Annotated in this window: 202 protein-coding genes and 1 tRNA gene (1 of these 203 only partly in view); 122 read left to right on the forward strand and 81 right to left on the reverse strand. The window is 39.2% G+C overall.

The window, feature by feature from the left end:
- From FHK88_RS00785 to dnaA, 10 genes are all read right to left on the reverse strand, one after another.
- Positions 1–529 carry the 5' portion of a hypothetical protein gene (locus FHK88_RS00785; protein ID WP_227428877.1) on the reverse strand. 206 nt of this gene lie to the left of the window's left edge, so only the first 529 of its 735 coding nucleotides appear in the window; its start codon is at positions 527–529; the stop codon falls past the left edge of the window.
- A 243-nt stretch (positions 530–772) separates the two neighbouring features.
- Entirely contained in the window at positions 773–1,516 is a 744-nt protein-coding gene (locus tag FHK88_RS00790; RefSeq protein WP_227428878.1) for an ABC transporter ATP-binding protein, read from the reverse strand.
- 36 nt (positions 1,517–1,552) lie between these two features.
- Complete coding sequence (locus FHK88_RS00795) at positions 1,553–2,401, reverse strand: arylesterase (RefSeq protein WP_227428879.1); 849 nt, start codon at positions 2,399–2,401, stop codon at positions 1,553–1,555.
- 345 nt (positions 2,402–2,746) lie between these two features.
- Positions 2,747–3,421, reverse strand: a complete 675-nt coding sequence (locus FHK88_RS00800; RefSeq protein ID WP_227428880.1) for an L-threonylcarbamoyladenylate synthase — start codon at positions 3,419–3,421, stop codon at positions 2,747–2,749.
- Positions 3,422–3,735: 314 nt separating this feature from the next.
- The gene (gene dprA, locus FHK88_RS00805; protein WP_227428881.1) at positions 3,736–5,019 is read right to left on the reverse strand and encodes a DNA-processing protein DprA; all 1,284 of its coding nucleotides are present in this window, start codon (positions 5,017–5,019) and stop codon (positions 3,736–3,738) included.
- An 18-nt stretch (positions 5,020–5,037) separates the two neighbouring features.
- Entirely contained in the window at positions 5,038–6,150 is a 1,113-nt protein-coding gene (locus FHK88_RS00810; RefSeq protein WP_227428882.1) for a LysM peptidoglycan-binding domain-containing protein, read from the reverse strand.
- Between the two features lie 336 nt (positions 6,151–6,486).
- Positions 6,487–9,090 carry a DNA topoisomerase (ATP-hydrolyzing) subunit B gene (gyrB, locus tag FHK88_RS00815; RefSeq protein ID WP_227428883.1) on the reverse strand — a complete coding sequence of 868 codons (2,604 nt, stop codon included), beginning with the start codon at positions 9,088–9,090 and terminating at the stop codon, positions 6,487–6,489.
- Between the two features lie 365 nt (positions 9,091–9,455).
- Positions 9,456–10,694, reverse strand: a complete 1,239-nt coding sequence (recF, locus tag FHK88_RS00820) for a DNA replication/repair protein RecF (RefSeq protein WP_227428884.1) — start codon at positions 10,692–10,694, stop codon at positions 9,456–9,458.
- A 58-nt stretch (positions 10,695–10,752) separates the two neighbouring features.
- Entirely contained in the window at positions 10,753–11,928 is a 1,176-nt protein-coding gene (gene dnaN / locus FHK88_RS00825) for a DNA polymerase III subunit beta (RefSeq protein ID WP_227428885.1), read from the reverse strand.
- Between the two features lie 300 nt (positions 11,929–12,228).
- Entirely contained in the window at positions 12,229–13,641 is a 1,413-nt protein-coding gene (gene dnaA, locus FHK88_RS00830) for a chromosomal replication initiator protein DnaA (protein WP_227428886.1), read from the reverse strand.
- A gap of 1,018 nt (positions 13,642–14,659) precedes the next feature.
- On the opposite strand from dnaA, the gene rpmH reads away from it, so the two are divergent.
- The 9 genes from rpmH (at position 14,660) to FHK88_RS00875 (ending at position 24,587) form a co-directional block, all read left to right on the forward strand.
- Entirely contained in the window at positions 14,660–14,794 is a 135-nt protein-coding gene (rpmH, locus tag FHK88_RS00835; RefSeq protein WP_003662232.1) for a 50S ribosomal protein L34, read from the forward strand.
- Positions 14,795–14,886: 92 nt separating this feature from the next.
- Complete coding sequence (gene rnpA, locus FHK88_RS00840) at positions 14,887–15,258, forward strand: ribonuclease P protein component (protein ID WP_227428887.1); 372 nt, start codon at positions 14,887–14,889, stop codon at positions 15,256–15,258.
- Between the two features lie 156 nt (positions 15,259–15,414).
- A complete protein-coding gene (yidD, locus tag FHK88_RS00845) occupies positions 15,415–15,789 on the forward strand; it encodes a membrane protein insertion efficiency factor YidD (protein WP_227428888.1) in 375 nt (124 codons plus the stop codon).
- Between the two features lie 470 nt (positions 15,790–16,259).
- Positions 16,260–17,954 carry a membrane protein insertase YidC gene (gene yidC / locus FHK88_RS00850; RefSeq protein ID WP_227428889.1) on the forward strand — a complete coding sequence of 565 codons (1,695 nt, stop codon included), beginning with the start codon at positions 16,260–16,262 and terminating at the stop codon, positions 17,952–17,954.
- A gap of 214 nt (positions 17,955–18,168) precedes the next feature.
- Positions 18,169–19,548 (forward strand): tRNA uridine-5-carboxymethylaminomethyl(34) synthesis GTPase MnmE, encoded by a 1,380-nt coding sequence (gene mnmE, locus FHK88_RS00855; protein ID WP_227429185.1) that lies wholly within the window; start codon positions 18,169–18,171, stop codon positions 19,546–19,548.
- Between the two features lie 325 nt (positions 19,549–19,873).
- The gene (nrdR, locus tag FHK88_RS00860) at positions 19,874–20,347 is read left to right on the forward strand and encodes a transcriptional regulator NrdR (RefSeq protein ID WP_227428890.1); all 474 of its coding nucleotides are present in this window, start codon (positions 19,874–19,876) and stop codon (positions 20,345–20,347) included.
- Positions 20,348–20,533: 186 nt separating this feature from the next.
- Complete coding sequence (gene ribD / locus FHK88_RS00865) at positions 20,534–21,595, forward strand: bifunctional diaminohydroxyphosphoribosylaminopyrimidine deaminase/5-amino-6-(5-phosphoribosylamino)uracil reductase RibD (protein WP_227428891.1); 1,062 nt, start codon at positions 20,534–20,536, stop codon at positions 21,593–21,595.
- A gap of 356 nt (positions 21,596–21,951) precedes the next feature.
- On the forward strand, positions 21,952–22,614 hold the full coding sequence (locus FHK88_RS00870; RefSeq protein ID WP_227428892.1) for a riboflavin synthase: 663 nt from the start codon (positions 21,952–21,954) through the stop codon (positions 22,612–22,614).
- A 602-nt stretch (positions 22,615–23,216) separates the two neighbouring features.
- Positions 23,217–24,587 carry a CAP domain-containing protein gene (locus FHK88_RS00875; RefSeq protein WP_227428893.1) on the forward strand — a complete coding sequence of 457 codons (1,371 nt, stop codon included), beginning with the start codon at positions 23,217–23,219 and terminating at the stop codon, positions 24,585–24,587.
- Between the two features lie 174 nt (positions 24,588–24,761).
- On the opposite strand, the gene FHK88_RS00880 is transcribed toward FHK88_RS00875, so the two are convergent.
- Positions 24,762–27,569: a response regulator gene (locus FHK88_RS00880; RefSeq protein ID WP_227428894.1), complete on the reverse strand. Its 2,808-nt coding sequence runs from the start codon at positions 27,567–27,569 to the stop codon at positions 24,762–24,764.
- A 486-nt stretch (positions 27,570–28,055) separates the two neighbouring features.
- Between FHK88_RS00880 and fmt the strand changes: the two genes are divergently transcribed.
- From fmt to thrC, 5 genes are all read left to right on the forward strand, one after another.
- On the forward strand, positions 28,056–29,105 hold the full coding sequence (gene fmt, locus FHK88_RS00885; RefSeq protein WP_227428895.1) for a methionyl-tRNA formyltransferase: 1,050 nt from the start codon (positions 28,056–28,058) through the stop codon (positions 29,103–29,105).
- A 1-nt stretch (position 29,106) separates the two neighbouring features.
- Positions 29,107–30,630, forward strand: coding sequence for a transcription antitermination factor NusB (locus tag FHK88_RS00890; protein ID WP_227428896.1), 1,524 nt, complete (start codon positions 29,107–29,109; stop codon positions 30,628–30,630).
- A 6-nt stretch (positions 30,631–30,636) separates the two neighbouring features.
- The gene (locus tag FHK88_RS00895) at positions 30,637–31,107 is read left to right on the forward strand and encodes a hypothetical protein (RefSeq protein WP_227428897.1); all 471 of its coding nucleotides are present in this window, start codon (positions 30,637–30,639) and stop codon (positions 31,105–31,107) included.
- 183 nt (positions 31,108–31,290) lie between these two features.
- Positions 31,291–31,545 (forward strand): hypothetical protein, encoded by a 255-nt coding sequence (locus FHK88_RS00900; RefSeq protein WP_227428898.1) that lies wholly within the window; start codon positions 31,291–31,293, stop codon positions 31,543–31,545.
- A 41-nt stretch (positions 31,546–31,586) separates the two neighbouring features.
- Positions 31,587–33,002, forward strand: coding sequence for a threonine synthase (gene thrC, locus FHK88_RS00905; RefSeq protein WP_227428899.1), 1,416 nt, complete (start codon positions 31,587–31,589; stop codon positions 33,000–33,002).
- 209 nt (positions 33,003–33,211) lie between these two features.
- Here thrC and rlmF read toward each other — a convergent pair whose 3' ends face one another.
- The gene (rlmF, locus tag FHK88_RS00910; RefSeq protein ID WP_227428900.1) at positions 33,212–34,159 is read right to left on the reverse strand and encodes a 23S rRNA (adenine(1618)-N(6))-methyltransferase RlmF; all 948 of its coding nucleotides are present in this window, start codon (positions 34,157–34,159) and stop codon (positions 33,212–33,214) included.
- A 227-nt stretch (positions 34,160–34,386) separates the two neighbouring features.
- On the opposite strand from rlmF, the gene FHK88_RS00915 reads away from it, so the two are divergent.
- The 4 genes from FHK88_RS00915 to FHK88_RS00930 all read left to right on the forward strand — a co-directional run bounded on the left by FHK88_RS00915 (position 34,387) and on the right by FHK88_RS00930 (position 39,465).
- Positions 34,387–35,202: a crotonase/enoyl-CoA hydratase family protein gene (locus FHK88_RS00915; RefSeq protein WP_227428901.1), complete on the forward strand. Its 816-nt coding sequence runs from the start codon at positions 34,387–34,389 to the stop codon at positions 35,200–35,202.
- Between the two features lie 162 nt (positions 35,203–35,364).
- A complete protein-coding gene (locus tag FHK88_RS00920) occupies positions 35,365–36,408 on the forward strand; it encodes a DNA cytosine methyltransferase (protein ID WP_227428902.1) in 1,044 nt (347 codons plus the stop codon).
- Positions 36,405–37,799 (forward strand): McrB family protein, encoded by a 1,395-nt coding sequence (locus FHK88_RS00925; RefSeq protein ID WP_227428903.1) that lies wholly within the window; start codon positions 36,405–36,407, stop codon positions 37,797–37,799. The genes FHK88_RS00920 and FHK88_RS00925 overlap by 4 nt, the downstream gene beginning before the upstream one ends.
- Positions 37,783–39,465, forward strand: a complete 1,683-nt coding sequence (locus FHK88_RS00930; RefSeq protein WP_227428904.1) for a hypothetical protein — start codon at positions 37,783–37,785, stop codon at positions 39,463–39,465. The genes FHK88_RS00925 and FHK88_RS00930 overlap by 17 nt, the downstream gene beginning before the upstream one ends.
- Before the next feature lie 172 nt (positions 39,466–39,637).
- On the opposite strand, the gene FHK88_RS00935 is transcribed toward FHK88_RS00930, so the two are convergent.
- Positions 39,638–40,075: a hypothetical protein gene (locus FHK88_RS00935; protein ID WP_227428905.1), complete on the reverse strand. Its 438-nt coding sequence runs from the start codon at positions 40,073–40,075 to the stop codon at positions 39,638–39,640.
- 140 nt (positions 40,076–40,215) lie between these two features.
- Between FHK88_RS00935 and guaA the strand changes: the two genes are divergently transcribed.
- The 3 genes from guaA (at position 40,216) to FHK88_RS00950 (ending at position 43,222) form a co-directional block, all read left to right on the forward strand.
- The gene (guaA, locus tag FHK88_RS00940; RefSeq protein ID WP_227428906.1) at positions 40,216–41,814 is read left to right on the forward strand and encodes a glutamine-hydrolyzing GMP synthase; all 1,599 of its coding nucleotides are present in this window, start codon (positions 40,216–40,218) and stop codon (positions 41,812–41,814) included.
- Positions 41,815–41,870: 56 nt separating this feature from the next.
- Positions 41,871–42,800, forward strand: a complete 930-nt coding sequence (locus FHK88_RS00945) for a WG repeat-containing protein (protein ID WP_227428907.1) — start codon at positions 41,871–41,873, stop codon at positions 42,798–42,800.
- A 131-nt stretch (positions 42,801–42,931) separates the two neighbouring features.
- Complete coding sequence (locus FHK88_RS00950; protein ID WP_227428908.1) at positions 42,932–43,222, forward strand: type II toxin-antitoxin system RelB/DinJ family antitoxin; 291 nt, start codon at positions 42,932–42,934, stop codon at positions 43,220–43,222.
- Positions 43,223–43,573: 351 nt separating this feature from the next.
- On the opposite strand, the gene FHK88_RS00955 is transcribed toward FHK88_RS00950, so the two are convergent.
- The 3 genes from FHK88_RS00955 to FHK88_RS00965 are packed head-to-tail and all read right to left on the reverse strand — an operon-like array spanning position 43,574 to position 46,391.
- Entirely contained in the window at positions 43,574–44,173 is a 600-nt protein-coding gene (locus FHK88_RS00955; RefSeq protein WP_227428909.1) for a GDYXXLXY domain-containing protein, read from the reverse strand.
- On the reverse strand, positions 44,170–45,306 hold the full coding sequence (locus tag FHK88_RS00960; protein WP_227428910.1) for a DUF4401 domain-containing protein: 1,137 nt from the start codon (positions 45,304–45,306) through the stop codon (positions 44,170–44,172). Before FHK88_RS00960 ends, FHK88_RS00955 begins: the two co-directional genes overlap by 4 nt.
- Positions 45,303–46,391, reverse strand: coding sequence for a DUF2157 domain-containing protein (locus FHK88_RS00965; protein ID WP_227428911.1), 1,089 nt, complete (start codon positions 46,389–46,391; stop codon positions 45,303–45,305). The genes FHK88_RS00960 and FHK88_RS00965 overlap by 4 nt, the downstream gene beginning before the upstream one ends.
- Before the next feature lie 310 nt (positions 46,392–46,701).
- Between FHK88_RS00965 and FHK88_RS00970 the strand changes: the two genes are divergently transcribed.
- The 3 genes from FHK88_RS00970 to FHK88_RS00980 all read left to right on the forward strand — a co-directional run bounded on the left by FHK88_RS00970 (position 46,702) and on the right by FHK88_RS00980 (position 51,250).
- Positions 46,702–47,433, forward strand: a complete 732-nt coding sequence (locus tag FHK88_RS00970) for a hypothetical protein (RefSeq protein WP_227429186.1) — start codon at positions 46,702–46,704, stop codon at positions 47,431–47,433.
- Positions 47,434–47,630: 197 nt separating this feature from the next.
- The gene (locus FHK88_RS00975) at positions 47,631–49,523 is read left to right on the forward strand and encodes a chromosome condensation regulator RCC1 (protein ID WP_227428912.1); all 1,893 of its coding nucleotides are present in this window, start codon (positions 47,631–47,633) and stop codon (positions 49,521–49,523) included.
- A 260-nt stretch (positions 49,524–49,783) separates the two neighbouring features.
- On the forward strand, positions 49,784–51,250 hold the full coding sequence (locus FHK88_RS00980) for a di-heme oxidoredictase family protein (protein WP_227428913.1): 1,467 nt from the start codon (positions 49,784–49,786) through the stop codon (positions 51,248–51,250).
- Positions 51,251–51,365: 115 nt separating this feature from the next.
- Here the strand turns inward: FHK88_RS00980 and FHK88_RS00985 are convergent, their stop codons facing one another.
- The gene (locus FHK88_RS00985) at positions 51,366–52,622 is read right to left on the reverse strand and encodes an MFS transporter (protein WP_227428914.1); all 1,257 of its coding nucleotides are present in this window, start codon (positions 52,620–52,622) and stop codon (positions 51,366–51,368) included.
- A 153-nt stretch (positions 52,623–52,775) separates the two neighbouring features.
- Between FHK88_RS00985 and FHK88_RS00990 the strand changes: the two genes are divergently transcribed.
- A complete protein-coding gene (locus FHK88_RS00990; RefSeq protein WP_227428915.1) occupies positions 52,776–53,273 on the forward strand; it encodes a MarR family winged helix-turn-helix transcriptional regulator in 498 nt (165 codons plus the stop codon).
- Positions 53,274–53,318: 45 nt separating this feature from the next.
- Entirely contained in the window at positions 53,319–54,086 is a 768-nt protein-coding gene (locus FHK88_RS00995) for a TrmH family RNA methyltransferase (protein ID WP_264480570.1), read from the forward strand.
- 15 nt (positions 54,087–54,101) lie between these two features.
- Here the strand turns inward: FHK88_RS00995 and FHK88_RS01000 are convergent, their stop codons facing one another.
- The 3 genes from FHK88_RS01000 to FHK88_RS01010 all read right to left on the reverse strand — a co-directional run bounded on the left by FHK88_RS01000 (position 54,102) and on the right by FHK88_RS01010 (position 56,584).
- Positions 54,102–54,869 (reverse strand): lysozyme inhibitor LprI family protein, encoded by a 768-nt coding sequence (locus FHK88_RS01000; protein ID WP_227428916.1) that lies wholly within the window; start codon positions 54,867–54,869, stop codon positions 54,102–54,104.
- 180 nt (positions 54,870–55,049) lie between these two features.
- Positions 55,050–55,643, reverse strand: coding sequence for a YbhB/YbcL family Raf kinase inhibitor-like protein (locus tag FHK88_RS01005; protein WP_227428917.1), 594 nt, complete (start codon positions 55,641–55,643; stop codon positions 55,050–55,052).
- 122 nt (positions 55,644–55,765) lie between these two features.
- On the reverse strand, positions 55,766–56,584 hold the full coding sequence (locus FHK88_RS01010) for a helix-turn-helix transcriptional regulator (protein ID WP_227428918.1): 819 nt from the start codon (positions 56,582–56,584) through the stop codon (positions 55,766–55,768).
- A 164-nt stretch (positions 56,585–56,748) separates the two neighbouring features.
- On the opposite strand from FHK88_RS01010, the gene FHK88_RS01015 reads away from it, so the two are divergent.
- On the forward strand, positions 56,749–57,390 hold the full coding sequence (locus FHK88_RS01015) for a DUF3239 domain-containing protein (RefSeq protein ID WP_227428919.1): 642 nt from the start codon (positions 56,749–56,751) through the stop codon (positions 57,388–57,390).
- A 112-nt stretch (positions 57,391–57,502) separates the two neighbouring features.
- Here the strand turns inward: FHK88_RS01015 and FHK88_RS01020 are convergent, their stop codons facing one another.
- Positions 57,503–58,189 (reverse strand): class I SAM-dependent methyltransferase, encoded by a 687-nt coding sequence (locus FHK88_RS01020; RefSeq protein ID WP_227428920.1) that lies wholly within the window; start codon positions 58,187–58,189, stop codon positions 57,503–57,505.
- A gap of 1,293 nt (positions 58,190–59,482) precedes the next feature.
- On the opposite strand from FHK88_RS01020, the gene FHK88_RS01025 reads away from it, so the two are divergent.
- From FHK88_RS01025 to FHK88_RS01050, 6 genes are all read left to right on the forward strand, one after another.
- Positions 59,483–60,013 carry a GRAM domain-containing protein gene (locus FHK88_RS01025; protein ID WP_227428921.1) on the forward strand — a complete coding sequence of 177 codons (531 nt, stop codon included), beginning with the start codon at positions 59,483–59,485 and terminating at the stop codon, positions 60,011–60,013.
- A gap of 17 nt (positions 60,014–60,030) precedes the next feature.
- Positions 60,031–60,696 (forward strand): hypothetical protein, encoded by a 666-nt coding sequence (locus FHK88_RS01030; RefSeq protein WP_227428922.1) that lies wholly within the window; start codon positions 60,031–60,033, stop codon positions 60,694–60,696.
- Positions 60,689–60,841, forward strand: a complete 153-nt coding sequence (locus tag FHK88_RS01035; protein ID WP_227428923.1) for a hypothetical protein — start codon at positions 60,689–60,691, stop codon at positions 60,839–60,841. The genes FHK88_RS01030 and FHK88_RS01035 overlap by 8 nt, the downstream gene beginning before the upstream one ends.
- 190 nt (positions 60,842–61,031) lie before the next feature.
- On the forward strand, positions 61,032–61,664 hold the full coding sequence (locus FHK88_RS01040) for a TetR/AcrR family transcriptional regulator (RefSeq protein ID WP_227428924.1): 633 nt from the start codon (positions 61,032–61,034) through the stop codon (positions 61,662–61,664).
- A gap of 304 nt (positions 61,665–61,968) precedes the next feature.
- The gene (locus FHK88_RS01045) at positions 61,969–62,349 is read left to right on the forward strand and encodes an ArsR/SmtB family transcription factor (protein WP_227428925.1); all 381 of its coding nucleotides are present in this window, start codon (positions 61,969–61,971) and stop codon (positions 62,347–62,349) included.
- Positions 62,350–62,422: 73 nt separating this feature from the next.
- On the forward strand, positions 62,423–62,770 hold the full coding sequence (locus tag FHK88_RS01050) for a hypothetical protein (protein WP_227428926.1): 348 nt from the start codon (positions 62,423–62,425) through the stop codon (positions 62,768–62,770).
- A 98-nt stretch (positions 62,771–62,868) separates the two neighbouring features.
- On the opposite strand, the gene FHK88_RS01055 is transcribed toward FHK88_RS01050, so the two are convergent.
- Both FHK88_RS01055 and FHK88_RS01060 read right to left on the reverse strand, forming a co-directional pair.
- Positions 62,869–65,184, reverse strand: coding sequence for a TonB-dependent siderophore receptor (locus tag FHK88_RS01055; protein ID WP_227428927.1), 2,316 nt, complete (start codon positions 65,182–65,184; stop codon positions 62,869–62,871).
- A 222-nt stretch (positions 65,185–65,406) separates the two neighbouring features.
- On the reverse strand, positions 65,407–65,562 hold the full coding sequence (locus FHK88_RS01060) for a hypothetical protein (RefSeq protein WP_227428928.1): 156 nt from the start codon (positions 65,560–65,562) through the stop codon (positions 65,407–65,409).
- 107 nt (positions 65,563–65,669) lie between these two features.
- Here FHK88_RS01060 and FHK88_RS01065 point away from each other — a divergent pair, with 107 nt between their 5' ends.
- The gene (locus tag FHK88_RS01065) at positions 65,670–66,710 is read left to right on the forward strand and encodes a helix-turn-helix transcriptional regulator (RefSeq protein WP_227428929.1); all 1,041 of its coding nucleotides are present in this window, start codon (positions 65,670–65,672) and stop codon (positions 66,708–66,710) included.
- A gap of 45 nt (positions 66,711–66,755) precedes the next feature.
- Here FHK88_RS01065 and FHK88_RS01070 read toward each other — a convergent pair whose 3' ends face one another.
- The 4 genes from FHK88_RS01070 to FHK88_RS01085 all read right to left on the reverse strand — a co-directional run bounded on the left by FHK88_RS01070 (position 66,756) and on the right by FHK88_RS01085 (position 70,226).
- Positions 66,756–67,859 (reverse strand): alpha/beta hydrolase, encoded by a 1,104-nt coding sequence (locus tag FHK88_RS01070; protein ID WP_227428930.1) that lies wholly within the window; start codon positions 67,857–67,859, stop codon positions 66,756–66,758.
- A 219-nt stretch (positions 67,860–68,078) separates the two neighbouring features.
- Positions 68,079–68,315, reverse strand: a complete 237-nt coding sequence (locus FHK88_RS01075; RefSeq protein ID WP_227428931.1) for a hypothetical protein — start codon at positions 68,313–68,315, stop codon at positions 68,079–68,081.
- 2 nt (positions 68,316–68,317) lie between these two features.
- On the reverse strand, positions 68,318–68,959 hold the full coding sequence (locus FHK88_RS01080; protein WP_227428932.1) for a glutathione S-transferase family protein: 642 nt from the start codon (positions 68,957–68,959) through the stop codon (positions 68,318–68,320).
- 163 nt (positions 68,960–69,122) lie between these two features.
- Positions 69,123–70,226: an NAD(P)H-dependent flavin oxidoreductase gene (locus FHK88_RS01085; RefSeq protein ID WP_227428933.1), complete on the reverse strand. Its 1,104-nt coding sequence runs from the start codon at positions 70,224–70,226 to the stop codon at positions 69,123–69,125.
- Between the two features lie 245 nt (positions 70,227–70,471).
- Here FHK88_RS01085 and FHK88_RS01090 point away from each other — a divergent pair, with 245 nt between their 5' ends.
- Together FHK88_RS01090 and FHK88_RS01095 are read left to right on the forward strand one after the other, a co-directional pair.
- Positions 70,472–71,659 carry an AAA family ATPase gene (locus tag FHK88_RS01090; RefSeq protein ID WP_227428934.1) on the forward strand — a complete coding sequence of 396 codons (1,188 nt, stop codon included), beginning with the start codon at positions 70,472–70,474 and terminating at the stop codon, positions 71,657–71,659.
- On the forward strand, positions 71,649–73,712 hold the full coding sequence (locus FHK88_RS01095; protein ID WP_227428935.1) for an ATP-binding protein: 2,064 nt from the start codon (positions 71,649–71,651) through the stop codon (positions 73,710–73,712). Before FHK88_RS01090 ends, FHK88_RS01095 begins: the two co-directional genes overlap by 11 nt.
- Positions 73,713–73,779: 67 nt before the next feature.
- Here the strand turns inward: FHK88_RS01095 and FHK88_RS01100 are convergent, their stop codons facing one another.
- The 5 genes from FHK88_RS01100 to FHK88_RS01120 all read right to left on the reverse strand — a co-directional run bounded on the left by FHK88_RS01100 (position 73,780) and on the right by FHK88_RS01120 (position 77,096).
- The gene (locus tag FHK88_RS01100) at positions 73,780–74,322 is read right to left on the reverse strand and encodes an acyl-CoA thioesterase (protein ID WP_227428936.1); all 543 of its coding nucleotides are present in this window, start codon (positions 74,320–74,322) and stop codon (positions 73,780–73,782) included.
- 46 nt (positions 74,323–74,368) lie between these two features.
- Positions 74,369–75,343, reverse strand: a complete 975-nt coding sequence (locus tag FHK88_RS01105; protein ID WP_227428937.1) for a YheT family hydrolase — start codon at positions 75,341–75,343, stop codon at positions 74,369–74,371.
- Between the two features lie 178 nt (positions 75,344–75,521).
- Complete coding sequence (locus tag FHK88_RS01110; protein ID WP_227428938.1) at positions 75,522–76,127, reverse strand: WG repeat-containing protein; 606 nt, start codon at positions 76,125–76,127, stop codon at positions 75,522–75,524.
- Between the two features lie 20 nt (positions 76,128–76,147).
- Positions 76,148–76,462 (reverse strand): hypothetical protein, encoded by a 315-nt coding sequence (locus tag FHK88_RS01115; RefSeq protein WP_227428939.1) that lies wholly within the window; start codon positions 76,460–76,462, stop codon positions 76,148–76,150.
- A gap of 31 nt (positions 76,463–76,493) precedes the next feature.
- Positions 76,494–77,096 carry a YigZ family protein gene (locus FHK88_RS01120; RefSeq protein ID WP_227428940.1) on the reverse strand — a complete coding sequence of 201 codons (603 nt, stop codon included), beginning with the start codon at positions 77,094–77,096 and terminating at the stop codon, positions 76,494–76,496.
- 119 nt (positions 77,097–77,215) lie between these two features.
- Between FHK88_RS01120 and FHK88_RS01125 the strand changes: the two genes are divergently transcribed.
- The gene (locus FHK88_RS01125) at positions 77,216–77,920 is read left to right on the forward strand and encodes a pseudouridine synthase (RefSeq protein ID WP_227428941.1); all 705 of its coding nucleotides are present in this window, start codon (positions 77,216–77,218) and stop codon (positions 77,918–77,920) included.
- Positions 77,921–77,956: 36 nt separating this feature from the next.
- Here the strand turns inward: FHK88_RS01125 and FHK88_RS01130 are convergent, their stop codons facing one another.
- Positions 77,957–78,952, reverse strand: coding sequence for a homocysteine S-methyltransferase family protein (locus FHK88_RS01130; RefSeq protein ID WP_227428942.1), 996 nt, complete (start codon positions 78,950–78,952; stop codon positions 77,957–77,959).
- 231 nt (positions 78,953–79,183) lie between these two features.
- On the opposite strand from FHK88_RS01130, the gene FHK88_RS01135 reads away from it, so the two are divergent.
- Positions 79,184–80,296: a disulfide isomerase DsbC N-terminal domain-containing protein gene (locus FHK88_RS01135; RefSeq protein WP_227428943.1), complete on the forward strand. Its 1,113-nt coding sequence runs from the start codon at positions 79,184–79,186 to the stop codon at positions 80,294–80,296.
- 73 nt (positions 80,297–80,369) lie between these two features.
- Here FHK88_RS01135 and FHK88_RS01140 read toward each other — a convergent pair whose 3' ends face one another.
- The gene (locus FHK88_RS01140; protein ID WP_227428944.1) at positions 80,370–81,029 is read right to left on the reverse strand and encodes a DUF2939 domain-containing protein; all 660 of its coding nucleotides are present in this window, start codon (positions 81,027–81,029) and stop codon (positions 80,370–80,372) included.
- A gap of 226 nt (positions 81,030–81,255) precedes the next feature.
- On the opposite strand from FHK88_RS01140, the gene dnaJ reads away from it, so the two are divergent.
- From dnaJ to FHK88_RS01170, 6 genes are all read left to right on the forward strand, one after another.
- Positions 81,256–82,380, forward strand: a complete 1,125-nt coding sequence (dnaJ, locus tag FHK88_RS01145) for a molecular chaperone DnaJ (protein WP_227428945.1) — start codon at positions 81,256–81,258, stop codon at positions 82,378–82,380.
- Between the two features lie 166 nt (positions 82,381–82,546).
- Positions 82,547–83,326: a hypothetical protein gene (locus FHK88_RS01150; RefSeq protein WP_227428946.1), complete on the forward strand. Its 780-nt coding sequence runs from the start codon at positions 82,547–82,549 to the stop codon at positions 83,324–83,326.
- A 102-nt stretch (positions 83,327–83,428) separates the two neighbouring features.
- Positions 83,429–84,484: an SEL1-like repeat protein gene (locus FHK88_RS01155; RefSeq protein WP_227428947.1), complete on the forward strand. Its 1,056-nt coding sequence runs from the start codon at positions 83,429–83,431 to the stop codon at positions 84,482–84,484.
- 155 nt (positions 84,485–84,639) lie between these two features.
- The gene (locus FHK88_RS01160; protein ID WP_227428948.1) at positions 84,640–85,710 is read left to right on the forward strand and encodes a tetratricopeptide repeat protein; all 1,071 of its coding nucleotides are present in this window, start codon (positions 84,640–84,642) and stop codon (positions 85,708–85,710) included.
- 226 nt (positions 85,711–85,936) lie between these two features.
- The gene (gene dapB, locus FHK88_RS01165) at positions 85,937–86,773 is read left to right on the forward strand and encodes a 4-hydroxy-tetrahydrodipicolinate reductase (RefSeq protein ID WP_227428949.1); all 837 of its coding nucleotides are present in this window, start codon (positions 85,937–85,939) and stop codon (positions 86,771–86,773) included.
- A 3-nt stretch (positions 86,774–86,776) separates the two neighbouring features.
- The gene (locus FHK88_RS01170) at positions 86,777–87,592 is read left to right on the forward strand and encodes a hypothetical protein (protein WP_227428950.1); all 816 of its coding nucleotides are present in this window, start codon (positions 86,777–86,779) and stop codon (positions 87,590–87,592) included.
- Positions 87,593–87,661: 69 nt separating this feature from the next.
- Here the strand turns inward: FHK88_RS01170 and def are convergent, their stop codons facing one another.
- From def to erpA, 7 genes are all read right to left on the reverse strand, one after another.
- Positions 87,662–88,189 (reverse strand): peptide deformylase, encoded by a 528-nt coding sequence (gene def / locus FHK88_RS01175; protein WP_227428951.1) that lies wholly within the window; start codon positions 88,187–88,189, stop codon positions 87,662–87,664.
- Positions 88,190–88,404: 215 nt separating this feature from the next.
- Positions 88,405–88,659: a GlsB/YeaQ/YmgE family stress response membrane protein gene (locus FHK88_RS01180; protein WP_227428952.1), complete on the reverse strand. Its 255-nt coding sequence runs from the start codon at positions 88,657–88,659 to the stop codon at positions 88,405–88,407.
- A gap of 187 nt (positions 88,660–88,846) precedes the next feature.
- On the reverse strand, positions 88,847–90,322 hold the full coding sequence (mpl, locus tag FHK88_RS01185; RefSeq protein ID WP_227428953.1) for a UDP-N-acetylmuramate:L-alanyl-gamma-D-glutamyl-meso-diaminopimelate ligase: 1,476 nt from the start codon (positions 90,320–90,322) through the stop codon (positions 88,847–88,849).
- Positions 90,323–90,378: 56 nt separating this feature from the next.
- Positions 90,379–90,909 carry a disulfide bond formation protein B gene (locus tag FHK88_RS01190; protein ID WP_227428954.1) on the reverse strand — a complete coding sequence of 177 codons (531 nt, stop codon included), beginning with the start codon at positions 90,907–90,909 and terminating at the stop codon, positions 90,379–90,381.
- Between the two features lie 48 nt (positions 90,910–90,957).
- Positions 90,958–92,535, reverse strand: coding sequence for a glutamate--cysteine ligase (gshA, locus tag FHK88_RS01195; protein ID WP_227428955.1), 1,578 nt, complete (start codon positions 92,533–92,535; stop codon positions 90,958–90,960).
- A gap of 232 nt (positions 92,536–92,767) precedes the next feature.
- Positions 92,768–93,124 (reverse strand): roadblock/LC7 domain-containing protein, encoded by a 357-nt coding sequence (locus FHK88_RS01200; RefSeq protein ID WP_227428956.1) that lies wholly within the window; start codon positions 93,122–93,124, stop codon positions 92,768–92,770.
- Between the two features lie 523 nt (positions 93,125–93,647).
- Positions 93,648–93,980, reverse strand: coding sequence for an iron-sulfur cluster insertion protein ErpA (erpA, locus tag FHK88_RS01205; RefSeq protein ID WP_227428957.1), 333 nt, complete (start codon positions 93,978–93,980; stop codon positions 93,648–93,650).
- Positions 93,981–94,347: 367 nt separating this feature from the next.
- Here erpA and FHK88_RS01210 point away from each other — a divergent pair, with 367 nt between their 5' ends.
- The 5 genes from FHK88_RS01210 to FHK88_RS01230 all read left to right on the forward strand — a co-directional run bounded on the left by FHK88_RS01210 (position 94,348) and on the right by FHK88_RS01230 (position 101,107).
- Positions 94,348–96,312 carry an ATP-binding cassette domain-containing protein gene (locus tag FHK88_RS01210; RefSeq protein WP_227428958.1) on the forward strand — a complete coding sequence of 655 codons (1,965 nt, stop codon included), beginning with the start codon at positions 94,348–94,350 and terminating at the stop codon, positions 96,310–96,312.
- A 404-nt stretch (positions 96,313–96,716) separates the two neighbouring features.
- Positions 96,717–97,196 carry a DUF3015 family protein gene (locus FHK88_RS01215; protein WP_227428959.1) on the forward strand — a complete coding sequence of 160 codons (480 nt, stop codon included), beginning with the start codon at positions 96,717–96,719 and terminating at the stop codon, positions 97,194–97,196.
- Positions 97,197–97,271: 75 nt separating this feature from the next.
- Positions 97,272–99,377, forward strand: a complete 2,106-nt coding sequence (locus FHK88_RS01220; protein ID WP_227428960.1) for a DUF4105 domain-containing protein — start codon at positions 97,272–97,274, stop codon at positions 99,375–99,377.
- Positions 99,378–99,716: 339 nt separating this feature from the next.
- On the forward strand, positions 99,717–100,679 hold the full coding sequence (locus FHK88_RS01225) for a DnaJ C-terminal domain-containing protein (protein WP_227428961.1): 963 nt from the start codon (positions 99,717–99,719) through the stop codon (positions 100,677–100,679).
- A gap of 44 nt (positions 100,680–100,723) precedes the next feature.
- The gene (locus tag FHK88_RS01230; RefSeq protein WP_227428962.1) at positions 100,724–101,107 is read left to right on the forward strand and encodes a chaperone modulator CbpM; all 384 of its coding nucleotides are present in this window, start codon (positions 100,724–100,726) and stop codon (positions 101,105–101,107) included.
- Between the two features lie 162 nt (positions 101,108–101,269).
- Here FHK88_RS01230 and sstT read toward each other — a convergent pair whose 3' ends face one another.
- A complete protein-coding gene (gene sstT / locus FHK88_RS01235) occupies positions 101,270–102,472 on the reverse strand; it encodes a serine/threonine transporter SstT (protein ID WP_227428963.1) in 1,203 nt (400 codons plus the stop codon).
- Positions 102,473–102,802: 330 nt separating this feature from the next.
- Between sstT and FHK88_RS01240 the strand changes: the two genes are divergently transcribed.
- On the forward strand, positions 102,803–103,978 hold the full coding sequence (locus FHK88_RS01240; RefSeq protein ID WP_227428964.1) for a hypothetical protein: 1,176 nt from the start codon (positions 102,803–102,805) through the stop codon (positions 103,976–103,978).
- A 60-nt stretch (positions 103,979–104,038) separates the two neighbouring features.
- Here the strand turns inward: FHK88_RS01240 and FHK88_RS01245 are convergent, their stop codons facing one another.
- Positions 104,039–104,587 carry a DNA polymerase III subunit chi gene (locus tag FHK88_RS01245; protein ID WP_227428965.1) on the reverse strand — a complete coding sequence of 183 codons (549 nt, stop codon included), beginning with the start codon at positions 104,585–104,587 and terminating at the stop codon, positions 104,039–104,041.
- A gap of 14 nt (positions 104,588–104,601) precedes the next feature.
- Entirely contained in the window at positions 104,602–106,260 is a 1,659-nt protein-coding gene (locus tag FHK88_RS01250) for a leucyl aminopeptidase (RefSeq protein WP_227428966.1), read from the reverse strand.
- Positions 106,261–106,598: 338 nt separating this feature from the next.
- On the opposite strand from FHK88_RS01250, the gene FHK88_RS01255 reads away from it, so the two are divergent.
- Both FHK88_RS01255 and lptG read left to right on the forward strand, forming a co-directional pair.
- The gene (locus tag FHK88_RS01255) at positions 106,599–107,984 is read left to right on the forward strand and encodes an LPS export ABC transporter permease LptF (protein WP_264480571.1); all 1,386 of its coding nucleotides are present in this window, start codon (positions 106,599–106,601) and stop codon (positions 107,982–107,984) included.
- On the forward strand, positions 107,981–109,144 hold the full coding sequence (gene lptG, locus FHK88_RS01260; protein WP_227428968.1) for an LPS export ABC transporter permease LptG: 1,164 nt from the start codon (positions 107,981–107,983) through the stop codon (positions 109,142–109,144). Before FHK88_RS01255 ends, lptG begins: the two co-directional genes overlap by 4 nt.
- Positions 109,145–109,216: 72 nt before the next feature.
- Here the strand turns inward: lptG and FHK88_RS01265 are convergent, their stop codons facing one another.
- Positions 109,217–109,822 carry a class I SAM-dependent methyltransferase gene (locus FHK88_RS01265; protein ID WP_227428969.1) on the reverse strand — a complete coding sequence of 202 codons (606 nt, stop codon included), beginning with the start codon at positions 109,820–109,822 and terminating at the stop codon, positions 109,217–109,219.
- 207 nt (positions 109,823–110,029) lie between these two features.
- A tRNA-Ser gene (locus tag FHK88_RS01270) sits at positions 110,030–110,120 on the reverse strand.
- Positions 110,121–110,586: 466 nt separating this feature from the next.
- Between FHK88_RS01270 and FHK88_RS01275 the strand changes: the two genes are divergently transcribed.
- From FHK88_RS01275 to FHK88_RS01285, 3 genes are all read left to right on the forward strand, one after another.
- Positions 110,587–111,417 (forward strand): DNA/RNA non-specific endonuclease, encoded by an 831-nt coding sequence (locus FHK88_RS01275; RefSeq protein ID WP_227428970.1) that lies wholly within the window; start codon positions 110,587–110,589, stop codon positions 111,415–111,417.
- A 64-nt stretch (positions 111,418–111,481) separates the two neighbouring features.
- Positions 111,482–111,751, forward strand: coding sequence for a hypothetical protein (locus FHK88_RS01280; RefSeq protein ID WP_227428971.1), 270 nt, complete (start codon positions 111,482–111,484; stop codon positions 111,749–111,751).
- Between the two features lie 212 nt (positions 111,752–111,963).
- Complete coding sequence (locus tag FHK88_RS01285) at positions 111,964–112,356, forward strand: DUF2147 domain-containing protein (protein ID WP_227428972.1); 393 nt, start codon at positions 111,964–111,966, stop codon at positions 112,354–112,356.
- Between the two features lie 162 nt (positions 112,357–112,518).
- Here the strand turns inward: FHK88_RS01285 and FHK88_RS01290 are convergent, their stop codons facing one another.
- The 4 genes from FHK88_RS01290 to FHK88_RS01305 form a co-directional block, all read right to left on the reverse strand.
- Positions 112,519–113,820 (reverse strand): ammonium transporter, encoded by a 1,302-nt coding sequence (locus FHK88_RS01290; protein WP_227428973.1) that lies wholly within the window; start codon positions 113,818–113,820, stop codon positions 112,519–112,521.
- Positions 113,821–113,916: 96 nt separating this feature from the next.
- A complete protein-coding gene (locus tag FHK88_RS01295) occupies positions 113,917–114,255 on the reverse strand; it encodes a P-II family nitrogen regulator (RefSeq protein WP_227428974.1) in 339 nt (112 codons plus the stop codon).
- Positions 114,256–114,919: 664 nt separating this feature from the next.
- Positions 114,920–115,774: a universal stress protein gene (locus FHK88_RS01300; RefSeq protein ID WP_227428975.1), complete on the reverse strand. Its 855-nt coding sequence runs from the start codon at positions 115,772–115,774 to the stop codon at positions 114,920–114,922.
- 63 nt (positions 115,775–115,837) lie between these two features.
- On the reverse strand, positions 115,838–117,337 hold the full coding sequence (locus tag FHK88_RS01305) for a SulP family inorganic anion transporter (RefSeq protein WP_227429188.1): 1,500 nt from the start codon (positions 117,335–117,337) through the stop codon (positions 115,838–115,840).
- 400 nt (positions 117,338–117,737) lie between these two features.
- On the opposite strand from FHK88_RS01305, the gene murD reads away from it, so the two are divergent.
- Positions 117,738–119,198, forward strand: a complete 1,461-nt coding sequence (gene murD / locus FHK88_RS01310; RefSeq protein WP_227429189.1) for a UDP-N-acetylmuramoyl-L-alanine--D-glutamate ligase — start codon at positions 117,738–117,740, stop codon at positions 119,196–119,198.
- Between the two features lie 80 nt (positions 119,199–119,278).
- Positions 119,279–120,487, forward strand: coding sequence for a putative lipid II flippase FtsW (gene ftsW / locus FHK88_RS01315; RefSeq protein WP_413680421.1), 1,209 nt, complete (start codon positions 119,279–119,281; stop codon positions 120,485–120,487).
- Between the two features lie 19 nt (positions 120,488–120,506).
- Here the strand turns inward: ftsW and gluQRS are convergent, their stop codons facing one another.
- From gluQRS to FHK88_RS01345, 6 genes are all read right to left on the reverse strand, one after another.
- Positions 120,507–121,457 (reverse strand): tRNA glutamyl-Q(34) synthetase GluQRS, encoded by a 951-nt coding sequence (gene gluQRS, locus FHK88_RS01320; protein WP_227428976.1) that lies wholly within the window; start codon positions 121,455–121,457, stop codon positions 120,507–120,509.
- Positions 121,450–121,887 carry an RNA polymerase-binding protein DksA gene (dksA, locus tag FHK88_RS01325; protein WP_227428977.1) on the reverse strand — a complete coding sequence of 146 codons (438 nt, stop codon included), beginning with the start codon at positions 121,885–121,887 and terminating at the stop codon, positions 121,450–121,452. The genes gluQRS and dksA overlap by 8 nt, the downstream gene beginning before the upstream one ends.
- Positions 121,888–122,078: 191 nt before the next feature.
- Positions 122,079–122,909: a metallophosphoesterase gene (locus FHK88_RS01330; protein ID WP_227428978.1), complete on the reverse strand. Its 831-nt coding sequence runs from the start codon at positions 122,907–122,909 to the stop codon at positions 122,079–122,081.
- A gap of 75 nt (positions 122,910–122,984) precedes the next feature.
- Positions 122,985–123,785 carry a metal ABC transporter permease gene (locus FHK88_RS01335; protein WP_227428979.1) on the reverse strand — a complete coding sequence of 267 codons (801 nt, stop codon included), beginning with the start codon at positions 123,783–123,785 and terminating at the stop codon, positions 122,985–122,987.
- Positions 123,786–123,788: 3 nt separating this feature from the next.
- Entirely contained in the window at positions 123,789–124,586 is a 798-nt protein-coding gene (locus FHK88_RS01340) for a metal ABC transporter ATP-binding protein (protein WP_227428980.1), read from the reverse strand.
- The gene (locus FHK88_RS01345; protein ID WP_413680426.1) at positions 124,587–125,129 is read right to left on the reverse strand and encodes a transcriptional repressor; all 543 of its coding nucleotides are present in this window, start codon (positions 125,127–125,129) and stop codon (positions 124,587–124,589) included. It abuts the gene before it with no gap.
- A gap of 381 nt (positions 125,130–125,510) precedes the next feature.
- Here FHK88_RS01345 and FHK88_RS01350 point away from each other — a divergent pair, with 381 nt between their 5' ends.
- From FHK88_RS01350 to FHK88_RS01410, 13 genes are all read left to right on the forward strand, one after another.
- Positions 125,511–126,458, forward strand: a complete 948-nt coding sequence (locus FHK88_RS01350; RefSeq protein WP_227428982.1) for a metal ABC transporter solute-binding protein, Zn/Mn family — start codon at positions 125,511–125,513, stop codon at positions 126,456–126,458.
- Positions 126,459–126,686: 228 nt separating this feature from the next.
- Positions 126,687–127,127, forward strand: a complete 441-nt coding sequence (locus FHK88_RS01355; protein ID WP_227428983.1) for an ATP synthase subunit I — start codon at positions 126,687–126,689, stop codon at positions 127,125–127,127.
- A 423-nt stretch (positions 127,128–127,550) separates the two neighbouring features.
- Positions 127,551–128,417, forward strand: a complete 867-nt coding sequence (gene atpB / locus FHK88_RS01360) for a F0F1 ATP synthase subunit A (protein WP_227428984.1) — start codon at positions 127,551–127,553, stop codon at positions 128,415–128,417.
- A gap of 42 nt (positions 128,418–128,459) precedes the next feature.
- Positions 128,460–128,711 carry a F0F1 ATP synthase subunit C gene (atpE, locus tag FHK88_RS01365; RefSeq protein ID WP_227429191.1) on the forward strand — a complete coding sequence of 84 codons (252 nt, stop codon included), beginning with the start codon at positions 128,460–128,462 and terminating at the stop codon, positions 128,709–128,711.
- 77 nt (positions 128,712–128,788) lie between these two features.
- The gene (locus tag FHK88_RS01370; RefSeq protein WP_227428985.1) at positions 128,789–129,259 is read left to right on the forward strand and encodes a F0F1 ATP synthase subunit B; all 471 of its coding nucleotides are present in this window, start codon (positions 128,789–128,791) and stop codon (positions 129,257–129,259) included.
- A 28-nt stretch (positions 129,260–129,287) separates the two neighbouring features.
- On the forward strand, positions 129,288–129,905 hold the full coding sequence (locus tag FHK88_RS01375; protein ID WP_227428986.1) for a F0F1 ATP synthase subunit delta: 618 nt from the start codon (positions 129,288–129,290) through the stop codon (positions 129,903–129,905).
- 119 nt (positions 129,906–130,024) lie between these two features.
- On the forward strand, positions 130,025–131,569 hold the full coding sequence (atpA, locus tag FHK88_RS01380; RefSeq protein WP_227428987.1) for a F0F1 ATP synthase subunit alpha: 1,545 nt from the start codon (positions 130,025–130,027) through the stop codon (positions 131,567–131,569).
- A 212-nt stretch (positions 131,570–131,781) separates the two neighbouring features.
- On the forward strand, positions 131,782–132,660 hold the full coding sequence (atpG, locus tag FHK88_RS01385; RefSeq protein ID WP_227428988.1) for a F0F1 ATP synthase subunit gamma: 879 nt from the start codon (positions 131,782–131,784) through the stop codon (positions 132,658–132,660).
- Positions 132,661–132,740: 80 nt separating this feature from the next.
- Positions 132,741–134,168: a F0F1 ATP synthase subunit beta gene (gene atpD / locus FHK88_RS01390; RefSeq protein ID WP_227428989.1), complete on the forward strand. Its 1,428-nt coding sequence runs from the start codon at positions 132,741–132,743 to the stop codon at positions 134,166–134,168.
- Between the two features lie 122 nt (positions 134,169–134,290).
- Entirely contained in the window at positions 134,291–134,707 is a 417-nt protein-coding gene (locus FHK88_RS01395; RefSeq protein WP_227428990.1) for a F0F1 ATP synthase subunit epsilon, read from the forward strand.
- Positions 134,708–135,201: 494 nt separating this feature from the next.
- Positions 135,202–135,918, forward strand: coding sequence for a response regulator (locus FHK88_RS01400; RefSeq protein WP_227428991.1), 717 nt, complete (start codon positions 135,202–135,204; stop codon positions 135,916–135,918).
- 147 nt (positions 135,919–136,065) lie between these two features.
- Positions 136,066–137,757: an ATP-binding protein gene (locus tag FHK88_RS01405; RefSeq protein ID WP_227428992.1), complete on the forward strand. Its 1,692-nt coding sequence runs from the start codon at positions 136,066–136,068 to the stop codon at positions 137,755–137,757.
- Positions 137,758–138,202: 445 nt separating this feature from the next.
- Complete coding sequence (locus tag FHK88_RS01410) at positions 138,203–138,382, forward strand: hypothetical protein (RefSeq protein ID WP_227428993.1); 180 nt, start codon at positions 138,203–138,205, stop codon at positions 138,380–138,382.
- A gap of 183 nt (positions 138,383–138,565) precedes the next feature.
- Here the strand turns inward: FHK88_RS01410 and FHK88_RS01415 are convergent, their stop codons facing one another.
- Positions 138,566–140,032 (reverse strand): ATP-binding protein, encoded by a 1,467-nt coding sequence (locus FHK88_RS01415; RefSeq protein WP_227428994.1) that lies wholly within the window; start codon positions 140,030–140,032, stop codon positions 138,566–138,568.
- 128 nt (positions 140,033–140,160) lie between these two features.
- On the opposite strand from FHK88_RS01415, the gene rpsP reads away from it, so the two are divergent.
- From rpsP to rplS, 5 genes are all read left to right on the forward strand, one after another.
- Complete coding sequence (gene rpsP / locus FHK88_RS01420; RefSeq protein ID WP_227428995.1) at positions 140,161–140,427, forward strand: 30S ribosomal protein S16; 267 nt, start codon at positions 140,161–140,163, stop codon at positions 140,425–140,427.
- A 137-nt stretch (positions 140,428–140,564) separates the two neighbouring features.
- Positions 140,565–141,095 (forward strand): ribosome maturation factor RimM, encoded by a 531-nt coding sequence (gene rimM, locus FHK88_RS01425; protein WP_227428996.1) that lies wholly within the window; start codon positions 140,565–140,567, stop codon positions 141,093–141,095.
- A gap of 63 nt (positions 141,096–141,158) precedes the next feature.
- On the forward strand, positions 141,159–141,923 hold the full coding sequence (gene trmD / locus FHK88_RS01430) for a tRNA (guanosine(37)-N1)-methyltransferase TrmD (protein ID WP_227429192.1): 765 nt from the start codon (positions 141,159–141,161) through the stop codon (positions 141,921–141,923).
- A 166-nt stretch (positions 141,924–142,089) separates the two neighbouring features.
- Entirely contained in the window at positions 142,090–142,227 is a 138-nt protein-coding gene (locus FHK88_RS01435) for a hypothetical protein (protein ID WP_227428997.1), read from the forward strand.
- A gap of 16 nt (positions 142,228–142,243) precedes the next feature.
- Positions 142,244–142,624, forward strand: coding sequence for a 50S ribosomal protein L19 (gene rplS / locus FHK88_RS01440; protein ID WP_227428998.1), 381 nt, complete (start codon positions 142,244–142,246; stop codon positions 142,622–142,624).
- Between the two features lie 186 nt (positions 142,625–142,810).
- Here the strand turns inward: rplS and FHK88_RS01445 are convergent, their stop codons facing one another.
- The gene (locus FHK88_RS01445) at positions 142,811–143,071 is read right to left on the reverse strand and encodes a DUF1289 domain-containing protein (protein ID WP_227428999.1); all 261 of its coding nucleotides are present in this window, start codon (positions 143,069–143,071) and stop codon (positions 142,811–142,813) included.
- 230 nt (positions 143,072–143,301) lie between these two features.
- Between FHK88_RS01445 and parE the strand changes: the two genes are divergently transcribed.
- The 3 genes from parE (at position 143,302) to FHK88_RS01460 (ending at position 147,895) form a co-directional block, all read left to right on the forward strand.
- Positions 143,302–145,191, forward strand: a complete 1,890-nt coding sequence (gene parE / locus FHK88_RS01450; protein WP_227429000.1) for a DNA topoisomerase IV subunit B — start codon at positions 143,302–143,304, stop codon at positions 145,189–145,191.
- A gap of 187 nt (positions 145,192–145,378) precedes the next feature.
- Positions 145,379–146,032: a lysophospholipid acyltransferase family protein gene (locus tag FHK88_RS01455; protein WP_227429001.1), complete on the forward strand. Its 654-nt coding sequence runs from the start codon at positions 145,379–145,381 to the stop codon at positions 146,030–146,032.
- 276 nt (positions 146,033–146,308) lie between these two features.
- Positions 146,309–147,895 carry a flavin-containing monooxygenase gene (locus tag FHK88_RS01460; RefSeq protein ID WP_227429002.1) on the forward strand — a complete coding sequence of 529 codons (1,587 nt, stop codon included), beginning with the start codon at positions 146,309–146,311 and terminating at the stop codon, positions 147,893–147,895.
- Between the two features lie 56 nt (positions 147,896–147,951).
- On the opposite strand, the gene FHK88_RS01465 is transcribed toward FHK88_RS01460, so the two are convergent.
- Positions 147,952–148,896: a D-2-hydroxyacid dehydrogenase gene (locus tag FHK88_RS01465; RefSeq protein WP_227429003.1), complete on the reverse strand. Its 945-nt coding sequence runs from the start codon at positions 148,894–148,896 to the stop codon at positions 147,952–147,954.
- A 418-nt stretch (positions 148,897–149,314) separates the two neighbouring features.
- On the opposite strand from FHK88_RS01465, the gene rapA reads away from it, so the two are divergent.
- Both rapA and FHK88_RS01475 read left to right on the forward strand, forming a co-directional pair.
- Complete coding sequence (gene rapA, locus FHK88_RS01470) at positions 149,315–152,221, forward strand: RNA polymerase-associated protein RapA (RefSeq protein WP_227429004.1); 2,907 nt, start codon at positions 149,315–149,317, stop codon at positions 152,219–152,221.
- 219 nt (positions 152,222–152,440) lie between these two features.
- On the forward strand, positions 152,441–152,653 hold the full coding sequence (locus FHK88_RS01475) for a hypothetical protein (RefSeq protein ID WP_227429005.1): 213 nt from the start codon (positions 152,441–152,443) through the stop codon (positions 152,651–152,653).
- Positions 152,654–153,023: 370 nt separating this feature from the next.
- Here the strand turns inward: FHK88_RS01475 and FHK88_RS01480 are convergent, their stop codons facing one another.
- Positions 153,024–153,899 (reverse strand): PhzF family phenazine biosynthesis protein, encoded by an 876-nt coding sequence (locus FHK88_RS01480; protein WP_227429006.1) that lies wholly within the window; start codon positions 153,897–153,899, stop codon positions 153,024–153,026.
- Between the two features lie 140 nt (positions 153,900–154,039).
- On the opposite strand from FHK88_RS01480, the gene tyrS reads away from it, so the two are divergent.
- Genes tyrS through FHK88_RS01500 form a run of 4 tightly spaced genes read left to right on the forward strand, consistent with a single transcriptional unit; the run spans position 154,040 to position 156,234 of the window.
- Positions 154,040–155,248 (forward strand): tyrosine--tRNA ligase, encoded by a 1,209-nt coding sequence (gene tyrS / locus FHK88_RS01485; RefSeq protein WP_227429007.1) that lies wholly within the window; start codon positions 154,040–154,042, stop codon positions 155,246–155,248.
- A gap of 44 nt (positions 155,249–155,292) precedes the next feature.
- Positions 155,293–155,574: a hypothetical protein gene (locus FHK88_RS01490; protein ID WP_227429008.1), complete on the forward strand. Its 282-nt coding sequence runs from the start codon at positions 155,293–155,295 to the stop codon at positions 155,572–155,574.
- Positions 155,574–155,981, forward strand: a complete 408-nt coding sequence (locus tag FHK88_RS01495; protein WP_227429009.1) for a type II toxin-antitoxin system VapC family toxin — start codon at positions 155,574–155,576, stop codon at positions 155,979–155,981. Before FHK88_RS01490 ends, FHK88_RS01495 begins: the two co-directional genes overlap by 1 nt.
- Positions 155,974–156,234, forward strand: a complete 261-nt coding sequence (locus tag FHK88_RS01500) for a DUF1653 domain-containing protein (RefSeq protein ID WP_227429010.1) — start codon at positions 155,974–155,976, stop codon at positions 156,232–156,234. Before FHK88_RS01495 ends, FHK88_RS01500 begins: the two co-directional genes overlap by 8 nt.
- A 127-nt stretch (positions 156,235–156,361) precedes the next feature.
- Here the strand turns inward: FHK88_RS01500 and ribBA are convergent, their stop codons facing one another.
- Both ribBA and FHK88_RS01510 read right to left on the reverse strand, forming a co-directional pair.
- Positions 156,362–157,474, reverse strand: a complete 1,113-nt coding sequence (gene ribBA / locus FHK88_RS01505; protein ID WP_227429011.1) for a bifunctional 3,4-dihydroxy-2-butanone-4-phosphate synthase/GTP cyclohydrolase II — start codon at positions 157,472–157,474, stop codon at positions 156,362–156,364.
- 145 nt (positions 157,475–157,619) lie between these two features.
- A complete protein-coding gene (locus tag FHK88_RS01510; protein WP_227429012.1) occupies positions 157,620–158,918 on the reverse strand; it encodes a replication-associated recombination protein A in 1,299 nt (432 codons plus the stop codon).
- A 106-nt stretch (positions 158,919–159,024) separates the two neighbouring features.
- Here FHK88_RS01510 and FHK88_RS01515 point away from each other — a divergent pair, with 106 nt between their 5' ends.
- The 3 genes from FHK88_RS01515 (at position 159,025) to FHK88_RS01525 (ending at position 161,276) form a co-directional block, all read left to right on the forward strand.
- Positions 159,025–159,717: a hypothetical protein gene (locus tag FHK88_RS01515; RefSeq protein ID WP_227429013.1), complete on the forward strand. Its 693-nt coding sequence runs from the start codon at positions 159,025–159,027 to the stop codon at positions 159,715–159,717.
- A gap of 131 nt (positions 159,718–159,848) precedes the next feature.
- Complete coding sequence (locus FHK88_RS01520; RefSeq protein WP_227429014.1) at positions 159,849–160,337, forward strand: type IV secretion protein Rhs; 489 nt, start codon at positions 159,849–159,851, stop codon at positions 160,335–160,337.
- Positions 160,338–161,276 carry a hypothetical protein gene (locus FHK88_RS01525; RefSeq protein WP_227429015.1) on the forward strand — a complete coding sequence of 313 codons (939 nt, stop codon included), beginning with the start codon at positions 160,338–160,340 and terminating at the stop codon, positions 161,274–161,276.
- A 133-nt stretch (positions 161,277–161,409) separates the two neighbouring features.
- Here FHK88_RS01525 and gltA read toward each other — a convergent pair whose 3' ends face one another.
- Positions 161,410–162,690: a citrate synthase gene (gene gltA, locus FHK88_RS01530; protein WP_227429016.1), complete on the reverse strand. Its 1,281-nt coding sequence runs from the start codon at positions 162,688–162,690 to the stop codon at positions 161,410–161,412.
- Positions 162,691–164,197: 1,507 nt separating this feature from the next.
- On the opposite strand from gltA, the gene sdhC reads away from it, so the two are divergent.
- The 16 genes from sdhC (at position 164,198) to FHK88_RS01610 (ending at position 183,651) form a co-directional block, all read left to right on the forward strand.
- The gene (sdhC, locus tag FHK88_RS01535; protein WP_227429017.1) at positions 164,198–164,587 is read left to right on the forward strand and encodes a succinate dehydrogenase, cytochrome b556 subunit; all 390 of its coding nucleotides are present in this window, start codon (positions 164,198–164,200) and stop codon (positions 164,585–164,587) included.
- Complete coding sequence (gene sdhD / locus FHK88_RS01540) at positions 164,587–164,979, forward strand: succinate dehydrogenase, hydrophobic membrane anchor protein (RefSeq protein WP_227429018.1); 393 nt, start codon at positions 164,587–164,589, stop codon at positions 164,977–164,979. The genes sdhC and sdhD overlap by 1 nt, the downstream gene beginning before the upstream one ends.
- A 182-nt stretch (positions 164,980–165,161) precedes the next feature.
- Positions 165,162–167,012 (forward strand): succinate dehydrogenase flavoprotein subunit, encoded by a 1,851-nt coding sequence (sdhA, locus tag FHK88_RS01545; protein ID WP_227429019.1) that lies wholly within the window; start codon positions 165,162–165,164, stop codon positions 167,010–167,012.
- Between the two features lie 191 nt (positions 167,013–167,203).
- On the forward strand, positions 167,204–167,914 hold the full coding sequence (locus FHK88_RS01550; RefSeq protein ID WP_227429020.1) for a succinate dehydrogenase iron-sulfur subunit: 711 nt from the start codon (positions 167,204–167,206) through the stop codon (positions 167,912–167,914).
- A 622-nt stretch (positions 167,915–168,536) separates the two neighbouring features.
- Entirely contained in the window at positions 168,537–171,386 is a 2,850-nt protein-coding gene (locus FHK88_RS01555; RefSeq protein WP_227429021.1) for a 2-oxoglutarate dehydrogenase E1 component, read from the forward strand.
- A gap of 174 nt (positions 171,387–171,560) precedes the next feature.
- Positions 171,561–172,793 carry a 2-oxoglutarate dehydrogenase complex dihydrolipoyllysine-residue succinyltransferase gene (gene odhB / locus FHK88_RS01560; protein ID WP_227429022.1) on the forward strand — a complete coding sequence of 411 codons (1,233 nt, stop codon included), beginning with the start codon at positions 171,561–171,563 and terminating at the stop codon, positions 172,791–172,793.
- A gap of 151 nt (positions 172,794–172,944) precedes the next feature.
- Complete coding sequence (lpdA, locus tag FHK88_RS01565; protein WP_227429023.1) at positions 172,945–174,399, forward strand: dihydrolipoyl dehydrogenase; 1,455 nt, start codon at positions 172,945–172,947, stop codon at positions 174,397–174,399.
- 233 nt (positions 174,400–174,632) lie between these two features.
- The gene (sucC, locus tag FHK88_RS01570) at positions 174,633–175,799 is read left to right on the forward strand and encodes an ADP-forming succinate--CoA ligase subunit beta (protein WP_227429024.1); all 1,167 of its coding nucleotides are present in this window, start codon (positions 174,633–174,635) and stop codon (positions 175,797–175,799) included.
- Positions 175,800–175,846: 47 nt separating this feature from the next.
- The gene (gene sucD / locus FHK88_RS01575) at positions 175,847–176,722 is read left to right on the forward strand and encodes a succinate--CoA ligase subunit alpha (protein WP_227429025.1); all 876 of its coding nucleotides are present in this window, start codon (positions 175,847–175,849) and stop codon (positions 176,720–176,722) included.
- Between the two features lie 107 nt (positions 176,723–176,829).
- On the forward strand, positions 176,830–177,951 hold the full coding sequence (neuC, locus tag FHK88_RS01580; RefSeq protein ID WP_227429026.1) for a UDP-N-acetylglucosamine 2-epimerase: 1,122 nt from the start codon (positions 176,830–176,832) through the stop codon (positions 177,949–177,951).
- A 15-nt stretch (positions 177,952–177,966) separates the two neighbouring features.
- The gene (locus FHK88_RS01585) at positions 177,967–178,650 is read left to right on the forward strand and encodes a cytidylyltransferase domain-containing protein (RefSeq protein WP_227429027.1); all 684 of its coding nucleotides are present in this window, start codon (positions 177,967–177,969) and stop codon (positions 178,648–178,650) included.
- Positions 178,647–179,687, forward strand: a complete 1,041-nt coding sequence (gene neuB / locus FHK88_RS01590; protein WP_227429028.1) for an N-acetylneuraminate synthase — start codon at positions 178,647–178,649, stop codon at positions 179,685–179,687. Before FHK88_RS01585 ends, neuB begins: the two co-directional genes overlap by 4 nt.
- Before the next feature lie 3 nt (positions 179,688–179,690).
- Positions 179,691–180,791, forward strand: coding sequence for a DUF6716 putative glycosyltransferase (locus tag FHK88_RS01595; protein WP_227429029.1), 1,101 nt, complete (start codon positions 179,691–179,693; stop codon positions 180,789–180,791).
- An 8-nt stretch (positions 180,792–180,799) separates the two neighbouring features.
- On the forward strand, positions 180,800–182,098 hold the full coding sequence (locus FHK88_RS01600; RefSeq protein WP_227429030.1) for an alpha-2,8-polysialyltransferase family protein: 1,299 nt from the start codon (positions 180,800–180,802) through the stop codon (positions 182,096–182,098).
- Between the two features lie 45 nt (positions 182,099–182,143).
- On the forward strand, positions 182,144–182,800 hold the full coding sequence (locus FHK88_RS01605; protein ID WP_227429031.1) for an acyltransferase: 657 nt from the start codon (positions 182,144–182,146) through the stop codon (positions 182,798–182,800).
- A complete protein-coding gene (locus tag FHK88_RS01610) occupies positions 182,800–183,651 on the forward strand; it encodes a hypothetical protein (protein WP_227429032.1) in 852 nt (283 codons plus the stop codon). The genes FHK88_RS01605 and FHK88_RS01610 overlap by 1 nt, the downstream gene beginning before the upstream one ends.
- On the opposite strand, the gene FHK88_RS01615 is transcribed toward FHK88_RS01610, so the two are convergent.
- The gene (locus FHK88_RS01615) at positions 183,643–184,620 is read right to left on the reverse strand and encodes a capsular polysaccharide biosynthesis protein (RefSeq protein ID WP_227429033.1); all 978 of its coding nucleotides are present in this window, start codon (positions 184,618–184,620) and stop codon (positions 183,643–183,645) included. The genes FHK88_RS01610 and FHK88_RS01615 overlap by 9 nt on opposite strands.
- Positions 184,621–184,723: 103 nt before the next feature.
- On the opposite strand from FHK88_RS01615, the gene FHK88_RS01620 reads away from it, so the two are divergent.
- The 4 genes from FHK88_RS01620 to galE are packed head-to-tail and all read left to right on the forward strand — an operon-like array spanning position 184,724 to position 189,854.
- Positions 184,724–185,593 carry a UTP--glucose-1-phosphate uridylyltransferase gene (locus FHK88_RS01620; protein WP_227429193.1) on the forward strand — a complete coding sequence of 290 codons (870 nt, stop codon included), beginning with the start codon at positions 184,724–184,726 and terminating at the stop codon, positions 185,591–185,593.
- Positions 185,594–185,627: 34 nt separating this feature from the next.
- Positions 185,628–187,358, forward strand: a complete 1,731-nt coding sequence (gene pgi, locus FHK88_RS01625) for a glucose-6-phosphate isomerase (RefSeq protein WP_227429034.1) — start codon at positions 185,628–185,630, stop codon at positions 187,356–187,358.
- A 51-nt stretch (positions 187,359–187,409) separates the two neighbouring features.
- Positions 187,410–188,777 carry a UDP-glucose/GDP-mannose dehydrogenase family protein gene (locus FHK88_RS01630; RefSeq protein WP_227429035.1) on the forward strand — a complete coding sequence of 456 codons (1,368 nt, stop codon included), beginning with the start codon at positions 187,410–187,412 and terminating at the stop codon, positions 188,775–188,777.
- A 21-nt stretch (positions 188,778–188,798) separates the two neighbouring features.
- On the forward strand, positions 188,799–189,854 hold the full coding sequence (gene galE / locus FHK88_RS01635; RefSeq protein WP_227429036.1) for a UDP-glucose 4-epimerase GalE: 1,056 nt from the start codon (positions 188,799–188,801) through the stop codon (positions 189,852–189,854).
- A 76-nt stretch (positions 189,855–189,930) separates the two neighbouring features.
- Here galE and FHK88_RS01640 read toward each other — a convergent pair whose 3' ends face one another.
- On the reverse strand, positions 189,931–191,406 hold the full coding sequence (locus tag FHK88_RS01640) for a phosphomannomutase CpsG (protein ID WP_227429037.1): 1,476 nt from the start codon (positions 191,404–191,406) through the stop codon (positions 189,931–189,933).
- A 45-nt stretch (positions 191,407–191,451) separates the two neighbouring features.
- Positions 191,452–192,690: a nucleotide sugar dehydrogenase gene (locus tag FHK88_RS01645; RefSeq protein WP_227429038.1), complete on the reverse strand. Its 1,239-nt coding sequence runs from the start codon at positions 192,688–192,690 to the stop codon at positions 191,452–191,454.
- 345 nt (positions 192,691–193,035) lie between these two features.
- Here FHK88_RS01645 and mazG point away from each other — a divergent pair, with 345 nt between their 5' ends.
- The 5 genes from mazG (at position 193,036) to panB (ending at position 198,136) form a co-directional block, all read left to right on the forward strand.
- Entirely contained in the window at positions 193,036–193,839 is an 804-nt protein-coding gene (gene mazG / locus FHK88_RS01650; protein WP_227429194.1) for a nucleoside triphosphate pyrophosphohydrolase, read from the forward strand.
- A 9-nt stretch (positions 193,840–193,848) separates the two neighbouring features.
- Positions 193,849–194,253, forward strand: a complete 405-nt coding sequence (locus tag FHK88_RS01655; RefSeq protein ID WP_227429039.1) for a ComEA family DNA-binding protein — start codon at positions 193,849–193,851, stop codon at positions 194,251–194,253.
- A 301-nt stretch (positions 194,254–194,554) separates the two neighbouring features.
- Entirely contained in the window at positions 194,555–196,678 is a 2,124-nt protein-coding gene (gene pcnB, locus FHK88_RS01660) for a polynucleotide adenylyltransferase PcnB (protein WP_227429040.1), read from the forward strand.
- A 6-nt stretch (positions 196,679–196,684) separates the two neighbouring features.
- Entirely contained in the window at positions 196,685–197,209 is a 525-nt protein-coding gene (folK, locus tag FHK88_RS01665) for a 2-amino-4-hydroxy-6-hydroxymethyldihydropteridine diphosphokinase (RefSeq protein WP_227429041.1), read from the forward strand.
- Between the two features lie 126 nt (positions 197,210–197,335).
- Positions 197,336–198,136, forward strand: a complete 801-nt coding sequence (panB, locus tag FHK88_RS01670; RefSeq protein WP_227429042.1) for a 3-methyl-2-oxobutanoate hydroxymethyltransferase — start codon at positions 197,336–197,338, stop codon at positions 198,134–198,136.
- On the opposite strand, the gene FHK88_RS01675 is transcribed toward panB, so the two are convergent.
- The gene (locus FHK88_RS01675) at positions 198,124–198,297 is read right to left on the reverse strand and encodes a hypothetical protein (protein WP_227429043.1); all 174 of its coding nucleotides are present in this window, start codon (positions 198,295–198,297) and stop codon (positions 198,124–198,126) included. The genes panB and FHK88_RS01675 overlap by 13 nt on opposite strands.
- Before the next feature lie 89 nt (positions 198,298–198,386).
- Between FHK88_RS01675 and panC the strand changes: the two genes are divergently transcribed.
- The 4 genes from panC (at position 198,387) to FHK88_RS01695 (ending at position 203,049) form a co-directional block, all read left to right on the forward strand.
- The gene (gene panC / locus FHK88_RS01680; RefSeq protein ID WP_227429044.1) at positions 198,387–199,271 is read left to right on the forward strand and encodes a pantoate--beta-alanine ligase; all 885 of its coding nucleotides are present in this window, start codon (positions 198,387–198,389) and stop codon (positions 199,269–199,271) included.
- 241 nt (positions 199,272–199,512) lie between these two features.
- Complete coding sequence (rapZ, locus tag FHK88_RS01685; RefSeq protein ID WP_227429045.1) at positions 199,513–200,427, forward strand: RNase adapter RapZ; 915 nt, start codon at positions 199,513–199,515, stop codon at positions 200,425–200,427.
- A 78-nt stretch (positions 200,428–200,505) separates the two neighbouring features.
- The gene (gene yjgA, locus FHK88_RS01690; RefSeq protein WP_227429046.1) at positions 200,506–201,012 is read left to right on the forward strand and encodes a ribosome biogenesis factor YjgA; all 507 of its coding nucleotides are present in this window, start codon (positions 200,506–200,508) and stop codon (positions 201,010–201,012) included.
- Positions 201,013–201,171: 159 nt separating this feature from the next.
- Complete coding sequence (locus FHK88_RS01695; protein WP_227429047.1) at positions 201,172–203,049, forward strand: alkaline phosphatase D family protein; 1,878 nt, start codon at positions 201,172–201,174, stop codon at positions 203,047–203,049.
- 38 nt (positions 203,050–203,087) lie between these two features.
- Here the strand turns inward: FHK88_RS01695 and FHK88_RS01700 are convergent, their stop codons facing one another.
- The 6 genes from FHK88_RS01700 to FHK88_RS01725 all read right to left on the reverse strand — a co-directional run bounded on the left by FHK88_RS01700 (position 203,088) and on the right by FHK88_RS01725 (position 209,783).
- Complete coding sequence (locus FHK88_RS01700; RefSeq protein WP_227429048.1) at positions 203,088–203,399, reverse strand: YqfO family protein; 312 nt, start codon at positions 203,397–203,399, stop codon at positions 203,088–203,090.
- A 138-nt stretch (positions 203,400–203,537) separates the two neighbouring features.
- Positions 203,538–204,254, reverse strand: coding sequence for a phosphoribosylaminoimidazolesuccinocarboxamide synthase (gene purC, locus FHK88_RS01705; RefSeq protein ID WP_227429195.1), 717 nt, complete (start codon positions 204,252–204,254; stop codon positions 203,538–203,540).
- A 148-nt stretch (positions 204,255–204,402) separates the two neighbouring features.
- Positions 204,403–204,690, reverse strand: coding sequence for a hypothetical protein (locus FHK88_RS01710; protein ID WP_227429049.1), 288 nt, complete (start codon positions 204,688–204,690; stop codon positions 204,403–204,405).
- Positions 204,691–204,879: 189 nt separating this feature from the next.
- Complete coding sequence (dapA, locus tag FHK88_RS01715; RefSeq protein ID WP_227429050.1) at positions 204,880–205,788, reverse strand: 4-hydroxy-tetrahydrodipicolinate synthase; 909 nt, start codon at positions 205,786–205,788, stop codon at positions 204,880–204,882.
- A 180-nt stretch (positions 205,789–205,968) separates the two neighbouring features.
- Positions 205,969–207,009 (reverse strand): metallophosphoesterase, encoded by a 1,041-nt coding sequence (locus tag FHK88_RS01720; protein WP_227429051.1) that lies wholly within the window; start codon positions 207,007–207,009, stop codon positions 205,969–205,971.
- Between the two features lie 269 nt (positions 207,010–207,278).
- On the reverse strand, positions 207,279–209,783 hold the full coding sequence (locus FHK88_RS01725; protein WP_227429052.1) for a Tex family protein: 2,505 nt from the start codon (positions 209,781–209,783) through the stop codon (positions 207,279–207,281).
- A gap of 474 nt (positions 209,784–210,257) precedes the next feature.
- On the opposite strand from FHK88_RS01725, the gene ompR reads away from it, so the two are divergent.
- The 4 genes from ompR (at position 210,258) to rph (ending at position 216,132) form a co-directional block, all read left to right on the forward strand.
- Positions 210,258–210,995, forward strand: coding sequence for a two-component system response regulator OmpR (gene ompR, locus FHK88_RS01730; RefSeq protein WP_227429053.1), 738 nt, complete (start codon positions 210,258–210,260; stop codon positions 210,993–210,995).
- Between the two features lie 380 nt (positions 210,996–211,375).
- A complete protein-coding gene (locus FHK88_RS01735) occupies positions 211,376–213,103 on the forward strand; it encodes an AMP-binding protein (RefSeq protein ID WP_227429054.1) in 1,728 nt (575 codons plus the stop codon).
- Between the two features lie 284 nt (positions 213,104–213,387).
- Positions 213,388–215,148, forward strand: a complete 1,761-nt coding sequence (locus tag FHK88_RS01740) for an AMP-binding protein (protein WP_227429055.1) — start codon at positions 213,388–213,390, stop codon at positions 215,146–215,148.
- A 267-nt stretch (positions 215,149–215,415) separates the two neighbouring features.
- Entirely contained in the window at positions 215,416–216,132 is a 717-nt protein-coding gene (gene rph, locus FHK88_RS01745) for a ribonuclease PH (RefSeq protein WP_227429056.1), read from the forward strand.
- A gap of 119 nt (positions 216,133–216,251) precedes the next feature.
- Here the strand turns inward: rph and FHK88_RS01750 are convergent, their stop codons facing one another.
- The 3 genes from FHK88_RS01750 to FHK88_RS01760 form a co-directional block, all read right to left on the reverse strand.
- Positions 216,252–217,751 (reverse strand): surface lipoprotein assembly modifier, encoded by a 1,500-nt coding sequence (locus tag FHK88_RS01750; RefSeq protein ID WP_227429057.1) that lies wholly within the window; start codon positions 217,749–217,751, stop codon positions 216,252–216,254.
- Positions 217,752–218,106: 355 nt separating this feature from the next.
- Positions 218,107–220,881, reverse strand: coding sequence for a lactoferrin/transferrin family TonB-dependent receptor (locus tag FHK88_RS01755; RefSeq protein ID WP_227429058.1), 2,775 nt, complete (start codon positions 220,879–220,881; stop codon positions 218,107–218,109).
- Between the two features lie 184 nt (positions 220,882–221,065).
- Positions 221,066–222,835 (reverse strand): transferrin-binding protein-like solute binding protein, encoded by a 1,770-nt coding sequence (locus tag FHK88_RS01760; protein ID WP_227429059.1) that lies wholly within the window; start codon positions 222,833–222,835, stop codon positions 221,066–221,068.
- A 473-nt stretch (positions 222,836–223,308) separates the two neighbouring features.
- Here FHK88_RS01760 and FHK88_RS01765 point away from each other — a divergent pair, with 473 nt between their 5' ends.
- Positions 223,309–223,800 (forward strand): hypothetical protein, encoded by a 492-nt coding sequence (locus tag FHK88_RS01765; protein WP_227429060.1) that lies wholly within the window; start codon positions 223,309–223,311, stop codon positions 223,798–223,800.
- Between the two features lie 42 nt (positions 223,801–223,842).
- Here FHK88_RS01765 and hemJ read toward each other — a convergent pair whose 3' ends face one another.
- From hemJ to serB, 5 genes are all read right to left on the reverse strand, one after another.
- Complete coding sequence (gene hemJ / locus FHK88_RS01770) at positions 223,843–224,277, reverse strand: protoporphyrinogen oxidase HemJ (protein ID WP_227429061.1); 435 nt, start codon at positions 224,275–224,277, stop codon at positions 223,843–223,845.
- Between the two features lie 154 nt (positions 224,278–224,431).
- The gene (gene bioB, locus FHK88_RS01775) at positions 224,432–225,502 is read right to left on the reverse strand and encodes a biotin synthase BioB (RefSeq protein WP_227429196.1); all 1,071 of its coding nucleotides are present in this window, start codon (positions 225,500–225,502) and stop codon (positions 224,432–224,434) included.
- 171 nt (positions 225,503–225,673) lie between these two features.
- Positions 225,674–226,180 (reverse strand): hypothetical protein, encoded by a 507-nt coding sequence (locus FHK88_RS01780; protein WP_227429062.1) that lies wholly within the window; start codon positions 226,178–226,180, stop codon positions 225,674–225,676.
- 282 nt (positions 226,181–226,462) lie between these two features.
- Positions 226,463–226,885 carry an AciT family ciprofloxacin tolerance protein gene (gene aciT, locus FHK88_RS01785; protein ID WP_227429063.1) on the reverse strand — a complete coding sequence of 141 codons (423 nt, stop codon included), beginning with the start codon at positions 226,883–226,885 and terminating at the stop codon, positions 226,463–226,465.
- Between the two features lie 295 nt (positions 226,886–227,180).
- On the reverse strand, positions 227,181–228,452 hold the full coding sequence (gene serB, locus FHK88_RS01790) for a phosphoserine phosphatase SerB (protein WP_227429064.1): 1,272 nt from the start codon (positions 228,450–228,452) through the stop codon (positions 227,181–227,183).
- Between the two features lie 438 nt (positions 228,453–228,890).
- Between serB and FHK88_RS01795 the strand changes: the two genes are divergently transcribed.
- Positions 228,891–230,354: a hypothetical protein gene (locus tag FHK88_RS01795; RefSeq protein WP_227429065.1), complete on the forward strand. Its 1,464-nt coding sequence runs from the start codon at positions 228,891–228,893 to the stop codon at positions 230,352–230,354.
- Positions 230,355–230,686: the final 332 nt, after the last annotated feature.

The following is a 230,686-nucleotide window of genomic DNA, read 5'->3' on the forward strand; positions in this document are numbered from 1 at the left end:
AGTTTCTACCGATTTCAATTCTTGAAAACCCTTCTGCTTGAGGAAGTAAAGTCTCTAAAGAGATGTAACCTAGAGAATCACCAGTTTGTTGTGTTGGTAGATTAAAGTACTCTTCTAAATCTTCAATAGACATATCTTGGATAGTAGGTAATAAGTAATCACATTCTTTGGCATAATCTTGAAAACGTTTCCCATCATGTTTTGCAACACTAATGACATCATCTTCAAAATTTACTTCAACTCTCATACTAGTAGTAGCTGATGGAAACCTTAACAAACCCTTTTCATTTTTCTCAAAGTCACCCGCTAAGAAATATATATACTCACCCATAGGTTCAATTTCCCAGAATATATGAGAATAAATTTCAGGGTTAACATCTCTAATATCTTTATTAATCCAAATAGGTAGATTATCAAAGTTACTCATCTTTCCGATAGGTTCTATAAACACCAATGGTCGTGCTGCAAGATTTTCAATATGATTTCCTACATATTTTTCAAAAGTTGCCTTAGGTGATTTGTTTGTCATATTACATTGCCTTTTTTATTTAATTTCTGGTGAAAATTGTATTCTCAAGTCCTTATTATATACATGTTATATTCAATTTTGATTTAAAACTAGTACATAATAAACTACTAGTATAAATTTACTGGCTAGAAAAAAACTTTACATTGTAAATGTATATAGATAATGAAATATTAATAAAACTAAAGAATAATTTTTTTATTATAACAAAATTATTATGTGGGTTTTCTATATCATCATACCATCTTAATTTTCAACCCGACCATCAACAATGGTAATCACCTGATTGGCATGGGTGCTTAGACTTGGGTCATGAGTTACCACCACCAATGCCGTCCCTGATTGTTGTTGTAGCTCTAACAATAAGTGCATCACCTGTTGAGCATTTTGCTCATCAAGATTGCCTGTTGGCTCATCGGCAAAAATAATTTTTGGACGGGCGACCAATGCCCTTGCCAAAGCAGTGCGTTGTTGCTCACCCCCTGATAGCTGATGCGGTAAACTGTCACGGCGATGCATGAGCCCAACCGCAGTGAGCAATTCCTCGACTCGGCTAGGGTCAGGACGACGAGCAATATCTAACGGAAAGGCAATATTTTCAGCGACCGTCAGCGTTGGCAACAAATGAAACGACTGAAACACAAAGCCCATGTCTTGTTGGCGTTTTTGTGCCAATGCTTCTTCATTAAGCTTGGTCAGATTTTGTCCATCTAACCACACCTCACCCGAGTCAGGATAATCTAGCCCTGCTAGCAAGCCTAACAGTGTCGATTTACCTGAGCCAGATTTACCCATAATCACCGCAAATTCACCCGCCTGCACCGCCACATCAATACCCTTAATAATGTCGATACGTTGCTCACCCACTTTTACACTTTTACTAAGATTGTTGGCATACAGCAGGGGTTGTGACGTAGATGACGTAGTGGGTGAGGGGGTGTGTGAGTTATTAAGGGTAGGATTTGCGTTGGAGTTTGTGGCAGATTTCATGGTAGTTTTTCTATATGATTTATGGTGTATTGTCTATTATTGCGTATTGCTGGATTTTTCTTGTACCACCTCAGTTAGCACAGGCATCAACACAGGTAAGATATTATTTCTCACCACATGCGTATAACCCTCTTTGGTTGGGTGGATGGCATCTTTTTGATTGAGATTGGCATCACCTGCGACCCCATTTAAGAAAAATGGAATATACGCCACCCCTGTATCTTTGGCGATGCGTGGATAAATGCGTGAAAATTGATTCACATAATCATCGCCCATATTGTCATAAATCTCCATACCCCCCAATATCACCGTACTACCACTGGCTTGTAAGCGTTCGATAGCGGTGCGAATATTGTCATCGACAGTGGTTACAGGTACGCCACGCATGGCATCGTTTGCCCCTGTGGTCAAAATGGTAATATCAGGCTGAGTTTTTAACGCCCAGTCGAGCCGATTAACCAGACCAGTACTGGTTTCGCCACTAAGCCCTGAGTTAACCACGCTGACATTGCTATAACCTGCCTCACGCAGTTGTGCTTGTAGCTGAGCAGGGTAGTTGTCTTGCTCCGCCACGCCCAAACCCTCAGTGAGCGAATCACCAATCGCCAAAATCGTAATGGGCGTAGTGATGGGCTGGGCGAGTGGTTGCAAAGGTGGATTAAGCACAGGGGCTGGTGAATTAACCCTTTGTGAGTTGCTAGTTTGAGTGGGTTGGCTTGCGGTGGGCTGTGAATTATCGTTTTCAGTATCACTTTTGTTATCAGACACAGGTTGACACGCCATACATACTAAGGCGGTGAATAGAGTGACTATGCCCATGCGTCCTTTATGTTTTATGCGAGAGTGGGTGTACTTGGTTTTAATGGCTGTCGATAATAAGGACATAAGTATTTATTCCCCTAACTGATAATAAATTGCTAATACAAGGCATCTAAGTGAAGATATTATAAATCTCTAATAGGGTCTGTTGAACATTCATCTTCATAGGAAAAATTGAGAAAAATTTGACTTAGTCAAGGCAATGGACACAGGTAATATCGGGATATTAACAAGTTCATTAACGCAGAATAAGGCAAATTTAGCCAATTTTTACATGAAAGTAAAAAGTAGCTATATCCCTTATAGGTATTAGCCTGACGGGGTGAAAGTTCAACAGACCCTAAGGTTAACACTGTAAGAGGTTTATTTGAGATTAACAAAGTAACTGTTTTTTATTGTTTCGACTATCCCCTACCTTAGCACTTGTCCTGTTCTAATATCTCTTATTTGACTTGGCAATTGATAACCCAAGGTATCCCCTTGTAAATAACCTATATGCTTAGCCAGTTTATGGTTAGCAAAAGAGGCTTGGGCTTGCTCTAGACTATTGGCAGGGGGTTGACCGGCTTGATTACAACTGGTTGAGACGATAAAACCATAGGGGTTTTCTTCTGATACCATCTGCTGACATATTTGTTTAATCATAGGATGGGCAATGACGCGTACTGCCACGCTATCATGATTGCCTGTTATCCATTGTGGAATGTCTGGCTGATAGTTTTGATTATCCATCAGTGGCAATAACCATGTCTGTGCTTGTTGCTGAGCCGTTGGTAAATTGAGATTAATTAATGATAACTGACTGATGGATTGTGTCAGCCGTTGCCGTTGCTCATCAGACAGTGGCGCAATTAAAGAAGCGATACGTGACAGCTTATCTGTCACCACAATCATACCTTTTTCTTGTGGGCGTGATTTTAGCTGGAGTACGGTTTGTACAGCTTTTTGATTAAAAGGGTCGCAACCAATCCCCCAGACACTTTCGGTTGGATAAACCAAAATCTGACCTTGCTTTATCCATGCCACTGCCTGCTGAATATCAGTAAATACAGTTGTATTTTTGGATGTTTTTGCAGAAGTTGTCATCTTAGCTCTTTAGGAAAAATTGCTATAAGTTTATCTTAGTCAAGGCAATAAATGTAGGTAGCTTATTTATCAAGGCGAGATATAGCCAACGGACTTTATAACTGTTACGGTGTTAGGCTCGTTTGCTATACAGCCGTACTATCTGCACTCGCCTGCCTTGTGCCAGTTTATAAATTCACTGACTATATTATCCAGTTTATTAACGAAGAAATAAGGCAAATATAGCCATTTTTTACATAAGAGTAAAAAGTAGCTGTATCCTTTGTCGATATTAGCTAAACAGGATGGATTATCAACAAGCCTAAATATATGGCTTATATCAATCGTTTATATCGTCCAGCATTTTGAGCAATAATACCAAGCAACTCTAGTGTCATCAGTTGGCTTAATAGTGTTGGTGTATCAAGTTGTGTCTTTTCTATTAACTTATCTAAATCTTGACCAACCCAATCCAAATGTACCATCAAAGGTTGTAGCTCATTGGGAATTGTCACGTTATTGCTAGAAGCTTGTGGTGATTTTTCTATATGACGATGTCTATTAGCCTGATTATCAACCTGATAAGGCATCGGTTTGATTGGAGATTGTGGCTGACGCTGACTGGCAAATGATTTCTGAGTTTCTATGATTTCGCTATCATCTTTTGTGTATGGATACAGATGCGCTGATGCAGACGTTTCTTGTATGGAGGCATGCGAAGAGGTTTGGTTTGCAATGTCAGCGATGACTTGCTCAGGATGATAAATCAGGGTTGCACCCTCACGTATTAGATGATGACATCCCTCTGCATTAAGATTATCAATACGACTAGGCACAGCAAAGACTTGTTTACCTTGCTCAGCGGTCAAACGAGCAGTAATTAATGAGCCACTTTGAATGGTCGCTTCAGTGACGATTGTCCCCAGACTTAACCCTGCGACCAAACGATTACGGCGAGGAAAAGTATGTTTATTAGGCTGAGTATTGGGTAACAACTCAGAGATGATACAGCCCCCTTCATTGACGATACGCTCAATTAAGGCATGGTGCTGTTTGGGATAACACACATCAATGCCTGTACCCATTACACCAATGGTGCGCCCTGCCAGCTCTTTTGGCTGAGCCAATGCACCCAGATGTGCCTGAGCATCAATGCCTTGTGCCAACCCACTGGTGATGACATAACCAGACTGAGCAAGATACTGTGCCATATCAAATGTGGTCTTTTGTGCTTGAGGCGTTGGCCTGCGACTACCAACAATGGCAATCTGTGCCAATGAGAGTTTATCAGCTTGTCCACGATAAAATAACACAGGAGGTGGGTCATACAGTTGCGTGATACCATCAGGGTAGTCAGCATCACCAAAAAATATTAATTGATAAGATTGTTGGGCAATATCTTTTTGTATCTTTTCTAAGAAGTGCAGGCTGTCTTTTTCAGTGGCCTCGCTATGTCGTGATAGATGGCTGTGATGTATACCTAACGCTCGCCAATCTTCCACACTGGCTTGTAAGGCAGATGTTGCTGATGTAAATGCCGTTGTTAATTTACGAAAGGCAGAGAGTGACATATTCACCCTCTGCCATAATACCAAAATATCTTGTTGCGATGGCGTCATAACTGACCTAAGTTTGCCCTATAAGCCATCAGGTGGTAATAACTGGTCACCAACATTTAAAGGCAATTCTGAGTCTAGTACATAAGCATAGCTGATGTTATCAAAGGTTTTAAAGACCATCACATGTCCTGCTTCCTCACTTGGCAAACGAGATGGCGCATCATTATCTCGAATGTCTCGTACTAATGGGCCTTTGCGATAAACAGTTAATACATCACCTGGTTTTGCACCATTGACTGCTCCTAAGTTTATTGCCACTACACTGCCTCGTGCCGCTGTCCCAATAGAGCCCATGACTCGAACAATCAATCCACCACGATTTACCTGAGCAGGAGCTGGATAAAAAACTGGTGGCACAATATTACCCATTTCTACAAAAACTCTATCACCTTCTCGTACTTCTTTGCCGTAAGTATCTAATATTTGTAGGCTAGAAATATTATTATTGGTAACATCTGTCACCACTGCTGTTGCGATTTGCTCAACTTCAATTCCCATGACCTGTTTGGTTGCATTATCTACATACGGTTCACCAACGTGATAAATACCGTAACGCTGACCAACGATCAATGGCACACCTTTAGCATACACTTTATCACCAATACTGGTTAATAAGTTGCGATTTTTTGACGCTAAAACATAAGGTGTCGTTTCCAAATCCACTGGATTTACAATGATATTTCTATCCAACCAAAACTGAATGGCTGATAAAGGAATGGGAGGAATACTATTGTTTAATGGTGTTACGGTCACTGTTTGTTGTATATTTTCAATAACATCCACTTGCGCCATATCACGCTCAATACCAGCACAACCCTCACCCGTATCAATACCGATTAGATTTTGCCCCTTGATAACACATAACAGAATGACATCACCAGGATAAATAAGATTGGGATTCTTAATTTGTCTATTAGCAGCCCATATTTCCTTCCAAAGCCAAGGTTTATCCAAATAACGTCCCGCAATACCCCATAACGTATCACCTTTTTTGACAATATAGCGATTGGGTGCATCTGCTTTTACAGTCGGAGGAGGATTGCTTGCATGAGCTGAGCCTCCTAATAACATTAGCCCAGCAATAGTTGTTGTTAGCAATCGTTGTAGTCGTTTCATTTGAGTAGATTTCATTATTGTGTCCATTTGTCCAGCAGCAGTAACAAAGCAGAAAAAGTCTGTAATTGTGAATTTTATTGACATTATGTGGATTTTACAATCACATAACATCACAACAAAGTTTAATTTGGCAGTTTAAGTTTACAATTTTATTAATCATAGCACAATCACAGATACATAGCATTTTCATTCAGGTATGAATAGCACTATAATCAGATAAATACATCAATAAAAAATCTACTTACCTATATATTTTGTTTCACGTGAAACAAAACAGCCACCTTATGACAAGATGGCTGTTTTTTATTACTAATAACCTAAACTATATTTATTTCAATGAAGTGAACGACATTAAATATCCAAGTTGGTCACTGTTAACGCATTTTCTTCGATAAAGGCACGGCGTGGCTCAACATTATCACCCATCAAGCAAGTGAATAAATGGTCAGCAGCGATGGCATCTTCAATAGTTACCCGTAGCATACGGCGGTTTTCAGGGTCCATGGTGGTATCCCAAAGCTGGTCAGCATTCATCTCTCCAAGCCCTTTATAACGCTGAATTGCCAATCCACGGCGAGCATCTTGCATCATCTGTTGCCATAGGTGATCAAAGTCACGCAGCAAAGTGTCTTTATCACCACGGCGGATAAATGCCGTCTCTTCAAGCAAGGTATTCCATTGCGAAGACAGACGTAATAAACGAGCATATTCCCCTGAGGTAATAAAGCCACTATCTAGCATATAATGTTGGGCTAACTGATGCACATAAATGGTTATACGAGGTAGCCACTGGGCTTTTTTTGGTTCAGCATCAATATCACGCTCACCTTCTGCCAACGTCTCATCGACATTTGGCAATGTGGTCTGTGATGACTGCTGTGACAGTGTGTCTTGTACCACTTGGTCATAACTGCTGTCATGAATATTGACCAGTTCTACTTCTGGATTCAGGTCACTACCAAAATGCTGTAATTGAGTTTGTACTTTGTCTAGCCACTGTTGCATCGCTTGCTTATCATAGGTCATATCAGTGGTCAGTTTTGGTACAAAGGTCAATGCGTCAAGCAAAACGGCAGGGTATTTAATCTGCAAACGGGCTTTGACCAGTTGACTTTGGTTATAGTCATTAAGCAAGCTCTCTAACGCTTGCCCTGTAATCGCAGGGGCATGTTCATTGATATGCAGTTTGGTATCATCAATGGTTGCTGACAACAAATAGGCTTTAAGTGCCTCATCATCTTTAAGATACAGCTCTTGGCGACCTTTTTTGATTTTATAAAGTGGAGGCTGAGCGATATAAATATAACCACGCTCGATAAGCTCTGGAGTTTGACGGAAAAAGAACGTCAATAGCAAGGTGCGAATGTGTGAACCATCAACGTCGGCATCGGTCATGATGATGATTTTATGATAACGCACTTTGTCAGGGTTATATTCATCAGGACCAATACCACAGCCTAAGGCAGTGATTAGCGTACCCACTTCAGCAGAAGACAGCATTTTGTCAAATCTTGCCCGCTCCACATTTAGAATTTTACCTTTTAGCGGTAATATTGCTTGGGTTTTACGGCTACGACCTTGTTTGGCTGAGCCACCTGCTGAGTCACCCTCGACAATATATAATTCAGATAAAGCGGGGTCTTTTTCTTGGCAATCTGCCAGTTTTCCGGGTAGTCCTGCGATATCTAAGGTAGTTTTACGGCGGGTCATTTCTCGAGCTTTACGAGCCGCATCACGGGCTCTGGCAGCATCAATGATTTTTCCAGCGATGGCTTTTGCTGAACTGGGATTTTCTAGCAGATAATCGCTAAATTTATCATGCATGGCTGATTCAACAGCAGATTTCACTTCGCTAGAGACCAGTTTGTCTTTAGTTTGGCTAGAAAATTTTGGGTCAGGCACTTTCACTGAGACAATGGCGGTTAACCCTTCTCGGGCATCATCACCAGTGGTATTAACCTTTTCTTTTTTAAACAGTTTTTCAGCGTCCATATAACTGTTTAAACAGCGGGTCAATGCTGAGCGAAAACCTGATAAATGCGTGCCACCATCTTTTTGTGGGATATTATTGGTAAAGCACAATACCTTTTCATTATAAGTGTCTGACCACTGTAACGCTGCCTCAACACAAATACCATCATCTTGTTCACTGGTAAAGTGAAACACTTCATTTAAGGTTTCTTTACCTGCATTGATATAGCTGACAAACTCAGACAAGCCGCCTTTATGCTCAAATTCGTGACGTTTATCAATGCGTTCATCAGTTAAGACAATACGCACACCTGAATTTAAAAAGGATAATTCACGCAAGCGTTTTGCCAATATGTCATAATCAAAAATCGTCCCTGTAAAAATCTCAACACTGGGATAAAAGCGAACTTGCGTCCCTGTCTTATCAGTTGCCTCTAACTGCTGAATATCACTGTCTGGCACACCATCGGTATAGGTTTGCTGATAATGATAGCCTTGTCGCCAAATGTTCAATTCAAGTTTTTTAGATAAGGCATTCACCACTGACACACCGACACCATGCAGACCACCCGATACCTTATAACTATTGGCATCAAACTTACCGCCTGCATGCAGTACGGTCATAATCACTTCGGCAGCCGATACGCCTTCTTCGGGGTGAATATCAACGGGAATACCGCGTCCGTTATCCATCACACTCACCGATTCATCTTCATGAATAACGATGTCAATCTGGTCACAATGCCCGGCTAATGCTTCATCAATGGAGTTATCAACCACTTCAAATACCATGTGATGCAAGCCTGTGCCATCATCAGTATCGCCAATATACATACCGGGACGGACACGCACTGCCTCAAGCCCATGCAAAACACGAATGTCCTTTGAGCCATAATCTTCATTATCTGGTGTTTTTATGGATGCTTGACCAACTGCCAAATTCTGCTCGTCAGTCTGGTTCACAGGGGGTTGTTGTTCGCTCATGGTATATCCTTGCTGAAGGCGGGAACAGAGGTCTGTTTGAATATTCACCACACTAGATTTACTTACTAGGGGTTAAAATAATATTTTACTTTCATATAAAAACTGGCTAAATTCACCTTAATTTTCCTATGAAGATAAATACTCAAACATACCCTAACTTTCTGGGCTGATTTGTTTTGGGATAGTTTTTATATACCCCCATCACAACCAATCATTTCTTATAAAAATTTTGCCAAAATCTTAGTGTTATTTGAATGACAAATATAACAGTGTCATGGCGATGAATTATAACATTTTTTCACCTTTGCGTCATCAATAGTAGTCTGGCTAACACACCATTAGCAATATTCTATCTGTTTTTCAATTTAACAGGACTGTCTTTTTTGCACTTGTCCTTGTTTCACATGAAACACTGCAAAATCTTGCCAAAACTGCTTGACTAAATCTAACACTGTTTCATCTAAACTGGTGATAAATAACTGACAAGGTGTTGTTGCAAGTGTACTAAATAAAACAGCCAATGCCTTATCATCAAGTTCGGCAGTGACATCATCTAATAGCACAATGGGGATTTTTGCCTCAGCTTGCTGTAATACGTTGTGATTTAATAAAGGCAGTTGTGACAAACGCAAGGTGGTGATTAGCAGCTTTTTCTCACCACGAGATAGTACATTTACCGCTTGCTCTTTGATATGGCTGTGAGAATTTACCGCTTTATTGGATGTTTCATGTGAAACATTTATATCAATATCATTACTATGGCTATTCGCGCTATTTTCTGGTAAATCTTGTGTTTTTAACTGCTCTCGCTCACTTAACCATGTCACCTGAATATCGGCTCGATGACAGCCCAAGCGGGTATAACCCATCTGCACATCTTGAGATAGGCGTTGTGCCAATAGCTCATCTAAGGGTGTATCGACATCATAGCCTGCATAGAAAGACAACTTAATATCTTCCGCATATTGAGGTAATAATGATTGCAATATGTCATTGAAGTAAGGTTGCCACTGCTCAAATACCTGCTGACGATAATGGGTAATTAGCCCTGCATGATTTGCTAGACCTTTGTCCCATGCCATCAGCTCTTGTCGTTGCATGGCAGTTAGATGATGAGAGGATTTTAATAACGTATTACGTTGCTTGAGTAAGCGTTGATAAGCAAGCCACTGTGAATGAAAGCCTTGTTTCACGTGAAACGCCAACCAGTCAAGCAACTGTCGTCTGCTGGCACTGCCATCTTCTAGCATGTCCATTGATGAGGGGTCAATAAGTAAGGTCGGCAAGCGTTGGGTAAGGCTACTTTGTGTATAAACGGTCTGCTGGTTTAACCGTAGTGTGGTACTGGCATCAAGCTGTTTTTGGATTGCCATGCTGTCATCATCAGCAAATTGAGCATGAACAGTAGTGGCTAATTGATGATGACTGATATAGCGTTTGGGCTGATGATGGCGAAAGCTTTTACCCCGAGATAATAAAAATATCCCTTCTAATAGGGATGTTTTACCACTGCCATTATCACCAATGATTAAATTACATTGCTGGGCAGACAGACTCACCTGCTGTAGGTTACGCAAGTGGCTAATGGTCAATCGAGTTATCATGTCTGCCTTATTTAGACTCACAACAAGTTATAAAAATTTAACTACCCTATTAATAATATTAAATTCTCATTGGCATAATCACGTATTGATGCTGGCTATCATTTAACTGATTGACCAATACAGAAGCATTAGACTGGCTCATGTGTAGCTGAACATCTCCTTGTAACACATCAAGCACATCTTGAAGATAGGCAGCATTAAAGGATAATTCAATTGGCTCACCTTGGTACTTAACTTGCAACACCTCAACAGCCTCATCCTGCTCAGCATTATTAGCTTTAACTTCTACGTTACCATCTTGAGCAAAATTAAAAATCACACCTCGTGACTTCTCATTACTTAAAATTGCCACACGACGTAATACTTCAATCATCTTCTCACGATTTAATAATGCAAGCTTATCATTGGCTGTTGGCATAACTCGACGATAGTCTGGAAATTTTCCATCAATAAGACGTGCTGTAAATGTAACCACCACTGAATCATCTATCTGCCCTGTACTATCAACATTACCAAAAGGCAAACTGACTTGTAAAAACTCACGTCCAAAACTTAGCGTTAAGCGATTATCAGCATCATTTAACAACTTACCCAACTCCCCCATCAAACGCTCAAGCTCAATCACTGCTTTACGTGGCAAAATAGCTTGTAACTCAAGGTTATCATCTACTTCAATAGCACTACGTGACAGAGCCAAACGGTGACCATCCGTTGCCACTGTTGTCAATTGACGCTCCGTTACCTCAAAAAGCATACCTGTTAAATAATAACGCACATCTTGAATTGCCATCGCAAATTGTGAGGACGCTATTAAGTCCGACAAGGTCGCTCGATTTAGCGTCAATGGCGTGATGTTCTCTGGGTTGCCCAAAATAGGAAAATCTTCTGCAGGTAATGTTCCTAGTACAAAGCGACTTTTACCACTGGTAATCACACAACGTTCATCTGCCTGCGATGCAATCTGAATCATGGTGTTTTGTGGTAACAGCTTGCAAATATCTTTAAGCTTCATCGCTGGTAATGTCGTCATACCAACCTCACCACAAGCACCTTCTGGTAGCTGGATGGTCGCCATCAACTCCACCTCAAGGTCAGAGGCTGTCAGTGTCAAGGTTGTTTGTGTTAGCTCTAACTTAATATTACCAAGCACCACCATGTTATGACGCTTATCTGCCGCTTTGGCAATCAAATTAATAGCTTTTAATAATAGTTCTCGATTAATAGACAGTTGCATAAGTAAGGTCACTCAGATAAGGATTAATAAACAGAATCGTCAAATTATGGGGCTTATTATCATTCATTCTATACTGCTAGCTTGTTCCTATAATTCAATTAATACGACGCTCAATATTAAAATAAAAACAAACCATGACTAGTACACTAAACATCAACAATTGTACATCATACAAAATGATAAGCACACAAACTTATATGGATGTCTGTGCCATTTGCTAGTATAACAAATGATATCGCATAAACATAAACCGTTATGACTACTTAAGCCCAGCTAGGTTCAATTAAGATAAACCATCGATTAACCAGCCTGTAAGGTCATAGATAACGCTTTATATTCTTTATCCAATATTGGGTCTTCTTGACGTAACTGTGCCACTTTATCACATGCATGCATCACCGTCGTATGATCACGTCCCCCAAAAGACTGCCCAATATCAGGATAGCTATCTCCTGTTAACTCACGTGCCAAAGCCATCGCAATCTGACGCGGACGAGCAATACTACGTGTCCGTTTTTTACCCATCAAGTCTTTGACTGACACATCATAATACTCTGCCACTACTTTACGAATATTATCCATACTAACTGACTGTACCCGCATTGCTACGATATCTTTAAGTGCATATTGCACCATATCCAAATCTATCGGTTGCCCAGTTAAATTAGCATTTGCCAGCACCTGATTCAATGCCCCCTCAAGACGGCGTACATTGGACACCACATTTTGAGCAATAAATAACGCACACTCTTTAGGAAGCTCAATACCAGATAATTTTGCCTTTTTTTGCAAAATTTGCATCCGAGTTTCCATTTCTGGTGGCTCAACAGCAACCGCAAGTCCCCAAGAAAAACGTGAACGAAAACGCTCATCAAATTCTGTCATTTGTGAAGGATGTCTATCTGATGCCAAAATGATTTGTTTATCATCCATCATAAAATCAGCAAATAAAGATAAAAACTCACTACTACTTTTTGTTTTTCCTGCCAGTACATGAACATCATCAATTATTAATAAATCAACCCGTTTAATTTTCTTTTTAAACTCTTCTATTTTTTGATTACGTAAAGCATATACCAGCTGATTAATAAATTTTTCTGAGGAAAAATAATAAAAAGACTTTCCTATTTTTAAATAACGATGTGCTACTGAATGCATTAAATGTGTTTTTCCCAACCCAGAAGCACCATAAATAAATAATGGATTATGTCGATTTTGTGATTGTTTTTTACCCAGCTCAAAGCAAGCTTTGTATGCCAAAATATTAGACTTACCACTGACAAAAGTCTCAAAGGTAAATAAAGGATTAATATAGCTTAATGATTTATCAATATTGGAGTCTACTTGCTTTGAATGTGTTGCAGACTGCTTACTCATACCATCATCTATCACAGAGCGAATTTCTAAAGAAGTTTGCTGGCTTTGATATATAGCAGTTGGTTCAGATAATCCAGTTGCTAACGAAGAGTTGTTTTCACGAAGTACCACTGAGCTAATGACATCATCACTGTGCTTGCGAACCAGCGCTTCAATATCATTTAGATAATGTTTTGACACATGGGTAACAAAATATTGATTCGGGGCAAGTACAACTAACTGCTCTCCATACTGTTGTACTGATAGTGGTCGTAACCACATTGTAAACACACTATCCTTGACTTGATATTTCAGCTCTTCTAAACATCTATCCCAAAGTATATCCACATCTATCATTATATTAATACCTCACTTAAACCCATAACAACTTCATAACAAATACAGCTCAACAGCACATTTATATGTATAAACAACCTATATAATTAGTCTTTTTTTACATCACTATAATAAGACTACCTACATATAAAAACATCATGACATAAAAAGCATCCAAAGATATAAATCCATAACAACTAGGACAAAGACTATACTTCATCTACTATCATATATCTTATAGAACATAAGTGAATATATCACCAAAACCACATTACTAAACAGACATCACTGTAACACAATTAGCCTGTGGATAAAACTCATATTTTCTGTGGATAATTTTGTGGAAAACTATGTTAATAACTCATAACCACAAGTTATACAGAGTTTACCAACAATATTTACACAGGTTTATCAACATTATAACTATATGATATTAATTTATTTTTTATACTTATACACAATAAAGACACCTACCAATAATAACAATATATCTTTAATAATTATTACTATAGGGAAATCGCATGTCTGTGGATAACTCTGAAATTTTCTATAATCAAATGTACACACAGTGAGACTTCCTTGGTTAAAAAATTTTGTCATAGACTTATATTAAGCAATTTTATATTAATTAAAAATTACATATATATTTAATATACTTAAATAAATAAAGACTATAAATCTAGAGGGGTTTCTTATTTCACCTCAATAGTACATCTCAGATATTAATCACTAAACAGCGAGACAAAGTTAGAATATCCAAAAAATCAACTAACTTCTGATAACCATAGTAAGAGTCTTATAAACATGGAAGTTAGATTATTAGATGCATGTCTAGCCAGTTTATTATTAAGTAATACTTAACAATAAATAACAGCAGTATTGCATGCAAAATGTGATGCAAGTCACATAAGCTAGGATGCTTATTAAAGTTTATGCTTAGTAATATTGACAGTATCCGCAAAAACAGGCATAATATGCCGTTATTGCGAATTTTATTTTAATGAAGTTTAAATTTATTTAGTTAAGTTATAGGTGACTTATGAAACGCACTTTCCAACCCAGCGTTCTAAAACGCAAGCGTACACATGGTTTTCGTGCACGCATGGCAACCAAAAAAGGTCGTCAAGTACTAGCACGTCGTCGTGCTAAAGGTCGTCATCGTTTAACGGTATAAACTAGATTTTAGTTTTATCGCAAAAGCACCTATTTAAGGTGCTTTTTTTATGGCAATCATTTTTATAGCCAACTCATATAAGTGATAAGTTTATGAATCATTACCCTTATCCAAAATCATATCGTCTATTGACACCAACACAATATAAAAGAGTCTTTGATTATAGTAGTTATAAAGTACATCAAACACATATCATGGCATTTGTTGTTCAATCTGATAATGCAGAGCCAAGATTGGGAATGGCTATTACTAAAAAGAAACTTGCAACTGCAGTATCAAGAAACTTAGTTAAAAGATTAATTAAAGAGCAGTTTCGTTTTTATGCACCAAAATTGAAACATGTTGATATGGTTTTTATTTTAAAGAAATCCACAAAGCATTTAAGTAATGCAGATATTTCTAAAGAAATTAATGCTATTTTAAAAAAAATATCTGAGAGACAAAATATATCTGATAAAAATTAGGATAATAAAAATAAGATATCATTTGCTAAAAATAATACTGTTATATTGTTAGTTTGATTTGCAGTATTACGTAATGCACTGTTACTCATCTTTACAATAGTTTGAGCTGTTAAAGTATTTGATAATTGTGAAAGGTATTTAGTTGGATTGATAAACATGAAATATCATGACTATCAGTTGATATATCAATGGATAAGCAAAATAGCACTGCGATTATTTCTAAAAGTGATTAGATTGTATCAACGTTGGTTAAGTCCATTATTGCCTGCACGCTGTCGTTATTATCCAACCTGTTCTCATTATGGTCAGTTGGCACTACAATGGCATGGTGCTTGGCGGGGTGGTTTGCTCATATGTACTCGTATCGCACGTTGCCATCCTTGGGGTGGTCATGGTGTGGATTTTGTACCTTTGCCTCTTTATCAGTATCAATATGTTTATATAGCAAGAGAGACACAAATAAAAGGTGTGTTTATTGATAGCAATAGCTATGTGACAAGATTAAATCATATGCTAAAAAGTGGTATTTAGTCACCATCACCGTGTAGATAGCGCTTTATCTATGCTTCTGGCTTGCTAATATGATGGTCTCCATGAGTGCTTCGGATGTCTTGGTATCATTTACTGCTGATATTTAGTAAAATAGCCTTCATTTTATTTCTAAACTCAATCCAATGCTTGCTTGATAGTAAGCCTGTTTGCCTATGTCTAGCAGGTTTTGATGGTGATAATGGTATCGTCAAAGAGCGATTAAACGACTATGGCGTTGCTCTTATTTACATATAACCATACTATCTATACTTGGCTGTTTTGTATCTGTTTTAGTCTTTTTCGACTATAGTTAAAAACTGCAATGATGGTAAGCGCTTCAAGTTTGATCAGTAAGATGAGTTGTTTTTGTAAGTGTAGGTAAGTTGAAATGACTTACTCTAGGATTGAACCTCTTTATATTGCCTAATTATCTTACTTTAGGTATTTGTTTTTTAACTTAGGACTGTCTTATGCAAAAGATACTTCGGTTGCTGATTATCATTGCGATGCTGATTACAGCATACTTATTGATATTGGCATGGCAGAAGGACTACCCACCGGGAGCAGATAGTACGTCTGTTGTTGATGCGCCTTCAGCGCAAGTTTCTACTAGTACAGATATTCCCAGTGCTAGTGTTGCTGATGGTGATGTTCCAACAACATCGACAGCATCTACTGTACCTGCTGGTAATCAAGCACCAGCATCTGCAACAGGACTGATATCAGTCACTACAGATTATTATGATATTAAAATTAATCCAGTAGGTGGTGATATTGTCTATGCGGCGTTGCGCCCTTATAGTGCGACACTTGGCAGTAAAGAACGCTTTGTATTGTTTGAGAATACAGCACAACGTGTGTATGTAGCGCAATCAGGGCTGATTGGTCAAGATGGTGTTGATACAAACTCTGAGCGGGCTAAGTATCAATATCAAAGCAATCAGTATGTGATGCAGCCAAACCAAGAGACACTAACAGTTCCTCTAACACTGACTAAAGATGGTGTGACCATTACTAAATCGTTTACCTTTACAAAGGGTAAATATCCGATTGATGTCAGTTATACCATTGATAATGAGACAGGTAAAACGTGGCAAGGTCAGTTATATACTCAAATAAAACGTGATGGTAGTAAAGATCCTGGCATGGCAGATAAGGGAGCGCTGAGTATGGCGACTTATCTGGGCGGTGCTTGGGGAACACCAGATGATGACTATAATAAGCTCAAGTTTAAGGATTTTAATGATGGTGAGCTAAAGTCAGTTAGTAGTGATGCTGGTTGGGTAGGTGTGGTTCAGCACTACTTTGTATCTGCATGGACACCTAAAAACTTTACTGGTCATTTCTTCTCTAATGAAGTATCTGGTAACTATTTTATTGGTATGAAAAGTCAGCCAATATCGATTGCACCAAAGTCACAAGAAACCATTAGTGCAGTACTTTATGCGGGTCCTAAGATTCAGGCTGATTTGAAAGGTGTGGCTGAGGGGCTTAATAAGACAGTGGATTATGGTTACTTATGGCCTATCTCTAAAGTGCTGTTTGCTTTATTAGAGGGTATTCATAAGGTCATTGGTAACTGGGGTTGGTCTATTATTGTACTGACTATTTTGGTTAAAATTGCGCTGATGTGGTTCTCTAATAAGAGTTACTACTCTATGGCAAAAATGCGTGCCTTAGCCCCTCGTTTGCAGGCATTGAAAGATGAATACGGTGATGACCGTATGAGAATGTCACAAGAGATGATGGCTCTTTATAAAGAGGAAAAGGTTAACCCAATGGCGGGTTGCTTGCCTATTTTACTTCAGATGCCAATTTTCTTAGCATTATATTGGGTCTTGGTTGAGAGTGTAGAGCTGCGTCATGCGCCTTGGATTTTATGGATTCATGATTTATCGGCAATGGACCCTTACTTTATCTTGCCTATTTTTATGGGTGTGACTATGTTTGCTCAACAGATGCTGAATCCACAGCCAACTGACCCAATGCAAGCAAAAGTAATGAAGTTTTTACCCATTATTTTTACGATATTTATGTTGTTCTTCCCTGCCGGTCTTGTTTTATACTGGATAGTAAATAACCTGTTTACCATCATGCAACAGTATATTGTTAATAAAAAAGTGGAGAAAGAGCAGAAGCAGAAAGAAGTCAAAATACTTAGTTAATCACAGACTTTTTAACGCTACAAAAAACACCGCCATTATCATGGCGGTGTTTTTTATGGTTTTTAGTTTGATGTTCCTTGCTATACTAGCTTGTTATACTATGAGTATTATGGTCAAATTTGTGTGAAGTGGTTAAGCTATTCTTCTTTATTGCTATATTTGACTGATATTTCATAGCTTTTTTTACTGGTAAAAGTTGCCTTTATTTATGACAATGATGACTCAATCACAACCTTCTATTTCTACAACGATAGCTGCTATTGCCACACCCATTGGGAGAGGTGGTGTGGGTATTATTAGATTATCAGGCAGTCATGCCTATCAGATAGCTTGTGCCTTAACAGGACGCTCTAGCTTTCAGCCTCGGCAGGCAATGTTCTGTCGTTTTTTGGATGCTCAACAGACAGTCTTAGATGAAGGTATTGTTCTGTATTTTAAAGCGCCCCATTCCTTTACTGGAGAGGATGTGATTGAGCTACAAGGGCATGGGGGTGTCATCTTACAAAACCAGCTATTGGCACGAGTTTTTGAGTTGGGTGCTAAGCAGGCGCAAGCGGGTGAGTTTTCGTACCGTGCGTTTGAGAATGATAAGCTGGATTTGGTGCAGGCAGAAGCGATTGCTGATGCCATTGATGCCACCAGTGTGGCTGCTGCACATAGTGCTATGCGCTCATTAACTGGAGAGTTTTCGGTACGTATTAATGAGCTATTAGAGGCTTTAATCAATTTACGCCTGTATGTTGAAGCAGCAATAGACTTCCCTGAAGAAGAGGATGTAGATTTCCTTGGTGATGGTGTGATACAGGGAAGACTGGAGCATATAGAAACACAGGTTGCCCATATTTTGGAGACAGCACAACAAGGACAGTTATTGCGTGATGGGGTGCATGTGGTATTGGCAGGGCGACCAAATGCAGGCAAGTCTAGCTTGCTCAATCGTCTGGCAGGGCAAGAGCGGGCAATTGTGACAGATGTGGCAGGTACAACACGAGATACACTACAAGAAAGTATTGTCCTAAATGGGTTGACAATTCATCTGACAGATACTGCTGGTCTAAGAGAGACAGATGATGCGGTGGAGCGTATTGGTATTGACCGTGCGCATTCTGCGATTGCACAAGCAGACTTATTGCTATTGGTCTATGACTTAAGTCAAGAGGTAGACCCTATCACACTAGCAAAGACTTTGTTTAAGACGGCTGTGGATAGTAAACGCTTATTGTTAATCGGTAATAAGCGGGATTTATTATCCACTGTGGAGACAGATACTCAGCTTGTGGATGGCTTTGAGCAAGTCAATGTTTCATGTGAAACAGGTTTGGGAATACAAAGTCTTATAGATGTTTTGTGTGATAAAGTGGGCTTTCATCCACCAGAAAATAGCTTAATAGCACGAACACGTCATCTTGATGCCCTAAAAAGAACACAGAGTCATTTGCAGGATGCCAGTATACAACTTAATGAGTATCAGGCAGGTGAGTTAGTCGCAGAAAGTTTGCGTTTGGCACAGCAAAGTCTAGGTGAGATTACAGGTGAGTTTTTTGCCGATGATTTGTTAGGACGAATTTTTAGTAGTTTTTGTATTGGCAAGTAAATATTATTGGTAAATATTAAAAGAGCCTGTTGATGTTACTTAGCCATTATCCAGTACGATTTGAATTTGCTTTGGTTGCATATGCTTATCCTGCTTATAATACTGTTACGAGGAAAATAAGCGAAGGTATTCCTGTTTTTATAAAAGTAGGTACTGTGAGCGAGTTTGATGATTTAACAGTTTTGTATTGAGATGACGGACGATAGTAGAGAGGAGTTGCTATTATTTGATATCAGATAAGCATTCACCTATAGTACAACTTAGAGTGATTGACTATAATTAAGACAAGGCTTGTTTTCTTTATTTATAACTTTATAGGCACTTTATGCACTGTCCTTACTGTAATGCAAGTGATACCAAAGTCATTGATTCACGCTTAGCAGCTGATGGCGCTCAGGTGCGACGACGACGACAGTGTATCCCTTGTCAAGAGCGCTTTACAACATTTGAAGTGGTAGAAGTCGTGATGCCTAGAATTATCAAATCTAGTGGCAAAATTGAGCCATATGATAATGAGAAATTGAGACGCTCTATTCAATTGCCACTACAAAAGCGTCCTATTACCCTTGATGAACAAGAAGCCATGTTAAGCCGTATCGAAAAGCGATTGCGCCAGCTTGGTGAGCGTGAAATTAGCAGTAAAGCGCTGGGTGAAGTAGTGATGAGTGAGCTAAAAGCGTTAGATGATGTGGCTTATGTTCGCTTCGCTAGTGTCTATCGTGATTTTCAAGATATTGAAGCGTTTCATCAAGAGTTAGTGAATATTCGCACCAGTGATACCAATCCATCCACAAAATAAGCACACCATGAGCTAATTTGAACTAAGTTAAAGTGCCATAAGTAAGTTTGGCAAGATACTTACTGATGGCAAATGATATTATTAAATAGTGATGGTGTGATACATAAGTAAATTTAAATTCCTGTTTACTGTGATGGAACATGGTTGTTCCCCATCTTTATTTGACCTTCCAAAAAAGTGATATTTATGACTGCTATTTTTTCCCCTCATCAGTTTGAAGATAGCTATTTTATGCAATTAGCAATAGAGCAGGCGCGTCAGGGGATATATACGACCCGTCCCAATCCAGCTGTAGGCTGTGTGATAGTAAAGGATAAACAAATACAAGGTATGGGGTTTCATCCTAAAGCAGGAATGCCTCATGCTGAAGTCTATGCGCTGGCGGAAGCAAGTGATGATGCACAGGGTGCAACAGCTTATGTTACCTTGGAGCCATGTAGTCATACAGGGCGTACGCCCCCATGTGCTCAAGCCTTGATACAGGCAGGAATATCTCGAGTTGTGATTGCTGGGCTTGACCCTAATCCTAAAGTCGCTGGACGTGGTGCAAAAATGCTTCAGCAGGCTGGCATTGAAGTGACAGTAGGTGTACAAACCCAACAAGCTGAGGCACTTAATCAAGGGTTTTTAAAAGCCATGCGTCACCAGCTTCCTTATGTGCGTCTAAAAATAGCAACCAGTATGGATGGGCGTACAGCACTGGCATCTGGAGAGTCAAAATGGATTACGGGTACACAAGCACGTGAAGACGTACAAAAATTACGCGCACGCAGTGGGGCAATCATTACTGGTAGCCAAACGATTATTGATGACAACCCCAGTTTAAATGTACGCTCACAGTCACTGGGTGTTAACTTACAAGATGTGCCACAACCGAAAATAGTAATATTAGATAGACGGCAACGGTTGCAGAAATTGGCACAACAATCTTCATTTACTGTGCTAAATAATCCCAATACGGTGATATGGTCAGATTCTGATTTAGAAGCGTTATTGCGTCACTTAGTGGCTGAATATCAGGTCTATGATGTCTTGATTGAGGCGGGTTCACAAGTAGCAGGTAGCTTTGTTGACAGTCAATTGGTTGATGAAATGGTCATTTATCAAGCCCCATGTGTTTTGGGAAATGAAGCAAAGCCGATGTTAACAATGACCCTAGATAAGCTATATCAACAGCCACTATTTAGCTATCAGTCGGTGCAGATGGTGGGTAATGATATTAAGCTGGTACTGACAAAAGCAGACTAGGGGCTGTGTAGAATAGGCTTTAGCTGTATGTTTGCCCAAAGCTATATTTTAAATTATCCACAGGATGATTTATTTGGTTGTGAGTAAATATCTTTTATAAACAGGTTTCACATGAAACTGTGGATAAGTTGGTTTCACATGGAACATATTTAATGATATTTTTAGTGGGAAATACTTGTTTTTAAAGCGTTTCACGTGAAACAAATAATGTTTTATAAAGATATTGCAAAATGGGTTTTACTTGTGGATAAGTATAAAAAATCATAGAAAAAACCCTTGCGAATGGGCGTGATATATGGAGTTATCCACAGGGTGTCAGAGTTAAATATGAGCTAATGAATAACAAGGATAATATTATGTTTACAGGTATCATAGAAAGTTTGGGTACAATCAAGCGAATGGATGCAGTCTCAGGTGATGTGAGGCTGACCATTGAGTCGGACAGTTTGGACTTTTGCGATATAAAGCTTGGTGACTCGATTGCTACCAATGGTATATGTTTGACAGTGGTAGACTTTGGACAGAATTGGTATGCCGTTGATGTTTCACGTGAAACTCTGGCTCGAACTGCTATGCAGAACTGGTCTATTGGGGATACCGTCAATTTAGAAAAAGCCATGTTGCCGACCACTCGCTTTGGTGGACATATTGTCTCAGGTCATGTCGATGATGTGGGAACGATTACATTAATGAAAAAAGATGCCCGTTCAATCTATATTGAGCTTCAAGTCCCAGACTCTTTAAAATACTATACAGCGACTAAAGGCTCTATCACAACAGATGGTATTAGCTTAACCACAAACTTGGTTAAGGATAATATTGTTTGCCTTAATATTATTCCCCATACTGCACAAAGGACAAACATTGACCGCCATTGGTATGTGGGTGCATTGGTGAATATTGAAGTGGATGTGGTTGCCAGATATTTAGAGCGTCTATTATTGGGCAATAAAGATTCCCTTAGCCCTCAAGCAAGTATTACAGAGGCATTTTTGGCAGAAAATGGTTTTATGCGTTAAATTGGGCATCGTTTTTGTTAGGAATAAAAAATATTAGGCTGAATACTCGGTGTCATATTTAGCTATATTATAAAATTGCCTATTCAAAATTCTCCTCCATATCAACTTAGCTTGCATTTACTGTGTGAGTATTTGAATTGTTCTAACTGTATTTTTTATAAAAAAATTTACAATAATGTTGTTTTGTTTAAAAAATGTAACTAAATTTATGGTAAAGTATGATGGTTGATGCACAACCTCAAAAAGATTGTGACAAAAAGATGCTATTGGCGAACATTATGTATTGGAATCATAACTTGGCTGATATCTCATCGAAAATATATTGATTAGGACAGGTAAATATTCGAACATATAACGTATTATTTTCTAAAAAGTATGGCATTTATAGTAATGCTTATTGGTGTGTAGATAAATAACTTTTAATTCTGTTAATGTCTCATATTAGAATGTTAAACAGACCCTATACAAGATAGGTATTATTTTTCTTCTAAGGGGTTTAGTTTAAGATGATTGTAAATAATATATGGTTCTCAATGAGAATGAAGAATGATGTTTGAATAGTTAACATGTCTTATAAAACTGACAATAAAAAGGATAATGTTATGAAAACTAGCAAATCATCATTAAGTATTTTATCGCTCGCTGTGTCAGCTTTGCTATTAGCAGGTTGTGGTGGTGGGTCTGGCGGTGGTGCAAGCTCTACACCTGTAAAAAATCCAGTTAACCCGAAGCAAGAACAACCAAGCACACCCAAACAAGAACAACCAAGCACACCCAAACAAGAACAACCAAGCACACCCAAACAAGAACAACCAAGCACACCCAAACAAGAACAACCAAGCACACCCAAACAAGAACAACCAAGCACACCCAAACAAGAACAACCAAGCACACCCAAACAAGAACAACCAAGCACACCCAAACAAGAACAACCAAGCACACCCAAACAAGAACAACCAAGCACACCTAAACAAGAACAACCAAGCACACCTAAACAAGAACAACCTTCTGATATTAGTAAGCAAGCAAATCTAAGTGTTTATAATCAATTAAACCTACGTCGGCAGGCTTGTGGATTTGGAGGGTTACTGCCTAACCAAGAGTTAGAAAAAGCAGCTAGTAACCATGCTAACTATTTATTGTATATGGGACAACATAGTGATGTGTATCAAGGACATAGTGAATATAAAGTAGATAGCTATAGTGGTATTGATAATCCATACTATACTGGGAATCAACTGAGTGAACGTGTACAGACGGGTAGTAATATTGGTAAGAAAGCGTTAGCCGTTAACTATAACTACCGTCAGGTTGGTGAGGATATATCTGCTTTTTATATTCCGCATACCTATTTTGAATCGCAAAATGATATCAATATTGCTTTGGATAGCCTGAATGGGTTATTGGCTGCGCCTTATCATTTGGCAAGTATGGTGAGTCCTAATTTTACTGAAGTTGGGATTAGCTATGGTCGGATTAAGAGACCAGGTGTTAAAGACTATGGCCATAATTTTACCTTTCAAATTTACCAATCCGTGTTGGAAGTTATGTTAGGAAGAGCAATGGGAACACCTTCTCATAAGTCAAACTCTAGCGTTTTGAACTATCCTTGTAGTGAGATGTCTTATACAACAGAATATGAGTTGACGAATGAGTCTCCTAACCCCTTTGGAGATAAAAGAGATTTGGAAAAAGAACCCATTGGACAGCCCATTTATATTTTGGGAAATGGCAGTATCCGTGTGAGCAACTATAAGATGGTAGATGCGGCTAATCAGCCATTGTCATTGTTAAAGTTAACTTCAACAAATGATCCTCAAAAGATTTTGAAAGATAATCAAGTGTTTTTGATACCGTTAAAGCCGTTACAGCCCGATCAAATGTATACCGTAACATATGATGTATCAGTCAATGGTGCAAAAGCAACGCACAAAGTAGTGACATTTAAAACAATGCCTAAAAAACTAATGTAGCATCATATTATCGTCAAAGAAGGTATCGTTAATAAAGTCTATTGAATACTCGCCCCTTATCACCTTATGCTAAGGTTTATAAGGGGTGCTGTCATATTCTATCGGAAAAATTAGCTGAAGTTTTCCGACAAAGATGAACACTTGGCAGACCCTAGATTTCCTTAAAGTCATTGCTTATAAATATTTTTGTAGTGTCTCTTCTAACACTTCTTTTTTTAGTGGCTTTGATAAAAAGTCATTCATTCCTGCTTGCATACAGGCTTCACGGTCTTCGGGTGTATCGTTGGCTGTCAGTGCAACAATGATGATATCATCTTGTTGTTCACGGATATTACGCGTGGCTTCCAGACCATCCATATAGGGCATGCGACAGTCCATAAGTATTAAGTCTATTTGCTTACGTTTCTTTGCCAAAATATCAAGAGCTTGTTGACCATTATCGGCGACCACACTTTGATAGCCAAGCTTTTCAAGTAGCTTGCAAGCTACTTTTTGATTGATGAAATTATCTTCCACGACCAGTATGTTGATATGATTTTGGGTATCTGCTGCATCTATTGAGTTGTCCATTGAGCCATCTATTGTAGAGCTATTGGTTATTGGTAAAATGGCTGTTGTGGATTGATTTAATAGCATACCTTCATGTTGATGTTTTAGGTTTTCACAAGTGTCAGGAGTGTTTGTTTCGTTAGTTTGTGAAAGAATGGTATTGCTATTAGCCATTGCATCATAGAGTCTGGTTAGTTCAGCAATGAGCTGTGAAGCATATAAAGGTTTAATTAAAAAGCTATCATAGCGTTCACGTATGGAGGGGCTAATGCCTCGCTCAGGGGTGCTACTGAGTAGGATTTTTGATGCTTTGTGATAAAACGGTAAGGTTGCTAGTAAATCAATGTCTTTTTGTGGGTGTAAGTCATATTCAATTAAAAATACAGGGGTTAGTTGGCTGGGTAAGTAAGCATTGATTTTATAAATAGTTTCTTGGTCTATCTGCGTGTGAATCATTGCGGATATTTTTAAATAGTCCATGAGTGTGCGTAAGGTTGACGCATAAAATGGATGGTTGATAAATGCAATGAGACATAGTGAAGTTAGGTTGGTATGGTTTTGATATTGGTATATAGGCTGATACTCTGACTGCTGGCATGGTAAGCACAGTCGGAATTTACTGCCAATATTAAGCTGGCTTTCTATATGAATAAAGCCACCAAGAAGCTGTGCATAGTTGCTAGCAAAGGCAAGTCCTAAGCCAGTACCACCAAATTTGCGACTGATAGAGTCATTGGCTTGGTTAAAAAATGAGAAGAGACATTGTTGCTCATCTTTACTAATACCAATACCAGTATCTTCAATCGTAAAACATAACCAGTATGAGGTGTTGTTTGTTTGGGGGTGAGTGTTGCTTTCAGTTAACATTTTTTGTAACTGAGGACTTTCAGGATGAAAACAGTTGAGGCTGAGTGCAACATGTCCTGATTGGGTGAATTTGATGGCATTGCTAACAAGATTTAGCAGAGCTTGACGCAGTCGCCCTGTATCTGTTGGAAAGTATCGTGGGCATTGTGGATCAGCATGAAAAAACAATTCAATATTTTGTTGTCTGGCATTACCAAGCATAAGATCCGTGACTTGTTGACAGAGTAACAAAATATCAGTTTGCTCAATGCTAAGAGGCATTTTTCCGGCTTCAATTTTTGCGACATCCAGCATGTTATTGAGCATATTCATCATATTGTGGCAAGCTTGCTCTAGGGTAGCAAATGTCGCTTGTTGTTCTTTACTTAATTCTTCAGTTTCAATGATATTGAGTGTTCCAATGACACCGCTTAATGGTGTACGTAGTTCGTGTCCTAGCTCTGACCATAGTTTGTCTAAGTCTGATAAGCGGTCTTGTTGTTGTTGTTGTTTTAGCGTCACAGTATTAAGATCGTTGGTAAAGTCGCTAACGTCACTAAGTAAGGCTGAGTAGCCCTGTACATTACCTTCTGAGTCAAACCAAGGTTTAAGGTATAGCTGATAATCAGTATTATCTTCAAGGCTGGTAACCATTAAAATACGAATAATAAGTAATTCATTCAACTTGGTAAGAATTTGATGCGTTGTTTTGTCTGAACCAGTGACAAAGTCGGTTAAGTAATAAGTAACATCCTCTTGATAGGATGTCATAAATACTTGTTCAAAGCGGTTATTGAAGAAGCTGATTTGTCCATCTTGGCGGATTAATAGCATGGGTAATGGTGATTGATCTACCAGATGATGCAAACGGTTACTTAAATGGTGAATTTGTTCTAAGTATTGATGGCGCTGAAAGCTAATACGATTAATCGCATTACCAAGTCGTAAAAACTCTTGCCCTACGTTGAGTTCATTAAGTCGTAATGGAACAAATGTTTCAGAATATTGGTTTGGTAGCTGAGAAATGTAGTTGGTTACTTTATCCCAACTTTTTTTGCGTTGTAATGTGTAATAGGTTGCCATAGCGAAAAATATTAGAGCCATGAGCAGTGGTACCCAATATAAGGGACGATTCCAATATAGGGTGTAGGGTGGATAGTATATTTGGAGGTAGAGCTGGTATCCTCCTTCTAGCATACTATAGCCCAGTAGATAGTTTGACTTTAAGCTGATGTGATCATCACTGGTATCTTCACTTTGCCAATAAGGCAGTGATACAAAAGTGACTTTGGGTTGGTCTTCACGACGGTAATTATGAATAAAGGTATGTGCTGATGGTGTGACAATGACCACTTGGTAACTGATGTTATTATCAACATGGTCTGTTAATAGATGCTCAAAGGAAATCTGATTATCAGAAAGCTGTGTTTCCAGCTCATTTTGTAATGTATGGTAAAGGTGGATGCTTCTTTGTTGGCTCAATTGTTTTGAGGCATCCCAGACCAAATAGTAACTAAGCTCAATAAAGCATAACAGAGAGAGGGCATACAGTAGTAGTGTATGGTTGATGGAAAGATATTTTTTCATAACTGTCAATAATTTAATTAAGCGAAACGTCACAATGCTGGTACAAGGCGAAGTAAAGAGCTAATGATTCGACCATCATATAGTGGCTAGTTGTAGGCAATACACGTCATAAAGTTAGAGTAATATTGTATCCTTAGAATTTATAAGCATATTTTATTTTACTTTATTACAAATATTTAGAAATTATTAATATAAAATCCTTGTATTGAGCCTATGCAAATGCGTTGGTACTGAGCCAGTATAGCATTGACAACTAATTGAAGGTCAGTAATTTATAGATGGCTTGTCTGTTTTTTACCATTAACGCAAAAATGACACTGACATACTCCTTATCTATCAGCATTATTATAAACAATGTCAGCTAAATCTAATAGAAAAAACTGAATAAAAACAGCATAGATAGGCGTAAATTTTCCCTGTATAAGTATGCTTCGGTTATAATGTCTATAACTTATTATAGATACCATGAAATGATGACTACCTCTTATGAATAAAAATACTGCATCAAAACAACGCCTTATCTTTGCTGGTACACCAGAATTTGCTGCCACAAGCCTACAAGCCTTGATTGACAAACAAGATGAATTAAACATTGAGATTGTCGCCGTCTATACCCAGCCCGACCGCAAAGCAGGACGAGGGCAAAAGCTCACTGCATCGCCTGTTAAACAAGTTGCCTTAGCTCATAACATTGCAGTTGAACAACCAGAAACCTTTAAAAAATCCAGTGAGCAAGGCATTGTTTCACGTGAAACTTTAGCCAACTATCGACCTGATATTATGGTGGTGGCAGCCTATGGCTTGATATTGCCTGTGGGGGTTTTAAATACGCCAACGCATGGTTGCTTAAACATTCATGCTTCCTTGTTACCACGCTGGCGGGGGGCTGCCCCGATTCATCGAGCTTTATTGGCAGGCGATGATAAGACGGGCATTACCATCATGCAAATGGATAAAGGCTTGGACACGGGCAACATGCTATATAAAGTAGATTGCCCCATTGATGATACTGATACCACTGCAAGTCTGCATGACAGCTTAGCAAAATTGGGGGCAGATGCCATCATCACCGTATTGCAAGACTTGCCTCATTATCAATCTCAAGCACAAAAGCAAGATGACAGCCTTGCCAATTATGCCGAAAAGTTAAGCAAAGCCGAAGGGGAGATTGACTGGACGCAACCTGCCGAAATCATCGAACGACAAATCCGCGGTATGCACCCATATCCCAGCACTTACACCTTTTTAAATGGTAATCGAGTGAAAGTCTTAGCCAGTCTACCTGTTAATGACTCACAAATGACCGACCAGCCCGCAGGAACGGTGATTAGTGTCGGCAAAAATGCCATTTTGGTTGCTTGTGGAAAAAATAATAGCAATGATGATAAAGCAACCACGCTGCGTTTGACCAAATTACAATTTGCAGGGGGTAAAGCAGTGACGGCTGAACAAATCTGTCATGGCAATCAGCTCAATGATGGTGACCGTTTTGGTGAGTATTTAGCAGATGGAGCTGATAAAGGTGGGTCAAATTAAGATGAGCCATAGTAATAGTAAAAACCACTCACAAAACAAAGCCCAAAGCAATGTGCGTGTTAAAGTCATCGAAACTCTGCTTGCTATCCAAGCAGGGCAGTCGTTAACTGGTTTGCTTGACCCGTTATTAAATGGCTTACAAGGTGAGGATAAAGGCTTTGCCCATGCCTTGCTACTTACCACGCTACGGCATTGGTTTGCTACGGCACGTCTGCTTGATAGCCTTGCTGATAATCCCATTGAAGAGCTGGCGGTACGCACCAGTATTCAAGTAGGTATTACCCAGCTTTTATATCTGCAAGTGGCTGACCATGCCGCCATTCATGAAACTGTCGAGGCGGTGAAAAAAATCGACTTATCTCGTGCTACTGGCTTGGTGAATGCCATCTTGCGTAAAGTGAGCAAGAATCCCAATAAGTTTCGCAAAAAATGTGATAAAAATCACAGCCTACCCAACTGGCTAGCCAAACAGCTCAAACAGGATTGGGCAGAGTATTATGATGAGTTAACCCAAGCCTTACGCCAACCAGCCCCAATATTTTTGCGAGTCAATTACACTCAAGCCAACAATGAGCAGTATTTGCAACTATTGGCAGAGGCAGAGCTTACTGCCCAACTGCTAAACTTAACAACCAGTATGGCATTGGCGAATAGCAATATTAACATGACAGTTAGCCCTATATTGCTACAAAGCCAAACACCTATTTGGCAACTGCCCAATTTTGCTGAGGGTATGGTTAGCGTACAAGATGCCCATGCCCAGTTAGCAGCCCCAATATTACATAACGTATTGCAGGCAAGTTTAGGCTCAAACTCAAATAAGCTGTCATTAAACCTACTTGATGCTTGTGCTGCCCCTGGTGGTAAGCTGGCACATTGGCTAGAGCTTATCGAATCTAAATTTGCACCAAAGTTTCACGTGAAACAAACTGATGAAAAACCAGCAATTACCATTACGGCAATAGACAATGAGCCAAAGCGTAATAGCCGAATTTTTGAGAATTTAGAAAGACTACAACTGCCTACTACCATCTCTACGCGTGAGTTGGGGTTAGAGATATTGTGTGTCGATGCGACCACATGGCAGGCAAATGATGATAGTAAAAAGAATACTGAAACCAACACTAAAAACAACGCAGGATTTGACGCTATTTTACTCGATGCTCCTTGTACCGCCACAGGGGTGATACGCCGTCACCCCGACATTGCCCTATTGCGTACTGAAGCAGATGTCACCCAAACAGTGGCTTTGCAAGCACAGATTTTGGATAATCTATGGGGACAGTTAAATGAAGGTGGTTATTTGCTGTATGTTACCTGCTCAATCTTAAAGGCAGAAAATGTGGCACAAATGCAAGCCTTTATCAGTCGCCATACGGACGCACAGGTGATAGAATTTGATGATGCAGAATGTAATTGGGGCATTAAACAAGACATTGGTAGGCAGTGTTTACCCTTAGTAGAAAATAGTGGTGATGGGTTTTATTTTGCCTTGTTGCAGAAAAATAGAAATGAATTAAGTTAAACTTGTATGAAACATATCAAGTTTAAAGATTGGACACTTATTGTTGATGTAGAAGCGACCCAACAGCTTTATGCAAAATGGACAGAGGGTAGTGCTGAGAGGTGTGGTTGTGATAACTGTAAAAACTTTATTGCAAATAGAAGCAATGCCTATCCTAATGATATTCAAGCACTATTTGCCAGCATTGGTATAGATTATAGAAAGGAGCTAGACGTTAACTATATTTCTAAGAATAGTTGTCATCAGCATTTCTATGATGGTTCATTTTATTTTGTGGGTAGTTTTATTGGTAAAGATTGTAGGATCCAATTGGATAAAGAGTCTTATACTAGAGAGCTACAAGCAATTAATGATAATTTTAAAATGGGTTTTTGTAGTACCAAGTTAGACTTATTTGATAGTGTGCAAAATACCGTAGAAATATTTTTTATAACGGTTTTACCATGGAAGATTGATAAGTGCTTAGATATCAATTAAGGCTATTAGTCATAAAATAGCCTATATGCTGATTGGTGCGATGGTTTGAGCATATACAGTATTCAAGTTGCTAAATAAGGGGAAATTATCATGCAAGTGACTTTAGAATTTGATGAAGACTTTTATCAAGATTTGGTTAAAGAGGTAGGTGAGAATAATATCAGTGAGTATATTTAGTCGGTATTGCGTACGCAAATACAACCAAAGAAACAATCACCAAATAAACATACATTAACTTCTCAACAATTATCTATTGAGAAAAAACGGCAAGCATTGGCTCGGTTAGCTGGTAGTTGGAAAGGTGATGAGCTAAGGGTCGAACAGCCATTAAGTGATGTTAATGAATTAAATAATATTTTTGGTAAATATGCTTTGCGGAATAAAAAAGCGGTCAGTATTGAGCAGATGAATGCAATATTTACCAATAGCACCCCATAAATTAAGATGGTTTTTAAATCAAACAAAACTAGGAAATCTAAATGAAATATATCAGTACCCGTGGTCAAACTGAGCCGATGGATTTTAGCGATGTGCTACTAATGGGGCTTGCCCCTGATGGTGGGTTAATGCTCCCCGAAAGCTATCCGCAGATAGATAATGCGACGTTAAATGAGTGGCGACAGCTTAGCTACCCACAGCTTGCCCTAGCCATCATGCGACTGTTTGCTACTGACATTGATGAGGCTGATTTAGCCGACATTATCAATCGTACTTATACGACCGAAGTTTTTGGTAGTGAGGACATTACTCCAGTACGTAAACTTGAGGATAACTTGTATATTTTGGGGTTATCTAATGGTCCGACATTGGCATTTAAAGATGTGGCGATGCAGTTTTTGGGCAATGCCTTTGAATATGTGCTAAAACAAAAAGGCGAGCGTTTAACCATCATCGGAGCGACCAGTGGCGATACAGGCAGTGCTGCCGAATATGCACTGCGTGGTAAAGATAATATCGAAGTATTTATGCTCTCACCACATGGCAAAATGAGTGACTTTCAACGAGCGCAGATGTATAGCCTTGACGATGCCAATATTCATAATATCGCTATTAAAGGTATGTTTGATGATTGCCAAGACATTGTTAAAGCCTTGCAACAAGATGCAGATTTTAAAGCCAAATACAGCTTAGGCACAGTTAATTCGATTAACTGGGGTCGTATCTTGGCACAGATTGTTTACTACTTTAAAGCTTATTTTGCAGTGACTGATAGCAACGATGAAAAAGTGAGCTTTTGTGTGCCATCGGGTAACTTTGGTAATATTTGTGCAGGTCATATTGCTCGTGAGATGGGCTTGCCAATTGAGCGATTAATCGTTGCCACTAATGAAAATGACGTACTAAATGACTTCTTTAATCAAGGGGCATACAACCCACGCCCTGCTGATAAAACTTACGTTACCTCTAGCCCCTCTATGGATATTTCTAAGGCCTCTAACTTTGAGCGTTTTATCTATTTATTGCTTGATAAAGATACCGCTCGGGTGCATGAGTTATTTGATGGGGTAAAATCAGGAACTGGTTTTGATTTATCTGATGTGTTACAAGTGGTGAATCAGCGTTATGGATTTGCAGCAGGTAAATCAACCCATGCCGACCGTTTGGCAACCATCAAAGCCGTCTATAAGCAAACTGACGAGCTTATTGACCCACATACAGCCGATGGGGTAAAAGTCGCCAAAGAGTTGCAACAAGACGGTGAGGTGATTGTCTGTGCTGAAACCGCATTGCCAGTGAAGTTTGCTGATACCATCGTTGAGGCAGTGGGTGAAATCGACATTGAGCGTCCTGCCCACACTGAAGGGTTAGAAGATTTAGAGCAGCACGTATTGGTATTAGATAATGATGCTGAACTGGTTGCTGATGAAATTCGTAAGGTGGTTCAGCCCAGTTAATAAAGAAGTCAGTTTTTTTAATTTCTAAAAATAAAAGCCAATATCTCACCGATATTGGCTTTTTTATATATTTTTTGAAGATAGCAAATGAGTGCAGATAATATGGTTGTACAGCAAATAGGACAACACCATAGCTGTTAAAACGTTCTTTGACTATAGATTGTTTCATGTGAAACAAGTGCCTTTAATCTCTTATTTATGTATCAACACTAAATAAACCGCCATGCCAAAATGCGGGTTTTCTTTTGCCCGTGTTGCATCGCAATTACTTCGACATGTTTGGCTTGGCTTTGAGCGAGACGTTTTTTAAGTGGAGCAATATTCTCTGATTTCGATACCAATGTGGTAAACCAAGCCACCTGTTCGGCAAAATCCATACTTTCAGTAATCATCTGACTGATAAAGCTCAATTCACCACCTTCACACCACAGCTCGGCTTTTTGCCCACCAAAGTTTAAACCAGTGCTGTTTTCTTTATTATGCAGAGGTTTTGAGCGTTGTTGACGGTGCTTTTTAAGGTTACTGCGTTTGCGTTGGTTGGCAGATTGTGCTTGCTCTAAAGATGCATGAAACGGTGGATTACAAATGGTGATATCAAAATAGTCATGCTTGCTAATGATGCCATAAAAGATATGCTTAGGGTTGGTTTGCTGTTTGATGCTGATTTTGTTTTTTAGTGGTGCATTACTTTGGCAAATCAGCTTGGCGGTATTGACCGAGATGGGGTCAATGTCACTGGCGGTAAATCGCCAACCGTATGCTTGCACCCCAATAATTGGGTAAATACAACTTGCCCCTGTACCAATATCAAGAGCGTGAACGCCTTTATCGGCTATGGTGGAATCAGTGTTGTCATTACTGCTATTTAACAAATCAGCAATATGATGAATATAATCGGCACGACTGGGAATGGGAGGACATAAAAAGCCTGCGGGCAAATCCCAAAACTTGATGCCGTAATGATGTGCTAATAAGGCTTGGTTTAGGGTAATTACTGCTTGTGCATCATTAAAGTCAATGGTCGGCTCACCATTTGGGTTTTTGATGCTGTATTGTGCCAACTTGGGTAAGGCACGTGTCAATGCCTCAAAGTCATAGCGACCTTGATGCGGATTGCGAGAGTGTAGAGAAGCTGATTTGTTTTTGGATATATTCATGCAGGTATTGTAGCAAACCATTTATAAAAATTGATATCTATAAGAGTATTTATAAAAATTACTAGTTAGTCTAACTAGGGCTAACACATGGTAAGGGGAATATTGTGGCTGATGCGTCACCTTATTGTAGTTCTAGGCTGTGCTATAAGCTTGCGTTAGCAAGTTATGGCATTTATATTGGCTATAGTGACAATTAAATAAAAACTATTCTTATTAAGGATGATGTTATGACAAAGCTTAATTCTAATTTACACCCTGAAACTGACTACACACGCTTGACCGTTGATGTGCAAGGTCATGTTTGCCTCATCGGGCTAAACCGCCCCAAGAAACGTAATGCCTTTGATAGCCACATGATTAGCCAGCTATCAACTGCTCTGACTGAATATGAAAATAATGATGAGCTACGCTGTGCGTTGATATTTGCACATGGTGAGCATTTCACCGCAGGGCTGGATTTGATGGAGTTGCAGGATAAATTAGATAAGGGTATTTTTGCGTTTGATGAGACGCAGATTGACCCGTGGGGTGTTAGTGGTAAACGTCGCACTAAGCCTGTGGTGGTGGCAGTGCAAGGTACGTGCTTTACCGCAGGGATTGAGCTGATGCTAAATAGTGATGTGGTTATCGCCAGTGAGGATTGCAACTTTGCCCAGATGGAGGTACAACGTGGTATCATGCCGTTTGGTGGGGCAACAGTACGCTTTGTACAGGCATCGGGCTGGCAAAAGGCAATGCCGTATTTACTGACGGGCAAGCCATTTGATGCGACAACAGCAGATAGGCTCAATCTGGTTAGTGAGGTGGTGGCAAAAGGCACGCAATATGAGCGTGGACTTGCGATGGCACAAGAGATTGCCCAGTCTGCACCACTGGCAGTGAAGTCGTTATTGGCATCGGCACAAACGGCAAGAGTAGAGGGCAATAAGCAGGCATTTGCAGAACTGCATGGCTATCTACCTGCATTGTTTCATTCAGAAGATGCCAAAGAAGGGGTGATGGCAATGATTGAGAAGCGTGAAGCGAAGTTTGTGGGGCGGTAGATTGTGTATAAATTAGCAAGTGAGTAAAATATATCTCTCATAATTAATAACAACTTTACTTATAAATGACACTAAATGTCGCATAGAAATGAGTTAAGGTTGTTAGTTAAGTCTCTATAATGCAAAATATTCTTGTATTGAATATGAAATTTAGGACTATTAATGAATACTAGTTTAAAACACTTAATGAAAGAAATTCCTTTTCCACCACCTCAAAATCCTGAATTCACTTTTATTGATTTATTTGCAGGTATAGGTGGGTTCAGGCTGGCTCTTCAAAAGCTTGGTGGAAAATGTGTATTCACCTCAGAGTGGAATAAGTTCTCAAAAATAACTTATCAAGCTAATTATGGGGATGAGCCATTAGGTGATATTACACTAGATGAAACAAAAAATAGTGTACCTTCTTCATTTGATGTCCTATGTGCAGGGTTTCCTTGTCAACCATTTTCTCAAGCAGGGCTTAAAAAAGGTTTTGATGATACTAGAGGAACATTATTTTTTGATGTGGTAGAAATCTTAAAAGAAAGAAAAGATTCTGGAAATCCTACAAAAATAGTCTTTCTTGAAAATGTAAAAGGGCTAAGAAACCATGATAAAGGTAGAACTCTAAGTATTATAAATAGAACTTTAGATGAGTTAGGGTATGAGGTAGCAAATGAGGTTCTCAATTCAAAATATTTTGGTGTTCCACAAAATAGAGAGCGTATTTTTATAGTTGCTTGGTTAAAAGAAACTAATAAGAATTTTATGTTTCCATTAGGACTTACAGAAAATAAAAATCCTATTTTTAATAAGGAAGACCTAGAGAATAAATCTAAAAAAGTGTGTTTGGGTGATATTTTAGAAGATAGTGTTCCAGAAAAATATACAATATCTGATAAATTATATGCAGGACACTTAAGGAGAAAAAAAGAACATAAAAAAAAGGGTAATGGGTTTGGGTTTAGTTTATTCGATAAAAGTTCACCATATACAAGTACTATTTCAGCACGTTATTACAAGGATGGTAGTGAAATAATGGTAAGTCAAGAAGGTAAAAATCCTAGAAAATTAACACCTCGTGAAGCATGTAGATTACAGGGTTATGATGATAGTTTTATTATACCTGTTTCAGATACACAAGCTTATCAACAGTTTGGAAATAGTGTGTCAGTACCAGTAATAAAAACAATATTTTCAGAAATAAAAAGGCAATTGTTATGATTTTAAATCTTTCAAAGTACTTAGATGATATTTCAGAAAATCAAAAGTTTAAAGCAGAAATAAATACTAGGTGGGGGTATATAAAATTTAGTAATTCTGGACAACGAGGAGGTGTTAAGTACTTTAGTATAGGAATAGATGCTATTTTACAAACCTTAATTGATATTAAAGATAATATTGAAGAATTTAAAGGTTCAGAAGAGTATATTGAGAAAGAATGGAGAGATTTAGGAAGTCAGTTTTATACTGATAGTACAGCAAATGCACTTGCTACGGTACAAACTAAACCATTATTTTGCACCTTGAGTAAAATAATTAGTTGGGCTAATAATATTAATGTAGAAAATTACTCTGAAAATGAAATACTGTTAAACACAACTAAACTAGAAAGAGCTATCAATAAGTTAGAAGAGTTAATAGAGGAGTATCCTGAACCCAACTCTTACTTAAAGGATAGATATATAAATCATGAGTTAAATACTATCTATTATGGTGCTCCTGGTACAGGAAAATCGCATACTATTAAAGAAAAGCTTAAATCAATACCTAAAGAAAATATTGAGACGGTAACATTTTATCCAGACTATGACTATACCTCATTTGTTGGTGGCTACCGACCTGTTAGTGAAGATGGTGAAATAAAATATGAATTTGTTCCTCAAGTCTTTACAAATATCTATGTTAAAGCATGGAGTAAGCCAGATCAGCAGTTTTATCTGGTGATAGAAGAGATTAATCGAGGGAACTGTGCTGAAATCTTTGGAGATATATTCCAGCTTTTAGACCAAAATCAAGAATATACAGTGACTCCATCAAATGAATTAAAGGCTTATTTAATAAAAGAGCTATCAGAAGGTCATCAAGGTATTATTAATGGACTAAAAATGCCTCATAACCTAACAATTTTAGCTACAATGAATACTTCTGATCAATCACTATTCCCAATGGATAGTGCATTCAAACGTCGTTGGGATTGGGAGTATATACCAATAAATTATGAAAGAAATGATGAAAATATATCTTCTAGCTTCAAAGTTAATATTAATGATAAAGAGTCATTTTATTGGATTGATTTTATTAAGGCAGTGAATGATAAAATAAAAATTAATCCAAATCTGGGTATGGATAAATGTATAGGGAACTATTTTATTATTCCTGAAGAAGGTGTAATAAGTCTTAAATCTTTTATAAATAAAGCTATCTTTTATCTATGGAATGATGTTTTTAAAGATGAGTTCTCTAGTGAGTCTATTTTTCTAGAAAGTATAACTTACGAAGATTTTTTCCCTATTGATACTAATGGTGAAGCTAGAGTGAGAGAGATATTAGATAGTTTAGATATTGAGATAAAAATGGTAATGGATAGTACTACCGATGAAGATATTGATTGAGGGTGAAACATATCCTATAGATATACTGGAAGAAATATTTGATGATGCAAGATTTTATAGCCAAAATAGTTATGAGGCTACTATTACTACAGTAGGCTATTACCATTCATTAAGTAATAATCAGTTAGTTTATATGTTACCTAAAGTCTTTATGAGTAGTACTGATAAGGAACTTACAATATTTGGTATAAATAAAAATGAATTATTACACATTGATGTAACAGATACCTTTAAACATGATAGTAAGTATCAATGGATTCGACAGTTAATAATATATTTTTATAATAGCCTTAGAGAGTTTCAGAAAAGAAATAATGAAAGTATTTTGCTTCATAAATCTAATCATTACTTATTGCAGTCAAATATTTCTAGCCAAGAATATACTTATTTAGATTTATTATTAACTTTTATTAATTTTTATAAGAAAAATAAAAATCTGATATTATATCGTCATATTCAGTCAAGCTCAAAGTCAGCAAAGAAAACAAGCTGGTCTAAAACTATTAGTAAAAAGCTACCCTTGATAAATAATATGGGACAGCCTATATACAATCAATTTATAAATAAAAATAAATTAATTGATAAACAAGAAGAGCTTTTAGTATATTTCTTTTCTATCTTACAATATTTAAATAAAGAGCATTCTTTAAATATATCAATTGATAAAAGCTATAAAGTCATACAGGGCAGTGCATTTGAGTCTCTTAAGTTAAATGGGTTAAATAAACTTAAGAAAATAAAATATCGTTATTTTTCTGATGTGTATAGATCTATGTATCGCTTATGTGAACTTTATTTTTCTAAAAGCGACTGGGGTTCTAAATATAAAAATAGTAAAGAGTTCATAACAATTGATAACTATAATATAGTTTTTGAGGATATGATAGATAAATTGTTTTCTAAAAATAGTATAGAATCCGATTTTGAAAATACAGAAGGGCTATCTCTTAAGGATTTGAAAAATCATCCAGATGGAAAGATTATAGATCATATATATTCTGATAAGTCGCTGATAGATAACTCTAATATATTTTATATTGGTGATTCTAAGTACTATAAACCTTACGGAAAGGCAGGTAAGTCCTCACAATTCAAACAGTTTACCTATGCTAAGAATGTTATTCAGTTCAATATTGATATTCTAAATCAAAAAAATAAATTGCCAAATAATCTAAGATATAGAGATGATATTACAGAGGGTTATAATATAACTCCAAACTTCTTTATTTATGGTTACATAGATGATTATCATAATTTTGATGATGCTTTATTAGAGCCTAAAAGCGATGTTCCTATTTCTTCTTCACATTTTTCTGATCGTTTATTTGATAGAGATACTCTATTCATTCATGAGTATAAGATAAATTTTTTATTTGTACTTAAGTCATATACTTCTAAAAATGAACATGATATACAAGCATTTAGAGATGCAACAAAAAGACTATTTAGAGAGAAGTTTATTAATTTCTTTAACTCACCTGACCAATCTGGTTTTTTTATTATCAAAAAAGACTTTGAGACAGTAGATGAACTCATAAAACATGTGAATTGTAATTTTAGGAAGTTAAATGGAAAGTGTATTAGCATAGATAATTCATTACTAATTGCTAAACCTTTAGAGTTAGCTACTAAAGAAGATGAAATTGATCAGTATTTCTTTTCATAATAATTTCCTATTTGGTATAGAAAACTGTTACTCAAATAAGTTTTTAGCCATGAAAGAAACAGTATTCTGTGTGGTTAGGTATATTGTGAGAGCTAGGTTTTGAGGCAAACATGCGTTTACATGAAATGCCTCATACCGTTTTATTATTAGATATAAGCTTATAAATAATCAATCAACACGCCACCCCAATCAAATACTGGCTACCATTGCTATTTTGCTTATCAAGCTCACTACGACGCTGTAAAGGGGTGGTGCAACCGCGAGGCTTAATATAATCAATGGCAATTTTAGTGGCAGTATTTTTATCAAACGGCTGTTTGTCTTGACGTTGTATCAAGATGTAATAGGGCTGGGCAAAAGGAATGATAAAACTGTCTAGCACATAAGGGACGTTGTCATAACGAAGGACAGCATGGTTTTCATCGACTTTCATCAAGCCTTTTGCTAGAGCGGTTGATTGTGTGCTATCAGCCGAAGCTGTTGTATGAGTTGCTACACTAGAAGTCTTCGATGACGTTTGGTTTGGTGTAGATTGACACCCTGTGAATAGCAATGCACTGCCACATAAACCAATGCTTAATGTGATGGCAAAAGGTTTTAAAATATTCATAGATTCATCCTTATAAAAAATTTATATGCATTATCATCCGTAAACTTGATAATCCTTTCCATTATACCCTGCAAACTTGTTAAAATAAGCACAACTTTTGGTTGTTAACTACCTCTTTTCTTTTGATGGATTTATATTTTATGTCGACTACTTCTGCTACCCCCTCTATCAAACAAGACCGCATTTTAATCCTCGACTTTGGCTCACAATACAGCCAGCTTATCGCCCGCCGTGTGCGTGAAGCAGGCGTTTTTTGTGAAATGTATCCCTTTGATATTGATAGCGACCGTATCACAAACTTTGGCGCAAAAGGCATTATCTTATCTGGTGGCCCTGAAAGTGTGCATGGCGAAGGTAGCCCAAAGATTAACCAAGCAGTGTTTGATTTGGACGTGCCTGTATTGGGCATTTGCTACGGTATGCAAGCGATGGCTCAGCAGTTTGGTGGGCAGGTGCATGCCAGTGATGTACATGAGTTTGGTTCGGCAAGCATAGATGTCACCGCTGATTGTGAATTGCTAATTAACATCGAAGATGAACCAAAAAAACTGCATGTATGGATGAGTCATGGCGATAAAGTGACCGAACTGCCAACAGGCTTTGAGGTTATCGCCAGTACACCAAGCTGTCCGATTGCAGTGATGGCAAATGAACAAAAACGCTACTATGGTTTGCAGTTTCACCCTGAGGTGACCCATAGCTTGCAAGGTCAGGTAATTTTAAGCCGTTTTGTGCATCAAATCTGTGGCTGTGCAGGCGATTGGACACCTGATAATATCATTGATATGCGAGTGGCTCAGCTAAAAGAGCAAATCGGTGATGCTCAAGTATTGCTTGGACTGTCAGGTGGTGTAGATAGCTCGGTGGTGGCTGGGCTGTTGCATAAAGCGATTGGTGATAAATTAACTTGTGTGTTTGTCGATAATGGCTTACTACGTCTGCATGAAGGCGACCAAGTGATGCAGGTATTTGCCGAAAATATGGGTGTGAAAGTGATTCGTGTCGATGCTGAACAGCAATTTTTGGACGCATTGGCAGGTGAAGCTGACCCTGAGGCAAAACGCAAAATCATCGGCAAAACCTTTATTGATGTGTTTGCTGATACCGCCCGTCAATTATCAAAAAATAGCGAAACAGGCGAGGAAATCAAATTCTTAGCTCAAGGAACGATTTATCCTGATGTCATCGAATCAGCAAAAAGCCATCAAGGCAAAGCCCATGTGATTAAAAGCCATCATAACGTTGGTGGATTGCCTGATGATTTACAGTTTGAATTGGTTGAGCCGTTGCGTGATTTATTCAAAGATGAAGTGCGTAAACTGGGTATCACTTTGGGCTTGCCACATAAGATGATTTATCGCCACCCATTCCCAGGCCCTGGTTTGGGTGTACGCATTTTAGGCGAGGTGAAAAAAGAATATGCTGATATTTTACGCCTTGCCGATGCCATCTTTATGCAAGAGTTAGAAAAATCTGGTTGGTATGAAAAAACGGCGCAAGCCTTTGCGGTGTTTACCCCTGTTAAATCAGTGGGTGTGGTCGGTGATGGTCGCCGTTATGCGTGGGTGATTGCGTTGCGTGCGGTAGAAACGGTGGACTTTATGACTGCTCGTTTTGCCCATCTGCCTTATGAGCTAATTGAAACGGTATCAAACCGTATTATGAATGAGATTAAAGATGTATCTCGGGTAACTTATGACGTGTCAAGCAAGCCACCTGCAACGATTGAGTGGGAGTAAATAAGGGTATAATCTATAAACAAACCCTAGGTAATCTATAAAAAAAGGGCATACTTATGCAAAAACTACTTTTGAATTCAGCCATATTAGGTTTATCTTTATTGATAACCAATATGAGCTTAGCAAGTGCTGATATGGCTGTTTCAAAAGTATCTTTGCAACAACATATCTCTTCCCAACAAAATATCAATGATAAATATGATTGGGTAATACCCTTATCAGAAGAGGTATCTCTTGTTTTTGTAAGGAGTGAGTTAGGTGTTAAACAAGGAATAATTAATAATACAACAGGAAAAGAAATTATCCCTATTATTTATGACCGAATTCATGATTATTATAATGGTGTTGCCATTGTTGAGATAGATAAAAAATATGGGCTGGTTGATAATAACGCAAATCAGATAATACCTCTTATTTATGACTATATGAAATTTCAAAAAGATGGCACAATCAAAGTAGGTTTGGATAATAAATACGGCTTATTTAATCAACAAGGTGAACAAATCATATCAATTAAATATGACCATATTGGTATGTTTAGTGAAGGTTTACTAGCAGTTACGCTAAACGGTCACGCCAAATATATTGATAACCATGAAAATATCATATTGGATACAGATTATGACTATGCTCACAACTTTCAAGATGGTTTAGCATGGGTTATTAAAGATTTAGCAACAAATCAGAAGTTTGCTTTGATAAATAAAAAAGGCAATTTGGTTGTGCCATTTATTTATGATAGTGCCAGAGATTTTTCGGAAGGCTTAGCAGAAGTTTGTGCAGAGAAAAAATGTGGTTATATTAATAGACAAGGTAAAGTCATCATTGCTTTACAATACGACAGTGTCTCAACATTTGAAAATGGCATTGCAAAAGTATATATCAACGAACCTAATACAAATTATGGTCATCATTTTTGCATTGATACTACTGGTAAGCGTACAGATTGCCCTATTGAAGAGATAGCAGAAGCAGTTGCCAATTAGCAATTATCAGCCATGATATATATTTAAACTCCTTTCAATTTTCCATCTTATAACACAAGTTTTCACTTGATTATCATATACAAAACCTCTTGAATGTAATGTAGTTACCATTACATTCAAGAGGTTTTGTTATGGGTCATACAAATTTTAATATGCGTCTTGATGATGACTTAAGAGCCAGTGCTTATCCAGTATTAGAGCAGTATGGATTAACCCCAATGCAAGCGGTGCGAATGTTTTTTAATCAAATTGCTCATACAGGCAAAGTACCTTTGTCATTAGATTGGGCAAGTCATGTGCCTAACCAAACGACCATTGAGGCGATTAAATCAGTGGATCGGGGAGAGCTAGAAACCTATGCAACCACAGAAGAAGCCATGCAAGCGATGTTAGCAATGGCTGGTGAGGATAGGCAATCATAAATGAGCCAAACTAAAAAAATATCGCTCACCGCCCAGTTTAAACGGGACGGTAGTGTTTCAAAAAGTATGCTGTGGTTATTTTTAATGAATTTCCATTATTTCAGCCCTCCCCCTAGCCCCCTATTTTTAGGAATTTCTATTTAAAGAAATTCCCTTGCGAGGCTAAAATTGCAATGCAATTTTTTAACGCCTCTCAGGGAGGGGGTAGCATACTTTTTAGAACACCCCCATTTATAAGATAAGTGCTGGTGAGTTAATCTTAGTTCGCTTAGGTAGCCATAGTGACTTGTTTTAGATAACTGGTTTTAATTAATTTGAATTCAAAAATCAGAAATAACTAATTAAAAACAATCACTCCCCAATCACCACAAAATCCTTATCTGCTAACCCCGCCAACAATGGTTCGCCTTTATCATTGACCTTTAGCACCCCATATTCTGAATTCTCATATTGACTGCCTTGCCCCTCTTGAAAGAAAAAAGCATTGGTGGCAAATTTTACCTGACCACCACGTATCCGATAATATATCGCCATCTCATTAGGGGCTAAGTTCGTATTGGGATTGTCAACCAAACGGACAAACTGCCCAACACTATGCTTATCTTTACGCACCACTACCCAGCCTTCGCTTGGTTGATACAAATCTTTATCCTGCTTTTCAAATACCCTTTCAATATCATCTGCGATGGCAAAACGTAGCCTCATATAATCACCTTGCATTAAGCTACGTGGGTCAACAGGGGCAAGGGATAATAGCACCGTATCACCATCTGCCAAATGTTGCTCATATTTATTGATATTTATATTGACTATTGCCAGCACTATCACTAAAGCTACAACGGCTAAGGATATTTTAAGGGTTGGTCTTTGTCGCCACGAAGATAAGGTTGGTAGTCCTGTTGGTAGGTTTTTACGGATTTTTTCCTTGGAGGTAATTTTAGGATGAATCATTGTTGTTTGCCCTTATTTTTTTTTGTTGTTAGGTGCGTGTTGGCAGTGTGATGAAGAGGCAAGTACTGATGTAATACATAACGACGCAACAAGTACCAACGTAGCAATAATAACGCCAGACCGATGATAAGCATTGAGCCAGATTTAACTAATAAACTGCTATCTAACTGATAGTAATACCAGAATATATAGCTCACAAGGGCAAAAATAGCCAGTCCTAACAACACTCGTTGCTTATTGGCAAATGCCATGACAATCACCAGACAGGTTGCCAATAGTCCAGAGACATATAGCGATAGTAGCCCAATGATAATGACCGCTGTGCTGATAAGTAGCCCTGTGTGTGATAGCAAGCTGATGCCATAACGACGCAAGATAAGCCATGAGGCATACAGACTGGCAACGATTAATAAGCCTTGTTTAACAAGTGTTTGGGCAAATGGATTGACGTCATCAAATCCATAAAGGGCATAAAGGGTTTGCTCAGAGACAATAAAATAGGCAGAGATGGTCAGTAAAGCAAACGTTATGGCGTAAGTAAGTACGTGGTTAAGACGCTTGGCATAAGGTTGATATTTGTTAGGGAGGTAGCTAATAAGCTCATCACTTTGTAAGCTACAAATACTGGCAAACAATGCCAGTAACCCAAGGCTGACCTCTAAGGCATGATACTGATATAACAAAAACAACAAACAGCCGATACCCAGCAAGCTACTGATCAGCCGATAGATAAAGTTTGGCATGATTAGGGTTAGTAGAATTTGGATAAGTAACAGAATACCTGCGGTTTGCGATGCAGTTAATAGTAGCTCATTGATGGACAAAAACCAGTAAACTAGCCCTGCCATACCGATGCTAAACCCCAAGCTACTGATAAAAATCTGGATGTGATGGAGAGTTATACGATCGCTATAACGAAATAGCCAAAAGCTAATGGCAGTCATGGCGATAGCAAAGCTGATTAATATGCCAAAACTGTGTAACATCCCAGCAAGTAAAATAGAAAAAATACTGATTAAGAAAAAGCCTGATATTAGGCCTGATAGTAGCATCAAACTGCTGACATACCACGGCATCTCAGTATGCGTGATTTGAGGTGTATTTTGAGATATTTGAGACCTGTTTATCATCATACTGCTCCTCTATCAGAAGTTTCTGCTAAGCTTTGAGCCACTTGCCGTAGCCATGCCATAGATGCTGAGCTAAGGATGACTAACAACAAAAACAGTACGCTATCTCTGGCAAGCCCTGCATGTTGAAAAATATTGTCTGCTGTCCATATCATTAATACAGTGACGATAGAGCCACATAGACAGGTAAGCATAAACAGATCGACATGGCGACGGCGAAAATACAGATAAATACCCATAGCCCAAGCCAGCCAGATAAGAAAACCCATCGCAGAAATAGCGAAGTTTGTTTCATTTATCACCCCAATAACTGCCAGCTTACTGACATACCAAGTGCTGAGTATCGCAACCAGATAGCTACTCCAGTGTAGCGATTGCTGAGTGGGTGCTGTCGTAGAGTTAGGGCTTTTAGGTTCATCCGCACTAAGCTTTGGTGTATCAAGTGTGGGCTGTTTAAAATATAGAATCCACCCTATAAAGGCGATGATATTAATACCTGCTAAAGTGCTAATCTCAATAACAGAGCCAAAGCCAAAATCAGGACTCTGCCATGGTAATAGGGGCTGATATTGTAAAACGGCGATATTGATAAGACCCAAAAATAACAACCATAAAGCGGGCATCTGAGCCAAAATTGCCCAAGGTATTATCAGCAGGGCCCAAGTAAAAAATAACTGCCAAGGATCTGCACCCGTTTGATATACCTGCCCAAATAGTGCCAATAAACCACCAGTGATTAAACTAGCAAATAGCAATAAAAGCCGTTGTACCAGTGGATATTGGCGTTTTAAAACAAGAAATGTGTATATTAAAATACTTACTATCAATATACTTTCAACCAGAGCAAACTTAGCCATATATCCCATTGTCAGCCAGTTATAAGCGATAAAAAATAGCACTGATAATGCTAACGCCACGACGCCAATGACTAATAAAGCACTGTCAAAAAAGGTAAGCCATTGTTTTGGGCTTGGAATAGAGAAAGTTTGGTTGAGTGGATAATGATTAGACTGATTAGATGTGATGTCAGGATAAAGTGTGTGTTTAGGTGTTCGTGTTCGAAGCGGTTTATGATTATGTTGGGACATGGAATTCCCCTAATAAATACTGAGTTATAAAAATAATTGAGTTATAAAAGTAATAAAGTTATAAATACCAAAATATATCGTTGTTTCTATTAGTCTGACGGAGTTTGAAGTGGATTGGTAGTAACGGTTATGAATATTCTTGTATCAAAATATATATTTTAATGTGTTATAAAAGTGTCTAAATTGACTATACAATAAAAATGACTCTAGGTATGATATGGTTATGTCAGGCTTAAAAAGATGACATAAAACGCTAAAAAAGATAAGCGACTAACAATATTTTAGGAAGGATATGATGACTATCAAAGGTATGAAAAAAGCCCAAAAATCAGTAATGAATATCGGTGCTTATGCAGGTGTCTCTTTATGTTTGCTGGCTTTATCAGGCTGTGCCACAAACTCTTTATTAGAGGGTGATAGCCCCAGATATACCACATCAACTAAAACAGTAAAACAGACCTTGGTCGAAGACCAGTTGGTGGCATTTGGTCGTCCTGCTCAGCCATTACCTAATATGCCTGCTACCAGTATGGTCATCGTTGGTGAAAAAAATAGTTATGTTCTTAGTCAAGGTGGGGCAGAGATGGTGAGTTTATTGACCAATTTAACCCCAGAAAATATTCAAGTCGATAATGACATGAGTTTTTATTCCCCAAAAAATGATGGCTATTTTCAAGGAACAATGAAACTGTCTTATGCCAAACTTAAAGATGAGTTTAAACGCTCAGATTATCAGTTCTTTTTACAGCATGGCGGGCAAGAATGTACTACAGACAGTGATTTACGTATTAATGCCCAGCGTTTTTGCTTTACTGTGCCAATTAAAGGGGGCGTATACCCACAGGTCAGCAATTTTGATTTGATTCAGTCACAATACCAAGCGTTGACTAAACCTTATGCAGTGACGATTTATACTCAATCTTCCCAAGAGCAACGCACAGCCCATCATGGAGGACGAAGTGGTGCAGAAAAGCTGGTATTACTACCGTTTGCTTTAGCATTTGATGTGGTCACTTTCCCCTTCCAGTTGTTGGCGAATTAATCGTAGCAATTATCTAATAGTTAGGGTGTATTTATTGTGTTTGTTGCATGGTAAATATACCTTTAATATCTGAAATATTTCCCTTTTTTAAGATACATATTTTTATATCTTGGATATCTATTTTAATTATTATAGGATATGATAATGATAATCATTATCGTTATATTAGTATTGTTAATAAAATAAGGGAAGTTGTTATGCGTCATACTCATTCATTGTTATTAGCTAGCATGATATCTGCCTTGATGTTATCAGGCTGTAGTGGAGGGAGTAATCATCACCACATATCAGAGCCAGATACAACAAAGCCGACCTTAACCATTGATAGTGACTTAACAAATGTTACTACCAATCAGGATAGTATAACCATTACAGGTACTGTGGCAGATAATGCGCCATTATCAGGATTAATATTATCCATACAGTCTGCACAAAGCAATGACACACAAACAGTTAAAGTCAGTGATAAAGGTGAGTTTTCTGCAAAGATACCACTACAAGTAGGTGATAATGAGCTGACCATCACCGCAACTGATGTCGCAGGTAATAAAGTTGTCTATCAAGCCACTGTATTTGTGGATAAGGTCGCACCAAGCATTGTATTGGCAGATGAAGGTGCAAATCAAGTGAGCCGTACGACCCAAACTGCATTCAAAGGTAAGGTGAGTGATGATGGGGAATTGGCAGGATTATCTGTGCAATTATTGCTAAATAAAACTGCTAATAACAATAGTATGCTAGAAGCTATTACCATTGATGCAAAAGGTGAGTTTGAGGTTGTTACACCATTGCAAGCAGGTGATAATGAGATTGCCATTACAGTAATGGATAAAGCGGGCAATCAGACGACCAAAACACAGCATGTCTATTTTGGACATACTTTAACCGCAGCAAATTCACATACGGGCGCATTGGTTGATGGCAAGCTGTATGCGTGGGGACGTAATAACTTCGGACAAGTAGGCAGAGGCGATGTCACCAGTATTCGTGATGATGGTGATGCACATTCTATTTCGCCTCAATTGATAACTAACGCACCCAAAAATATTGTGTCTATTTCATTTAATCAAAATCATTCTTCATTACTGACCAAAGATGGTAGCGTATATACATGGGGTAGTGATGGTGATGGTGAGCTGGGTCGAGGTGACACAGGACGCAGTGATTGTGGACGTAAAACAGAAAACTGTCGCCTAGACATTGGTAAGGTGAATTCATTGTCAGATGTGGTAGCAATTAGCAGTGGTTATGGACACAGATTGGTACTCAATAAAGCAGGGGAAGTTTGGGCATTTGGTGATAATGGTGAAGGTCAGCTTGGTGTAGATGGTGTCAAAAATAGTAGTACACCTGTACAGGTGGATTTTTCATCTCAAGCCAATGTGGGTAAAATTATCCAAGTGGTTGCTTCGTCAACAAGCTCTTATGCACTAGATGATAAAGGTCAAGTGTGGGCATGGGGCTCTAATAAATATGGTAATTTTGGAATGGGTAAAGTCTGTGAGCGAGGCGATAATCCAAAAGAGACAGGATGTATCCCTTCTTCATTCAAGCCACTACAAGTACCCTTAGCAGAGGCAGTAAAAATCAAAGAGCTTGCGGTTGGGCGTGACCATGTACTGGCATTAACTGATATGGGAGAAGTTTATTCATGGGGGTTAAATGCAAGCAGTCAAGTGGGCTATAACAGTAAAGATATGCCTGATACACAGCAAAAATGGGATAGATTTATAACCACTCCGACATTATTACCTTGGTCAACGGATAAACAAAGCAAGCACGTTTATGCCAATGGTAATACCAGCTATGTGATGAAAAAAGATGGTAAGGTCTATCCATGGGGAATGTATGGTGAATCAGGGGCAGATGGTCGTCCAAACTATATGGACTTAGCTGAGCCAACGGATAAATTACCCAGCTTAACCAATGTGGTGGATATGGGCGTGGGTGCATTGCATCAGCTTGCCAAACGTGAAGATGGTGGTATTTTTAGCTGGGGATGGAGCTTTGAGGGTTCACTTGGTGGTGGTGATACGGTGACGAATATTTGGATGTATAACACTCCCATTGCATTGAAGTTTCCCATTTAGCCAACTCAGTAATGAAATGAGAGTTTGTAAGTCTTGTATTAAGTATAAGATTTATCATAAATTCTAATTGGAAAACGATAGCAAGAAAAATATAGCCAAAAATTAGTGAGTATAAGCATTAGACAATTTTGTAATAGAAACAAATTGTTTGGGTTTATACTCACTTTTTAGCAAATAATTTTATACTTTTTTAACTATTTATACTTTTTTAACTATAAAACCCTTGTGAAAACCATTGTGTGCCAGCCAAATAGACAGTGATGAATATGATGCCAGCCTTTAACCAAAAACCTTTGCAACATTGCCTTTTTTTATTATTGAGCTTATGTGTGACTGCCTGTGGTGGTTCATCGGGTGGTGGTCAGTCAAATAATCAACCAGATAATCATACAGAAGTCACACCACCAGTAGACCCTAATCCCAATCCTACTCCATCACAACCGAGGCAATGGACACCTGCAGGCGGGCAGGCAACAATTGCGTATAATGAGCATCGTCCATTTTTAACCCTGATTCCACATTTGGATATCAATCAGTTATCAGGGGTATCACAAGGGCGTGAGCTGTTTATTACTAACTGGACACCAGCAGGAGAAGGTCGGGCATTGTTTGATGGGTTAGGTCCATTATTTAATGCAGTATCTTGTACCAGTTGTCATTCTGACTCAGGACGAGTATCACCTTATCTAGCCGATGGTACGACCACCGATGGTGTTTTGTTTCGTATTGGCAATAAGCAAGGCGATGTACATCCAATATGGGGTGCACAGCTTCAGCCTAAGGTGATTGATAATACAGTTGGGTTATTGGCAGAAGGTAAGGTACACGCCCACACTAAATCTGCCAGTGCTACAGCTTTGAAAAATGAGGGATTATCTTATTATCAGTTTGAGTTAACTCCCTATGATAGTAATCAGCATCTAGGCAACTATCATTTAGGTGCACGTATTGCACCACAGCTACTCGGTATGGGCTTGCTTGATTTAGTACCAGAAGATGTAATTTTAGCCAATGCTGACCCTGATGATACTGATAATAATGGCATATCTGGTCGGGTACATTGGGTATTTGAAGGGGGACAAAAACGCATAGGACGCTTTGGTTGGAAGGCAATTAACTCAAGCCTAAGAACTCAAAATGCTACCGCCATGAGTCAAGATATGGGACTGACAACGCCTGTGCATATTGACAGTAGCTGTACGCCTGATCAGCCGTTATGTACTCTACTACCGTTAGGCGGTTCGCCTGAGGTATCTGATGCCAGCTTATCCGCAGTGGTCAGCTTTATGACCGCACTATCTGTACCCGAGCGACGTATCCATGACCAAGTGAGATTTGATAAAGGTGCAGATTTGTTTGAACAAGTGGGCTGTGCTCAGTGTCATATACCGACGCTGACCACGGGAGAGAGTCAGCAATTTTATGAGCTTTCTAATCAAACCATCTATGCTTATACTGACTTGCTATTGCATGACATGGGGGAAGGGTTGGACGATGGAGTGAAAGAAATCAATGCTGAAAGCTATGAATGGCGTACACCACCGTTATGGGGTATTGGTATTGTAGCAAAAGATAAAAACGCCCGCTTTTTGCATGATGGACGTGCTAAAACGTTAAAAGAAGCGATTTTATGGCATGGTGGTGAAGCTGAGAAAACTCGTGAACAGTTCCAACAACTAACAGAGCAAGAGCAACAAACGTTATTGCAGTTTTTGCAAGGAATTTAACGATAGTCAGAGAAGTTAGAAACTGATACAAGGCAGGCGAGTGCAGATAGTACAGTTGAATAGCAATTGAGCCTAACACCGTAACAGTTATTAGGCTCTGTTGACTATAAAAAGCTTAACCAAACACTTTAAAGGTAGTTGGATGAAATTTTCTGCTTAAAGCCAGTAGGAATAGCACTCCAACTATCATCATTATCCACGCATTGGTTAATGAGCCAAACACATCGACCAATGCGCCTGCTACTAATGGAAATATTGAAGCTAAAAAATAGCCCCCACCTTGAACAAATGCCAATAAACAAACGGCTTGTTTGCCATTATTCGCATAGTCTAGGCTGGTAATTAAGGATAACGGAAACAATCCACCCACACCCAGACCTAAAATACTCACTGATAATAATACCAACCCTGTCACACTTGCTGGCATCATAATCAGCATCGCCAAACCTAATAATACTAACGATAAGGCTAACAAAATAATGCGTCTGCGGTCAGGAAAGCGTTTGATAAAAATAGATATCAGCGTACCTGATACCACCTGAGCGATGGTAAATAAACTAAGTAGTCCACCCGATGCACTGCTTGACCAGCCGAGTTGCATATAATATAGCGGTAACCATGCCAATACTAACGCATAAGCCCCCGAGCCGATACCAAAAAATAGCAGTAATAACCACGCATTTTTTGACTGAATCGGTAATGCTAAAAAGCCCTCACCATGACTGGGCAGACGGTGCATACTAAAAAAACAAAATAGCATGGCAATAAAAGCAGGGATTGCCATGATTGCCAAATCGGTTTGCCAACCAAAAGTTTGTGCCAATGGGGCTGAGCTTGCCGAAGCAATCATCGCCCCACCCATCGTCCCTGTAGTAAACAGACCCATATAGACACTAGTATTATCGCTTGCCATTCTTTTAAGGTAGGCAGGCATTAAGGTCTGAATCAGGGCAATCCCAATACCACCAATAATGGCAGTGGCTAAAATTGGTAAAGTAGAATCAATAAAAAAGCGTAAAAGGCAGGCAAAGGCAATAGCAAATAAACTTAACATGACGCCTTGATATTCGCTGACCTTGGCTTGTAATCTTGGTGAAAATAGGGCAAAAATCCCCATCATCGCCACAGGCAAGGTGGTTAATAATCCTGCGGTTTGGTTGTCCATCCCCACCATGTCGTGCAATATCGGAATAATAGGTGACACCGATGCCATGATGGGTCTGAGGTTGACCCCCACCATCACTGCAAGAAAAGCTAATGTCCAGTTGATGCTGGCTTGGCTGTGTGTATGGCTATTTAACTGGTTATAGTTTTGCTCATTCATCTGCACATTAATCACCTGAGCCATAGAGTTATTATTTAAATGAGCCATACCACTTCCTTCAGGATTGATTCTCTATTAAGTTATTTTGATATCAAGATAATATAAATATCATCTTACGATTATTTATCTTAATGTCAAGTTAGTTGTTCATTAAGGTTGCGTGCTAAGATAAAGGTAACAAAACAAATAGAGACAATACCGATGACTCATACGGTTGAACAAATTATTAAGCAGTGGCAAACACAAGGGTTTGCTGATGATCAGATTACAGTTATGGAAAGTATCCGCCGACTAAAACGTTTGGATGTATTGTTGATGCGGCAATTAAATCGTGTGTACCAAGAACATCATCTGAATCAGTCAGAGTTTGATGTTTTGGCAGCTTTGCGGCGGGCAGGAAAGCCTTATACCCTAAGTCCTACAGAGTTATTTGCTAGTATGATGGTGACTTCAGGAACAATGACCAATCGCTTGCAACAGTTAGAGAAAAAGCAACTGATAAAACGGTTAGAAAACCCTGATGATAAGCGTAGCTTACTGGTGCAATTAACTACTAAAGGTATTGCAGTAATAGATAAGGTTGTGCCTGCACACATTGAGTTAGAAAATCAGCTATTGTCTGCAATGAGCAAAGAGGAGTTGATTATTATTAATACATTATTAAAGAAAATAGAGGCTAATTTACCGCAAAATAAGTAGTTTTTTTGTATTGATATCAAGATAAATTTTATAAGGAGTCTAAAGATGAGTGAGCATAAGATAACAGGGACAAAAGATACTCAAAAATCAGATAAGAACGCTCAAAAAATATCCTGTAAAAGCACTGTGCAAAATGCTCATTCAATAAATCCATCCACAACAACACAACCACCAACACAACCACCAACACAACCACCAAAGCAACTTAGTCCATTAAGACAGCGAGCCAATGCCATCAAAGACTTGCAATGTAAAAACTTGATTGCTGTTTTGAAAAATCCCAGTGATGTCAAAAATCTTGCAACAGTGGTTCGTAACATCAATGCGTTAGGGGTGGAAAAACTGTATGTGGTGGACAGTCGGGGCTTGTTTCCTGACGACTGGCAAAGTTTGCGTGAGCGAAAATCCCTGCTCAAGCCTTCGGTATCAGCGATTAAATGGAGCTTTGTAAAAGTATTTCGCAGTACCGAGGCATGTTTGGCTCATTTAGAGGACAGGCGTTTTGTCTCTATTGCTACCTCACCACATATTAAGGGTAAAAATAATGTGATTTTGCATAAAGGGAATTATACCCAAAAACGCCTTGCTGTCTGGTTTGGCAATGAATCACGGGGCATTAGTGATGAGGTGATACAGCGTAGTGAGGCATGCGTTCAAATTGAGATGGTAGGTATGGTTGAAAGCCTCAACTTAGCGACCTGCACAGGTATTGTACTGTATGAAGTTACCAAACAACGCCGAGCCTACCAGCAAAAACACAAGCGAGGACGGCGGATTGACCCTGCTGTGGTTGAGGGTATAGATATTGAATAACCTATTGAGCGACTTTTATTCAAGCCATAACGAAAATCTGTTTTCTCTGTCTTTGTTGAGTTGCATAAAGCATAGCTTTTCGATTTGGCTACGCGGTTGATGGTGTTTGTCTGCACCACAAATCCTTGACCGATTTTGTATCCAGATAATCTGATCTTGTTTTAATGCTTGCGCGGATTTTTGACCTGAATTTTTTGTCAATTCCTCTTTTATATTGCGATAGCTTTCATTTAGACTTTTATCAGACTGTTGATATCTAAAATCTACTAGCTCTGCATCACCTGTGAGTGGTAAGTACTCATTGGCTTCTTGGTAGCCATACTTATAAGTGGTTTGGTCAAAACTGCCTACTTTTGAGATAGAAATGGTCTGAGAAGTTGGGTCAATAAAACTGCTGATTGTATTATTTTTATCTCTAAATGTATAACCATGAAACATGGATGGTACGCCATCAACTCCTGTACTATGCAGGGTTTTAGCAGGGTAGTATTGGGCAGTAAAAGGGGGCTTATTTTGAAAATCTGGTTTATCGTGTGTTAATGCCCAACGCTCTAAATCTGGAGCGACAAGCAACATATCATCACAGCTTACATTACCTTCTGCACAACCATAATAAAGATTAAAAGGTATGCCTTGAGCATACATGCCTGAGAAATAATGCTCTTTATCGGGTGTGACCGCCAGCGTATTTATTGATATGCCTAACAAACTTAGCATGGCAAAATGTCGTATGGATTGTGGGATAAGACAAGAAAGGTGAGTAGATATTGCAGAGCGCTTCATTGTTTTTATCTCTATGTTGGTAATAAGTGGCTTCATTATTATTCTACTGAGTCGTTTTTTGACTATGACTATAGATTACTCCCATCATAATTTGAGTATCAATATTCTACGATATGAATATTGATACTCAATCGTCATTACTTAATTACTTATATCAAATAAGGCTAAACTATTTATTTTTTATCGCATATAGTGCGCAGTGGTTGTGGTCGATGCTAGGCGGTGTTGGTTGATTAAAAATCCGACCAAAGCAGGACTGGCATTCTCAGGATAATCAATTTTTGCTGTATCTAGGGCATGGATAGTGAGCTGGTAACGATGTGGATTATCACCTGCAGGTGGACAGGCACCGCCAAAACCCAGCATACCGTAATCATTACGAATATGGCTAGCTCCTGCTGGTAAGTTATGACCATCTACTTTCCCTGCATCTATAGGTAAATGATTAATATTACTAGGAATATTTACTACCATCCAGTGCCAAAATCCTGAGCCAGTCGGTGCATCAGGGTCATATAAAGTCACTGCAAAACTTTTTGTACCTGCTGGCGCACCTTGCCAATAAATAGCAGGAGATAGGTTTGTACCCTGACAGCCAAAGCCATTAAAGACTTGTGCAGAAGATAATTTTTTACCTTGACGGAAGCTATCACTGTTTATAGAAAAGCCATTAGTATTGCCGTTACCTGCAAATGCCAAGCCACTACTGGCAATAGATAGCATGATGGTAGTATTGATTGCCATTTTTAGCATACCATTACTGATAAATTTCATAGAAGCTCCTTAATATTATTTGAAATATGTGCTGATGTAACAGACCTCTTTATTCTATGAATAATGGTTCTTTTATATTTGCCTAAATCCATCAACTTTTATCCCAAACACATCATTCTTTCTTAACGGACAGCAGAAGGAAGCATAGAAAAATATTGCTGGAAGGCTTGGCTAAAACGACTGGCAGAGAGATAACCACAAGCGACTGCTACCTCACCCACACTCAAGTTACCTTGTAATAATAAGCTCATTGCTTGCTCCATACGAAAGCACAATAATAGCTGACGAAAGCTCGTATTTTCTGCCTTTAGTCGACGCTCTAACGTACTGGTGCTGATATGTAGAGCGTTGGCAATGGTAGTTTTTGACCACTGTTTATGTAGTTGATGCCCGACCACTCGAAAGATTTTATCACTGATGCTTAGTGCATGTTTTGGCTGAAATTGATAGCCCAAGCTGGCTAACATCAATAGTAATTCATCTAAACGATGGTGATAAATAACAGGATTTAACGAGTGGGGGTCTTGCTGATATGCCTCAATACTATTAACGGCTCGAAAAAAGGTTTCTTTTAATTGCTGATTAAGAGGGATTTGGGCGGTTGGCTGTTGTTGATAGGTTGCTAATATTGGCATATCCGCCAATACGGACTGCTGACGTTGCTCAAACTGTTTAATATAGTCAGTGGTTAAGCAAAGAACGATTGCTTGATAAGGTGTTGACGGCAACGGCTCATTGATAATATCAACAATACGCCCTTGTTGAAACATCAGTAAACTGCCTGTACCATACTGAGAGCTTTGCGTTTCATTGGTAAAAACATGTTTTGTACCAGCAGTGATGAGGCACAGCATATCATAGCGAATGGTTAATTTTTTGATACGTATCTTATGATGGCTTTTTAGCGTCAATGTCGCTGGGGTAGCGGGAGTTATAGTCATAGGCAAGCCTAACTTTGAACTATCTAAAAGTATATTTTATCAGGATAAATGATAATAAAGGTGATTAATGGTATCTGTTGATGATATTTTAAGTATTATTTTTCCTGTTTTTTCAAATGGTTAAGAAAAATAGATAAGATACTAAGGATAGTAGGAATAACGCTATGAAAGAGCCAAAGTTTGTCAATAGTAATACCTTTGCGAGCAATCCTGGGCAGATATCAGTCAGCCCTTTTGTGTGGTATCGACATCATGCGGTGATGGGTGGCATTATCGTATTGTTACTGCTAGCCATACTTTGTTTATGTCTCTTTGTTGATATGAAGTTTGTGGTGCTGTTTATTATTTTTGCTATTGTGCATCAGATAAATTTTATTCGTATTAAAGAGCATTTCTATTATGGTGACTCTAACGGTGGTATTGTGCTAGCAACCAACCCTGTTTTGGTTGCTGTTTATACCAATCTGAGCAAAGGTTTTGGTTACTATCCTGTGATTAAGATTATTGAATGTCCCACCTTAAAAGCTCTAAATATTGGTGATAGAATTGCGACAGTTGCACTTTACCAAGCTTCTATTAATGAACAACTGCCACACTGGATAAATTTTGAGCCACTGCCAGTAAACTATGTTAGCAATAATCAGGCAGATATTGATAAGGCGTTGCTAAGTTATGGTGAGGATTATTGGGAACGGTTAGAGCAAGGTATCCCCCAAGTACCACAGCCTTACCAAGTTGGACTATATAAAATAAATATAGAGAATAGTGATTGGGAAGATGACTCTGCTGAATTGGTTCAATCCTGAGTTTGAGTTTGAATCTAAGCCTAAGCTTTTAGGTGATGCTAAATCTACAGTCATAGCTCAGGCTAGTTAAGGAATGGCTCGCTTTATTTATTGTCACTATTCAAATCTTGTATTAAGCAGACTTAACCATCTTCACCACGGTAAAATATCTATCGACCATATCGCCAGTTTTGCTAATCGCTTTGTCTTGCTGATGGCTAAACTCGCTAATTTTAAGAAGCGTATTTTCGGTTAATTCGCTTACTTCATTGTCCTCATAAAGGGTAAAACCCATATCGATAAAAGGCAGAGTTTGCATAAATTCTTTTTGTCCATAGGCCAGCACCAATACACCGCTAACCTTTAGACAACGGGCAAGCTCGCCCATAAACTGCTTAGGATTTTGCCAAAAATACAGTGTATTGACGCTAAATATTTTATCAAACTCGTTATCAGCAAACGGTAACGTCAGCCCATCATACAGCCCAAACTCAATATCATAATCATCTGTTAATGGCTGATTGAGTAGGCTCGCTTGCTCGTACATTAATGGGGATATTTCTAACCCACGATAGCGGATATTATCAGCTTGCTGTAGCAACTCTTTAAGATGACCTGCATTACCATGCCCCAGCTCTAGCACACTATCGCCATCACTAATGTCGAGTAAGGCAATAGCAGATTGAGTCATGGTGAGATTGGATTGGTGCATACTACTGCCAAGCTGTTGCCCAAATTCACCACTGGGGCAACGCAACTGTTGTGCCAACTCATTAAGAGTAACTTGCTCGGCGACTTGTTTGGTGTTTTTTTTGTCCATTTTCATATCCTATATCTTGTTTTCCAAGTTATAAATTGAGTGAGAAATAAAAAAGTATTGTTAATAAATAAGTAAATAATCTTATAAAAAATTAAGCGAAAATTAAAAATAGTAATAAAATAGGTAGTCCTAATATAGTAGTAATTGCTTGTATAGTGGAAAATAAAATATTGTGCTTTGTCTGAAAATTATTAACCTTGGTTTGTATTTTGGGAAATAAATACCAAAATAGAATGATAGCCAACAAAAATCCTAATCCTATAAATATATGATTTAAAAAATATATCAAGGAAGGAGTTTGTTTTTGATAGTCGTTTGTTGCAGAGAAATCTACATTAATTAGAAAGTATCCAACAGATATATTGCATATGGTTTCAAAGATAATTAATAGAGTGGATAGTTTTATAATATGAATAAGTGATTGTTTAGAGTAATTTTTACTTTGCATATAGCAAATATTATAAGGAAGGATAAAAAATAACGAGGAGAAGATAAGCGTTATTCCAATAATAAATCCTTGTGGCATACCAATGGGTAGTGATAATAAAAATTTTCTAATAAAAAATATCAGTAGAATACCATTAATATATCTTGAATTAAATTTTATTTTATGGGTTGAGGTGAAAAGTTGAGAACAAAGTAAGCTAAAGAAATAGCATAAAAAGGCGAAAATATAATGTATATAGTAGTAGCTATGAAATATATCCTCTGAGGGGGCATATAGAGGTATGAATACATAGGCATAAACCATAAAAGCGACACTACAGACTAGATAGGTAATGGTAGTGGCTGATAAGTAAAAAAAGAAAAATTGGCTTTTTATATATTGTTCAATACTTTGAAGTTTGCTTTGCATACATAAATTACTCTTATAAAACTCAGCTATGATAAATTGCTCTAAATGAACGTAAGCCAGTCTGGTTGAACCCATCTTGGTATTCAACCATAAATAAGAATAATTATCAAAAAATAAAAGAGTTATTAGCTATGAACGTATAAATGTAGTGAATCAATATCTGATAATTTTGAGAATGAAAATATACCCAGTTTACACCGACCACCATTATATTCGGTGATACACCCTGATACTCTGATATTAGGTACGAGTATGGTCAGTGGTAGATTGGTTAGTGGATGTGTTGGCAGATTAGCCCTCTTCTAATTTTCTATAGGAGTAGCTATAGAAAGAGCCATAAAAATAAAAGTTACTTAGCTTAACAAAAGTATACTTATTATAATTATCATTTATATTAAATTAAAAAGTGTATTTAAATAAAAATTAAGGAAAAAATTATGGAAAATAACACAAAAAAAATTGATTGGAAACAACATATTATCCTTTTTTTAAGAACAGCCATTGGATTTATGTTTTTGTTGTATATTATAAACTGGATAACGTACACATTATTTGACTGGAACAAACAATCTATAGCCAGTATTGTCATACAAGGGATTATGTTTGGTTTACTTTTTGGGTTTATGATGCCAATTATTCGTAGCAAACTGACCAAAAATATCCAACCAACCTTAGCAACAGGCGAGCAGATTGAATACCAAACCCCTGCCAATCTATTTAAAGGTATTGAGAGTGTGGGAGGTGTGCTATTTATCACCAATCAAGGCTTAGTATTTAAATCGCACAAAGCTAATATTCAAACAGGACAAACCAATATCGCCTTTACTGATATTGAAAAGATTGAGGCGGTAAAAACTGCCAAACTGGTTGATAATGGCTTAAAGGTGATAAAAAAAGACGGCTTGGCATTTCAATTTGTGGTAAATGATAGAGATGAATTGATGGCAAAAATTAATGAGAAGTTGTAATCAAAATAGGCATATCAATGAGTACCTGTATCGAAGTATTGCCCGTTCGTACACTGGATATCAGTTTTGATAAGGTACTGAGTTTATCTGAGAAAAATATCAATGCGTTTTTGGCATCGATTGGGGTGCACTATCAGATTGAGTTAGTTGCTTATATTCATGCCCAAGATGAAAGTTATCAATATGAAGTCCGCCCGAATCAGCCATTTTTTTGGAAAGATACAGAATATCTGTGGTTGACTATTAAGGGCGTTCAAGGTGGCACTGATGGTTACTGTTATCCTATCATAGATAACGATGATAAAATCGAGCCTTATTGGAAGTTGGATTATTTAAAAGAAGAAATATTAGCAAAACATTCTAAATCAGGTGTCATGGACAAAACTGATGATATGGCAGATACCATCAAAGGTATTGAAAAGCATAATCAAAGCTGGACTTTTCGCCGTTCTGCGGGGCAATCTGCCATCATTTGTATAAGCTATGGCTTAATTGCTTGTGCTGTTGCCGAGCTTACTGATGGCATTTTATTTTCTGACGATGGCGCATGGGATTATCATTATTTTCCTTGTGATTATTCAGAGTTTTTAGCGGTGTACTTTCGTCCTGACAAAACTAATAATCAAGACTGCCAGAAATGGGCAATACGTTGTATTGAGCAGGTGCAAAAAGAGTTTGGCTGATGTGCTGTTAATTGAAATGAGCGATAAAACAGTAAGCGTTAATGCAGGGGAGTGTGTGGTTATTCCTAAAGGTATTGCTCATAAACCCATCGCCCCAGAGGAAACTTGTGTGATGTTTTTTGTACCATTGCAAGCAAACAGGTAATTAGGTGGTGTATTTGGGGTATAAAATGATAATGTGAGTGATACTTTGTTATATGATTTGTATATAAAGTATCTTGTATTGTATCAATTACTTACGCTGTCTTTTTATCTGCTCATTTCAGTGATAAAGTGTGAGTTTATATCAAATATTCAGGATACTTTTTTTAATGAATGCACTTAATCACAAAATAATGTTAGATAAATTGAAACGTGCTAAGAAAATACCAACCCAAGCACGCTCACAAGCGACGGTATTAACCATTTTAAATACTGCAAAACAGATTATTGTTAATGAAGGTGTGCATTGTTTGACCACCAATAAGATTGCTGAGCAGTCAGGAGTAACCGTCGGCTCAATTTATCAGTATTTTGAAGATAAAGAAGCCATTATTTATGAGATTTTTAGTGCTTGGTTAGATTCTTATTTTGCTGTATATAAAAGTTATAGTAATGAAGCAAATAATCAGAAAAAAGCGGTTGAAGACTTTTTTTTAGGGGTATTGTCTTTATTTGTGGCAGACCATAATGATAGCAAAAGTATGCTTAGACAGTTAGAGATTGCGATTCAGACTGACCCTGAGATAGAAGCACTGGATAAGCAACATACAGAGCGTTTTTGCCAAGCGATTTTTGCGGACTGTTTACGGTTGGATATGGTTGAGGATACTGAGGCTGACCGTCAAAAGGTACGATTTGGGTTTGTGGTTTTGTTACAAGTGATAGATGTGATAAATCAGGCAGATAGTACCGACCGAGAGGCGTATATTGGTTATACACAGTCTATGTTACAAATGTGGTTGCGCTCTTTTGATACAAATAAATAGATATCTAAGAGTTTATGATATTTATATGATGTGAAAGGCTTATCTGACATTGGTTAGATAGGTCTTTTTTCTATGGTCAACGAATTTTATCACTGTTACAGTGCTAGGCTCGTTTGCTATATAACTGTACTATCTGTACTCGCCTGCCTTGTAGCAGTTTATAACTAACTTCGCTGACTATATTTATAAATTTATGCAGAAAATGATTGATTATTCCATTATTCTATGGAATAATAGATTTTATCAAGTTCATTCACTATCAAGCGTTTATTTGTGATGGCGTTTATTTAGGTAAATATACAATATGACAATTAATCATCAGCCAGATTCTTCTTTAGACTTACCCGAGTGTGAGACTCATCAAGCAAGTCAAACCTTAGCAGAAAATGTTGAGCTAAATCAGGTTCAGCTTGATGCGATTACAACGATGCTCAAAGCATTAGCCGATAGTAATCGTTTGCAGTTATTACTGCTATTACAGCAGTGTGATTCGCCGTTATGTGTCAGTGAGATAGCAACACAAACAGGCGATAAAATCACAACGGTGTCTAATCGTTTAAAGCAGTTACACGATGCAGGGTTGGTGAATAAACGCCGAGATGGTCAGCATATTTTATATACATTGCAAGATGCTCACGTTGAGGCATTATTGAGCAATTTGATTGCTCATGCCAGTCATGTGTAGCTAGGTGTGTTGTGTCAGTAGTACAGTTCTAAATATCGTTTGTTTTTAATTTAATCCCCAAAGGAGTATTCCTATGAGCCAATGTAATCAGCATAGCAATCATGAACATCAACATAGTGCAGACTGTGGTCATACCGCTATTCAGCATGGTGACCATGTTTGCTATTTGCATGATGGGCATCTACATCATGTCCACGGCGACCATGTTGATGAGCATGTCATAGAAGTCAGTGATAAAAACCCAAATGCTTGCACAGCAGAGCATGATTGTGGCAAGCATGATGACAGCCATGTACATGGCGAAAACTGTGGTCATGAAGCCGTACCTCATGGCGACCACATTTGCTATATCGTTGATGGTCATTTGCATCATCCACATGGCGACCATTGTGACAATCATGGTAAGGTTGAAGTGCTATAGTGTTAGCCTAAAGCTAAATACGTATCACATAAAAAAACCAGATAGCCAAGCTGTCTGGTTTTTTTGTGTGATGTTACTTTCAAGATGAATAATAGAAATTAGAATTCATAAGAAAGTGAGGCTTTGACTTCACGTCCATTGTCAGGAATATTAAAGGTATTGGGTGAGCCGACCCGTACATAATGGTCACTATCAAGCAGGTTATAGACATTAAGCTGTCCTGTTAGGTTTTTAGTAAATGGATAGTTGACCATGGCATCCCACGTTTGATATCCATCAGCCTTAATCCCGCGTGACGAAGAAAACTCACCGACCACATTGACACCTAAGCCCAAGGTTAATGGATTTGGTAGCCAGTTGTTGGCTTGGTAGGTTGTCCAAATATTGGCGGTATGTTTTGGCATGAGTAAGAAGATACCATCATCACGAGCGAGAGCAGGTTTTTTGATGTCACTATCAAGGTAGCTATAGCCACCTGATATTTGCCAGTTTGGTAGTATTTCGCCATTCACTTCTAGCTCAACCCCTTGCATTTGTCTTTCGCCTATGGCGACTTTATCTCCTGTTGATGTTTGAGCATAAGCATTTTTATCATTGAGGCGGTAGCCACTGAGGCGGGCTGATAACTGGTCTGACCAATGTCCTTTTACCCCGATTTCGATTTGGTCACCTTCACGAGGCTTGAGCAGTTCCCCTGCATCGTTGGTTTCATATTGAGGCATAAAGACTTGAGTATAGCTACCATAGGCATTCAGGTTTGGCGTTAGTTGATATACCACGGCACCATAGCCAGTTACTTTATGGTCTTTGCTACTGCCTTTGACACCTTTTGCTTTATCATTATTATCAATGGTGTAATGGCTAAAACGTCCACCAGCAATTAGGCTTAGTGAGTCGATGGGCTTATAATTGATTTTTCCATATACACCAATTTCGTTTAGAGTATTGTCGTCATACTCAAAGCGGTAGCCTTTTTGTTTGTTGCGCGCCTGCTCTAATAGGTCGATATATGGCAAGTCATTTAGTTGTTGTAGGGTAATTCCTTTGATAAAGCCTCTTGCACTGGTGCGAGTAATATTGGAGTTAAAGCGCTTGTAATCGGCACCAACCACATACTCACTTTGTCCACCTTGAGTGGCAAAAGGTTGGCTAAAGTTTAGGTCAGCACTCAGTGAGGTTTCTTTAATATCTCCCGCCGTTCCAGCAACGTCCATTTTACCTTGCTTTAATGCACTGCCTGCAAACACATAGTTATAGTCGGCATCACGGTCAGAGTAGCGTAGTCCTGCACTGATGATGCCTTTGCTATCTAGCTGATGCTGAAAGTCTGCAAAAATATCATGGGTGCTACTGCTAAAGTCATTCCATTTTGCCCCATAAAAGTCATCATTGGGTAGGGGCAGTAGTTGGTTATTTGCTTGCGTTGGTAAGCCATTGTTAGGAATGATTTGACGACTTTGGAATAAATATCCCACACCTGCTTTGCTGGTGTCATTTAGCTGTTTATCTGCACTTAAATAGACAGTGGCATTACGATTGGCAGAACCGCCTACTTCTTTAACAATGGGATTTTTTTTCTGTTGATATTGAAAAATATTACGGGTGACAAGGCTGTCATCATTCTCATCCAAACTTAGTCGACCCTGCATATCAGCAGTAACATCAAAGCTAAACGGTGAGGTAACACTGCCTTTTAATGTATTTTTGCCATCAGCACTGCCACGCTTACGCACAAGATTAACCACACCACCCATTTCTGAAGCAGAGTTAAACAGCCCAGAAGGCCCACGCATGACTTCGACACGGTCAAAGGGGGCCAGATTAGGTAATGTGCCGTTAATACTTGCCATTGGTGAGGCAAGTCCATCAATACTGAATTGGTCATATTCATAGCCTCGAGCATAGATAGATGAACGCCCATCGTCATTTTGTAATACCCGCATACCAGTAGTACGTTTAGCCATTTGGTCTAGGGTATCGACGTTTAGGTCTTCCATTTTTGCTTGGGTGATGACACTGATAGATTGTGGGATATTTTCTAAGTAATCAGGAATTTTTGTACCCACAGTAGCGACATTGGCATTATATTTGTCGTTGTCTTCACTGGGGTCTATGTAATATAGAGGGTTGGCTGTGATAACGACAGGTTCAAATGTCGCAGATGGTGAGCCATCTTCAGTGACATCAAAGGCAATGCTATCTTGGCTTGACTCTACAACGGTATAAGTATTGGCATTGGAGGTGGTTTGGGCGTAGGCACTAGAAACAGAGCATAACAATAAAGGCAACAGGGCATGGCGTAGCGGTGTATGACGAAACGTTGCTAATGAGAACAGGTGTTGCGATTTTTTATTGTGACTTGTTGTCATTCGTATTTTTTTGGAGGTAAATGACATATGTGATATGTGTGACATAAGATAAGTCCTTTGTTATCAAAAGAATCATTAAAACATTGTTAAAATGTTATTAAAGCCTAGTTGTTAAAATCTGTGAATAATATAAGTCGTAAAAACTGTTATTAAAATATTAAAAATCGGCGATTAAAATCAGAGTGTGATACAGTAATTCTTCAGATTGGCTAAAGATGTTGACTGGCTGATGGGTGGCTATATCGCAGTGGCTATGTTGGCGTTATGTTATCGATACCACATTATCACTGGTATTTGAATCAAAACAATACTGCTACAACTGCCACAGTCTTCAGCATGTACTTGTGATAACTGCTTGATTTGTTGCAGTATTGCTTTGAGATGGTTATCAAGTGATGTGGATAGAATGTCTTTAGTCATCATTTTTATTGTAATCAAAAGTGCGATAGGGTTTTGACAAAAAGATATTGCGAATGCGACAGTTTTTATTGAGAATGGTTATTATTAACTAAATGGTTACTGATGTTATCATGAAAAAATCAAATCACTTTACTCCCATTCCCAGTGATGTGTTTCAAGATAAAGTGGAAGACAGCTATGGGTTTTATGAATCCATACCCAACCTGCAATATCATGCAGGCACGTTATCGAGTAAAAAAAACATCGTCAGCCATCGTTTGGTGATGCCTTATACCGCATTTGTCGTAGTCAGCTATGGTGAGGCAAAATTTAGCATCAATAATCAACATCATCATATCCAAGCTCGTGGCAAGCCTCAATGTTGCTTGATTAATGTTGCCAATGAGTCGCTGTTTTGTCGGCATTTGCTACAAGGACAAGTGGTCACCAAACTGACCATTCGTGATATTCGCCCGTGGTTAAACAAGCATTTATCCAAACCACAGCAACAATGGTTGCAATATACGGCTGATTATCAATGGCAAGCAGATGATAGCACCGCTAAACTGCTACAAAAAGCATTGCACTGCTTGACCAATGATTCGGCAAACCCATATAGCACACAAGCGGGTATTGAGCAGTTGTTTACTAATGAAGTGCTGTTAGTTGAGCTATTAGATAAGTTGTGGCAAGGATTTTGTCAGCATTTTTTTGCTGTGATTGATGGCTCAGTGGCTTTAGATAAACTGCATAAGACAGATAAACTTAGTCAGTTAGATAAGCACAGCCCGCCCAACCCAACAATGCTAACCAACCTAACAGGGGCATCTTGCCATGTTGATGGCTTTGAGCAGGCACAGCTACTTACGCAACTATCGCAAGCATGGCAAAATGGCTGTCGTGATGTCGATGGGTTAAGTGAGGCATTAACCATGTCAAAGCGGGGACTACAACGGCAGTTAAAAAAACATCTGGGCATTACCCCTCAAGCATGGCTAATACAAAAAAATATGCAGTTTGCCCGCCAGCAATTATTGGTCGATGGTGCCTCCATCAAAGAGGTCGCTTATCGTTGTGGTTATACGCAAGTGGCAAACTTTACCCAAGCCTTTAAACGTTATTACCACACCACACCTGCCCGTTATGTCGCACGCTATCGGGCAGATGAATAATAGTGAGTGGTGAGTGGTGAGTGGTGAGTAGTTAGTAGTTAGTAGTTAAAGACTGCCTGTATCATCAGATAACCCTTTACTCAATACGGCACTGTCAATGGCATATTTAACCGCTTGCTCAGCCGAATCATGATGACGCTTTCCTGCAAACTGCACAAACTGATTGGCAATGCCGTATTGCTCAAGGCGCTGGCTTAACAATTTGGCATTATCAACCATTTTGCGTTCATCTAATAGGCTTTGCCTATCACCTTGAATGGCAGTTTTTTGTCCTGTTGGGCTGGCTGGTTGGGCTGTTTGCTCTAATGCGCCAATGGTAACGGTCACTTTGGGTAACTGCTGGGCTTGCTCAGGGGTTAATGAGCCAAATAAATCCTCTAACTGCTTTAAAAACAGCTCATCTTGCCACCATAAAGAGGGGCTAGCGATAACTATATGTTGATAAGGGCAAGTTTGCGAGTGACTTTGCACTGCTTGCACACAACTGGCCAACTCAGATAATGCAAATAAGCCACCCAATGAATGTCCGACTAAGGTGATGTTTTTGGTAGGGGGGCTGGTATGACTTTGAGTGGTTGATGTGGGTAAATGCTCAATCACCTCACGATGGAGCATATCAGCAAAGGTGGATGAGGTGGGAGGGGTAAAGTCCGTTTTTCGTCTTTGACTAAATAGGCGAGTCTGAGCATAACCAATCCCCAACAACACTGGCGGTGCTGGTTGTGGCTCATTGGGTTTTAAAGTACGACTTTGGCGAGCTTGCACCAAGTCCAAATGACGTAAGCCAATCGGAAATAACGTATCCCCATCAAGGGTAATAATCACAGGACTATCAGGATGGATACCATCAATCGGCTGAGATGACAGTAGGCGATAAATATGAGCCTGTTCTGTGTCACCATTACTGTCACTGCTAGGTTGTATCCAGCGTTGCTCAGTATTGTATAAGCTGATGGGGGTCACCGTTTGTGATGCTTGAGACACAGTTTCTGATATTGGTTGTGGCTGTAAGTTTGAGGCTTTTGCAGTAGCGGATATATTGGTCATGGCAAATGCTGACGATAATGACAATATGGATAATGAAGAAATCGCCGTCGTACACAAATAACGCAAAGCTTGACGGGAAGTAGTATGATATAAAGGTATCATGAGTGACCTTCCTTATGATATATCATGGATTTTAGTTAGGGTCTGTTGAACATTTATCTTTGTAGAAAAAATTTAGCCAATTTTTACACAAAAGTAAAAAAACAACTGTATCCCTTGAAAATACTAGATTAACGGGGTGAATGTTCAACAGACCCTAAGATATGTTAATCCTATATAAAATCACAATGATGTTTTACACACTGTATGACAGATACACTGTTAAATAAAGAAAGTTATCATAGATTTATTCATGAATAAATAATGGCTACTGTAACAGGTTTGTCCATCTTGTTTGCGTTGTTCACTGTTTGTACCGTTTTTATCATTATTAATATCACCACTTTGTCCATGTCGCACCTGCAAAAAAGGTAGGGCAGGTGATTGGTAAAAATAATGGCGAAACGTGGTGTTAGAAAAAGGGTGGTTTGTTGGGGTATTTGTTGAAGTTGAGGACATTTTTATCCTTTAAATGCGATAAAATTTGGTAAGTTTTCGATGCGTTTAAACCATGTGATTAAATGTGGATAATTGGTAATCTCAATGCCCCCCTCATCGGCTTTATGGCTATAAGCATATAAAGCAATATCGGCAAGGCTGGCTTGTTTGCCTAAGATAAAATCACGCTCGGAAAATTGTGCCTCTAGGTGGCTTAAGACTTGCTGAGATTGAGCAAATTTTTGCTGATATTCATCCATACGACTGGCAATCATATTTTGGAATTTTTTGATAAACCGAATAGAGGCAAGGTTAAAGCGTACCTCGGTTTGCTCGTAGATAAGCCATTGCCACATTTGAGCATAGGCGATGGGGTCGGTTGGAATCAGCCAAGAGTCATGGGCTAAATAGCGAATAATGGCGTTAGACTCTAATAAAATGGTGGACGTTTCTGATGGGTTATTATGAGTGTCATTAGTTAATTCATTGTCTATTTTTAAGACAGGCACTTGTCCTAATGGGTTGATTTTTAAAAAGTCACTTTGCCGAGTTTCACCTGCCAATATATCTACTTCTATCCACTCATGCTCTATGCATAGTAAGGCACAAACAAGCTGTGTTTTATAGCTATTGCCCGATAGTTTGTTGCCGTATAAAGTAAGCATGGTTAATCCTTATGTTTTTTACTAAGTTTTAAGACGTATATTTAAGGGTTAAGAGTGTAAAAAAATGAACATAAGGGCAAATCTATGACCCGTAGTGAGCGATTATTGGCATTATTACAACTTTTGCGTGCCCATCGTTACCCTATATCTGCTTATTAATACCCTAACCCCGATATTCTCCCATCAATCGCTCCATTAACTCTGCAACACTCTCAGCCTTAACTTGAGCTACGCCTTGCCCTGCCCATAATGACAGATACTCAGGGTTTTGCTGTTGTCCTGCCCATGCTCGCATCGGTTTGGTCATTGCATTAAGCTGTGGGTAAGGGGGTAGAGTGTTTTTGCTATCGCTTTTGTCGTTATTAATAAATTGCTCATATTTAGCAAATTTAGTGAGATATTCATTGACCAATCCCCGAGCCTGTTTGCCTGAAAATAAACGAGTCAGCCGAGTTTGTGCAGAGCGTTTGCCAGTTGCCACATTGAGTAGTTGTTGTTTATAAGTGGCGTTAATCCCTGACTCATGGGTGGTCAAAAATGCCGTTCCCATCTGTGCCAACTCTGCCCCTGCCGTTTGCACCGTTTTAATATCCTGCCCTGTCATAATGCCACCACTGGCTATTAATGGTATATCAACAATGGTACGAGTTTGGCTTAATAAGGTAAGTAGCCCAAGTGGGTCAGCTTGACTCTGTAGCAACCAACCGCCCCGATGTCCGCCTGCTTCCACACCTTGCATACACACCGCATCTGCGCCAATATCTGCCCATGCTTTTGCCTCTAATGGATGATTGGCTGTGCCGACCACTTTTGTGCCACACTGATGTAAGGCTTGTACCTGCTCATCGCTAATAATACCAAAAGTAAAACTGGCAACAGGGACAGGATTATCTAGCAAGACGGCAAACTGTTTGGCAAATGATTGTGCTGGCTCACTTGGCAAATTAACCTCAATGTTATGCTGTTGATAAAAGTCACTTAGCCATGAGGGCATGTCACTATCAAAGGTACTAGACTCGGATTCTGAGAGCACCATCAGATTAACGGCAAAGGGTTTGTTGGTTAATGATTTGATGCTGTTAATCTGTTGCCAAAGCGTATCAGGGGCGGTCATGCCTGCCCCAAGTGAGCCAAGTCCACCAAAGTTGCTCACTGCACTGATAAGCTCAGGTGTGGTTGCTCCGCCTGCCATTGGGGCTTGCACGATAGGGCAGGTTAAGTTTAATGTTTGCATGAGTGAGTTAGGCAAATGAGCGGTGGCGGTCATGGCAAGCTTCCTATTTTTTATAACAGCTATTTTTGTAACGATAAGAAGACTTTAGCGAGGTTTGCGATGACACGCAATAGAGGGGCAATGGATAATGTTTATTTAGTTATGAAATGGGGGATATTAGAAAAGAGGTTTTGTTGGATAGTTAGCTACAATTTTATAGTTAAAATACTTGACTACAAATCTGTAGTTAAATAAGATAACTACAGATTTGTAGTTATCTTATTACTTTAGGAAAAAATATGAGTACAGGAAATGTAGTGACAGGGGATAAATACTTTCCAAGAGTCAAAGATGAAAAGCGGATATGGCGACAGATTATGCAAGGCTCGCACATATTATTGCTTGCCCCACGGCGAGTGGGTAAGACCTCTCTTATCACTCATATTAAAGATAACCCCAAACAAGGCTATGCAGTGATTTATGTATTCGTGCAGACCTGCGATAGTGAGCAAAGCTTTTATGAGAAGTTATTACGTGAGATTTTTCGTTCTGATTATATCTCAGGGTTACAGCAGATTAAGACAACGTTATTTAATAAAGCAAAAAGTATGAATTTTAGTTTATCTCTTAGTCCTACCAATCTTGAGTTAGGCGTAAATGAGCAAGAAGCTAAAAAACCACCCATTACTCATGAGATGATTCGCGATATTTTATATCACAGTCTTAAAGATAGTGATGATACTGTCATTATTGCCATTGATGAGTTTCCTGATGTCTTAGAAAAAATCGCTCACACTCACGGTAAACAAGGAGCAGAGCATTTTTTATCGGGTATTCGAGCTTTGTGCCAAGATCCTGAGTTTAATAAAAAAGTACAATTTATCTTAACTGGCTCAATAGGACTAGATACTCTAGCAGAAAAACTTGGAGTGACTGATCTAATTAATATGCTCACTATAGCTGGAATACGTCCACTTAGCCATGATGAGGCACTTGCCTTTATTGATTTTTATAGTAATCGTTATTTACCAGAAGTTAGCTTTGATAAAGATACCAAAGAAGCGATTATAGAAGCTGTAGGGTGGAATATGCCTTATTATTTAAGGTTGGTATGTGAGCAGTTATACGATATTGCAGATGAAGAAGAGCGGAATATCAATAGCTCTGATGTTGCAATAGCCATTCATACCTTATTCCAGCAAGCTTCCACTACACAGTTTGCACATTGGCGGGAGCGACTAAACCGCTTAGATAACACAGAACGAAAATTTGCGTACCAAGTTTTGGATTTAATTTGTGATAATCAAGTCGTAACTAAAGGTGACTTATTTAATTTATCTCAACACCCTGATTTTAAAGATACCGTAAATAGCCGATATGTGATTAATTGTCTATTAAATGATGGCTATCTGTTCCAAGATGAGACTGATATTTACCAATTTACCTCACCTTTATTTAAACGTTGGTGGGGTCGCTATGGGAACTAATATTAATTCAACCAAAAGTACATCCGTAACAAACAACTCTGTTTTGCTATATAACACACAAAATATTGATGCGGATATACTCAAAGCAGGGTTTAGTATTCGTAAAAAAGAATATCAACGTATCTGGAAAGACATACAAACAGGGACAATGGAAAATCCTGAAACACATTATCTTATTCAAGGTGTGCGAGGGGCGGGTAAAACCACTTTACTTTCTCGATTGGCATATGAAGTTGCCGAAGATGAAAAATTAAAACAATGGCTTATTCCTATTTTATTAAATGAAGAAGAATATGGCATATTATCCTTATTCACCTTTTGGTTGCGTATTGCAGAAAAGTTAGCAGAACAAGATACAAAAAATTATGCTCAGTTGTTTAAGCAAGTTGCAAGCTTAGATGATAATGCTGAAATGGCGTGGGAGATAATAAGAAGCTATTTAGAGCAACAAAAGCAAAAAATTATTGTCTTTGTGGATAATTTAGGAGAGTTATTTAAGGATTTTGATGATAATGAACATGCTCAGCTTCGTGAAGTATTAAGTTTACACCCTCAAATTCGTTTGATTGGTGGTTCTAGCCAATTATTGGAGGCTCATTTTGACGTTTCTGCCCCTTTTTATCAGTTTTTTAAATTGGTTACACTAAAACCTATCAATGAAGCTGAAATGCACGAGCTGTTACGCTCATTAGCCAAGCAAACCAGTCCAGAAGCGGTACAAACCATAGAAGAGATTATTAGCTTACATCCTGAGCGTATAGAGGCGGTTAGACGGCTGACCGATGGTGTGCCTCGCACCATTGTATTGTTATTTCAAATCATCATGGAGGGAGCAAAAGAGAGTAGTTATGCGTATCTAGAAGAAACCATTGATAAAACTACCCCCCTATATAAGCACCGAATGGATGATTTATCACGGCAACAGCGGGCGATTGTGCATAGCATTGCCATGAATTGGGATGCAATGAGTGCAAAAGAAATCGCAGAGCAAACCCGTCTACCAAGCAAGACAGTATCTGCACAACTGATTAAATTACAACAACAATGGATAATAGATAAAATTGAAACCAATACCAAAAATCACCTTTATATTGTCAAAGAGCGATTTTTTAATATTTGGTATTTGATGCGTTATGGTAACCAGACCGATAGGCGACGAGTATTATGGCTAACACGGTTTTTAGAGAGTTGGTGTGATGAAAATGAGTTGATTAATAGATTATTTGAAATAGATGAAGCTGTTAAAAATGAAGATAGTAATATTCATCAAGATTATATTAATGCCTTACTATCAAGCGAAAAGATGCCCTATACTTTAAAAAAATATTATTCTATAGAGCTAAAAAAGCAATATCCTGATACTATTGAAGTTAAAAAATATGAATATGATGATTTTACAAAAAAACTAGCAAGTTTAATAAAAAACAATCAAAAATATCAGGCAATAGATTGTGCTCTTTTACAAATCCAGAGCAAAAATATACCTGATATATTATTTGCAGGTAATTTTTTAGAAATTTTTTTAGGAAAAGATGACAAAATAGTTAATAGACTATTCGACCATGCTGAGACAGTAGTTAAAGAAAATGGTTATACATCACAAGATATTTTTCAACTGGTGCACTGGTATTATATTTCAAATAATATAGAAAGAAGGAAAAATTGCTTAGATATTATTTCTTATCTTAACAAAAGCAATTTAGATGAAGGGATGTTGTTTTTTTTAGCAACTATTAAGTTATGGAATAATGATTATGAAGGTTCGCTAGATATTATAAAAGATATAAGCCATGATTTTTCTAAAAATATTTTAATAAGTAGTGATATTGAGGACTATTTAATATTATTACTTTCTAAAGGTCAAAGTGAAACAGTTTATGGCTTAATTAAGAGATATAATCTAAAAGATAGGTTTAAAGCTATATACTATGCCACAGTATCACTACTTAAAGATGACCGCCAGCAGGAATATCTACGTATGGGGTCAGAGCTTCAAAGTACAGTTGATGAAATATTAGCAAAGATAGAAGAGTACCGAATTAAATATGCTTAATTAATTTATAGGTCATTATCTAACAAAGTAGATAATGACCTATAAACTATGACAGGAAATTAAATTCCTATCCCTCAGGTGGCCACGGTCTATCATTATCACTCTCTATCCACTCTTTAACATAGCCTTGAGGCGGTTTTGACCAGTCAGATTTACCCAATGCTTCTAATATACGCTTAGTGGCAATCACTCGCCCTTTTTCGGTGATACCAGTGCGTAGCAGAGCCGATGAGCAAGGTTTACCTTTTACCCACATTGACTGCTCGATATACACCCAACGCTCATCCATTGCCACGATACGAGTTTTAATCGTCACCATATCAAATGCACGCACCCGTTTACGGTACTGTATCGTACTGCCTGCAACCACAAAGCCCCAACGATTTTTTATCAGTGCTTTACCAAGTCCTGCACGAATAGCAAAGTCAGTGCGTCCAAAGTCATATAAGGTAAATACGCGCCCGTTATTCATCTCCAAAAAATTATCAATATCGCTTAAATTACAGCGAAAGCTAATCTCGCCTGTGTCATCAAGCGATAGCTTTTGTCCTTTGCTTCGGGCAATCACCGCATCAGCGATGGATTTTGTATAGCGTAAAAACGGATACATAACATGACCTTTTGACGTTAACGAAAGGTCATATTATGCCTGAGATTTAAGTAGAATAAAAAAACTGCATCACGGTTTGTGGATACCAGTCCGTATCAAATTGTTTATTGCGCCAAGAGATAAAACCAATATGTCCACCATGTTTTGGCTCACATAGCATGACATCATCTGAGACATCGCCACTATGCGGTACAATGCCCAAAAATGGGTCATCTTGCGCGGTGATAATCAACGTAGGCTTTTTAATACCATGTAGTACAGGCATGGCAGAGGCTTTGCGGTAATAGTCATTTTTGGAGCGATAGCCATGACGAGGGGCAGTAAACACTTGGTCAAAATCACTAAGACGGCGGCTAGCTTTAATACCAATCAGCTCTTCATGACTAAGCTGGTTTTCTAAAGCTTTGGCAACGATGGGATTCAGCAAATAGGGGGTATAAACTTTACGCCCAAATAACCTATCCATCGCAATGGAAGAAGATGCTAAGTCCAATGGTGCAGAGACGATTGCTGACGAATGGCAGAGGGCATCATTACCATATTCCCCCATATATTTTGCCAGTACATTACCCCCAAGTGATGTGCCGACTGCGTAGATATTGGCATAACGTTTTTGTAGAAAGGCAAGCGAGTGATGCACTTCAGCACTGTCGCCAGCATCATAAAATATCTTGCCTTTTATTGGGACACCGCCACAGCTACGAAAATGCACTACCACAAAATGCCAACCTTGTGCATGGACATAATGAGCCAATGTACGGGCATAGTGGCTTTTGCTACTGCCTTCTAAGCCGTGAAACAGTACGATAAGTGGGGTTTGGTAGCGTTCCCCTTCTTTGGGTGCAGGCTCATTGGTATCATAAAAATCATAAGCGATTTCACTTTCATCTAAAGAGTCAAGCACCAGTTCACGCCGATAGGGTGGAGCTTCGGGCATGATAAATTTGGGTAAAATGGTTTGCAGGTGTGGGTTAGTCATCCAAAAAGGAGGCTTAAATTGTGAATTGCTAAAGTCTTTCATAAGCACAGGCACTATTATGGTTATCAGAAAGTTCTATTAGGATACTCAGTTCTGATGACACTGCCAAGATATTTTAGTGAACACTTGGTTACTGAAATGTAATCTGAGATAGTTATTGGATAATGTAGAGGAGAAAGGTATGGTATAGTTGAGGAATATATGGTGAAAGAGGTTTGATTTAGAGGAAATTTTTATTATTAATATGCTCGTTTAATGTATTGATATTATTTAATTTTATGCTGATAATAACCCTTCCTGTCAAATCAATTATGCCCCATTTATCATTTTTGCACACATAAAAATAAGTGCTGTCCTGACACTTACCATGTTGCCAAAATTTTAATATCTTTTTATATTCAAAGGGTATGATAATGTCATTATTGGTATTAATAATGCCGTATTTTTTATCATCAGTCTGTTGAGCCAATAATAAATTTGCTAGTTTTTTATTTTTAAACTCGCCAATAGACAGCCAGTTTAAGCGTTGATATTGGCACACAATTACCCATTGGTTTTGTAAATTAATCACCCCTGCCAGTCCGTATTGACGGACGATAGCCAAGCCATTAACAAATGCATCTGCACGTTCATATTGACAATCAAGCAGCATTTGTCCTTGTGTGTTGATATAGCCCCAATGGTTATTATTAGGATTTTGTACAGGAGCAATATCTTGATAAACGCCCAAAGTTTGCTGATATTGGTAGTCAATAACCAACTGTTTATGATGGTTGATAAATCCCCATAAGCCATTTTTTTCAACTTGCTTGAGTATATTTGTCATTAAAATACTCTTTTACCCATTTAATAAAACCCCCACATAATTTGTATTTCCAAATAACATAAAATAGCAAAAATAATAACTGAGAGAAGTTTTCTAGCCTCAAACTTTGCAGTATAAGTAACATATAATAGACAAAACAATATAGGATAAATAATTGCCAGTAACTGCCCTTCATAAAGTGCAATGACTAATGCAAATTTAGTCATCACAATGATAAATAATCCAATAAAAATAGTGCTGATTACATCACTATCATTATCGCTGATAAAATAAATAGAGATAGTTAACCAATATACCAAATTTAACTTTAAATAAAACAAAATAAAATTTTTCATTCAGTACTCTTTTATTTATTGTTATTTTTTATTAGTTGTCATTTTCATTAACAATCACCGCCATACCTCCCAAACTTTGTGCTAGCTCTGTCACCTCTTTTTCTGCTAACTGCACTTGCAGTATCACGGCTTTACCATAGTTTACATCTATTACCTCACCACCCACATTCTCTACCAAATAGCGAATTTGTGATTCATTGGCAAAGTCAGTTTCTATCTTAACTTCAGTCATTGGCACATAAGGGGTAAGACGCATCACATCAACCACTGCCTGTGCCGAGCCTGCATAGGCACGAGTTAGCCCACCAGCCCCCAATTTAATACCACCAAAATAACGCACCACAATGATAATGATATTGCCGATGGCTTTGTGTTGTAGCACGTTTAAAATGGGTCGACCTGCTGTGCCGTTAGGTTCGCCGTCATCATCAAAGCCTGCACTGGTGGTGTTATTGGGGTCACCAATGATATATGCCCAGCAGTGGTGACGAGCATCGGGATATTTTTCTCGCAATTGTTCCACGTGAAACATTGCTTGTTCCCGATTATTGACAGGATAAGCATAGGCGATAAATTCCGACTTTTTGATTTCTAGTCGGGCGGTGACGGCTTTGGCAAGGGTTTGATATGTCATGGGTTTGGTGCTATTTGTTAATGGGATTAGGCTAAGGTTGAGGGTAAGTTATGGTAAACTGGTCGTACAAAATTTTTAGAGGTCATAAAACGTTTATGACAAATTATAGGATAGCATAAATGCGATTGGATAAATTTATTAGTAAAGCCACCGAGCTGTCACGCAAAGAGGCAAAAAAGGTACTACATGCCGAAGAGATTACCGTCAATGATGAGGTGGTTAAAGATGGCAGTATGCACGTTGATGAGCTAAATGATGAGGTGATGTGGGCAGGTGAGCCATTATCGGTCGCCACAGGCAATCGTTATATTTTATTGTATAAACCAGAAGGCTTTGAATGTACCCTAAAAGCCAAAGAGTATCCCATTGTCACCGAGTTGATTGCTGTACCAGAGCTTGATAGCTTGCGTATTGCAGGGCGACTGGATGTCGATACCACAGGGGCATTATTGCTGAGCGATGATGGTAAATGGTTGCACCGAGTCACCAGCCCCAAGCACCAGCATGACAAAGTGTATGAGCTAACCCTTGCCGAGCCAATGGATGAGGACGCTCAAGCCAATGCAGTAGCCAAAGTGGCACAAGGCATCTTGCTAGAAGGCGATTATGAAAAGACCAAACCTGCGACCTTAGAGTTTATTGATGATACTCACGCCCGCCTAGTTTTAACCGAAGGCAAATACCATCAAGTCAAACGTATGATGGGATATTTTGGTAATAAAGTCACTGAATTGCATCGTGCCAGTATTGGCAATATCACTTTAGAAGGCTTAGAAAAAGGCGAAAGTCGCTTTTTAACGGCTGATGAAGTCGCTGAGTTTTAGTATTTTAAGAGTAAAGGTATCCTTATTTTAAGGATTCTAAGTTTTTAAGGACTTTAAGGCATTGGCTAAATAGGCAATATGTTCTACACCAATGCCACAGCATCCACCGATGATATCAGCCCCTGCTTGTTGCCACTGTAACGCCCACTGTAGATAGACTTCAGGGGTGGTGTCTTCGCGGATATGACGCAGTTCAGCATTGGCATCTTTATGTACTTGCTTTGGGGCAAATGCATTGGCATAGACACCTAGTCGTTGATGTCCGCCAGCTTTTTGAATACAGTGCTGGGCGATACACAAAGCATCAGTCATCACTTCAGGCTGACTGCAATTAAATAAAATTGTGTCTATGCTTATATCTTTGTCTATATCTTTATTTAGTATGGCACAGATGGCTTTTTCGACTGGCTCACCCGAGCGCAGTCGTACTGACTCCCGTATATCAGTCTCATTGTCATCTATTGTAAACGCTATCCAAAAAGGCTTTTTGGGGCAGTCATGTGTGGCAGTGTATTCCTGCACAAGCTGATACCAAGTCGTGGCTTCGGCAATGCTACTGACTGTTTCAGCCAACCAGATATCAGCATATGGTGCTTGTGCTTCGATAAGAGGCATGGCGATATTATAGGCTTGCGATTTATCAAATAAATCAGGACGATAAGAGCCAAATAATGGAGGTAGACAGGCACAAATTTGTGCAGATGTATGACTCGTTTGTACAGCTTGATATGCCAGCTTGCTTGCAAGTACCGCTAAACGTTGACCCTCATGATAAAATCTATCCCCTAAATGAAACGGCGTTAAAGCATAGCTGTTAATGGTGATGAGCGTTGCCCCTGCTTGTAGATAGTCGAGATGAGTTTGTAACACATGTTCTGGGGCTTGCATCAATGCCAAAGCCGACCATTCTGGCTGACGAAAAGGCGCACCCCGACGCTCTAATTCTCGCCCCATACCACCATCTAAAAGAGTGACAGAACGTTTGTTATGTGTAGGGTTATAAGAAGTGGCTGATATTACAGGTGTACTCATAAGATTTATAAATAAAAAGTGAGGCTGAAAGTGATGGTGTGAGCATTGTATATATTTAAAAAAAATATATTCAAAAAATTCACGTATTGAAGACAGAAAACAACAAAATTTGTCATATTGATATGTCAGAAAAACATGATGCCTTTATAATCACCCGCTTTACAATCAGGCTTTTATCAATTTATCACATGCTTTTATTTTAAACCATTCAATCAAATAAGGTCTATAAAGATGTCAATAAAGTCAACAGTTATCCCATTGTTTGCCAAGCGCCAGCATACACCATCTAAAACATTGGCGCTATCAATAAAATCTGTACTTGTTTCTGCTTTATTGATGGGTGGTGTCTCTATGACAAGTCATGCTGTTTCGCCTGCATCCGTCAATCATGGAAATGAGATAGACGGTAACGTAAGTGTTTCGGAGAGCATAGACCAAACCATCAGACAAACCTTGTCTGATGCAGGGATTAAAGTTGCTATTTTGGATATCACCCCCTCAAATCTACCCAATATGTATCAAGTCAATTTGGAAGGGCAACCTCCCTTACATATCACTGCTGATGGGCAATATGTCATTCAAGGTGAGTTGCGTCCAAACCCCAGCCCCATACGTGCCACACCACCAGAGGAAGCAAGCTCATCATTAGGTTCACCAGTGAGTAATGAATTGCGTCAGGCATTATTGGCAAATATGTCACAATTACAAAATATGAATGACACAATCCCTTTATATTATACGGCTGTTGATGGAGTGATATGGGGTGCAACAGGTGAGGGCATTCCATTTTTGGTATCAAAAGATGGTAAATACTTTAGTGAAGGTGAGATTTCCGTCATCAAGGATGGACAGTTTACTGGACTAGATACAGAGTTTGAGCAACGTAAAAATAAGGATATTTTTGCCAAACTTGATGAAGCGCAATTGATTACTTATCCTGCACAAGGCACACCAAAAGCGACAATTTATGTTGCCACAGACATTCATTGTCCGTACTGTCGTCGTTTGCATCGTCTTATCCCCCAGTTGAACGCTAAAGGTGTGACGGTAAAAACCATTGGTTATCCTGCTTATGAAGAGTCATTTGAGCCAATGCGCCAGATTTGGTGTGAGCAAGATAGCACACGTCGTCGCCAGTTGTTTGACCAAGCGATGACTCATAATCCTGAGCAGATGGCATTAAATCATTGTACAGATAGCCAAACCAATCTGTTAATGGGAAATCGTGACTTATCGGCAGGATTGGCAGTATTTGCTACGCCTGCGATTTATCGAGAAGATGGTACTTTGTATGATGCCAACTTTGAACACCCAGAGTTTTTGCAGTTTCTGGGTGTTGAGTAATGGATTGGCTGAGGACAGGAAAATAATAAGTAGCTGGGCTATCAGTGAGTTAGATAAAATGTGCTAAGCCCAATTATGGCAACACCACATTAATAATTTTCCAATCTATCAAGCCTTCACGTTGCATTTCTACCGTGAGGGGATAGCCTTTAACACTCCCAGAGATTTTAAAGCAGTTGATGCCACAGTAACTAAGCTGTGGCTTATCACTATCTTCCCCTTGTGCCATATGTGCTTCTAGGGCTTGCTCTTGTTGCTCCATCATAATTTGCATTTGGTTTTTGACCACCGCATCAATATCACCACGCTGAATAATTAAGTCTTGTATCAAGTTTTGTAGATTGACTTGATTACTGGCGATAGCCCAAGCTGCTGCCAGCTCTTTGGTAGCTTGATTGGCTTGCCCTTGGGTGGTGATGATACGCTCAATATTTTGTGGAGTGATAGCACCATCGACCGAGCGCTCAATAAACTCGTCGGCAGCTTGATTCAATGCGCTACCACCAAGCTGTGCCACCATTGGGTATTTATTTAATGTGGTAGCAAACTTATAAGAAAGTTGTTCTTTAAGATTAGGACGCAGTTGTTCATAGTCAATCTGAGCAGATAAAGCTGCGCCGTCTTTGGCTTCATAAGCATTTTTTAGCTGATATGCTGTGTAATAGGGTGAGCCAAAAAAGATACCTAAACACAATATGATGATAAAAAATAAAAATGCAGTGAATTTCTTCATGAGCGTATGTCCGTTAGTCTGTCGGTCAAATTTAACATATTATTGATATTGGGTTGATAAATCTATCATGCACCTCCATAAATAGCGCACACTTTTACCTTTTTTTTATTATTTTAGCCATATCTATCTAGTAGTTGCTTACTATTTGATAATACTTATGAGTTTTTTTGTGAGTATTGGTTTCACGTGAAACAGATTAGGCACTGCAATGACGACAGGAGATTTTATGAGTAAGCGTGATTTTTACGAAGTACTGGGGGTAAGTAAGACCGCCGATGAAAAAGAAATTAAGCGAGCATATCGCAAGCTTGCAATGAAATACCACCCAGACCGTAACTCAGATGACCCTGAAGCTGAAGAAAAGTTTAAAGAAGCCTCAATGGCGTATGAAGTATTAAGTGATAGTGATAAACGTGCCGCTTATGACCGTATGGGTCATGCTGCTTTTGAAAATGGTATGGGTGGCGGTGGTTTTGGTGGTGCAGGTAACTTCCAAGACATCTTTGGCGATATCTTTGGCAACTTTGGTGATATTTTTGGTCAAGCTCGGGGCGGTGGACGTTCACGCCGAGGCTCAGACTTACGTTATGTTATTGATTTAACCTTAGAAGAAGCAGTGCGTGGCTGTAAAAAAGAAATCAGCTTTACAGCACCAGCACCTTGTGACACTTGTGATGGTAAAGGTGCAAAAAATGCCTCAGATGTGGTCACTTGTCAGACCTGTCATGGTCAAGGGCAAGTGCGTATGCAGCAAGGATTTTTTGCAGTACAGCAGACCTGTCCCAACTGTGGTGGCTCAGGAAAACAAATCAAAAATCCATGTAAAGACTGTCATGGTAGCGGCGTCAAAGACAAATCGCGTACGCTTGAAGTCTCTATTCCAGCAGGGGTCGATGATGGTGATAGAGTACGCCTAGCGGGTGAAGGCGAAGCAGGTGGTGCAGGCGTACAAAATGGCGACTTATATGTCGAAGTACGAGTAAAAGAGCATCCCGTATTTAAGCGTCAAGGAGCAGACCTATATATGGATGTACCTGTGAGCATTACCGATGCCGCATTGGGTAAAGAAGTGGAAATCCCCACCCTTGATGGCAAAGTAAAAATCAAAGTGGCAGAAGGTACACAAAGTGGCAAACTATTACGTGTACGTGGTAAAGGGGTGACGCCAGTACGCACTACTATGAAAGGTGATATGATTTGCCGTATTATGGTCGAAACTCCTGTGAACCTGACTCGTGAGCAAAAAGACTTATTACGCAAATTCCAAGATACTCTAGATGGTGATAGTAAACATCAGCAATCTCCTCATAAAAAGTCTTTCTTTGAGAAGTTAGGTGATTTTTTTGATTAAGTAGTTTTGATTAAAGTATCGCATTAAAAAACTTGTTAAGGTAGTCGCCTTAGCAAGTTTTTTTTGGAGCTTCTCCCTATATACTATTTATAATAAGAAGTATCTCTTTAGTTTAGTGATACCTGAATTCAAAATATGTCTTACCATCACCAACAAAGGAATTCGTATGGAAAAACTCATTAACATAATGAAAAGTGATATTGAAGAATTACACCTAAATCGTAAGATAAGTCGAGCGAAGGAGTTATCAGAACAGACAGGGATGCATATTAATCATAACGAGTATCCATCGTACTTTTTTGGTGATCCTCAAGCAAAATTTGTACTCGTTCACCTTAATCCTAAACAACAGGATAATTTGTCAGATGGTTACGAAGGTGATTTTAAGTTTGCCGATTTTGATGAGTATTTTAAATTTCATAGATATTACGGTAAAATTCATTATGGTGAACACTCGAACAAGACACTTAAGTCTCCTTTCGATCTTAAACAAATTAGATTTATAAAACCATTTAACGTTATTGAATTCAACGATACTGATGGTAAATATTCAAACCTAGAAAAGGTTATAGATAATAAGTTACAACTTGAGCTTCTGCCCTTTGGTTCAAGTAAATTTGAGACTGCATTAATTAAGGGCGATGCCTTAGAGCCTTATATTGAAACTTTGCTGGATACTATAACTAGTCAGAAAAGAGAGTACGTTATATTTTGCGGAAAAGTATTCGAAAGTTTATTAAAAAAATATATTATTTCTAAGAAAGATTATGAGTTCAAATTACCCAAAGTAGATGGTTCAGCTGCTAAAAACAATTCTAGGTTTTCCAAGATTATCATAAACTTCAATGATAAAGAGATTTCTGCTGGTATCGCAAAATCCTTTGCACAGCAAGGTTTGAACATGTCTGCATATGGTGAAAAATGTTGTCATTTGTATAATCAATAGATTCTATAACTTGCCATAAAATACCAAAAAACTAATAAACTTGTTAAGGTAAATGCCTTAGCAAGTTTTTTTGCCTGATGTATTCAAAAAGGAAAGTTGTATATGACCCATCTAATCTCCATCCGCCCAAAACCTATACTATTATCCCTCGCAATTTCATTAGTGTGTATGACAGCATTTGCTGATATCACAGCCGATAATATAAATAACCAGTTATGTATAGATAATCCTAGTTATGAAAATTGTTATGCAGCAGCTCAGCAAGGAGATGCTCAAGTACAAGCTATTTTAGGGCTTATGTATTATGAAGGACAAGGTGTACCACAGTCTTATAGTGAGGCAGTAAAATGGTTTCAAAAATCAGCCATGCAAGGTTATGCTCAAGCACAAAATAATTTAGGGGTGATGTATAAGCAAGGACAAGGCATAGTACAATCTTATAGTGAAGCAGTGCAATGGTTTCAAAAATCTGCTATGCAAGGTTATGCTAATGCACAATTTAATTTAGGGTTGATGTATGATCAGGCGCAAGGCGTACCACAGTCTTATAGCGAAGCAGTAAAGTGGTATCAACAAGCAGCCGAGCAAGGATTTGCTGAAGCACAAACTAACTTAGGAGCTATCTATGCACAAGGACGAGGTGTACCGCAGTCCTATAGCGAGGCGGTGAGATGGTATCAAGAAGCAGCAGATCAGGGACACGCTATTGCACAACATAATTTGGGATTTATGTATGATAATGGTCAAGGTGTAATACAGTCAGACAGTGAAGCGTTTAACTGGTACCAAAAGGCAGCCGAGCAAGGATATGATAAAGCACAGTATAATTTAGGTATTATGTATATACAGGGGCAAGGAATAGCACAATCTTATAGTGAGGCAAAGAAATGGTTTCAACAAGCAGCCGAGCAAGGGCATACTCAAGCACAGTTTAATTTAGGGGTTATGTATTCTAAAGGACTAGGTGTTCCACGGTCTTATACTGAGGCTTTTAACTGGTATCAAAAAGCCGCCGAGCAAGGGCATGCTGAAGCACAATATAACTTAGGGGTTATGTATGAAAATGGTTTAGGTGTGCCACAATCCTATACTGAAGCCATTAAGTGGTATCAAAAATCGGCTTCTCAAGGGTATGAGCAAGCACAACAAGCCTTGTAGAATCTGAGGCAGTAGTTGCACTAGGTATATAAAATCACTAAATTATTTTCTAATAGTTCAAAAAACTAATAAACTTGTTAAGGTAAATGCCTTAGCAAGTTTTTTTTGGTTTAAAATAAAGTTATCAATATATAAATTAAAAAGGCAACTCTAACATGATCCATCTAATCTCCATCCGCCCAAAACCTCTATTACTATCCATCTCACTTTTGCTAGCGAGTATGTCAGCATTTGCTGATATCACAGCCGATAATATAAATAACCAGTTATGTATAGATAATCCTAGTTATGAGACTTGTTATACAGTCGCCGAGCAAGGAGATGCTATTGCACAAAATAATTTAGGTGTGATGTATCAACAGGGAATAGGAGTATCACAGTCTTATACTGAAGCGGTAAAATGGTATCAAAAGGCAGCAGAACGGGGGAATGTTGTAGCCCAATATAATTTAGGGTTGATGTATAAACAAGGACGAGGTGTGCCACAGTCATATAGTGAGGCTGTAAAATGGTATCAGCAATCAGCAACACAAGGATTTGTTGATGCTCAGATAAATTTAGGTGTTATGTATAAGCAGGGATTAGGTGTAGTACAATCGAACAGTGAGGCTTTTAAGTGGTTTCAAATAGCAGCAGAGCAAGGAGATGTTGATGCACAAACTAATTTAGGAATTATGTATGAAAATGGTTTAGGTGTGCCGCAGTCATATAGTAAGGCAGTAAGGTGGTATCAAAAGGCTGCCGAGCAAGGAGATGCTAAAGCACAATATAATTTAGGGGTAATGTATTATGAAGGACAAGGTGTAGCACAGTCTTATAGTGAAGCATCTAAATGGTATCAAAAAGCAGCTGAGCAAGGACTTGCTATGGCCCAAACGAATTTAGGTAATATGTATACCGAAGGACAAGGCGTCGCACCGTCGGATAGTGAAGCAGTAAAATGGTTTCAAAAAGCCGCACATCAAGGATATGCCCAAGCACAATATAATCTAGGTGTTAGGTACTATCAGGGTCAAGGTGTTCCACAATCTGATAGTGAAGCAATCAAATGGTTTCAAAAGGCAGCCGAGCAAGGGTATCCTGATGCACAGTTTAATTTAGGGATGATGTATGAAAAAGGATTAAGTGTGCCACAATCCTACACTAAAGCAGCAACATGGTATCAAAAAGCTGCGGCTCAGGGTGATGAGCAAGCTCAACAAGCCTTGCAGCGTTTGAGGCAGTAGGTGGAGTTTGTCAAACTATCAAAATGAGCATTATCAATCTTATCTTATCAACGAAACCCGAAAATCAACCCCAAAAGTTTCACGTGAAACCTTTGGGGTTTTATTTGATTTTCTATATTGTGGCTGTGCTTAAAGTGCCATTTCAAACCCTATTACAAACACCATCAAAAAATAAGAATATGCTATGATAAAGACAATTTTTCGCAGATAAACAGAGCAAGACCTTATGACAAATGAAGCAAAAAGTACAACCAAACTAACAAAAATCGGTGTTATCGGTGCAGGCGGACGCATGGGGCGGATGCTGATTGAAGCCGTCAATGATAATCCAAACAGCAAACTAACCGCCGCCATTGAGCGAGCAGGCTCAAGCCTTATTGGGGTTGATGCAGGTGAGTTAGTCGGCATATCTAAATTAGGCGTGGCGTTAAGTGATGACCTAGAAAAAGTGATTGCAGATATTGACGTATTGATTGACTTTAGTTTGCCTGATGCCACTGCACACAATGTGCAACTATGTGCCAAACACAACACAGCGATGGTCATCGGTACAACAGGGCTAAATGAAACCCAAGAGCAACAGCTTAATGATGCCAGTGAGCAAATTACCATTGTCTATGCAGGTAACTACTCAACTGGGGTTAATGTGTCACTCAAACTCATTGAAATGGCAGCCAAAGCTTTTGGCGAAACTGCTGATATTGAAGTCATCGAAGCTCATCATAAGCACAAAATTGATGCCCCCTCAGGTACTGCTTATATGATGGCAGATGCCGCTGCTACTGCCCGTGGACAAAACCTTAAAGAGGTTGCCATCTATGGACGCGAAGGGCAAACAGGTGAGCGTCAGCAAGGTAGCATTGGTATCCATGCCATTCGTGGTGGTGAAATCGTTGGTGAGCATACAGTGATGTTTATCGCTGATGGTGAGATTGTGGAGATTACCCACAAAGCCCAAAACCGCATGACCTTTGCCAGTGGGGCAGTACGAGCCGCCGTATGGGCAGTAGAGCAATCAGACGCAGGGCGTTATGATATGCAAGATGTGTTGGGGCTTAAGTAAGCGATGAACCAAAAAGCAGTTCAAACCCTACTAGGAATACTGGTATTGGCATTACCCATCAGTGCGGTTGCTCAATACCAAACCTACGTCATTGACACCTATGGCGGTGCGTCACTTGTGCCATCAGTTCGACAGCAGTTAAATGACGTATCGGCAGGGGGTAGTGTTTCGGTGTATCAAGACAAATTGGTATTACGCACTACGCCAGCGGGCTATCAAGCAGTACAGCAGTTATTAAGGCAGATTGATACTGCGCCACAGCCTGTTTTGGTTGCGGTGCGAGTAGGCACAACTACCAATAGCACAAACAATCTTAGCCAAGGGCAAGTGTATATTAACCAGTCTGGTATCGCTGTTAATGGACAATTTGCCAACCAGCAAAGCAGTGCACAACAAAATAGCCTGTATCAGGTGCAAACGCTATCAGGCAAACCTGCCAGTATCAGTACCAGTACACTGTTAGCCCTAGCTCAGCCCAGTCAAAGTTTGCTATATACTCAAAATAGGGTGGGTTATCATCAACCACAGATACAGATTCGTATCCAAAATCAGCCATTAGTAACTATCGACCAAGGTATCTCGGTTGTTCCCAAAATATTGGCGAATGGACAAGCCGAAGTGTCTATTTTACAGTCGCAGGCATCACTGACGGGTAAGACGAATGTGCCAGTACAAACACAGCAGTTAAATACACAGATTATAGTACCACGTGGGCAGTGGGTAACGATTGGTGAGGTCGTGCAGAATACACAGGGGGGGAGTAATAGTAGCCAATATGGCTTAAGCAATCAGCAACCAATACAAATTAAGATTGATTAATATAAAGGTTGCTGAAAGTATAGAAGTTTGAATAATTACCTTACTAATGAAACATTATTACTGATGTTTTTAGGCTTTCACAGTAACTGGCTGTTTTTCTCGTTGCTTAACGACCTTACGTACTTTTTCACGCGCACGGGTTTGTTTTAGCCGAGAAAGATAATCAACAAACAGTACCCCATTTAAATGATCCATCTCGTGTTGGATACAGACAGCAAGCAGACCATCGACTTCCTCAGTAAACTCATTACCCTCACCATCAATTGCCTCAATACGAACTTTGGCAGGGCGTTCTACTTTGTCGTAGACATCTGGTACAGAAAGACAGCCTTCTTCATAGGGCTTTTTATCTTCTACCAAAGGCGTCACTTTGGGATTAATAAATACTCGAGGTGCTGAGCGATCATCAGACAGATCCATTACAATAAGCTGAATATGGCGATCGACCTGTGTGGCAGCCAAGCCAATGCCTTTGGCATCATACATGGTCTCAAACATATCTTTTATGAGAGTCTTAATTTCATCGTCAACGACTTTGACAGGCTCTGCAATGGTGCGAAGACGAGGGTCAGGATAGCTTAAAATTGGTAATAACATAGTCTTTTTAAATCGAGTTGATATTATGGTGTGTTTGTTATTATAAATGATATAAGGACAAAAGTGGCATAAGTCAAGTAAATGCCGATGATAGCTTTAGCTAAACATAAAAAAGCGAACGATTGATAAAAACGTTCGCTTTGGTGTTAGGTACAAATAAAAGCTTATAAAAGCACAGTGAGATAAAGAAACCTCACATAAGATAGTAAATACTATTAGACTTTGCGTTTGCCAGTGACTATCTCATAGATAAACAGTAGAACGATTGCGCCAATCACAGAAAATGCTAATCTTGTAAAGCCACCGTTTGCATCAATACCAATAACACCTGCTAAGAAACCACCAACGACAGCACCAGCAATACCAAGGATAATGGTCATTATCCAACCCATCGCATCATTACCCGGCTTAATAGCACGAGCCAGTAATCCTGCGACAAAACCTACAATAATTGTCCAAATAAAGCCCATTTTCCACTCCATAATTCAGTTAATATTTGCAATTATTGTAAGCAAAAATGACTGATTAGAATAAGGGCAAATTGTTAAACTTGTACAACCTGTGTTTTTTTTTATAGGGAGAAGTATAAAAATATTAGTTATTCCGTGATAAAGCAATATAACCATGACGGATGAATATCAAAGACGATAAGTCAGTCTATGCTTGCTCGGTTAGCATCTTAATAATACGCTGATGGATACCTGAAAAGCTACCATTAGACATAATAATAACAGCATCATTGTCACCAATATTATCTTGTAGATAATGAATGATAGCATCTGTATTATCAAATACTTGCTGATGATTTGTGGTGTCTGCTTGAGCAATAATGTCGTTTAACCCCCAAGACAAATCTTTTGGTTCATACCAAAGGACATGGTCAGCCAGCACTGCAGACTGTGCTAAATTATCCTTATGAATACCAAGCTTCATGGTGTTGCTACGTGGCTCAATAATTGCCCAGATTTTTTTACCTTTCAGCTTCTTTTTTGTACCATCAAGAGTGGTGGTAATAGCAGTTGGGTGATGGGCAAAATCATCATAAACTTGAATACTGCCAGTGGTCGTTGTGATGTCTGCAATTTTTTCCATACGCCGTTTGATGCCAGTAAAGGCAGATAATGCCTGACAAGATTGTGCAACCTCAATGCCAATATCAAAAGCAGCTGCCACAGCTACTAGCGCATTATTCACATTGTGCAGACCGCTCATATCCCAGTGGACATCACCAGACTGTGATGCTTGGTCAGTGTCTGTAGGGTGATACCAGATACGAAACTGACTACCATCCTCTTGTAGTAGCTCAGCATGCCAGTCGTTTTTGCTATCCGTATCATTCTTATGTAGGCAATCTAAGTGAGTTCGCCATATGGGTGTCCAACAGCCTTTTTTGATGGTTTCTTCAAGGCTAGGTGTATTGGCAGGCATGATAATTTTGCCATGACTTGGAATCATACGAATCATATGATGGAACTGAGTTTGAATGGCATTTAAATCGGCAAAAATATCCGCATGATCAAACTCTAAATTATTTAAAATGGCAGTGCTTGGGCGATAGTGGACAAACTTGGAGCGCTTATCAAAAAAGGCGGAATCGTACTCATCTGCCTCAATCACAAAATAGCCTCGTCCATGCTCACTGTCTGTGCCACCTAAATGGCTACTATGAGTGAAGACTTGCTTGAGACGCTCATCATCAATGGCACTAACTTGTGGCACACCACCGATTAAAAACCCTGTATCAATACCAGAATATTGCAGTATCCACGCCAGCATGGTGGTGGTAGTGGTTTTACCATGAGTGCCTGCGACGGCTAATACATGACGATGTTGTAGCACTTGCTCTGCCAAAAACTGAGGGCCAGAAGTATACGGCAAGCCTGCATCGAGCATATATTCAACAGCTTCAATGCCACGTTTCATAGCATTGCCAACAATGACCAAGTCAGGTGCTGGGTCTAAATGTGAGGCACTGTAGCCTTCTTGGATGTGCACACCTGCCTGCTCAAGTTGAGTAGACATTGGAGGATACACGTTAGCATCTGAACCCGTGACTTGATGCCCAAGCTCACGAGCCAGTAGTGCCAGTGAACCCATAAAAGTGCCACAAATTCCTAAAATATGAACGTGCATAGATACAACCTTAAAAAAACGATTTAACTAAAAACTATCTAACAGAGAGGTTTTGATTATTTTGCATTTTGTGGACGAAAAATACGCCATGCAATTAATAAATTAATTAATAATAAAAAACTAAAGAAGATGAGTGATTGCTCAGGGATACTCAATCCCAAAAAACGCCATGAGATTGCAGCACACTCACCTGAGCCAGATAAGACTTGTTGCACAACCTGTTGCATGGGTAAGGCATCAAGCCAATAATCTAATCCTGGGCCACAAGATGGCACTTGGTCAGGTGGTAGATGTTGTAACCATACATGTCGTGCTGCTACACCAAGGGACCACAATATACCTAATATAGAGCCTAACCATAAAAATAGACGTATACCACGTTTTTTAGGTGCAAAAATCGCAGCAATTAGGGCAAATATCCCCATCACCATCAAACCAATACGCTGAAAAATACATAATGGACAAGGTGCAAGCCCTAGATGTTTTTGTAAAAATAATAGAGCAAACCCCATCCCTATCATAGTAAACAATACTAAAAGGGCATTTAGCCCCCGATACGTCAGTAGGTTTTGTTTTAATTTTTGCATTCTTATCACCTTATCGATTTTTATATATGTGTACCTGCCACCTGCCTATTATCGGTATGCTTGTAAAAAGGTCTGAAAATCAGGTGCATCAGCTTGCTCTAGCTCTTCTTGTTGCATCCATGACTTTTCAGCCAATACTTCATATTTTGCTTGTGTATTGGGGCTAAGTGTCTGTGCCATGAGGCTCTGATGATGTTGTTCTGCCAGTTGATGGCCCAGCTTCCACGTACTGCCCAATCGCTCTGTATCAGCCAAAATCTGTGCTGATAACGTTGACTCTGTATGGGTGGCACGTCCTAACATTAAGGTCAGAGCCGTGCGGTAGTGGTTGTTTTTATTACGAGCATCTAGCAGTGTTGCTAAAGGTAGCATATTTTCCAAATGGCTTAGCATCCACTGCTCAAAATTTACCTCGCCCTGTTTAGTTAATATCGATAAATTTGGTTCTCGACCAGAATTAACGACACGCTCTAGATTCTCTGCCAGTAACGCATCTTCATCTGGTAGAAGTTCTGGTGAGTCTGTTAATAAGCAATACAGAGCCAATACTTCTAAAAAGCATGCCGTTGATAGACGTATTCCAATATCACTGTATGGATCTAAATCAATGGCGCGGAATTCAACATAAGCGATGCCTCTACGCTCTAGTGCATCGCTAGGTGCTTCATTTGTCTGTGCAATTTGTTTAGGGCGAATGGGGCTATAATACTCATTCTCAATTTGTAAAATATGATCATTAATTTGAATCGGTTCACCCGCATCATTTTCCAGACCTAATTGGCTAAACTGTGCAAATGGCGTATCGATCGCCGCACGTAACCCTTTAATGTATTCTGGCAAGGTGTTATAGCGGATATCGAGTTGATCTTGTACGCTATTGGTATAGCCAAGTTTGCCCATACGAAGACTGGTTGCATATGGCTTATAATACGTGGTTTTATTTAATAGAGCCAGATCGTGCTGGCGACCAGTCAAAAAGCAAGGACAAACAGCAGGACTAGCACCAGTTAGGTATAGAACCAAACTGCTTAAACGTTTAAAGTTGCGAATTAGGGCAAGATATTTATGATTTTTAAAATCAGCCAGACTTTCTGTTGTTGCCAGCTCTGCCTGTGAAGACTCATGTTGTTGCCATGCAATAAATAGCTCATCGGCAAATGACAAGTTGTAATGTAGCCCAGCAATGGTTTGCATCCGGCGTCCATAACGCACACCCAGCCCATTTCGATACAGAGTTTTGAGCTTACCAATATTTGATGTGCCATAATCTGCAAGTGGAATATTCTCATCTTGAGATGCCAACATACAAGGCATAGAAAGTGGCCACATCAGCTCATTATTCTTATCTAAAGCCTGTGCGACTAAGATATGTAGCTCACGCAACATGGTTAAAGTATCAACAGTGCTTGTTTTGGGTGCAGTGATCAGCTCTAGTAAACTTTCAGAATAGTCTGTGGTGATATAAGGATGTGTTAATTTAGAGCCTAAGGATGATGGGTGCGGTGTTTGTGCCAAAAAGCCATCAGGTTGCATGCGCAAACCTTCTTTTTCAATACCTCGTTGCATACCATCGAGATGGTGGCTTTGTAACCATTGGGGAAGGGTATAAGTTGCAAAATTCGTCATTGAAAACTCACGCTAGTCAACTAGAGGGTATGTTTATAGTTAGTAACACAAGATTACTACTAAAAGATATTGGCACTCAGTTTACCGTACCCTTTCCTAAAAAACATCCATGAGAGTAAAAAAACTTAAATTCAAAAAATAAAAAAGTCCTTACCATCACTAGTAAGGACTTTAAGTTAAGATGATATTAATACTAATTAAGCACAAATCATCTTATGAGCTATAGCTAATCTTACGAGAAGTCTAGTTCAGTTTCGAATGACTTCAATGTGTGACGTGCCATAGCAAGGTTTGATTTTTGACGATCTAGTACTAGGTACAAGAATAGGTTTTCGTTACGTACTAGTGGACGGATCAAGTGGTACTGTTTACCTAGAGTAATTAGGATGTCTTCGATATTGTCATTTAGACCTAATACGTCTGCAACCTTACGCTTAGCACGTACTACTTCGGTGTTACCAGCAGCAGCAAGTTCAAGGTCAATACCTGTACCTAGAGCAGCAAGAGAAAGACCAGATTCACTGTCAACTAGTGCAGCAGCGATAAAACCATCAATTTCATTTAACGAATCTAAAGATAACTTAGCCATAAGGCGCTCCTTATATGTATGAAGTTGTTTTATTGTTATGAAAACAACAGAAGAAAATAAAAATTAGAACATTTATAATAACTTAAATAACAAATTATAAGTGTTATGTAAAACATATCACATGTTGTAGAAAGTTTAATAAACCTTCTACAAATATATTTTATCAGACTTATGAGAGCAATTGAAACATATCTGTTTGCAAAAGCAAATACAAATTTTACTAAATATGACTAAATGTAGATTTTTAGTGTTTATTGGTATTTATTTAAAATAGTTGAGCCAGCGTGGCTTGAGGGCTATTGTTAAAGCAGGCATCTGTTTATTAATTTATTAATAGAAAAACAGCTATTTCATTAAATAATACTTTAAATAAAAAACGTATGTAATCCTGAGTCTTTTAGTCGGATATTCCCTAAAAAAATATCATTCTTATTCAAACATATTTATTTAATATAGACAACCTTAAAGTTATAATTAAGGAAAAAGAAAAACATTTTGATTTATTTTTAAGTTAATCTTTATATTAAATGGAGAATGAAGAGCCACAACCACAAGTTGTGGTGGCATTAGGATTGCTAACAATAAATCTTGCCCCTTCTAGCCCTTCTGTATAGTCCACAGTCGAGCCTTGCAGATATTGGTAACTTAAAGAGTCAACCAATAGGGTCACGTCTGCATTGGTAAAGCTGGCATCATCTTCGCCGACTTCTTCTGCAAAGTTAAAGCCATAAGAAAATCCAGAGCAGCCACCACCAGTGACATAAACACGTAGCATTAAGTTATCATCACCTTCTTCAATGCGTAGGCGACGGACTTTATTGGCTGCGCTATCAGTCAGTGTAATGGTTGGGTTCATAGTGTCCTCACGATCAACATAAGTAAATGCTAGGGTGTGTCGTCATGACATGAATAATTTGCAATTGGCGAAATTGTTGTCAGACAAGGTAAGTTTGCAGTGAAATTAAGTATATTGATAAAAGCTCATATGCTTGCAGATATTCTAGTATGGGATATTTGCAAGTATAACAAAGGCGATCAATTTGTTGTCTTGGCTGACCATTTTCTATTATATCGCAGGCTGATTATAGCATAATTATATTTTTGCACCTTAGAGCAGTTGTATGACAATTTTATCTAAGTGTAGATTGATAAATCCTTTGCCTATCGTTATGAGCTTTGAAATAATAGCAGGTTGATTGAATGATAAGGTAGTGATAGGTGTCATGATAGAGTTTAGTGCAGTAAGTGTACGCCGTGATGGGCGATTATTGTTTTCAGAGGCGACATTTCAGATTCACCCCGGACAGAAGGTGGGGCTAACAGGTAATAATGGTACAGGTAAGTCGACTTTATTTGCTGTGTTACTGGCTCAAAAAGGCATCAGTGAGATGAGTGTAGATGCTGGTCAGGTAAGTATACCTGCTGGATGGCAGATTGCGCATATGGCGCAAGAAGTAGCAGGAAGCACCCAGTCAGCCATAGATTATGTACTCAGTGGTGATAAGGAGTGGTATGAAATTAATCGGCAATTAGCAGATACACAGGGACTATCGACAGATACCATTACGCTTTTGCATCAAAAATTTGATGACATTGATGGCTATCGTACGCCTGCACGGGCAGCACAAGTTATGGCTGGTTTAGGATTTACGACACAACAACATGAGCAACCAGTGAATGACTTTTCGGGTGGTTGGCGCATGCGCTTAAATCTGGCAAAGACATTGATGAGTCGTGCTGATTTATTATTGTTAGATGAGCCAACCAACCATTTGGATTTGGATGCTATTTTGTGGTTAGAGGAGTGGATTGCGAAGTTTACAGGGACAGTTTTGTTAATCTCACATGACCAAGCCTTTTTAGATGCCACAGTTGGGCATATTTTGCATATTGAGCAGGGTAAGCTAACTTTATATACAGGCAATTATTCACAATTTGTGCGTACTCGTAGTGAGCGCTTGGCACAGCAACAACAGGCATTTGAAAAACAGCAAGCAACACGGGCGCATCTGGAAGATTATATTCGCCGTTTTCGAGCCAAGGCGAGTAAAGCAAAGCAAGCACAAAGTCGTATTAAGCAGTTAGAGCGTATGGCAGATTTGTCACCTGTGATGGCAGACAATCCGTTCTCATTTCAGTTTTATCCGCCCAGCCATATGAGCTCACCATTGATTGATATGCGTCAAGCAGATATTGGCTATGATGAGCAAGCACTGTTGTCAGGTGTTACGTTGCAAATTACACCAGAGACTCGTATTGGGTTGCTGGGTATGAATGGTGCAGGAAAATCAACGTTAATTAAAGCACTGGTGGGTGAGCTACCTTTGTTATCGGGGACATATAAGGTATCAGATACTTTAAAAATTGGTTACTTTAATCAGCATCAGATGGATAGTCTGGATGCTGAAGCGACACCAATGCTGATGTTGAGGCGAATTGCTGGTAAGACATCAGATGCTGATTTGCGTTCATTTTTGGGTAGTTTCGATTTTCGCGGTGAGCGTATTGATACAGCAAGTAAGTTATTTTCTGGTGGAGAGCGTGCCAGATTGACGTTAGCCCTTATTGTTTGGCAACGTCCTAATGTCTTGGTACTAGATGAACCAACTAACCACCTAGATTTACAGATGCGACAGGCTTTGACTTTGGCACTGCAAGGGTTTGCTGGTGCAGTGGTGCTGGTATCGCATGATCGTGAATTGATAGCAAATGTTTGTGACGATTTATACTTGGTACATTCAGGTAAGCTTCAAGAGTTTTCAGGAGATGTGGCAGACTATGGTAAATGGCTATCTGAGCAACGTAAGTCAGCAGCAAAAAGTGAGGGCGAAAAAAATGCTCAATCTACCCAAGATGTGTCTGCAAAAAGTCTAAATACAGAGGCTAAGCCTCCAGTAGAGACTCTTAGTAAAGAAGAGCGTCGGCGTCAGGCTGCAGAGATACGTAAGCGTACAGCACCTATTCGCAAGCGCATTGATAAAGCTGAAGCTGAGCTAGATACAGTGAATGATGCGTTAGCGACACTAGAGCAGAAGTTAGCAGATACCAGTCTATATGAGGATGAGCGCAAATCTGAGTTACTTTCATTACTTGATGAGCAGGCAAGTTTGCAACAGCGTCAGAGTCAGGTAGAAGAAGATTTGCTACTAGCAATGACAGAGCTAGAAGAAGCAGAGATGACGGAATAAAGTATGCTCAGCTCTAGTAGACTGTGGGCTAGAAGCGTAAAAACAATGCCAATATGACAGCAAAAAGTTGCATAATTGTAAAATAATTTATAAAAAGCTTGCTATATTATTGGTATTTTGTAGAATCACTATAAGGTTACATGTAGTTTTAATAATTTGTTTGCTTAGAGACTGTAATAGTAAGATTTGAAAAAAATTATTCGTGGTATTTTAAAAGAGTAGAAATTCATATGAATGTACTTTGATACCTCTTATATATTATTGAGAAAATCTTTTTATATGGTTTAGTTTACATAAAATAAGATTATGGATAGCCTAAAATTTAGATGGTTTTATAATCAAAATAATTGATTATAAGATGTTATAAAACACAATTACTTGATTTACAAGTTAAAGGATTACTTATGTTAAAGAAACTTGCAGTAGCTTCATTAATGGTTGCACTACTTCCTTTCTCAGCAGCAAATGCTGAACTTAAAAAGCACGACACAGGTCGTACTATTGAACAAGTTTATAAGCAGTGTGGTATTGGTGGCGCATTATTTGGCAAATCAAGTCCAATTTTAGCCATCATCTCAAACGTAACTTGGGATTTGGGTACAACAGCAGCTATTTCTGACTCAATGTCTCCAGACACTTGCCAAGGTGGTGATGTGAAAGCTGCTGTACTAATCAAAGAAGCTTTCCCAAGTGTTGAGCAAGATTTAGCTGCTGGTCAAGGCGCTCATTTATCAGCCCTTGCGAATGTTGCAAGCTGTGATTCTATGAATGCAGTACGTGCAGAATATGGTGTATATACACAAAGCTCTGCATATCAAAATGCAACTCAAGACCAAAATGCTGAAGCACTATATAACATCGTTAGCCAAAAATGTGCAATGTAATTTGAGTTTTTGCTAAGCCTGTTGATATGATGATATTTATATCAACACCAGTCTAGAAATAAGGAGCATAATGCTTTGCCAGATGTTTTGCTAATGAAATATATGCGCTTTATTTCTGCTAAAAGACTGAATAAAAAGCATACCAGTATTCTCTCTGGTGTGCTTTTTTCATCTTTGTGTCTATTGACTGCGACTCAAAAGATTTATGCAATCCAGACATCATCTGATGTATCTATCAATCAAGCTACTATTCATAAAACCACTATTAATCAAGCCTCTACAAAGCAGGCAACAAATGGTCATAACACACTTCATGATATTAATCATCGTGCATCTCAACAACAGATTGATATTTCAGCCATTGTAGATTCTGATGCTACCTTACAAGCCTTGGCGAATCATCACCAGTGGCAACATCTACTATTTTATAAAAATAATAAGCCCGAAGTCATTTCAGCAGACTTTTATCTGTCTGCACCAACGGCACAAAGCCGTCAAAATTTTAGTCCTTATCAAGAGTTAATAGCAACGCTAAAAAACAGTAATAATCCAGAGGTGGTGTGTCGCTTTCCTGCACGCTATTTTTGGCTCAACCATCAGTTACCCAAGTTATCTGTGGATTTAAAAGCTTGTCCACAACTGCCAGAGACTTCTGAAAAAATCAGTTTGATATTGGTTAGTAGCTACCTAAAAAATCCTGCTTCAACGTTTGGTCATGTTTTGATTAAAACTCATGACTTCATAGATGAGTCAGGCTCTTTTGCCATACCTGAACATCAACTGTCCTCTGAGGATTTATTAAATAATTCGTATAATTTCGGAGCGCGCATCCCTGAAAATGAGAATGGGGTTATGTATGCCATTAAAGGGTTGTTTGGTTGGTATGATGCAGGATTTTCAGAGTCAGAGTTTTTTAAGCAAGATGCCGTATATTCCAAAACTGAACAGCGTGATATGTGGGAATATGTGCTTAATCTTGATGAGTTTAATACTCAATTATTAAATTATCATTTATACGAAGCTAAGTCGGCACGCTTTGACTACTATTTTATTAAGCAAAACTGTGGTTATCGCTCAGGAGAGCTGTTAGAGCTGGTTAGTGATATTAAAACTACCCAACGCACATCACCTTGGTATGCACCAGACTTTGTTTTTGATCAGCTTGTTGAGTATAGTGATGATAAAGGTAAACCATTGATTGAGTCTGTGCGCTATTTGCCATCAGAGCAGACCCAGTTACGTCAGCAGTTTGTGCAATTAGAAAAACCCTTGCAAACAGTGATTAATGACTTTATCCGTCAAGAAGATATCAGCGTATTAGAGACATTAAGCCCAGATAAGCAAGCCTTGGCATTGGAATTTTTGATTAGCCATCGTAATTATAAGTTGTCGCAAGATGATACAGAGCATGACCACGCTATCAAAAAGCAACTGCTTAGTAAGCGTTTTATGTTACCTGCAGGAAAGACACTAGCTGATTTACCATTACAAAATAAGCCTTCTCCAGCACTCAGTAATAAGACCAGTCAGGCGCATGTCTCTTTGAGTACAAAGGATAGCCAATTTGGCGTTGCTTTATTTGTTAAAGACCCACTCAATACCTATACAGACATTGATAAACGCTTTAAGGCAGTGCAACTGTCTGTGCGCTATGATTATGATAAAAGTAAACCTGAGTTTGATGAGTTTGTATTTTTGGATATGCAACAGATTGAAAATATGGCTCAGCCGTTGGCAGGTGAACCTAGAATGTCTTGGCAATTGCAAACAGGTGTGAAGCCAGACTTATTTGAACAAGATAAGCACATTGCCTATGCGCAGGCAGGTGTGGGTATGGGGGCAAAATCAGGTGAGCATCTGCTTGGTTATGGGATGGTCAATGCCAGTGTACATGACCAAGACAGTCATTTAGATGCCAGTTTAGAGCTGGGTTTGCGTATCAAAAATCCAAAGCAACAACAGCAATCAGCGCAGTTATCTTATATTGCTACCAAGCGAGCCAGTCATGAGGTTGTGCAACAAGCACAACTAACCCTTCGTCAACAAATTAATAAAAATAATGATATTCGTCTAGTGGCAGACTATATACATCAAGAACAACCAGATAATAGCCAAAAAAACCATAATCAGAAAAACAATAATGATAGCTCACTAAGTGTGGTATGGCACCATTATTGGTAAACTGTGTTTAGCAAACTGAAGACCTATATTTATTTAGACTCTATATAAAATCACTACTGTATTAGATTTGCTTGCAGTCGTATATGTTTGTCAGCATGTCTCTGTTTTATAGCGATTTTATTTTGAGCTAACAATCATCTATATTAGGATAGTCATCATAACAGAAAAAGATAGTCAATTATTATAGTTGAAGGACAGTATGATGGTACATTGACAGATGTGTATATTGTAGGGTGATTTGCTCCACTTATTAAATATAACTCTTTAAACTAGAGCAAATGCCCATAAATAGTAAACAAGTATTTTTATAATTTATTGTGATAAATAAGGACAAACAACATGGCAGAAAAAAACTACTATGACATCTTGGGGGTAACAAAAGAAGCATCAGAACAAGATATCAAAAAAGCATATCGCAAATTGGTGCGCAAATATCATCCTGATGTCAGTGACCTACCGAATGCTGATGAAAAGATTGCCGAAATTAATAATGCTTATGAGACACTGAAAGATAAAGAAAAGCGGGCTGAGTATGATGCCATGCTTGCCAATCCATTCGCAGGTCAAGGTGGGTTTGGTGGTGGACGTAGTACAGGTGGACAAGGGGGCTTTAATTGGGAAGATTTGAAAGGTCAGTTTGGTGAAGGTCAAGCTTTTGGTGATGGTGGCTTCCGTTTTGATGATATCTTTTCAGCGTTTGGCGGTGGACGAGGTGCAGGGCATCAGGGTGGCGCAAGTTTTGAGCAAAAAGGACAAGACCAACATGCAGAAATTTCTGTGTCGTTATCTTCCGTTTATACAGGTGACGAATACAGCATTAAGCTAAATGTTCCTGTGCGTCAGGCAAATGGTCAAGTGAGCCATGAGCAGAAAACACTTAAAATCAAAATCCCTAAAGGTATCACCGAAGGTAAACAAATTCGCCTAAGTGGACAAGGCGCTGCAGGTATTGGTGGGGGTGCAAATGGAGATTTATTTTTAAAAGTTAGTATCTCTCACCCAAGTAATATTCGTTTAGAAGGTGCAGATGTTTATCAGACAGTGAATATTACGCCTTGGGAAGCAGCATTGGGTGAGAAAATTAATGTGAGTACGCCAGCAGGAACATTGGGTGTCACCATTCCTAAAAACAGTAAGTCTGGTAGCCATTTGCGTATTAAGGGTAAGGGCATTCCTGCAAAAACAGCCGGTGATTTATACTTAACCCTACATATTGTTAATCCAACAGTAAATACGGAGGCACAGGCAGAGGCGTTTCGCACTTTACAGTCAACATTCCATGATGTGCAGATTGAGCGCTAGAGAGACAAATTAAGAAGTCGAATAAATAAAAAGGATAAAAAACTATGCAACATTCAGCAGAATTAAATGACATTATCATGAGCCTTGATGAACTGGTGACAGCCTGTGGACAAGAGCGGTCGTGGGTGTTGGCATTGATAGATGAAAATATCATTACACCTGATGTGGATATTGATAAGGTACAGGAGCTAGAAACAAGCAAAGCATCCACGCCTACATCTGCACAAAATGAAGTATATTATCAGCATTTCTCAGGCTATCAATTGGCGACAGTCAGGCGAGCCTCGCGTCTTAGCCGTGACTTTGACGCTAGTGTACCTGCGATTGGCTTAATCTTAGAGCTACTGGCAGAGGTTGAGCAGTTACGTCAGTTTAAACGTCAGTTTGAGCCACAAAGTACACAAGTTATTGAGGTTAAGTGGGATTAGAGGAAGAGCTATCATGACACGATAAGTTGATAGTGGTAGCTGGACATTTTAGTCTTTCATTTCTTGGTCAAAATAAAAAGCATCGTCATATTAAATGACGATGCTTTTTGTTTTACAGATAGTGTTCAATAGACTTATAGACTGACTCTAGCAGTCGTCAGACTAGCGAGCATATTTAGGGTCAGCGGCTGCGGTAAATAGTACATCGGTAGAAGAGTTAAGCGCTGTTTCTGCTGAATCTTGGATAACACCAATGATAAAGCCAATAGCAACCACTTGCATTGCTATATCATTAGGAATGCTAAACAAACTACATGCTAGCGGAATTAGCAATAATGAACCACCTGCTACCCCTGACGCACCACAAGCACTAATTGTAGCCACCACACTCAGTAGTAATGCTGAGCCAAAGCTGACCTCGATACCCAAGGTATGAGCAGCAGCAAGAGTTAGAACGTTGATGGTAATTGCTGCACCAGCCATATTGATGGTCGCTCCCAGTGGCAGAGTAACAGAGTAGGTATCTTCATGCAGACCAAGCTTGCGCGCTAAGTTCATATTAACAGGGATATTGGCAGCAGAACTGCGGGTAAAGAAGGCTGTAATACCAGATTCTTGTAGGCAAGTTAGCACCAATGGATAAGGATTTTTACCAGTTTTGACAGCGACAATAACAGGGTTAACCACTAAGGCAATAAACAACATACAGCCAACCAAGACTGCCAAGATTCTTGCATATCCTTCCAGTGCCTCAAATCCAGTTTCGGCAACTGTATTGGCAACCAAACCCATAATGCCAAGTGGTGCTGTGGCGATGACCCATTTGACCACTTGCGAGATGGCATCAGAAAAATCTGCTACAACACTACGAGTACTATCACTTGCATGACGTAGTGCAAAACCAATCACTAATGCCCATGCTAAAATGCCCATATAGTTTGCATTGGCAATGGCATTGACAGGGTTTGCTACTAAGTTCATTAATAGTGTGGTTAATACTTCTTTTAATGTAGCTGGTGGGATTTGCTCAATGGTACTGTTAACTAGAACCAGATTGGTTGGAAATAAAAAGCTGGCTGTGACTGCAGTCAGTGCCGCTAAAAATGTGCCAAAAATATATAAAATTAAAACAGGTTTTACATAAACCTTATTACCTGAGCGATGTTGGCAAATGGCAGCTAGCACCAGCACAAAAACCAAAATAGGAGCAACGGCTTTTAATGCGCCAACAAACAATGTGCCAAGCAGACCTAGGGCGATACCAACAGAGGGAGCAAGCCAACCAATTAGAATCCCAAGGATAAGACCGATAATAATCAGTGGCACAAGCCCTATGCGCTGATATAGTGTTACTAGTGAATTCATGAGCAATCCTTATGAGAAAAAAGATACTAAAGTAATACAGTGGGGCAGGATAGTAGCATTTTTTGCGTATTAGCAAAATCATTAATATGCTTATGACACTATTATGAAAAAGCTCTGATAGTAAAAATACCTGTCTATAGCCATGAAATTCTGTATTTTAGCTTAAATTTAGCAATGATAATCATTTGCATATTAACTATAGAGTCATATTTAAGAAACATAAGAGCGGTTTTTAGTTGAGTATTTAGGCGTTAGATTGAGACGGTCATATTATGGTAATGATAATCATATATAAACAAATATGGAATAAAGTAGATATATAAGAACACCATGATAATAAAAGTATTGTTTGCAATTTTTATCTTTATAACTTGCGTTGCTGTACCATTAATTAAATGGGCATTACCTGCCATCATTCCCCATTATCTAACCCTATATTATCAATATGATCGGGTTGATGGTGTACTTGAGCGTAAGTTATTTGGACTGCTCACTCTCAAAAAAATAGCCATTAAAAATGTTCGTTGTATCAAAGTTTTAACTGAGCGTTCTAGGGAAAATTTAGGTAATAATGTAGATGAGCATTTAGATAGCAGTCATTCAGATAATCATAGGGAAGGGAAAAAGAGCGCTTATATACAAACAAATAGTGGACAGATTGAGTTAAAGGGTTTTGCAAAACTGACCAATAGGGAAAAGGTTCGCCAAGTTAATCAACAAATTTCCCAGCTACAGCAAACAGGTGAGTCATTTGTTATCAGTGATTTTCATGCTGGTGGATTGGTGTTTTCTCTTGGCATTGTAGGGATGGTATTTTTGTTTGCTGTATTGATGGACAAGAGTATGCTACCAGAATATAAGCAGATACTAAAAGGAGATTTTTCAGCACTCTTTGGAAATGATAAGCAACCACAAACTCTAGAAGAGCTACGAGACAATTTGCCGGAGTTTGGATTTGGCTTTAGTAAAATGGGTGCTGAGGCGCAGGATGAGGATAACACGCCAGTCATTCATAATATCATTAATCCTGTATCGGCAGAGCCAGAGTCTACAGTAGGTAATGCCTCTGATATTGCAAATGAGGGAAGTAGTGCTGAGGTGGCTGATGGTGAATCAAATCATGGCGAGCCGCATAGTAATCAAGTAAATGATGAGCCAACCGTTGTGAGTGGTCGCAACTTGCAAGTACCACCAGAGTTTGGCAATGACATATCACATATGGATTTTTGTCGTTATAACACCATCACCTATCAGCCAGATACGCGACAAATTCAGATGTTTGGCAAAACCAGTACAGACCCACAGACAGCACACGATATCATTGTACCGACAGTGAAGGGCAGTCGTTGGCAACCAGTCGACCGTATTCGTCAAGATGATGCGGTGGCGTTATTTTTGGATAGGGAAGATGGGGCGACATTGGATTATGTGATTACAGCAAAAGGAGCCTGTATCATGACCATTAAAAATATTGATTTTGTATCCAGACCACAAAAGTCGTGGTAAGCCTGATAAGACTGCGTGTATGCAATCGGTATTATAACTAAAATAGGTGTTAAATAGGCGTTATAACTTAAAGTGATTAAGTGCAAAGCCTAACTGCTGATAAAATCTATATTTTTCCCGTCCTTGTTGTACGCTGGCATCATCAGGTGCGATGATTTCTAGCAGACGGTTGGGTTGGTTGTCGCTATGTTGTAGGTTTTTGATGGGTTGCTGTGCTAGGTTAATCAATAAGTGAAACTTCTGCTCTGGATGCGATGTGGATTGATGTTGTTGGGTATGGATAGCATATGTCGTATCGCTACTGAGTAAAATCGGGGCAGTATTTGCCGTAGTGATAATATTAGTATCATTGTTAATATCACTAATGTCTGTATCATTTACTGTGTCAGATGCAGTGATAAGTGTATGTGGTAGAAAGCTGGTTGCTGAAAAACTCCATAGTTTATCATCCAGTTGTTGTAACCGAGCTTCATCATCATCAATGATAAGCATACGTGTGCCTTGCTCACTTTTTTGCTGAGCCGTTTGGATAAGGTGACACACAAAGTCCACCAATGCCTCAGCATTGGGGACTTTATGATGGCTTAATAAATAAAAGCTAACTTGCATCGCTAAGGTACGATTTATGCTTGCTCTTGCGTTTGTGAGTCTTGAGTATGGGTTGCAAGATTTTTTAGGTATTGCATAAATAGTGGCACTGGGCGACCCGTTGCCCCTTTTTCTTTGCCTGAGTTCCATGCTGTACCAGCAATGTCAATATGCGCCCATGCTTGACCTTCTTCGATAAAGCGAGATAGGAAGCAAGCAGCAGTGACTGAGCCAGCAGGACGACCACCGATGTTTTGCATATCGGCGATGGGTGAGTCAAGCTGAGACTGATAAGCATCATCTAAAGGCATATGCCAGACTAAATCACCTGATTGCTCACTGGCATTTTCTAGCTCAAAAAGGACATCTTCGTTATTACTATAAACGGCAGAGCGGACATGACCCAAGGCAATGACACATGCACCTGTCAGTGTGGCAACATCAATGATGGCTTTGGGCTGATAGCGTTGTACATAGCATAAGGTATCTGATAATACCAAACGCCCTTCGGCATCTGTATTCATAATTTCAACTGATTTGCCATTCATGGCTTTAACGATGTCACCAGGGCGAGTAGCACGACCTGAAGGCATATTTTCAGCACAGGCTAATGCACCGACGACATTAATCGCTAAGCGAGCTTCACATAGGGCTTTTATCGTACCAAGTACAGATGCTGCACCGCCCATGTCAAACTTCATCTCATCCATACCGGCGGCTGGTTTTAATGAGATGCCGCCAGTATCAAAGGTAACACCTTTACCGACCAAGACGATAGGGGCATCATCTGTGTTCGCTTCTGTGTTTGCTTCTTCCACTTGCGCTTTTTTTGATTTTTTGCTGCGTGGCAGTTTGTCTGCAACAGCATCTTTAATACTGGCAGCAAAACTGGCAGTCATATTGGTCGAAAACTTTGATTTACCTTGATATTCTAGGATAATCAACTGTCCATCACGCTCTGAGCCTTGGGCAACTGATAAAAAGCAGTTCATACCAAGTTTGCTCATTTTCTTTTCATCAAGTACGGTTACTTTTAGTAAATCCGGATAAGATTTTGCCAAGGCTTGAGCTTGCTCTGCCATATAGGCAGGGAAGCAGATGTTACCCGGCTCATTTGCCACATCACGAGTTAGGCTTTGTCCTGAAAAGACAGCCGTGGCATAGTCAACGGCATCTTGATAGTCTTGCTGACTGACTAAGACAATGTTTTGCAGTACAGCAGGGGGTTGCTCGGATTTATACTTATCAAAACGGTAGCTTGCGTTTAATAGTCCAAGGACAAACTGGGTAAATTCATTGTTATCAAAAATATCACCAGTAACAAGGGTCAGTGTCTCGACACGTTTTGCCATGGCTTTATAGATGGCAGTAGCGACTTTTTGTAGGTTGGTGGTGGTCAGTTTGTTGCTATCACCAACGCCAACTAATAGCAGTTGTAGTGGGCTTTTTTTGCTATCACTGGCGAGGGCATAGTCTGCAACTGTCTCGCCAAGCTTACCTTTAAAGTTTGCTACTTCTATAAGGTTATCAATACGTGACTGATAGGCATCTATTCCAGCAACATCACTGGTGCCAAGCAGTTGATTATCTTTATCTAATAGTACAACTAAGCAGTTGGCATTGGTGGGTGTGGCTTTTTTTAGCAGTTTTTTGCCTTTGCTTTGGGGAAGCTGTTTGCTAAGCTCAATTTTCATTGTTACTTGTCCTTAATTTAAAAGTTTGATTGAATGAAATCTAGTTAGTTAAAAACTTAGTCGCATAAATTGCAAATAAAAGTCATAGGTGATGGTTATGATACCAAACTGATGATGGCTTATACATGGCTGTATATGGCGATAATGATAATTAATGTTAGGTCAAAGTTACAAAAACCAAGGCTGAGCAACAAATTTATTATTCGTTATATTTGTAAACACTTTTCACAGTCATTTTTATCAAAACATGCTAGCATTAGCGGTTAGCAAATATTAAGAATCTATATTCATCACCCATAATGGCGGCTTTGTTTTTAAAAATCCCCTAATTTTGAGTGATGAGTATAAGCTCTCAGCCAACCGCTAGAAATAAGAGATTTCCTGTGATATTACGTCAATATATAACCCGTCAAGTTGCTTCTACCACTGCGATTGTTTTGGGATTTTTGGTGGTTTTACTACTGGGTGGGCGTTTGATTCGTTACTTTGGTATTGCGGCTGAAGGGCGGTTAGATGTTGGGCTGTTATTTTCTATTATTGGCTACAACTTACCTTATTTTTTAGAGTTGATTTTGCCACTGTCTTTTTTTATTGCGTTAATGTTGGTATTTGGGCGTCTTTACGTTGACCATGAGATGGCAGTGATTAATAGTAGTGGTATTTCACGTGGTCAGTTAGCACGATTGATGATACCTCTAATCTTGGTTTTATTTGTGATTGAGGCAGGAACTTCACTGTTTGCAAAGCCTTGGGGCGTGCGTCATTCAGAGAATATTTGGCAACAGCAAGCACTGTCTAGTGCGTTTGATTTGATACGTCCACAGCAGTTTATCAGTAGTGGGAACTATCATCTGTATGTGGGCAGTCTCAGTGATGATAATAAGCAGTTGCAAGATGTGATTTTGGTGCAAAATGGAAAAAAAAGTGAAGCAGTCGCTGATGCGGAGGCTGATTCAGTAGAGACAACAGAGAATAGTGATACCACAGTAAATATAAGTGAAGAAGATAATAACAAGCATAGTGCAGTGGATACCAGTGCTTCTTCTGATGTTTTAGCAAGTTTACCATCACTTCCCAATCAGCTAGAGCAGAATGACACGCTGATTTTGGCAAAACGTGCCGTTCAGGTAAGTGCAGAAGATGATAGCCCAACAGCACAGTTGGATTTATATCAGGGTCGGCGCTATGAAATAGGTGCAGATAGCTTAGTCTATAATCAGGTCAGCTTTGAGCGTTATCGAATTAGTATAGATAAACCCTCTAGTGAAGTCGTAACCAGTGATAATGTTAGCGCTCAACCGTTATCTTTAGTGTGGCATCATGCAACTCAACCTAACTCATCCTCACCTTCAGTATCTTCTTCAATATCTGAAGCTCGACTGCCTGCTCAAGCAGAGTTGGGTTATCGCTTGAGCCTGCCTTGGTTGATGATTATTGCACCAATGCTAGCAGTGCCATTGGCTCAAGTACGTCCAAGACAGGGGCGTTGGTTGCGATTATTACCAGCATTGTTGATTTTTGTGAGTTGTGCATTGGTTCTTATCTCTTTGAAAAATATGGTCATCAAAGGCTCCGTTAGTGTTTGGATGTATGCAGGTGTGGTACTGGCATTTATGCTATTGGCACTATATTTGAACTCAGCAGGTCGTATCCATCATCGGTTGCGTTTAGGATTAAGCCGTCAGCACACAGGAGATGATAATACAACGGAGGCGCAGGGATGATCTTATCGCGCTATGTGAAGAAAAATGCGTTCTTTGCCATCTTAGGTGCGATTATTGCACTTTGGGGACTACAGATTATTTTTTCCTATTTAGCTGAGCTAGAAGATGTTTCTGATAGCTATACTTACTGGCAGGCATTGCAGTATATCGGCTATCGCTCTCCACAGTTTTTGGTACAGTTTATTCCTACTGGTGCATTATTAGGTGCAGTGGTTGGGTTGGGGTTGCTGGCAAATAAGAGTGAGCTTGTGGTGATGCGGGCTGCTGGTGTGAGTATTTATCGCATTGTATTATGGGTGCTACAACCAGCTTTATTGTTTGTATTACTGTCTTTGGCGATTAATCAGTTTGTATTACCGCAAAGCAACCATTTAGCAAACCAGATTCAAGAGCCAGATACGGCACTATTAGCAAAAGTCAGTGGTTATTGGACAGTGCAAAATCATATAGATGATGCAACAGGTGAGCCAGTAAGTAGTGATATTGTATTTATTGATTATGCTGATGTGAGCGGTAATATTGGGGAGGTAAAGCGTTGGCATTTAGATAAGGATAATAATTTAACGGCGGTTTCTAAGGCATCGGGTGGTCAGTATTTGACAGAGCAAACGCAGACAGCTCAAGGTGCGGATACAAGGGTCTTATATCAGTGGCAACTGCAAGATGTTCAGCAGATATCACTATTAGCCCCACAAGCAGATATCACAATGGAAAATATTAATGATGTACCCATTGCCAATCTACAGTCTACCCCACAAGATACCATCGCATTACCGATTGCACCAAGCTCAGTATATTTGCTGACACGTCGCCCAACCTCACTGTCATTGACTCAGTTATATGACTATTATCGCTATAGTCAGAGTCAAGGGGTAAGGTCGCTTGAACATGAATTATTATTTTGGCAAAAGCTTTTATCACCATTTTCTATACTGTCATTGGTGATAGTGGCGTGTTCTTTTGTATTTGGCTCGCTACGTACGCATAGTCTTGGTCTGCGTATTGTGGTTGCGTTACTATTTGGGCTATTTTTTAGTTATTTACAAGACTTGTCAGGGTTTGTGGCACTGGCGACAGGCGTATCACCACTACTGATGGTGATATTACCTATTATTGCCAGTGCTTTGCTCGGATTGTATTTGATTAAGCGCCAGCGCTAGGTTGTGTTAAAAGACAACTTATAACTGTCGGCTGGCAAGTTTGAATATGTACGCTATGTTAACTTGTTACAGTTACTCTTTGATGGCACGAGTAATGGTATAAGTCTTGCCTTGTTTTACCTTATCAGCATTGCCAAAAACTTCGGTAAATGCTCGTTTCATAAATTGGCGTAGCCCATTAATGGTGACCACATAAAAACGTCCACCTTCACGCATTTTGCTATAGGCATCTAGCAGGTATAGGTAATGTTGCTCTTTGCTGACTTTGGCAGGTAGGTTTGACATCACAAGGCTAAAGTCTTTACTGGCATCGACATGATTAAAGCCGTTAGACAGATGCACATCGACATTATTTAGTCCGTTTTTTTGGCAGTTTTTGCGGGCGTATTCTACTGCCATAAAGTCTTTATCAATCAGGGTATGTTGACCTTGCGGGCACTCTCTAGCAGCAGTCATGCCTAGCACTCCATAGCCACAGCCTAAATCTATTGAGTCATCATCTGCTTGAAAGTCCACATAATCAAGCAACATTAGGCTACCGTCATCAAGCTTTTCTGGTGAAAAGATGCCCCATGTAGTAGTAAAGTGAAAGGGCTTACCGAGTACATCTTGGGTAAAAGCGATATCTTCACGCCAGCGTTGGGCTTTGGATAGGAGTTCAGAGTTTGGGGTGTGCATGGTGTGTGCCTTAAATTAAAAACAATAATAGGTATTATTATATAGGCAATGCGATATCTGAGCTAATGCTATGCTGTAGTTGTGGTGATTTTAATGTAGGTCATGCCAGATTACAAAGAAATCAAACGCAAACTTGATGATATGGTGGAGATGTATCTAAATGAGTAGGAGATAAAACAAGAGGAGAGAGAAATAGCAATCAATATTTGGCGGTGAAGGAGGGATTCGAACCCTCGATACGCTATTAACGTATACACACTTTCCAGGCGTGCGCTTTCGACCACTCAGCCACTTCACCAATTGATAGTTATTCTAGTTGATTATTATTTGTGAATAACAGGTGGAACATTATATCGAAATTCAGTCCAAATGTCACCTGTCAATCCTATGAATGCTACGGATTTACTGCTTTTTGTATATAACACATTATATACGACAAATAGTGTCGTTATTTGCTTTACATACAGTAACTATGCCTGTTAGCATACCGTTTCTTCATTAAGTGATGGCATACCATACATAGCATCAAGAATAGTAATTACTTTTACAGGGTTGGTGTGTTGATTTATTACTTTGGTATTGTGAGCATGGTTTGCTGGTGATAGGCAATGTGCCTATTTTGCTTCTTCTATATTTTAAAATTTAAAGGTATGTTTCTTCTGATTCCATTATCTCAGTATAACCAACGATTCTATAGGAGATGTGGCAGGATACATAGACCACATCATCTACATAAGCACCTATGCTACTTATTGCTTATCTGTTTGTTCTTCATATCTACTGGGGCATCTGCCAGTGGTTTTCAATCATGTCTCAATCAGTTTTATGCAGGGTCAACGCCAGACTATCTGAATGAAAAAGTTACTCGTAATAGTGTTCCTTTATGTTTTCAGGGGTTTGCCACATTATACTCTGGTGTATCGCGTACGCCAATTTGGTCAGCTGAGCATCTGACCCGTCAGCGCCTGATAGATGCAGAAGCGGTGGGTAGAGAAGATAATTTTCATGAAGAAAGCCGTTTACCAGAATCAATGCGAGCAAAGCTTAGTGATTATCGTAGCTCTGGATATGACCGTGGGCATTTAGCTCCCAGTGCAGATATGGCAAGTCGTGCTCAGCAGTATGATAGCTTTAGCTTAGCGAATATTGCCCCACAGTCCCCTCAGAATAACCGCTATGTGTGGCGTAATATAGAGACAGTGACTCGTTATTTAACCAAACAATATGGTGAAACTTATGTGATTACAGGGGTTACTTTTTCAGGAAAAAAAATCTCCCAGCTACATCAACGAGTTTTAATACCGACACATTTTTTTAAGGCGGTTTATATCCCTGCAACTGGTGAGGCAGGGGTGTATTATGCGCCTAATGATGAGACAGGGCGTATTGAGGTCATCAGTATTGATGAGTTGGCATTGCGTACAGGTATTGATGTTATGCCTGCCTTATCACCAATTGCAAAAGCGCAAGTAAAAGAGTTGCCTTTACAAGTCAGTGATATTAGAGATGATACACAAGATATACCAGAGCAAAATGAATGGTGGTTACAGCTTATTATTGAGTTGGTAAAATGGATTGTGAATGAATTTTTTTAAAAATATTGGTTTATGATTTAGACTACATACAAAGTACAAAGTAAAATGACATAAGAGGCAAGTGATGTTTCAGCCATATCAAAATGATAGTCAAAGCCAACAAATCGGTCAGTTAGTTATTGAAAATCAACAAGATAAGGTAACTATTTATGGTGATATTGATATTTATAGAAGTGTTTCAGGTTTGGCTCAGGCACGACAGTTACAGCAGTTATTAACCCAAATAGTACAAGGTCTTGAACAGTATCAAACACAAGGAAACTTGCTGTTGGATGAAGAAATTAAGCCACAACAACAGTCACAAAGCAGTCAAATAGACAATCCCTTTGCATAATCACCACCATTAAAATAGATATCTGTAAGAATTGATAAAAAAATCTCTTTATTTTTTTACTTTGCCCATTATAATAAAATGGCATAGGTGGCAGATATTGCCCCACGCTTTGGTTATCATTATCAAAAAATTTGCATTCATGATATCAGATGAATGTGTTTGGTGATGAAACAAAAGTTTTACTAAGCTTACCTTTCGAAAGGAATCGCACTATGAAACTCTTAAATCAATCCATCCTAGCCATCACAACTTTTGGTCTAGCAACAGTTGCTATGGCAGCAGACCCATTAGCTAATACAACATGGCAGACATATGAAGATGGCAAGCCAAAAGCTTTGGTACGAATCACTGAGTCGGGTGGTGTATTAACAGGAAAAATTATTTCTGGTAATACAGAGAAAGCCAAACAATATGTAGGCAGAACAGTCATTACCGGATTGAAGGCAGAAGGTGGCGGTAAGTATGCTCATGGTAGAATCACTAATCCAGTTGATGGCAAATCTTATGGCTTAGCTGGCTCATTAAGTAATGGTAACCGAACACTGAAACTGACTGCCTATTGGGGTGTCGTTCCTGTAAAATCTCAAACTTGGCGTAAACATTAATCTGACAAGTCTAACATTGGTTTAATATTAAAGTTGGTTATCATCGATGGTGATATAAGCTGATATTAAATCACTCATGATAGATAATAAGACCCCACAATAATTTGTTATTGTGGGGTCTTTATATGTCTGATATCTAAATCAATGCGTAAGGGAGCAGCATTATTTGACAAACTCAGGGTAGGCTTCTTGTCCACATTCTGAGATATCTGCACCCTCATATTCTTCTTCAGCAGAGATACGCAGACCAACAGTCGCTTTTAATAGTGACCAGACGATAAAGCTACAGCCAAATACCCAGATAAAGATAACTAAAATGCCTGCTATTTGTCCTACAAAACTGGCTTCGGGATTGGTAATGGGGACAATCAGTAGACCAAATAGTCCAACGACACCATGTACAGAGATTGCACCAACAGGGTCATCTAATTTTAGCTTATCAATTGTTAGAATAGAGCTGACGACCAGCACACCAGCGACCAACCCACAGAGTGTTGCAAAAAGAGGTGTTGGTGTGAGAGGCTCTGCTGTGATGGCAACCAAGCCGGCCAATGCACCATTTAAGAGCATGGTTAAATCAGCTTTACCAAAAATGAGGCGAGCAAAGACTAAAGCTCCAATTGCACCACCAGCAGCGGAAGCATTTGTATTGACAAATACCATAGCAACCGCATTGGCATTACTGATATCGCCAAGTTTGAGTACTGAGCCACCATTAAATCCAAACCATCCCATCCATAAGATAAATGTACCCAATGTTGCCAGTGGTAAATTTGCACCTGGTATGGCTCGTACCTCACCATTTTTGCCATACTTTCCTTTACGTGCACCCAGCAAGATAACGGCTGCTAAGGCTGCTGATGCACCTGCCAAATGGACGATTCCAGAGCCAGCAAAGTCAGTAAAACCTAATCCATGATATAAGATCTGCCCAGCATCATTGACAATGTCATTTGATAAAGAAAATAGACCAAATACAGGTTGATTACCCCACGTCCAGCTTCCTTCTATAGGATAGATAAAGCCAGTCATGATAATCGCAAATGCAAAGAAGACCCAAAGCTTCATACGTTCAGCGACTGCACCAGAGACGATAGACATACATGTCGCTACAAAGACAACCTGAAAAAAGAAGTCAGAAGCCTTTGAGTAGACGGCTTCACCCTCAAAGCCATTGGCTGTAGAGGCACGTAAAGCTTCTGCAACGAGACTTTCGTCTCCTGCAATACCACTTAGAAACCAACCACCTCCATACATAAAATGATAGCCACATATGAGATACATGGTACAAGCAATGGCAAAAAGACCAACGTTTTTAGTTAGAATCTCTGTGGTATTTTTGGCACGTACCAAGCCGGCTTCGAGCATGGCAAACCCTGCTGCCATCCACATCACCAACGCGCCACATATTAAAAAGTAAAAGGTATCAAGTGCGTATTGCAACGCAAAAATTTGGTTTTCCATTTGCATTTCCCCCTTGGAATAAAATGGATATTAGCTATTAAGTGATGTGTAATATCGACGTAAGCGATAGATGGCAGGTCACATCATAAATACATCTTAGATGGCATCAGCACCAGTCTCACCTGTACGGATACGAATCACTTGTTCTAGTGGTGTGACAAAGATTTTGCCATCGCCAATTTTTCCAGTACTGGCAACACGAGTGATGGCTTCAATGGCTGGTTCAAGCATCTGTGAAGTAACAGCCACTTCGATTTTAACTTTGGGTAAGAAGTCAACGACATACTCAGCGCCACGATAAAGCTCAGTGTGTCCTTTTTGACGTCCAAACCCTTTAACTTCAGTGACGGTGACACCTTTGACACCAATTTCTGAGAGTGCTTCACGCACATCATCTAGCTTAAAGGGTTTTAAAATGGCAGTAATTAGTTTCATACAGCTTGTCCTTTCAAAGAGTATTTATTAATGGATAAAAACACATGACACATTAGTAATGTGCCTTCATTATGATTGTCATAGTCATAATGCTCTATCTATGACAATTTATCCCTATTAATCATTACCTTATGAAAACCTAATGGCTTAGATTTTCTTCTTATTTAGCACCATTCAAGAACTGTGCCAGTAAAACGAAGGGGGAAAAACGAATTACATGACAAAAAATGTTCTTTTTTGGTGCAAATAAAGGTAATAATGCGAGAAATTTAAAATAATGAATTTATTATAGCGAAGTTTGCAAAGAGGCGGTATGGCGTACTGTGATTGTTTTATCGTCTTGATGTAATAGTGCTTTGCAAAATACTGTATCAGCAGTGAGTAGGGACTGATGGTATGTTAGATTACAGCACAGTATACAGTATGGCTAAGTCGCAAAATCTGTATTTCTTGATTTTAATGCAGTATAAGCATCATACCCAAAAATTTAGCAGATACAGAGTTTAAGATCATTAGGTTTTAGGATAATTAATATAGGGTCTGTTGAACATTCATCTTCATAGGAAGAATTTAGCCAATTTTTATATGAAAGTACAAAATAGCTGTATTTCTTGTAGAGACTAGCCTAACGGAGTAAATATTCAACAGACCCTAGAAAGCGGTATTATTCACTTGGAAATAGTAGGTAAGGAGACTTGCTAGAGCCTAATAATTTTTGAGTGTCACTACCATAGAAAATCTCACGTAGGCGAGATTCACCAAATGCCCCTGTCATTAAGAGCTCAAGCTGGTGTTGCTTTTGGTAATATAACAAAGCTGCAGTGACATCTCGCTCATCAATTAATGCTTTTTTGCAGTTAATACCAGACTGTTTAAGGCGTGCGTAGGCTTCTCGTAGGGCATCTTTATTACTTTCTGTTTCTTTACCAACCATAACAATATGCACTGCCATGGGGCGAATGAGTGCATTATGACATAGCCAATCTAGGAGTGCATGACAGGTAGGACGATTGTCAAAGGCAAACAATGCTGAGCGAGGGGGCGAAAATGGTGCATGTGTCACCAAAATAGGGCATTTACTGGGGCGAATCAGTTGAGCCAGTGTGTGTTTGCAGGTTACATTATGACCAATTACTATCAGCTGTGCCTCATCATCAACATAATCAATACTCTCTGCCAAGGTTGTATGGCGATGTAGGGCATAAATTGGTTTTTGATATTGTCGAGAGAGGCAGTAGCTTTCAGCTTGTTTTAATAATAATTTACCTTGGTCTTTTATTTGAGAGTTATTGTCGTGTTCTTCGGTCGTAAACTTTTGCAAAAGGTGAGTTTCATCATCTACAGTCAGACAACCAGAATAGCTGACAGCAGTGGCACGATGAGTGTTCGGCATTGCATGCAAAAGTCCAATGGGTGCATTTAATATTTTTGCGACCCACATACTGGCATCTAGAACAGCTTGTACATGGTCAGGGCAGTCGAGACAAGCGATAATACTATCTGGTTTGAGATTGCTCATGGTTAGACACCATTATTTATCAAAATTTATCAAAGTATGTTTATTAAAAAAGCTCAACAGACCCTAATCTAATAGTCCAATATCTTGGCGGTCATGCACTGAGAAGCGGTCAATCAAGGTGCGACTTGCATTGTTTAGTCCTACTACTTTGACACTAATCCCTTCTCGTTGCAAGCGCATGACTAACTTATCTAGGGTATCTACTGCGGTAACATCCCAAAAGTGGGCATGAGTTAGGTTAATTTCAATATTATCCAATGCTTCTTTAGAGTCAAAACTGTTCATAAAGTAGGTTGTAGAGGCAAAAAATACTTGCCCATGCACATGGTATATACGAGTATTGCTAGTATCATCATACTCACTATGGATACTAAGGAACTGCCCAATCTTATTGGCAAAAAATAGGGCGGATAATAGGACTCCGACAAGTACGCCATACGCTAGATTGTGCGTAAAAATGGTGGTGATGACAGTCGCTAACATAACCACATTAAAGGACATAGGATGAGTCTTAAACTCACGCAATGATGCCCAGTTAAATGTACCAATGGATACCATAATCATTACAGCAACCAAGGCTGCCATTGGAATTTGACTGACCCAATCACTTAAAAATACCACCAAAATAAGCAGAACAATACCTGCAACCAGTGCGGATAAACGGGTACGTCCACCAGATTTGACATTAATAATAGACTGCCCAATCATGGCGCACCCTGCCATACCACCAAAAAAACCAGCGACAACATTGGCAATGCCTTGTCCTCGACATTCTTGATTTCTATTACTACTGGTATCTGTTAGCTCATCTACAATGGTTGCTGTCATCATAGATTCTAATAATCCGACCACTGCCAGTGCCAATGAGTATGGTGCAATAATCAGTAATGTTTCAACATTTAGAGGAATATCAGGAATTAAAAAAATGGGTAGGGTGTCTGGTAGCTCACCCATATCACCGACATTGCGAATATCAAAGCCAAAGTATAAAGTTACAATGGTAAGACCAACGATACAGACCAAGGGTGAGGGAATCACTTTACCGATTTTGGGAATGAGTGGAAATAAGTAAATGATACCAAGCCCTGCTGCAGTCATTAGATAAACCACTAGACCGACTTTATCGGTATACGGGTTTAGCTCAGGCAGTTGAGCAGCAAAAATCAGAATCGCTAATGCGTTCACAAAGCCAATTACCACTGAGCGGGAAACAAAACGCATCAAATTGCCAAGCTTTAGTACACCCATAATAAACTGTATGACTCCGCAAAGTAGCGTGGCTGCCAGTAAATATTGCAAGCCATGATCAGCGACCAAATCCACCATCACCAGTGCCATCGCAGCAGTAGCAGCAGATATCATGGCAGGTCGACCACCAACAAAGCTAATAACAACTGCAATACAAAAGGAGGCATACAGTCCAACTTTTGGGTCAACGCCAGCGATAATCGAAAAAGCAATGGCCTCAGGAATTAAGGCAAGAGCGACAACTATGCCAGAAAGAATATCGCCACGGACATTCGAAAACCATTCATCGTGGAGGTTATCAAAAAAAGGTATCATCATAAGGAGTATAAAGCTTTAGTATTAAAGAGTGGGTGGTGGTAAGATACAGACTTGCCAATGATAGATAACAGATATCATCGGTTGGATTGAAATTGCACCGTGTTAAAATTAGAGTTGGTTAGGTTATTATTTTCATATCTATTAGCATTATTGAGCAGATGGATATAAGTCTGAACGTCATCAGTATGATTATGCACGATTATGATAATTCTGTGTATCATGATGATGAACCAGCTCTGATAGTGGTATAAATCCTGCGCATCATAGCACACCCAAGGCAAAAGGAATAATGATGAGCCAAGACCAGCAAGTCCATAATTTAGATAAGCTAAATAAATCAGGTGAACTTATGTCTTCATCAGAGAGACAAACCCATAACAAAAAGGCGATAGCAAATATGACCGAACAACAAATGATTCAAAAGGGTAGTGGACTACAAGTGGTGGTTGGACTGGGTCAATCGGGATTGTCTGTGGCGAATTATCTAACAGAGCAGGGTTATCCAGTGGCAGTGACCGATGGCAATGCTGAGCCACGGCTAGCTTCTGAACTGCCTGAAAGTGTACAGATACGAGCATTTGGTCATATTGATGCAGACTTATTGTGTCGTGCTAGCCGTATTATTGTCAGTCCGGGTATCTCTTTAGAAACTCCTGCTTTACAGCAAGCTAAGCAGGCAGGTATTGCCATTGTGAGTGATATTCAGCTGTTTTGTGATGCGTGTGATGTTCCTATTATTGCCATTACTGGTTCAAATGCAAAAAGTACGGTGACTACTTTGGTAGGGCAGATGGTAGCTGATGCAGGTATTCAAGTTGGGGTTGGGGGCAATATTGGTGTGCCAGCATTGACCTTGTTGGCAGGGTTTGAAAAAGCAGATGAGACAGATGGTTTACAGGTAGCGGCTAGTCATCGTGGTGATACTGATTTACCAAGTCAGCTAGCTGTACTGGAGTTGTCTAGCTTTCAGTTAGAGACTGTGAGTAACCTAAAAGCTAAAGTTGCAACTGTGTTGAATATGTCACCAGACCATCTAGATAGACATGGTGATATGTTGGGTTATCATCGAGCAAAGCACCGTATTTTCCAAGGTGTGGAGTCAATCGTTATTAACCGTGATGATGCGTTATCTCGTCCATTAATTGCCGATGAAGTTAAGTGTCTGAGTGTGGGATCAAATGCACCGGATTTAAATCAATATGGACTGATTCGTGATGCAGATGGTCAAGTTTATTTGGCACGAGGTGCCAATAGGCTGTTGAGTGCAGATGAGCTAAAAATTAAGGGACAGCATAATTTAATCAATGCCTTATCTGCATTGGCATTGGGTGAGTTGGCTGGCTTGCCATTAGAGAGTATGCTACAGACGCTACGCCAATTTGCTGGCTTGCCACATCGTTGTCAGTTTGTTGCCTGTGTAGATGGTGTTGACTATTTTAATGACTCTAAAGGCACCAACATTGGCTCAACTCAGGCAGCCATTATGGGTTTGGGAGAAGTTTATTCTAACCAGCAAGGAAAATTATTACTGATTTTGGGTGGACAAGGGAAGGGACAACAGTTTGGTGAATTAGCACCATTAATCAATACCTATGTCTCCCATGTGTTATTTATTGGTGAAGATGCCACAGTAATTGAACAGCATCTGTGCGAGGCATCATTAGCAGATTCGGTACAGCGTCAGCATTGTGAGACATTAGCAGAAGCAGTACGTCAAGCCAAGGCAATCTCTGAGCAACCTTCATCACCTGTTAAAGCGGTGTTATTGTCGCCCGCATGTGCAAGTTTTGATCAGTTCTCTGGCTTTGTACAGCGAGGCGAGCAGTTCGTTGAACTTGTACATACTTTAACTACGTAAAGAGAGCAGATAAGTATGCTCTAATAATATGATTATTTTTCGTTAATTTTTTACTTGGCTTAATACGCACTGATTATTTTATGAATTCTAAGTTTGCTTCTTTTATCCCTGCTTTTCGCCAGCGTCAGCTTGGTCGTTATGATGATATGTTATCGTTGCCTTCAGCAACAGCTGTTCTTTTAACTGGTGTGGCATGTTTGATGGTGCTAAGCCTTATTATGGTTGCCTCAGCTTCTATTCCTTTTGCGACGCATCATGAAGGGTTAAATGAGCTGTATTTTTTCTATCATCAGTTGGCATATATGATGGTTGGGGTGATAGCCGCTTTCATTGCTTATCTGATTCCATTACGGCTGTATTATGATTTATTTAACCAGACACTTGTACTGATTTTGACTGCCATATTACTAGCCGCAACGTTGATATTAGGGACATCGATTAATGGGGCAAAACGTTGGTTAGAGATTGGATCTTTTAACTTTCAAACTGCCGAGCTGGCAAAACTGGTTATCATTATTTTTGTTTCTGACTTTGTGGTGCGTCGTTCACATGAGGTGCGTGGCAATAGTGGAGGGAAAGGCTTCTTTCGTATTTTCCTAGTTTTATCAATTTTTTCCTTACTATTGTTAGCACAGCCAGATTTTGGTTCATTAGTCATGATTATAGGCTGTGTATTAGCTATTTTCTGGATTGCTGGAGCATCTGCTAAACAGTTCTTAATCTTAGGGGCATTGGCATTGGGGTTGGTGATTATGGCGATATGGGATGCACCTTATCGCTTGACACGTGTTACCTCCTTTTTAGACCCTTTTGATGATATGCAAAACACAGACTATCAGTTAGCACGTAGTCTGATTGCTTTTGGGCGAGGAGAGTTTTCTGGTGTTGGCTATGGTGAAAGTGTACAGAAATTGGCACATTTGCCAGAGGCTCATACAGACTTTTTATTAGCCATTACTGGTGAGGAGCTAGGCTTTGTTGGGGTGGTGTCTGTGCTATTGCTGGAAGCTTTGGTTATTGGCAGTATTATGCGCATTAGCTATTTGGCGCTAAAAAACCATCAGTTAAGTCTAAGCTATACTGCATTTGGCTTTGCAACGATATTTATTGGACAGACTTTGATTAATGCAGGCATGAACTTAGGGGTAATGCCGACTAAGGGTTTGACCATGCCATTCTTTAGTTATGGTGGGTCATCCATGGTGATAAGTTTGGTGATGATTGGTTTATTATTAAAAATTTATAAGGCTGTTCTTGATAAGCCAGAGGCAAATCATTTGGGAAAATAGTAGGTAAGCTATATTAAGTTTAATCAACTTGCGCAAGGCAGTGTTGATATTGTAGAGGCTGTATGTCCCATTGAGCAACAGCTTGAGCAAGCATTTGTTCAGGTGTGGTTAGCTCTACAGGGCATTGGTGTAATAGCTGTAGGGCTTTTGCCAGTTGTTGGCAGGCTTTTTCTGGTGTACTGGTATCAATGGGTGTGGCAAGGTTTTGCTTGGATAGTTTTTGTCCTGTACGATTCTCTACCAGTGGTAGGTGTTGCCATGCTTGGATTGCTGGCAGATTCATATAATCCATTAATACAATTTGAGCGCAGGTTAGAGGTAGGATGTCTAAGCCTCGCATGATATGAGTGACTCCTTGTAGTCCATCATCGACACTAACAGCTAAAAAGTAGTTGATGATACCATTTGCCCGCCTTAATACCACATCTCCTAAGCTCAGCTGAGGGTTGCTCCATTGCATTCCTTGTATTTGGTCTAAGAAACCAATGTGATAACTTGGTAGTTGAACTCGAACTTTATTATTATCTAGTGCCTTATGCTTATCTAAACAAAGGCGAGGATATAATGAATGTGCTGAAGTAGTGTTTGAAGTTTGGTTTGAATGTGTGGCGTGGGTTGATGTTTTTTGATGGTAAGCACTGATTTGTTTGCGTGAGCAACTACAACCATAAAGACGTGGTAATAGCTTATCCTGTAGCCATTCATTATAAATGTTGGTGCGGGTAGACTGATAGAGTACCTCACCGTCCCAATGTAGCCCCAAATGCTCCAAATCCAGCAATATTTGCTGTGAAAACTTGCGCTCACAGCGTACAGTATCTGTATCTTCGATACGCACCAGCCATTGTCCTTGTATCGACTTAATATGGCAATAGCTGGCGACTGCCGTTGTGAGTGAGCCTAAATGAAGCGCGCCTGTTGGTGAAGGAGCAAAGCGACCAATAGGTGAGTGGGGTAGTGGCTTACGCATGACCCCACGTTTGTCTCTCTTTCATCTCAGAGAGCGTTTTACAGTCAATACATTGGGTGGCTGTTGGTCTGGCTTCTAAACGACGCAAACCAATCTCTACACCACAAGTTTCACAAAAACCATAATCACCACTTTCAATCTCTGCCAGTGACTTATCAATCTTCCGAATCAGTTTGCGCTCACGGTCGCGTGTGCGTAATGCTAAAGCAAACTCTTCTTCTTGAGTGGCTCTATCATTAATATCTGGCATGGCAGTGGATTCATCTTGAATATAAGACTTTGTGCGATCAGCATCACCTTGTAGCTGTTGCTTCCATTCTTTTAACAAAGTAGCAAAATGCTCAAGTTGAGCATCAGACATATACTCCTCACCTGCTTCTGGTGCATAAGGAGTGAAAGATAAATCTTTAGGTGAATTCATATTACTCATGACAGTTTCCTAGTATGTCGTATCAGTAACCTGATACAAGGTCATCTTAAATCCAGCTTGTAACAATCAACAGCTTGTAACAATCAAAATTAAGCTGGTAGAAGGTGAACAGAATATTGACTTGTAATTCTTCAGTTCCATGTCAGTTAAAGTCATTTTAAACTTAAAAAACAGACATCATACAAAAATGGTCACCAAGTATCTAGTCTTTTAACCCAGCTTTCAAGAGCGCCATTGTTACCTAATTGCAACCAGCGATATCCGGGGCGACTATTTTCATCAAAGGCAAAGTCATCAGAGTATGCTTTGAATTGATAGCAAGTGGAGGGTGTTGTATAGACATGAATACCCTCATGATAGCAGTAAGACTCCTGATGAACATGACCACAAAGCACAGCTTTTACTTGCCGGAAGCGACGTAATACTTGCCATATTTGCTCGGCATTATCTGCCATATGTGCATCAATCCACTGTGACTGCACAGGTACAATATGATGATGTAAAACCAAAATAGTCGGCAGATGACAGTCTGTTAATTGTTGAGTTAACCATAACTGGGTCGATAAAGGCAAATCTCCATGCACTTTCCCCGGCACACTGGAGTCAACCAATAATATTTGCCAGCCATTTGCCATAATACGGTGGTGTGATAAAAGCCGTGTATCAGGTGCATGTGCAACAAACTGACGCTCAGAAAATGGTCGCTCAGTATAAAGCTCATCTGTGACATCATGATTACCAGAAATACAGGCAAAAGCAATATTAGTCGCAGATAACTGTGCAAAAATACGCTGATAAATGCTCATATCAACTTCATTAACCAGATCACCTGTGAGTAAAATTAAATCACAACGGATATTTTCACTCAGTGCCTGTGATAAACAGCGCTCAAAACTATCCTGACATTGACAACCAGCCACGGATTTTTGACGGTCTGCAGACAGATGCAAGTCAGTAAGTTGTAAAATATTTACCAGACCATCAGGAGTTTCAATGTGTGTTGGTGGTATATATGTCATCATTGATATAAGAGAATATTTTGCTTTGTTATTAAACGGTATTAGTAAACTGAAATCAACTTATAAAGTTGACAGTCATTACCGTTTGTATACTTTTTGTCCGATAAATAGGAAAAAGAAAGTCGCAGACAGCCCTAATACAATGGCAAGCCCTGTTTGAATATCTAACCATACACTGCCCCAAATACCTGAAGTAACAGCAACTTGTGCCAGACACATGGCAATAATCACCATTTGCTTAGGAGACTGTGCCAGTAAACGTGCGCTTAGAGCAGGCAGAATTAATAAAGCACTGATTAACAAACTGCCCACTGCTTGTAATGCTAATGCACAAAATCCTGCTAACACTCCCATAAAAAAGAGGCGCTGTCGCAATGGATGAACACCACCAACTTTTGCCAGAGCACCATGAGTTGCGAGCATGACCTGTGGTCGCCAGATTACCCAGAGAAAACCTAGTCCGATAATCACACTGCTTGTTAAAATGGGCAAATCACTCCAGTCCACTTCTAACAAGTTTCCAAATAAATATCCCATCACACTGGCTTGCATTTGTGTGAGCTGAGTCATGGTCAGTAGACCTAGACATAGTAGTGTGGCTGATACCACTGCCAATATGGCATCTGTGGGTAGCCTTTCATCATCTAGCCAGACTAAAGAGACAACGACTAAAACACTGACAATGGCAATGCCAATACCAAGTGGTAGCTGAAATAATGCTGCCAGTGCCACACCAAATAATGTGCCATGTGCAAGGGCATCAGCAAAAAAAGACATACGTCGCCATAAAACCAAACAGCCTAGCGGTGCTGATAGTAGTGCCAGTAAACTGCCCGCAATCCATGCAGGCGCAATAATGCTTAACCATGAACTGAACATAAACTAATCCTGAGTATGGTGACTGGCATGTTGACAGTCATGAGTCCGATGGATATATGGTTGCTCATACTGGTGCCCAAAGAGTTGGTGAAACTCATCTAACAGTAACAAATCGCTGGGTTGTCCTTCACAGCAGATGTGTTTATTTAAGCAAATCACATGACGGCTTCCTTTCATTACCCAATGTAAATCATGAGAAATGACGACCATGGCACACTGTAAAAAATCAGGCAGCTCATCAATAAACTGATATAACCATAGCTCACTGTCAGGGTCTAAACCCTGCATTGGCTCATCTAAAAACAATAAATTTGGCTGGTTTAACAAAGCTCTTGCTAGCAGTACACGTTGTGTTTCACCACCAGAGAGCCGTGATACTTGTCGAGACAGTAAATCTGTTAAATTTAGCTTATCTGTTAAAAACTGACGTTGGGACGTATCTAAACTAACATGAGAAACTTGAGATAAAAGATCTTTAACGCGAAGAGGTAAGATGGAAGGAACAGAAAATTTTTGTGGTACATATCCCACCTTCAACTTGGGATGGCGTTGAATATGACCTGATGTTGGCGTTAATAAGCCTAACATCAACTTCACTAAAGTTGATTTGCCAGCACCATTTGGACCGATGATACTGACTTTATCTAATGGCTGGATTTGTATATTAATCTGAGATAACAACCGTTGTTGCGCGCCATATGACAACCGCACATCAAAATTCACATTCGTTAGGGTCAGTAATGGCTCATTTTGTATATGAACAGATGCATGGCTATTTTGGCTGTGCAAAGGGGCTGGCATTTATATACTCGCTATATCAGCTGTACTATCAGTCTGTGTTTGACAGGGTGCACACACGCCTGTCATCTCCATGACACTCTGTGTTACTGCAAACCCCACCTCATCCTTGGTGAAACTAATTACCTCATTGATTGGTAATGTACTACATTCTTGTACTCGATGACAGTGATTACAAATTAAAAACGCGGCAAAATGTTTATCACGGGGATGACAACATGGCACAAAAGCATTAATAGAAGTTAGCTGATGAATAAACCCCTGATCTAACAAAAACTCTAAAGTACGATAAATTGTTGGAGGGGCAACATTTTTTGCTGAACTACCAGCTTGTTTTTTGCGCTTATCTTGTAAATGCTGAATCAAATCGTATGCCCCTAAAGGCTTATCAGAAGCCAAAATTAAAGAGTAGACCTGACGACGTAAGCTAGTGAATCGACTGCCATTGAGTAAGCACTGTTGTTCAGCGGTTCGCAATCGGTTTTGTATCGCATCATCAGTCATATGATGGACATCATGTAAATGTCCACTATCGTGGCTGTGCATACCATCGGAGCAAGTACACGGATGAGGCGTCTGAGTGTCATGATGGGCACATGAAGACATAGAAGATACAGAAGTATGCGAAGATGATAAATCATCAAGAAAAGAGGAAGACATAGAAACCTTTGCTTGTATTTTTCTGTAGAAGTTATATTATAACATATCAAATAGATAAATAAGTGTCTGGATACTCATTACCATACCCCATCATTATAAATGCTATAGACAAAGAGGAAAGCACATGATGGATAAAAATATGTATGTTTTAACTTCATGTTTTTAAATAAAAATATTTTTAGTAATGATGTATTACAGACTTTATTCAGACTACCTACTTAATTACTTAACGTAATAACTTACCCAAGATAAACTAAGGCAAATATCATGTATACATCTCAATCAAAAAGGTCAGCCACACAGCAAAAAACTTCTTATACAAAACGTATAGCACACATTACAGCAACCCTACTCATGAGTATGAGTATTTCAGCTTTTGCTCACAGTGCCACCAATACCACACAACAAACAATACCAGCATGGCTTGCCGCCAAAACAGACTTATCTGTTAGTAACCACCCACTATTTTTGCTTAGCGAAGCTGTCACCAAAGGAACACCGTCTGCACACCAGCTACTAGGCTCTGGTGAAGTAGGGCATCATGGTAGCCTGAGCCCCAGCGACATTAAAACAGCAAAAGACAGCCGCTATGTCATATGGTTTGGTAAAGAGTTGGAGAATAACCTTGCTAACCCATTTAGTAACCAGTATAACACCATTGCCTTATTTGATTTAAATGCCTTTAATCGTCTTCCTTTACGTGATGAGCAAGGAAAAGCAATTGAAGGTACATTAGACCCACATATTTGGCTTGACCCAGAAAATGCTAAAGCCATCACCCGAGCTTTAGCTGCTATCTACTCACGTGCAAATCCTCAGTACACAGAAATATATAATAAAAATGTGCAAGACTTTGCCAAACGTATGGATGATGCGGTTGCTTCTGTTGCAAAATCACCATCAAGCGCACCCAAAAGCTACTGGGCATATCATGATGCCTATCAATATATTGAGCCAAGCCTTAATATCAAGCTGACAGGAACACTGACCCGCGACCATCACTTACCACCAAAAGCTACCCAATTTCGTTGGTTACAACAAAATAGACCAAACACTAACATGTGTATGGTGATGCAAGGAACACCAAGAAAAGGAATGCTGAATAAACTACAACCACTAGCAACAACTGTACAACAAGAAGACATGAGTGATGCAACAGACTTTGTTACAGGCTGGAAAACAATGGCAAATGAGATATTAACTTGTATTAAATGAATTTATTTCCTTAAATCTTTGAATATATGTCACTTTGCACTTGCACGATAGAACACACCTGCATATAATAGAGAGCGTTTTATACAGAAATTTTACATAAAACATAAATAAAGGTGCTGGTTTATACAGGTCAGTTATACAAAGTTACCATGCAACCTTATAAAGGTTGTAGCTGCTACTGACCTGATATACTAAAACCCAAACTAAAAAATAAGATGAACTGTGGTGATGGGGTCTTTAAAACATACTCAACCCACTCAGCCACCTGTGCGACAACGAGCTAAGTATCAAGCTCGCCAAACGTTCAAACAGTTGATGGTAAGTTTAAGCTGGTTGATGTTAGGTATCATTATAAGCGCGTGGCTTTTAGATGCCCTAATTTGGCAGTCAAACAATATCATCGTTAAAAGTGTAGCTTTGGGTGTCATACTAAATGGTATTACACACCTACTATTTGCAGGGGCGGTCTTTCGTTATACAGGATATAAAGATAGACGCCATATTGTTAACCAGTTATATCTTGGTCAACTGATAAAGTGGCTACTAACCATAACTGGATTTGTGCTGATATTCATGATGATAAAGCCACTATCAGCATTTGCGCTATTTTGTGGATATATGATAATGCAACTAAGCTATGGTTATCTATTATGGCAAATCAAAAGATAGAATAAGCCATTTGCATACCATAGTATAAAGACAGCAAAATCACTAAGAATCTAGAAATATTTAGCAAAAATATAGGCAACACTCTTTACACAAATATACCCCTGATTTATGATAGGCACCGCATTGTGCCATTATGAATATTTGATACCTTGTTCCATATGTTTTGTTGAATTTACAATGTTGAACAGAAATATCAAATTTTCTTCTTTAAAGAAAGTAATATACAAGCCTCTAAGCTCGCTATTGTCTACAAATATGCCAGCATAAAGGTTTAACTCTATATACAGTAACAGTTTTAGTCATGTACAGCCCATAGACTCTCAGGTATGAGAATCTATTCGATGAAAATTAAGACAGTTTATTTGTGCAGTTTTTAGTTAATTTTCTTTTAATTTATAGTTGATTCAATAAGAAGCTTAGATTATGGCAGCCGAGCAAACATCATCAGCTTATATCTCTCACCACTTAACAAACTGGACTTTTGGCTATATTCCAGGAGAAGGTTGGCAAGTGGCACATACTGCAGAAGAAGCCTCTAAAATGGGCTTTTATGCCATTCACCTAGACTCCATGCTGTGGTCAGTTGGCCTAGGTATTTTATTTTGTCTGATATTTTGGTCAGTCGCAAAGAAAGCAACATCTGGTACACCCGGCAAACTACAATCATTCATTGAACTGATTGTTGAATTTGTCGATAACAACGTACGGGATTCATATAATGGTAAATCAAAATTGATTGCTCCATTAGCATTAACCATATTCGTCTGGATATTCTTGATGAACTTAATGGACTTGATTCCTATCGACTATATACCTGCTTTAGCACAAAAGATTGGTGCAAGTATGGGACATGACCCACATCATGTATATATGAAGATTGTACCTACAACTGATCCAAATATCACTTTAGGTATGTCTTTCTCTGTATTTGCTTTAATTATTTTTTACAGCATTAAAGAGAAAGGGTTCGGTGGATTTATTGGTGAGCTGACCTTACATCCATTCAGCGCTAAAAATCCAATTGCCAAAATTGTTTTAATCCCTATCAACTTTATCCTTGAGTTTGTGACTCTAATTGCGAAACCTATCTCTTTAGGCTTGCGATTATTTGGTAATATGTATGCTGGGGAGCTAATTTTTGTATTGATTGCCCTGATGCCTTTCTGGATTCAATGGGCGCTATCTGTACCGTGGGCTATCTTCCACATTTTAGTTATCACACTTCAAGCGTTCGTCTTTATGATGCTAACGATAGTTTACCTATCACTAGCTTCACAAACCGAACATTAATTAGACATTAAATAGGTAAAAGAGGATACATCAATGGATCCAATGGCATTAGCAACTTTAAATGGTTACACAGTTATCGCAGTAGCCCTACTTATCGGTTTGGGTGCACTTGGCACTGGTATTGGCTTCGCTCTTTTAGGTGGTAAATTCCTAGAAGGTGTAGCTCGTCAGCCAGAGTTAGGTTCACAGCTACAAACACGTATGTTCATCGTTGCAGGTCTACTTGACGCCGTACCGATGATTGGTGTTGGTATCGCCATGCTCTTGTTATTCGCTAACCCTCTAGCAGGTTAATTTAAAATCAGTTGTCCAACCTTGACCATCTTTGATGGTCAACCGAACTGGTCTTTCATTAACAAAGAGGTGATCACGTGAATATCAATCTTACCCTTATCGGTCAATCCATTGCGTTTGCAATATTCGTGGTCTTTTGCATGAAATTTGTGTGGCCACCTTTGATGGCAGCGATCAATGAGCGTCAGCGCAAAATTGCTGATGGTCTAAATGCTGCTGAAAAAGCAAAAGCAGACTTAGCAACGGCTGAACAATCAGCAGAAGCTGAGCTTGTAGCTGCAAAAGCAAAGGCGGCAACACTGATAGAACAAGCAAATAAGAGCGCTAACCAGCTTATTGAAGAAGCGAAAGTACAGGCTCAAGTTGAGGCTGAGCGTATTCGTCAGCAAGCACGCGAATCGATAGACTTAGAGATCAACCAAGCACGAGAAGCTTTGCGTGCCCAAGTTGCTCAATTAGCAGTTATGGGCGCAGAAAAGATTTTGCAAGAAGATGTTGATGAACAAAAACATGCTGCTATGTTAAATCAACTGGCGGCTAAGCTGTAACAGCGAGTATTCATATTGCGAGGGGATTATGGCCGAATTATCAACATTAGCAAGACCTTATGCCAAAGCTGCTTTTGACTATGCCAATGAGCAAGCAGTAATTAACGACTGGGAAGACTTCCTATTTGTTGCCAGTGTTATAGTCAATGATGCGTCATTTCAAGCACTGCTTGACAATCCAGCCATTACCGCTGAGCAAAAAAGTGCCGCATTAGTAGATATCTATGATGAGCAGATAGCAACTGATGCTGATAGCGCTCTAAAAACGCTATTACAGAATCAGACTCATCGTACTCAAGAGGTCAATAACAATAAAACCTCTGCATCAATTAAAAACTTTGTCATTCAACTGGCTGAGCAAGATCGTCTTGCTTTGCTACCGCAAATTTATGAACAGTATCGACTACAACGTGAGCAGACCCTACAAGAAATTAATGCTTATGTTACGTCAGCTTATGCACTCACAAGCAGTCAGCGTGCGCTGATAAAAACACGACTTGAACAGACTTTAAATGCAAAAGTTAATATGCATGAGTCTATTGACCCGAGCTTGCTTGCAGGTGCGACTATCAAGATTGGCGATAAGATTGTTGATGACTCAGTAAAAGGTAAGTTAAAACAGTTACAAACTCAATTAACTACCTAATAAATTATGCCCTCTTCATATTATATATTGATAATAGATCAATATTAAAAATGACAGAAGATTGGATAACAGTATATACGCCAATGGGTTGGTAATCACATATTAAAGGAAACAAGGCAATGCAACAATTGAATCCAGCGGAAATCAGTAATCTGATTAAGCAGCGTATTCAAGACCTTGATGCGGGTGCAACTGCAAAAAATGAAGGTACAATCGTCAAAGTATCAGATGGTATTGTACAGATTCATGGTCTTGAAGATGCAATGTACGGTGAGATGATCGAATTTGAAGGAGACGTCTATGGTATGGCGTTGAACTTGGAGCGTGATTCTGTCGGTGCTGTTGTACTAGGAGATTACCTGAGCTTACAAGAAGGTCAAAAAGCCTATTGTACAGGACGTATCTTAGAAGTTCCTGTTGGTCCTGAGTTATTAGGACGAGTTGTTGATGCTTTAGGCAACCCAATTGATGGCAAAGGTCCAATTAATGCACAATTGACTGATAAAGTCGAAAAAATTGCACCAGGTGTTATTGCACGTCAATCTGTAGACCAGCCTGTTATGACAGGTTATAAAGCAGTTGATACAATGATTCCGATTGGTCGTGGTCAGCGTGAGTTGATTATTGGTGACCGTCAAACAGGTAAAACAGCTTTGGCAATTGATGCTATTATTGCTCAGAAAGATTCTGGCATTAAGTGTGTATACGTTGCGATTGGACAAAAACGCTCAACCATCGCAAACGTTGTTCGTAAGCTTGAGCAATCAGGTGCATTAGCATATACCACAGTTGTGGTTGCATCAGCTTCTGAGCCTGCTGCATTACAATACATTGCACCATATTCAGGCTGTACCATGGGCGAATACTTCCGTGACCGTGGTGAAGATGCACTGATTGTATATGATGACTTATCAAAGCAAGCGGTTGCTTATCGTCAGATTTCACTACTATTACGTCGTCCACCAGGTCGTGAAGCTTATCCAGGTGACGTCTTCTACTTACACTCACGCCTATTAGAGCGTGCATCACGTGTCAATGCTGACTATGTTGAAGAGTTCACCAATGGTGAAGTGAAAGGTAAAACTGGTTCATTGACAGCATTACCAATCATTGAAACACAGGCTGGTGACGTATCAGCATTCGTACCAACGAACGTAATTTCAATTACTGATGGTCAGATTTTCTTAGAGTCTAGTTTATTTAACTCAGGTATCCGCCCAGCGGTGAATGCGGGTATTTCCGTATCTCGTGTTGGTGGCTCTGCTCAGACAAAAATCATTAAGAAGCTATCAGGTGGTATCCGTACCGCACTGGCACAGTATCGTGAATTAGCAGCATTTGCTCAGTTTGCTTCTGACCTTGATGATGCGACTAAGCAACAGCTAGAGCATGGTGAGCGTGTTACTGAGTTGATGAAGCAGAAACAATATCAGCCAATGTCTGTTGCAGAACAAGCTGTTGTTATTTATGCATCAAACGAAGGCTATCTTGCAGATGTACCAGTTGACAAGATTGGTGATTTTGAAGAAGCATATCTACGTTATATGTATGACCAGCAAGCAGATTTGATGAAAGAAATCAATGATACTGCTAACTACAATGATGACATTGCAGGTCGTTTGAAAGCGTCAGTAGAAGCATTTAAACAGAACCATAGCTACTAAAAAAGTAGTCGTAAAAAGCATTGTAAAAATGCTGTGTATAATTTTATGATAAGTTGTCACTTCATGGATACAATGCTTCATTAACATAAAATATATGTTGGTAAAGATAGATTCTTTTAATTAAAAAACATCAGTTTGCTTTTATATTAATTAAACATATTAATTAAATAGACGATACTGATATTTATTTACCTCGCCGAATTGGATATGTTATGGCAAGTCTAAAAGAAATTCGTGCAAAAGTTACCAGTATTAAAAGCACGCAGAAGATTACTCGTGCAATGCAGATGGTGGCGGCTAGTAAGATGCGTCGTGCGCAAGAACGCATGCAAATTGGTAGACCCTATGCAGATAGTATGCGTCGAGTAATTTCGCACTTGGTGCGAGCCTCTACAGATTATAAGCATCCATATATGACCACACGCTCAGTGAATCGTGTTGGTTATATTGTTATTACTTCTGATCGTGGTTTGGCAGGTGGTTTAAATGTGAATTTATTTAAACGCTTAATGCACCATGTCAAAGATTATCAAGATCAGTCAGTAGATGCAGAATATGCTGTTATTGGCTCTAAAGGTGTTAGCTTTTTCAAAAGCTTTGGTGGGAAAGTGACTTCTGTACAAACAGATTATGGAGATAATCCAACGTTTGAGCAGTTAAACTCACCTGTACAGGCAATGTTAGATGATTATAGCCGTGGGCATATTGATCGTATCTATTTAGTTTACAATCAGTTTGTAAATGCTATGGTACAACAACCAACAGTGAATCAATTAGTTCCTTTGCCTGAACATGCTTTAACAGAAGAATCAGGTATTCAAACTGAGCTAAGCTGGGACTATATCTACGAGCCTGATAAGAAAGCACTTATTGATGGATTGATGGGACGCTATATTGAATCTATTGTTTATCAAGCTGTGATGGAAAATATTGCTTCCGAGCAGTCTGCACGTATGGTGGCTATGAAAGCTGCAACAGATAATGCAGGCAACCTAATTGATGACTTACAGTTAGTTTATAATAAGTTACGTCAAGCAGCGATTACTCGTGAAATTTCAGAAATTGTTGGTGGTGCAGCTGCAGTTTCTTAATGGTTGAGTAGCGATTTTGTAGACTTTATTATTTAAGATATATTCAAGATTTAAGACATATTCAAGTTCAGGAGAACGCCATGAGTAGCGGTCGTATTGTACAGATTATTGGTGCGGTTATTGATGTTGAGTTCAACCGTAGCGATGTACCACAGGTTTATGACGCATTGGTAGTTGATGGTACTGATACCACGCTAGAGGTGCAACAGCAGTTGGGTGATGGAGTCGTACGAACGATTGCCATGGGTTCAACAGAAGGTTTAAAACGTGGTTTGCCAGTAACCAGTACGGGAGCACCTATTACTGTTCCTGTAGGTGAAGCGACTTTGGGTCGTATTATGGATGTTCTAGGACGTCCTATTGACGAGTGTGGAGAAGTAAACTCAGAAGACAAATGGTCTATCCACCGTCAAGCACCAAGCTACGATGAACAGTCAAATAGTACAGATTTGCTAGAGACGGGTATTAAGGTTATTGACTTGCTTTGCCCATTTGCAAAAGGTGGTAAAGTTGGTCTGTTCGGTGGTGCTGGTGTTGGTAAAACCGTTAACATGATGGAATTGATTAACAACATCGCATTGAAGCACTCTGGTTTATCAGTATTCGCTGGTGTTGGTGAGCGTACTCGTGAGGGTAATGACTTCTACCATGAGATGCAAGAAGCAGGCGTTGTTAATACCAAAGACTTTACCCAGTCAAAAGTTGCGATGGTATATGGTCAGATGAATGAGCCACCAGGTAACCGTTTACGTGTTGCGTTGACTGGTTTGACTATGGCGGAATATTTCCGTGACCAAACTGACGAAAATGGTAAAGGTCGTGATGTTCTATTATTCGTCGATAATATTTACCGTTATACACTAGCTGGTACAGAGGTTTCTGCACTATTAGGACGTATGCCATCTGCGGTTGGTTATCAGCCAACACTTGCAGAAGAAATGGGTGTGTTGCAGGAGCGTATTACCTCAACTCAAACAGGCTCTATTACTTCTATTCAAGCGGTTTATGTTCCTGCCGATGACTTGACTGACCCATCACCTGCAACAACGTTTGCTCACTTAGATGCGACAGTTGTATTGAGTCGTGATATTGCTTCACAAGGTATTTACCCTGCAATTGATCCATTAGATTCAACATCTCGTCAGTTAGATCCATTGGTTATTGGTGAAGAGCATTATTCAGTAGCTCGTGGTGTTCAGGAAGTGCTTCAGCGCTATAAAGAGCTAAAAGATATTATTGCTATCTTGGGTATGGATGAGTTATCAGAAGAAGATAAACTTGTGGTATACCGTGCGCGTAAAATCCAACGCTTCTTATCACAACCTTTCCACGTTGCTGAAGTCTTTACTGGTGCGCCTGGTAAATACGTATCACTACGTGATACCATCTCAAGCTTTAGAGATATCTTAGATGGTAAATATGATGATTTACCTGAGCAAGCATTCTATATGGCAGGTAGCATTGACGAAGTAGTAGCAAAAGCTGAAAAACTAAAATCTGCTGCATAAGGTAGATTTTATGAGCTGCTGTGGGATAGTTTGTGAATATTTCTGTATAAATATCTAGCTATCCCATCGTCAGATTGATAAATATAGGCTAGATAAGCTTTATTTAGTTAGGGAGTAGATGCATGGCCACATTGCAATGCCGAGTAGTTAGTGCAAGAGAAGAAATATACGACGGCGAAATCCAAATGCTCATCGCTACAGGTATTGAAGGTGAAGTGGGTGTATTGGCTGGTCACACGCCAATGATTACTTTACTAAAACCTGGTTCAATGCGTATTCAAACACCTGATGGTAATGAAGAAGTCATATATGTTTCAGGTGGTGTATTAGAAATTCAACCAAAGCTTGTGACTGTGTTAGCAGATACAGCAGCAAGAGCGCATGATTTGGATGAAGCAAGAATTATTGAAGCACGTAAGAAAGCAGAGCAGATGCTAGAAAATCAGGCAGATGCTGTGCAGACAAATGCTGCATTGGCATCATTGGCTGAGTCGGTTGCTCAGTTGCAGACCATCAGAAAATATCGTAATCGTGCTTAATGTTGAATCACTGAATCATTATTTATTTTAATGTGCTTAGAGATTATAACAAGTAACCATTATATATATGGTCTATTATAGATGTAACTTATTGATATTTTGGTTATTTGTACTAGAAATAAAAAACAGCCCATTGAGGCTGTTTTTTTATAAGAGAAACAAAAGTGTATTGGCTAAATTTTAATAAGTTACACTTTGCTGTTGTCTGATGATACTTAACAGTGGTTTATTGTGTTTGTGATAGATTATATTTCAGTTACGATTTACCACTGGTTGTCGCGCAATTTTTTGTTTACATTGTAAGTAACTTGTGAATCCATATATATAAGGTAATAATGCCCTTAAATATAGTCTATATTTACTATGGTAATGGGTAGTATTTTATTATCAAAACTTCATCAAATTTATGATATTGTGTATGAAGTAAAAGGTTTATTAGCAGTCAGATGTTATGGTAAGTAGCAACTGGTATATTAAAGATTAGAGGATGTACTATGGCTCATATTGAAGAAGAGCAAACCCCAAGAATTCTTATAGTTGAGGATGATGAGCGTCTAGCGATGCTAACTCAGGACTATTTAGTCAAAAATGGATTGGATGTGGCGATAGAAACCGATGGTAATCGTGCGATTCGCCGTATTATTAATGAGCAGCCAGATTTAGTGGTACTAGATGTGATGCTACCAGGTAGCGATGGTTTGACTGTCTGCCGTGAGGTGCGTCCGCATTACCATCAGCCAATCTTGATGCTGACTGCCCGTACTGAAGATATGGATCAGGTGTTGGGTTTGGAGATGGGAGCAGACGATTATGTTGCTAAGCCTGCTCAACCTCGTGTGCTGTTGGCACGTATTCGTGCGTTATTGCGCCGTTCAGAAAGCGCTCCATCTGAAGATGTACCACAACGCTTAGAGTTTGGTGAGTTGGTGATTGATAATGGCGGTCGCTCAGTGACTCTTAATGATGAGTTGGTTGACTTTACCAGTGCAGAGTATGATTTACTGTGGTTATTGGCATCAAATGCGGGTCGTATTTTGTCTCGTGAAGATATTTTTGAGCGTTTACGTGGAATTGAGTATGATGGTCAAGACCGCTCAATTGATGTGCGTATTTCTCGTATTCGTCCAAAAATTGGTGATGATCCAGAAAATCCAAAACGTATTAAGACGGTACGTAGTAAGGGTTATTTATTTGTTAAAGAAGGCAACTAGTTTTCTCTATTATACTGTGTGTCATCTTGACCAAAGTCATGAAAAGTCAGCAGTATGCTGGCTTTTTTTGTGTGATAAGCAGTTGGTAGTTTTTTTGTAGTTATTTTCTTAGTAAACTGATTGTGCCTTAATATGTGTGTCTAGCTTATGCCTTTATTTTCTTCTTTAAAACATAGTATTTTCTTGCGTATTTATGCAGGCTTATTGCTGGTCTGTCTTTGTGTAGGCTTGTTTGCACAGTTATTGGTCGATACGATTAATAAGGAGCGTATTCAAACATATCGTGAGAATATTGCTACAGGTATGTTGTATTTGGTCAGTGAGGGTATTTCTCATCAAAAGACACCAGTACAGCGAAGCTATTGGTTATCAGATGTTAGTAGTTTGTTTGGTGATGAGTTTTCTATCATTCCAAAAGACTCTGTAGAGTTTACTTCCAGTGAGCTAAAGCGTTTGGAAGATAATAAGACAGTGGTTCGTTATATTAATCATCCAACGTATGCAGATATTTTTTATCCTCTACCAGAAGATAATAGTATTTTGACAATCCGTATTACTCAGGTGACGGAGCAACAAGTACGGGCAATGGCAATCTTGCTATTAGATGATTTGTCCTATTATTCAGATGTGACGGCAAAAGAAGAACGTTTGGATGAGTTAAGTAAGAATTTTTCATTCCCATTATCATTGATGGCGGTAGAGTCTTTAGATTTGGATAGGGAGCAGTTGGCTAGATTGCGCCGAGATGAAGTGGTTATTCTGTTCCGTGATAGTACAAGTAATGAAGATTCTTCTATTAAGGTTATCGCCCCTTCAGAGCTACCTAATATGGCAATTGTGATGGGACCGGTTAAATTATTTAAGTGGTTTCCTTTTAATTTAATTATTAGTGTGGTGCTAATCAGTATGTTTTTGATTAGTTTAGGGGTATATGCACTTATTTTCCCATTAGAGCGAAAGTTACAGTTAATACAGTCAGGGGTGAATGAAGTCGGTGATGGTAATTTAGATATCCGAGTTCAGGTTGTTGGTCAGGATGAAATCGCACGTTTGGCAGCAACGTTTAATACTATGACTGAGCATATTAAACGTTTGATTGAGTCACAACGAGAGTTGACTCGTGCGGTATCACATGAGCTACGCACGCCTGTAGCAAGGATACGATTTGCGGTTGATATGTTGGCAGATACAGATGATGAAGAATCTCGACAGATGCAACGTGATTATATTGATGAGGATATTGAGTCATTAAATAGTCTGATTGATGAGATATTGACATATGCTAAGTTAGAGGAAGGCTCTCCAAAGTTAGATTTAAAGGCAGTTAATTTAAAAGATTTGGTTGAGCAGATTGTCAGGGAAACTAATGCATTGGGTAAGCCCATTACGGTACAAGCACGTTCGCCTGGTCCAAAAATTACTGCCATTGCAGACCGTCGTTATTTGCATCGGGTGGTGCAGAATTTGGCTGGTAATGCATTACGTTATGCCGAATCTACGATTATTGTGAGTGCTGGTGTGCATAAAGGCGAAGCCTTTGTCAGTGTCGAAGATGATGGACAGGGTATTCCTGAGGAAGATCGGGAAAAGGTGTTTATTCCATTTGCACGTTTGGATGATAGCCGTACACGTGCTTCGGGAGGATATGGATTGGGTTTATCTATCGTGTCACGGATTGCATTTTGGTTTAATGGCAATATGAAAGTTGATGAAAGTCCAGAGTTAGGTGGCGCACGTTTTATTATGACATGGCCAGTTAAGCCATTAGCACAGACGATTACCGCAGACCAGCTCACACAAGAAAAAGGTCAGCGTAAGATTATTGATGATATGGATTAGGGTCTGTTGAACATTCACCCCGTTAATCTAGTATTTTCAAGGGATGCAGTTGTTTTTTACTTTTGTGTAAAAATTGGCTAAATTTGCCTTATTCTGCGTTAATGAACTGGTTAATATCCCGATATTACCTGCGTTCATTGCCTTGACTAAGGCAAATTTCCCTCAATTTTTTCTACAAAGATGAATGTTCAACAGACCCTAGCAATGTGGTCTTTATAAGGTTTTGATAGGTAGTATAAAGAGGCAGGTAATGGGTAATTGAGTAAACAAGGAGGAATGTAGATAAAAAGAAATATTACTCATAACCTTTAATCTGATAAGTCAGTAAAATAGATTATTTGAGTTTATATTTGTACTGTGATTAGGTAATATATAAGGTATAGATTATTCTTTGTAAGTGCTGTTCTTAGGTAAAACATATTCAGTTGATATTAAGAGAAGCGTCATGTCATATTTATTTACAGGTTTGGTGATTATTAATGCGCTGGTGTTGGGCTATTTTATGTTTTTACATGAGCCACAGCCGACAGCCAGTGTTCAGCAGGCAAAAGCTGAGTTATCACAGCCAATAGATTTTCAAAATAGCTCATCTGAAGTACCTCCCTTGATTGGTACAGAAAAGTAATTCTACTTTCTTTTATCCCATTAGTAGTGAGTGTATGTCAGTATCAATGTAATAAAGACTAATATACGGCTAAGTGTTATTTAAAATAGCGACTATATACACTCACTTTTTATACAAAACTGAATTAAGCTAAATCCCTTGTAAATACTAATTTAATGGAATGAATGTTTAACAAATTCTATGCTAATCATCATCTTCCTCTGTAGCAGGAGGCTTGATTTTAGTGACAGCTTTGGCAAGTAAAGGAATACGCACACATACCTGTAAGCCTCCACTGGGGTGATTAATGGCTTCAACAGAGCCATGATGTAGTTTTGCAATACGACTAACGATTGCCAGTCCCAATCCACTGCCTTGGGTAGTACGAGCAGATTCGCCTCTTTCAAAAGGTTGCATGATGCGTTGTAGATGCTCATCAGCGACACCTTCCCCACAATCCCGTATACAGATGGTTAATGTTTTTTCAGATTGCGGTTGCATTGTTGTCGTTACTTCTAGGGTATTGGTATCTAGATTCGGGTCAGAGTTTTCTATTTCTGTATGTTCCGTTACTTTATCTGTTGCACTGATATTAGCAGAAAGGTAAATTGGAGGCTTGCCATAACGGTTGGCATTGTTGACTAAGTTAATAATCAGGCGCTTGATGGATAGAGGTCTGACGGGTACCAGCTCTAAAGGCTGGGCGTCATAGATAAATTCAAGTGGCGCAAACTGGACGATAACTTCTTTAAAAATAGCATCTAAATCTGTTAAACGTACTGGTTCGTCTGAGCCATCTTTCATAAATGAGATAAACTGCTCTAAGATGGCATCCATATCCTCAATATCATAAATTAACCCTTCTCGAAAGAAATCATCTGGAAGCATCTCAGCAGTGAGGCGCATTCGGGTTAATGGTGTACGCAGGTCATGAGAGATACCTGCAAGCATGATAGTACGCTCTTTTTGTGCTTGGCTGAGGGTGGTAAATAGACGGTTAAATGCAGTATTTACCTGCCGAATTTCGATAGAGCCAGTGCGTGTTGGTAGTGCGGTGGCATGTCCCATTTGAATATAGTTAGTGGCTGCACGTTGAAGCTTGCGCAAAGGTCGGTTTAGCTGACGTACTAATAATAAAATAGTCAGTAAACTAAAAATAGGAATACCTAATAAGAAAAATCCCAGTGAGCTGAGGCTATATTGTGCATAGTAAATGACAGGTTCACGTACCCATAGCTCAGGATGCTGGCTATCATGTATCCAAAGCTGGGGAGTGGGTTTGAATTTGAAATAGACCACAACATCATGCCCAGTTTGTTGACTAATCTCTTCAGCAAGGATATCAGTAAAAAACTCTGCAATGGTTTTGTCTTCAACTTCAGGAAAATCTTTAGGATTATCAACAACGCTTAGATGGCTATTATCATAAAGCCACTGTTTGACTTGTGGGTTATCTTGCCACTTGGTTTGTGCGTTGGTGAGCATTTGTAGCTCTGTAGCAAGGTAGTGGGCGTGGTTTCGAAGCTCAGGTAAATAGAGACTTCGCCAAAAAAACCATAAAGATACGCTGACACTGAGCATCACGACTAACATCACCCATAGGGTAGTTTGCCATGTGTTGGAGTAAGGTCGTAGCCTCCAGTGTTTTAGTTTTCTTATCCAATTGTGCATGTGTATGTCTCGTTAGTATATAGAATAAAAAATGTTGTTGATAAAAATCTTATGTTTTAGTATGCAAAATATTGAAAATCTGGTATAATTATGCCCTTTTTGGTATACCTGCGAAAGAGAGAATTCACATGGTTGTTATTCGTTTAGCACGGGGCGGTGCCAAGAAACGCCCATTTTATCAAGTTGTTGTTGCTGATCAGCGCCGTGCGCGTGATGGTCGCTACATCGAAAATATTGGCTTTTTTAACCCACTAGCAAAAGGCAATGAAGAGGCTGTACGCCTTAACATGGAAGCCTATAATGCGTGGATTGCAAAAGGCGCTCAACCATCAGAGCGTGTTGCATCATTGGCAAAAGGTTATAAGCCTGCTGAATCAGAAGAGGCTTCTGCTTAATCTTTACGAAGGTTTTAAGCAATAGTTTCTGATTTTCCTTGAGCTTTATTAACTGAAAGTCTATGAGGTAGTTTAACTGCTTAGACTGAGGTTAGTTAGAGAATTACGTAAATGCGTAAAGATGGTACTTTGTACAGATGACACCCCATAATACAGATGAATTAATGAAAGTCGGTCAGCTAAAAAAGCCATATGGCATTAAAGGCTGGTTGTGGGTGTTTAGTGAGACAGATGATCGTGAAGCCATTTTTGAGTTACAGCCGTGGTGGATAAAAACGGCTACTGGCATGCGCTCATTAACAGTAACAAATTGGCGCCGACAAGGTGCAGGATTGGTTGCTCAGTTTCAAGAAGTGCCTGATCGTAATTTGGCTGAAACTATGAATGGTGTCTCAATTTGGGTTGCCAAAGATAGTTTGCCTGCACCAGAAGAAGATGAATACTACTGGTCAGACTTAGAGTCAATGCAAGTAATCAATACTCAAGGTGAATATTTCGGTGATGTCAAAGAGCTATTTGAGACAGGCGCACACGCCATTATGGTGGTAGAGCCAAATGCAGATAGTATCGATGATGAGCAACGATTGATACCGTGGCACAAACAAACTGTCCTGTCAGTTGATCAAGATGCAAACCAGATAACGGTAGAGTGGGAACGAGATTATTAGCATTCACGTGTTAATAGATGTGTATCTACAGCCATTATTTGGCGCAAAGTGACTCGTATCAATATGTATTTTGCTGTAATAAGTATTTTGCCTGAGATGTTTGATGCCATTACAAGTTATGGCATTACAGGTAGAGCAGTGTCGCAAGGTCAAGTGGTCGTTGATTGCTTGAATCCACGAGACTATACCACAGATAATTATCGACGCATTGATGAGCGTCCTTATGGTGGTGGTCCGGGTATGGTAATGATGGTTGAGCCTTTGGTGAAAGCCATTGCAGATGCCCGTCAGCGTGCCAGTGCTTATGGATGTCGTACAGGAGCAGAGTATTGCCCTGTTATTTATATGTCTCCACAGGGAAAAACTTTATCTGAGTCAACAGTGTTATCACTGACTCAGTATGAAGGTATGATTTTACTGTGTGGGCGTTACGAAGGCATTGATGAGCGATTATTGGCGCATTATGTGGATGCTGAGCTGTCTATTGGTGACTATGTACTAACAGGTGGCGAGCTACCTGCTATGGTTATCATGGATAGTGTCATACGGCGATTGCCAGATGTGATGGGAGACGCACTATCAGCTGAACAAGATTCTTTTGTTGATGGCTTGTTAGATTGTCCACATTATACAAAGCCTACCGATTTTTTAGGTTGGCAAGTACCAGACGTTTTATTATCTGGTCATCATGGCAAGATAGCTCAATGGCGATTTATTCAGCAAGCCAAGCGCACACGACAACGCCGACCTGATTTATGGCAAAACTTTCAGCCGACAACGTTGCAACAAAAGTGGTTAGACAGTGCAGATTTAGATGATGAGTCATGATAAGTATCATTGACTAACAATAAGTCCAAGTAGTGTGTAGACCACTGTATTTTGATGATTTTATATTTTTTATGATAACACATTGATGTTGCAATTATAGTCAATTGCAAATCAGCACAAACATAGCCAATAAAGCCAATGACATATGCTGTGGTTTATTCAGTAATTGACTGATTATTTATTTAACCATCATTGCTATGTCAGACCGTTTTTAGCTTTTAACCCCATTGTGCATGCCAAATTAAGACGTGGCATGTTTTTATTATTACAAACAGGTGATATGCGTCAAGCCTCTATCGTCTAATGTGAGGAGAAATCTCATGAGTAACAAGCATCCGTTAGTTCAAGTTGTTGAAAACTCTCAATTGCGTGAGCATCCAAGTTTTGCACCTGGTGATACTGTTGTTGTCCAAGTAAAAGTTCGTGAAGGTGAGCGTGAGCGTCTACAGGCGTATGAAGGTGTGGTTATCGCTAAGCGTAACCGTGGCATCAACTCTGCATTTACTGTACGTAAAATTTCAAGCGGTATCGGTGTTGAGCGTGCATTCCAGCTTCATTCTCCATTGATTGATAGCATTGAAGTGAAACGTCGTGGTGATGTACGTCGTGCGAAACTTTACTACTTACGTGAGCGTTCTGGTAAGTCTGCACGTATCCGTGAGAAGCTTACTGTCCGTCGTGAAGCGAAAAAAGAAGCTTAAGATTGCACATTTTGCTAAGTTAACTTAGTTGTAAATTAGCTTAGTTATAAAAATGCAATAAACCCCTTTTATATTTATTAATAATTGGGTATGCCAAAAAAGTAAAAGACTCCAGATGATAACAATCATGCTGGGGTTTTTTATGTCTCATGGATTGTGAGGGGAATAGTATTTTTTGGACTGGCTTTAAAAAAGTTCACCAGCTTGTTCATATTCACCAAAGTCTAGGAGCATTTGCTCTTTTTGGCGTTGACGCATTGCTTCAATACGTTTTCTACGTCCCATGATAAGGCGTAAGACTTCTCTTTTTTGTTCATCGGTCATTTTAAGCCAGAGCTGACGCTCAGTGCGACTACGTAGACAACCAAAACAGTAGCCTTTTTTGTTGCTTTGGCAGACACCAATGCAAGGATTGTCTATGGAAAAAAGCTCTATCTGTTGAGGCATGGGGTTGCTGTCTATGCGGTGGATGGTATTGTTTGGATTTTAACATGTTTTTTATGTTGTCTATATATTTGGGATATGAAGCGACATTAATTGTCGTAAAAATTTGTGGTTTTGATGATATTAATTTTATATGTGGGTAATTTGGTTATAATGATATGAGACTAACAGGGTAAATATTCAATAGACCCTAAACAATATACAGTTAACCATATAAAAATTACGAGGTTTTTGTGAGCCAATATAATGCGCAGTCGTTAGAGGTATTAGAAGGATTAGAGCCAGTACGTCGTCGTCCGGGGATGTATACAGATACTACTCGTCCAAATCATTTGGCGCAGGAGGTGATAGATAATTCTGTTGATGAGGCATTGGCTGGCTATGCAAAATCCATTAAGGTTCAGCTATATGCTGATGGCTCTTTGTCTGTAGAGGATGATGGTCGAGGCATGCCAACAGACATTCACCCTGAGTTTGGGCAGTCTGGTATTGAGCTGATTTTGACCCGTTTACATGCAGGTGGTAAGTTCTCTACCAGTAACTATCAGGTATCTGGTGGTTTACATGGTGTTGGTATATCGGTTGTGAATGCATTATCTACACGGGTAGAGGTGACCGTTTGGCGTGATGGTGTGCAGTATGAAATGGTCTTTGAAAAAGGCATACCTGTGACTGAGCTGATGACTTCTCCCAGCTCTAATAAACGTAAACGGGGTACTAAGGTACATTTTTGGGTAGATGATTCATTTTTTGATACAGCAAAGTTTAGTGTTAAACAGCTCAAACATAATCTAAAAGCAAAGGCAGTATTGGCAGCAGGGCTGAATATTGAGTTTGTAGATGAGATTCATGATGAAAAGGTTGTTTGGCAGTTTAGCGATGGTGTGGTTGAGTATTTAAATGAGCAATTGGACAGTCTAGAAACTTTGCCACTAGAGCCTTTTTATTATAGTTATGAAGCAAAAAAAGATGAGCGTGCAGGAGTGACTTTTGCGCTATCTTGGTTACCTGAGGGTGGTACACCGATTCAAGAAAGCTATGTCAATCTTATCCCAACTGCACAAGGGGGAACGCATGTTAATGGGTTGCGTACAGGTATCTTAGAGGCGCTACGTGAGTTTTGTGACATTCATAATCTGTTGCCCAGGAATGTGAAGTTGACCAGTGAAGATGTCTGGGATGGTGTGAATTATATTTTATCGTTAAAGTTTTCTGAGCCACAGTTTTCTGGTCAGACAAAAGAGCGATTATCTAGCCGTGAAGCGGCATCTGCTGTGCAAGGTTTGGCAAAAGATGCGTTTAGTTTATGGTTAAATCAGCATGCAGAAATGGCGACACAGATTGCAGAGCTGGCAATTTCTAAGGCAGGAAGGCGGTTAAAGTCTGCAAAAAAAGTTGCACGTAAAAAAATTACACAAGGTCCTGCACTTCCGGGTAAGTTGGCAGATTGTCGTGGTAATCTGCGTGATGGTGCAGAGCTGTTTTTGGTAGAAGGGGATTCGGCAGGAGGTAGTGCCAAGCAAGCTCGTGACCGTCATTATCAGGCGATACTACCTTTACGTGGAAAGATTCTAAATACATGGGAGGTGTCACCAGATACGGTTTTATCTAGCCAAGAGATTCATGATATTGCCATTGCTATTGGTGTTGACCCAGCATCTGATGATTTGTCAGAGTTGCGCTATGATAAAATCTGTATTTTGGCAGATGCAGACTCTGATGGGTTGCATATTGCGACGTTAATCTGTGCTTTATTTGTCAAACATTTTCCTGCATTGGTCGATGCAGGACATTTATTTGTGGCGATGCCCCCTCTGTATCGGATAGATATTGGCAAAGAGGTATATTATGCGTTAGATGAGGATGAGTTGGCACAAATTTTATCTAATAAGTCTGGTAATAAAAAAGCACAAATTACACGTTTTAAGGGATTAGGTGAGATGAGTGCAGAGCAACTACGTGAGACGACGATGAATCCAGATACTAGAAGATTGGTACAGTTAGATATGGATGATATGCAATTAACAAATAGTGTTATGGATATGCTTTTGGCAAAAAAACGTTCATCAGATCGTAAGGCATGGTTGGAAAGTAAGGGGGATTTGGCAGAGATTGTCGTATAGATTTTATAAATATACATAAGCCCAAATTTGGCGTTTTTTATATCGTTAGGAGTATGTTTGCTCATTGAAAAAATGAGTAATGATTATTCTAATCGTACTCTTATATGAGCAATATATAGCTTTGATATACCGATTTTAGATAAGATGATTTATAGTATTTACTCATGCTTAATGGATATGATTATTTATGAAAACAAATGCAAGTGGGGCTGGTTTACCAAAGTTAAATAAATCATTATTAGGTAAATTAGTACCAAAGCGAGGCGGTCGGTTATCACCTGTATTGGCACAGGGTTTTTTAAAGCTGACAGGTTGGCATATAGTTGGCAGTATTCCAAATATTAATCAAGCCGTATTATTGGCAGTTCCTCATACTTCCAATGTGGATGGGGTATATGCGCTACCAGCCGTGATGGCACTGGACTTAGACGTTAAAATTATGGGGAAAAAGAGTCTGTTTGATGTGCCTGTGTTATCTACTTTTTTGCAGTGGATGGGGGTGATTCCGATTGATCGTGATAAAAAAGGCTCTGTCTTACAAACTACCATTGATAGGTTTAAAACAGGTGAGCCATTTTTCTTAGGGTTAGCACCAGAGGGAACACGGGGATATACAAAGCAATGGAAAACAGGGTTTTATTATATTGCACTAGAAGCGGGTGTGCCTATTATTCCTGTGGCAATGGATTATAAGAGTAAACAAATACGGTTTATGACACCGTTAACACCAACAGGAGATATTGAAGCAGATTTACAAAAAATTTATGCACAATATCGGGGTGTTGTACCTCGGCATCCAGAAAACCTTTCTCAGATTTTGCAAGATATTAATAAAGATTAGGGTCTGTTGAATATTCATCTTTATAGGAAAAATTGAGATACTGATTTTAATAAACAGTGACTTAGTCAAGGCAATGAACATGGGTAGCTTTTATTAATAAAAGTAGGGATATTAACAAGTTCATTAACGCTTCATTATGCAAATTTAGCCAATTTTTACATGAAAGTTAAAAGTAGCTGTATCCCTTGTAAATATTAGCCTAACGTGGTGAATGTTCAACAGACCCTAAGAATCATGGAGATTGCCCTAAACTCTAAACCCTAATGTAAGGATGCAATGATGCTCGTACCTAAACTGACTGTAGCAAAGCGATTGACACAACGACTGCAAAATAAGTTGCCCATATTGTCTAGATTATCTCGTCGCCATTCTGTGTCAGCAGACTATGATGTACTGATTATTGGAGCAGGGCTGTCAGGCATTGGTATGGCTTGCTATCTGCAACGCAGTCATTTACATAAACGCTTTGTGTTGCTAGAAAAGCGGGACGATTTAGGTGGTACTTGGGATATTTTTAACTATCCGGGTGTACGTTCTGATTCTGATATTTTGACATTAAGCTATGTATTCCGTCCGTGGTTTAATGACAGTACGTTGGCTAAAGGTCAGGATATCAAGCAGTATATTTCTGATACGGCAAAACAATATGATATACAGCGTCATATTCGTTATGGCTGTGAAGTGCAACAACTGGCATGGTCAAGTGAGCGACGATTATGGCTAGTGACCACAAAAAATCTAAAGACAGGTGAAGTCAGTCAAGTCAGTGCTCAGTTTGTAGTAGGGGCAACCGGTTACTATGATGTTGATAATGGTTATCAGCCTGATTTTGTTGGACAAGAGACATTTTCTGGGCAGATTGTACATCCGCAAAGATGGCAAGATATTGCCTATCATGGTAAAAATGTGGTGGTGATAGGTAGTGGTGCGACAGCAATGACGCTCGTACCTGCTTTGGTTGACCCAGAGGCAATACAGTGTGCCCAACATGTCACTATGTTACAACGCTCTCCAACTTATGTTGCTAGCATTAAGGCTGAGGATGGTATGTTGGATTTGCTGAGCGGTCGATATTCACCATTAAGCCGACAGCAGGCATATGAGTTGGTACGTTGGCGTAATGTATGGTTGCAACAGGGTATTTATCAGTTTGCAACCCATGCTCCCAGCTTGGTGAAACGTATTTTATTGCATAAAGTAAAGCAAGATTTAAAAGGTAGCGATGTGTCTATTAGGCACTTTTCACCACAATATGCTCCGTGGGATCAGCGTTTGTGTGCTGTACCTGATGCTGATTTATTTCAGGCATTACAGAGAGGTGATGCTTCTGTCGTGACGGGTGAGATTGAGCGATTCACCTCAGATGGCATTTTACTGAAGTCTGGTCAGCACTTACCAGCAGATATGATTGTGACGGCAACGGGATTAAAGCTTCAGATGCTGGGTGGTGCAAAGGTATATGTCGATGGTCAGCAGGTTGATATTGGTAATAGCTTGACTTATAAAGCAGTGATGATTGGTGATGTGCCAAATATGGCAATTTTATTTGGTTATACCAATGCATCATGGACATTAAAAATTGATATGGCATGTCAATATATACTACGATTATTGACTTATATGCAACGGCGACGTTATGTGGTGGTCACGCCAAAAACTCAAATTAATGGTGAGCGAGTCTTAACACAGCCAGAGACAGTAATGGCGAACATTTCTGCAGGATATATTCAGCGTGCGCAGGCAGAGTTACCTAAGCAAGGTGACCGCCATCCGTGGCAAGTACGCAATAGCTATCTTAAAGACCGCCGTATGTTTTTAAAAGAGCAAATCAAAGATAAATGGCTGAGCTTTTCACGGAAGTAAAACCAACAAAAGCCTGATTACTATCATTGATTTCTTTCTTATTTGGCACTACTTTTTTATTGATACTGTGCAATAAATTCACTGACTTGTTTGCTTAAAATCTGCCAGAGTGTTTGTTGTGCACTCAAACTGCCCCACGCATTATGAGGACTAAAAATAACTCTTGGATGCTCGCTGATTCTGAGCAGTGGGTCATTATTAGCAATTGGCTCTTGCTCAAAAACATCCGTTGCATAACCAAGTAGTTGCCCATCATTAATGGCATCAACCACGGCTTGACTATCAACCACTCCACCACGAGCAACATTCACTAATAGGGGCTTTTTGTGCATTTTTGCCAGTGTGTCTGCATTAATCAAGTGTTGTGTGTCTGAAGTTAGTGGACAATGTAAACTAATTACATCACTGTGTTGTAATACCTCATCAAATGCTGTATATGCTTGGCTACGAGGTTGTCGACCTTGATGCTCAGCCCATAATACCTGCATGCCAAAGGCGTGAGCAATCTCACTGACACGTTTTCCAATTGTACCAACACCAATAATTCCCAGTGTTTTATCCTCAAGGTCAATAAGGGGAATATCCAATAAGCAAAAATTACCATTTTGTTGCCATGAGCCGTCAGAGGCTTTTTGGTGGTAGTGTCGGGTTGCTCGCAGTGCAGAAAGCATGAGCATTAATGTATGCTCTGGTACACTTTTAACAGCATAGCCTGCCACATTAAACAAGGTAATATTTTGTTTTTTACAAGCCTCCTTATCCACATTGTTTGTACCTGTTGCAGTAAGCTGGATAAGCTTTAATTTGGGTAAATTTTGGATAATATCTTGGTCAATTTTTACCTTATTGGTGATGATAATATCGGCATCTTGGCATCGTTGGATAATCAATTCATTATCTTGTGCTGTGCCATCATAGGTAATATAGTCTGTGATACCGTCTGGAGCAGGCAGTTCTATTGAATCTAAAAATGTACCACGATCTAAAAATACAGCTTTCATGATGTTTCCTAAATGTGAGAAATGTTAATGTTAAGCAGTGGTGTGTGTTACTAAGTGATAAAATAGTGATAATAAATGCTTGGGATTGTTTGACTAAACTGGGTTTGTTTAAATGTCATCATATATTGTAAGTATCATCACAAAAGAAGACCAACTAGAATGGTTGATTTTATGAGTATAACCCGCATATATCTTGCGCATGTCACTCATATTAGTGTTTTCGATGCGTTTTTGTCATGCATCGGTTATTATAGAAAGCGATAAACTTTTAAAATATTTTGGAATGTATTGTTGCAATATATTATGACAATGAATCTTAGGTAATGAGTATCATCTATAAAAGTTAATCATGTTTTGCTGATACATTCTAGGTAAGATTGGTTTTTTATCCATCAATTTATATGGAAAATTTAGTTTTATGACTATTTCTGCGTTAAACCCTGAATTTGCGGTTGGTCAACGCTATCTATCAGATACAGAGTCAGAGCTGGGTCTTGGTGTGGTAGTGGCAGTCGATGATCGCTGTGTGCATATTTTGTTTCCACAGAGTGAAGAGACTCGAGTATATGCAAAGAACTCTGCCCCCTTATCACGAGTAATATTTAAAGTGGGTGATGAGATTTGTGACCAAGATGGTAAAACGCATGTTGTCACAGCCGTTGATAATGTGATGGGGGTGATGAAATACCATGTGCCAGACAGTGAGCGTGGCATTATGGAAACACGGCTGGCAGCAAACATCACCCTTGCTCGCCCTTTAGAGCGCTTATTAGCGGGACGAGTTGAGCGGACAGATTGGTATGAGTTGCGTCAAGATATTTTACGGATGCAGACAGCATTGTCTGCTCATCCACTAAAAGGACTAATGGGCGCACGGGTCGATATCATTCCGCATCAGTTATATATTGCACATGAAGTTGGTAAACGTCTTGCACCACGTGTGCTATTGGCAGATGAAGTTGGATTGGGTAAGACCATTGAAGCAGGATTGATTATCCATCAACAGTTAATGACAGGAAAAGCAGAGCGGGTATTGGTGCTTGTGCCAGACAGCTTGCAGTATCAGTGGATGATTGAGCTGCGTCGTCGCTTTAACTTAGAGTTTGCTTTATTCGATTTGGTGCGTACAGCGGCGATAAAAGAGCATAACCCTGAGCAGAACGTATTTTTGACTGAGCAATGTATTATTGCCAGTATTGACTTGTTGTTAGACCATCATGATTTGTACGAACAAGCGATAGATGCTGGTTTTGACCTATTGGTAGTGGATGAAGCACATCATCTACATTGGGATGATGAGAACGGTGGTAATGATAAATATGAGCTGATTGCTGATTTTGCTCATGAAACACCAGGATTATTATTATTAACAGCCACACCAGAGCAGCTTGGCGCACACAGCCATTTTGCACGCTTGCGACTGCTTGATCCAGACCGTTTTGATGACCTTGATGACTTTATTGACAGTCAAGAAGCCTTTGCTGAAACGGCTGCGGTGGCGAAGGTGTTGATTGCTGATAAGCCATTGAGTGCGCCACAAATTGCAGCACTAACACAACTGCTTGGATTTGATGATGAGTCGGAGCTGGCGGCGATTAATGAAGATGAAAAATTGCGTGCCTATGCGTTAAATGAGTTGCTAGACCGTCATGGTACAGGTCGAGTGTTATTTCGCAATACTCGAGATAGTGTGCAAGGCTTTCATGGGCGCCGTTGTCAGCCACATCCATTGCCGCTGCCAGAGAGCTGGCAGGGTAGCTACCAAACTTGTGGTAAGTTGCGAGAACAGCTCTGGGGTGAGGAAAATCAGCCAGATGGTAGTTGGTTAGAAGCAGACCCTCGAGTGCCATGGCTGATTGACTTGCTAAAAGGGGAGTTAAAATATCAAAAGGTATTATTAATCGCGCGTAGTGGTGCTACCATTGAAAGCCTAGAAGCGGTACTGCGCTTACATGCGGGGATTAAAACGGCTATTTTTACTGAGCAGATGAGCTTGCTTGAGCGTGACCAAGCGGCAGCATTTTTTGCCGATGAAGAAGGCGCACAAATTTTACTATGCTCAGAGATTGGCTCAGAGGGGCGTAATTTTCAGTTTGCGCACCAGTTGATTTTATGGGATTTACCTGCCAATCCTGATACGCTTGAGCAACGTATTGGACGTCTTGACCGTATTGGACAAACTCAGCAAATCATCTTACATGTGCCTTATGTGGAAGGTACCGCACAAGAGCGCTTATACCGCTGGTATGATGAAGCACTCAATATCTTTAATCACATATCCCCAACCGCACAAAGTGTACAGGAACAATATATTATTGAGCTAAAGCCACTATTAGAAGGCAATATTGCTGATGGTGCGAGTGGAGAAGCGGCTCAAGCACAATTACAACATGCACTAGATGAGCTGATTGCTCAAGCTCGAGAAACTCGTCAGGAGCTAGAAGCACAAATGCAGGCAGGACGAGATATTCTTTTAGAGTATAACTCTTGTCGCCCACGTGTGGCAGGACGGATTGCTAGTGCAATGGCAGATTTTGATGCCAATAACTTGCTTCCTAACTTTTTTGACCGTTTCTTAGCCTCAGCAAATATTGACCACAGTGTACAAAGAGATGGCTCATGGGTGATACATCCACCTGAGTCAGACAGTCACCATAGTGAGCTAAGTAGTCTGCCCATCTCAGAAGATGGTATGACCTTAACCTTTGATCGTAAGCAAGCATTGCTACGTGAAGATATGGCATTTATTACCCATGAACACCCACTGATGCGAGCAATTTATGAGCTTGCCAGTGCAGGTACATTTGGTAATACAACCGTTGCAACGCTCAAAAGTGCTACTGTTCCGCAAGGAATGTTGATGCTAGAAGTGACATTTCGTGTGGAAGTGATTGCACCTAAAGTGCTGAATCTACCTGCGACGCTACCAACACAGCTTATACGAGTATTTATCAGTGAGCAGGGTAATGATTTATCAGAGCGTATTAGCGCAGAGATGATTTTACCCCATGTTGAGCGGTTGGATAAAAACCGTGCAAGACAGGTTGTTAAAGTGCGTAGTGAAGTCATTTCTGAGCGTTATGAAGATGCGCAGAACATTGCCCAGTCTAAGCTAGCAGATATTAGTACACAAGCAACTGCACGATTTGCTCAGCAGTGGGAGCGTGAAATCAAGCGACTCAAACATCTACAAGCCATTAACCCTAATGTGCGCACAGAAGAGATTGAGCGTCTTGAAGGGTTAAAAACTCAAGGTGAGTCAGCACTGGCTAATCTATCACTTGTACCTGATAGTATTCGTGTACTGGTAGCGATGAAGCCTTAAGTCAGGTAATGATAAAAATCATCTATTAATATCAAAGACCTATCCTAATGTGAATAATTTTTGATAGCGTTGGTAATTTACCAGCGCTATTTTTTTGAAAAAAATATAGAATGTCCGACGATTCGGACAAACACATGTGCACTAAAATGCTAGAATATCTAAACAGCCAATAGAGCTGTATACCAAAAATTAATATAAAATATAAATAGGAATAATGAAATGAATACTCTAATGGTCATTATGACATCTTTATTTTTCTTTGTATCGCCAACACAAACTGGCACAAGATATGAATGTGCACGATATGTAGATAATAGACCAACAGGGGGCTATGTGAAAGTATATGCAGAATCCAAAGAGGAAGCAGAACAAAAAGCCTTAAAAAAATATGATGAGATGGGCTATCGAGTAGATTACGTGATTTGTAAATAATTGATAGTATTAATAAATTTTATATTTATAATAATTGATTGGTACAGATTTTTTGAATAAAAATAATTATAAACTAATGTTGGTTATTATAAGAAAGAAAAATATGGAATATTGCTAGGAGGTGTTGAAAAACTATTTTCTAGCACTCAGACACTTCATCAAAGTAGGTGTATGATCTGAACTTTTATTTAAACTTGCAGAGACTGATCATTTACTATCTTTGATAGTCTTAGGTACAGCCGACAATATTGATGCTTTTCCTTCCAAACTTAGATTTCATAAAATATTCAGACAGCTTTAACATGAAAGTCAAAGCTGTCGTATATTCTTAAAATTCATTAGCATGAGGGGACAAAGATGTGAACAGACTCTAGGAGGAAAAGTGTATCTTCCCCACCATATAATCCACTGCTTGCCCAATAAGTTTGACTCTATTCCCTGTTGGACTTTGTACCAATTCACAATCCAATAACCCTTGTCGTTTGGATAACTGCATGGCTAACAGCTTGTTTTTACCGAGTTTATCTACCCAATACGGCATAAGCTGACAATGAGCAGAGCCAGTGACAGGGTCTTCTACAGCCACTGTTTCAGGATAAAAACAACGACTGACAATATCAACTGAACTGCTTGGCTGTGCTTGAGCAGTAACCGTAATTCCACGCACTCCCAAGTTTTGCCAATGGCTGATGATTGGAGAAATTTGCTCAACCTCTGTTTGACTGGCAACCTCTATAAGATAATTTGTTCCCAAGCTTACACTCACGACTTTTTCTTTGGCTAAGTTCAGTCCAGTGATTAAATCAGCAGGCACATCTGCTAAATCCATAGGTGTGCTGGCTATTGCAGGGAAATCAAGCATATAAGCAGGATTATCATTAAGCTGACAACGGCTTACCGTTAATATACCACTATGACTATGAAAGCGAATGGTGTCTTTTGCAAATCCTAAATGGGTAAATAACACATGGGCAGTGGCTAAGGTTGCATGACCACATAACGCCACTTCCGAAACAGGTGTAAACCAACGCAGGTGATAATCAGTTTGGTTATCTGTTTGTTGCTCAGTATTTTTAACAATAAATGCTGTTTCTGATAAATTATTTTCACTGGCAATATTTTGTAAAATCTCATCATCAAGCCAAGAGGTTAACGGTACAACGCAGGCAGGATTACCCGAAAATACCTGATTGGTAAAAGCATCAACATGGTAGATGGGTAGCGATAATTTAGAAGAAGTTGGCATAAATTGCTCCTTGTTAAACAATCATTTATCTCAATTGTACAGATTCTACGCAAATCATTTAAACATAGTATAATTAGCTCATGTTAGACTATTTGTCATTGAGATTAAATCAGTAAATAAAATTGAAGAGTGAGAACCCCATGAGTCAAATATCTGTCGAAGAACAACTAAAACTTATCCAACGTGGCACCCATGAAATCCTATCTGAGGAAGATTTGGTTGCCAAACTAAAAGAAAACCGTCCATTAAAAATCAAAGCAGGTTTTGACCCCACTGCCCCTGACTTGCATTTGGGGCATACCGTTTTGATTAACAAACTCAAGCATTTTCAAGACTTAGGGCATGAGATTTACTTTTTGATTGGTGATTACACCGCCAAAATTGGCGACCCATCAGGCAAAAATGCCACCCGTCCGCCATTGACTGATGAACAAATCAAAGCCAATGCCAAAACTTATGCCGAGCAGGTGTTTAAAATCTTAGATAAAGACAAGACCCGAGTGGTGTTTAACTCTGAATGGTTTAATGATATGAGTGCAGGCGATATGATACAGCTTGCCAGTCAGCAGACTGTGTCACGTATGCTAGAGCGTGATGATTTTTCTAAACGTTATGCAGCACAAACGCCAATTTCTATCCATGAGTTTTTATACCCATTAGTGCAGGGCTATGATTCGATTGCCCTGAAAGCGGACGTAGAATTGGGCGGAACTGACCAGACTTTTAACCTGCTGATGGGACGTACCTTACAATCTCGTTATGGGCAAACACCGCAAGTATGTATCACTGTGCCGATTTTGGAAGGGCTTGATGGAGTGAATAAAATGTCCAAGTCATTGGGCAATTATGTCGCCATTTATGATACACCCGGTACCATGTATCAAAAAATTCTATCCATGCCAGATACGCTAATCCGCCGTTACTTTGAGTTTTTAAGCTTTAAGCCAATGGAAGAAGTGGACGCATTGATGGCGGAGATGGAAAATGGTCGCAATCCACAAGAGATAAAACGCATCTTAGCAGAAGAGTTAATTGAGCGTTTCCATGATAAAGAGTCAGCAGAAAATGCCCATAAATCAGCAGGTAATGTGTTGGCTGATGGGGAATTACCTGTTGATTTGCCCGAAGTGACACTTGAATTAGAGGACGGACAAGAGGCATTGTTTATCACTCAAATCCTAAATCAAGCCGAACTTGCCAAAAATAACGCCTCTGCCAAAGACATGGTAAAACGTGGTGCAGTGAAGGTTGATAACGAAGTGGTGGACGCTGGTTTTAATTTAACCAGTGGACAAACCGCTATTATTCAAGCGGGTAAAAAGGCATTTGCGAAAGTGACGGTGGCGTGATAGCTAGTATTTAAACTGTAAATAACTATACAAGGGGAATGGTCATGCAAACTGTGGTATTAAATATTCAAGATAATGCAGTAGAAAAAGTGATGGCATTACTGAATAAATTGCCAAAAGAAGAAGTGACCATTTCTCAAGGCAGTTATAACCTTCGCTATCAAGACAGTAATTATCAAGATGGTGATATAACGACAAAACCTGATTTTTATCAGAATCTTATGCAATGGAGAGAGGATAATCAGCAATTGTTGGTAGATGATGACCCATGGGCTGATGTACGTTCTAAAGAAGAGGGTCGTGAGTTTAATTGGGACGATATGTGATGTATGTTTTAGATACCAATACATTTTCTGAAGTGATACGTCAGTGTCCCAATACAAATGTATTAAGAAAATTTAAGGAACATCAAAGTCGTATATATCTTGCTAGTATTGTGTGGCATGAATTAATGTATGGAACTTTGATTATGGCTAATGGTAAAAAGAGACAAGGTCTTGCTCAATTTTTCTATAATGAAGTGGCTAAGTTTCCAATTTTAAACTATACCAAAAACTGTGCTGATATTCATGCCAGTATCCGAGCAAATGCAAAGCAAACGGGTACACCTGTTGCTTTTGTTGATAGTCAAATTGCCAGTGTGGCAATGGCAAACGATATGATATTGGTTACTCGTAATACCAAAGACTTTACTATGATTGATGGTTTAAAGCTGGAGAACTGGTTTGAGTGACAATTTAAGTAATGACCACAATTTTACTAGCCCAATCCCTCAAGGCATTTACCGCCATTATAAAGGCAACCTTTACCAAGTCTTGCACACTGCCCGTCATTCTGAAACCGATGAGCCAATGGTTGTTTATCGCTGTCTATATGGTGACTATAGTGTGTGGGTGCGACCTTTGGTGATGTTTACTGAAATGGTAATGATTGATGGTGAGCAAGTGCCAAGGTTTGAGCTGGTGCGGACTTTAGCCAGTGGCTAACTCTAATTCTCAATAGAGAAAAAGGCTATTGATAATATCAATAGCCTTTTTATTTTAAAAAGTTATGCCTAAATAATAGTGGAATAACCCAGAATTACTGAGCCATTATCGGCATTCTGTATCATGGTTAGTTATGATTAGGTGCTTCAACAAACTCGACCACATTTAAGTCAAAGCCTGATAACGCATGAAACTTCATCGGTGATGACAATAATCGCATATCACGTACACCCAAATGACGTAAAATTTGCGCACCAACACCAATGCTACGATAGGGTTGATTAGATAAAGAAGATAACGATTTTTTATCTTTGGCACGTTGTAGCACATCTCCCAAATCTATGGGCTGATTATTACCAATCCAGACCAGTACGCCTCTATCAGACTTGCTGATTTCTTGAAGAGCTGCTTGTACGCTCCAGCCACTTCGCCCAGTTTCATCATGTTTGGCAGAAAATAAGTCACGTAGGGGATGGAATCCATGTACTCGAACGGTGCTTAACCCTTCACTTAAATCACCTTTGACCAATGCTAGATGTGTTTCAGTTGCCCCATATTCACGGAAGCGGTGTAGGGTAAATGTGCCAAAATCGGTATGAAAGTCACGAACTTCTACTTCTTCAATGGTTTGTTCATTGGCAATACGATAGTTAATTAAATCGGCAATCGTACCAATCTTTAGGTCATGTTCAGCAGCAAACTTTTCTAAATCATCACGGCGTGCCATCGTACCATCAGCATTAATAATTTCAACAATCACTGCTGCTGGCTCAAGCCCTGCTAAACGTGCTAAGTCACACCCTGCTTCAGTATGTCCTGCCCGATGTAACACCCCGCCATTTTGTGCCATAATCGGAAAAATATGTCCGGGTTGAACGATGTCTTCTGGTTTAGCAGCCGCAGCAACGGCAGCTTGTACTGTTTTAGCTCTATCTGCAGCAGAAATCCCCGTTGTTACCCCTTCGGCGGCTTCTATGGATACAGTAAAGTTGGTGCTAAATTTTGCTCCATTTTTATCAGACATCTTAGGTAGTTCGAGCTGTTGACAGCGTGCCTCACTTAGAGTTAAACATACCAAGCCTCGGGCATGAGTAATCATAAAGTTAATATCATCAGGGCGGACATGGGTCGCAGCCATGATTAAATCACCTTCATTTTCACGGTCTTCGTCATCCATTAGAATGACCATTTTTCCTGCACGAATGTCATCAATAATCTCAGGAATACTATTTAGTGCCATAACGCTCTCAATGTAATTGGTGAATAAAATGATAATACGGATAGTTGGAAAAATGTATTAAAAATATCCGTGAATCATACCCTCATTATAAGGGCGAAGGGTGGGTTTTAAAACCACTGGATAATATTGGATAAAGCTATTTGTATTAGTGAGTATGAGCTTGAGTCTGTAGCCATGTCATAAATTGTTGACTATGTTGCTCACGTTTATTATCTGCAAACTCATAAAACTGTGTACCGATGAGATTATCTGGCAAATATTGCTGAGGGTAATAATGGTTAGGGTAGTCATGTGGATACACATAATTCTGTCCGTATCCTTGTTCTCGCATCAGTGACGTGACTCCATTTCTCAGGTGTAGTGGTACAGCAGATTGGTCTTTTTCTGCTAGAGCCATGGCTTTGTTAATTGCTTGATATGTGCTATTACTTTTTGCAGAAGTTGCTAGATAGACAATCACCTGTCCTAAAATGATACGAGCCTCTGGCATACCAATACTTTTTACACTGCGTAGTGCTGCATCGGCAAGGAGTAGGGCATTGGGGTTGGCGTTGCCAATATCTTCACTGGCTAAAATGACCAGTCGCCGAGCAATAAATTCTGGTGGCTCACCAGCGACCAGCATGCGTGCCATCCAATATAGAGCCGCATCAGGGTCAGAGCCACGTACGGACTTTATCATGGCAGAGATAATATCATAGTGTTGCTCACCATCTTTGTCATAGCGTTGTAATGATGTCTGTGCAACACGAGATAATAACGCATCATCAATAACAATTTGTGCTTGAGTTTGGTCGGATGCTTGTACTGCCATCTCTAATAAATTGAGTGCTTTTCGGGCATCACCTTGTGCCAGCTGGATGATGTTTTGTTGTGCGGTTAGCTTAATGGGAAGTGTGGATAATAACACATCTTGTTGTAAAGCTCGGTTAAGTAGCTCATGGATTTGCTGTGCATCTAATGGCTGTAAGCGATATACCTGACAGCGAGATAGCAAGGCATTATTGACACTAAAAGAAGGATTTTCTGTCGTTGCCCCAATGAGGGTAATCTCTCCAGATTCCACAGCACCAAGCAGTGCATCTTGCTGTGCTTTGTTAAAGCGATGTATCTCATCAATAAACACCACAGGTGGTGCAAAGCTTAACCCTTCATCACTACCAAGAATATCACGCAGTTGTTTTACCCCAGTATTGATGGCTGATAATGCATGAAAAGGACGATTAACCGCTTTAGCCAGTAGCATTGCCATGGTGGTTTTGCCAATACCAGCCTCACCATGCAATATCAGTGATGGCAAATGTCCATGACTAACAAACTGTTGAATGGGAGCGCCTTGCCCCAATAAATGTGTCTGTCCGATGATGTCATCTAGCGATTGTGGACGCATCCTTTGAGCCAATGGTGTATCAGCTTGGCTAAGGGAGAGTTGCGATTTTGCCATAAAATAATTATGTTCCGTAAGTTTGCACTTTAATATAACATGGTTGCTAATAAACGAATAGATAAGAATAGAATAGCTAGATGATAAATATTAAGGATAACCAATCATGATTCATATCATACTGCTAGTTATCAGTATTTTTTGTATATTTGCTGCCTTAATATTCTTTTATTTAAGCGAGCCAAAGCGAGAGAATTTTGGTTTTATCACCCAACTATCTGAGTCAGAGCAACAAGCTCTGAAGCAAGCTGAACAACAAGGGGAAGTTCTTGTTAATACTGATAATACCTCACCGAATACGATACAATATAATTTATATGCATTAATGGCTGTTATGTTATTTATATTTTTAGCAGATTTTTATTTAAGTCCTGTTATCAAAAACGCCATTAAAAACTGTGTTCAACTACTGGGTATATCCATTCGATTTTGGTTAATGCTATTTTTTATGCTGTTTTTTGTTGCTATGTTTGCTTGTTTAAAATTTAAGCAAAATAAAGAATATCAGCAAGCCTTAGCCACAGGGTATCTACTTGATGAATATTATCGAATCAAAGGTAAAACTATCTTTCGACGATACAGCCAAAAGAAAATACATAAAATTTATCAAAATAAAAAAATAGCAAGGATACTTTCACTTATCGCTTTGATAGTGTTTGTATTTAATGCAAATATATATGCTGTATCAGCAAAAAACTTAGGAACTGATTACTCCATGACACAAATTACTCTAAGAAATTTTGTCAGTCCAAGTACATGGAGACAAGTTAATCAAGATATTCAGAATGCATGCCGATAAAAACAAAACAATTAAAATAGAGTCAAATTCATACAAAACTGCTACATCATTAGTTTTGCTACTGATATAAATAGGTATCTTTTCATAATAGTACATGATGTTTTATTATTGGTTAAATTAGAGCATAATAAATGTTAAATAAAATCTTAAAGTCTTGCTATGATCGGTTTGCTATATCACGTTCTCGCTCATTGACAGAAAATGAAGTTATCTTGGCGTATTCTGTTTTTGGTTCAGACTTGGATGTGAGCCACATTAAGATTAAAACTGCATGGTGGGTGTTAAAAAATTATGCGGTTAGCCCCAATGGTAATATTTACTTTAATCACGAGGATTGGGTGGATGATTTTACCGAGCAGTCTCTCAGTCAGCAAGGCTGGTTAATCCATGAGCTGACTCATGTTTGGCAGCTACAAAAAGGATTAAAAGTTGTACGTGGTGCCTTACTTAATCGACGTTATGGTTATGTACTAAAAGAAGGTAAATCTTTTTTTTCTTTCGGTATTGAGCAGCAAGCTCGTATGGTACAGGATTACTTTATTCGCCGTGAACAAGGCAAAGATTGTGGAGCATGGCAGGCATGTATTCCTTTTTTGATGCAACCATCTGGTGAGAAATGAATGTATAAATCAAATTCGTATAACAAGAAGCATCCGTTATATACCATTGCTTTATCGTTATGTTTAGCTTTCATGCTATCTGCTTGTCAGCCCAAATCTACAGATATAGACAAGCCAATTGAGAGTACAGTTGAAGCTGAGGAGATAAGTGCATCAGCCTCAGCAACGATTGCGCATTTTAAAGAGAAGTACGTTGATAAAATGTTAAAGCTACAAAATAGCTTGCAAGCGGAGCATGATGCAATCCAAGTGGCAGATGCGCCAACTCATAGCACAACAGAAGCAGCAGAGGAGCAAGAAGTAGGGGAGGATACAGAGGCTGAATCGTTAACTACAACTGCAAATTTACAGTCTGATGATACTAACTCTACACAGCCAGTAGCCAGCACGACAACAAATAGCACTGAAAATAGTACTGATAATGAAAATACTCAGTCAGTACAGACGGGTTCTACAGAAGGTCTGACAGAATCTAACGAAACGGACATAGAGACAGCATCCGTTGTGCCAGATTTACCATTAGTCAACATTGATATTCTGCCACCAGAGCAACTGACAGCTTCAGAAATAGAAACCCGCTATCAAACAGCCATGTCAGACTTATATACTGCAAATACAGTGCCTTTATCTGCACAGTCAATTGATACCTTGTTAAGCATTGCCATGCTAGTTCCTGATATTTTTCGAGATGATGAGTTGGCTAGACGACTGACAGTTAGGATGCCTGCCTTAGCAAGGCTATTAAAACAGTATCAGATTTGGGAGCAGATAGAAGCACAGCAAAGTGCAGAGTTACAAGCACTCAAGCAAGAACAAATTAAAGCTCAACAAAAACAAAGAGAAGAGTTTGCTGAACTAATGGCAGATTTTGATAAGACTATTAAAGATTATGATGAGCAAATTGCCAAATATGAGCAAAAATTAAAAGAGTTTGAATAGTGGTGAGGTTGACTAAGCTTTGATATATAGGACTTTATCATCCTTACCATTCTTTAAACTTTAGCCAAATAAAAATCCCACTCTATTATAGAATGGGATTTTTTATTGTTAATTAGCAAGGTATGTCAATTGTTTACTTGCGGTCTTCAATTTTAACAAAGTCACGACGAGTTTCACCAGTGTAAAGCTGACGTGGACGACCAATCTTAAATGGCGCACTGTGCATCTCTAACCAGTGGCTGATCCAGCCTGCTGTACGAGCGAGAGCAAAGATTACGGTAAACATTGAGGTTGGAATACCAATGGCTTTTAAGATAATGCCTGAGTAGAAATCTACGTTTGGATATAGGTTACGCTCTACAAAGTATGGGTCTTCAAGAGCGATTTTCTCAAGCTTCATTGCCAGCTCAAGTTTAGGATCATTAATACCTAACGCACCCAATACTTCATCACAAGTTTCTTTCATGACTTTAGCACGTGGGTCAAAGTTTTTGTAAACACGGTGACCAAAGCCCATTAGCTTCACTTCTTTACGCTTCACTTTTTCCATAAACTCATCGACATTCTCAACAGTGCCGATTTCATCTAGCATTTCAAGTACTGCTTCGTTTGCACCACCATGAGAAGGTCCCCAAAGTGCAGCGATACCAGCAGCAATACACGCATAAGGGTTAGCACCTGTAGAGCCAGCTAAACGTACTGTAGAAGTTGATGCATTTTGCTCATGGTCAGCATGTAGAGTAAAGATTTTATCCATTGCTTTAGCAAGTACAGGATTAACTTTATAATCAACATCAGCAGGTGTTGCAAACATCATGTATAAGAAGTTTTCAGCGTAATTAAAGTCATTACGTGGGTACATGAAGGGTTCGCCACGAGAGTATTTATAGCTCATAGCAGCCAGTGTTGGCATTTTTGAGATAAGGCGAATAGCAGTGATTTCACGATGTTGTTCATCGCTGACATCTAAGCCGTCATGGTAGAATGCTGATAATGCACCAACGACACCAACCATGATTGCCATTGGGTGTGCATCACGGCGGAAGCCCTCAAAGAACTTACGTAATTGATCATGTACGCCAGAATGCTTTTGTACCTTTTGATAAAAATCTTTTTTCTGCTCAGCATTTGGTAAGTCGCCATGTAGTAGGGCATAACAAACTTCAAGATACTCTGCATTATCTGCTAACTGATCAATAGGATAGCCACGGTGTAATAACTCACCTTTGCCACCATCAATAAAAGTAATTTTTGACTCTACTGGCGCAGTTACTTTAAAGCCAGGGTCATAAGTCCAGTATCCAGCTTCTTGGAATGCTGCCACATCAATGACTGGGCGACCTAGTGTACCTTTGATAATAGGTAGGTCATAATTTTGATCATTGACGGTTAAGGTCGCTTTTTCGTTTGCCATAAATTCCTCTCATTATTGTTTACGAAACACTGATATGAACCACTCCATATTGCTTCAACAGGGGAGGTGTCTATAGTGCATACTTTAGATAAAAACAGTCATAATAAAAAATAGTCATACACACAGGTAATCATAAATTCTTCTTACAGCTGAAGTAGGACTGACTAAGCCCATATAATCTAACAAAAACTATCGAGTCTGGATAGTGATATTATTTGTCTCACTATCAGGTCAATATGTCTCAATCATGTTGTGAGTATCAATTAAATTGGCACAGTAATATAAGGATTACCAGCTAAATAATGGCGATTTGCTCTGCCACCATCCTTGTGTATCACCTATCCTTCCTTTAATTAATAATACTTATTATAGTTGGGTCTGCTAGGATTGCAGGAGTGATTCACTGCAATTAATGACAATAGCTACTGACCCAACGAGCATTGGTTATATCTGTATCATCTTATAATAGAATTGTCATGATGGATAGTAAAAAAATAACTACTGAATAGAAATATTATGTTTATATGCCAAATTAGCTTAATAAATCTCAATCTTTATCCGCCGAGTATCCATTATTGTTGTACTGGAAAAATAATGATTATCATTGATAACTAAAGGGCTAGAGCAACGTAGCAATGAAAATAATATCTGAAAAATGGCAGACTTATTTTAGCAAGAATCATATTAAGAGAAAAAAATAATTATCTTGTAACAGGTTGTTAACAGCATTTTATCGATATATTTTTGTTAAAGAAAGATTGTTGAGTAAATACTCAAATACTCTGTAGACTTTGGTTTGGCTTGCTTTGGCGGAGATGGTATTTGCTATGGTTATAGATATCTTATGGCTATAATTGAGTTGTGATACTGGTTGTTTTTAGATGGATATCACAGAAACTTCCCATGCTTTTTTGGAATTTGTTTGTAATTAATAGCAACAAACTCTATAATTAACGCAATATAACTGGTGCTAGCTTTACCCAATACGCCAACACTAGCAATACAACAGCTGAACATGGTTTATTTTACATGATAACTATGATGTAGATGATCAACCTTGCACAGTATGTGTGGGCAAGACCCAGATACGGTCATATCCGTATATCTCAGATATTGTGCAAGTATATGAGATATGCGTAATGGTATGACTTGTATGTATCAAGTCAATCTTTATTACGGTAAAGTCAGCTAGCTCTTCCTTATTTTATTCGTCTGATGTGTTAAAAAAATGACAAACGATGGTGTTTGTACAGTTAGTTAGGGTCAGGTGTTTGTGGATATGACCCTAAGTATATAGTGTCATTTGCTCAACAAGTTAATCATGGTTTTTTCATCTTTAGATGAGGCTAGACTGGATTAAACGGGTTAGGTAACAATCTAACTAACTAACAAAATAGATTAGTAGTAGTGGCATCATATCAATTTCAGTACACACATCTTCTTGTCATAGTGTCTTAGTCTTTTAGACAGCATTACTGTTAATACATCAGTGTTAACCCTAAAAAGGATGCCCGCTGTGAAAAGCAACCGCCCCATTAATTTGCCTTTGAGTCAAGTGATTAGCGTTAACGCAAAGTCACCGATTGCGATTGCCTCTATTTTGCATCGTATCTCTGGCATCATCTTATTTCTTCTAATTCCTGTTTTATTATGGCTATTACAACGCTCACTAGCATCACCTGAGAGCTTTGCTGTGGTATTTGATAATATCCTTGTACGTTTTATCGCATGGGTATTTGTTGCCTCAGTAGCATATCATTTTGTGATGGGTATCAAGCACTTGTTGGCTGATATGGGAATGAATGAGGAGCTAAAATCAGGTCGTCAAGCTGCTGTGATTAGTTTTGTTATTGCAGCTATTTTGATTGTAGCTTCATTTGTATGGGTGATGTTCTAATGATTAAAAATGACTCAGGAACCAAAAGTGCAACAGGACTTACGGGTTCAGGCACACGAGATTGGATTGTACAACGTATTAGCGCAGTAGTACTGGCTCTATATAGTCTGGTGCTATTAGGTTTCTTTTTGATAAATGGTCAAGTGACCTATGCTGAGTGGGTAAGCTTTATGATGAGCTTGCCAATGCGCTTATTTAGTTTAGTAGCTATCATAGCGTTGGCAGGTCATGCATGGGTTGGAATGTGGACAGTATTTACTGACTACATTACTTCTAAAAAGTTGGGTGCAAAAGCAGCAGGTCTGCGTTTGGTACTACAATCAGCAATGATCATTGCCATTTTAGTTTATTTATTTTGGGGCATTATGATTTTTTGGGGTATTACCTTATAAGTAAGGGTTTGATAGTTTGAGTTGATAGTATACAAGTTATTCTATTAAATCTTTGAAATTCCCCAAATCTTATGATCATATTGGCATTTGATGAGTAAGGTAAATTAAGTAATACATTTGGTAGTACAGACACATCACTCATAAATCGATGCCCTTAATTTGCATTCATTAGGAAACCTGTCATGGCAACTAGACAAGATAATACAATTAGCAATATCAAAACTTTGAATTACGATGCTGTTATTGTTGGCGGTGGTGGTTCAGGTATGCGTGCCTCACTACAGCTTGCAGAAGCAGGTATGAAAGTCGCTGTTATTACCAAAGTATTCCCAACACGCTCACATACAGTAGCAGCACAGGGTGGAATTGGTGCTAGCCTTGGTAACATGAGTAATGACAACTGGCACTTCCACTTTTACGATACAGTAAAAGGGTCAGACTGGTTAGGTGACCAAGATGCCATCGAATATATGTGCCGAGAAGCACCCAAAGTGGTGTATGAGCTTGAGCATATGGGTATGCCGTTTGACCGCAATGCAGACGGAACTATTTATCAGCGTCCATTTGGTGGTCATACCTCAAACTATGGTGAAAAAGCAGTACAGCGTGCATGTGCGGCGGCTGACCGTACTGGACATGCTTTATTGCATACGCTATATCAAAAAAACCTACAGCAAGGCACCCAGTTTTTTATTGAGTGGATTGCACTAGACTTGATTAAAGATGAAGACGGTAATATCAACGGTGTGATTGCTATTGAGCAAGAAACAGGTGCTGTTTCTGTCTTCCAGACACCAATTACTGTATTAGCAACAGGTGGTGCAGGACGTATCTTTGCAGCTTCTACCAATGCTTATATTAATACAGGTGATGGCTTGGGTATGGCAGTACGTGCTGGTGTGCCTCTACAAGATATGGAGTTTTGGCAGTTCCACCCAACAGGTGTTGCTGGTGCTGGTGTACTATTAACTGAAGGTTGTCGTGGTGAAGGTGCTATCTTACGTAATAAAGATGGTGAAGCCTTTATGGAGCGTTATGCACCAACCGTTAAAGACTTAGCACCTCGTGACCTTGTATCTCGCTCAATGGACCAAGAAATTAAAGAAGGTCGTGGTTGTGGACCAAAAGGTGAATATATCGTGATGGATATGACTCACTTAGGGGTTGAAACCATTATGAAGCGTCTGCCTTCTGTTTTTGAAATTGGTAAAAACTTTGCTAACGTTGATATTACCAAAGAGCCAATTCCAGTTATCCCAACCATTCACTATATGATGGGTGGTATTCCAACCAACATTCATGGTCAGGTAACTGTGCCCGATTTGGAAGGTAATGTTGATGAAGAAGGCTTATACACTGATGGCAAAGTTGTCAAAGGATTGTACGCTATTGGTGAGTGTGCTTGCGTAAGTGTTCACGGTGCAAACCGTTTGGGTACAAACTCTTTGTTAGACTTGGTTGTATTTGGTCGTGCTGCTGGTAAGCATATTGTTGATGAATATCATCATGCAGATCACAACTATAAACCTTTAGACCCTCGTGTGCTTGACTTTACTATTGGTCGTCTGGACAAGTTGCAACAATCAACTGATGGCTACAATGCACAAGATGTGGCTGATGAGATTCGCGCAACCATGCAAAAACATGCCAGTGTATTCCGTACACAAGCATTGATGGATGAAGGGGTCGAAAAAATCTTAGCACTGCGTGAAAAAGTAGAAAATATTCACCTTGTTGATAAGTCACAAGTATTTAATACTGCTCGTATTGAAGCATTAGAAGTTGCTAATTTATATGAAGTGGCAAAAGCAACAATGCTATCAGCGGCCAAGCGCCATGAGTGCCGAGGTGCGCATACAGTATTAGATTATGATCGTCCAGAGGATGATCCTGTTGCACCAAATGGACGTAATGATAATGAGTGGATGAAGCATACATTATGGTACTCTAGTGATAATCGTATCATTTATAAACCAGTACGCAAAAGTCCTCTAACTGTAGATTACGTCGTGCCTAAAGTACGGGTTTACTAAGATTAACTTTATTTAATTTCGCTTTTTTTAAATTTATAAGCCGTTGACAGAGTAGTTGTTACCTTAAGTCAATTAGCCAAGATAAAATGACGTGTTAGATGGGTTGTTTTTGTATTGGTCATATTTGACAGAATGTCTCAAGAAAATATGCTAATCTGTCAACCTGCTTATTACCGTCTGGAGTTAGCACTATGAGCCGAGGTACTCGCACCATAGAGATTTATCGCTACGACCCTGATAAGGACGCAGCCCCATACATGCAGACTTATACCATTGAGCTGCTTGAATCTGACCGTATGTTATTGGATGTTTTATTACGTCTGAAAAAAATGGATGAAGGCATTACTTTCCGTCGCTCATGCCGTGAAGGTATTTGTGGCTCAGATGGTATGAATATTAATGGTAAAAATGGGCTGTCATGTTTGATTAACATGAACACTCTGCCTGAAAAAATTACCATTCGTCCATTACCTGGTTTACCTGTTGTCCGTGACTTGGTTGTGGATATGAACCAGTTTTATGAGCAGTATGAGAAGATTCACCCTTATTTAATTAATGATCAGCCTGCACCACCAACTGAGCGTTTACAATCACCAGAAGAGCGTGAAAAGCTAAATGGTCTGTATGAGTGTATTTTATGTGCTTGTTGCTCAACCAGTTGTCCTTCTTTCTGGTGGAACCCTGATAAGTTCTTAGGTCCTTCTGCTTTGTTAAATGGTTATCGCTTTGTGATTGATAGCCGTGATACAGACACACAAGCTCGTTTGGCTCGTTTGGATGATCCTTTTAGCTTGTTCCGTTGTCGTGGCATTATGAACTGTGTTTCAGTTTGTCCTAAAGGGTTGAACCCAACTAAAGCCATTGGTCATTTACGTAATATGTTACTTGACCAAGCAGGTTAGACTGAAAGTGTAGGATTATAGTAATACATAGGCCTTTATCTGATGATGGAGGCTTTTTTTATTTGTCACTTTTCTGATGCTTGCTATAATGTTATATAAAGAATTTTGATTTCATTAAGGTGTCATTGTCTTAGTTAACAATAGGCAGAGTATGTTACTAACATATATCTTTTCTAAGGGTATGTTATTCAATAGCTAAATGATAACTATTGAGCAAACAAACTATGCTGAAAATTTTTATCATGTTATGCTTAAAAGCAGTATGTATCATAATCTTGGTCAAGTAGAATAGGTCATATCAATATACATGGATGTTAAAAATATATTCATTTTTTAAGTGAAGATATTTGGCTTGAGTACTTATCAAGATGGCAACATGTATGATGTTATGGCACTGTGACATCTAAGCTGGCAAAGATTCATGAGATAACAAATGGCAGATATGACCGTAAAAAATAATATTTATAATATTATTGCCAGTTGGTGTGTCTATTTATAATCAAGCTCAGTAATGTTTGGAATATTATTTTACGGATAGCCTACAATTGATTGCCTCTATAGCGATTAAAATTAACGTATCAAATTATTCATCTTCTTCCATTCACATTTAATAGAAAATACTATGAATACGAAAAACGTCGCAACCCCTCCTTTTACTGAATTGTCAGCAGACAATGCCAGCTATGTAGAAGCTCTATATGAGCAGTATCTCTTAGAGCCAGACAGTGTTGATGAGCAGTGGCAACGCTACTTTAGTCAGTATGATACTGGCAATGATGCACTGCATCATGCCATTCAAGATCAGTTCTTATTATTGGCACGCAATCAAACAGCGAATAAAGTTGTTGCTTCTGCTCAGTCTCAGGTGTCTTCAGATTGTGCCGACCCAAAACAAATGGGTGTGCAGAAGCTGATATCAGCTTATCGCCGTCGTGGCCATCGTCGTGCTAAGCTAGATCCATTAGAGCTACATCCTAGAGCAGAAGTGCCTGATTTAACTCTTGAGTTTCATGGGTTATCAGAAGCCGATTTAGATACAGTATTCCCAACCAGTGATTTAAACATTGGTAAGTCAGAAGCCACACTGCGTGAGATTATTGATATCATGGAGCTGGTGTACTGTAATCACTTAGGTGTGGAATATATGCACGTTACCACCAGTGAAGAAAAACGCTGGATGGAGCAATATCTTGAAAGCACCCTAGGTCATATTAACTTTGATAATGAGAAAAAAGTTTCTATTTTGGAGCGCCTAACTGCTGCTGAAGGACTAGAAAAGTATTTAGCACGTAAGTATACAGGTGTGAAACGCTTTGGTTTAGAAGGTGGTGAAAGCTTCATTCCTGCTGTCAATGAAATGATTCAGCGTGCTGGTGGCTATGGTACCAAAGAAGTTGTCATTGGTATGGCTCACCGTGGACGTTTAAATTTATTGGTAAATATTTTAGGTAAAAATCCAGCAGATTTGTTTGATGAGTTTGATGGTAAAGTCCAGCCAGAGAAAGGCTCAGGTGATGTGAAGTATCACAATGGTTATTCATCAAATGTGATGACACCGGGTGGTGAGGCTCATTTGGCCTTGGCATTTAACCCTTCTCACTTAGAGATTGTTTCTCCTGTTTTAGAAGGCTCTGTTCGTGCCAGACAAGTACGTCGTCATGATACAACGGGTAATCTAGTATTACCAATCGTGGTACATGGTGATGCTGCATTTGCTGGTCAAGGTGTGGTACAAGAAACCTTCCAAATGTCGCAAACACGTGCATATACAACGGGTGGTACGTTGCATATTGTCATCAATAACCAAGTTGGTTTTACTACCAGCCGTCAAGAAGATGCACGCTCTACAGAATACTGTACTGATATTGCCAAGATGGTACATGCACCGATTTTACATGTGAATGGTGATGATCCTGAGTCAGTGGTATTTGCATCTCAGTTAGCACTAGACTATCGTCGCCAGTTTAAGAAAGATATAGTTATTGATTTATTCTGTTATCGTCGTAATGGTCACAATGAAGCAGATGAGCCATCAGCAACTCAGCCATTAATGTATGCTGTGATTAAAAAGCAACCTACGACGCGTGCTATTTATGCCAAAAAGCTGATTGAAGCGGGTGTAATTGATGCAGATAAAGAAAAACAGCTAGAAGATATTTATCGTGAGTCTTTAGATAAAGGTGAATATGTAGCAAACTCTTTAGTTCGTGAGCCGAATGAAGAGCTGTACGTTGACTGGACACCTTATTTGGGTCATGAGCTAAAAGATGACTGGGACACTGGCGTTGATATTGAAAAGCTAAAAGCTTATGGTCAGCGTATGGCCGAGTTACCAGAAGGCTTTAAGCTACAGCGTCAAGTACAAAAAGTCGTTGAGCAACGACTCGCCATGCAAACGGGTGAAGAGCCTTTAAACTGGGGAGCAGCTGAAACGCTTGCTTATGCCAGCTTGGTAGAAGAAGACTATTTAGTACGTATCACAGGTGAAGATGTGGGGCGTGGTACGTTCTCACATCGTCATTCAGAGCTTTATAATATGAATGATGGTAGCATGTATGTACCATTGGCTCATCTAAGTGATACACAAGCCCGATTTGCCACATACAACTCATTATTATCAGAAGAAGCTGTATTGGCATTTGAATATGGCTATGCGACAACTGTGCCTAAAGCCCTAATTGTTTGGGAAGCACAATTTGGTGATTTTGCCAATGGAGCGCAGGTTGTTATTGACCAGTTTATCTCTAGTGGTGAGACAAAATGGCAGCGTGTTTGTGGTTTGACCATGCTATTACCACATGGTTTTGAGGGTCAAGGTCCTGAGCATTCTTCAGCACGTTTAGAGCGTTATTTACAGTTGTGTGCCGAAGATAATATGCAGGTGATTACACCAACCACTCCTGCACAGATTTTCCACGCATTGCGTCGTCAAGCAGTCCGTCCAATTCGTAAGCCACTCATTGTCATGTCTCCAAAGAGCTTGCTACGTCACAAATTGGCTGTATCTAACTTAGAAGAGTTGGCAAATGGTAAGTTTGAAACAGTGATACCAGAAGTTGATGGCTTAGATAATAGCAAAGTGACTCGCTTGGTATTCTGTGGTGGTAAAGTTTACTATGACTTGTTAGAAAAACGCCGTGAGCTGGGTCTTGAAAATGTGGCATTGGTTCGTATTGAGCAGCTATACCCATTACCAGAACAACGTATTTTAGAAGAAGTTGCAAAATACGAAAACTTGGAAGAAATACTGTGGGCACAAGAAGAGCCACGTAACCAAGGTGCATGGTACTATTTAGCACCGCATATGTTCCGTCTGATTGCACCACCGAAACCTGCCACACGTCCAACACGTGCTTATCTATTAGAGCCAGTGGCTCGACCAGCATCAGCAGCACCTGCGACAGGCTCAGCAAAAATCCATGCTCAGCAACAAAAAGACTTAGTTGCACAAGCACTGGGTATTGATGAATAAAAGCGTTGAATAGAGGCTGTATTTGTAAGGATTGCAGGTCAAAAGAATTGAATTTTGCATGGCATTTATAAGATATTATAGATGCCATGTGGTAAAAATAGCATTAAGATATATCGGTTCGTGATTATTTATTATTGTTAGTTATTATAAAACTTATATCAAAGGAGTAATTCCATGGCTGAGATTAAAGCCCCCGTTTTTCCAGAGTCTGTCGCCGATGGTACGATAGTCGAATGGCATGTTAGTGAAGGTGAGCAGGTTAATCGTGATGATGTACTTGCTGAAATTGAAACAGATAAAGTTGTATTAGAAGTTGTTGCTCCTGATGATGGTGTGGTAACAAAAATTGTGAAACAAGTTGATGATACTGTTTTATCTGATGAAGTCATTGGTGAGTTTGAAGCTGGCGCAACAGGCAGTACAAGTGCAGATGCACCAGCCCAAGAAGCAGCACCAGTAGAAGCCGAAAAACAAAGTGCAGATGCTGGCGAACCAAAACAACAGCCTGCACAAAATGAGCCTGCTCATAAAGATCAAAGCCCAGCTGTACGTAAAGCAGCAAAAGAATCTGGTGTTGATCCAAGTCAAGTAGAAGGTAGTGGTCGTGGTGGTCGAGTCACCAAAGCTGATATGGCTAACCCAACATTAAAAGCAGACAGCTCAATTAAAGGTGATAATGGTCGCCCAGTGGCTGAGTCAGTGGGTGAGCGTACTGAAAAACGTGTACCAATGACTCGTCTGCGGAAGCGTGTTGCTGAGCGTCTATTGTCAGCAACTCAAGAGACAGCAATGTTAACGACATTTAATGAAGTTAACATGAAGCCATTAATGGATATGCGTAGTAAATATAAAGACCAGTTTGAAAAACGTCATGGTGTACGTCTAGGCTTTATGTCTTTATTTGTAAAAGCAGCAACAGAAGCATTAAAACGTTTCCCAGCAGTGAATGCGTCTATTGATGGCGATGACATCGTCTATCATGGCTACTATGATGTCGGCGTTGCAGTATCATCTGATCGTGGTTTGGTTGTACCCGTACTACGTGATACAGACCGTATGAGCATGGCTGATATTGAAGGTGGTATTCGTGAGTATGCTGGTAAAGCTCGTGATGGCAAACTATCTCTAGAAGAGATGACTGGTGGTACTTTCACTATTACTAATGGTGGTGTGTTTGGCTCATTAATGTCAACGCCTATTTTAAATCCACCACAAACTGCGATTTTAGGTATGCATGCTATCAATGAGCGCCCAATGGCAGTGGATGGTAAAGTTGAGATTCTACCAATGATGTACCTTGCTCTATCTTATGATCATCGTATGATTGATGGTAAAGATGCAGTACAATTCTTGGTAACCATCAAAGAGCTGGTCGAAGATCCTACCATGCTTCTACTTGACCTTTAAGGTTTACAGGCTTGTATCAGCAATTGTTGATACAAGCTTTTTGCATTAGGGTGCGTTTTTTGTTGATATCTTTATTGATTAAGAAATTGACGCAGAAGATCCCCTTTTAATATAAAAAAGTTAATGATTCTTATTAATAACGGGAACGATTATGAAAGATAATTATGATTTGGTTGTAATTGGTGGTGGACCAGGTGGCTATGAAGCAGCTATCCGAGCAGGTCAACTGGGTATGAGTGTTGCTTGTATTGAAAAACGTGTGCATAAAGGTGAACCTGCATTGGGTGGTACCTGCTTAAATGTTGGTTGTATTCCATCAAAAGCTTTATTAGATAGCTCACACCGTTTTGAAGCAACTCAGCATGAGTTGGCAGAACATGGTATCAGTACTGGTGATGTTAATATTGATGTTAGCAAAATGTTGGCTCGTAAAGATGGCATCGTAAAACAGCTAACAGGTGGTGTGGCTGCACTACTTAAAGGTAATGGTGTTGATTGGTTACAAGGTTGGGGAACTTTATTAGATGGTAAAGGTGCTGAGAAAAAAGTTCAGTTTACCCCGCTTGATGAGAGTGCTGATGCACAAACCATCACTGCAAAATATGTTATTTTAGCGGCAGGGTCAGTACCTATTGAAATCCCTGTAGCCAAAACTGATGGCGAATATATCGTAGACTCTACTGGCGCACTAGAATTTAGTGAAGCACCAAAACGTTTGGGTGTTATCGGTGCAGGTGTTATCGGACTAGAGCTTGGCTCAGTATGGCGTCGTTTAGGTAGTGAAGTAGTCGTCTATGAAGCTTTACCTGAGTTTTTAGCAGCGGCTGATAAAGACATTGCAAAAGAAGCTGGCAAACTATTGAAAAAACAGGGCTTAGATATCCGAGTTAATACCAAAGTAAGCAATGCTGAAGTCAAAGATGGCAAAGTAGTTGTTACCAGTGAAAAAGATGGTACAGCATCTGATGAGACATTTGACAAATTGATCGTCTGTGTTGGTCGTCGTGCTTACTCTGAAAAGTTACTAGCTGATGATTGTGGTATTACACTAACTGAGCGTGGTTTGGTTGAAGTAGACGAGCAATGTAAAACCAACTTAGATGGCGTTTATGCGATTGGTGACTTAGTACGTGGACCTATGCTTGCACACAAAGCCATGGAAGAAGGCATGATGGCAGTAGAGCGTATTCATGGTGAAAAACCACAAGTGAACTATGATACGATTATCAACGTTATCTATACTCATCCAGAAATTGCATGGGTGGGTTTGACTGAACAACAAGCTAAAGAGCAAGGCTATGATGTGAAAACAGGATCATTTAGTCTAGCAGCAAATGGACGAGCATTGGCTCAAGGTGAAGGGCAAGGTCTTATTAAAGTCGTTGCTGATGCAAAAACTGACAGATTGTTAGGTATGCATGCCATCAGTGTTGGTGCAGGTGATATTGTCCATCAAGGTATGATTGCAATGGAATTTGTCTCAAGCATTGAAGACTTGCAATTAATGACATTTGCACACCCAACTATTTCTGAAGCAGTACATGAGGCTGCACTATCAGCCGATGGACGTGCTATTCATGCAATTCAACGCAAAAAACGTAAATAGTATTTAATAACTTTAGTTGATAAGGTTGTATCTGATGTATCATAACGTACGATATGTTGTATATACAGAAACGACCTTATCACTTCATCTAGCGCTCCTATGAACATACCAATGGGGTAGTAGCGTAGGGCATAATTTTCCATTCATGATAATACCAAAAATATAAAGTACTCTGTGTTCATCATGAGCAGAGTTTTATCTGTTGGTATCAGCATAATTTAAGGACATAATCAATGAATTTACATGAGTATCAAGCAAAAGAACTATTAGAAAGCTATGGTTTGCCAATTCAAAAAGGCATCATCGCTCACAACGGTGAAGAAGCAGCCGCTGCTTTTGATAAAACACCAACAGATATGGCTGTTATTAAAGCGCAGGTACATGCTGGTGGCCGTGGTAAAGCAGGTGGTGTAAAAATCGCTAAAACTCGTGAAGAAGCCAAAGAAATTGCTGAAGAATTAATTGGCAAAAATCTAGTTACTTATCAAACAGATGCAGATGGTCAACCAGTCAACTTCGTTTTAGTTGCTGAAGATATGTACCCAGTACAAACAGAATTGTATCTTGGCGCTGTGGTTGACCGTTCAACTCGCCGTGTTACCTTTATGGCATCAACTGAAGGTGGTGTAGAGATTGAAAAAGTAGCAGAAGAAACACCTGAAAAAATCTTTAAAATTACAGTAGACCCTCTAGTTGGGTTGCTACCTTTCCAAGCTCGTGAAGTTGCATTTAAACTGGGCTTAGAAGGTAAACAAGTTAGTCAATTTGTTAAACTAATGACAGGTGCATATAAAGCATTTGTAGAAAATGACTTTGCATTGTTTGAAATCAACCCATTAGCTGTACGTGAAAATGGTGAACTGGCATGTGTTGATGGCAAAATTGGTATTGACTCAAATGCATTGTTCCGCCTACCAAAAATTGCAGCACTTCGTGATACTTCACAAGAAAATGAGCGTGAGCTTAAAGCATCAGAATTTGACCTAAACTACGTTGCTTTAGAAGGTAACATTGGTTGTATGGTAAATGGTGCAGGTCTTGCTATGGCAACAATGGATATCATCAAACTATATGGTGGTAAGCCTGCAAACTTCCTAGACGTTGGTGGTGGTGCAACCAAAGAGCGTGTCGTTGAAGCATTTAAAATCATCTTAGAAGATAGCAGTGTTGAAGGTGTTTTAATTAACATCTTTGGTGGTATTGTTCGTTGTGACATGATCGCTGAAGCAATTATTGCTGCTGTTAAAGAAGTCGATGTACAAGTGCCTGTAGTAGTACGTTTAGAAGGTAATAATGCTGAGAAAGGTGCACAGTTACTAGAAGAATCAGGACTAAAATTGATTTCTGCTCAAGGTTTATCAGATGCTGCCCAAAAAATCGTTGATGCAGTGAAAGCATAAACTTATATCAGAGCAAAAAACACAGACAAAAATTTAAGGATTTATAAATGAGCGTATTAATTAATAAAGATACCAAAGTCTTAGTACAAGGTTTTACTGGTAAAAATGGTACTTTTCACTCTGAACAAGCCATCGAATATGGTACAAAAGTTGTGGGCGGTGTAACTCCTGGTAAAGGTGGTCAAACACACTTAGGTCTTCCTGTATTTAATACCATGGCAGAAGCCATGGAAGCAACACAAGCAGACGCTTCTGTTATCTATGTACCAGCACCTTTTGTATTGGATTCTATCATCGAGGCAGTTGATGCTGGTGTGAAGCTTATCGTTGTTATCACTGAAGGTGTACCAACACTAGATATGCTAAAAGCTAAACGTTACATCGAAGAAGCCGGCGATGTGAAAATGGTTGGACCAAACTGTCCAGGTGTTATCACGCCAGGTGAATGTAAAATTGGTATCATGCCAGGTCATATCCACCAGCAAGGTAAAGTGGGTATCATCTCACGCTCTGGTACATTGACCTATGAAGCAGTAGCACAAACTACTAAGCTTGGTTTTGGTCAATCTACTTGTATTGGTATTGGTGGTGACCCAATCCCAGGCATGAATCAAATCGACTGTCTAAAATTGTTCCAAGAAGACCCACAAACTGAAGCGATTATCTTAATCGGTGAAATCGGTGGTACGGCTGAAGAAGAAGCAGCGGCTTATATTAAAGAGCATGTAACTAAACCTGTAGTTGGTTATATCGCTGGTGTAACTGCACCTAAAGGTAAGCGTATGGGACATGCGGGTGCAATTATCTCTGGTGGCAAAGGTACTGCTGAAGAGAAGTTTAAAGCCTTTGAGGATGCTGGTATTGCCTATACTCGTGACCCATCTAAGATTGGTGAAAAACTAAAAGAAGTTACTGGTTGGTAATGACTTTATAGTGTATTAACTATTAGATATTTTTTATGTATTTACTTGATAATGTAACAAAAACACCCCTATAATGGGGTGTTTTTGTTACTATAGTGATTAAAAGTATGAAGAAAGTATTATTTATTACAGGTACTAGAGCAGATTTTGGAAAAATAAAAAGTTTAATGAATGTGGTGGAAAGTTCAAAGGATTTTGAGTTACATGTTCTGGTAACTGGTATGCATATGATGAAACTTTATGGTTCCACTTTTAAAGAAGTAAAAAAACAGCAATATAAGAATACATATTTGATCTCTAATCAACATGTTAATGAACCTATGTGTTCAGTACTTTCAAATACTATTAGTATAGTTTCTCGATTAGTGAATTCTATATCTCCAGATATGATAGTTGTCCATGGAGATAGAATTGAAGCATTAGCTGGTGCAACGGTAGGAGCATTGAACCACCTTCATGTTTGTCATATTGAGGGTGGAGAGTTGTCAGGTACAATTGACGATTCAATTAGACACTCAATTACTAAGTTATCACATATCCATATGGTCGCAAATATTGAGGCAAAACAAAGGCTTATGCAAATGGGCGAAAATGAGCAGTCAATATTTATAATAGGTTCACCTGATCTAGATATTATGCACTCCGCCCAACTTCCTTCTCTCAATCAAGTAAAAGATTATTATGATATAGGTTTCGATTCATATGCTATTGTCATGTTTCATCCTGTGACCAGTGAAGAAAAAGATATATATCAGTTTACTACTAATTTGTTTAAAGCTTTAGAGTCTTCAAAGAAAAACTTTATTGTCATATATCCTAATAATGATTCAGGTAGCCGTATGATTTTGGATGTGATTCAAAAATATGAAAGTCATATGAACTTTAAAATGTATCCATCAATTAACTTTGAATCATTTCTTGTTTTGTTGAAAAATTCAGAGTTTATTATTGGTAATTCAAGTGCAGGTGTGAGGGAGGCTCCATTTTATGGATTGCCTAGTATAAATATAGGAACCCGACAAAATGCTCGCTTTAGGGGTAAGTCGGTAATTGATTGTGATTATACAGAGAGTGCTATTACTAGAGCAATTGAAGCAATAAATGTAACAGAGTTTGATAAGTCAACATGGTTTGGAGAAGGTAATAGTACAGATTTATTTTCTACGCATATTAATAATGAAAACTTTTGGAGTATACCTGTTCAAAAAGTATTTGTTGATTTACAGTAAATCAAGGAAGTTATAATGAAATACATTGCAGTTATACCAGCTCGTGGTGGCTCAAAGGGTATCAGAAATAAGAATTTACAGTTAGTTGGAGATAAGTCTTTAGTTGCCAGAGCTATTTTGAGTGCGAAAGATGTAGAGTTCATTTCTAGAGTAATTGTATCTACAGACTCTCAAGCTATTGAGGAAGAAGCTTTAAAGTTTGGTGCAGAAATTCATAGACGACAAGCAAAGACATCATCAGATCATGCTAAAACTATTGATGTGTTAGAGGAACTATATTCAGATATGGGGTTTAACAATGAAATATGTGTATTACTACAACCAACAAGCCCACTGCGGGAGTCGTCGCATATCGAAGAATGCATTAGAGCTTATGAAGATAACCACTCTCAAGGGTCTGTGATATCAACTACTTTATGTGAACATCACCCATATAAAGCAGTGATTCAAATGGAAGATGGTAGTTATATTCCAAGTCATTATTTGTCTGATCTTGAGTCACCTAGACAAAAATTACCTAAGGCATTGCGTGTGAATGGGGCTGTATATATTATTTCATTTAAACAATTATTGGAAGGAAATTCTTTTTTCTGTGAGCCACAGAAGTTTATAGAAATGACAGAAGAAGAGTCCATAGATATTGATAATTATACAGATTTAGAAAAAGCTAACTTATTGATTAAAGGAAAGAAGCTATGAAGCCAAGCTTTAAAATCGGGAGTAGAAATATCGGTTATGATTTTGCTCCTTTAGTAATTGCGGAAATTGGAATCAATCATGAAGGTTCTCTAGAAGTTGCTAAAGAGATGGTAGATGCTGCTCATAGAGCAGGTGCAGAAATGGTTAAGCACCAGACGCACGTAGTAGAAGATGAAATGTCTGATGAAGCAAAATCAGTTATTCCTGGAAATGCAGATGTATCTATATATGAGATTATGGAACGTTGTGCTCTTAATGAAGAAGATGAGATAGCCTTAAAAGAATATGTGGAGTCTAAAGGTATGATGTTTATCAGCACGCCATTTTCTAGAGAAGCCGCTTATAGGCTTGAGAGAATGGGTGTAGAAGCTTATAAAATAGGTTCAGGAGAGTGTAATAACTATCCGTTGATTAAGCTGGTAGCTTCATTTGGCAAGCCAATTATCTTATCTACAGGCATGAATAGCATTGCCAGTATACAAAAATCAGTAGATATTTTAGAAGAAGCAGGTGTTCCTTATGCTTTATTACATTGTACAAATGTGTATCCAACACCCTATGAGTTAGTGCGGCTAGGTGGTATGGAAGAGTTAGAACAAGCATTTCCAAATGCTGTAGTAGGCCTATCAGATCATTGTGTTGATAATTATGCTTGTTTAGGTGCAGTAGCATTAGGAGCGAGTATATTAGAGCGTCACTTTACAGACAGTTATGACCGAGCTGGTCCAGATATTAACTGCTCTATGGATCCTGATGCGATGAGTGACCTCATTAAAGGTAGTAGAGCTATCGCTAAGGCTAGAGGTGGTAGTAAAGGAGCAGTAGATGAGGAGAAAGTCACCATAGATTTCGCCTTTGCTTCTGTCGTGGCTTATAAAGATATTCAAGAAGGCGAAGAACTTACTGAAGATAACTTATGGGTTAGACGTCCTGGTACTGGAGATTTTCTAGTTGATGAATATGACTCATTGATTGGTAAAGTAGCCAAAACTGATATTAAGAAAGGTGAACAATTAAAGAAAACTCAGGTGAGTTAAGCATTGAAAATTGCTTTTCTTTTTCAACGAGACTCTCATTTCAAAGCTGTTCATGCGACAGCTTTGAGAGTCTGTAAGCAATATAACTGTAAGGCAGATTTTATAGGTATTAATACAGACTTTAGTTCTGATAGTATGCCTAATGCAATTTATATTAATAATCATGATTTAAGTATACTATATAAATATGATTTTGTTATAGCTTGTTTAGGGGGCTACTTACTTAATATAGTTATAAAGTATCTTTCAGATACAAATGTTAGAGTTATTTCTTTGTTTCCTGGAATAGTAAGCCATTATCAGTTAGATGCTTTTATTAGCCGTCTGAATGCTGATCAAGTATGGCTAAACTCAAAAGCTGACTATCTATTATACAAAAAAATATGTAAGATATTTAGAGTACCAAATAATTCAATTTTATATGGAATGAGTTGGTTAGATTTAGACTTGAAAAGGCAAAAACAACTTGCTGAGAAAAAAAATGTAGCTATTTTATTTGAACAAACTGAAATATTAAATACAGTAAAAAAAAGGAGAGAGTTAGCTAAAACTATAATGGAGTTAGTTGTGGCGAATCCTAATGTACTATTTAAGTATAAGATTAGGGATAATACTAAAGATTTATTTTTCATAGAATTAAGAGAAAATATTAGTCAGCTTGATAATGTGCATATACTGGATGAGTTAGACAAAAAGACGATAGTATCTGCTTCTTGCTTTTTAAGTATATCGTCTTCTGCACTTATTGAAGGTCTTGTGTATGGAGTAAATAGCTATATAATAAACAAAAATTTATTAGATAATTTTTCTCAAGAGTTCTATAAAGGTAGTAATTTAGAGCTTAATAGTTTGAAGCTATATTTAAATAATACACAAGATTTATGTTTATACTGGTATGACTATAGAGTATCTCTACCAAGAAGAATAGTAGATTTAAAATGTATTATGAAGAAAAAAAAATCTCTATCTACTAGACAGAGAGGGATATTAGCAATTAGAATTATGCTCATTAAGTTAATAATTCTATATCCAAAAATGAATTTTTCTATCCTAAGAGAAAAGCATATTAAGGTTATACAGAAATCACTAGAATATATAAGTTGAATTTTATTATGAGTAAACAGAATATAAGACTTATTAAAAATAATGCTATCTTTTATGAACAGGATGGGAAACATAGAATTAATAAAACTGATAACTTATTTGTTTTAACCCATTTAGGGCAGCTAAAACAAATGGAGGCATTAATTCAGTTAAAGAATATAAAAAATAATAGTCTAGTTGTACTTTATACGTATAGAAACTTAGTGGTGCCACAGGTGGTACACGATCAGTATTCTAGCTGTTTTAAACAAGCTATATTTATGGAAATCCCTTTTGGAGTAAATAAACTGGATTTTATAAAATTATATAAGTTAGAGAAGCAATACAAAAATCTTATTAAATTTTGTAAATCTTCAACTATATATCTAAATAGTTTTGAAGGTCATTATGCCATTTTAACTTCAATTGCAAAAAGCAATAATATGAAAGTTATTTTAGTAGAAGAAGGTACTGCAACATATAAACTTAAGTTAAGCAATAACACAGAAAGTAGAGATGTAGAAAAATATTTAGACGCAACACTATTACAGAGTAAGTTTATGCAGACAGTTGGACAAACACAGGTATTTAAAAAAGCTTTTAAGTTTTATAAATATAATAAAGAACTATATGGGCAGACCAAAAGATTTGTTAATGATGTGATAACTGATGAAAAAGTTCAAAAAGATTTAATTAAACTAGTAGGTACTAAGCATCTAAAAGCATCTCTCCAACCATTTAAAGGTTTTGATAAGGTATATGCAAGTTACCCTGAACTTATTAGGGATAGTTTTGGAGTTCAAGATGTAGACTATTTTTTAATACATGAAGTAACCCATGAGCATGCTATAGAAGATGCTAAAAAAGTCATTGAACGATATGGAATAACAGAAAAAGATACTTTATATGTTAGTCAAAGATATCATTTGGATCCTGAGCAGTACTCTAAAACAGTTGGGTCTATTTTGATGCGTATCACGAGAGAGGATCAGAAAGTTTTTATTAAGTTACACCCTAAAGAGAGTAAAAAAGTATATGATGCTTTTAAATACTTAGAATTTGCTTCTAATGGTAAGTTTATAGTAATAGAAGATAGTCAGTTTTTGATTGAGTCAGTGGTTAAAATAAGTAAATTAAGTCAGTTAATAGGATTGACTTCAACTACATTAGTTTACGGTTCTTTGATCTCACCTAATACTAAATCAATATCTATTGCAAATGAACTTATAAAGATGTTGCCAAATAATAAAGAGAACCAAAAAGGTATAGATGTTATTAAACAACATCTAGAAATTATAAGAATATTTGAAAACATAGAATTTAGATAGATTTATTTCTATAATTCATTAGTTCAATAATAGTAAGGGCTAATTATGATTAAAGTAGTTGATAAAGGAAACTTTAATATCATTAAAGTTAATAAGATGAATCACCAGTCAAAAAATTCATCTATTCAAATTTTAGGGAATAATAATACAGTATATATCGAATCAAGATGTTCATTCACGAATTTTCGTTTGATTATACGTGGTGATAATAATCATGTAACTATTAAAAGAGGGACATGGTTTCTGGGAGGTGCAATTTCTATGGCAAGCTTTTCGAAGCTTGAGATAGGTGAAAGAAGTAGCTTTGGGGATCGTTTAGAGTTTGTTATTGAGTCAGCTAAAGTACTTATAGGAAACGATTGTATGGCTGCAGCAGGTTTAACAATCCGTACTACAGATACCCATGGTATTTATAGTTTGGATAGTGGTAAATTACTTAATAGACCAACGGATGTTATTATTGGAGACTATATATGGTTTGGTAAGAATGTAACTGTTCTAAAAGGTGCTACGATAGGTGCTTGTAATATCATAGCTATGGAAAGTTTGTTTACTAAATCATCGGGTACATTTGAACTATGGGGAGGACGACCTGCTAGGAGAATCCGTGAAAATGTAATGTGGTCTAAATCAGCGCATCTAAATAGTATTCAAGATGATAAATATGCACAAATGTATATTGAGAAATATAAAGGCAGATAATGAAAGAAATTAATATTGGTTTACCTAACTGTTATAAGTCAGTATATAAAAGGCACGATAGTGAAAACTTGGTAATTACTTTTACGCCTACTAATGGTTATTTTTTATACCATAATGATTTGAATGCTCATAAAATATGTATTAGTACTTCTCGACCAAACTACTATATATATAATCCAGGTAGTGCTTGTAAGAGATTAATTAGTTATATAAAAACACTAAATATAAAAAATATTATCGTCATTGGAAGTAGTAAGGCTGGATTGGCAAGCTTGTTATGGGGAGAGCTTCTTCATAGAGGGCTATCCAATAGATATAATATTTTTGTATTATCTTTTAGCCCTCAGACTTTACTATATCCTTTTAATGATAGACTGTATTTCCCCTCATATCAGAAGTTAGTTAATATGATTAATAACAATAAAGGTATGTTAAAATGTGCTGAAAATTATGGGGATATTAATAATATATTAGCGAATTCTTCGTTAGAAGGCATTGTGATTTATCCTAAATTAAACTTATGTGATAAAGAAGAGGCAGAAAGAATTTGTGCTACAAACATCAGATTGGTTGGATTGGAATATCCCTTGCATGGATCTTTTGTGCCATTTATGAAACAGGCAAAGGATCCAGAGGCACTTAAGCAAATGGTAAGTAAAATATATAAAAATGCTAAACAAGATCAGGATTTGAAAGTAACTATACCATCTACTGAAACTGAGCTTTTAAATATTATTTCTTCTATTAAGGCCCCAACAATTGAAGAGTTATGTCAAGCTGTATTTTTTTCGATGAATAATAAAAGGGAACTAAAAAATTATACATATGTTAAAGGTTTAGGACTAGTATAGACCTGTTGTATAAATATAATTTAAGAATATAATGCAGAATAATTTATGTATGTATTGATTGTTATTATATAGATAAAAAGGTCGCCCTAATGTGGTGACCTTTTTTCCTCTTAGCAATGCCTCAAACCCACCTAATGAGGTAATGGTATAAACATGATCTATCGTCTCTAGTGCATCGACTAAATGTATGGGCTGGGCTAAAATCAGGCAATTTAATGACTGTAAAGTATCTAGAAGGTTTGTATCTTCTAGGGTCATTGGATGAGGCTTTACGATGATTTGTGCATTGGGGTTATCTTTAATTGCCTGTTTGGTGACGTCAAGTAAAGTGATATTTTCTCCACCACCATATTTTATTGCATCGTCATTGGGTACTTGTCCCAATATTAAGATACGTTTACCAGTTTTTTTTCCATATATGGGTTTGACATCTACATAGGGTTGGTGATTATATTTACTCACTCTGTGTGATAAATAATAATCTAACATTTCTTGTGCTAAATCCTCATCATATCCTGTTTGTTCAAAGTCAAAGTTAGCAATTAAATCTGTTAAGTCATTAGGTCTGGTTGTATCAAAATAAGGTGCTTGTGAATCCATTACAATGGATAAAGGCGGTGTGTTAGAGTCAGCAACTGGTGCAGAGCGGATAAAGCCATCTTCTAAAAAAAAGATATCTAGATTATGTTTGCGTACATAATTAATAAAAAAATCAGGTGCTTTATACCCCCAAATATATATGACAGGGTTAGTGTATTTAATAAAAGGTAGCAATAAGGTATAAAAATATTTTTTGTTAAAGTGGCGCTGTATTTGTACATGCTTATCTTCTAATACCCAATCTGCCACTACATCTTTCCATGGTAACATGCCTACTACCAATGCTAAGCGTTTATTGGGTTCTTTCTGGTAAATTTGTAAGCCTTGAAACAGTGGTAAGATATAGTATTTGATATTAGAATTTGCCATAACTGTCACACAAAAAATATGACATTATGATACGCTAAGTATTATTAACTTTAAACCAAAATTACATTTGTTAAATAAGACTATGACAAACTCTTCTTACTACATACAGCCCATCACCCACGCCATTATTCCAGTCGCAGGCTTTGGTACGCGTATGTTACCACTATCAAAGTCTGTACCTAAAGAGCTATTACCGCTGGGTAACCGTCCTGCCATTCATTACGTTGTAGAAGAAGCAATTGCTGCAGGTATCAAGCACATTGTACTTGTTGGGCATGCTCAAAAGTCAGCCATTGAAAACTATTTTGATATCAACGCAGAATTAGATAACCAATTACGAGCAAAAGGTAAAAATGAATTAGCAGATAGCCTAAATTGGTTACCTGATGATGTGTCAGTATCCATGATACGTCAAGGTAAGCCATTAGGTCTGGGGCATGCCGTATTATCTGCTCGTCCTATTATTGGTAATCATGACTTTGCTGTATTATTGCCTGATGTGGTGTTAAATCCATTTGCTACGGATATGGCTCAAGATAACTTGGCATTTATGCTACAAGAGTTTGTTAAAAATAGATGCTCACAAATTTTGGTCAGTGAGGTAGCAGACAGTGACGTGCATAAATATGGTATTGCTAAGTTAAGCTCAAAAGATGATTTGCAAAACATTGTATCTGATAGTAATCGTAGCTTTGCAGTATCAGGATTTGTAGAAAAGCCTGCTTTGGCTGATGCCCCATCAAATTTAGCTGTAGTTGGACGCTATGTATTTAGTAATGAGATTTTTGATTATTTAGCAAAAATTCAACCTTCAGTTGGTGGTGAGATACAGCTTACCGATGCTATTGATGCCTTGATTAGTACTCAAGGTGTACAGGTAACAACCATGAAGGGTAATAGCTTTGATGCAGGTGATATGACCAGTTATATGCAGGCATTTATCTATTTTGCTCAAAAGCAGTTAGCTGATTAAAAGTAAAAGCAGGAATAAGAATAAAATAAGGTAAATGATGACCCAGCTTCAATCTATTAGCCATCAAACATTAGCAAGCTGGCAGAAATTAGAGCAATTAGCCAAGAAAGATTGGTCGTTGGTACAGTTGTTTGTTGATGATGCAAATCAAGGGCATAAGAGAATAGATAAATTTTGTATTCAATCACAAGGTATCTATTTTGATTATGCCAAACAGTGCATTGATGATGAAGTTCATCAAGCATTATTAAATTTAGCAAAAGATTGCCAACTGAAAGCTCGTATTGACTCACTGCTTAAAGGGGAAAAGGTCAATATCAGTGAAAATCGTTCGGCACTGCATACGGCTTTGCGATTGCCAAAGTCAGCAAGTCTATCTGTTGACGGGCAAGATGTGGTACAAGCTGTGCATGAGAGTTTAAATCGTGCTGAGCAGATGGTTACTCGTATTCGTGAGAAGCTATGGCGTGGGTATTCGGGTAAGGCAATTACCGATGTAATTAATATTGGTGTGGGGGGCTCAGACTTAGGTCCTTTAATGGCCGCTACTGCACTCGATAGTTTTGCAGATACGGATGTACAAGTACATTTTATTTCTAATATGGACGGCAAGCAGTTGGGTAGCTTGCTTGATAAGCTTAATCCTGAAACTTCATTATTTATTATTTCATCAAAATCCTTTGGTACGGTGGATACCTTATCCAATGCACAAACAGCATTAACTTGGTTGCTTAAAACAGGGGCAAGTCGTCAGTCTATTTTACGTCGTCATTTTATTGGTATTTCTGCCAATTTATCCAAAATGAGTGAGTGGGGCATTTATCCTGATAATCAGTTGGCATTGTGGCAGTGGGTGGGTGGTCGATTTTCAATGTGGTCAGCGATTGGTTTAGCGATTGCTATTCGTATTGGTATGTCAGGGTTTCGTGAGATGTTGGCAGGGGCAAATGCAATGGATAAACATTTTGCTACTACTGATTTTTCACAGAATTTGCCTGTCATGCTTGGTTTAATTGGGGTATGGAACAGTACATTTTTAAACATTCATGCCCATACGGTATTGCCTTATGATGGTCGTTTGCGTTACTTGCCCAGTTATTTGACCCAGCTTGAGATGGAAAGTAATGGTAAGTCAGTAACCATAAATGGTGAGCAAGTGGATTATTCGACCTCACCCATATTGTGGGGTGAGATTGGTTCAAATGCTCAACATGCCTTTTACCAATTATTACATCAAGGCACACAGCAAGTATCTTGTGACTTTATTGCTTGTGTTGATGGTGATAACTATTATTCCAATAAAGCAACTGAAAATCATCAAGAAAAATCTGCTGAATTACAACATCAACATAACTTATCTCTTGCAAACTGTTTGGCACAAAGTCGTGTATTAGCATTTGGTAATCAAGCTGTTACTGAAAAATCAGAAGTGGCGATTGTATCAGCTCATAAATCAGAGTTAGATAAGTTTAAACGTTATCGGGGCAATCAACCTTCAACGACTATTTTATTGGACAGTTTGACACCAAGAAGCTTAGGTGCATTGATTGCACTTTATGAACACAAAGTCTATGTTATGGCAAGTATTTGGAATATTAACCCATTTGACCAATGGGGCGTAGAAATGGGTAAAAAAATGGCAGATAGTGTATATAGTGAGCTAGTAAATAATAAGACAGCTATTAACCAATCTTGCCGATCATTTGATGCATCAACAGATGCTCTTTTAGCACATATTAAGCAGATTACTGCTATTCGAAAATAAGACAGTATTGATAACTCAATATTTATTTTAAGTTTTGTGGATATATATACTATGTCAATAGATTCTTTGCAAGTAAATACTATTGGTGATAACTTACAACAACCTGTTTGTGTACTGCTAGGGCACTCTATTGATTGTATAACTACAGCGGTGGTATTAGCGAGTACAGGTCAAACAGTTTATTTATATACGGATACTGATGTATTAGATAATACTTTATCTGCCTATGCCTTTGAACATCAAGTACAAGCTTTGTGGAAATTGTATATACAACAAGGGTGTATTGTTGTTTGGCAAATACCTGAACAAGTGCAGACATGGCTTGTGGGTCTTGAAAAAAATCTGCAACCAAATTTATATAAATTAAATCTATTATGGTTATTTACACCTGAGCTACCAGAAAGCTGGCAAGATAATTGGCTTGAAGTATTTAATCAGCAAGGTGCTCAGCTTAATCATGGACAAACGCCACTGATATTAAGTGGTATTGAAACGATTGGTACATTTGCAGAGCTTGCCAAACAGTTAACGCAAGCTTGGGTTTATTATATACCTTTTGTGTTTTTGCAAGATGGACAAGCATTTGCATCTATGCTCAATGCTGAACTATGGCTACTGGGTGAAAAAATACCAAATTCTACTTATAAGTTAACAGCTCTACATCCGTTAATTAATGGAGCGAAAAATAGCCATATTAGCGATATTTTAACCATTGAGTTTGCTCGTAATAGTATCATGAGTATGCTTGCCACTCGGGTTAGTTTTATGAATGAATGCTCCCGATTGGCGGATAAAAAAGGCGTAGATATTACCGAAGTGGCAACCATTATGGGATTGGATAAACGTATTGGTAAGAGTTACCTAAAAGCAGGATGGGGATTTGGTGGTAAAACTCTACCTGCTGAAATGCAGGCATTAGAGCAAACCCTTGAGCCATTACAAAGTAGTAACCGCTTAATGCAAGCTGTTAATACCATTAATGAAGACCAAAAAGAGTTGATATTTCGTAAGTTTTGGCAATATTTTGATGGTCTGATTGAAAATAAGATAGTGAGCATTTGGGGGGCAAGTTATAAAGCAGGGTCAGGTAGAACGACAGGCTCAGCCATTCACCCCTTATTAAAGTTATTATGGTCGTATAATATAAAAACCCAAGTTTATGCAGAGCATGCTAGGGTAGAGCTGGCAATTATGTATGCAGAGCAACCCTTATTAACCCTACTTGATTATCCTGAGCAGGCACTTGAGCAGTCACAAGCTATATTTATTATGTCATGGTCAAAAGATAAACGGATTAATATCAGTGTCATTAATGAGTTGGTAATACCTGTGTTTGATGCTCAAAATATATTATCTACTAGTCAAATAGAAGCGTTAGTGGGTGGTTATATGGGAATAGGTCGCCATAAAAATTTATAATAGTTTTAATGAGAATTTACTATGAAAAATAAAAAAATTTTAGTAACAGGTGGTGTAGGTTATATCGGTAGCCATACTTGTATTGAATTAATCGCATCAGGCTATGATATTGTTGTTTATGATAACTTATCAAATAGTAATATTGAGGCTATAAAAAGAGTTGAGCAAATCACACAAACAAATATTGAATTTGTGCAAGGTGATTTATTAGATGAGGCATTATTAACACAAGTTTTTAGTCAACATCAATTCTTTGCAGTGGTACATTTTGCAGGTTTAAAGGCAGTGGGGGAGTCGGTTGTGCAGCCATTAAAATATTATAAAAACAATGTTGCTGGTACAGTGAATTTATTAGAAGTCATGCAACAACATCAAGTATTTAACTTTGTCTTTTCCTCATCGGCAACGGTTTATGGCGATCCTGAACAACTACCCATTACCGAAACGGCACCACGTAGCACTACCAATCCTTATGGACGTACTAAACTCATTATTGAATATATGCTTGAGGATTTATGTGCCTCTGACCCACGCTGGCAAGTAGTGAGTTTGCGTTACTTTAATCCTGTAGGGGCTCATGACTCGGGCAAAATTGGCGAAGACCCTAATGGGATTCCTAATAATTTAATGCCTTATATTAGTCAAGTAGCAGTGGGTAAATTAGAAAAACTACGCATTTTTGGTAATGATTATCCAACCATTGATGGTACAGGGGTACGAGACTTTATTCATGTGGTGGACTTGGCAAAAGGGCATATTTCAGCGATTGACTACTTAGTAAAAAGCGTAGTAGAAAATTCTACTGATAAAAAAGAAAGTATTGGCTTTTTTGCAGTCAATCTTGGTACAGGCTCAGGTACGTCAGTATTACAACTGGTGAATGCCTTTACTGAGGCAACTGGGCAGACGGTCAATTATGAATTTGCTCCTAGACGAGCAGGTGATGTGGCGAGCTGTTATGCACAGGTGGATTTGGCAGAGCAAAGCCTAAATTGGCAAGCTCATCTAGATGTGCATGATATGTGTAAAGATACTTGGCATTGGCAAAGTCAAAACCCAAATGGTTATGAAAAATAATAGTTAATCAATCATCAATAAGAAATCCCCTTTATATGCAATAAAGGGGATTTTGGTTTTAAATATAGCTCAAATTCTAAGCCAAAACAGCCCCTTGTCCCTCAAGCCATTCTTGAATTTCAGTGATTTTATCAGCTAATAATGCTTCATTACCTTTGGTTTCGATATTGAGACGGATTAGTGGCTCAGTATTAGAAGCTCGCAAATTAAAGCGCCATTCACCAAAATCTAAACTTAGCCCATCAAGGGTGGACTTATTGGGGTTAGCATGTTGATATTGATGAGCAATCTTATTGATGATTTCATCAGATTGTACATCAGTTAAACGAAAATTCATCTCACCAGAACTTGGATACGCCAAAATACGTTCATTAACCAATTCAGATAACTTTTTACCTGTACTAGATAACAATTCAATGGTTAATAACCACGGTATCATGCCACTATCACAATAAAAAAAGTCTTTAAAATAATGGTGAGCTGACATCTCGCCACCATACACCGCACCAGAGTGACGCATGACCTGTTTAATAAACGAATGCCCTGATTTACTTAACACCGCCTGTCCTGCAAACTCATCAATAATCGCCTCAGTGTTATAAATCACACGTGGGTCATAGACAATACTGGCTTGTGGGTGCCTTTGCAAAAAGGCTTGTGCCAACATACCAACGATATAACTGCCCTCAATAAATGCCCCTGTTTCATCAAATAAGAAACAACGGTCAAAATCACCATCAAAAGCAATCCCCATATCAGCTTGATGAGCCAAAACAGCCTCAGTGGTGGCTGTACGATTTGCCACAATCATGGGGTTAGGAATACCATTGGGAAAACTGCCATCTGGCTCATGATGAACTTTGATAATCTCAATGGCAGCATTGGCTTGCTGAAAACGTGCCTCAATCTCATCAATCACAGGACCTGCACTGCCATTGCCTGAATTAATGACCAGTTTTAATGGCTTATCTGGAGCAAAGGTTAAGTTATTAAGGTCAATAAAGCTCATCAAATGGTCAATATAAGCCGTCTTAACTATTTGTAATGATAACTGACCCTTTTGAGCTACCTCTTCAAAATCACCACTTTCAGCAAGGGCTTGGATGTCTGCTAATCCAGTATCAGCACTGATAGGTTTAGAGTTTTCTCGCACCAGTTTTAGCCCATTATAATTAATAGGGTTATGACTGGCAGTGACTTCGATACCACCCATCGCTTGGTAATGACTGGTGGCAAAATATACCTCTTCTGTACCTGTCATACCTAAGTCTATGACATCTAAACCTGCATCTATGATACCTTCAATGGTAGCTCGTTTAAGTGATTCACTAGAGTCGCGAATATCACAGCCAATAACGATGGTGTGGTTAAGGTGAGCCATTTCATCACTATTAGTGCTATTAGAGCTTTCACGTTGCTGGCGTAAAATCTGAGCAAAAGCTCGTCCGATACGATAAGCGATGGCATCATCAAGATTGACACCAAGCTCACCACGAATATCGTAGGCTTTAAAGGAGGTAATAGGGAGGTGTGTCAGCTTTTCTTTATTCATATTTGTATTATTCACTTGATAAATGATGTTAGGCTATTAGCAGGATTAACCAAACCCAAACACATCTCGACTATAAACTTTATCTGATATATCTTGCAATTCATCATGCCAGCGATTGGCAACAATCAGGTCATGATTGTGTTTAAAGTCTACAAGGTCGTGAGTAACGGCACAGCCTTGAAATTGTGTGTCATTTAATGAGGGTTCATAGATGGTGATATCTAGCCCATGTTGTTGTAGTAGGGTAATGATATCAAGAATCGCTGAATCACGGTAGTTATCAGCATCTTTTTTCATGCTTAGGTGATAAATTCCGATACGAGAAGGATTTTTATTCAGGATTTGGCGGGCAATAAAACGTTTACGGGTGTTATTGGCATCAACGATGGCATGAATTAGGTTGGCAGGAATGCCCGTATAATTGGCTTTAAGTTGTTGAGTGTCTTTAGGAAGGCAGTATCCCCCATAACCAAAAGAAGGGTTGTTATAATGTGTGCCAATACGGGGGTCAAGTCCAACGCCTGTGATAATGGCGTGACTGTCTAAGTTCTGTTTTTCAGCAAAACTGTCTAACTCATTAAAAAATGCAATACGAGTTGCCAGATAGCTGTTAGCAAATAGCTTGACAGCTTCGGCTTCAGTGGGTGGCATGATTAATGTGGTCACTGGATTTTCATTGGTATGGCTTTTGCTGGCAAGCTGATACAATGACATCAGTGTATGAGCAAAGTCTGCTAATTTATCAGTGACTCCAGTGATGATACGAGAGGGATATAAGTTATCATAAAGGGCTTGTCCTTCTCGTAAAAACTCGGGCATAAATAAGATATTATCATCAAACTTTTGATGCATGGTGACTGTAAAACCAATGGGAACGGTTGATTTGATGATAATGGGAACATCAGTATTTTGTTCACGAATGGTCTGAATACTAGCTTCAACCGATGAGGTATCAAATTTACCTGTTGCCACATCATAATTAGTGGGGGTGGCGATAATAACTAAGTCACAATTTTGATATAAGTCAGCTATATGATAAGTGGCGGTTAAGTTTAATGCTTTATTTGCCAAAAAGTCACAAATCTCAGCGTCTTGTAATGGCGATTGTTTTTGCTGTAATTGTTTGATTTTGTCATTATCAATATCAAAGAGAGTGACTTGCGTATCTAAATGAGGTTGTGCCAATAAAATGGCATTAGATAAGCCCACATAGCCTGCACCAACGACAACAATACGAGTTAAGTTAGTGTGTGAGTTATTTGATAATAGGTTGTTTGCTAGCATAGTCTTTTATTTCGCTATTTTAATGGTTTGGCTTTGACTATACCTCGCTTTAATGACAAGAAAATAACAAGTCCTCTATTCCCGTTGGAGGTCATATAGTCAATCTAATATAATTTCACCACAAGGCAACCGAGTGAAGATAATACAAGTAGTATATTGAGTGAGGTTAACACCGTGGTGGATTTATATTAGGCAGACTATAAGTAGGTTAAAATTTAGTTTGATGATTAATAGGTCAAAATAATGAAAAGTAATGATGAGTCTGTAGCAAATAGTCTCCATACTCAGTCTTCTAAAGTTCAGCCACCTAAGCCTGCGGTTGGTACACCAGATGCCACAGGTGAGATGAGTGATTTATTAGCCCTAATAGCACGTCTGCGAGCAGAATGTCCGTGGGATATCAAGCAGACCAATCACAGCTTGATACCTTATGCCATTGAAGAGGCTTATGAGCTTGCTGAGGCGATACAAGCCGATGATGGCGTTGATGATGAAGACATCAAAGGTGAGCTGGGTGATGTTCTATTACAAGTAGTGTTTCATTGTCAGCTATATGCCGAGCAGGGTCGTTTTGATATGGGCGATGTGATTGAAACACTGCAAGAAAAACTTATCCGCCGACATCCACATGTGTTTGAAGCGGATAAATTAGCGGATGATGAGGCAGTCAAAAAACGTTGGGATGAGATTAAAGCTGAGGAAAATCTTGAGCGAGAAAAACGTGGTAAGCCTAAGCGTCGTTTAGACCGTGTTAAGGCAGGTAGTGCGTTGATGCAAGCACAAGCGATACAAAAACAAGCGGGTAAGTTAGGTTTTGATTGGGAAGGTATTGCTGGTGCTGTGGATAAGCTTGATGAAGAGATTGCTGAGTTAAAAGAGATTTTGCCACAGGATAAAGAGGCATTAACTGATGAGCACCGCCATGAGCTAGAAAAAGAGTTGGGCGATTGTGTCTTTGGTCTGGTAAATGTGGCTCGTAAATTGGGGCTGGATGCAGAGTCAGCCACTCTGACCTGCGTGCATAAGTTTAAATCTCGTTTTGGCTTTATTGAAGATAAACTTACCGAGCAGGGAAAAACGCCAGAGGACAGTAGTCTTGAGCAGATGGATAGGCTATGGGAAGAAGCAAAAAGTCAGGGTGGTAGATAGGGTGCAACATTGACTGCTAGAATTGTATATCAGATTTCTTATCGCTGGATATTAGGCTGGTTGTTGCTATGGTTACCATTACTGGTGCAGGCAACATCTGCAAATCTGACAAGTATTCAGCCTTCTGCACAGTGTTTTAGTGATGCCTCAAAGGCATATGCTTACTTAATACACCAAACACGTCAACATCGAGCAGAAGAGGCGCATCTGGCAACAAATCAGGTAGTTAATATCAATACAGCGACAGAAAGCGAATTGGTGACGCTAGATGGTATTGGTAGTAGTAAGGCGCAGGCAATTTTGCTGTATCGGGAGATGTTCGGCAAATTTCATAGTATTGATGACCTAGCCAGTGTTAAAGGGATTGGTAAGCAAACCATTGAAAAAAATCGTCATCGGTTACGTGTGCATTAGATTTTTGTAAAACTGGAGTGAGAATGGGTTTTATCACACTTTATCATGGTTTACATGTCCCGATAAGGCAGAAAATTTGTTACACTAGTACTTATATATGCCAGAAGTTACCAACATATTGTTGGGACTGTTAAACATTCACCCCATTAAGCGAATATTTAAAGGGGTATGGTTTTATTTTGCTTTTGTGTAAAAATTGGCTAAATTTTTCCTATGAAGAAGAATGTTCAACAGACCCTAATAATTGAGATAAATATGATTGGTGATGGTTGGTTTTTGTTTGTCCGTAAGGAGTGTGTGCATGGCAGAGCGTTCAGCCAAGCAGTTAGGGTTAAGTAAAGCAGATTTACCAAATTCAATTGTAGAGGTCATTGCTACTTTGACCAAAAGTGGTTTTGAGGCGTATATCGTTGGTGGTGGTGTTCGAGATACACTATTGGGTCTCAATCCTAAAGACTTTGATGCCGTTACCGATGCAAAACCACATGAAATAAAGGATTTGTTTGGCAAGCGTTGCCGTATCATTGGTCGCCGTTTTCAGTTAGCCCATGTCTATTCTGGGCGGGATATGATTGAGGTAGCGACGTTTCGTGCGCCTCCAAAAGATGACATACATACGACCAATGAAGGTATGATTACCCGTGATAATGTCTGGGGTGATATAAAGCAGGACTTTGCTCGCCGAGACTTCTCTATTAATGCTATGTATTATCAACCTTTAAAAGGCATTGTTCATGACTTTTGTAATGCGCTGGCAGATATTGAAAATAAAACCCTACGTCTACTTGGTCATGCACCACTGCGCATAGAAGAAGACCCTGTACGTTTGCTACGAGCATTGCGATTTAAGGCAAAACTCGGTTTTGATTTTGATAAAGTTTTGTCTGAGCAGTTTCATGATGATAACTGGAAGCTGTTAGATCAGGTGTCACCACATCGTTTATATGATGAATCACAAAAGATGTTTACAGGTGGCTATTTGGTGCCATTGTTGCCTTTACTGTTTGAGTATGGGGCAATCAAACATTTAATCATTTATCCACCTGAGACAGCGACCGCACTGGTTAAACAGGTAGCAATTAATACAGACAAACGTATTGCACAGGGCAAGAGTATTAACCCTGCCTTCTTTTATGCTGCCCTGCTATGGGATAACTACCTATATCAACTGAATAAATTTAAAAAACGTAACATGCCTTTTGTTGAGGCACAGCAACAAGCGGCCAGTAAAGTTATTGAACGTCAACGTATTAAAACAGCGATTCCTAAGTTTGCTGAGCAGTTTATTCGGGATATTTGGTTGATGCAGCCAAAATTGGCAAATCCAAGAGTACGGCAGATTGCACAGTTAGCCGACCACCCCAGATTCCGTGCAGCATTTGACTTTTTATTATTACGTGAGCAATGTAATGATGCAGCAAACCCATTGTCAGAATCTACCAATGGTATGGGTGAATGGTGGCAAATCTTTCAAACACTTTCAGACAAACAGAAACAGCAAGCCATTGATAGCTTTGCCAGTGATACACGTCGTGGACAAAGTAAGCGCAACCGTAACCGCAATCGTCATAATGATATTGAGCAGTCTGCGTCATCACATCAGTCAAATCAGACAAACCAGCCAGCTTATCAAAATACGACAGATACGATAGATGTGCCAAAACAGTCTCAGACTGAGTCCACTACATCACCTGAATTTAAAACTAAGTTGGCTCATAAGCAAATGAGCCGACCACAGCGCGCTCATTACGCTAAAGAGAGGGCGCAACTACAACAACTTTCCCTTGGTAAGCTGGCAGGTGATGAAAATAAATCACAAGAGCAACAACCACAGCCACTATTTACTATTAATGCACAAAAGCTTGCCAAACAAGTGCCAACAGCTCCAGTAGACGCAGATATAGCAGATACGATAGAAGCGCCAACAAAAAAAGATAGAGGTGAATTAACTGAGCGTACTTCTAAAATAGACCCTGCCAGCTCTACTAAGCCCCAGCATCAGGCAGTGGCACAAACATCAGCCCAGCGAGGCTCACAGACAGATAAAAGCCAAGCTCAAAAAGCAGTAGAGTTGCCACCACAAATAGTCGTACTACCCAAAGCGGATGCCATACCAGCAAAGCGACGCCGTCGTCGTCAGCAGTCTGACCAAGTAACACAGTCAGCAACAGCAACTTTGGTAACTGGACAACAAACAGAGCAGGTTGCTTTACAAACTCAGCAACAAAAGACTACATCATCACCCAAAGCAGAGTCTTCAGTATCTCATGGTACCGAAGCAACAGCAGTGACACCAAAACAGATAGAAGTCCCTTCAGTAGTATCAGTACAACTGAGTCATGAGCGGATTCCTAGCGTACGGCGACGTCGTCAGCCCAGCTCAACGCAATCCATTGCTGAGCGTCAGCAAGCATCAGAGGCATAGACACGCATGCAAAGCACAACCCATGACAGCAATGCCATCTGGCAACAATGCTACCTTGGACTAGGCAGTAATTTAAGCAACGAATTGGGCAATCCAAAACAACATATTGCCCAAGCCATTGCTCAGCTTAAAGCACATCCGCATATTCGTCATATACAAGTATCCTCACTGTATAGCTCCAAACCAATGGGACCTCAAGACCAACCTGACTTTATCAATGCTGTTGTTGGCTTAGAAACAACCCTAGAGCCTTTGCAACTGCTGGATACTTGCCAGCAACTTGAACAAAATGCCCAACGTCAGCGCCTCCGTCATTGGGGAGAACGTAGCCTAGACGTTGACATACTGCTGTATGGTGAACAACATATCCAACTGCCCACCCTAACAATTCCTCATGCTGGTATTAACCAGCGTAACTTTGTACTTGTGCCATTGGCTGAGCTAAACCCCAAACTAATCATTCATGGCAAAAGTATTGAACAATACCCCATGAGCCACGACTATACAGGATTACGGAAGTTACCCACATAACCCATCAATCATCCCATAATCGCAACGGTCTAAACCATCCTATTAGCCCGAGTAATCCCAACAATCGCAATAACCTTCAACCCCTTGATAGAGTGATAACTCATTAGCCAACATACGGATAAACTCATGATTACACTAACCACCCTCAACAAATACAAAAAAGATGGCAGAAAGTTTAGCTGTCTTACCTGTTATGACGCCATGTTTGCCAAAATGATGCAGACTGCTGAAATTGACACCATCTTAATTGGTGACAGCCTTGGTATGGTTGTACAAGGACATGACTCAACCTTACCCGTAAGTGTTGCTGACATGGCATACCACACCGCCAACGTTGCCCGCAGTAACAAACATGCCCTTATCCTTGCTGACTTGCCATTTATGAGTTATAGCACCCTGACTGATGCCATTGCCAATGCTCGTACCTTGATGCAAGCAGGTGCTCACGTCATCAAAATTGAAGGTGGTGCAGAACTATGCCCCATCATCTCAACCCTTGCCCAAGCTGGTACACCCACCTGTATTCACCTTGGATTGACGCCACAATCAGTGAACGTCTTTGGTGGTTATAAAGTACAAGGTAAAAGTGAAGACAGCGCTGAAAAACTACTGAATGATGCCAAAGCCGTTGCTGATGCAGGTGCAGGACTACTCGTTCTTGAATGTGTACCAGCACCTCTTGCCAAAGCCGTTACCGAAGCCGTTGACATCCCCGTCATAGGCATAGGCGCGGGGGCAGATACAGATGGACAAGTACTCGTCATGCATGACATGCTAGGGGTTACACATGGTCGCGTTGCCCGATTTGTCCATGACTTCTTAACTGACGAGCGTAATGAATCAGGCAGTGTAGCAGAGGCTTTTGCCTTATTCCATCGCTCTGTCATGGAAGGCAGTTACCCTCAAGAAAAGCATCAATTTAACTGATAAAATAACAATAAATGGATAAATAGCCAATCCTGCCGACCGCTTGTATCTGCCTTGCTGATGGCGTGCAGACTTACGTGTCTGCCAGCATTCCATCTAAACGAGCGACTACTGCCAGCCACAGTCTGCATCACCATCAGCGACGTCAGGATACCGCTCACGTCAGGGCTAAAAAGCCTTACTTAAATCACATTCATTGACTTATTTACCATTACAAACAAGCGCATCATCAAAAATAAGAGACCGCATCATGACCACCACCTTAACCAGTATCCAAAGCCTACGTGATATCCTAAAGCCACACCGTGCTAACAAACGCATCGCCTTAGTACCAACCATGGGCAACCTACATGATGGACACCTATCCTTAGTCAAACTTGCCAAACAACATGCTGACATTGTCGTAGTGAGCATTTTTGTTAACCCCACCCAGTTTGGAGAAGGCGAAGACCTAGACAGTTACCCACGTACCTTAGAAGCGGACACACAAAAATTAGCAAGCATTGACACAAACTATATCTTTGCACCCAGTGTTGATGATATGTACCCAGTATTACCACCACCCACACAAGTGCTGGCAGGTGACATTAGTACCCAGCTTTGTGGCAAATCACGCCCGACTCACTTTGATGGTGTTGGCTTAGTCGTTAGCAAGCTTTTTAACATCGTTGCCCCAGATGTTGCAGTCTTTGGACAAAAAGACTATCAACAGCTTGCCATTATTCGTCAAATAGCTCGAGACCTAAGCTATGATATCGACATTGTCTCAGCCCCCATCGTACGTGCAGATGATGGATTGGCATTATCCTCACGCAACCAATACCTGACTGCCACCGAGCGAAGCATCGCACCAACTTTACATCAAGAAGTCACAAGACTGGCAGAGAAACTGGCACAAGGTGTGCATATCAATAACGCATCAGAAACAGACCTTAGCCTTCTACAAAGCCTAATTGATGAAAGTATCACACAGATTAATGAAGCTGGGTTTAAAGTAGATTATCTTGAAGTTAGACAGCAAAATTTACAAGACATCACCAACACAAAACAAGATACCGCATTGGTGATATTAACGGCCGCTTGGCTGGGTAAAGCACGCTTATTGGATAACCAACAAGTGCAAGTAGCGGTTTAACAGTTCCTATATAAATATTGACAGTAGGTTAAATTCACCGTACATACAATACGGTTTTTATCTGTTAAATTCTTTATGATAGGCAAAAGTATGTAGGGTTTGTTGAACATTCATTTTCATAGGAAAAATTTAGCCAATTTTTACATGAAAGTAAAAAGTAGCTATATCCCTTATAGGTATTAGCCTAATGGGGTGAAAGTTCAACAGACCCTAGGCTTATAGAATGATAAATAGGAGTTTTATGATGAGTTGCAGTAGTGCACAGCCTTCTGTCAATATCTTAATCGTCTCAGGACGCTCAGGCTCAGGAAAAACCTCAGTCCTTAATATATTAGAGGACTTCGGTTACTATGCCATTGATAACTTGCCTTTGTCCTTGATACCTGATGCGGCTGCCAAGCTCATCAAAGAAAGTGGCATTCATAAAGTTGCCTTAGGTGTTGATGTGCGTACACCCAGAGCGGACTTATCCAACTTTGTTCATATTGAAGATGAGTTGGTTGCTACTTATGGCAATGATGCAGTTAAAGTACTGTATGTCACCGCACAAGAGTCTGTATTGGTTGCCCGTTTTGATGCCACACGACGGGTACATCCTTTAATGGCAAGTACAGATAATCCAGTGAATAACCTGCCCAATGCCATTAAAAAAGAAATTGACTTGTTAGAGCCGATTGCCAGCCGTGCTTATGTTAAAATTGACACCAGCCAGCTCAATATTCATCAGCTTAAAGAGCAAGTGCGAGACCATATTGGCGTTGATAATAAAGTGACTGTCAATTTGCTATCATTTGGCTTTAAATATGGTATTCCAATTGATGCAGACTTTGTTTTTGATGTCCGTATCTTACCCAATCCACACTGGAAGCCTGAGCTACGCGTACAAACAGGATTGGATAACCCTGTTAAAGAATTTTTTGCTGACTACCCAGAAGTGGAAGAAATGCAGGCTGATATTGCACGGTTTTTACAGCGCTGGTTACCTGAGTTCTTGCATAATAACCGCCATACAGTCACCATTGGCATTGGTTGTACAGGTGGAAAACACCGCTCAGTATTTATTACTCAGAGCCTAGCAGAAAATCTAGCAACGATACTGCCAGAAGATTTGAAGGTGGTGGCAAAGCACCGTGAAAAACCACGTTGGACAGCATAGTTATTTAGCAAATAGTTGTTTAGTAAAGAGTGCTGGATAGAAACTGTTAAAGTAAAGAAAACTACTAAAGAGAGATTTATGATTGACTGGTCAGAGCAGGACATGCGCGTTTCACGCACTGAGCTAAAAAAAGCTCATGAGCGTCTGCAACAGTTGGCAGAGCCACTGGCAAATTTATCAAAAAAACAGATAAAAAAACTGCCAGTAACAGAATATTTTGTCGATGAGCTGACAGCGCTGGCTGATATTAGCAGTGCCAATGCACGTAATCGTCAGATTAAACGAGTGGGAAAGCTGATTAGTGAAGAAAATCGCCATGATTTGGTGGATGCACTGTTTCAGATTCGCTTTAGCCCAGAGCAAGCAGCAAAAGTTGAGGCATGGTATACCCGCTTAAATATCAATGATGAGTCCACTCTCAAACAGTTTGTAAAGCAATTTTCGGCTTCTGAGCGTAACAGCTTATATCAACTATTGTTATGGATAGAGTATGCCAAACATATGAATGATGATGAGCTACTGGCTGAATCTGAAACTGATTTATTAAGCTATATCAAGGAAGTGGCAATATTGTCACAACTTTAAAGACTAAAACAATCCCTGCTAATCTAGCAAAAAAAGTTAGTCATATTTTGTTGCAAAACCTTATCGCAAAATGACGGTGTTATAAAATGCTGTCATAGTGGCGTCATACTTTTTTTGAATAATGCCTGTATTTTAATTGAGTAAATAGAGGCGCCCGCTATGAGCCAGCAACCCCCTTTTAATCCTACACCACAGCCGATACATAATATCATCACTGATACAGCTAAAACCTCAGCAACACAGAAGCTCTCTAAAGTCACAGAAAACAACATCACACCACTAAGTCGCCGTCGTTTTATTCAAAGTGTCGGAGCAACGGCTGCTGGTAGTATGGGTCTGGGCTTGGTTGGCTGTAAAAATGATAGCCAAAGAGTTCCTTATCAGCCGCCGTATCTTGAGCAGTCAGAGTTTGCTTTTGAGCATGGGATTGCCAGTGGTGATCCATTAGCAGATAAAGTAATTTTATGGACTCGTATCACACCAAAAAACCCTGTAGATAAAGTCTTAGTACATTGGGAAATTGCTCGTGATGAACAGATGCAAGAGGTGGTCAATAAAGGAGAAGTATCTACCTCAGCACGTCAAGACTATACGGTAAAGGTGGATGCAGACGGGCTACAACCTAATACCATATATTATTATCGGTTTACGGTGGCAAAGACAAAAGTACAAAGCCGTATTGGACGTACAAAAACGCTACCAGTTGCAGATGTCTCACAAGTCAAACTGGCGGTGTTTAGCTGTGCGAATTATCCTGCAGGTTATTTTCATGTGTATGCCGATGCAGCTCATCGTGATGACATCGATGTTTGCGTACATTTGGGTGACTATATTTATGAGTATGGTCGTACCAGCATCAATCAAAATGGTGAGAAAGTACCTGCTTATGCCTCAGCACATGCCTCTGAGCTGGAGCGTGAAGTGATGCCAGAGACAGAGATTGTCAGTATTCAAGACTATCGTCTGCGTCACGCTCAATATAAAACAGATCCAGATTTACAAAGACTCCATGAGCGTATTCCTATGATTGCAGTTTGGGATGACCATGAGCTAAGTAATGATACCTTTAAAGATGGTGCAGAGAACCATCAGCCAGATGTTGAAGGGAAATGGGATACTCGTAAACTATCTGCGGTAACGGCATATCATGAATGGATGCCGACTCGTAACCAAGTACCTAGTGAGATTTATCGTCGTTTTGACTTTGGCTCACTGTTAAGCCTGCACATGCTTGATACTCGAGTAGTGGGACGAGATAAACAGTTAGATTATCAAAGCTATGTCACGATTGATTCTGCTACAGGTGCAATGGGTTTAGATGCTGCCAAGTTTACTCAAGACATTTATGATCAAAATCGCCATCTTTTAGGATTAAAGCAGACAAACTGGCTGGTCAGTCAGTTACAACAATCACAAGCAACATGGCAACTACTCGGTCAGCAAATTTTGATGGCTCGTATGCTGATGCCAGCCCCTGTGATACTAAACATTGTTAACCCTAATGCAGGGGTTGATTTGATGACTTATCTCAGTATGGCGCAAAAGGCAAAGGCGAACCCTGAGCAGTTAAGTGCAACTGAGCAAGCAATTTTGGCACAGCCTGCTATTCCCTATAACCTAGATGCGTGGGATGGCTATGCAGCAGCACGTGAGCTGGTACTCAAGGCAGCCAAGAGCCTTAATAAAAATCTGGTGGTATTATCAGGGGATACACATAATGCATGGGCAAGCAACCTGAAGACAGTGGAAGGTGAGTCAGTGGGTGTTGAGTTTGCGACCAGCTCGGTATCTTCGCCTGGTTTTGAAGAGTATCTGCCAGATACTGACCCCAAGCTACTACAAATGGTATTGCCACAACTGGTAGCAGATTTGCAGTATTGTAACACCCATCAACGAGGTTATATGCTGATTACTGTGACGGCAGAGCAGTGTCAGTCAGACTGGATATTTGTCAGCGATATTTTAAAGCCAACCTATAGCAGTCAAGTTGAAAAGACGCTGTATAGTAAAGTGGGTAAAAATACAATCAGTGAATAATCTAACAGTTTTTAGCAGTTGAAGGTTGCTTTTGTCTATTAGATATCAAGCATCTGTATCACATCATAAGCAGGCGTTTCATAAGGATGCGCCTGTTTTAGTGCCGCTATGACAGCGTGAATCTTATTGTTTGCAACCACCATTTCTACCCGCCATTCTGCAACTTGTTCTATTTCATTGTGTTGTCCGATATGTGGCTGACTACCTGATAGAGGTTTAAACTGTCCTGTCCCTTGTACCTGCCAACAGCAGTGGGAATAGTTGCCAATCGTGCCTGCACCTGCGGAAAATAGGGCAGTTTTAACAGCTTCCAAATGACTATTAGGAATAAATACGGTGAGTTTATACATGGTTGTTTGTCCTTAATTATTTGTTCTATAGTCAGAGATAAAGACTCAGTAGTTATACATGAGCAACAAATAAAAAGCTGAACATAACCTTGTTATATTCAGCTTGTATCTGTTATTTGTTTGGTGGATAAAGAGCTACTAATCGGCTAAAGGAACACCGATACGGCGTGCTACTTCTTCATAAGACTCAATCACATCACCAAGGCTTTGACGGAAACGGTCTTTATCGAGCTTTTTCTTGGTTTCTTTATCCCAAATACGGCAACCATCTGGTGAAAACTCATCACCAAGGACAATGCGGTCATGGAATACGCCAAACTCTAGTTTAAAGTCAACCAGCATTAAGCCCCCTTCATCAAATAAGCCTTTAAGTACATCATTGACTTTAAAGGTAATCTCACGCATGGTATCTAGTTGTTCTTGAGTTGCCCAGCCAAGTGAGATAGATAAAGATTCGTTGACCATAGGGTCGCCCAATGCATCATTTTTATAAAATAGTTCAAATGTTGGAGGTGTTAATGCCATGCCTTCTTCTAGACCAAGGCGACGTACCAAACTACCTGCAGCAAAGTTGCGTACCACACACTCTACAGGAATCATATCCAAACGTTTGACTAAGACCTCATCGTCTGAGAGTTGACGCTCAAAATGGGTTTCAATACCTGCATCAGCAAGCTTTTGCATAATAAAGGCATTAAAGCGGTTATTTACCTGACCTTTACGCCCTAGTTGTTCGACACGTTCACCATTAAAAGCAGAGGTATCATCACGAAAGTGTAAGATGAGGTAGTCTGCTTCATCAGTTTCATAAACGGTTTTTGCTTTACCTTTATACAGCAGTTGTTGTTTTTGCATGACTGTATGTCCTGTCATTAAAATAATCCATGCTGAACATGGTTTGAAAAGGGAAGTCCTACCTTGTATTAAGACAGGACAGATGAACTATTAGCGTGTATTAACCTGATATCTTTTAAAGCGATTAATGCAGTTATGATTTTATTTATTAGCTGGCATTCATACGATGAGGTGGTGGCGGTAACTCATAGCGCTTGCTATCTTCTTTGGTAATGGGTAGGGTGTTTTCTCCCAAATTTGGTGTTGGATATAGTGGAATAAAGGGTGCTGTTTGCTGAGCCTCTGGTAGTTTGAGCGGTTCAAGCTGTTTGGCATCGACATAGTCTAAACTACCATTATCCACTTTATTTAACCAACCTTTGGTAGTCTGACAACCAGTGAGGCTAAGTGTAATTAGCATACCAGCACTAAGCCAGCGAAGAGTACGTATGTTCATAAGGTCATCCTTACTTATACACCTTGTTGATATTGACCATGATTATGTGTTTGGCTTGGTATCAGGTGTATGAATGTTTAAAATAAGCAGATTTCAAAAAGGCAGATGAGTATGACAGCGTTATTAATTTACTAGACACTCATTTGCTAAATATTTACTTACTAAGCACTTATTTACTACGTGCGATTATTAGTCAATTAAATGTGCTTGTCTCAGTGCGTTATCCGTTTGTGTATGATACTTTTCAGCTAACCATACCAAGGGTAAGCGGATACCCTGTTCAATTTTACCCATTTTATGCAAGGCATATTTTACTGGAATAGGGCTAGATTCTACAAACATGGCTTGATGTAGATGCTTAATAGGGTCATGTAGTTTTTGCGCTTGCTCAAAGTCACCTTGTAAAGCAAGGCTAAAGACATCACTCATCACGTTAGGAATGATATTTGCGGTGACTGAGATATTACCTTTGCCACCAACTTTGGTTAGCTCTAATGCTGTTCCGTCATCGCCAGAAAGAACAACCAAACGCTCTCCCATTGCTTCGATTAATGCTTTGCCACGCTCTACTGAGCCAGTGGCATCTTTAATAGCAACAATCTGTTCAATATCTGCAAGTCGCTCTACAGTTTCTTGAGCAATATCGACTACTGTACGCCCGGGTACATTATAAAGCATCTGTGGAATATCAACTGCCTCAGCGATGGCTTTATAGTGTTGATATAGCCCTTCTTGTGTTGGCTTGTTGTAATAAGGGGCAACCAATAATGCACAGTCTGCGCCAGCTTCTTTGGCATCTTGGGTAAGTTTGATAGCTTCTTTGGTATTGTTAGCACCTGTGCCAGCGATAACTGGCACACGTCCATTGACATGCTGAATAAAATAACGAATAACATCACTGTGTTCTTGCATGGATAGGGTAGCAGATTCCCCTGTAGTACCAACCGCAACGAGGCAGTGTGTGCCTTGTTCAATCTGCCAATCAATCAGCTCAGCCAGACGCTTATAATCAACATCACCGCTCGTGAGCATGGGAGTGACTAAGGCGACCATAGAGCCTTGTAAGCGGGTTTTGATGTCGTTATATGCACTGCTCATAAATTTTACCTTTAACTTAATTGTAAACCTATGTTTTTAGGGATATCTTAAATATTTATCTTGTTGCTTCAATCATAGTTGAAGCAATCATTTTTCGCTAGTGTAGCATACTCAATAACAACGGTGCATACCTGCGAAGAGATTTTATAGTGACTTATTGTGTTGTTTTATCATCATTAACTATATCAGATTAAGAATATCAATGGTTGGCTTTGTGCGCCAGCGTAAAGGTAAGCCACAAATACCAACCCCTACACTGTGAAAATAGTGCATCGTCCCTGCTTGCGAGCCTGTTATTTGTGAGCCTGTTATTATTGTTACATTATCTAAATCTGATTGGCTCAGTGTCAGTGATGCTGGTGCAATGAATAATGTTGTAAGAGCAGAATTGTCTGTTTTTGCTAAATGTGAGCCGTATGAGCGCTGTATTTGTTGGTACTGCGCCACTGAGGATAGCAGTATGACCTGTGCTTTAGCCTCTGATGACTCTGGCATAGGCTGAATATTGGTTACATCATTTACATCAGTGGCATTGGCAATAAGCAGATGATGGTTAGATATCGTCATTGGTGCTGTGACTTGTATCAGTCCTAATGCGGTAAATGCCTTGTCTAAGCTGTCTTCAAGTAGTGACTGACCTGCATTAGGCGGTATGTATTGCAAATCATGACTTCCTTGGATGACGTAGACAGGCTTGTTAACAGACTTTAGTGATAATAGCTGTCCAACCAAATCGGCACTGGGATAGTATAGCCAGTCTCCCAAAATACAAAATGCATCAACATTAAGTTGGTTTATCTGTTGCACTAGCTGTCGGATATGGCGAGGCTTACCACTAAATAGCCCCATTTTAATGTCAGAAATAACGCCGAGCTTAAAGCCAGCCGTTGTTTTATCTTGAGTTAGGTTTAGATTAATAGTGTGTTGGCGAAGTTGTAATTGGTTGGGTATGTAGAGGCAAAAATAGCCATAAATTAATAGTAGCCCTGCAATGAATAAAGCAAGAATCATAGAAAAGTCATAATAACCAACGGCAAGGGCTAATAGTAGTAACCAGATAGGAATACTATAGGCAAAATAATATAAGCATAGTCGCCACCAAATACGAAAAAATCCAGATGATGGGTTGTGATTAAATGTTTGAAACCATGCCCATAATAGGACATATGCACCAGCACTCATACTGGTATATTTCATAATGGTGTCTAAGGCATGGGGCATAAAGCTATACACTTTAATGAGATATATAGAATATGTACATATAAAGAGTTATATATCATACACATAAACAGCTATCCTAGCGGATTTTGCCGATGTTGGTCTATTATCATCAACAGTTTGATACATAAAGGAAACATTTGCTTAGTATTTGATAATAGAAATTATGAACGATATAAAAAAAGACGCTTTGATAAAAGCGTCTTTTGGTGTTTTGTGGAATATCTAAATTTGTAGTGCTTAAATAATGGCAGAGCTGAGTTTATTGCCCGCTATTTAATACCAGCTTCTTTAAGCAAAGCGCCCAATGTGCCGATTTTATTACTGTTAGCATCAGACTTGCTTTTGTTGCGATTGTCTGAAGATTTTTGACGGCGATTAGGATTTGTACGGTTGTCTGCTTTTCTTGCATTTTGTTTACGTGGTGCAGGTTTTTTATCTTTAGCTTTTTCCGCAGTACGCGTGCTGGTAGAGGATTTTTGACGTTCATCTTCAGACTTCATACTAAAGCCAATACGTCCTCGTTTCTCATCAATAGAGATAACTCGAACAGAAACGATATCACCAGGTTTGACACGGTTCATTGGGTCTTGGACAAAGTCGTTTGCCATTTGTGAGATATGTACCAAACCATCTTGGTGGACGCCGACATCAACAAAACAGCCAAAGCCAGTTACATTGGTAACGACGCCTTCTAGTTGCATGCCTTCTTCTAAGTCACTGATGCTATTGACATCTTCACGGAATTTAGCCGTTTTAAACTCAGGGCGGGGGTCGTGTGCTGGCTTGGCTAACTCATCTAAAAGAGAGCGAATGCTGATATTATCATCATTGGCAGCACTTAGCGTATCTGTATTGAGCGTCTCCAGCTCACTGCGATTACCTAATACATCTGTTAAGGCTTTGCCTGATTGCTCAAGTAGCTCTTGTACCAGTGCATAGCTTTCAGGATGAACCCCTGTTGCATCAAGTGGGTTTTCACCATCACGTATGCGTAAGAAACCAGCCGCTTGCTCAAATGTTTTAACCCCTAAGCGAGGCACATTTTTAAGCTGTTCACGGTTGCTAAATGCGCCATGCTCTTTGCGGTAGTTGACGATTTGTTGGGCGACATTGCGGTTTAGACCAGCAATGTGGGCTAAGATAGCTGGACTGGCTGTATTGACATCCACACCAACAGCGTTAACGCAGTCTTGGGTGACTTTATCAAGACTATCAGATAGCTGAGTTTGGTTGACATCATGTTGATATTGACCAACACCAATGGCTTTTGGCTCAACTTTGACCAGTTCAGAGAGGGGGTCTTGTAGACGACGAGCAATAGAGACAGCACCACGTAAAGAGACATCTAAGTCAGCTAACTCGTCACTGGCAAGCTCACTGGCAGAATAAACCGATGCGCCAGACTCATTAACAACAACAGCAGTGGCCTTGATGTCTTTATCAGCATCAATAATAGATTTGATTAAAGCATCTGTCTCACGGCTAGCTGTTCCGTTACCAATTGCAACGAGATTGACTTGATGGGCTTTTAGTAATTGGCTAATGGTTTGTTTTGCTTCATCAATTTTATTATCAGGTGCAAATGGATAGACAGTTGCAGTTGCAGGGCTATCATCACTGTTTGTCGCAACATGTCCTTGCTCATCAATGACTGCCATTTTGACACCATGACGGATACCTGGGTCGACCCCTAAGATGACTTTTTGTCCAGCAGGTGCCGCCATTAATAAATGCTGTAGATTGCTGGCAAAGACATCAATAGCATCGGCTTCTGCAGCAAGGCGTTTCTCCGTTAGTAGGCGATGCTCAATGTGAGGACGCCATTTATCTTGCCATAGGCTTTGTGCTGCTTCTTGTAAGAATTGACGACGCTCTACAGGTTGTTTCGCATCTATTTCAAACTGATTGATGATTTTTTCAATAAAGGGAGCATCTTCACCATCAACTTTTAGGGTCAGTACATTTTCCTGACGGCCTCTCAGCATGGCTAGTAGACGATGATTTGGCAAACGAGCTAGGCTTTCACTATGCTCAAAGTAGTCTGAGAATTTCTCACCTACTTCACGTTTTTCTTCACTAGCCACCGCAGAGTTAAGCGTTGCTGTTTTGGCAAAACCAGTACGCAGCGTGTCGAGCAAGTCTAATGACTGTGTCCAGTTATCAATGATGATGGCTTGCACACCTGCCATCTGTTTTTCAGTATCACTAAAGTCAACGTCGATTTCATTGCCAGATTCATCAACGATTTTTTCAGGTAAGGCATAATCTGCTAATGCTTGAGAAGGGGTGACTTCTTGAGTTAGCAGTATGTCAGCGACTTTATCGAGACCAGCAGCACGTGCTTTGGCTGCTAGTGAGCGACGACGAGGACGATAAGGCAAGTAGATATCTTCAAGCTCAAGCTTTGAAGTGGCATTGTCGATGCGTGACTTTAGCTCATCAGTCAGATTACCTTGAGATTCTAGTAACTGGATAATCTTTTGACGACGAGTCGCCATATCACGCTCATAGCTCAAGCCTTTTTCTAAGGCACGAAGCTGGGTGTCATCCAGACCTTGAGTCTTTTCTTTACGATAACGGGCGATGAATGGTACGGTTGCCCCTTCATCATAAAGCTTCACAAAAGCGTTTACCTGAGATGTCTTAACGCCAATATCTTTTGCCAATTTTTCATGAATGGCGGTGATGGTTTTGGCGTCTAGTACGTTCTCAGAGGTGTTTGCCGTAGTTGTGCTAGGCGTATTTTGTGTTGAAGCGGTATCAGTCAGGCTCATATCTATGTCAATGATTACTTGAAGTGTGGGGGCATTATAGCAAAAGTGACAGAAATAAAAATCCTTTTTACTTTCATTGAGTACCAATATTTGTGCAACTCACACTAATTTTTATACAAAGTATCCATAATCGGCATCTATAACCGCCTTATAAACAGTCTTCATAAATAATCTGAGATATGAGTGATAGGGGAGAACGAGAGTTGTTTTTAGCAACAACTTCTAGCAATAGTAAAAGTGTGCTATGACAGCATTTTAAGTTTTATAAGCATGTTTGTGTGCTATAAGATAGTGTTGGTAAACAAACCCATACAGCTTTCTTATGCTTTTAGGGTGTATTTCAAGAAACAATCTTATAAACTAGAGAGTATATAAAATAACGTATGTCCTCTGTCTTGTCAGACTATTCAGGTGATGATAAAGGGGAAGGAACGACGTCAATATAGATATTAAACTCGATAAAGGAAGTCAGCCATGTCAGATAATATACAAGATACCCTTACACAGCGCATTTTAGTTGTTGATGATGATGCACGTTTGCGCTCACTGCTACAGCGCTTCTTAGAAGATGATGGATTTGTGGTGCGGACAGCCCATGATGGTAATCAGATGGATAAACTGATGCAACGTGAGCTGTTTTCATTAGTTGTCTTAGATTTGATGCTACCTGGTGAAGATGGCATTAGCATTTGTAAGCGTCTCCGTGAAGATAATAGCGATATTCCTATTATTATGCTGACTGCAAAAGGTGCAGATAGTGACCGTATTGCTGGGTTAGAGGCTGGTGCTGATGATTACTTGCCTAAGCCCTTTAATCCCAAAGAGCTGTTAGCACGTATCAAGGCTGTATTGCGTCGTCAAAGCCGAGAGCTTCCTGGTGCGCCAAGTCATCAAGTCGAAGTGGTGGAGTTTGGTCCTTGGTCTTTGGATTTGTCTACTCGAACGCTGAAACGTGATGGTAATGTGGTGACATTGACCACAGGTGAGTTTTCAGTGTTAAAAGCATTGGTGCAACACCCACGTGAGCCTTTAACCCGTGATAAGTTGATGAACTTAGCACGTGGACGTGAATGGGGAGCAATGGAGCGCTCAATTGATGTGCAAGTCTCTCGCTTGCGTCGCTTGATTGAAGATAACCCTTCACAAGCTCGTTATATCCAGACAGTCTGGGGTGTGGGTTATGTCTTTGTACCTGATGGTAGTGAAGGATAAATATTAAATATCCTAGGGTCTGTTAAAAAGTAGCAGATGCAATGGTTCTTATTGAGCAGGGCAATGTATTGTAAATGCTTGATAAGTAAACAACTGTACTGATTTTTTATATTGAGTCTATGACTAAAAATAGTGTATTTTAGAGAGCATATTTGCTATAGAGCATGAGTAAGATGACTGTCAGATAGCTATTTATTAATAGCAGATTATGAACCTTAGGGTTTGGTCAGTGCTTAGCATGCTTAGTTCGTAATGATTATAACCGTCATCATTATTATTGAGCTGTTGTTTTTGGCTATAATAGCGCCAGTGTATTAGCAGATGCTGTATCGTTGTATAAGTTTATGGTTTTATAAAGAATTTAATGGGAGTTGAAGATTATGGACAATCAAGAAAATCTTGTCCGTCGTAATGGGCAAGAATGGTTAAAAACTTATGATAAATTGGGTTTAACTTATGATATTACCCTGCCTGCTGCTGATACCTCATTAATTGATGTTTTTGAGAGAAGTTTTGCTAATTATAAAGACAAAACAGCTTATGTTTGCTTAGGGGCAACACTTTCGTTTGAACAGTTAGACCATTACAGTCAGCAAATTGCAGCTTATCTACAATCTTTAGGGCTAGAGAAAGGGGATAAGGTGGCAGTCATGATGCCTAATATCCTGCAAATGCCAGTTACGGTATTGGCAGTGATACGGGCAGGCTATGTGCTGGTCAATGTCAATCCGTTATATACTTCCAAAGAGCTGGCACATCAACTTGATGACTCTGATGCCAAGGTGTTATTTATCATAGAGAACTTTGCCAAAACCTACCAAGACATTGGTAAAAAGATGGTCGACCATGTTGTGATTGCCTCTTTGGGTGACTTGATGGGGACGTTTAAAGGATTCTTGGTAAATACCGTGGTCAGGCATGTGAAAAAGATGGTGCCAGACTATCAAATATCGGGCAGTATTACGTTTAAGCAGGCACTGAAAAAAGTACCAAGAAGTCGTTATAAACGCCCCAATAATGTCGGGTTAGAAGATGTGGCTGTTTTACAGTATACAGGTGGAACAACTGGCGTTGCCAAAGGTGCAATGCTGACCCATAAAAACCTAGTAGCTAACTTGATTCAGGCAGATACTTTCTTAGGTGGTGGTTTGTCTGAGTATGAAAATAGCAATACACAGCCTGTTATCATGACCGCTCTACCCTTGTATCACATTTTTTCGTTTACTGTATGTGGCATGTTCGGGTTAAATCGAGGCTGTATCTGTTTATTAGTACCCAATCCACAAGATAGTAAAAGCTTGATTAAGGCATATAAAGACTATCCACCAACATTCTTCCCAGCAGTGAATACCTTATTTAATAGTCTGGCAAATAATGCCGAGTTTAAAGCGCTTGACCATAGTGGATTGCGAATGTCGATGGGTGGTGGTATGGCAGTCCTGCGCCCCACAGCGGAGCTATGGGAAAAAGTTACTGGTAATGTCATTATTCAAGGGTACGGACTATCTGAAACTTCCCCTATTGCCACAGCAAACCCTATTACTCTAACAGAATTTACTGGCAAAATTGGTATTCCTATGCCAGGCACACAGGTAGCCATTTTAGATGAGGCAGGACATGAGGTCGCATTAGGTGAGCGAGGGGAGATTAGTGTTCGTGGTCCTCAGGTAATGAAAGGATACTGGAATCGTGAAGATGCTACCAATGACGTGATGACCGATGATGGTTTTTTCCGTACAGGGGATATTGGGGTGATGGATGATGACGGTTATATCACCATCGTTGACCGCAAAAAAGACATGATTTTGGTCTCAGGGTTTAATGTTTATCCCAATGAAGTCGAAGATGTGATGACAGGACATCCAAAAATCGTTGAATGTGGGGTGATTGGTATTGAAGATGAGCGCAGTGGTGAAGTGCCAAAAATCTTTGTCGTTCGTAGTGATGAAAGCCTCAGTGCCAAGGACGTTTTGGCATATGCTAAGCAAAACTTAACAGGTTATAAGCGTCCTCGTCATGTTGAGTTTTTAGAGGAGCTACCAAAATCCAATGTCGGTAAAATCTTGCGTAAAGAGTTGCGCAAGTTTGAAGAGCAGAAAGGGCAATAAGCGTAAAAATCTGGGTATCAGTTTATCTTGTAGAGGTATCTGATAGGAAGATAATCGCTTTTCTACACTGAAAGAGCGCCATATATAGACTATTTATTATATAAAATAGTACATAAGAGATGACTTTATATTCACAAATTATCACTTAATGGCGCTATTATTATTATAAATTTGCATTACTCTATAACGCAAAGATATCGTGGTACTTGCGAATCATTATCTTTTCGTTAACAATTAGATATTGCTATATACTTGTTTTAACCATTTTTTCATTAGGTAACTTTATGACCACAAATAATAACTCGCATGATGATGCCCCAATTTTTCGTCAGTCTCGCTATCCTCAGATACCAGAAATCCCCAGTGACCGCCCTTGGTTAGACTCCTATGAGCGCTATGGTATTCCTGCGAGTATTGATTTACCCGATGAAAGCAGTTCGTTATTAGATATTTTTGAAAGTAACTTTGATCGTTATAGTAATAAGACAGCATTTATTTGTATGGATGCGACGATAAGCTATCGTCAGCTAGATTTATATAGTCGTCAGATAGCCGCCTATTTGCAGTCATTGGGGCTAAAAAAAGGGGATAAAGTCGCAGCTATGATGCCCAATGTTTTACAGTATCCCATTGTTGCCTTGGGTGTTATTCGGGCTGGCATGACTTTAGTGAATGTGAATCCACTCTATACAAGTCGTGAGTTATCGCACCAGCTAGAGGACAGTGGTGCAAAAGCCATCTTTATCATTGAAAACTTTGCTAGCACTTTACAAAATGCAGAGCATAAAGGGGATATTAAGCATGTAATCGTCTGTAGTATGGGTGATATGCTGGGATTCGTAAAAGGTCATATTGTTAATTTTGTTGTGCGTCATGTCAAAAAGCTGGTACCAAGCTTTTCATTGCCAGATAGTATTGATTTTAAACAAGCATTGAATGCAGTTTCAGCCAGTCAGTACCAACGTCCAGATGTGAATTTGGGTGATGTGGCACTATTGCAGTACACAGGTGGCACAACAGGTGTTGCTAAAGGTGCAATGTTGACACATGGTAACTTGGCTGCCAATATGCTCCAGATTAGTGGTTTGATGAACAGTGCCTTTGAAGATGACGTGAATGCAAAAGATATCATTTTAACAGCACTACCACTTTATCATGTATTCTCATTTATGGTCTGTGGTATGTATCCAATGTATCAAGGCTATGCCAGCTTATTGATTCCAAACCCTCGTGATTTGGATGATTTAATCAAACAAATTGATAAATATAAGCCTTCTTTCTTACCTTCTGTCAATACTTTATTTAATGGTTTGGTGCATCAAGAGGCCTTCAAACATCTAGACTTTTCTAATCTTAAAGCCTCTATCGGTGGGGGCATGTCTGTATTGCCTAGTGTTGCCAAAGAATGGCATGATATTACTGGACTACCCATTGTTGAGGGTTATGGGTTGTCAGAGACGTCACCTGTGGTTGCATTTAATCCAATGACAATTTCTGAGTTTACTGGAAAAATTGGTATTCCTGCATCTAGCACGGATGTGATTTTGATTGATGATGATGGCAATGAGATGCCAATTGGTGAGCGTGGCGAAATCTGTGTTAAAGGTCCACAGGTGATGTTGGGCTACCAAAACCGTCCAGAAGAAACGGCTGAAAGCTTTACAGATAATGGTTACCTAAAAACAGGTGACATTGGTATTATGGATGAAAAAGGCTTTATCAAAATTGTTGACCGTAAAAAAGATATGATTTTGGTTTCTGGCTTTAATGTTTATCCGAATGAAATTGAAGAAGCCATTTCTGAGCATCCACAAGTTTTAGAGTGTGGTGCAATCGGTGTACCAAGTGATGAGCGGGGAGAAGAGCCAAAAATCTTTGTGGTGAAAAAAGGCAATGTGACCGAAAAAGAGTTACTAGATTTTGGTAAAAAGAATTTAACTGGCTATAAGCGCCCACGTCATGTGCAGTTTGTTGATGAACTACCAAAATCTAATGTAGGTAAAATTTTGCGTAAAGAGTTGCGTAAAATGGAAGGGTTAGATTAGTCAGTATTAGGTTGATATAGGGTCTACCATACTATTTTGAAATAACTGTCATCATCAGAGTTCAGTAGTTGCGATTATTCATACATCAGGTTAGGATAGTCACAGTTAGACCCAATATACATTCTGATTACCATATCAACATTATCAAAAATTGGGGCTGTTTGTCAGAAACTGTCCCTTTTTTTATGCCTCTTTTCTTATATCAATTTTTTATATGATATCACTTTACCTTTCATACTTTATTTTTAAACAGGATAATCTTAAACCATGCGTATAGATAATCGTGAGCTAAACCAACTTCGTCAAGTCACCTTTGAGAGAAATTATACCAAGCATGCAGAAGGCTCTGTATTGGTCTGCTTTGGTGATACCAAGGTGCTATGTACTGCCAGTGTTGAGCATGGCGTACCACGCTGGCTAAAAGGGCAGGGTAAGGGCTGGGTGACAGCTGAGTATGGTATGTTGCCTAGAGCAACGAACACCCGAAACCAGCGTGAGGCGGCACGGGGCAAACAGTCAGGACGAACCCAAGAAATTCAGCGTCTTATCGGGCGTAGCCTACGTGCGATGGTTGATTTATCAAAACTGGGAGAAAATACCATCTATGTTGACTGTGATGTTATTCAAGCAGATGGTGGCACAAGAACGGCTAGTATCACTGGTGCTGCGGTGGCGATGATTGATGCTTTAGAAAGCCTCCAACAAAAAAAGAAACTAAAAGCAGACCCTTTAATTGGTTTGGTAGCGGCGGTCTCTGTTGGGGTCAAAGATGGTGAGGTGTATCTTGATTTGTGCTATGAGGAAGACTCAAGCTGTGATACAGACCTAAATGTGGTGATGACCCAAAAAGGTGAGTTTATTGAGATTCAAGGCACAGCAGAAGAGAAGCCGTTTACCCGTAGCCAAGCTGATAGTATGTTAGCAATGGCAGAAAAAGGCATTGCTGAGCTGATTACTTTGCAACAAACAGCATTGGGCTGGTAGTTAATACTAAATATATAGTTGTTTATCCATAAGAAATAGGGCGTACAGGGTGTATTGATAGTTTCAATACACCCTGTATGCTATTTTTTTATCAAAAATCTAACAACATTCCTTAAGTATTAAAACCGCATTTCTAACTCAGCACCAACATTATTAATGGTATAGCTTTTTGAGGCATCATTGCTATCTAAGCGCTGGTGTTGGAAAGTTAGCTTTGGAAATATGACACCAGCAAAGTTTAGCTTTTCATGCCATAGGCTGGCATTGATAGAATATTCTTTATCAGCACGATTTTGCTGATTGCTAAAAAATGATGCACCTTCATAGTCTCGTTGGTGATAACTTGCCCCAAGTTGAGAGCTGATGCCTTGCCCTTGTTGCCACTGTTTTTGCCAATTGGCTCTCAGTCCTTTTTGTCGGTAGCTATCGTCACCATCACGAGTTTTATATTGGCGATAGTAGTCAAGACCAGCACTAATACTTTGATGGTTATCCAGTGCATGTAGCCATGTTGCACTGGCTAAGTAGTTATGATTGTCTAAAAACTTGCGCTTGGCTTCTTCATGTTTCACTTGTCCAACTTCTACTGCACCATATAGATAGTCATTATCTGTTATCTTAAAGCGACTGCTACCACGTATACCGATACTTTGATTATAAGGTTTATTGCCATAGAGTCGATATGACCAGACAGGTGCAAGTAGATATTGTTGTTTGGCATCTGCCCAACCTAATCCCGCAGATAGGCGCAGGCTATTGTCATTGTAGTCATGCTCTTTAAAGTATTGTTTTGCACTATAACCTGCTTGAGCTTGGGTGAAAAATCCGTGGCGCTGTTGCCACTGTTTACTAAGTTGTAGTGAGTATGATAGGGCATGGTCAGATATAGGGTCATCAAATGTCCAGCGTCCATAGTGTTTTTCATCAGGGGCGCGGTTAATGTTGTTATCTTTGACGACAGTACCAGACAGTTGCCATTGTAGTTTATCTTGTTGTGCAATCAATTGACGATATTGATTAATAATAGTATTAGGAATTTGTTTAGAGTTTTCTAGATGTTCTAACTGTGCGTCAGCTTCTTTAAATTGGCGATTTTCTATCAGTGCTAAGGCAAGCTGCCAATGTAGCACATCATTTTGAGGATATTTTTCTATAAGCTGATTAAAAGCTGTAATGGCAACCTTGGGCTTATTTTGGTATCTCGCCAGCATTCCTTTTGCTAGCAACAAAGTATCTGCATCATGTCCTGACCACTGCTCATAAATAGGCAGTAACTCTTGAATACCAGACATGTGTTGCTGAGCAATCACTGAAATCATGGCTTGTTGCAATAATTGTGGATGTGCCAAGAGATAGTCTGCATTGACATCCATCGGTGGCGCATTATCTGCTTGCTCTTTATTTATTGGAGTGGGGATGGTTTGGTGGTCGTTTTGCTCTGGTGAGGCGATAGGTAGGTCATTATTGAGCTGTTGACTGGCAATATCAGCAGGTTTTGGTGTGATATCTGTTGGCTGTGTACTTGTTGTATTGGCATGTCCATAAGATATTGCACAAGTTAGTAAACAGAGTAGGGCAGTAGTAGCAATGTATCGGTGATTGGCATGAAAATTTTGCATAAGAGAACCAGTGAGCAGTTGTATTTGAATGTTTAGGGTCTATTGAACGTTTATCCTTACATAAAAAGTTGAGAAACTGATTTTAATAAGTAGTGTCTTAATCAAGGCAATGAACGTAGGTAGCTTATTGCTCAAAGCAAGGCAAAGTAGGATATTAACCAGTTTATTAACGCTTTATCATGCAAAGTAAATACTAGCTTAACAGGGTGAATGTTCAATAGATTCTAATACCTTGAAACTTAATGGATGTAAAAATGATGGCTATAAAAAAGGTGACCTTCTTTGTTCTGGTAAGAGTCATTAAAGGTCACCTTATATGTTTAGATATGGAGTTTTATTAAAGTTTGGACAGTTCTTAGAACGTAAACTCCACACTTAAACCATAGTTACGACCTGGTGCTGCGAGTAGATTCGTATCATCAACACCTGTTGTATCTGCAAACTCTTTATTTTGACGTAATGATTCCCAAGTTAGATAACCATAATCAAAGATATTGTAGACTCCACCACGCAAGGTAATATTGTCATTAAAACGGTAATGTCCAGTTAGGTCGGTCACTCGCCATGAAGGAGAGACAAGATTACTGGTTGGTGTTTGACCTTTTAACTTACCTGTATGGCGTTGTTGATTGAGTTCATCAGCCTCTTTTGCTGCCGAATATGTGGTATTTAAAGCCATACCCCATTTATCATTAGGGCTAACATAAGAGATACCATAAATGACACGTAAAGGCTGTACCATATCGAATGCATAGCTTCTAGCATTGTCAAGCTGCTCTCCAATACCTGAGCTATCACGCATTTTGACAATACCTGCACTTAGGTTCGCTTGTAATCCAGCAGGAACTTTTTCCCATAAGCTATGTAAATCTACTTCTGAGCCTAAATCAAACCCATGAACATTAACATTCTGATAGTTTGTATAACCCAAAGGCTTACTGCCATCAGGGTTTAACTTGGTTGCACGGTCAATAAAGTTGTCATAGCTGGTTCTAAAATAACTGCCTTTGATATATCCAAAGTCAGTGTGATAGATAGCGCCAATTTCATGGTTTTGAGCGGTTTCAGCTTTTAGTGGTGGCTGTACTTCATTACTCTTGATACCACCTGTAATACCTAGTTGCTCTCCAAAACTTGGTACTCTAAAGCCAGTACTATATTTATAAGCAAGCTCAAGATTGTAGGTTGGAGTATAGGTTAAGCCCAAATTATACGAGGTGTTTTTAAAATCGCTATTGGAGTATAAGGGTGTATCTTTGTTACCAGTATACTGTGTATTGATAATGATATTTGATAGATCTGATTCAAACGTATTACTGTCATAGCGTAAGCCAAGTGACATTCCCAATTTATCTGTCAGACTAATACTATCATTGATACCAATAAAGTAGTTTTTATGAGTAATATCATGCTCTAAAGGAGCAAGTGAGCTTGATGATAAATGGATAGATCGAATAGGATAATAAGTATCGACATGTACATTCTCTTCTAAGCTCTCATTTTTTCCATCGTATACCAGTGCTTTTGATAGTGTGACATCTTTTTCTGGGTTATTACGGTCAAGATATCTAACAACAGCATTTCTTTGGTTTAAATCACTATTGTTATAAACAGTTGTCTTATAACCTGTAGCTATAGATAAGTTATGGGATGTATCAGCAATATCAAAGTTTTTATGTGTTAAGAGGTTAATACGTTTTGTATCAAAGCTTTGCTTGAATTCATTATGATGTGTATATTGTCCTGCCTCAGTTGCACTGCAATTGCGGTCAACGCTGGGCCATTTGGCACAGTTAAGTAAATCATTGTTACTACTGGTGTTTAACAGTTGTTTATCCAGCTGTAGGTGTAAATCATCAATAATGCTTGTGTTGGCTGGGGTATATTTATACTCTAAGCCTTGGCGTTTATTATGATGAATATCAGTAACAAAATAGGTGGGTGTATATTTATAAAAATCGCTCATGATAGGGGTTGTCATCTTTGGAAAACCATCAATGCCAGCAATCATACCTGAGCGTATGGGTGATTCAGGATGTTTATCACTGCGTGTCTCTGAAAAGTCTGTGCTATGATACTGATACTTAAACATATTACGAACATCGTAGGTTTGTTTGGTATCTTCAAATACAACCCCTACATAATGCTCATCATTAAAACGATAACCTGCTTTAGATAAAAAGGACTCACTTTCATAATCCATTGGATTAGGTATACGGCGATCAGGTCCTGTTAGGTCTTCAGCAGAAAAACTAACGGTTTCTGTAATAGCTGGAACTTTAAATCCATTCAAAGCGTTATAATTTTCTGCAAATCTATTATCGATTATAAATATTTTACTGTCATCGACACCAGTAACGACATTATTAACTGTTGTGGCTGGAAGATTATAGATATCATCATGAGGTTTAAGCTCATTACCTTTACGTTTGGTATATTGTACAAAGCCTTCCCAACCGTCTTTTTGACCACCAAGTCCAGCAGAGTATACATAGCGATTATCTTTACTGGTATAGCCTGCTTTAACACGTCCACCAAATAGTGCATCATCACTAACAAAGTCAGAAGTATCTTTGGTCTGCATCATCACTGCACCACCTAAGGCACCACTGCCTGCATAGGTAGAGTTCGCACCTTTACTAATCTCAACCAACTTTAGGTTTTCAAACTCTACTTCATTTTTTGCCCCACTTTCTGTACCAGAGCCATTACCATAACGCTTGATAGTTTCCCCTTGGCTTAGTCCATCGACCATGACCGCAACACGTTCTTTTTCTGCCCCACGAATAGAAAAGCCAGAGCTTGTACCACGCCCTACAGACTCATTGACAGCGACACCTGCGTCATAACGAGTTAGGTCTCGGATACTTTCAACTTGTTGCTCTTTTAGGGTTTCGGCAGTTTTGGTAATTTGCCCCAGACCAGTGATGTCTTTATTTTCAGGTCTTGCACGGCTTCCTACTTGAATAACAACAGCTTCAAGCTCGGTATGAGGTGCATCTTCAGCTTCATTAATAGTTGCTGTATTGTTGACTTCAGCAACAGCTTGTAATGGCAGAGTGGTGAATAAAGCCAGAGCAACCGCTTTGGCTAAAGGGTGATAAGCAGGCAATGAGGAATTGTGTAGCATAATGTATCCTAGTCCAATTAAGTCTATTGAAAAATAGTGGAATTACTTAAATCGAAATGATTATCAATACTAACAGCTTAAAAATTGACAAGCACAGAAAGCAGGGGTGCTAACTGTGCTTGCTTTTAGTCAGCAGATAACAATCAGCTGGCTAAGTATAAATGTAACAGATTGATTTTGCAGATTATTTTGTTTTCTTACCAGCAAAGACGCCTGCAAAGCTGTTATCTTCTTTGCTAAATTGTCCACCTAGCTCATTGGCATTATCACCAAAGAAGCCACCTGATAAATCTACAGAGCCTTTGATACGACCTTGGGTGCCATCTTTATCATTTGTTAGACCACCAGCAATAATATTTGCTGTACCTGCAAAAGTGTTACCTTGAATATCGACTTTATTTAAAGTCATTGCTTTATTACCATCAGGTGTTAAGAATTGACCAGTTAATGTTTTTTCAGCAAAGTTTGCAGTAAAGTTAAGCTGAGCATTACTGGCTTTACTTATGCTGTAAGGTGTGCCATTTTCAGCTTTACCACTAGCAATCCAGTTGCCTTCATATTTTGCTTCACCAGTTGGCATAGCTTGGGTAAGCTGACCTTGGTAGAAGTAAGTATATAGAGGATTCTCTTTATCTGTATTTGTTTGAACAGTACCAATACGGGTAAATTGTAGTGGTAGGTTTTTGTCTTTATCAGTAAATACGTTATCAGTTTGTGTTAATAGGTCGATTTCAACACCATTTAAATTAATGCTATTAACGTTAGGTAGTTTGGTAGTGCTGGCTAACACTTCTTCAAAGTTAGTCACAAATTCAGAGTTTTTATTGAAATCGATAGAACCAGATTTGTTGTAATTTACTTCTGGTACAGGTTCACCTTCTTTGATGCCTGTACTATCAGTTTGCTTGGCAGCAAATACACCAGCAGCATTTTCACTGATAAGCTTACCTGCAAGTTCAGCACCTTGCTTACCAAAGAAGCCACCAGTAACAGTTGCTATATCTTCATTAGTTGCTTTGTCTGTAGATGTAGCTGTTGCTGTAAACGTGTTACCAGTAATATTACCCTTTAAACCATAGGCAAAAGCTCGACCTTTAGCATAATTTTTATCTAGATTTCCACGGATGGTTTTATCTGCAAAATTCACAGTGAAGTCTGCAGGTGCTCTAGAGTTAAAGCTGTTACCACCATAGCCCGCTATCGCTTCGCCCGGATTAATTTCTACCTTTCTAACTACTTCCCATAGTCCGTTATATTCAGCAGTGCCACTAGAGGGGAGTAATTCAGAGGCATCTTTGCCACGATAAAATATGTTGGCGTATTTAGGATCTTGTCCATTAAATACAGCGCCAGCTTTGGTATGATCAAACTCCACCATTTTTAAAGTTTCAAAATTATCACTATTGATAACTAAGACCATATTATCATCTTTAATATTATCATTAATAGTAATATTACGGTCAGCAGTTTCAGCTTCAGGATGATAGTTGTAAGCATCATTAGTAAAGCCCTCTTTAGTAATGGTTACTTTCTTTGTTGCACCATCTGAGTTTTGTTCAGGGCTATTAACATAGGTGAGAGTGTTATAATCATCGGCATTGGTATTCGTTTTGGCGGCAGATGTATTAATACTGGCATTGGTTGCTTTTTGCTCATCTGTCATGCCATAAAGTGTGGGTCCACCTGTAAATGGTGATGCGATAGAATAACCATACTCTGGCTCAGGTGCAGGCTCTGCTGAGTCATCTTCACTTTTTTTATTGAAGTCAGCAACTGTTGATTTTGCTAAATCAACTTTTTTAAATTTTTCTTTAGGTGTCTCTGTACCACCATTACCAGGAATATTGGTAGTAGGGTTAGTAGAGCCTGTATTTAAGCCACTGCCAGTACTACAAGCGGTGGTCATAGCAGCGAATACAGCAATGCAAATTAGGCGTTGTTTGGTTGAGAACATAAGAATATCCTTTATGGTTAACATCGTGTGAAACATGGATTTGCTAATGCAGCAAAGAAGACACCGTTATGGTGGTAACGCTCGAATGTTACTAACATAATGAAGGTTGTTGGTCATGAGTAACATGAAACATGGGTACAGATATTTACAGTATTGATGTTTGTTTTGTAAAATAAAAATAAATTAAAACAAACCTGTAACAAATTTCACCACTTTGCAATGGCGCAATAATGATAATGATTTTGATTTATAAAATCAATATGTTTTATATTTATTAATTATTAGCTTTTTTGACTAAGCAGTCGTTTTATACTGAAAAATGAGTTGGATACTGGATGAGGAAGATATATCTTGTAAAAATATATAGTTACATCCAGTTATTACGATACAATCCGTATTAAATTAAGAATATATTGTTCGGATTTATAAGATATACTCAATATCAGTTAGAAACACAATAGGACATCCTCTCTATGCTCAAACTTACTGATAAAGGCGCTGTGATCACGTTGGCAGGACATTCTGATACAACTGGAGATGGTATGTTCTGGTTTGGAGCATCTTTGCTTATTGGCGCGATTGCAGTTGCAGTTGCGATGAGTTTTCTATCAGATAGATTAGCCATTGGTGCATTGGCATTGCTTGTGGTTGGCTGTTTTATTTTTAATAGACGCCGTCAGCAATATAAACAACAGACAGAAAAAGTGATTCAATCAGGTAAATTAGTTGTACGCCAAGGAGAGTTTGAGCATCAACTGGGTAATCGTTCGCAATGTATTCAGCTAAATACAGGAGATACTGTGTTGCAACAGGATCAACAGTTGCAAGTTATTACTGCTGAGGGTGTGCAACGCTATCGGATTCTTGGTTTTGAGTCGGCAAAAGAGGCAGAGGTGATGCAGGCAGTATTACAGGGACAACAGTTTGGGAAGCGCCATGCCAAGATTCAGATGCAGTCTAATTAACCGTCTATCGATTTGATAGTGTATACCTAGCTTGATGAATATCTAGAATGGCTTGACAATAACCAGTATCACTACAGCTATTAAGATAAAGACAGGTAGTTCGTTAAACCAACGCCAAAAAGTGTGGGTTTTATAGTGTGGATTTGTCAGCAGTTGTTTGCGGTAGTGGCCACAACTGAGGTGATAAAGGGTGAGACAGATGACAAGCGTCAGCTTAATATGTAGCCACAGTTGCGTTTTATAGATATCCCAACCTAAAAAGACCATCCAAAGACCAAATGTCCAAGTTGCAACCATAGCAGGGGTCATGATACCACGGTATAGCTTGCGCTCCATGATGGCAAAGCGCTCTTGGCTGATGCTATCGTCACTCATAGCATGATAGACAAAGAGTCGAGGTAGATAAAAAATTCCAGCATACCAGCACACCATAGAGATGACATGCCAAGCCTTAATCCAGTTAAAGTATTCAACCATGCTAGGTATGACCTTAGTTATCAAAGAGAATTATAAGAGTGACCAGCGAGGGTCTATTATACTTGATAGATATCTACTGAAATAGTAAGGGACTGTTTCTCTCAAGTCTCTCATTTTTTTCAGTTTCTAATTCTCTAAAAATGCAAGCTCAGTTTTACGTCAGCTCTAATGCGCTGGTATGTCCAGTGGTTGCATCAATAACAGGAATTTGTTTTGGTTTGGCAACTTGTGCGGTTAGCCCTAAGATACGCATCAGACGGTCATCATTAGATTGGCTGGCATTGTTGGTAGTCAGTAGTTTGTCACCATAAAAGAATGAGTTTGCTCCAGCCATAAAGGCAAGTGCTTGCTCAGCATCAGATAAGCTCTCACGTCCTGCTGATAAGCGCACATAACTTTGTGGACAGCAGATACGAGTGACTGCAATGGTGCGAATCCATTCAATGACAGACAGTTGCCCCTCTTCTAGGACTTTATCACCCAGTGGTGTGCCTTTGATAGGAACCAGTAAGTTAACGGGAATAGACTCAGGGGGAATAGGCATTTTGACCAGTTCATATATCCAGTCAATACGGTCTTCACGGCTCTCACCCATACCGACAATACTGCCACTACAGACATTAATACCTGCTTGGCGAACATGAGCAATGGTATCTAATCTGTCATCATAGGTTCGGGTGCTGGTGACACTGTCGTAATAGTTACGAGAAGTATCGAGGTTGTGGTTATAGTAGTCAAGACCTGCTTCTGCAAGTTGCGTCGCCTGCTCGGGCTTGAGCATACCTAGCGTCATACAAGTTTCTAGCCCCAATGCCTTGACTTCACGAATCAGCTCAGTGACATAGGGCATGTCTTTAGCGCTGGGGTGCTTCCATGCTGCCCCCATACAAAACCGTGATGAGCCAGATGCTTTGGCACGTTTGGCAGCCGCGATGACTTTTTCTATCTGTAGACGTTTTTCGGCTTGTAGACCAGTTTTTTTACGATGATGTCCAGATTGTGAGCAGTAGCCACAGTCTTCTGGACAGTTACCTGTTTTGATAGATAGGAGGGTACTCACTTGGACTTCATTGGCATTAAAGTGCTGGCGGTGTACCTGCTGAGCTTGAAGCAACAGGTCCATCAAAGGCATATCAAATAAGTAAGCAATATCCTCACGGCTTATTTTTTTTAGTGAGTGTGTCGCATCTATTGATTGTTCAATAGATGCTGAGCCGTATTTCATTGCTATATCGTCTATATAATCGCTCATACTAGCCTCGTCCTTTAGGTATCTTGGCGATGTTTATTGGCATGATAAGGTATCAGTATATTAAATATGTACTATATGAGTACAGCTCTATCATAACCTCGTATAGTTTGAGATAGAGACCAGAATACAGGTTTTTGTGGATGGTTATTTACCCAGTTTATGTTTGGCGACACCAATCCAGTGTTTGGCAAACTGCTGAGCCTGATATACATAAGGCTTGGCTTGCTGGATGTAGGGTTTTAGCTCTTCTGGTACTTCTGGGACAATATGTTTTGCCAGTTTGTTAAACCACATTAGCAGGCTATAGTCACCTTCCATACTCAGTTTACCTTCTTGGATGGCGGTCATAAACGCAGCAACATCACCACCTGTTAGAAGCTTAACGCCTGTTGCTGAGTCTTGAAAGTCAATACTAAGACTTGGAGATTCAGCTTTGCCTGCATGCTGGCTAAACTTGCCATTATTAAAATGGTAGTAACGTGCCACACCAGCTGCTTCACTACCAATCTGAATGGTGACGTCACGATCTACAAGCAGTTCTGTGAACTCTTTGTTATTGCTATCTGCCAGCATAGATAGACGATAGCCAATCGCTGCTAATAAGGCGTCTAAAGGGTCTGCTTTAACATTTAATACAGGAATCGTAAACATAATATTGTCCATTTTTGGGATTTATAGTCATTATGGTATCACATACAGACTTTTACAATGGTAGTGTAAATGTATGAAAAAAGACAAGCCCAAGACTTGTCTTTTCTAGGTAGTATATTTTTAGTGTAGGCTTTTTGGGCAACTCTCTTGTTACCTCTCATTTCTTATACAAATTAATATTAATAAGAATTTGATAAGTTATCGCAAGCATTAATGTATCAAACCAGTGAACTGTTGTAAACTTAAAAATTATTACTAATCCAAAAAATAATCAGAGGAGGACTATTTATATTTTGGATGAAATTGTTCTGTATTATGAAAACGAGGTTGGTACTTCTTATAAATAGGGGTATGTTCGATATAGCTATCAGACTCTAAAGATGACTGTGTATCGAGACTGCTTTCTGAAGTGTTGCTAACATCAGTTTGGCTGATTTTATACAGTGACCAGATGGCAAGAGGAATCCATGTGATGGCTAGTGCGCAGACATAAGCTTGCCAGTTATCTAATGGTAATATATACAGAATAAAAGTATGTATCTGGTTGACAAGCAGTCCATAAAGCATGCCAGCTATTAGATACCCCAGTAAATAGCGATGGGATGAGATAAGAGTAGCCAGAATACCAATAGTCAATAAGGCATAACCTAAAATTGACCATGATGATGTTGTGGATAGCCATGCTGTGTTCATTGCGATAACCATGATGATAACCTCTTAACTGTTAACAGTCTTTGAAAGGTACAATGCAAAAACTAATATAAAAAACTAACATAAGGAAAAAGTATAAAACCACACTAAAGAGTTAGTTTTTGCATTGGATTGGTTATCATTATGCGATGCTTTTTTGAAAATAAAAAGACAGAAAATGCAGTTTTGCGACAACAGTTGACGTATAGTTTTTTATTATTGTTGTCGCAGTCTGATAGCGCCATGAGTCCTCAAGGATTGCTGAACATGGCAATGTCGGTGATAAAATTATGAATATTTTATGACACAGTTATGAGGTAGCTGAAGCAGTAGCGGCGCTAAAAACAGTCGTATCATAGCCTAAAATATATAGTACACCCTCAAGCCCAGTCGCATTGATAGCTGCATCAGCACGTGCTCGGACAATTGGTTTTGCATGGTAGGCAACCCCTAAATCTGCATGTTCCATCATCAGCAAGTCATTAGCACCATCACCAACACAGACGATTTCAGACTCAGAAATATGATGATGCGTGGCAATCTTTTGTACTAATTGTGCTTTACGTTCTGCATTAACAATGGGTAAATTTACATTACCACTGACTTCACCTTCAACAATATCCAAGATATTAGAGTGAACCTCATCAATACCTAAGAGTTGAGCAATACGCTCAGCAAAATAAGTAAAACCCCCAGAAAGTAGTACAGTATGGTAGCCAAGAGCTTTTAATGTAGCGATGGTTGTGCGTGCGCCTGTTGATAAACTCAGGCTTTGAAAGACATCTTCTAACACATCTGTAGACAGACCTTGCAATAAGGCAACCCGTTGGATAAATGACTCATCAAAGTTAATCTCACCGCGCATCGCAGACTCTGTGATTTCATTGACTTGCTCACCAATCCCTGCCACTTTTGCCATCTCTACAATGACTTCTTGTTGAATCAGTGTCGAGTCCATATCAAAACAAGCTAAACGGTGTGGGCGTAGCATCTGCGCAACAGAGACAATATGACAGTCTATGGCGGCATCTCCTCCCATGTCTTCTGTGATTGGTAATGTTTCAATAAACTGACGTAAATGAGCAGTTAGTTGTTCATCCAGAATATGTGCAGCGGCTGTTTTTTTCTCGGCAGTGATGGATTCAGATTGTGCAGGAAGCAATACATAACGATAAACTTGTACATCCGTTAGAGGCTCGATTAGCTGTGCATCGGTATTGAATGAATCTGCTGTTGCAACAGGAATAACACGCCATGATGGCTGATTGTCTGCCCATTCCTTAATATGATCGTCTAGTGCGCCGGTTGTTGGTGTATTGCCTGTTTTAACTGGGGTGTCAGGTAGTGCATTGGTTTGGGCAACTACAATAAGTGCAAAAATGGGAAGAGGATCTAAGTTACTGGCATTGGTGATATCAGCAACATCTGGTAATAAGTCTTTGGCTTGCTCAAGAGCGCGATGCCAGCAATCGAGGTGGGGCAACTGTAACTTGGCAACATCTGAGTTTGTAGTTGCATTATTCGAGAAGCTTTGCGTTGTCGCAGTGATTGAAATATTATTAATAGAAGTATTTGTTGCCATGATTATGTATCCTTTGAGCTATAAATTGCAAACTAGGTGACGTTATAAAAGTATAACGTATGCTGTGGCAAATTTTAGAAATTATCACAACTTTCTTTTTTATTGGACTTTTTACTATTAGGTATTTCTAGGTAAAAAAATTGCATAAAATAATATGGCAAAATACACACGCTAGAAGCCTATTTTTATATAATATGAATCCAGTTAGATAAATTGCAAAGCCAGCTTTGTATAAATAGCGTCAAGCTACCTATCTAAAGCCGACTGATGTATCTTATTTTCACCACTATTTCGCCATAACCATAGACTGCACCGATTATTGTGCAGACTATGATAAACTGACTATGAGCAACTCTTAGCCCTCTTGTCAGTTTATTTATATTATTTGATGACAGTACGGTGCTTTTTTGTATCCATTGACCAGAAGTTTAACACAACATGATTTATTTAGCGCCGCGGCAAGGCTTGTTTGCCATTATCATTTTTATTAGCTTTTGTATACAGACGTTACTACTGGTCGTCAGTACAGAGCGCCAAATCCATCAAGAGCGGATGCAGTCTGGTGAGCATATGATTTCGCAAATCATAGATGAGACCAAACTGCCTTTATTAAGCCAAGATCGTGTTAGCCTGAGTGTGATTAGCGCACGCTATACTACAGATGATGATGTGGCTAAGCTGGTTATTCGAGATGCAGATGGCAATGTATTGGTACAAACAGGTACAGCACCACTACAACAGGGCGATAAAGTAGAGCAGGTGATCTCTTCTGAAGGTAATGAATTGGGTAGTATTACCTTGATATTAGCTGAGACAAGTAAAGGTGAAATTATCGCCTCACAGTGGGTATTCTTGCTAGGCTCACTCATCATTTATCTTCTCATTTGGCTGCTTTATGGTTACGTGGCTCGCCCAACCAAAGCTCAACTGGCAGCATTGAGCCGAGAAATTCAAGAGCATTATTTTGCACAGCAACCGACTCAAAAATTACGGACACGTCGTGATGATAGAGATGGTGAAAGTGATAGTGATGAACCAGTGCAGACATCACAAAATGAAGAGTCTATCGTTAATACATTAATAAAAGGTGCAGGTGCATCAGCACAAAGTCCGCTGCCAGATAGCCCTGCTCCATCTGCACAAATGCCAAAAAATGTACATCAGCAGCTTAATAGCTATATGCAGTCGCAACGTCAGGAAGCATCGGTATCATCTCAAGTAGCAGATAATGAGCCAGATGAGCGTGCAAAAGTGGCAACTGAAGCAACAGCACACACTAGCAAACCAGCACCTCGAAAAGCAGAGGTAGCAGATAGTATGGATGTAGCGACCATAAAAATTAGCTTTTCTGATAAGTACAACTTGATTGGTAAGCTTGCACCAGAGCAATATGTACCTTACTTTACACTATGTACACAGCTTTTAAACCAAGGGATTAGTGAAGTTTTAAAGCAACCCATCTTTCATGGTGTGATATTGGTTAATCAACCAATGTTTGATGCACAGGGTGCAGAAGTTGTGCTGCAAACTAAAAATAGCCATGCTAAAGTAGCGTTGGCTGCGGTTACTTTGGCGCAGCTATATGTCATGCTAAATGAGATTATTGTTGTTAAGCATCATGAGTTACAACGCTTTGCAGCAAATATCAAAGTTGGTGTGAGTGATGATAATAACCAAAGCCCAATGAGTCAGATGGTTGACAAACTGTGCCGTGATAATGAAGTATTAACCTTATTACCGATGAGTGGGTTAAAACAATTAAGCCAACATATACAGCTGCGGAATTTACCTAAGCCAATGACAGTATATGAGCGTGAATGTGCTTTTGTCAGTGGCGTCAGTGAGACAATGGTACAGCGCTTAGTGAGTATGCGTGATGCAGTTTTGTTATCTGAAGACTAGCAAGATATTGCCTGAGCTGAGTGCATCATCAGTCAGTGAATACTGAGAGCATGGAAAAAATAGCTAAAACATATTGACAAAAGTGAGTGGAAATTTTATAAGACAGTCAGGAAAGACGGTTTTCATTGGCTATAAATTTAGCCAATTTTTACATAAAAGTAAAATATAGTTATAACCCTTTTAAATGCCAATTTAATGGGGGAGAGCTTAATAGCCCCCATAGTATATAAACAAGAGTATATGACAGCTATAGAGAAGCTATATCTGTATGGATACTTTAGTATATATCATATATAGAGTGGGTGAAAACAGGCTTGTATGACTGTTTGTCT

The organism is Psychrobacter sp. I-STPA6b (genome assembly GCF_020662265.1).
Classification (GTDB): Bacteria; Pseudomonadota; Gammaproteobacteria; order Pseudomonadales; family Moraxellaceae; genus Psychrobacter.

Coding starts and splice junctions, on each gene's coding strand:
- FHK88_RS00875 (WP_227428893.1), top strand. CDS start 23,217: ATGAAAACTAGCAAATCATCATTAAGTATTTTATCGCTCGCTGTGTCA.
- FHK88_RS01125 (WP_227428941.1), top strand. CDS start 77,216: ATGCGATTGGATAAATTTATTAGTAAAGCCACCGAGCTGTCACGCAAA.
- FHK88_RS01735 (WP_227429054.1), top strand. CDS start 211,376: ATGGACAATCAAGAAAATCTTGTCCGTCGTAATGGGCAAGAATGGTTA.
- gluQRS (WP_227428976.1), bottom strand. CDS start 121,457: ATGCGTAAGCCACTACCCCACTCACCTATTGGTCGCTTTGCTCCTTCA.
- FHK88_RS01100 (WP_227428936.1), bottom strand. CDS start 74,322: ATGTATCCGTTTTTACGCTATACAAAATCCATCGCTGATGCGGTGATT.
- rpmH (WP_003662232.1), top strand. CDS start 14,660: ATGAAACGCACTTTCCAACCCAGCGTTCTAAAACGCAAGCGTACACAT.
- gyrB (WP_227428883.1), bottom strand. CDS start 9,090: ATGAGCGAACAACAACCCCCTGTGAACCAGACTGACGAGCAGAATTTG.
- dapB (WP_227428949.1), top strand. CDS start 85,937: ATGACAAATGAAGCAAAAAGTACAACCAAACTAACAAAAATCGGTGTT.
- sucD (WP_227429025.1), top strand. CDS start 175,847: ATGAGCGTATTAATTAATAAAGATACCAAAGTCTTAGTACAAGGTTTT.
- ribD (WP_227428891.1), top strand. CDS start 20,534: ATGACTGCTATTTTTTCCCCTCATCAGTTTGAAGATAGCTATTTTATG.
- rlmF (WP_227428900.1), bottom strand. CDS start 34,159: ATGAATATATCCAAAAACAAATCAGCTTCTCTACACTCTCGCAATCCG.
- galE (WP_227429036.1), top strand. CDS start 188,799: ATGAAAAATAAAAAAATTTTAGTAACAGGTGGTGTAGGTTATATCGGT.
- rapA (WP_227429004.1), top strand. CDS start 149,315: ATGACTATTTCTGCGTTAAACCCTGAATTTGCGGTTGGTCAACGCTAT.
- fmt (WP_227428895.1), top strand. CDS start 28,056: ATGAATAAAAATACTGCATCAAAACAACGCCTTATCTTTGCTGGTACA.
- FHK88_RS01020 (WP_227428920.1), bottom strand. CDS start 58,189: ATGGACAAAAAAAACACCAAACAAGTCGCCGAGCAAGTTACTCTTAAT.
- FHK88_RS01060 (WP_227428928.1), bottom strand. CDS start 65,562: ATGATGACTAAAGACATTCTATCCACATCACTTGATAACCATCTCAAA.
- FHK88_RS00995 (WP_264480570.1), top strand. CDS start 53,319: ATGAGTGAGCATAAGATAACAGGGACAAAAGATACTCAAAAATCAGAT.
- trmD (WP_227429192.1), top strand. CDS start 141,159: ATGTATTTTGCTGTAATAAGTATTTTGCCTGAGATGTTTGATGCCATT.
- FHK88_RS01285 (WP_227428972.1), top strand. CDS start 111,964: ATGAAACTCTTAAATCAATCCATCCTAGCCATCACAACTTTTGGTCTA.
- atpB (WP_227428984.1), top strand. CDS start 127,551: ATGGCAGCCGAGCAAACATCATCAGCTTATATCTCTCACCACTTAACA.
- FHK88_RS00960 (WP_227428910.1), bottom strand. CDS start 45,306: ATGATGATAAACAGGTCTCAAATATCTCAAAATACACCTCAAATCACG.
- FHK88_RS00935 (WP_227428905.1), bottom strand. CDS start 40,075: ATGAATATTTTAAAACCTTTTGCCATCACATTAAGCATTGGTTTATGT.
- FHK88_RS01345 (WP_413680426.1), bottom strand. CDS start 125,129: ATGCACAGCCACGATAGTGGACATTTACATGATGTCCATCATATGACT.
- FHK88_RS01115 (WP_227428939.1), bottom strand. CDS start 76,462: ATGAAAAATTTTATTTTGTTTTATTTAAAGTTAAATTTGGTATATTGG.
- atpD (WP_227428989.1), top strand. CDS start 132,741: ATGAGTAGCGGTCGTATTGTACAGATTATTGGTGCGGTTATTGATGTT.
- FHK88_RS01180 (WP_227428952.1), bottom strand. CDS start 88,659: ATGGGCTTTATTTGGACAATTATTGTAGGTTTTGTCGCAGGATTACTG.
- FHK88_RS01615 (WP_227429033.1), bottom strand. CDS start 184,620: ATGGCAAATTCTAATATCAAATACTATATCTTACCACTGTTTCAAGGC.
- FHK88_RS00800 (WP_227428880.1), bottom strand. CDS start 3,421: ATGACAACTTCTGCAAAAACATCCAAAAATACAACTGTATTTACTGAT.
- FHK88_RS01445 (WP_227428999.1), bottom strand. CDS start 143,071: ATGCCTCAACAGATAGAGCTTTTTTCCATAGACAATCCTTGCATTGGT.
- FHK88_RS01415 (WP_227428994.1), bottom strand. CDS start 140,032: ATGCACAATTGGATAAGAAAACTAAAACACTGGAGGCTACGACCTTAC.
- FHK88_RS01010 (WP_227428918.1), bottom strand. CDS start 56,584: ATGACTATAACTCCCGCTACCCCAGCGACATTGACGCTAAAAAGCCAT.
- FHK88_RS01005 (WP_227428917.1), bottom strand. CDS start 55,643: ATGAAATTTATCAGTAATGGTATGCTAAAAATGGCAATCAATACTACC.
- nrdR (WP_227428890.1), top strand. CDS start 19,874: ATGCACTGTCCTTACTGTAATGCAAGTGATACCAAAGTCATTGATTCA.
- mnmE (WP_227429185.1), top strand. CDS start 18,169: ATGATGACTCAATCACAACCTTCTATTTCTACAACGATAGCTGCTATT.
- FHK88_RS00870 (WP_227428892.1), top strand. CDS start 21,952: ATGTTTACAGGTATCATAGAAAGTTTGGGTACAATCAAGCGAATGGAT.
- lpdA (WP_227429023.1), top strand. CDS start 172,945: ATGAAAGATAATTATGATTTGGTTGTAATTGGTGGTGGACCAGGTGGC.
- FHK88_RS01280 (WP_227428971.1), top strand. CDS start 111,482: ATGTTTCAGCCATATCAAAATGATAGTCAAAGCCAACAAATCGGTCAG.
- FHK88_RS01795 (WP_227429065.1), top strand. CDS start 228,891: ATGATTTATTTAGCGCCGCGGCAAGGCTTGTTTGCCATTATCATTTTT.
- FHK88_RS01490 (WP_227429008.1), top strand. CDS start 155,293: ATGCAAACTGTGGTATTAAATATTCAAGATAATGCAGTAGAAAAAGTG.
- atpE (WP_227429191.1), top strand. CDS start 128,460: ATGGCATTAGCAACTTTAAATGGTTACACAGTTATCGCAGTAGCCCTA.
- FHK88_RS00970 (WP_227429186.1), top strand. CDS start 46,702: ATGAAAAAAGCCCAAAAATCAGTAATGAATATCGGTGCTTATGCAGGT.
- FHK88_RS01395 (WP_227428990.1), top strand. CDS start 134,291: ATGGCCACATTGCAATGCCGAGTAGTTAGTGCAAGAGAAGAAATATAC.
- FHK88_RS01085 (WP_227428933.1), bottom strand. CDS start 70,226: ATGACCGCCACCGCTCATTTGCCTAACTCACTCATGCAAACATTAAAC.
- FHK88_RS01030 (WP_227428922.1), top strand. CDS start 60,031: ATGAGTACCTGTATCGAAGTATTGCCCGTTCGTACACTGGATATCAGT.
- FHK88_RS01765 (WP_227429060.1), top strand. CDS start 223,309: ATGCTCAAACTTACTGATAAAGGCGCTGTGATCACGTTGGCAGGACAT.
- FHK88_RS01755 (WP_227429058.1), bottom strand. CDS start 220,881: ATGCTACACAATTCCTCATTGCCTGCTTATCACCCTTTAGCCAAAGCG.
- FHK88_RS01140 (WP_227428944.1), bottom strand. CDS start 81,029: ATGAAGAAATTCACTGCATTTTTATTTTTTATCATCATATTGTGTTTA.
- FHK88_RS01230 (WP_227428962.1), top strand. CDS start 100,724: ATGCAACATTCAGCAGAATTAAATGACATTATCATGAGCCTTGATGAA.
- FHK88_RS00795 (WP_227428879.1), bottom strand. CDS start 2,401: ATGTCCTTATTATCGACAGCCATTAAAACCAAGTACACCCACTCTCGC.
- FHK88_RS01510 (WP_227429012.1), bottom strand. CDS start 158,918: ATGGCAAAATCGCAACTCTCCCTTAGCCAAGCTGATACACCATTGGCT.
- FHK88_RS00985 (WP_227428914.1), bottom strand. CDS start 52,622: ATGGCTCATTTAAATAATAACTCTATGGCTCAGGTGATTAATGTGCAG.
- FHK88_RS00955 (WP_227428909.1), bottom strand. CDS start 44,173: ATGATTCATCCTAAAATTACCTCCAAGGAAAAAATCCGTAAAAACCTA.
- FHK88_RS01585 (WP_227429027.1), top strand. CDS start 177,967: ATGAAATACATTGCAGTTATACCAGCTCGTGGTGGCTCAAAGGGTATC.
- dnaJ (WP_227428945.1), top strand. CDS start 81,256: ATGAGTAAGCGTGATTTTTACGAAGTACTGGGGGTAAGTAAGACCGCC.
- FHK88_RS01555 (WP_227429021.1), top strand. CDS start 168,537: ATGAATACGAAAAACGTCGCAACCCCTCCTTTTACTGAATTGTCAGCA.
- FHK88_RS00950 (WP_227428908.1), top strand. CDS start 42,932: ATGGGTCATACAAATTTTAATATGCGTCTTGATGATGACTTAAGAGCC.
- FHK88_RS00925 (WP_227428903.1), top strand. CDS start 36,405: ATGATTTTAAATCTTTCAAAGTACTTAGATGATATTTCAGAAAATCAA.
- FHK88_RS01600 (WP_227429030.1), top strand. CDS start 180,800: ATGAGTAAACAGAATATAAGACTTATTAAAAATAATGCTATCTTTTAT.
- FHK88_RS01000 (WP_227428916.1), bottom strand. CDS start 54,869: ATGAAGCGCTCTGCAATATCTACTCACCTTTCTTGTCTTATCCCACAA.
- FHK88_RS01750 (WP_227429057.1), bottom strand. CDS start 217,751: ATGCAAAATTTTCATGCCAATCACCGATACATTGCTACTACTGCCCTA.
- FHK88_RS01455 (WP_227429001.1), top strand. CDS start 145,379: ATGAAAACAAATGCAAGTGGGGCTGGTTTACCAAAGTTAAATAAATCA.
- FHK88_RS00890 (WP_227428896.1), top strand. CDS start 29,107: ATGAGCCATAGTAATAGTAAAAACCACTCACAAAACAAAGCCCAAAGC.
- FHK88_RS01225 (WP_227428961.1), top strand. CDS start 99,717: ATGGCAGAAAAAAACTACTATGACATCTTGGGGGTAACAAAAGAAGCA.
- neuB (WP_227429028.1), top strand. CDS start 178,647: ATGAAGCCAAGCTTTAAAATCGGGAGTAGAAATATCGGTTATGATTTT.
- FHK88_RS01410 (WP_227428993.1), top strand. CDS start 138,203: ATGTCATATTTATTTACAGGTTTGGTGATTATTAATGCGCTGGTGTTG.
- FHK88_RS00990 (WP_227428915.1), top strand. CDS start 52,776: ATGACTCATACGGTTGAACAAATTATTAAGCAGTGGCAAACACAAGGG.
- FHK88_RS01155 (WP_227428947.1), top strand. CDS start 83,429: ATGACCCATCTAATCTCCATCCGCCCAAAACCTATACTATTATCCCTC.
- folK (WP_227429041.1), top strand. CDS start 196,685: ATGCAAAGCACAACCCATGACAGCAATGCCATCTGGCAACAATGCTAC.
- FHK88_RS01240 (WP_227428964.1), top strand. CDS start 102,803: ATGATAATAAAAGTATTGTTTGCAATTTTTATCTTTATAACTTGCGTT.
- FHK88_RS01495 (WP_227429009.1), top strand. CDS start 155,574: ATGTATGTTTTAGATACCAATACATTTTCTGAAGTGATACGTCAGTGT.
- dksA (WP_227428977.1), bottom strand. CDS start 121,887: ATGAGTAATATGAATTCACCTAAAGATTTATCTTTCACTCCTTATGCA.
- odhB (WP_227429022.1), top strand. CDS start 171,561: ATGGCTGAGATTAAAGCCCCCGTTTTTCCAGAGTCTGTCGCCGATGGT.
- FHK88_RS01335 (WP_227428979.1), bottom strand. CDS start 123,785: ATGTTCAGTTCATGGTTAAGCATTATTGCGCCTGCATGGATTGCGGGC.
- FHK88_RS00945 (WP_227428907.1), top strand. CDS start 41,871: ATGCAAAAACTACTTTTGAATTCAGCCATATTAGGTTTATCTTTATTG.
- FHK88_RS01255 (WP_264480571.1), top strand. CDS start 106,599: ATGAGTATAAGCTCTCAGCCAACCGCTAGAAATAAGAGATTTCCTGTG.
- FHK88_RS01295 (WP_227428974.1), bottom strand. CDS start 114,255: ATGAAACTAATTACTGCCATTTTAAAACCCTTTAAGCTAGATGATGTG.
- FHK88_RS01055 (WP_227428927.1), bottom strand. CDS start 65,184: ATGTCACACATATCACATATGTCATTTACCTCCAAAAAAATACGAATG.
- FHK88_RS01605 (WP_227429031.1), top strand. CDS start 182,144: ATGATTAAAGTAGTTGATAAAGGAAACTTTAATATCATTAAAGTTAAT.
- FHK88_RS01520 (WP_227429014.1), top strand. CDS start 159,849: ATGTTAAATAAAATCTTAAAGTCTTGCTATGATCGGTTTGCTATATCA.
- FHK88_RS00915 (WP_227428901.1), top strand. CDS start 34,387: ATGACAAAGCTTAATTCTAATTTACACCCTGAAACTGACTACACACGC.
- FHK88_RS00895 (WP_227428897.1), top strand. CDS start 30,637: ATGAAACATATCAAGTTTAAAGATTGGACACTTATTGTTGATGTAGAA.
- panC (WP_227429044.1), top strand. CDS start 198,387: ATGACCACCACCTTAACCAGTATCCAAAGCCTACGTGATATCCTAAAG.
- atpA (WP_227428987.1), top strand. CDS start 130,025: ATGCAACAATTGAATCCAGCGGAAATCAGTAATCTGATTAAGCAGCGT.
- FHK88_RS01305 (WP_227429188.1), bottom strand. CDS start 117,337: ATGATACCTTTTTTTGATAACCTCCACGATGAATGGTTTTCGAATGTC.
- FHK88_RS00980 (WP_227428913.1), top strand. CDS start 49,784: ATGAATATGATGCCAGCCTTTAACCAAAAACCTTTGCAACATTGCCTT.
- sdhD (WP_227429018.1), top strand. CDS start 164,587: ATGATTAAAAATGACTCAGGAACCAAAAGTGCAACAGGACTTACGGGT.
- FHK88_RS01475 (WP_227429005.1), top strand. CDS start 152,441: ATGAATACTCTAATGGTCATTATGACATCTTTATTTTTCTTTGTATCG.
- rnpA (WP_227428887.1), top strand. CDS start 14,887: ATGAATCATTACCCTTATCCAAAATCATATCGTCTATTGACACCAACA.
- FHK88_RS01065 (WP_227428929.1), top strand. CDS start 65,670: ATGAAAAAATCAAATCACTTTACTCCCATTCCCAGTGATGTGTTTCAA.
- FHK88_RS01375 (WP_227428986.1), top strand. CDS start 129,288: ATGGCCGAATTATCAACATTAGCAAGACCTTATGCCAAAGCTGCTTTT.
- dapA (WP_227429050.1), bottom strand. CDS start 205,788: ATGAGCAGTGCATATAACGACATCAAAACCCGCTTACAAGGCTCTATG.
- FHK88_RS01110 (WP_227428938.1), bottom strand. CDS start 76,127: ATGACAAATATACTCAAGCAAGTTGAAAAAAATGGCTTATGGGGATTT.
- FHK88_RS01200 (WP_227428956.1), bottom strand. CDS start 93,124: ATGGCTAAGTTATCTTTAGATTCGTTAAATGAAATTGATGGTTTTATC.
- yidC (WP_227428889.1), top strand. CDS start 16,260: ATGCAAAAGATACTTCGGTTGCTGATTATCATTGCGATGCTGATTACA.
- murD (WP_227429189.1), top strand. CDS start 117,738: ATGACCGAACAACAAATGATTCAAAAGGGTAGTGGACTACAAGTGGTG.
- atpG (WP_227428988.1), top strand. CDS start 131,782: ATGGCAAGTCTAAAAGAAATTCGTGCAAAAGTTACCAGTATTAAAAGC.
- FHK88_RS01250 (WP_227428966.1), bottom strand. CDS start 106,260: ATGAAAATTGAGCTTAGCAAACAGCTTCCCCAAAGCAAAGGCAAAAAA.
- pgi (WP_227429034.1), top strand. CDS start 185,628: ATGATGACCCAGCTTCAATCTATTAGCCATCAAACATTAGCAAGCTGG.
- gltA (WP_227429016.1), bottom strand. CDS start 162,690: ATGGCAAACGAAAAAGCGACCTTAACCGTCAATGATCAAAATTATGAC.
- ftsW (WP_413680421.1), top strand. CDS start 119,279: ATGAATTCTAAGTTTGCTTCTTTTATCCCTGCTTTTCGCCAGCGTCAG.
- FHK88_RS01070 (WP_227428930.1), bottom strand. CDS start 67,859: ATGATACCTTTATATCATACTACTTCCCGTCAAGCTTTGCGTTATTTG.
- sdhA (WP_227429019.1), top strand. CDS start 165,162: ATGGCAACTAGACAAGATAATACAATTAGCAATATCAAAACTTTGAAT.
- sdhC (WP_227429017.1), top strand. CDS start 164,198: ATGCCCGCTGTGAAAAGCAACCGCCCCATTAATTTGCCTTTGAGTCAA.
- FHK88_RS00880 (WP_227428894.1), bottom strand. CDS start 27,569: ATGAAAAAATATCTTTCCATCAACCATACACTACTACTGTATGCCCTC.
- rpsP (WP_227428995.1), top strand. CDS start 140,161: ATGGTTGTTATTCGTTTAGCACGGGGCGGTGCCAAGAAACGCCCATTT.
- FHK88_RS01340 (WP_227428980.1), bottom strand. CDS start 124,586: ATGCCAGCCCCTTTGCACAGCCAAAATAGCCATGCATCTGTTCATATA.
- purC (WP_227429195.1), bottom strand. CDS start 204,254: ATGCAAAAACAACAACTGCTGTATAAAGGTAAAGCAAAAACCGTTTAT.
- hemJ (WP_227429061.1), bottom strand. CDS start 224,277: ATGGTTGAATACTTTAACTGGATTAAGGCTTGGCATGTCATCTCTATG.
- FHK88_RS01480 (WP_227429006.1), bottom strand. CDS start 153,899: ATGCCAACTTCTTCTAAATTATCGCTACCCATCTACCATGTTGATGCT.
- FHK88_RS01400 (WP_227428991.1), top strand. CDS start 135,202: ATGGCTCATATTGAAGAAGAGCAAACCCCAAGAATTCTTATAGTTGAG.
- rplS (WP_227428998.1), top strand. CDS start 142,244: ATGAGTAACAAGCATCCGTTAGTTCAAGTTGTTGAAAACTCTCAATTG.
- tyrS (WP_227429007.1), top strand. CDS start 154,040: ATGAGTCAAATATCTGTCGAAGAACAACTAAAACTTATCCAACGTGGC.
- FHK88_RS01465 (WP_227429003.1), bottom strand. CDS start 148,896: ATGAAAGCTGTATTTTTAGATCGTGGTACATTTTTAGATTCAATAGAA.
- FHK88_RS00975 (WP_227428912.1), top strand. CDS start 47,631: ATGCGTCATACTCATTCATTGTTATTAGCTAGCATGATATCTGCCTTG.
- FHK88_RS01630 (WP_227429035.1), top strand. CDS start 187,410: ATGTCAATAGATTCTTTGCAAGTAAATACTATTGGTGATAACTTACAA.
- FHK88_RS01080 (WP_227428932.1), bottom strand. CDS start 68,959: ATGCTTACTTTATACGGCAACAAACTATCGGGCAATAGCTATAAAACA.
- FHK88_RS01720 (WP_227429051.1), bottom strand. CDS start 207,009: ATGCCCCATGCCTTAGACACCATTATGAAATATACCAGTATGAGTGCT.
- FHK88_RS01130 (WP_227428942.1), bottom strand. CDS start 78,952: ATGAGTACACCTGTAATATCAGCCACTTCTTATAACCCTACACATAAC.
- panB (WP_227429042.1), top strand. CDS start 197,336: ATGATTACACTAACCACCCTCAACAAATACAAAAAAGATGGCAGAAAG.
- FHK88_RS01645 (WP_227429038.1), bottom strand. CDS start 192,690: ATGCTAGCAAACAACCTATTATCAAATAACTCACACACTAACTTAACT.
- FHK88_RS01550 (WP_227429020.1), top strand. CDS start 167,204: ATGAGCCGAGGTACTCGCACCATAGAGATTTATCGCTACGACCCTGAT.
- FHK88_RS01525 (WP_227429015.1), top strand. CDS start 160,338: ATGTATAAATCAAATTCGTATAACAAGAAGCATCCGTTATATACCATT.
- erpA (WP_227428957.1), bottom strand. CDS start 93,980: ATGAACCCAACCATTACACTGACTGATAGCGCAGCCAATAAAGTCCGT.
- mpl (WP_227428953.1), bottom strand. CDS start 90,322: ATGCACGTTCATATTTTAGGAATTTGTGGCACTTTTATGGGTTCACTG.
- dnaN (WP_227428885.1), bottom strand. CDS start 11,928: ATGCAACTGTCTATTAATCGAGAACTATTATTAAAAGCTATTAATTTG.
- FHK88_RS00810 (WP_227428882.1), bottom strand. CDS start 6,150: ATGAAATCTACTCAAATGAAACGACTACAACGATTGCTAACAACAACT.
- recF (WP_227428884.1), bottom strand. CDS start 10,694: ATGATAACTCGATTGACCATTAGCCACTTGCGTAACCTACAGCAGGTG.
- FHK88_RS01095 (WP_227428935.1), top strand. CDS start 71,649: ATGGGAACTAATATTAATTCAACCAAAAGTACATCCGTAACAAACAAC.
- FHK88_RS01150 (WP_227428946.1), top strand. CDS start 82,547: ATGGAAAAACTCATTAACATAATGAAAAGTGATATTGAAGAATTACAC.
- FHK88_RS01695 (WP_227429047.1), top strand. CDS start 201,172: ATGAGCCAGCAACCCCCTTTTAATCCTACACCACAGCCGATACATAAT.
- FHK88_RS01135 (WP_227428943.1), top strand. CDS start 79,184: ATGTCAATAAAGTCAACAGTTATCCCATTGTTTGCCAAGCGCCAGCAT.
- FHK88_RS01025 (WP_227428921.1), top strand. CDS start 59,483: ATGGAAAATAACACAAAAAAAATTGATTGGAAACAACATATTATCCTT.
- pcnB (WP_227429040.1), top strand. CDS start 194,555: ATGGCAGAGCGTTCAGCCAAGCAGTTAGGGTTAAGTAAAGCAGATTTA.
- dprA (WP_227428881.1), bottom strand. CDS start 5,019: ATGACGCCATCGCAACAAGATATTTTGGTATTATGGCAGAGGGTGAAT.
- FHK88_RS01245 (WP_227428965.1), bottom strand. CDS start 104,587: ATGCAAGTTAGCTTTTATTTATTAAGCCATCATAAAGTCCCCAATGCT.
- FHK88_RS01300 (WP_227428975.1), bottom strand. CDS start 115,774: ATGAGCAATCTCAAACCAGATAGTATTATCGCTTGTCTCGACTGCCCT.
- sucC (WP_227429024.1), top strand. CDS start 174,633: ATGAATTTACATGAGTATCAAGCAAAAGAACTATTAGAAAGCTATGGT.
- def (WP_227428951.1), bottom strand. CDS start 88,189: ATGTTATTACCAATTTTAAGCTATCCTGACCCTCGTCTTCGCACCATT.
- rph (WP_227429056.1), top strand. CDS start 215,416: ATGCGTATAGATAATCGTGAGCTAAACCAACTTCGTCAAGTCACCTTT.
- bioB (WP_227429196.1), bottom strand. CDS start 225,502: ATGAAATACGGCTCAGCATCTATTGAACAATCAATAGATGCGACACAC.
- FHK88_RS01760 (WP_227429059.1), bottom strand. CDS start 222,835: ATGTTCTCAACCAAACAACGCCTAATTTGCATTGCTGTATTCGCTGCT.
- FHK88_RS01740 (WP_227429055.1), top strand. CDS start 213,388: ATGACCACAAATAATAACTCGCATGATGATGCCCCAATTTTTCGTCAG.
- FHK88_RS01090 (WP_227428934.1), top strand. CDS start 70,472: ATGAGTACAGGAAATGTAGTGACAGGGGATAAATACTTTCCAAGAGTC.
- FHK88_RS01355 (WP_227428983.1), top strand. CDS start 126,687: ATGGGGTCTTTAAAACATACTCAACCCACTCAGCCACCTGTGCGACAA.
- FHK88_RS01405 (WP_227428992.1), top strand. CDS start 136,066: ATGCCTTTATTTTCTTCTTTAAAACATAGTATTTTCTTGCGTATTTAT.
- FHK88_RS01350 (WP_227428982.1), top strand. CDS start 125,511: ATGTATACATCTCAATCAAAAAGGTCAGCCACACAGCAAAAAACTTCT.
- FHK88_RS01710 (WP_227429049.1), bottom strand. CDS start 204,690: ATGAACATACGTACTCTTCGCTGGCTTAGTGCTGGTATGCTAATTACA.
- FHK88_RS01160 (WP_227428948.1), top strand. CDS start 84,640: ATGATCCATCTAATCTCCATCCGCCCAAAACCTCTATTACTATCCATC.
- FHK88_RS00965 (WP_227428911.1), bottom strand. CDS start 46,391: ATGTCCCAACATAATCATAAACCGCTTCGAACACGAACACCTAAACAC.
- FHK88_RS01330 (WP_227428978.1), bottom strand. CDS start 122,909: ATGATGACATATATACCACCAACACACATTGAAACTCCTGATGGTCTG.
- FHK88_RS01040 (WP_227428924.1), top strand. CDS start 61,032: ATGTTAGATAAATTGAAACGTGCTAAGAAAATACCAACCCAAGCACGC.
- thrC (WP_227428899.1), top strand. CDS start 31,587: ATGAAATATATCAGTACCCGTGGTCAAACTGAGCCGATGGATTTTAGC.
- neuC (WP_227429026.1), top strand. CDS start 176,830: ATGAAGAAAGTATTATTTATTACAGGTACTAGAGCAGATTTTGGAAAA.
- FHK88_RS00790 (WP_227428878.1), bottom strand. CDS start 1,516: ATGAAATCTGCCACAAACTCCAACGCAAATCCTACCCTTAATAACTCA.
- rimM (WP_227428996.1), top strand. CDS start 140,565: ATGACACCCCATAATACAGATGAATTAATGAAAGTCGGTCAGCTAAAA.
- gshA (WP_227428955.1), bottom strand. CDS start 92,535: ATGACGAATTTTGCAACTTATACCCTTCCCCAATGGTTACAAAGCCAC.
- FHK88_RS01045 (WP_227428925.1), top strand. CDS start 61,969: ATGACAATTAATCATCAGCCAGATTCTTCTTTAGACTTACCCGAGTGT.
- sstT (WP_227428963.1), bottom strand. CDS start 102,472: ATGAATTCACTAGTAACACTATATCAGCGCATAGGGCTTGTGCCACTG.
- lptG (WP_227428968.1), top strand. CDS start 107,981: ATGATCTTATCGCGCTATGTGAAGAAAAATGCGTTCTTTGCCATCTTA.
- FHK88_RS01610 (WP_227429032.1), top strand. CDS start 182,800: ATGAAAGAAATTAATATTGGTTTACCTAACTGTTATAAGTCAGTATAT.
- FHK88_RS01105 (WP_227428937.1), bottom strand. CDS start 75,343: ATGAAAGACTTTAGCAATTCACAATTTAAGCCTCCTTTTTGGATGACT.
- FHK88_RS01170 (WP_227428950.1), top strand. CDS start 86,777: ATGAACCAAAAAGCAGTTCAAACCCTACTAGGAATACTGGTATTGGCA.
- dnaA (WP_227428886.1), bottom strand. CDS start 13,641: ATGATAGATGTGGATATACTTTGGGATAGATGTTTAGAAGAGCTGAAA.
- FHK88_RS01215 (WP_227428959.1), top strand. CDS start 96,717: ATGTTAAAGAAACTTGCAGTAGCTTCATTAATGGTTGCACTACTTCCT.
- FHK88_RS01460 (WP_227429002.1), top strand. CDS start 146,309: ATGATGCTCGTACCTAAACTGACTGTAGCAAAGCGATTGACACAACGA.
- FHK88_RS01015 (WP_227428919.1), top strand. CDS start 56,749: ATGAAAGAGCCAAAGTTTGTCAATAGTAATACCTTTGCGAGCAATCCT.
- FHK88_RS01780 (WP_227429062.1), bottom strand. CDS start 226,180: ATGTTTACGATTCCTGTATTAAATGTTAAAGCAGACCCTTTAGACGCC.
- FHK88_RS01265 (WP_227428969.1), bottom strand. CDS start 109,822: ATGCACACCCCAAACTCTGAACTCCTATCCAAAGCCCAACGCTGGCGT.
- aciT (WP_227429063.1), bottom strand. CDS start 226,885: ATGGTTATCGCAATGAACACAGCATGGCTATCCACAACATCATCATGG.
- mazG (WP_227429194.1), top strand. CDS start 193,036: ATGAGTGATTTATTAGCCCTAATAGCACGTCTGCGAGCAGAATGTCCG.
- FHK88_RS01700 (WP_227429048.1), bottom strand. CDS start 203,399: ATGTATAAACTCACCGTATTTATTCCTAATAGTCATTTGGAAGCTGTT.
- serB (WP_227429064.1), bottom strand. CDS start 228,452: ATGGCAACAAATACTTCTATTAATAATATTTCAATCACTGCGACAACG.
- ribBA (WP_227429011.1), bottom strand. CDS start 157,474: ATGGCACTAAATAGTATTCCTGAGATTATTGATGACATTCGTGCAGGA.
- FHK88_RS01120 (WP_227428940.1), bottom strand. CDS start 77,096: ATGACATATCAAACCCTTGCCAAAGCCGTCACCGCCCGACTAGAAATC.
- yjgA (WP_227429046.1), top strand. CDS start 200,506: ATGATTGACTGGTCAGAGCAGGACATGCGCGTTTCACGCACTGAGCTA.
- FHK88_RS01290 (WP_227428973.1), bottom strand. CDS start 113,820: ATGGAAAACCAAATTTTTGCGTTGCAATACGCACTTGATACCTTTTAC.
- FHK88_RS01515 (WP_227429013.1), top strand. CDS start 159,025: ATGATTCATATCATACTGCTAGTTATCAGTATTTTTTGTATATTTGCT.
- FHK88_RS01725 (WP_227429052.1), bottom strand. CDS start 209,783: ATGAGCCTGACTGATACCGCTTCAACACAAAATACGCCTAGCACAACT.
- FHK88_RS00920 (WP_227428902.1), top strand. CDS start 35,365: ATGAATACTAGTTTAAAACACTTAATGAAAGAAATTCCTTTTCCACCA.
- ompR (WP_227429053.1), top strand. CDS start 210,258: ATGTCAGATAATATACAAGATACCCTTACACAGCGCATTTTAGTTGTT.
- FHK88_RS01640 (WP_227429037.1), bottom strand. CDS start 191,406: ATGAATAAAGAAAAGCTGACACACCTCCCTATTACCTCCTTTAAAGCC.
- FHK88_RS01075 (WP_227428931.1), bottom strand. CDS start 68,315: ATGTCCTCAACTTCAACAAATACCCCAACAAACCACCCTTTTTCTAAC.
- FHK88_RS01190 (WP_227428954.1), bottom strand. CDS start 90,909: ATGCAAAAATTAAAACAAAACCTACTGACGTATCGGGGGCTAAATGCC.
- FHK88_RS01050 (WP_227428926.1), top strand. CDS start 62,423: ATGAGCCAATGTAATCAGCATAGCAATCATGAACATCAACATAGTGCA.
- FHK88_RS01210 (WP_227428958.1), top strand. CDS start 94,348: ATGATAGAGTTTAGTGCAGTAAGTGTACGCCGTGATGGGCGATTATTG.
- yidD (WP_227428888.1), top strand. CDS start 15,415: ATGAAATATCATGACTATCAGTTGATATATCAATGGATAAGCAAAATA.
- FHK88_RS00930 (WP_227428904.1), top strand. CDS start 37,783: ATGAAGATATTGATTGAGGGTGAAACATATCCTATAGATATACTGGAA.
- guaA (WP_227428906.1), top strand. CDS start 40,216: ATGTCGACTACTTCTGCTACCCCCTCTATCAAACAAGACCGCATTTTA.
- rapZ (WP_227429045.1), top strand. CDS start 199,513: ATGATGAGTTGCAGTAGTGCACAGCCTTCTGTCAATATCTTAATCGTC.